This is a genomic window from Actinomadura sp. 3N407 (genome assembly GCF_052245875.1).
Classification (GTDB): domain Bacteria; phylum Actinomycetota; class Actinomycetes; order Streptosporangiales; family Streptosporangiaceae; genus Spirillospora.
In genome coordinates this window covers 1-228001 of the sequence record NZ_JBQQBP010000008.1, presented here as the reverse complement: position 1 = coordinate 228001, position 228001 = coordinate 1, and the positions used below count along the sequence as shown (strand labels likewise).

The window sequence follows — 228001 nt, the reverse complement described above, 5'->3', positions numbered from 1 at the left end:
GTGCTGCTTGTCGCGACCCCGTCCGCCGCCGCGGCCGCCGGCGAGGTCGCCGAGGCGCTGGGTCCGCGGCTGGCCGCGTCGTTCGGCGGGCCCGCGCCGCACACGCCGGTCGCGGTGACCGCGGAGGCCATGGCGGTGGCCGGGGAGGCCGGCGCGGACTGCGTCGTCGCGATCGGCGGCGGGTCCGCGATCGGGCTGGCCAAGGCGGTGTCGGCACGGACCGGGATGCCGCAGGTCGCGGTGCCGACCACCTACGCCGGTTCGGAGGCGACCCCGGTCCTGGGCGAGACCGAGAACGGCGTGAAGACCACGCGCCGCGACCCCGCACTCGCCCCCGGCACGATCGTCTACGACCCCGGCCTCACCCTCACGATGCCGCCCGGCCTGACCCGGACCAGCGCCATGAACGCGCTCGCCCACGCCGTCGAGGCCCTGTGGGCACCGGACGCGACCATGGTCACCGACGCGCTGGCCACCGAGGCCGCCGGCGGCATCCTGGGCGCGCTGCCCGAGGTGCTGGACGACCCGTCCGGCCCGGAGGCCCGCGCGCGTCTGCAATCGGCCGCGTGGCTGGCGGGGATCTGCCTGGCGCAGACCCGGATGGGCCTGCATCACCAGCTCGCGCACGTCCTCGGCGGCGCGTTCGACCTGCCGCACGCCGAACTGCACACGATGCTGCTGCCGCACGTGATGGCGTTCAACCTGCCCGCGGCGCCCGCCGCGTCGTCCCGGCTCACGCGGGTCACCGGACGGGACGACCCGGTCGCGGTGGTCGCCGATCTGGCGCGCGGCCACGATGGCCCGACTTGCCTCTCCGAGCTGGGGGTTCCTCGCGCGGAGCTGCGGGGCATCGCCGAGCGGGTGGCGGCCGACCCGTACCCGACCCCCCGGACCCCGTCCGCGGAGTCGCTCACAGCCCTCCTGATCAACGCGTGGTAACCGAGATCCGGGCCGTTGTCAGTCGCTGGCCATTTTGTCTTCGGGGGAGAGGTGGTCGACCGTTATGCCGGTGTCGGTGAACGTCCGGGTGACCTTGGCGGACGTGTAGACCCACAGAATGCGCAGCGGGCTCCGGCCGACATTGCGGAACAGATGGGGGATCGGAGAGGGAATGTAGGTGGTGTCGAACCGGCTGAGCCGGGTGACTTCGCCGTCCACCAGAACTTCGGCCTCGCCATCGAGAATGGTGACGTGCTCATCGCAGTTGTGCGAGTGCATGGGGGCGCCGGTGCCGACCGGGTAGACGCTCATACCGCTGGTGATCAAGTTCTCGCCGGCGGACGAGGCGGAGGTCACCAGCGGCGTCGTCGCGATGGCGCCGCCGCGGTCGAGGATCGCGACCTGGGAGGACTTGATGATCGTTGGCATGGAGCACGGCCTCTCGGAAGGAACGACGTGCCTTCGAGCGTAGATCCGGAGGGTGGCCGATCGGCGCCACGAGAGGTGCACCCTTATACCTCGGCCCGTCCGGACCGGTTGGAAAAGTGGAGGGTGTCATAGAATGTCCCAAATCTAGTATCCGGACAGTAAGAAACCCACGGGTGAAGCACGGCGCGCCTCCTTCACCCTCACGCCGGAGGAGCCATGGACCGTCTTCTCGTCATGCGCAGCTTCGTCACCGTCGCGAAGGTCGGCAGCTTCAGCGGCGCCGCCAAGGTCCTCGGCTCCTCCGGGTCGCTCGTCTCCCGGCACGTCGCCGACCTGGAGAAACAGCTCGGCGTGCGGCTGGTCAACCGGACCGCGCGGTCGATCAGCCTCACCGAGCCGGGGCTGCGCTACAGCACGTTCGCACAGCGCGTCCTCGACGAGATCGACGACGAGGACGCGAACATCGCCGAAATGCACGACCGGCCCGAGGGGCCGCTTTCGGTGATCTGCCCGAAATGGATCGGCAGCTTCGACCTCGGCGACGCCATCGCGGCCTTCGCCGTCGCCCATCCGAAGATCACGCTGCGTTTCGAACTCGGCGGAATGTCGGACCGGACCTATGACTTCCTGGACAGCGGATTCGATGTCGCGTTCCACACCAGGGATCTGCGGGACTCCAGCGTCCGGCTGAAAAAGATCGCCGCATTGCCGTTCGTGCTGTGCGCCGCGGAATCGTATGTCAAGAAACGCGGTCTGCTCGCCGACCCGAACGAACTGAACGACCACGATTGCCTTGTGCACGTCAATGACCCGGTGTGGCGGATCGGGCACGGGCACGCCAGCACCCTGCACAAAATCCGCAATGTCGCCTTCATGTCGAACTCCTACATCGCGCTCCAGAAGGCGGCGGTGCACGGCCGCGGCATCGCCCTGATCCCGCACCGCCCGGCCTACGAGGACCTGGTCAGCGGCAACCTGCGCGTCCTCCTGCCCGACCTGCCGGTCCCCGACCGCTCCCTCTACGCGATCTACGGGCCGTCCGCGCAGATCCCGCGCAAGGTCGAGGTCTTCCTGAAGTTCCTGACCAGCTGGTTCTCCGACAACCCCATCCCCGCGTTCGAGAGATAGTCCCGCGCGCCACCGCCGGTCATTTTGTGCAACTAACGTTTGCAGGCTTCATGGTCATGGAGCATTGGAGCCGGGCCGCCGAGTTCCTAGGATCAATATGCGACCGTGCCGGACATCGCGCTCCGGCACCTTTCAGGAAGGCAATGGCGGTGGGAATCCAGCGCATCGAGTCGGTTCTCTACAACGTCGAGGACCTGGGCGAGTGCGTCCGCTTCTTCGAGGACCTCGGGCTGACGCTCGCCGAGCGCGACGACGAACGGGCCGTGTTCGAGACCCTCGCCGGGCAGACCCTCCGCCTCGCCGTCCCGGTCGACCCGGACCTCCCGCCGGCCCTGGAACCGGGGCCGGGCATCCGCGAGGTGGTCTGGGGCGTCGACACGCCCGCCGAACTGGACGCGATCGTCGCGCGGGTCGCCGCCGACCGCGAGGTGCGGCTCTCCGGCGACGGCGTCCACCACACGGCCGACGAGACGGGATTCGGTCTCGGCCTGACGCTGGCGCGGCCGGACAAGACCGGGCGGCGGACGCCCAGCGCGGCCAACACCTGGGGGAACGTCTCCCGCTGGAACAGCCCGCTGACCTCGGTGGGGCGCGTCCGGCCGCTGCGGATGTGCCATGTCGCGCTCAACATCCCCAAGACCGGACGGGACGAGGCGGTCGCCTTCTACGTGGACCGCCTCGGCTTCGTCCCGACCGACATCGTCAAGCCCATGGGCGTCTTCATGCGGTGCGAAGGGGACGCCGACCAGCACAACTTCCTGCTGTGCCACCGTCCCGACCGGGCCTCGACCAACCACGTGTCCTTCGAGGTGCCCGGCTTCGACGACGTCGTCGAAGGCGGCAACCACATGATCGCCGAGGGCTGGCGGGAGGCGCGGCGGCTCGGCCGGCACACGGTCGGCTCCAGCCGCTGGACGGGTCGCCGCTGGACGGCGGCCACACCGACGCCGGGACGCCCGTTCCACTGGCATCCGCCGTGCTGCTGCCGCCCGTCGTGCCACCGGTGTTCTACGCCGTCGGCCTGAACTACAAGAGCCACATCGAGCACGCGCTGGAGAAGGGCTACGCCGCCGCGAACGTTCCCGAGCGGCCGGAGGTCGCATACCGGGCGAACAACGCCCTCACCGGCCACGGCTCGCCCATCGTCAAGCCCACCGGCGTCGAGGGGCGCTTCGAGGCCGAGGGCGAGGTCGTCGCCGTCATCGGGCGGAGGCTGCGGCGCGCGAGCTACGCGGAGGCGCAGGAGTCGATCTTCGGGTGGACGATCGGCAACGACGTCAGCGCGCGCACCTGGCAGCACGAGGACCGGTCCTTCTGGCGCAGCAAGAACAGCGACACGTTCAAGCCGATGGGGCCGTGGATCGAGACCGACGTCGACCCGCTGGCCCAGACGACGACCATGCGGGCGGACGGAGAGCCGCGCGCGTCCTTCCCGACCGGCGCGATGATCTTCGACCCGTACGAGTACATCGTCGAGACGACCAGGTACATCACGATGCACCCCGGCGACGTCCTGTGGATGGGCGCCGACGGCACCTGCCAGATCGAGCCGGGCAACGTCGTCGACATCGAGATCAGCGGGATCGGAGTGCTGTCCAACCCCGTCCACGCAGAAGAAGACGAAGAGCACGACTAGCGACGAGAGCACGAAGCGAAGAGCACGACAAGCGACGAACAGCACGGCTAGCGACGAAGAGCACGGCTAGCGACGAAGAGCACGGCTAGCGACGAAGAGCACGGCTAGCGACGAAGAGACACGGCGCACGAAAGGCACCCGCGATGAGCAACCGGCCCCGCTATATCCACCACGTGAACTTCCCGACGACCGACCCCGACCGGACCGCGGAGTGGTACACCAAGGTCTTCGGCCTCAAACGGATCCAGGCGAAGAGCAACACGCGCGTGCTGCTGATGACGCGCGGCAACTTCGACCTCCACTTCACGCCGGTGGAGGAGATGGACCGCATGGCCCCCTACCACTTCGCGATCGAGGTGGACGACTGGGACGGGTTCCTCGCCCACCTCAAGGAGCTGGGGATCCGGCACACCCGGCCCATCGAGCGCCCGGAGAACCAGTCGAAGTTCTGCTACATCCACGACCCGGACCACACGATGATCGAGCTGGTCTACCACGGCAAGCGCCCGTCCTGACACGCGATACGACTCAAGGAGAACCGAGATGAGCGTCGTGTCGTCCGGCGGCACCACCATCTACTACGAGCGCCACGGGTCCGGCCCGGCGGTGCTGCTCGTGCACGGCTCGGGCGGCCACCACGCGGCATGGTGGCAGCAGGTCGCGCCCCTGCGCGAGAGGTTCACGGTCGTGACCGTCGACCTGCGCGGCTTCGGCAAGTCGGACTCCACGATGCCGGAGTTCGACAGCCGGGACTTCCCCGGCGACATCGTCGCCGTCCTCGACCGGGAACACCTGACGGACGTGCTGCTGGTCGGCCAGTCCATCGGCGCCGTCGCCGCGCTGCGGGCCGGACTGGCCCGCCCCGACCGCGTCGGCGGCGTCGTCCTGGCGCACTCGCTCGGCGGCATCTCGCACCCCGAGCTGTCCAGGCTCGTCGCCGGGGACCGCGCCGAGGCGGTGAAGCTTCCCGTCATCGACCGGCTGCTGAGCAAGGGGTTCCAGGAGAACGAGAAGGCCCGCACGTTCCTGTTCCAGCAGATGGGCACCTTCAACGTCGCCAAGATGGCCGACCTGCGCAACCTGTCGGTGAACGGCCCCTCGATCGACGAGGTGATCGCCTCGGGCCTCGACGTGACGTTCCTGGCCGGGGAGGACGACGCCGTGCTGCGTCCCGCCACCGTCAGGCGGGCCCACGAGCTGGTCAAGGGGTCCCGGCTGGAGCTCGTCCCCGGCGCTCCCCACTCCATGTACTGGGAGCGGCCCGACCTGTTCAACGCGGCCATCGTCCGCGTCCGTGAAGCACTTTCGGAGGGAAAGACGTCGGCATGAAACTCACCCTGGCGGAGGCGGAGGAGATCATCGCGGCCTCCCTCGAGAAGAGCGAGGCCCTCGGCAAGGCGCTGAGCATCGCGATCGTGGACGCCGGCGGCTTCCCCGTGCTGATCAAGCGTTCGGACGGCGCCCGCCCGCTCACCCCCAGCATCGCCATGAGCAAGGCCTACACCGCTGCGGTGATGGAACGGCCCAGCAACATGCTGAAGAACTGGGCCGAGAGCAACCCGGGTTTCTTCGCCCAGCTCTCCACGATGGGGACCCACCCCATCGTCGCGACGGACGGCGGCGTCACCATCAAGCGCGGCGGGGAGATCCTCGGCGGCCTCGGCGTCTCCGGCGGCACCCCCGCCGAGGACCAGAAGGTCTGCGACGACGTGCTCGCCGCGCTGGGCTACGAGCTGGAGTTCCCCGCATGGGGCTCCGGCGCCCCCAGGAAGCAGGAGAGCGGCAATGGCTGACACTTACAAATTCCGCATCGACCATCACGGCAGCCTGATCCGTCCGGCGGAGGTGCTGAACGCGCGCGCCCGGCACGCCGCCGGGGAACTCGACGACGCCGGGCTGCGCGCCGTCGAGGACGAGGCGATCAGCGAGTCCGCCCGGCAGCAGCGCAAGCTGCGCATGTCCGTCGTCACCGACGGCGAGTTCCGGCGCGAGGACTTCCGCGGTGCCGTTCTCGACACCGTCGGCGGGTTCCGCCGGACCGGCGGCACCGACAAGTACGGCCGGGCCCAGTGGGTGGCCGACGGTGAGGTCAAGGCCGGAGGCCCGCTCATCGCGGACGGCTACGACGGAGTCAAGGCGATGGCCGGGACCGCGGCCCCCAAGGCCGGCCTGCCCTCCCCGGCGTTCCTGGCAGCCACCTGCTTCGACCGCGAGATCTCCGGCGCGGCCTACAAGAGCCCGGTGGAACTCGGCGAGGCCCTCGCCCGGATCATCCGCGACGAGATCGAACTGCTCATCTCCCGCGGCATCCGCCTCGTCCAGCTGAACAACTTCCGCTACGCGTCGTACCTGTTCTCCCGGGGCGGGCAGCCGCTGACCCTCGACGAGGCGATCGCCGTCGACTCCATCGCGGTCGACCTGACCGCCAAGCCCGAGGACGTCCGCATCGGCCTATGCCCGACCCACCAGGTCACCGGGACCGTGGACCGGGACGCGGCCACGCGACTGTTCGCCGGTCTGCCCGTCGACCGCTGGGTCCTGCCCTACGACAAGGGCGCCGAGGGCGAGGCGGACCTGCTGCGCGCCGTCCCCGCCGACCGCGACGCCGCCCTCGGCATCGTCGACCCGGCGACCGCCGAACTGGAGGACGTCGAGACGATCATGCAGCGGATGGACGCCGCGGCGGAGCTGAAGGACATCGAGAACATCGCCGTCAGCCCGAGCGCCGGATTCGCCGACACCGCGGGCCGCGCCGCCATCAGCGCCGACGACCAGCGCCGCAAGCTCATCCATGTGGAGACCATCGCCCGCATGTGCTGGGGCAACGAACTCTAGGTCAGGCATCCCGGCCCCTCCGCCGAGTACGCGAGGGGCCGGTTTCTGCCGAGCGCGCAATAACGGTGGTTTTGGATGCGGCCGTGCTCGCCCGTGAAAGGCTGTGCCTGGCCTGATTCCTGCGGGACCTCTTTCTGGTGAGCGCGATTTCCGGTATGCGCGTTCGGTATGCGCGTTTCGGTGTGGGCCTTTCGATGTGCGCGTTTCGGGGTGCACATTTAGGTATGGCCGTTTGGATGCGGGCGTTTCGGTGTGTCCGTTTCTGGTGTGAGCACGCGTCCGGTGTGTGTGCCCTCCCGGTGTGCGCGCTTCCGGGGTACGCGGATGGCTCCCCCGGTTTGGGTCTGCTGCGCTGCTTCATGATGTGCGCGTGCCTGGGGTCCCTTTTTTCTCGGTTTAGTGTGGTTGCTGCAGGTGGGTGGCTGAGGTGGCCTTCCGAAGGCGAGTGCGCTCGTTTCTCTTTGTTGCCGGTTACTGTCACGTTGGTTGTTGTAGTCGGTTCGGGAGGGGTGTTCTTCTGCGGGTTGGTGCGGGGTTCCGTCGAGGCGCCGCGCTCCGCGCGGCAGAAGCAGTCGGCGACGGCGAGTGGGTGGCCGGGGTCGCTGGTGATCGCGCGCGAAGCGCGCGTCTTATGGCCGCAACCCCGCGCGCGTCCGTAACCTGAGCACACATCCCCAACCCGACCGCCGCAACCAACGTGACTTCAGCCTGGTGACTGCCCGCAGTATGTGCACTTTCCCGCAGGGGCCACCTCAGCCGCCCACTTACGGCAACCACCCCAGCCCCGATAAAGCCGCGCTCAGCCACCGCAAACCGTTGGACGACCACCAGCCGGAAGGAGCGTCCTTTCTCGCGGCGTGGACCGAAGAAATGCGGTGACATTAATGTGGCGTGTCCGGATTGTCCGCCGCCATTGTCGTGATCTTCCTTTAGAATGAGGTAGCGAGTTTGGTGTTGGGAGGTGAACCCCCGTGTCCATGCCCCTCGAAGTCGTCGAAGGTCCCGAAATCGTCGGTGGCGCGCGTGAATGGGAAGACCGGGAGTGGTTCCCGCCCGGCCCGCAACTGGCCATCTGCCTATCCGGCGGGAAACAGCGCCTCGCTGATTTGACCGATGACGAACTGCTGCAGGTCGCGGCCGCCGCCCGGCGGCAGACCTCCTGGGCCCAAGCCCGCGAACTGGCCGCGATCGCCGAACTCACCCAGCGCCGCACCGCCGCCGAAGCCGACGGCGACCCCGACTACCGGATACTTTCCGCGCACGAGTCGGTCACCGAAGAAGTCGCCGCCGCGTTGACGGTCACCGGCAACGCCGCCGCGACCCTGGTCCACCTCGCCGAACAGATGACCGGCCCGCTTGCCGAGACCGGCGCGGCGCTGGAGGCCGGTCGAATCGACATGGCGAAAGCCCGCGTCATCTGCGATACCACCGACTCTCTGCCCGACCAGGTCACCGAACGCGTCCAGGCCGCCGCGCTCGAGAAGGCGTCCACCCAGACCACTGGGCAACTGCGCCGCCGCATCAAGCGGATCGTGCAGCGCCTCGCCCCCGAAGCGGTCGAGGAGCGCAGGCGGGAGGCCGTACGGCAGCGGCGGCTGGAGTTGTGGGAGACCGCGTCGGGCACCGCCGATCTGGCGCTGTGCGACCTGGCCCCCGAGGACGCCCACGGCATCTTCAACAAGATCACCGCCGCCGCGCACGGCCTGAGAAATGGCGGCGACACCCGGCCTCTCCACCTCATCCGCGCCGACCTGGCCAAACACCTCCTGAACGGCGCCCCGCTCCCCGCCGCCACCCATGCCCTCCTCACCCATGCCGCCCAACCCGAAGACAGCACCGCGGCCCTCGAAAGCACGGCGGGCGGACCGGTGGCCGGCAATGAGGTCGCGCACCGTCCGGCCGCGATGATCGACGAGCGGGCAACCCACCAGCGCGGCCATGCACCCGCCACTGAGTTCCCGGTCGCCGTCCGCAACCTGCCGGACCAGGCTGCAGGCCGCACAACGAGTGACGGACACAAGGCGACCGATGGCGGCAGGGCGGCCGAGACCACCACAAGCAGCGGAACGGCCGGGCACGACAGGTTGGACGAGACGTCCCTCGCCCACACGTCCGATCCGCTGACCAGCACTGTCGGCAACGACGCCCAGGACGCGGGCACGGCGGACTCGGTCATGCCGGGACTGGCGGCAATGGTCAACCGGCGGCTCACCCACCTACGCGATCGCACTCCCACCGCTGAACTGCCCACCGCGATCGACCGGGCGATGCGGCAGATCACCGACCGGCTCGTCCCACAACGCGACGCGCTCTGCCAGGGAGACGGCGCGCGGCACGGGCGGCCCGGCTACCGGCCACCCGCCGGCCTTCGGCGGGAGATCGAAGAGCGGCACGCCACCTGCGTGTTCCCCACCTGCAACCAAGCCTCACACCGCTGCGATTTGGACCACACGGTGCCCTGGCGGCCGGGAATCACCTGCCGCTGCAATCTGGCCCCACTCTGTAGGCGCCACCATCGACTCAAACAGACCCCGGGCTGGAAACTCCACCACATCTGGCCTGGACTTCTGGTGTGGACCACCCCGGCCGGGGCCTGGTACATCATCCGCCCCGACCGCCAGTAAGGGCCATCCCGCCGCGCCCACCGGGCCCGACGTATCTCGCAGGTGTGCCGCGCTGGGGTGGCTGCTCTAGCGGTACGCCCCGGTGACCGCCGGCGCATCCGTCCACGTCCGCCACCCCTCAGTCCACACACTGCCGCGCCTCCGAACCGATCAGCGCGTGACCCGCCTCAGTCCCCTTTGCAGGACCCAAGACCACCACTTGCGCCGAGTCCCCACCCAGAGCTCATCATCCAGCGGCTCCGTCAGCAGGTCATGAACCGAGTCGGCCGCAGCCGTCAACGCCTCAGCGCGGCCCGCAAGCATCGCCGCTTCCCGCAACTTGCCTTGCGCAGCGGCCTCTAGCGCACGTTGTTCCTGCTCGGCGGCCTGCACAAGCCACCCATCCGCCTCCGACACGGTCAGCGCCAAAGCCGCCCACAGCCGGAACGCACCTCGCTGACTCACCTGACAGCCTTCCGCGCTCGGTCTCTCTCCCGACTCACCGTGACGCCCCTGGTCACAGAGATATGCGCGCCCAAATCCACTTCCCGCGCGGTTCGGTCTTGCGCACCCGGCACTCGGACGACAGCGCCTCGACGATCGGAAGCCCCCGGCCGCCCGTACCCCACCTGGAGCACGAGGCCAAGGCGTCTCACCCGAAGATCTGGGAACTCGGCTGGATTCCCGGCCTGTTCCAGACGGACGGCTACGCCCGAGCGATGTTCGAGGCGTCCGGCGTTGAGGACGTTGAGGAAGGCGTGGCGGCACGCATCAGCCGCCAGACGTGTCTGGACCGCAAGCCAAGGCCCCGGATTTGGGTGATCCTGGATCAAGGCGTGCTCGATCAACCCGTCGGTGGACCGGCGATCATGAGGGAACAACTCGCCCACCTGATTGAGCTAGCCAGCCAGTCCAACATCACCGTGCGAATCGTTCCAAGGGAGGTGGGTGCCCATGTCGGTCGAGACGGCTCGTTCAAGATCATGACCGTGGACGGCGCCGACGTGGTCTACACAGTCGCGCAGGGCTGCGGGCGGCTGGTCCAGGATGCGGCTGAGATATCCTCATATCGGGTCTGGTACGACCTCATTGGGGACGTAGCTCTACCCAAAGACGCATCATTGCGCCTGCTCATAGACACCATGGAGCGGTATTCATGACTATCTGGAGGAAGTCCAGCCGTAGCGGTAGTGCCACGACTCAGTCCGACTGCGTCGAGGTTGCGCAGTTCAACGGAGCCGTTGGTCTGCGGGACAGCAAGGCTCCGGAGTCTGGTCACCTCACTCTGTCGCCCGCCGACTTCGCCGAGTTGATCGCTCGTGTGAAGCTTCGCGACTTGGACCTCTAACCGTACGAGGCCAGGACGTTGGTTACGCCTGCGAGTGGTCGCCATGCGTGAGTCGCTGGCGTTTTTAGCGCCAGGGGTCGAGGGCGTGCTTGCCGCGGGTCTGGCCCGCTTCGAGTTGCTGCAGCACCGCCGGGCCCTCGGCTAGGGGGTGAACCTGGGGGGTGCCAGGCGGGTACACGCCTTGGGCGAGGAGTGCCTCGATCTCGACGAGCAACGATCGATAGAGGGACGGGACCGCGGCCGCCAGCGCGCCGATGTGCAGGCCCTTGACCTGGACCTGGTGGGTGAAGATCAGGTCGTGCGTGCTGAGGCCGGCGTCGCCGGAGGCGGCACCGAACACGACGACGCGTCCGGTGAAGGGTTTGGTGACCGCCAGGCTGGTCCCGAACGTGGCCTGTCCCACCGATTCCAGGACCAGGTCGACACCGCCGGTCAGGCGGGTGATCTCCTTGGCCAGATCGGGGCGTCGGCCGTCCAGGAGCTCGTCGGCGCCAAGCGCTTTGACGGTGTCGTGCTTGGCCGGTGACGCCGTCGCGATCACGCGCGCACCGTAGTGCTGAGCAAGGCGGACGGCGGCCTGCCCCACCCCTCCCGCCGCAGCATGGACGAGCACCACGTCACCCGTCTTGATCTCGCCCAGCGGCTTCAATGCCGCCAAGGCGGTGACCCAGTTCAGCACCAGGCCGAGAGCTTCGACGTCGCTCCAGCCGGAGGGCACGGGGAGAACACCCGCGGCAGGCATCGTCATGTACTGCGCGAAGGCGCCCGGGCCGGTGCCGAGGACGTGGGTGCCGAAGTGAAATGGGCTCTCGACATCCGGACCGACACCCGCTATCTCGCCGACAGCTTCGAAGCCCGCCACGTAGGGCGCCTGCGGGCCACCCCCGTAGGTCCCATGCGTCTGCATGACGTCCGCGAAGTTGACCCCTGCGGCGCCCACGCGGATCAGGTACTCGCCAGGCCCCGGGGTGGGGCGGAGCTGATCGGTCGTGAGGACCAGGTCCTTCGGGCCCCGATGTGACCGCTGGACCAGTGCTCGTACCGTCTGTTCAGCAGCGTGCTGCTCGTTGATCTCCATGCGCCGAACGTAGGAGTCTCACACTTACGTCAAGGTCAAGCGGCGGGTCACAGATCCGGGCAACGAGCTTCCCGCAGGTAAGCGTCGAGTGCCGCCTGTTGATCGCTGAGAACGGTGATACGCGCAGCGAGTCGATCGCGATAGCTCTGCACCTCATGCAGGAACTGGGAGCCCACCACATCCGCGCCGCCGTCAGGGTCGTCAGTGAGGCCGGGCAGAACTTTTCGGACCAACCTCACGGGCAGCCCGGACTCCAGCAGCGAGCGGATGACGACCACCCGGTCGATGGTGGACTGGCAGTAGTCGCGGAACCCATTGCTGCAACGACCGGGGACGATCAAGCCCTCATCCTCATAGTGCCGCAACGACCGCGCACTCACGCCGCTGACTTCGGAAGCCTCACTGATCTTCATGCCTGGAGGCAACGTCCAGGCCCGCCGCGAACTTCCAGCTCAGGCGTCAACAACCCCATGTCCCGCAACATCTGACCCTCGCTGGTCCCCTCACTGTGTCGCTCGCCGACTTCGCCTAGCTGATCGCCCGTGTGAAGCGGGACGAATCGGAACTCTGACCTTGGCGAAGTGGCTGGAACTCCCTCGGGGCTGCAGCTGCCATCGGATGTGCCCCGGGCAGCCTGTCCTACGATGCGGGCACGTCCTGCTTCGGAGAGGGAGGCCATGGGCTATCGGGAACGACGGGTCGAACTGATCGCCAAGCGGGCCGCACCGCACCTGGAGCCAGGCGAGCAGATCCAGACGGGATTCATCGCGCAGACCGGTTGGTGGATCTTCACCGCGCCGGTGGCGACGTTCGTTGCCACCGACCGCGCGATCCTGATCGTGGGACGCGACGGCGTACAGCGCATGCCCCGTGACTTCCGCTTCGGTGAGCCGAGCGGGCTGTACCACCAGATCGAACTCGACCGCACGTACAAGGTTCACCGGCAGTACTACCCGGAGCTCACAGCCGCCGACGAGGCACTGCGCGGAATGCGGGACCGCGGCAACTCGCCAGAGAGCGAGCAACGCTGAACCCGGCTCTCAACTCGGCGCAGCCGGCCGCCAAGGCCGCGATCACAGAGATCTACGATCGTGTGGAACGTCCGCTGTTGTTCCTCGACGTCGACGGGCCGCTCCTTCCCTTCGGTGAGGACCCGCAGCGCGAATCGAGGTACGTTGCACCAGACTCCCGTTTGGCGCAACTCAATCCCCAGATGGGGTTCCGGCTGGCGGCGCTGCCATGCACACCGGTCTGGGCTACCAGCTGGGAAGACGAGGCGAACACCGAGATAGCCCCCCGGATCGGGCTGCCGACGCTGCCGGTCGTGAAGTGGCCGGAGTCATCCGACGAGCATGACCGCGAGGACCGGTGGTTCGGGCTCTGCTGGAAGACCCGGACCCTGGTGAACTGGGCCGATGGACGCCCGTTCGCCTGGGTCGACGACGAGATCACCGACGCCGATCGGGACTGGGTGTCCGCCCACCACCGCGGCCGATTTCTCCTCCACCATGTCCGGCCGTTCCGCGGACTCACCGACGAGGACTTCGCAGCCCTCGACAAATGGCTACGGGCAGCGTGATGATCTTGTGTCAGTGTTTGGGGTCGGGTGGTGGGGCCTCGTCCTTTTCGTAGAGGTGGCAGGCGGTTCGGGTGCCGTCGGTGAGTTTCTGCAGGACGGGGGTTCTCGTGTGGCAGATGTCCATGACTCTCGCGCAGCGGTTGCGGAACGAGCAGCCCGTCTCGCCGCGCTCGATCGGCAGGGTTCCGTGGCGGTTCGGCTCGTAGTTCGTCCGGCGTGAGCGGCGCTGCTCGCGGCCGTCGGGGCGGGTGGACGGGCTGGCGGCCAGCAGGGCGCGGGTGTACGGGTGCTTCGGCGAGTCGAAGAGGGCGTGCACGGAGGCGAGTTCCACGAGCCGGCCGGCGTGCATGACGGCGATGCGCTGGGAGAGGTGACGGACGATGCGGAGGTCGTGGGCGATGAACAGGTAGCTCATCCCCGTCGATTCCTGGAGGTCGGCGAGGAGGTTGATGATCTGGCTCTGCGTCGACACGTCGAGGGCGCTCACCGCCTCGTCGCAGATGACCAGGCGTGGATCGAGGGCGAGGGCGCGGGCGATGGACACTCGTTGGCGTTGGCCTCCCGACAGTTCGGCGGGGTAGCGGCTCAGGTGGGCTCGGGACAGGCCGACCCGCTCGAACGCCTCGGCCGCGGCGGCGGTGCGTTCCGCGCGGTCGCCGAGGCCGTGGCGGCGCAGGGGGACCGTCACCGCCTGGGAGACGGCGTGGCGCGGGTTGAGTGAGGACATCGGGTCCTGGAACACCGCCTGGACGGCGCGCCGGTAGGTCAGCGGCGTCTGGCGGCCCAGCGCGGTCACGTCGAGCCCGTCGAAACGGATCGTGCCGCTCGTGACGTCGACAAGGCGCAGTAGGGCCCGCCCGACCGTGCTCTTGCCCGATCCGGATTCGCCGACGAGACCGAGCGTTTCGCCTGGGCGCAGGTCGAAGCTCACCGAGTCGACGGCCTTGACCAGCTGTCGGCGCAACTGCATCGCCCGGCCCGACTCGTAGCCCACCGTCAGTTCGCGGACGTCGAGGAGTCGCCCTTCAGTGCCTTTCACCGATCATCACCTCCAGGGTGAGGTCTTTCGCACGCAGGCAGCGCACGTCCCCGGTGATCGGGACGGGGTGCTTCATGCACTCCTCGCGGGAGAAGGCGCAGCGGTTCGCGAAATGGCAGCCGGACGGCCACTCACCCGCGAGCGGGACGCCGCCGGGGATCGTCGGCAGGCGATGCATCTCGGTCTCGGCGGAGGGGTCCGAGGCCAGGAGCGCGGCGGTGTAGGGGTGGCGTGGTCCGTCGAACAGCTCCCGCACGTCGCCCACCTCCACGATCTGGCCCGCGTACATGACGGCGGCCCGGTCACAGCTCTCGGCCACGACACCGAGATCGTGGGTGATCATGAGGATGGCCATGTCGAGTTCGTCCCGCAGGCCGAGCAGCAGGTCGAGCACCTGGCCTTGGGTCGTCACGTCGAGGGCCGACGTGGCCTCGTCGGCTATCAGGAGGCGGGGTTCGGCTGCAAGGGCCATGGCTATCGCGACTCGCTGGGCCATTCCGCCGGAGAACTGGTGCGGGTAGTCGTCGAGGCGGCGTTTCGGGTTCTCGACGCCGACGCGGTCGAGGAGTTCGGCGGCCCTTTCCCGGGCGGCCGACCGCGACATGTCGAAATGGACGCGCAGCGGCTCGCTGAGCTGCCGGCCGACCGTGTGGACGGGTGACAGGGCGGTCATCGGGTCCTGGAAGACGACGGAGATGCCGCGCCCGCGGACGGTGCGCAGTTCCCGTTCGGGAAGCCCGGCGATGTTCCGGCCGTCGAGCAGGACCGAACCGGACGAGAGTCGTGTGGCGGGCGGCAGGAGGTTGAGCACCGAGCGGGCGAGCATCGACTTTCCCGAACCGGACTCGCCGACCAGGCCGACCACTTCTGCGCGGCGGATCGAGAGCCAGACGTCCTGTACCAGGGGGATGGGTTCGCCCGAGGTCCCGTCCAGGTCGACGGTCACGCCCTGGACGTCCAGGACCGCACCGGTTCCGGCCGGTGCCTTCACCGCGACGTCCTTGGCCACGGCCGGGCGCCGCTCGGTCCGGCGGCGGGCGGCGGGCTTGCGGCGGGTGCCCGCCAGCACGTCGTTGACGCCGTCGCTGAGGACGTTGAACGCGAACACGGTCACGATGATCGCCAGTCCCGGCGGGAAGGCCAGGAAGGGCTGCCGGGCCTGCTCGTCCGCGGCGACGCTGAGCATCCCGCCCCAGCTCGGCACGCCCGTCTCGAGTCCGAGGCCGAGGAAGCTCAGCGCCGACTCCACCACGGCAGCCGCGCCCATGAACATGGCGGCCTGCACGATCAGCGGCCCGGCGAGGTTCGGCAGCACCTGCCGGAACATGATCTCGGGGGTGCGCAGGCCCGCGACACGGGCGGCGTCGAGGTACACCTTCTCCCGTTCGGCGAGCGTCACGGCGCGCGTCGTCCGCGCGAAGGTCATGCAGAACATCAGCCCGATCGCCAGCATGAGCGTGCCGAGGCCGCGGCCGAGGATCGCGATGACGGCGAAGCCGAGCAGGATGCCCGGCAGCGCTTCGGAGACGTCGATCGCCCGGGAACCGAGCCGGTCCCACCAGCCGCCGAAGTAGCCGAGCAGCAGTCCCAGGGGCACGCCGATCGCCATCGCGATGCCGACCGAGCCGAACGCCACCAGCAGCGAGACCCTGGCGCCGTACAGCAGCCGGCTGAGCGTGTCGCGTCCGAGTTCGTCGGTGCCGAGCAGGTGGTCCGCCGAGGGGCCCCGGAGAATCTCGGCGTAGTTCTGCTCCAGGGGGCTGTGCGGGGCGATGAGCGGGGCGGCGGCCGCCAGCGCGATCAGCACCAGCAGGAACGCCGCGGTCCCCAGCGTCACGGGACGGCGCGCGATGCGCCGCAGCATCCCGGGGGAGGACGGGGCGGGCGCGGTCTTGGCTCCCGCCTTCAGGGGATCGCTCATTGCGGACGCACCTTTGGATCGAGGAGGCCGTAGCCCACGTCGATGAGCAGGTTCAGCATGATGACGAGGCAGGCGATCAGCAGGACACCGCCCTGGATGACGGGGAAGTCCTTGCCGACCACGCTCGTCAGGAGGAGGTTGCCGACCCCGGGGAACGCGAAGACCGCCTCCACGACGAAGCTGCTGCCGAGCAGGATGCGGAAACTGAACCCTGCCGTCGCCAGCACCGGGACCATCGTGTTCTTGAGCGCGTAGCGCAGGATGATGCGCCTGCGCGGTACGCCCGCGGCGGTCAGGGTGTCGATGTAGGGGGAGGCGAGCGCCTGAACCATCGCGGTGCGCGTCTGGCGGGCGATCATCGCGGCGGTGCCGATGCCGAGCGCGACCGAGGGCAGGATCAGCCCCCGCAGCCATGCCGACGGGTCCTCGGTGAAGGGCGTGTAGGCGACCACGGGCACCCACCCCAGTTCGATGGCGAACAGGAGCGAGAGGACCATGCCGAACCAGAACTCCGGGATGGCCAGCCCGACGGACGTCGCCGCCCCGATGATCCGGTCGGGAAGACCGGACCGCACACCGGCGAGCACACCGAGGCCGATTCCGATCACCAGGGAGACGACCATCCCCCCGAAGGTCAGCGAGAGTGTGGCGGGCATGCGCTCCAGGATCAGGTCCGTGACCGGCAGCGACAGCGCGTAGGAGATGCCGAGGTCGCCACCGAGGAGGTTCCAGAACCATTCGGTCAGACGTTCGAGGGCCGGCCGGTCGAGGCCGAGTTGCGCCTCCACCTCCCGGATCCGCTCCGGTGTCGCGCCGGCGCCGAGGATGGCCGCCGCCGGGCTGCCCGGAATGAGGTAGGTCAGCGAGAAGACCAGGAGCGACACGGCCACCAGTTGCGGCACGGCGAGGACGAGGCGGTACGCGATGAGCTTCCTCATCGGCGATCCCGCCCCGCCGCCCGTCGCGTGATCATCGCTCGTCGCGTGATCACCACTGGCTACTCACCCTTCGGCCGGAGGTTCTTGTAGTCGACCATGTGCGCCTCCCAGGGCTGCGAGGGCGCCTTGACTCCGTCCACGCGCTTGGACTGCCATGCGATCAGCTCGTCGCCCGCGACGTGGCCGCAGGTCAGCGCCTCGTCGTAGACGATGCGCGTGACCTCTCCCCAGAGCTTGCCGGCCTCGGAGGAGGTGCCCGCCTTGATGGCGGCGTCGGCCGCGCTCTTGAGCTCCTCGCTCTCGGCGCCCGACGGGTTGCCGGGCGCGTCGGCGGCGAACCACGCCTTGTACCAGTCGTAGGCGGTGAGCTCGTCGTTGCTGCCGAGCCCGAGCGCGTACTTGCCGCTGTTCCACGTCGAGAAGAACTGCGGAGGCGGCGCGACCTGCACCTTGATCTCCATGCCGATCTGGGGCGTGTACGACGCTGCGGAGTCGGGTTTCGGCGTCTGGCGCAGGACCTCGCCCTTCGACCGCGCCCGCGTGCTGACCGACTCGGCCGTCCTGCTGCGGGAGCGGGCCGCGGAGATCGCCGCCGCGGTCGTCACCGAGAACGGCAAGACGCTCGCCGAGGCCGGCGGCGAGGTGCGGAAGGCCGCCGACTTCCTGGAGTACTACGCCTCCAGCGCCCGCGGCGGCTACGGGGACCTGCTGCACGACGCCCGCCCCCAGACCCGCGCCGCGTTCCAGCGGGAGCCGGTCGGGATCGTCCTCGCGATCACGCCGTGGAACGATCCGTTGCTGACCCCGGCGCGCAAGCTCGCCCCCGCCCTCGCGGCCGGAAACGCGGCGGTGCTGAAGCCCGCGACGGAGACGCCGGGATCGGCGCTGCACTTCGCGCGGGCCCTGCACGACGCAGGCCTCCCCGCCGGGGTGCTGAACGTCGTCACCGGGCGGACGTCGGAGATCTCCGGCGCGCTGCTGGACGACCCGCGGATCGCCGCGGTCACCTTCACCGGCGGCAACGAGGTCGGTGAGCGGCTGCGGGTGCGGTTCGCCGCGCGCAACGTCCGGTTCCAGGCGGAGATGGGCGGCAAGAACGCCTCGGTCGTCCTCGCGGACGCCGACCTGGAGGCCGCGGCCGCGGGCGTCGTCGCCGCCTCGTTCGGGCAGGCCGGGCAGCGCTGCACCGCCACCAGCCGGGTGCTGGTCGAACGCGCGGCCTACGCGCGGTTCGTCGAGATCCTGCGGGTGCGGGTCGCCGAACTGCGGCTCGGCCCCGGCACGTCCCCCGGGACGGTGGTCGGCCCGCTCGTCAGCCCGTCCCACCGCGACGGCGTCCTCGACGACATCGCCCGCGCCGTCAAGCAGGGGGCGCGCGTCGAGGCGGGCGGGGACGCGCCGGACTCCGGCGAACTCGCCCACGGCTGCTACGTCAGCCCGACGGTCCTGGCGGACGTCACGCCGGACATGGACATCTGGCGGCACGAGGTGTTCGGCCCCGTGCTCGCGCTGCGCCCGGTCGACGGCCTGGACGAGGCGATCGAGGCGGTCAACGACTCCGACTTCGGTCTCGCCGCCGCCGTGTTCACCCGGAACCTGAACGCCGCCTACCGGTTCATCGACGAGGTCGACTGCGGCCAGGTCGCGGTCAACACCACGACCTCCGGCTGGGACGTCCACCACCCCTTCGGCGGGTTCCGCGACTCCGGCTCGCCGTTCAAGGAGCAGGGGTCCGAGGCGCTGCGCTTCTACACCCGCGTCAAGACGTACGCGATCAACTTCGGGGTATGAACGCCCGGTCCGGCGCGGGGCATTTCGCAGGGGCACGACGAATGAACGGAAACGTGTATGGCTGACGAGGTCACCGGCATTGTCGGGGCGGGCATCATCGGGCTCGCGATCGGCCGGGAGATCACCCGGCGGCGTCCGGGGACACGGGTCGTCGTGCTGGAGAAGGAAGACCGCGTCGCCGTTCACCAGACGGGGCACAATTCCGGTGTCGTGCACGCGGGCATCTATTACAAGCCCGGCAGCCTCAAGGCGGAACTGTGCACGCGCGGCAAGTCGATGCTGCAGGAATACTGCGCCGAACGGGGGATTCCCTACGACGAGTGCGGCAAGCTCGTCGTCGCCGTCGACGAGGACGACGTGGCCCGCCTCGACGACCTGGAGGCCCGCGCCGACGTGAACGCCGTCCCCGGCATGCGGCGGCTGGACGCGGCGGGCATCCGCGAGATCGAGCCGTACGCCACCGGCCTGGCGGCGCTGCACTCCCCGCACACCGCCATCACCGACTACACGCGGATCGCCCGGTCGTTCGCCGACGACATCATCGGCGCGGGCGGCGAGGTGCGGCTCTCCTTCCCCGTCACCGGCATCGACACCGCCGGGGACGGGCTGGAGGTCGCCTCCGGCGAGGACACCGTGCGGGTCGACAACCTGATCATCTGCGCGGGCATCCACACCGACGTCGTCGCCGGCCTCGCGGGCGACGGCCCCGGGCCGCGGATCATCCCGTTCCGGGGCGAGTACATGACCATCACCCCGGCGAAGACGCACATGGTCCGCGGCCTCATCTACCCGGTCCCCGATCCGCGCTACCCCTTCCTCGGCGTGCACTTCACCCGGCGCGTGTCCGGCGACGTCGAGGTCGGGCCCAACGCCGTCCTCGCCCTGGCCCGCGAGGGGTACCGCCGCTCGGACGTGTCGCTGCGGGACCTGCGCGGCATCGCCGGCTGGCGCGGCTCCTGGCGCATGGCGCGGCGGCACTGGCGCACCGGCGTCCGGGAGATGCACGGGTCCCTGTCCAAGCGCGCCTACATGAAGGCGGCACGGCGGTACGTGCCGGACATCGCCGCCGGCGACGTCGTCCGGGCCGGGGCGGGGGTGCGCGCCCAGGCCCTCGACCGCGACGGCGGACTCGTGGACGACTTCCGCGTCCACCGGCTCGGCCGGGTCACCGCCGTCCGCAACGCACCGTCACCGGCGGCGACCTCGTCCATGGCCATCGCCGAGTACATCATCGACGTCATCGAAGGAAAGAAAAAAGCCTGACGACCGCCGCGATTCATGCAACAAGCGATTGCGCGGCACGGACTCCACAAAACCGGACCACCGCCTTACCGTAAGAATTGCATTCCAGGCAAAATGCCTCAATAAATGCCCCAATGGAAACGGAGCATGCCATGTTCGTCGTCGATTCACAGGTCCACATCTGGAAGGAAGAGACGCCCGACCGGCCGTGGGTTCCCGGAGCCCGCGAGCGGATCCGGCTCAACGGCCACCGCGAGGACCCCTTCAGCCACGAGGAGTGCCTCGCCCTCATGGACGAGGCCGGCGTCAACCGCGCGCTCATCCTCCCCCCGTCCTGGGAGGGCAACCGGATCGACTACTCCCTGGAGGCCTGCGAGGCCCACCCCGAGCGCTTCGGGATCATGGCCCGCATCCCCCAGGACGACCCGGTCGAGGGCACGGCGATGCTGAAGGACTTCGCCCAGAACCCCTACATCAAGGGCACCCGCCTGACCTTCCACCGGCCCCAGGACCGCAACTGGATGATCGACGGCACCAACGACTGGTACTGGCCGGTCGCCGAGGAGCTGGGCATCCCCACCATGGTGCACGCGCCGATCTGGAAGGCCGAGCTCGGCACCATCGCCGCGAAGCACCCCGGCCTGAAGATCATCATCGACCACATGGGCATCATGGCCCGCTGCGTGGACGACGCGATCGGCTACTGGGTGCAGGAGACGGCGGACCTGCACGAGCACCCCAACATCTACGTCAAGGTGTCCGCCCTGCCGGGCTACTCGACCCAGCCGTTCCCGAACCTCAACATCGAGAAGTACGTGCGGGAGATGGTCGACAAGATGGGCTCCCGGCGCTGCTTCTGGGGCACCGACATCACCCGCCTCCTCGGCCACGGCCTCACCTACACCGACACGATCGAGCAGTTCACCAAGCACTTCGACTTCACCGCCGAGGAGCTGGAGTGGATCATGGGCAGGGGCATCTGCGAGGTCCTCGACTGGCCGATCGAAGGCTGAGAGACCTCCATGCCGAACACTGGCCGATCCGACACGGGCCGATCCGACACGGGCCGATCCAACACGGGCCGATCCAACACGGGCCGACCGAGTACAGGCCGATCCAACACGGGCGAGTCGCGCCGCGCTGATGGCGGGGACGCCGTCATCAGCGCGTTCAACGCCATCGGATCCGACTTCATCTTCTCCTCGCCGGGCTCGGAGTGGGCACCGGTCTGGGAGTCGCTGGCGCGGCGCCATCGTGACGGACTGCCCTGCCCGAAGTACCTCGACCTGACGCACGAGACGGTCGCGGTCGGCATGGCCACCGGCTACGGCCTGGTGACCCGCCGGCCCCAGGGCGTCCTGCTGCACGCCGGCCCCGGCCTGCTGCAGGGTTCGATGGCCGTCCACGGTGCCCTGCTGGCGGGGGTTCCGATGGTCGTCGCGTCGTCGGAGTCCAGCACCTACGGCGACGGGGGCGGGCCCGACCCGGGCGGCCAGTGGTACCGCAATCTGTCGGTCGTGGGCGGCCCACACCAGATGGCGCAGCCGTGGGTGAAGTGGGCCAACCAGGTGGGCGACGTGTCGGTTCTGCCGGGCATGGTGACGCGCGCCGCCGAGTTCGCCGTGCGGGCTCCGGCGGGACCGGTCTACCTCAACGTCCCCCTGGAAGTCCTGCTGGACCCGTGGGACGAGCGCGAGCCGAAGCAGCTCGCGCCCAGAGGTACGACGGTCAGCGCGCCCGAGGACATCGAGGCGGTCCTCGGGCTGCTGGCGGACGCGGAGAACCCGGTGATCGTCACCGAGACCGCGGGCCGCGAGGCCGGCGGGACGGCGGCGCTCACCGACTTCGCCGAGACGCTCCAGATCCCCGTGATCGAGCCAGGCGGCTCGACTGTGTGCACCAACTTCCCCCGGACGCACACCCTGCACGCCGGCGGCGACATCGGCCCTACATGGACACCGCGGACCTGATCCTGCTGGTGAACTGCCGGGCCCCTTTCTACCCGCCGAGCAGGCGTCCGGCCAGGGCGAAGATCGTCGTGATCGACGACGTCCCGCAGCGCCCGCACATGGCCTACCAGGTCCACCACGCCGACCGTCACCTCGAAGGGGGCGTCGCCGCGACGCTCCGCGAACTGGCCCGGCGGGCCCGGGACGAGGGCGTGGCGAGCGACGACCGGGTGGCGCCCCGGCGCGAGGCGCAGCGGGCGCGGCACGCGTCCGACGCGGCGGCGCTGGAGGACGCCGAGGCCCGCGCGGCCGAGGCCGACGGGATCGACCCGATCCGCGTCGCCGTCGCGCTCCGCGAGCTGCTCGCCGCCGCCGACCCCATCGTCGTGGACGAGACCATCACCCACAGCCGGTTCGTCAAGCGCCACCTGCCGCGCAGCACCCCCGACTCCTACTTCTACGTGCAAGGAGGCCTCGGCCAAGGGATCGCCGTCGCGATGGGGGTCAAGCTCGCCGCACCCGACCGGCCGGTCGTCCTCACCGTGGGCGACGGGTCGTTCATGTACAACCCGATCGTCCAGTCGCTCGACGCCTCCAGGGCGTACGGGATTCCCCTGCTGATCGTCATCTTCAACAACCGCGAGTACCTGTCGATGAAGATGAACCACCTGCGGTTCTACCCGGAGGGCGCGGCGGTGGAGACCGGCGAGTTCCTCGGCGTGGACCTGGCCGGGCAGCCCGAGTTGGCCCGGTTCGCCGAGCCGTTCGGCATGCACGCCGAGACGGTCGGGCACGCCGGGGAACTCGTGCCCGCGCTGGACCGGGCGATGAAGTCCGTCCGCGGCGGGACGACCGCCATCGTCAACATCTCCGTTTCCCGCTGACCACAGAGTTCCCTGCTGATCACAAAGGTCCCGCTGACCACAAGATTCCCGCTGACCACACCGTCTCCGGCTGACCCGGAAAATCGGAGCATCACTCATGCCACCAGCACCGAAAGTCGTGGTACCCGCCAAGGAGCTGTCGGGGTTCGTCACGGACCTGTTCGTCCGCGCGGGCGTCGGGCCCGAGCACGCCGCCACGCTCACCGACGTCCTGATCTGGGCGAGCCTGCGGGGCGTCGATTCCCACGGTGCCTCGCGGGTGCCCCGCTACCTGGAAATGTTCGAGTCCGGGGTCGCGAACGCCGCCCCCGACATCCGGGTCGTGTCCGAGGCCGCCGCGTCCGCCGTCGTGGAAGCCGACCGCGCGCCCGGACCCGTCGCGCTGACCGTCGCCGCCGACGAGGCGGTGAACCGGTCCCGCGCCAACGGGATCGGCGCCGTGGGCGTGCGCGGCACCGTCCACACCGGGGCGATCGGCTACTACACGTCCCGGATCGCCGAGGCGGGCCTCGTCGGCATCGGGTTCGTGGCCGGAATGCCGAACATGAGCTACACCGGCGTCAAGGGCGCCGCCGTGGCGACCAGCCCGCTTTCGGTGGCGGTGCCCGCCGAGGGGCACGTCCCGGCGCTGCTCGACATGGCGACCGCCCAGATCGCCCTCGGCAAGATCGCCCAGTTCCGCAACGCGGGCAAGATCCTCCCCGAGGGCGCGGCGGCCACCGCCGACGGCGTTCCCACGACCGATCCGAACGTCGCCAAGATGCCGCTGCCGCTCGGCGGCGCCAAGGGCGCGGGCATGTCGCTGATGTTCGAGCTGATCACCAGCGTGCTGCTCGGCGCGCCGATCCTGTCGTCGTTCCACGGCGACGACCCGGCGGGCCGCAAGCACCGGCAGAACGCCCTGCTCATCGCCCTCGACCCGGCCGCGTTCGGCGGGGACGGGTTCGCGGCGGCGGCCGGGACGACGCTGGAGACGCTCAAGGGCCTGCCCCGCGCGGACGAGGACACCGAGATCGTGTACCCGGGCGAGCGCAGCGCGGCGACCGCGCGGGCCCGCGCCGCCAAGGGCGTCCCGGTCGCGGCGAAGGTGTGGAACGAGCTCCGGGCGGCCGCGGACAAGCTCGGGGTGACGCCTCCCCAGCCCGCCGGCTGACACGGGCGACTACTGAGAGAGGTTTCATTGGCAGAACGTCCAGCGAAGCGAGAACGTCAGGGACGTCCGGGACGCAGGAATCCGCGGATCAGGAACGCGCAGGTGCGCAGCGTCGAGCGCGTCACCCCGCACATGATCCGGCTCGTGGTGGGCGGGGCTGGCATGGGGGATTTCGGTGCGGACCAGTACACCGACCACTACATCAAGCTCCTGTTCCCGGTCGAAGGGGTCGCCTACCCGGAGCCGTTCGACCTGCAGCGGATCCGGGAGCGGCTTCCGCGTGACCAATGGCCGAGCATGCGCACCTACACCGTGCGCCGCTGGGACGCCGCCGCCCGCGAGCTGACCGTCGACGTCGTGTACCACGGCGACGAGGGCCTCGCCGGCCCGTGGGCCGCGCGGGTGCGGCCGGGCGACGACGTCCGCTTCACCGGGCCGGGCGGCGGTTACGCTCCCGACCCGGACGCGGACTGGCACCTGCTGGCGGGCGACGAGTCCGCGCTCCCCGCCATCGCCGCCTCCCTGGAGCGGCTGCCGGTAGGGGCGCGTGCCCATGTCTTCGTCGAGGTCAGCGGCCCCGAGGAGGAGCAGCAGCTGGGGACGTCCGGCGACGCGTCCATCACCTGGCTGCACCGGAACGGCTCCCCGCCCGGAGACGCTCTCGTGCGCGCGGTCACCGACCTCGAATTCCCGTCCGGTACCCCGCAGGCGTTCGTGCACGGCGAGGCCGGTTCCGTGAAGGAACTCCGGCGGCTCCTGCTCCGCGAGCGCGGCGTTCCCCGCGATCGCGTGTCCATCTCCGGCTACTGGCGGCTCGGCCATGACGAGGACGGCTGGCAGGCCGCCAAACGGGACTGGAACCGCCAGGTCGAGGAGGAACAGGACGGCCGTTGACACCCTCCCCCGGCGAATAGGGTGCGGGGATGACCGATCATCCGAGGCCGTCGCACCGAGCGCGTGAACTCGTTCGGGGTGCCTACGACGTGCACATCCATGTGGCGCCCGACGTGATGGAACGCCGCATCGACGACCTCGCGCTCGCGCCGAGGTTCGCGGAGGCGGGCCTGGCCGGATTCGTGCTGAAGTCGCACTATTTCCCCACTGCGGAGCGCGCCGCCGTGGTCCGCGCCGCCGTCCCCGGGTTCGGCGCGGTCGGCGCGATCACCCTGAACGGCTCGGTCGGCGGCATGAACCCCGTCGCGGTGGAACTCGCCGGGCGCGCCGGGGCGCAGTTCGTCTGGCTGCCGACCGTCGACAGCGCCAACCAGCGCGCATGCACGTCGCATGATCCCGAGGGCGCGCGTCCGCCGATGTGGGCGCGGCTCCAGGACGAGCTGCGGGCCGAGGGCATGGCGGCCGACCCCGTGGACGTCGTCGACGGGGACGGGCGGGTCACCGGCGCCACCCGGCAGGTGCTCCACGTGATCGCCAAGCACGACATGACGCTGGCGACGGGCCACCTCGGCACGGCGGAGATCGCCGCCGTCGTGGACGCGGCCGTCGCGGCGGGGGTGCGCCGCATCGTCGTCACCCACCCCGAGTTCACCTCCCAGCGGGTCGGGGTGGACCGGCAGCGGGAACTCGCGGCGAAGGGCGCCCTGATGGAACGCTGCTTCACCACCCCGTACACCGGCAAAGTCTCCTGGGACGTCTGGCTGGACAACATCAGGGCCGTGGGCCCCGAGCACTCCGTCCTGTCCAGCGACCTCGGCCAGCCGTTCAACCCTCCCGTCGAGGACGGCCTGGCCCTGATGGCCGACCGCCTACTGGCCGAGGGCTTCACCGAAGACGACATCCGCCTAATGGCGGTCCGCAATAGCCGCTGGCTGGCAGCCGCCGGCGACGACCACCCCTAGACCCCCGAACAACGTTCACTCGCGGCGTGTCGCCCTTATGGCCTCCTCCATGAGGGCGACACGCCGCAAGTCAAGGGATGAGCACGCCGGGGTTGAGGATGCCGGCCGGGTCCAGGGCGGACTTCGCGGCGGTCAGCGCGGCGGCGAACGGCTCCGGGCGCTGGCGGTCGTACCAGGGACGGTGGTCGCGGCCGACCGCGTGATGGTGGGTGATCGTGCCGCCGTTCGCGGCGATCGCCTCGGACACGGCGGCCTTGATCTCGTCCCACTGGGCGACGGTGCCGCCCCAGCGGCCGGGCGCGTACACCCCGAAGTACGGCGCCGGACCATCCGGGTAGACGTGGGTGAACCGGCAGGTCACCACGCCGCCGCCCGCGATCTCGTGGACCGCCCGCCGTGCCGCCTCGGTGACCGCCCGGTGCAGTTCCTCGAACCGGTCCCAGGTGCACGCCGTCTCGAACGTCTCGACGATCAGCGAATGCCGGGCCAGCGCGTCCCGCTGGTAGGGCATCCGCAGGAACGACGACCGCCAGGTGTCGCCGGCGCTCTCCCCGGCGGTCTCCTCGGGCACCTCGCCGCCGTGCTCGCGGCACAGCTCCAGGGCCCGGTCCAGCGACGTGCGCACCGGGTGGTCGGCGGACTCGAACGCGACCAGCAGCACCCCGCCGTCCACGGCGACACCGGTGTTGACCAGTGCTTCGGAGGCGTCCAGCAGCCGGCAGTTCGCCGGGTACAGCCCGCTCTGCGTGATCGCCCGGGTGGCCGTGACCGCCGCGGTGTAGTCGGCGAAGCGCACCGACGCCCTGGCCCGCCAACGCGGACGCTCCTGTACCCGCATCCATGCCTCGGTGATGATCCCCAAGGCGCCCTCGCTGCCGAGGAACAGCCGGTCCGGGGACGGCCCGGCGCCCGAGCCCGGCAGCCGCCGCGATTCGCCGGCGCCGCTCGGCGTGACGACGCGCATCGACTCGACCATGTCGTCGATGTGCGTGTACAGGGTCGCGTAGTGGCCGCCGGCGCGTGTGGCCAGCCAGCCGCCCAGCGTGGAGAACTCGAACGACTGCGGGAAATGCCGCAGCGTCAGTCCCCGCGGCCGGAGCTGTTCTTCCAGGTGGGGGCCGAACACGCCGGCCTGGATCCGGGCGGCCCGGCTCACGGGGTCGATCTCCAGGACGCGGTCCAGCCGCTCCAGATCGACGGTGACCACCGGGGGCCCGTCGAACCGCGGCTCGATGCCGCCGACCACCGAGCTGCCGCCGCCGTAGGGGATGACGGCGATGCCGTCGCGGCCGCACCAGTCGAGCAGGTCGATCAGGTCGCGTTCGTCGCGCGGCCGGGCGACGAGGTCTGGGACGTGTCGCAGATCGCCGTGCAGGTTGCGCACCACGTCCCGGAACGCCTTGCCGTGCGCGTGCGCGGCACGGTCGGCCGGGTCGGCGGAGCACAGACCGGCGAGCGCGTCCGGTGCCCGGACCCGCGCGGCGGGCAGGCCGAGCGAGTCGATGCCGGGCGGTTCGTGACCGGTCAGCTCGCCGGACGTCAGCGCACGCACACGGGAGAGCAGGGCGTCCAGCTCCTTGCCGCGCACCGCGTCCTCGACGTTGCCCCATCCCCACCACGACCGCGTCATGACCGCTCCCTCCGGATCGAGCCCACCGTATCCGCGGTGTGCCCGGAGGCCCGGCCGGGACGTCAGTTCGCGGCGGGGAAGGAGCCGGCGCGGCCGAGGAATGCCTGCACCGGGTTGTCGAGGCGTCCGGCGAGCCAGGCCGCCGTCTCGGTGACCGTGCCCATCTCGACGCCGGTCGTGACGCCCGTGCGGTCCAGCGCGTACAGCAGGTCCTCGGTCGCGATGTTGCCGGTGGCGGCGGGCGCGAAGGGGCAGCCGCCGAATCCGCCGGTGCTGGCGTCCAGCGCGCTCACGCCGTGGTCGAGGGCGGTGAGGGCGTTGGCGTACCCGGTGTTGCGGGTGTTGTGGAAGTGGCAGCGCAGCGGGACGTCCGGCGCGATCCGCGCGGCGCCAGCCAGGAGCGTGCGCACCTGCGCGGGGACGCCGACACCGATCGTGTCGGCGATGGCGATCTCGTCGGGCTCGCTCTCGGCGACCCGCCGGACGAGGTCGAGGACCTTGTCGGCCGGCACCTCGCCCTCGAACGGGCAGCCGAACGCGGCGGCGATGGTGACCGCGCGGCGGACCCCGGCCGCGCGGGCCCGCTCGGCGATGCGGGCCCAGTTGCGGACGCCCTCCTCGACCGAGCAGCCCTGGTTGCGCCGGCTGAACTCGTCGGTGGACACCACCACGACGTTGATCTCGTCGACACCGGCCGCGAGCGCGCGGTCGAGCCCGCGCGGGTTGAGGACGAGCCCGGCGTAGCTGACCCCGTCGACGCGGGGGAGCCGCTCCATCACCGCCTCGGCGTCGGCCATCTGGGGGACCCGCTTGGGGTTGACGAAGCTGACGGCCTCGATGCGGCGCAGCCCGGCGGCGACGCTGCGTTCGATGAGCCGGACCTTGTCGGCGGCCGGGAGGATCGCGGCCTCGTTCTGCAGCCCGTCCCGGGGCCCGACCTCGATCAGTTCGACATCCGCCATGAGGCTCCTTTGTATGCAATCAATGGCTGATATGGAGAATTTACCCACGTCATGGCTTGTGTCAAGCGGAATCATTGCCTATGTTGCATGCAATCGACTTCGAGGAGGTTCGGATGGTCCGAGCCGTGGACCGTGTCTACACACGGCTGCGCGCCGACATCCTGGACGGCGTCCACCCGCCCGGCACGCGCCTCGGCGAGGCCGAGCTGGCCGAGGCCACCGGCTCCAGCCGGACGCCGGTCCGGGAGGCGCTGCGCAAGCTGGAGGTCGAGGGGCTCGTCGAGATCCTGCCGCACCGCGGCGCGCGGGTCCCCGGCTGGACACCGGACGACCTGGAGGAGATCTACGAACTGCGGATGCTGCTGGAGGGCGCCGCCGCCCGGCGGGCCGCCACCCGGGTCGAGCCCAAGGACACCGACCGGATGGCGGAGCTGTGCGACCTCATCGAGCAGGCCGCCGAGCCGGGTGACGGGCAGGACCTCGACCGGGTCGCCGAGCTGAACGCCGAGTTCCACGGCATCGTCCGCACCGCCGCCGCCAGCGGCCGGCTGGTGTCCATGCTCAGCGCCGTCACGCAGCTTCCGCTGGTGATGCGCACCTTCCACCGCTACTCGCCGGACGACCTCGCCCGCAGTTTCGCGCACCACCGCGAACTGGTCGCCGCGCTCCGCGCGGGCGACGGCACCTGGGCCGAGTCGGTGACGCGCGCCCATGTGCTCGCCGCGAAGGCGGTGCTCCTCCGCGCCGCCGAAGCCTGAACCGGCCTCCCCGGCCGACCCTCCGTCCGGGCTCCCCGAACCCCGACCGACCACATGCGAGCCGATCGACCACATGCGAGCACATGTGAACGCAGGAAACGCGCATGTGAACACACGAAAGAGGACCCGCCAGATGTCCATCGAAAACGGCGCCGCACCGGACGCCCGAGGCCCGCTCTCCGACCTGCGCGTCGTGGAGATGGGCCAGTTGCTCGCCGGCCCGTTCTGCGGGCAGCTCCTCGGCGACTTCGGCGCCGAGGTGATCAAGCTGGAGTCGCCGGGCGTCGGCGACCCGATGCGCCAGTGGGGACGGGAGAAGCCGCACGGCAAGTCCCTGTGGTGGCCGGTGGTCGCGCGCAACAAGAAGTCGGTGACCTGCAACCTGCGCACCCCCGAGGGGCAGGACCTCGCACGGCGGATCATCGAGCGGGCCGACATCGTCGTGGAGAACTTCCGCCCCGGGACGCTGGAGCGCTGGGGCCTGGACTTCGAACGGCTCCGCGAGACGAACCCGGGGCTCGTGCTGGTGCGCGTGTCGGGCTTCGGTCAGAGCGGCCCCTACGCTCCGCGCGCCGGATACGGGTCCATCGGCGAGGCGATGGGCGGCATCAGGTACGTGACCGGCGACCCGGACAAGGCCCCGTCCCGCGCCGGGATCTCGCTCGGCGACTCGCTCGCGGCCGTGTTCGCCACGATCGGCACGCTCGTCGCGGTGCACCACCGCACCCGCACCGGACGGGGCCAGATCGTCGACTCGGCCATCTACGAGGCGGTGCTGGCGATGATGGAGTCGCTGCTCCCCGAGTGGGCCGTCGCCGGCTACCAGCGTGAACGCACCGGTTCCGTCCTGCCGAACGTGTCGCCCAGCAACGTCTACCCGACCGCGTCCGGCGAGATGATCCTGATCGCCGCCAACCAGGACACGGTCTTCGCGCGGCTCGCGAAGACGATGGGCCGCCCGGAACTGAGCGACGACCCCCGCTACGCCGGGCACGCGGCCCGCGGCCGGAACATGGCCGAACTGGACGAGGTGATCTCCGCCTGGTCGGCGGGCATCGGGACCGGTGAGCTCCTGGAGACCCTCCACGCGAACGGCGTCCCCGCGGGCCGTATCTACACCGCCAGGGACATGTTCGAGGACCCGCACTTCGCCGCCCGCGACGCGATCGTGCGGCTGGCCCACCCCGACTTCGGCGAACTGCCGATGCACAACGCGTTTCCCAAGCTCAGCGAGTCCCCCGGATCGGTCCGGCACCCCGGCCCGGGGCTCGGCGAGCACAACCAGGAGGTGTACGGCGGCCTCCTGGACCTTCACCAGGACGAGATGGCCGCGCTGTCCGAGCGCGGGATCGTCTGACCACGGCACCGGGAGGCCAGTATGGGATATCGCCTAGGCGTTGATGTAGGAGGCACGTTCACCGACGTGCTGCTCGTAGACGAGGAGACCGGCGTCAGCCACCGGGCGAAGACGTCGTCCACCCCGGCGGACCAGTCCCAGGGCGTGCTGAACGGCATCCGCAAGGTGTGCCGGGACGCCGGGATCGACCTGACCGAGGTCGCGCACGTCCTGCACGGCACGACCGTCGCGACCAACGCGATCCTGCAGGGGAAGGGCGCGCGGGTCGGGCTGGTGACGACCGAGGGGTTCCGCCAGGTCCTGCAGATCGCCCGGTCGTACGTGCCGGGCGGCCTGGCCGGCTGGATCATCTGGCCGAAGCCCGAGCCGCTGGCCAGGCTGGAGCACACGGTGGAGATCCCCGGCCGGATCGCCGCCGACGGCTCCGTGGTCACCCCCCTGGACGAGGAACGCGCCCGCGCCGAGCTGCGCAGGCTGGCCGGGGCGGGGATCGAGGCGCTGACCATCGCGCTCATCAACTCGTATGCGAGCGACGAGCACGAGCGGCGGGTGGCGGAGCTGGCGGCCGAGGAGCTCCCCGGCGTCCCGGTGTCGCTGTCCAGCCACGTCCTGCCGGAGATGCGCGAGTACGAGCGCACCGTCACCACCGTGGCCAACAGCTACGTCCAGCCCGAGGTGTCGCGCTACGTCAGCAACCTGGACCGGTCCCTGTCCGGCAGCGGGATCACCGCGCCGCTGTCGGTGCTGCGCAGCGACGGCGGGCTGACCAAGGCCGCCAAGGCGGCGGAGGACCCGGTGGCGCTGCTGCTGTCGGGCCCCGCCGGCGGCGTGACGGGGGCGATCTGGTTCGCCGAGCAGGCGGGCCACCACGACTTCCTCACCTTCGACATGGGCGGCACCTCCACCGACGTGGCGCTGGTGCTCGGCGGGCGGCCGCGGATCGGCCGGGAGACCAGCGTCGGCGACCTCACCGTCCGGGCCACCAGCGTCGACGTCCGCTCGGTCGGCGCCGGCGGCGGCTCGATCGCGCACGTCCCCGAGCTGACCAAGGCGCTGCGCGTCGGCCCGCAGTCCGCGGGCGCCGACCCCGGCCCGGCCGCCTACGGGGCGGGCGGCACCGACCCCACCGTCACCGACGCCAACGTCGTCCTCGGCCACCTGCCGCAGGACCTCGCCGGCGGGGAGATCTCGCTGGACGCCGAGGCCGCCCGCAAGGCCGTGCGCGGCATCGCCGACGCGATGGGGCTGCCCGGCGTGGAGGCCGCGGCGGCGGGCATCATCGACATCGTCAACGAGAACATGCTCGGCGCGCTCCGCCTGATCAGCGTCCAGCAGGGCTTCGACCCGCGCGACTTCGCGCTCGTGTCGTTCGGCGGCGCCGGCCCCCTGCACGCCAACGCGCTCGGCCGGCTGACCGGCTCCTGGCCGGTGATCGTCCCGCCGTCCCCGGGCGTGCTGTGCGCCTACGGGGACGCGACGACGTGCGCCCGCGACGAGGCCGCCCGCACGATGGTGCGCCGGTTCTCGACACTCGGCGACGCCGAACTGCGCACCGCGCTCCTCGAACTCGCCGACACCGCCGCCGCTCGGCTGGAGGCGGAGGGCGTGCCGCGCGACGGCCAGACCGAGAGCTACCAGATCGACTTGCGCTACCACGGGCAGGGCTTCGAGATCCCCGTCGAGCTGGACCGCGACGTCGTCGACGGCGATCTGCTGGCCGAGCTGGGCGCCGCGTTCGACGCCGAGCACAAGCGGCTGTTCTCCTTCCTGCTCGACAACGAGCGCGAGGTGATCAACCTGCGGGTCACCGTGAGCGGCCCGCGCCCGGAGGTCGCCTGGCGCACCCTGCCGGAGGGGACCGGCGACCCGTCCGCGGCGCTGGTCCGCGAGACCGAGGTGTGGATGGACGGCGCGCCCGCGTCCGCCCGCGTCTTCGACCGTTCCAAGCTGCTCGCCGGGGACGTCGTGCCGGGCCCGGCCGTGGTGGTCGAGATGGACTCCACCACCCTCGTGCTGCCCGGGCACGCCGCGACCGTGCACCCCAGCGGCAGCCTCCTGATCCGTCCGCTGAACGAGGAGCGCTGATGGCCGAGATCCTGCAGACCGACACCGAGCCGGCCGGCCGCGTCGACGTCGACCCGGTCACCCTGGACATCATCGAGAACGCGCTCCGCAACGCGCGCTACGAGATGGACGAGGTGCTCTTCCGCACCGCGCTGTCCCCGGGCATCCGCGAGCAGCACGACGAGTTCCCGCTGATCGCGAACCCGGACGGCAAGATGGTCGTGGGCCAGTTCGGGCTGTCGGTCCCCGACTTCCTCGACAACTTCGATGGAACGATCGGCGAGGGCGACATCCTGATGACGTCCGACCCGTACGCGTGCGGCGCGGCGATCAGCCACGCCAACGACTGGCTGCTGGTGGTGCCCATCTTCCATGAGGGCCGGCTGGTGGGCTGGTCGTCGATGTTCGGGCACATGTCGGACGTGGGCGGCAAGACGCCCAGCTCGATGCCCGCCGACGCCCGCACCATCTACGAGGAGGGCGTGATCGTCCCGCCCTTCAAGCTGTACGAGGGCGGCGTGCTCAACGAGGCGGCGCTGAGAATCATCCTCAACCAGGTGCGCATGCCCGACTGGAACCGGGCGGACCTGAACGGGCTGACCGCCGCCTGCACCACGGCCGCCCGCCGGGTGACCGAACTGTGCGACCGGTTCGGCGTCGAGACGTACCTGTCCGCGCTGGACGACCTGCTGGACCGCAACTACCAGGCCATGAAGGTGCTGCTGGCGACGCTGTTCGAGGACGGCCAGACGCTGGAGTTCGCCGACTACATCTGCGACGACGGCTGCGGCTACGGCCCCTACGAGCTGAAGATCTCGCTGACCCGGACCGGCGAGAAGATCCATCTGGACTTCTCGCACGCCGCCCCGCAGGCCGTGGGGCCGATCAACTACTTCATCAACGAGAACCTCGTCCGGATGTTCTTCGGGATCTACGTGATCACGGTCGCGGACCCGCAGATCCTGTGGAACGACGGCTTCTACCCGCTGATCGACGTGACGATCCCCGAGGACTCGTTCTGGAAGCCCCGCCATCCCGCCGCGCTGAACGCCCGCAACCACGGCATCGGCCGGGTGTTCGACCTGTTCGGCGGGCTGCTCGGGCAGACCAACCCGGAGATCCTGAACGCCGCCGGGTTCTCGTCGTCGCCGCACTTCATGTACTCGGGGCACTACACCTCGGGCCCGCGTGAGGGCGAGTGGTTCCAGCTGTACTCGATCGGGTTCGGCGGGGTCCCGGGACGCCCGGTCGGGGACGGCCCCGACGGGCACTCGCTGTGGCCGTCGTTCGTCAACATCCCCTGCGAGTACCTGGAGTCGTACTACCCGCTGCGCATCGAGCGGTGGGAGACGATCGCCGACTCCGGCGGCGCCGGGCTGCACCGCGGCGGCAACGGCGTGGACGTGGCGTACTGCTTCGAGGAGCCGGGCACGATCGCGATCCACGACGACCGCTGGCTCACCTACCCGTGGGGCGTGAACGGCGGGCGTCCGGGGGAGCGGGGCCGCAAGTGGATCGACCGGGCCGACGGCACCCGGGAGGTGCTGCCCAGCAAGATCCATGACGTTCCGGTCGGCCCCGGCGACGTCCTGCACTTCGTCACGTGGGGCGGCGGCGGATGGGGCGATCCCCTGGCCCGTCCCGCCGACGGCGTCGCGCTGGAGGTGCGGCGCGGCCTGGTGACCGCCGACGGCGCCCGCGACTACGGCGTCGTCTGCACCGCCGAAGGCGTCCTCGACGAGGCGGCCACCGAACTCCTGCGGGCGGAGATGTCCGCCGCGCGGCCGGAGATCCCCGTGTTCGACATGGGCCCGCCGCTGGAGGAGATCCTCGCCCGCTGCGAGGAGGAGACCGGCCTGCCGGCGCCGAGCCCGCCGGTCGACGTCCGTTCGGCCGCCGCCCTGCGCGCCCGGCGATGAGCGGCGGCGGGCCGGCGAGGGACCTCGACCTCGCCGATGACTACCGCGGCTCCGGCTTCGGCGCGAGCCTCGGCTGCGGCACCTCTCCCGCGGTGCTCGTGGTCGATCTCGTCCGCGCCTACCTGGTGGACGGGTCGCCGCTGCGCGCCCCGGTCGAGGACGCGGTGGCCGCGTCGATCACGCTGATCGGGGCGGCGCGGACGGCCGGGCTGCCGGTGCTGTTCACCCGGGTGAGCTACCGGCCGGGGGCCGCCGACGGCGGGCTGTTCCGCCGCAAGGTCCCCGCGCTGCGCGTCTTCGAAGAGGGCGGTCCCCTCGGCGACTTCGCCGAGGGGACCGCCCCCGCGCCGGGCGAGACGGTGGTCACCAAGCAGTACGCGAGCTCGTTCCACGGCACGTCGCTCGCGGCCACCCTGACCGCGTCCGGCATCGACACCCTGCTGATCTGCGGCCTGACCACCAGCGGGTGCGTCCGGGCCACCGCGACCGACGCCCTCCAGCACGGGTTCCGGCCCCTGGTGGTGGACGAGGCGTGCGGGGACCGCGACCGCCGGCTGCACGAGGCCAACCTGCTCGACCTGGAGGCCAAGTACGCCGACGTCCTGTCCCTCGACCGGGCTTTGGCCACGATCAGGACGGCGGCCACGGGCGCCTGACGACGAGGAGGCGGCCGTCCCCCGGCAGCCGGGGAACGGCCGCTTCCCCGCGCTCGGGCCGGTGATGTTTGGTCGTTCGGCTGCGGGAAGATCCACGAGGGCATGCCCGCTGAACCCGATGTCGCTAGGAACGGTGGATGTCCGCACCCCGAGCCGTCCGCTGGATCATCCCGGCCGCACTGGTCCTCGTCTGGCTGGCCATCGGCGGCGTCCTCGGCCCGTACGCGGGCAAGCTGAGCGAGGTCGCCACCAACGAGCAGTCGTCGTTCCTGCCCAGCAGCGCCGAATCGACGCGGGTGCTTGAGCGGCAGGCGGCGTTCCAGCAGAGCAGCACGATCCCGGCGATCGTCGTGTGGGAAGCCCGCACCGGCGCCATCTCGGCCGACCAGCGTGCCGCGGCCCGCGGCGCACTCTCCTCGCTCCAAGGCACCCCGCACGTCACCGGCACCCCGTCCCAGATCGTCGCATCGCGGGACGGGGCGGCGATGAGCGGCGTCGTGCAGGTCCGCTCCGATGTCGGTGAGCAGAGCCCCGACGTGGTGGACCGCATCCGTGAAGCGGCCGAGCGGGTCCCCGGGGCCCGCGTCCATGTGGGCGGGCCCGTCGCGATCCAGGCGGACCTCTCCGAATCCTTCGCCGGCATCGACACCATGCTTCTGCTCGTCGCCGTCAGCGTGGTGTTGCTGATCCTGCTGCTCGTCTACCGCAGCGTTCTGCTCCCCCTGGTGATCATCATGGGTGCGGTGTTCGCGCTCGCGCTGGCCACCGCGATCGCCTACTTCCTGGCCGGTCAGGACATCGTGACGGTGAGCGGCCAGGTGCAGGGCATCCTGTTCATCCTGGTGATCGGTGCCAGCACCGACTACGGCCTCCTGCTGTCGGCCCGGTTCCGGGAGGAACTCGCCGGCGAAACCGACGCGCTGCCCGCCGTGCTGACCGCGTGGCGGCGGTCGGTCGGAGCCATCGTCGCCAGCGGCTCCACCGTGGCCCTCGGCCTGCTCGCCCTGCTGCTCAGCCGGCTGTCCAGCAACCAGGCACTGGGCCCGGTCGGTGCGATCGGCATCGGCTGCGCTCTGCTGAGCGCGCTCACCTTCCTGCCCGCGGCCCTGGCCCTCCTCGGACGCGCGGCGTACTGGCCCACCCGGCCGCACCCCGACCGCCCGGGCTCCTCCCGGCACGGTGTCTGGGAGCGCGTCGCGGGACTGCTGGACCGCCACCCGCGCCGTGTCTGGGCGAGTTGCCTGATCGTGCTGATCGCGGGCGCCGCGTTCATGCCCCAGTTGCGCACAGGCGGCGTGCCGCTGAGTGAGACGTTCGTCGGCGAGGCGCAATCGGTGCGGGCGCAGAACGTCCTCGACGAACATTTCCCGGGTGGGGCGGGCAACCCGGCCATCGTGTTGACCGACGCGTCCGAGCTGCAGCAGGTGATCTCCGCGGCGGAGAGCACCGAGGGCGTCTCCGGCGTCCGCCCGCGCACCACGGAGGGTGGACGGCCCCGGGTCGTGGACGGCCGCGCCCTGGTGGAGGTCACGTTGAGCGCCGGCGCCGACAGCGACGCGGCCCGGCAGACCGTCGAGCGGCTGCGCGACGAACTGCATGGCATCGCCGGCGCCGGCACGCTCGTCGGCGGCTACACCGCTCAGCAGATCGACATCCAGGACGCGGCGGAACGCGACCGCACCGTCATCATCCCGGTCGTCCTCGCGATCATCCTGGTGATCCTGATCGCCCTGCTCCGCTCGCTGCTGATGCCGGTGCTCCTGGTCGCCACCGTCGTGCTCAGCTACCTGGCGACCCTCGGCGTCGCCGCGCTCGTCTTCCAGTACGTCCTCGGCTTCAGCGCCACCGATCCCGCGGTGGTGCTGTACGGGTTCATCTTCCTCGTCGCGCTCGGTGTCGACTACAACATCTTCCTGATGACCCGTGCGCGCGAGGAGTCGCTGCGGCACGGTGCGCGCAGCGGCGTCCTGCGGGGCCTCACCGTGACCGGCGGCGTCATCACCTCGGCCGGCGTGGTGCTCGCGGCCACCTTCGCCGCCCTCGTCGTCATCCCGCTCGCGTTCCTCCTCCAGATCGCCTTCATCGTGGCGTTCGGGGTTCTGCTGGACACCCTTCTCGTCCGCTCCCTCCTGGTGCCGGCCCTCGTCCGCGACGCGGGCCCGATCGTGTGGTGGCCCGGCGTCCTGTACCGGCGCCGGCGCCGATGACGGCGGCGGTCTCCAGGCCGGTGGGAGAATGGCGGCGTGGCCAGGTCGTCCAGCGGAGAGTCGGTCCTCACCCGCGTGGTGCGGATCCTGGACGCGTTCGGGCCCGAGTCCCGGGTGCTGACGGTGGGGGAGATCGGCCGCCGGGCGACGCTGCCGCCGGCGACGGCGGCGCGGCTGGTGACCGAGATGATCCGGCACGGCCTGCTGGCCCGTGACGGACCGCGCGGGATACGGATCGGCACGCGCATGTGGGAACTGGCCGAGCGCGCCTCCCCGATGCAGGGCCTGCGCGAGGCGGCCATGCAGTACATGGGGGACCTGCAGTCGGTCGTCGGTCATTCCGTCCAGCTCGGTGTCCTCGACGGTGACGAGGTGCTGTTCGTCGAGCGGCTCACCGCGCCGGACGCCGTCGTCAACTTCACCCGCGTCGGCGGACGGCTCCCGCTGAACGCATCGTCGTCCGGCCTGGTCCTGCTGACCCACGCGCCGGCCGCGTTCCAGGAGAAGATCGTCCAGGGGCCGTTGCGGACCTACACGCCGCGCACCATCGGCGACGAGCGGACGCTGCGCACCGAGCTGGCGGAGGTGCGGCGGCGCGGGTTCGCCTTCTGCCCCGGCCACATCCACCCCGACGCGACGGGGATCGCCGTCCCGGTGCGGCAGGGCGGGCAGGTCGTCGCGGCGCTCGGGCTGGTCGTGCCCAACGATGGTGCCGCGTGGGCGCTGACGCGGCCCCTGCAGCTCACCGGCCTGGCCCTCAGCCGGGCGTTGAACGCCGTGCCGATGCCCGTCCCGCAGCGGGCCCGCCCGCCGGACTGAACGGCCGCCCCGGACCGCGGCCCTGTGACCCGCGCCACGGAAAGTCGCTCATTCAATGAGAAAGCGCTCGTGGGCCGGGACCCGCCCGGCCGATCCTCGGACTCACCCCACGAGATCGAGGAGTACGGCGATGGACCAGGCCGCGGCGGTGGAACTGCGCGTGACGGGCAAGACGCCGGTGGCCGACGGCGTCGTGACGCTGACCCTGGCGCGCCCCGACGGCCGCCGGCTGCCCGACTGGACGCCCGGCTCGCACGTCGACCTGGTGCTGCCCGGCGGCCTGACCCGCCAGTACTCGCTGTGCGGCGACCGCTGGGACGCCCGGTCCTACCGCGTCGGCGTCCTGCGGGAACGCGACGGCAGGGGCGGGTCCGCGTTCGTCCACGACGAGCTGCGCGAGGGCGACCCCGTCGGGATCGGCGGGCCGCGCAACAACTTCCGGCTGGTGCCGGCCGAGCGTTACCTGTTCATCGCCGGCGGCATCGGGATCACCCCGCTGCTGCCGATGATCGTCCAGACGGAGACGCTGGGGATCGAATGGCGGCTGCTGTACGGCGGCCGCACCCGCTCGTCGATGGCGTTCCTGGACGAACTCCGGCCGTACGGCGGCAAGGTCGCCATCGTCCCGGAGGACGAACACGGCCTGCTGGACCTGGACGCCTGGCTGCCGGAACCCTCGACCGGCACCAAGGTGTACTGCTGCGGCCCCGGCGGGCTGCTCGACGCGGTGGAGCGGCGCTGCGCCGCCTGGCCGGCCGGGCACCTGCGCACCGAACGCTTCGTCGCCGCCGCGCGGGAGCCGGGCACCGCCGACGGCGCCTTCCAGGTGGAGCTGCGCCGCTCAGGCCGGACGCTGTCCGTCGACCGGAACCAGTCGCTGCTGCAAGCCCTCGGCGACGCCGGTGTGCCCGTGCTGTCGTCCTGCCGTCAGGGGCTGTGCGGCACCTGCGAGACGACCGTCCTGGACGGCGTCCCCGATCACCGTGACTCCCTGCTGGACGACGCCGAACGCGCGGCCGGGGACTGCATGTTCGTGTGCGTGTCCCGCGCCGCGGGCGAGCGCCTCGTCCTGGACCTGTGACCTGTTGTGGAGGATCTCGCGATGACCACCATGCCGTCCGCCCTGGTGTCCCTCGACATCGACCCGTTCGCCGCCGGCGTCCTCCAGGACCCCCTGCCCATGCAGGCCGAACTCCGCGAGGCCGGGCCCGTCGTGCACCTGAGCCGCCACGACGTGTACGCGCTGGCCCGCTACGAGCACGTCCACGCCGCGCTGACCGACTGGCAGTCCTTCCAGTCCGGCGCCGGGGTGGGGCTGGCCAACTTCCGCTACGAGAAGCCGTGGCGCCCCCCGAGCCTGCTCCTGGAAGCCGACCCTCCCCGGCATGACGCGCCGCGCGCCGTCCTGTCCAAGGTCCTCGGACCCCGGGCTCTGCGCCGCCTCCGGGACGCCTGGTTCGCCGACGCCGGCGAACTCGTCGAACAGGTGGTGGCGGAACCGTCGTTCGACGCCGTCACCGCACTGGCCCAGGCGTTCCCGCTGCGGGTCTTCCCGGACGCGGTCGGGCTCCGGCAAGAAGGACGAGAGAACCTCCTGCCCTACGGCGACCACGCCTTCAACGCCTTCGGCCCGCCCAACGAGCTGGTCGCCAAGGGTGTGCCACGCGTCCCCGAACTGTCGGGATGGGTCGGCGCCCAATGCGCACGCGAGAACCTGTCCGCGGACGGCTTCGGAGCCCAGATCTGGGCGGCGGCCGACAGGGGCGACATCACCCACGACCAGGCGCCCCTCATCGTCCGCTCCCTGCTGACCGCCGGAGTCGACACGACCGTCCACGCGCTGGGCGCCGTCCTGTACGCCTTCGCCGCCAACCCGGGCCAGTGGGAGCGGCTCCGCGCCGACCCGGGCTTGGCCCGCGTCGCCTTCGACGAGGCCGTCCGCTGGGAATCGCCGGTGCAGACCTTCTTCCGCACCGCCACCGGCGACATCGACATCGCCGGGACCACGATCCCCGACGGCAAGAAGATCCTGATGTTCCTCGGCGCGGCCAACCGCGATCCCCGCCGCTGGAACGCCCCCGACGCCTTCGACCTCACCCGCGACCCGTCCGCCCACGTCGGCTTCGGCATGGGCCTCCACCAGTGCGTGGGCCAGCACGTCGCACGCCTGGAAGCCGAAGCCGTCCTCACCGCCCTGGCGGCCAGAGTCGAACGCATCGAACTCGCCGAACAGCCCGAACGTCACCTGAACAACACCCTGCGCGCTTGGGCGTCCATGCCCGTGCACGTCCACCGGGCCTGAAGGCCATCGGCGTGCGGCAGTGAACGGGCCGAGGGAGCTCAGACGTGGGCGAGGAGGGCCGCCGGAGTTTCCACGCAGTCGGCCACGTAGCGGAGGAAGCCGCCGGCGGTGCCGCCGTCGCAGACCCGGTGGTCGAAGGTGAGGGAGAGCTGGGTGATCTTGCGGGGTACGACCGTGCCGTCGACGACCCAGGGGCGGTCGATGATGCGGCCGACGCCGAGGAGCGCCGCCTCGGGATGGTTGATGATCGGGGTGGATCCGTCCACGCCGAAGACGCCGTAGTTGTTGAGCGTGAACGTGCCTCCGGTCAGGGCCTCGGGAGGCAGCGCTCCCGAGCGCGCGAGCCCGGTGAGCCCGGCCAGTTCCGCGGCGAGCTGCGCGGTCGTCATCAGGTGCGCGTCCCGGACGACCGGTACGACGAGGCCGCGGTCGGTCTGCGCGGCGAAGCCCAGGTTGATGTGCCCGTACCGGACGATCTCGGCGCGGCCCGTGTCGACCGAGGAGTTCAGTTCGGGGAACTGCCGCAGGCCGGACACGCAGATCCGGGCCAGGAGGGCCAGGAGGCCGACACCGAGATCCGGGCGGGCGTGCCGCAGTTCGTCCTTCATCGCGAGCAGGCCGGTGGCGTCGACGTCCACCCAGGTCGTCGCGTCGGGGATCTCGCTGCGGCTGCGGGTCAGCTTGTCGGCGACCGCGCGGCGCAGGCCGCGCAGCGGGATGCGCTCGGTGGTTCCGGGCGGCGCGGTGGTTCCGGTGGGCGCGGTGGTTCCGGTGGGCGCGGTGGTTCCGGTCGTTTCGGTCGGCGGAGGGTTTTCGGGTGCCTTGCCGGTGATGGCCTGCTCGACGTCGCGGCGGAGGATCACGCCGTGCGGCCCGGTGGGGGTGATCGCGGCGAGATCGAGGTCGTTCTCGCGGGCGAGCCTGCGGACGAGCGGGGAGATCACTCGGGGTGCGCGCGGCTTCCGGCCGTGCCGTCTGCGGGTGCGGGGCGCATGGCCGGTGCCGTAGCCGATCAGGACGTTGCCGGAGCCCGCCCGCTCCTCCTCGCGGTAGCGGGCGGCGGCGGGCTCGTCCGCGGGGCCGACGTCGATGAGCGGCTCGCCGACCGCGAGGACGGTACCGGGCTCCGCGTGCAGGGTCAGCACGGTCCCGGCGTACGGGACGGGCACCTCCACGGCCGCTTTGGCGGTCTCGACCTCGACCACGATCTGGTCGATCCCGACCGTGTCGCCGGCGGCGACCTTCCATTCGATGATCTCGGCCTCGGTCAGGCCCTCGCCGAGGTCGGGCAGCCGGAACACCTGCCGTGAGAGGGCCGTCGTCATGATCGCTCCTGCGCCAGGTGGAGGACGTCGGGCCGGTCGTCGAACTGGAGCCGGTCGACCGCGTCGAGGATCCGGTCGGCGTCCGGCAGGTGCGAGTGCTCCAGCTTCGGGGGCGGATAGGGGATGTCGAAGCCGGTGACGCGCAGCACGGGGGCGGCCAGCGAGTGGAAGCAGCGTTCCTGCACGCGCGCCGCGATCTCCGCGCCCACCCCGGCGAACCCCTGCGCCTCCTGGACGACCACGCAGCGGCCCGTCTTGCGCACCGAGGACACGACGGTCTCGTCGTCGAACGGGACGACCGTGCGCAGATCGACCACCTCCAGGGCGATGCCGTCCTGGGCGGCGGCCTCGGCCGCCTGGAGCGCCACGGGGACGGCCGGTCCGTACGCGACCAGCGTCGCGTCGAGTCCCTCGCGCCGTACCGCCGCCCGCCCGAACCCGCCCGCCCGCCGGTCGGAGGGCGTGACCTCGCCCTTGGACCAGTACAGCCGCTTGGGCTCCATGAAGATCACCGGGTCGGGGTCGGTGACGGCGTCGCGCAGCAGCCAGTACGCGTCGTCCGGGGTCGCGGGGGTGACGACCTTCAACCCGGGGGTGTGCGCGTAGTAGGCCTCGCTGGAGTCGCAGTGGTGCTCGACGCCGCCGATGCCGCCCGCGTAGGGGATGCGGATCACCATCGGCAGGGACACCCGGCCGCGGGTCCGGTTGCGGAACTTCGCCACATGGGAGGCGATCTGCTCGAACGCCGGGTAGGCGAACGCGTCGAACTGCATCTCGACCACCGGGCGGAAGCCGCCCATGGCCATGCCGACGGCGAGGCCCACGATGCCCGCCTCGGCCAGCGGGGTGTCGAAGCACCGGTCCTCGCCGAACTCGGCGGTCAGCCCGTCGGTGATGCGGAAGACGCCGCCGAGCGGGCCGACGTCCTCGCCGAAGACGAGGACGCGCTCGTCGTCGCTCAGCGCGTCCCGCAGCGCCGTGTTCAGCGCCTGCGCCATGGTCAGCGCGGTCATGTCAGTCCTCCGGGGCGGGCGGTGTTGCCTGCGCCTTGGTCAGCGCGGTCATTGTCCGTCCTCTGGGGCGGTCAGCTCGGACGCCAGCAGCGCCCGCTGCTCGCGCAGCTGGGGCGTGGGTTCGGCGAAGACGTGGTCGAACAGCTCGAACGGGTCGGTCTCGGGGTCGGTGTTCATCTCGTCGCGGACGCGTGCGGCGAACTCCTCGGCGGCCTTGTGCGCGGAGGCGATGTCCTCGGTGCCGAGCAGGCCCCGGTCGCGCAGATGGGTCTCCAGGCGGGCGAGGGGATCGGCCGCCTCCCACCGTTCGACCTCGTCCGCTTCCCGGTACCGGGTGGCGTCGTCGGCGTTGGTGTGCGCGTCCATCCGGTAGGTGTGCGCCTCCACCAGGAACGGGCCGTGTCCGGTCCGCGCGTGTTCCACGGCCGCCGTCAGGACGGACAGCACCGCGACGAGGTCGTTGCCGTCCACCTGCTCGGAACGGATGCCGTACCCGATCCCCTTGTAGGCGAGGGCGGGGGCGGCGGTCTGCTTGGCCAGCGGCACCGAGATCGCGTACTTGTTGTTCTGCACGAAGAACACGACGGGGGCGTGGAGGACGGCCGCGTAGTTGAGCGCCTCGTGGAAGTCGCCCTCGCTGGTGCCGCCGTCGCCGACGAAGGCCATCACGACGCCGTCCTCGCCCTTGCGGCGCAGGGCGTCGGCCATGCCCACGGCGTGGACGGTCTGGGTGGCGAGCGGTGTGCACTGGGGCGCGACGTGTGTCGCCGCGGGGTCGTATCCGCAGTGCCATCCGCCCCGCAGGAGGGTGAGCGCCTCGACCGGGTCGATGCCACGGGCGATCAGGGCGACCGTGTCCCGGTAGGTCGGGAACAGCCAGTCGTCCTCCCGCAGCGCGAGGACGCCGGCGATCTGGCAGGCCTCCTGCCCGCGGCTCGACGGGTAGACGGCGAGCCGGCCCTGCCTGGTCAGCGCGGTCGCCTGGCCGTCGAAGCGGCGCCCGAGGACCATCCGCCGGTACGCCTCCACCAGCTCCTCGCCCGCCGGCATCGGGTAACCGGCGGGCGGTTCGACGGCGGTGCCGTCCTCGGCGACGAAGCGCACCGGGACGGGCGAGGGAAGCAGATCGTCGGCCGTCGGCCGAGGTGCAGCCACGGACATGGCCTCGCTCGCTTTCTCTGGACGCTTGATAGGGAGAGCGTCCGCCGTGCCGACCATCTGTTCAAGACTTCGGGCACAATATGCGACAAGTAGTCACCTATGGGGTTCAGGGAGGGCCGATTGTCTGCCGACGAGGGCGGGGTGGGCGGTGAAGCCGGACGAATTGCCGGCCCGCTGGACGCGGTGGACCGCGCGATCATCGCCGAGCTGCTGCGCGACGGCCGCGTCTCGGTGCGGGCCCTCGCCGAGCGCGTCCACATCTCCCGCGCCAGCGCCTACGCCCGGCTCACCCGCCTGACGGACGACGGGATCATCACCGGGTACACGGTCGAGCTCGCCCCGCACAAGGCGGGGCTGGGCACCAGCGCGTACGTCTCGGTCACCATCGAGCAGAACTCCTGGCGGGAGCTGTCGGCCCGGCTGCGGGAGGTTCCCTACGTGGAGCACTTCGCGATGGTCGGCGGCGACTACGACGTGCTGGTCCTGGTCAGGGCACCCGACAACGCGGCGCTGCGGCACGTGGTGATGGAGTGCATCCAGGACATCCCCGGCGTCCGCGCCACCCGCACCTGGCTGGTGTTCGACGAGGCCCGCGGCCGCGGCGCGGGCTGGGGGGCGCGCGGAGGCTGAGCCACGCGTGCTTCACTCCGCCGGCCGGGTCTTGGCGACGAGGGTGAGCACGTCGTAGGTGGCGACCGGCTCGCCGTCCTGGTTGGCCACGACGGCGTCCCAGCGGACCTCGCCGTAGCCGGCGCCGCCGCGCGGGGTGATCTGCTTGACGGTCAGCGTCACCGCGATCGAGTCGCCGGCCTTGACCGGGGTGAGGAAGCGCAGGCCGTCCACGCCGAAGTTCGCCAGGACCGGGCCGGGCGCCGGGTCCACGAACAGCCCGGCGGCGAGGGACACCACGAGGTACCCGTGGGCGACGATGCCGCCGAACAGCGGGTTCCGCGCGGCGGCCTCGGGGTCGGTGTGCGCGTAGAAGGTGTCCCCGGTGAACTCGGCGAAGTGGGCGATGTCGTCGAGCGACACCGTGCGCGGCGCGGAGGCGATGGTGTCGCCGATCCGCAGTTCGGCCAGCGATTTGCGGAACGGGTGATCGCCGGACCCCGTGCCGCCGGACACCGTGCGGGCCGCGCCGGTCGTCCACCGGCCGGTGACCGCGGTGAGCTGGTCGGGCGAGCCCTGGACGGCCGTGCGCTGCATGTGGCCGAGGACGCCCCGGATCCCGCCGAGCTCCTCGCCGCCGCCCGCGCGCCCGGGACCGCCGTGGACGAGCGCGGGCAGCGGTGAACCGTGCCCGGTGGACTCCTTCGCGTCGTCCCGGTCCAGGATGAGGACACGGCCGTGCCATGGAGCCAGCCCCCGGACGACCGTCCGCGCGACGTCCGGGTCGTGCGTGACGACGGACGCGACGAGGCTGCCCCGGCCGCGAGCGGCCAGCTCGACCGCCGAGTGAAGACCGTCCATCGGGTGGCGGCCGGGTGGGGGCTGGGGGACGGTCGCGCCGGTGCCGCCGTAGGTGAGGACCGTGCTGACCGGCCCGAACGGCTCCACGTCGTGCGGCTCGGCGGCGCCCGGACGCGCGCGCAGCAGCATCGGCGTCATGAACGCGCCGCGTTCGGGGTCGCCGCCGAGCAGCGGGCCCGCGCCGGCCGGGTCCCCGGCGACCACCTCGGCGCCCGCCCGCAGCGCCTCGACCGCCTTGCGCACCTCGTCGCGCTGGGCGAGGCTCGCGAGCGCGCCCATCCGCACGTCGGGGTCGCGTGGGTCGCCGACGGTCACCTTGGCCAGCCGCGCGGCGAGCGCCTCGATCACGGGCTCGGCCATCGGCTCGGGGACGAGCACCCGGCGGATGGCGGTGCACTTCTGCCCCGCCTTGACCGTCATCTCGGTGACGACGCCCTTGACGAACAGGTCGAACTCGGGGTCGTCCGGGCGCACGTCCGGCCCGAGGATCGAGCAGTTGAGCGAGTCGGCCTCGACGCCGAGGCGGACGCCTCCGTCCAGTACGTTCGGGTGGCGGCGCAGGAGGCCCGCCGTGTGCGCGGAACCGGTGAAGGCGACCGAGTCCTGGACGGTCAGCCGGTCGAGCAGCCCGCCGGGGCTCCCCGCGAGGAGCTGCAGCGCGCCCTCCGGAAGGATGCCCGACCCGATGATCTGCCGGACGGCGAGCTCGGTGAGGTACGCGGTCTGGCTCGCGGGCTTGACGATCGACGGCAGCCCGGCGAGGAACGCCGGGGCGAGCTTCTCGAGCATCCCCCAGACCGGGAAGTTGAACGCGTTGATCTGCACCGCGACGCCGGGCCGGGACGCGTACACGTGCTGCCCGGCGAACGTCCCGCCCTTGCCGAGGCGCTCCAGGCCGCCGTCGAGGACGATCGTGTCGTTCGGCAGCTCGCGCACGCCCTTGCTCGCGTAGCCGAACAGGGTGCCGATGCCGCCGTCGACGTCGACGGCCGTGTCCCGCGCGGTGGCGCCGGTCCGCACCGACAGGGCGTACAGCTCCTCCTTGTGCTCGGTCAGGTGCTTGGCGAGCGCCTTCAGCATGGCGGCCCGCTCGTGGAACGTGAGGGCGCGCAGCGCCGGGCCGCCGGTCTCCCTGGCGTGCCGGACCATCTCCGCGACGTCCAGGCCGCGGCTCGACAGCCGCGCGACCTCCTCGCCGGTCGCGGCGTCGAGCAGGGGTGCCCCTTCGTCGTCCGCGCGGAACCATCGTCCGGCGGCGTAGCTCTCCAGCAGTGGGCTCACACTGTCTCCTCTCCGAGGGCGGGAGGCGGGGACCGGCAGGGGCCGGCACGGCCTCTTGCGCAGGGCGGCGGTCTCGTGGCACGCTATTACTGATCGAACGGTAAGTAAATACATCGACGCGGAGGGACCCAAGTGACGACCCCACCGGTGAAGGCCGAGCCGGGCCCGGACGCGGGTCTGCAGGCGGCGTTCGACGCGACGATCGCACGCCACGACCGCATCGAGCCCCGCGACTGGATGCCGGACGCCTACCGGAAGACGCTGGTGCGGCAGATCGCCCAGCACGCGCACTCGGAGATCATCGGCATGCAGCCCGAGGGCGCCTGGATCGGCCGCGCCCCGTCCCTGCGCCGCAAGGCGATCCTGCTGGCCAAGGTGCAGGACGAGGCCGGCCACGGCCTCTACCTGTACTCGGCGTGCGAGACCCTCGGCGTGTCCCGCGCCGAGCTGACCGACATGCTGCTGTCCGGCAGGCAGAAGTACTCCTCGATCTTCAACTACCCGACGCTGTCCTACGCCGACGTCGGCACGATCGGCTGGCTCGTCGACGGCGCCGCGATCTGCAACCAGGTGCCGCTGTGCCGCACGTCCTACGGACCCTACGGCCGCGCCATGATCCGCATCTGCAAGGAGGAGTCCTTCCACCAGCGGCAGGGCTACGAGCTGCTGATGACGATGATGCGCGGCACCGACGCCCAGCGCGAGATGGTGCAGGAGTCGGTCGACCGGTTCTGGTGGCCGTCCCTGATGATGTTCGGGCCGCCGGACTCCGAGTCCCCCAACAGCGAGCGGTCGATGGCGTGGGGCGTCAAGCGCAACTCCAACGACGAGCTGCGCCAGAAGTTCGTCGACATGACCGTTCCGCAGGCCGAGGCGCTCGGGGTGACGCTCCCCGACCCGGACCTGCGCTGGAACGCCGAGCGCGGCCACCACGACTTCGGCGAGCCGGACTGGGAGGAGTTCGCCGCGGTCGTCCGCGGGAACGGGCCCTGCAACGCCCAGCGGCTGGCCCACCGCCGCGCCGCCCACGACGACGGCGCCTGGGTGCGCGAGGCGGCGTCGGCGTTCGCGAGCCGGTCCGCCGAAGGAGGTGCCATATGAGCGAATTGAACCGGGGGGCCGCCCCCTCACAAGAGGACCGCATGAGTACGGACAGGCGGGAATGGCCGCTGTACGAGGTGTTCGTCCGCGGTAAGCGCGGCCTCAACCACGTCCACGTCGGGTCGCTGCACGCACCGGACGACACGATGGCCCTGCGGCACGCGCGCGACGTCTACACGCGGCGAAACGAGGGCGTGAGCATATGGGTCGTGCGGGCCGACGCCATCACCGCGTCCAGCCCGGACGAGAAGGACCCCCTGTTCGCGCCCAGCGGCGACAAGGTCTACCGGCACCCGACGTTCTACGACATCCCCGGGAACGTCCCGCACATGTGACCGGAGGGCGGACCACCATGAGCGACGAGCACGGCAGCATCTTCGACGGCCTGATCGACGGCGGAGACGCCTCGCAGTGGGCGTTCGGCACCGACTTCGAGGATCCCCTCGCCGGCGTCGACACCACCGTGCCCGGCGGCGTCGACCACACCGAACTCGCCGCGTACTGCCTCATGCTCGGCGACGACGCCCTGGTCATGTCGCAGCGCCTGTCGGAGTGGTGCAGCCGCGCGCCCGACCTCGAAGAGGACATCGCGCTGGCGAACATGGCCCTCGACCTCCTCGGGCAGGCGCGCCTGCTGCTGGCGCGGGCGGCCGCCGCCGACCCGGGCGCCGTGCCCGCCCTCCCCGACGGCTCGCCGGTGCCCGCCGAAGACGCGCTCGCGTTCTTCCGCGACGCCGGGCAGTTCCGCAACGTGCGGCTCGCCGAGGTGCCCAACGGCGACTTCGCGCACGTCGTCGTCCGGCTGCTGCTGTTCTCGGTGGCGCGGCTCGCCCTGCTGGAGCGGCTGCGCGCCAGCGCCGACTCGGTGCTGGCCGCCGTGGCGTCCAAGGGCGTCAAGGAGGTCACCTACCACCGGGACTGGGCGGGCCGCTGGTTCCTCACCCTGGCGCAGGGCACCGAAGAGTCGCGCCGCAGGCTCGTCACGGCCCTGGACGACCTGTGGCCGCTCCAGCCCGAACTGGTCCGCGCACATCCGGTCGAACTCTCCCTCGCGCAAGCGGGCGTCGGCGTCGACCCCGCCTCCGCCCGCGACGAGGTCGACGCCGTCCTCGACCAGGTCCTCGCCGTCAGCGGTGTCGACCGCCCGGACCGGCCCGCCCTGGCCGGCGTCGGCGGGCGGACGGGCCGGCACGGCATGCACACCGAGGCGCTCAGCCTCCTGCTCGCCGAGATGCAGGTGGTCGCCCGCGCGCACCCGGGAGGCCGCTGGTGACCGCCCGGGAACGCGCCGCCGAGGTCGCGGGCCAGGTCCTCGACCCGGAGATGCCGATGCTCACCCTCGCCGACCTCGGCGTGCTGCGCGACGTCGACGTGGAACACGAGGCCGGCGGCGACGAGGTGATCGTCGCTTCGATCACGCCGACCTACACCGGCTGCCCCGCCATGGCGACCATGCGCGACGACCTCGTCCACCGGCTGAACGACGCGGGGTTCCCCCGGGTCGAGGTGCGCGTCGTCCTCGACCCGCCCTGGTCGAGCGACTGGATCTCCGAACGCGGCCGGTCCGCCCTGCGGGAGGCGGGACTGTCGGCGCCCGGCCCCGCCCACCGCCCGGACGGGCCCGTCGCGCTCAACCTCGGGCCGACGCGGCACGCCCCGCCCTGCCCGCGCTGCGGCTCGACCGCGACCCGGGTGACCTCCGAGTTCAGCGGCACCGCGTGCAAGGCCCTCTACCGCTGCACCGACTGCCTCGAACCGTTCGAGCACGTCAAGGAGATCTGACATGTCCACTCCGGCCCCCGCGCGGACCCGGCCGGCCGCCGCCTTCCACACGCTGACCGTGGCGGCGGTCGACCACCTGTGCGAGGACGCCGCGGCGATCACGTTCGACGTCCCCGGCGAACTGCGCGAGGCGTACGCGTTCAAGGCCGGGCAGTCGCTCACCCTGCGCCGCTTCGTGGACGGGCGGGAGGAACGCCGCTCCTACTCGATCTGCGCCCCCGCCGGCGCCCCGCCGCGCATCGGCGTCCGCGAGATCCCGGACGGGCTCTTCTCCTCCTGGCTGGTGCGCGACGTCGTGCCCGGAACCACGATCGACGTGCAGACGCCGACCGGCTCCTGGCAGGCCGACCCGGAGCCGGGCGAGCGGCACCTGTGCATCGCCGCCGGGTCGGGCATCACCCCGATGCTGTCGGTCGCGTCCACGGTCCTCGCCCACCCCGGGGCCCAGGTGTCGCTCCTGTACGGCAACCGGACGAGCGGCACCGTGATGTTCAGCGAGGAACTCGGCGACCTGAAGAACCGGTACGGCGCCCGCTTCCAGATGGTCCACGTGCTCTCCCGCGAACCCCGCGACGTCGAACTGTTCTCCGGGCGGCTCGACCGCGACCGGCTGCGCCGCCTGCTCACCGACCTGATCCCGGCCGAGGCGTTCGACCACGTCTGGCTCTGCGGGCCGCTGCGGATGCTCGAAGACGCGCGGGCGGTGCTCGCCGACCTCGCCGTCCCCGCGACCGTGCACGTCGAACTGTTCTACGTCGACGAGCCCCCGCCGCAGCCGCGACGCACCGTCGCCGGCCCCGGGCCCGGCCCGACGACCGAGCTGACGATGATGCTCGACGGCCTGCGGACGACGTCGACCGTCCCCCGGGACGCGACGCTCCTCGAAGGCGCCCAGGCCACGCGCGCCGACCTGCCGTTCGCCTGCAAGGGCGGCGTCTGCGGGACGTGCCGTGCCATCGTCCGCGAAGGCGAGGTCGACATGCGCCGCAACTACGCCCTCGAACCGTCTGAGGTGGACGCCGGGTTCGTCCTCACCTGCCAGACGTTCCCGGTCGGCGAGAACGTCACCATCGACTACGACGCCTAGGCCTCGTGCCGGGCCAGGCCGTCGAAGGCCATGCCGGTGATCGCGCCGGCGACCGTCGCCGTGTCGTACACCCCGTCCGCGCGGTACCACTCGACCAGCGAGTTCACCATGCCGAACAGCAGCCGGCTCACCAGCGCCGGCGGCACGTCGTCGCGCAGGGCGCCCTCCTTGACGGCGTCGGCGACGAGCGCGGCGAGCCGGTCGTCGAGCCAGCGGCGCCTCTCCAGCGCGGCCAGCTCGACGGGGCTGTTGCCCCGGACCCGCAGTAGCAGCGTGACGGACGGCTGGTGCGCGACGAGAACCTCGACGCTGCGCCGCACCACCCCGCGCAGCCGCTCGTAGGCGGTCGCCCCGCCCCGCTCATGGGACGCCTCGGCCACGACGGCGGTGAGTTCGTCGAGGGCGTCGTCCAAAGCCCGGCTGAGCAGCTGCTCCTTGCTCGTGACGTGGTGGTAGATCGCCGCCTTCGTCAGCCCGAGTTCCTTGGCCAGGTCTCCCATGCTCGTGGCGTCGTACCCCTTGCGGTTGAACAGCTCCACCGCGGTGCGCAGGATCGCCTCCTGGTCGTACCCGGGACGCCCACGCCGACGCCGCGGGGGCGGTTCGGCGGGCCCGGTCGTCGTCACCCTCGCAGCATCTCACGGGGACGTAACGCTCACCCCAGCCCGACGGGCGGGTCGTCGAAGCCGGCCGCCGCACGGTCTGACGTGGGCGGCCGTCCACCGATGAGTTTCGGGTACCCGTGCCGTCTGTACGTGCGGGATGGAAGATGCCCTGCCACATCGGAAGAGGAACGCACTCATGGTCATCGTCGCGGGACACATCACGGTCGATCCTGGTCAGCGCGAGTCCTACCTCGCGGGCTGCACGAGCGTCGTCGAACAGGCTCGCCGGGCCGCCGGGTGCCTCGACTTCGCCATCACGGCCGACTTGCTCGACCCCGCCCGCATCAACATCTACGGATGCTGGGAGTCGCAAGCGGCCGTGGAAATCTTCCGCAGCAGCGGCCCCAGCGACGACCAGAGCGTCGCGATGCTCTCGACCTCGGTAGCCGAATACGAAATCGCCAACGTGCGCTCCTTGACCGCGGCCGACCCGTCATAAGGCGGACCGCGACGGAATGACGCGGTAACCGGCGCGCCGGACGAGGACCGCAGCGGCGGAGGCCGGCTCCCGAATCAGGCGGCGCGGGCGGGTGCTTGCGTCGAGAACTTGGAAGACGCGGCCGAGACGGCAATAGAGATCGCGCTCAAGGAGTTCGAGGGCTTGGAGTGGCCCGAACGGGAGCGGCTCCTCGAAACGATCCGGGACGCCGGGGTGCTGTGGCTGCAGCTCACGGGCGGTGAGCCGATGATCGATCGGTCGTTCGCTCCCGTGTACGCCAGGGCGTACGAACTCGGGATGATGCTTGAGATCCTCACCAACGGCTCCAGGCTGGCCGCTCCAAGGGTCCTGGAACTCCTCACGGCGCACCGGCCGAGCAAGCTCAGCATCAGCGTCTACGGCGCCACCGAGGCCAGCTATGACGGCCTGGTCCGCCGCAAGGGCGCATTCCGCAAGTTCGTGCGTGGCCTGGAGGCCGCCAGCGAGGCGGGGCTTTTGTTCGACCTGAGCCTGATCATCACCGACCGCAACGCGCACGAGGTGGACGCCATGCGGGCGCTGGCCGAGCGGTTCGGTGCCAGGTACCGGGAGTACGCCAACATGTCCCCGACGATCTACGGCGGTGGCGAGAGTCTCCCATCGCAGTCGCCGGAGTTCCTCACCAGGCGCAAGCCGTTCACGGGCTGCGACGCCGGACACACCTCCTTCCACGTCAACCCGTTCGGGAAGGCGTCCATCTGCAAGATCGGTCGCGAACCCAACATCGATCTGCCCGGCGAAGGGGTTACCGGCTTGGCCCGACTCGGCGGTATCGCCGACCGATCTCTTCTGCGTCAGGGCGGTTGTACGGACTGTGCTTTGCAGGACACATGCGGTACGTGCATGCCGCTCGTGCAGCTCTACCGCAAGGCACAGGCACCGCTGGCGAGCTACTGCCAGCACGGACATCCACGAAGGGGGGTGAACCAATGACTCATACGACGGCAGTCACTGACGTGGCGGGCGATGACACGCCCGAGGTGTCGATCGTCGAGGACGTTAACGACGTGGCGGACGAGGCGACCGGCCTCGGGTGCGGCGACGACAATCCGTACCGGTGAGCCGGTCCGGCGAGTGAGCGGCGGCCTCCCCGTGCTTCCACCTGGCGGGGAGGCCGCTCCAGTAGCTTGCAGGCGTGACAATGCGGGGCGGTTGGGAAGACGTGCAGCACCTCATCGAGAAGCACACCGGGCCAGTGACCTCGGCCTGCCACGCGAACGAGGGGTTCAACTCCGAGCTCGCAGTCGTCATCAACGAGACGACGTTCGTCAAGGGCCTTCGCAGCGACCACCCCCGCGCGTGGACACAGGAACGGGAACGGGGCATCAACCTCCACGTGCGACACGTCTCCGCCCGCTTGCTCTGGTCCGACCAGGTGGAGGGGTGGGATCTCAACGGCTTCGAGTACCTGGATGGCCGGTCTGCGGATTACGCTCCCGGTTCCGGTGATCTCGCGTTGATCGCGGCGATGATGACCCTCTTCCCCTCGGCGCCCGGTGACGTCGAGTTGAAGCGCGCCGAACATCGCTGGTCGGGCTACAGCACCCAGCCGGACCTGTTCGCCGGTGACGGCTTGGCGCACACGGACTGGTCGCCGAGCAACATCCTCATCAGTGGAGGTCGGGCCGTGATGGTCGACTGGGCGTGGCCGACGCGTGGCGCGTCCTGGCTGGACCCGGCGTGCTGGGTGGTGTGGCTCATCGCCACCGGGCACGGCCCGGAGCAGGCCGAGGAATGGGCCTTGCGGGTCCCCGCGTTCCTGCAGGCCCCTTGTACCGCCGTGACCGCGTTCGCAGGGGCGCAGGCGGCCATGTGGGAGGACATCGGAGATGATGCCCCTCATCCCGGTCTGGCCGCCGCAGCCGCAGACTGGGTGGAGCATAGGAGTTCCTGGTGACCGCCCAGATCCGCAGCGCCACTTCGCACGCCACCGCACCCACGAGAGCCCGGTCGCAATCGGATGACGAGCTGATCGCCGCGGTGAGCGGCATTTGGGTGCGGGACTGGCAGACGGCGGGGCCGGACGCCGTCGTGTTCGTCGCCGGTCGACCAAGATCGTTGCGCCACATGTGAGCTCGGGCGAGGTCGATCCAGTGATTTGAGCGGCTCTCGGTGGGTGCGTCGTCCGGGAGGCGCATGTCCTTGGACCTGCCGATCGCGGCGGGCTGGCGTCGTTCAGGCCGTTGAATGCGGCATCAGCGTCGCCACGATCTACGGCTCCGCCGGACGCTCCGGCCAGTCGGCACAGGCCCTGGTTGCATAAGCACGTGATCGGCCGGCCTGACCCGGCCGATCACGTCGCTGACTTTGCCAGGCGCCGGTAAGCGCACGCGAGGCGCGCGCCAAGACCCAGTAGGGAAATCCTCACAGTCGTGCTAAGTGCGAGCACGTCATGAGTTGTCGTTCGCCCTGCGCTTCACGGCATCTGTGAACGTGCGCCAGTCGGCACGCGTGAACATCAACTTGGGGCCCGTGGGATGCTTGCTGTCGCGCACGGCGACGCCACGGTGCAGATCGGCGATCTCCACACAGTTGCCGCCGTTGCCGCTCCGGCTACTCTTCCGCCAGACGGCGCGGGAGAGATCCACGTTGGTCATGGCCCGCTCCTCCCAAATCGTGATTCACGCTAGCTCTTCGGCTACGCGAGTGATCATGGACAGCGACTCGTCGGGATCGAGCGCCTTGGCTATGAGGTAGTTGAACATCACTGTATAACGCTCGACTTGGGGCGTCTCCTCCAGATAGAGGCTGCCTGTCTGGTTCTCCAGGTAGACCACATCGGGGTCGCTGGCCTCCGGAAAGTCCAGAATCGTGAACGATCCCTCCATGGCGGGGTGCGCTCCCGCCTTGAACGGAAGGACTTGGACGCTCACGTGAGGCTGGCGGGCGAGATCCACCACGTGGTGTAGCTGGTCGCGCATCACTTCCTCGGGCCCGACGACTCGCCGAATGACAGCTTCGTTCACCACTGCCCAGAACTTGAGCGGGCTCTCTCCGGTCAGACGTTCCTGACGGGCTGAGCGCACCTCGATCTTGTGTTCGATCTCGTCCTCGTTGCCCGCCGCGGGCGCGGCGTGCAGGAACGCTCGATAGTAGTCCGGGGTCTGGAGCAGACCGGGCATTAGCTCTGACTCATACGCCTGGATCGAAGCCGCCTCGGCCTCTAGGCCCACGAAGAACTGAAACCAGGTGGGGATCGCCGCGCCATATGAATGCCACCACCCGCGCTGCCGGGCTTCGCGGGCGAAGGTGAGCAACACCTCGCGCCTGCTGGCGTCCACGTCATAGACGTCCAGCAGCACGCGCAGGTCAGTAGGGCGGATGCGTCGCTCACCCGTCTCCCATCGACTGATCGTCGAGCTGCTGAAGTCGCCTTCGGACCGGCTCGCGACCTGTTCGATCGTCAGACCGCGCTCTTCCCGCAGACGGCGCAGCTCGTAGCGCAGTCGGCGACCGCGCACGGTCGGACTCGGGCGTATCGGCACGAAGCCACCTCCACCTTTTGGGGAATTGCCAATTGGGACTTGCCAACAGGGTAGTCCCCGTGCACGCTATAGCTTGCCAGCGTCACAGACCGCGTGTGGGTGGTTCTGGCGAGTTACGAACGTCATCGGATCTAGCGGTGACGTGGCCGAAAGAAGACGGCCCTGGGCCGGTGCTTGCCCCACCAAGCCCAGGGCCTAGCCCGACTGGAAGGAGTCGGACCCGTGGGTAATGGTACGGGTGGGCCGCTGGAGGAGCTGGCTGCGCAGCTCACGCAACGAGGGTGCCGGGCGACGGTGGACGGGGGCATGCTCTCGGCGTCGCTGGGGGCGCGTCGTGAACACGTGATCGTCTGCGACGGTCGGCGGTTCCGGTGGGGCGGTGAGCGCGGGTATGTGCTCGGCGAGGTCGGGGCCGAGTCGGCGTCGGCGGACCGAGCGTTGATCGTGCTCAAGCAGCTGGCCCGGTGGTCGCGATGAACGGCTACGGGGTGAGTGCGGACGCGACCGCCGCCGCGACGTTGGAGCGGTTGAACGTGCTCGTCCGGCTGATGACGGACCTGCGCGGGCTCGGGCGGGGATCGTGGCTGGCTCTTCCGGTCGCGGGGCAGCCGGTCCTGTACGTCCAGGCTCATTCGGTACGGCTGGCGGTTCTGGGCGTGCAGGACGGCGCCGGCTGGTCGTACCTGTGGGACGGGGGCCGTAAGGCCGCGGCGGACGGCACGCTCGTGGCGGCTCGGCAGATCGCCGGGGTGGCGCGGTGATCGTCTGGGACGAGGTGCACACCGAGCGAATGTGCTCGGGCGGAAGCCTTGACGTGCGGGAGGTCCGGGCGCGGGCTGGGACGAGTCCGGGCGCGGCCTGATGGTGGTGAACGGGCTGGCGGAGCGCTGGGGGACGCTGCCGGGTGGCGACGACCGGTACACAGTGTGGTTCGAGGTGGCGCGGTGAGCGGGAAGGGAACGGTGGTCCAAGTGCTGCGTGGCGCGTGGGCAAGGCTGGCGCTACGGGGTGCGGGGCCTGGTGAGCTGCTTCCGGAGCCTTACCCGGAGACGGTGTTCTTGTTCGCGGGGCTGGCGCCGGGCGCGCGGAAGGCGCTGGAGGTGTTCCCGCAGGAGGCACGGTCGTGGCGGACGCTGGCGGAGATGGAGGCGGCGCGGGCGCGGGTGTGGTTGGGACAGGGGAGGGTGTGGGACGCGGGGGTGTGCGCCGGGCGGGCGCAGGCGTACCGGGCGGCGGCCGAACAGGTGGAAGAGGTGCTGATCGGGTCGCTTGAGCTGTGGGAGGAGTATGAGCGGCAGGCCGGAGAGTGCGGGCAGTGACCGGCTTATGGGGGCTCGTTGCCGGGTTCGTGTTCGATTTCTTGGCCGACGATGGTGAGGGTTTCGCGTAGCCAGCGGTGGGCCGGGTCGGCCTGGTGGACGGCGTGGAACCAGAGCGCCTCCAGGATCGGGACCGCCTCGAACGGGCAGGGATGGAGCTGGAACCCGCCGAGGGCGTTGAGGCGATGCGCCAGCCGTTCCTGGATGAGCGCGATTCTGGAAGTGCCGGGAATCAGGAACGGCAGGGACTGGAAGTTCTCCACGACGACCTCCACGTTCGGCTCGATGCCCAGCATGGTGAGCTGGCGTATCGCGAACGACGCGGTGGTCGGGCCGTGGAAGGCGGTCACCCAGGGCAGCGTTCCGAGGTGGTCCATGGTGAGCCCGTCCGACAGGGCCGGGTTCGCGGGGTCGGCGATGATGACCCATCGGTCGGAGTAGACGTCGGTGTACGGGTGGGTCGAGATGAAGCCGTGCGGCATGATCAGGCCGTCGGTGGAGCGCAGCGTGGCGTCGATGTCGTCGACTCTTGGCACGTTGATCTGCAGGAACCGGATCCGTACCCCTGGGGCTTCGGTCGCGAGCCTGCGCATCAGGGGGTTGCCCAGGACGGTGAGGACGTAGTCGGAGGCGACGAGGGTGAACTCTCGGTCGCTTTCGGACGGGTCGAACCGCGGACGGGCGGAGAAGACGCGGTCGACGACGTTGACGGCGAGGGCCGTGGGGTCCACCAGTGCGGTCGCCAGCGGGGTCAGCTCGTAGGAGTTGCCGACGCGGGTCAGCAGTTCGTCGCCGTAGTGGCGGCGCAGCCTGCCCAGGTTGGAGCTCATCGCCGGCTGTGAGAGGCCCACGCGCTGACCGGCCCGTGTCACGTTGCGTTCCTCCAGCAGCGCGTGCAGGGCCATCAGGAGGTTCAGGTCGAGGCTCTCCATGGCGCCTCCATCCATCCCATGAATAGTTCCTAGACAAAGTATCGATTTCTCACATCGTTGCCTGTCAGGCACAGTGAGGGCAATCACATCGGAGGCAACGCCGTGGAAACCTGTTCGACCTCGTCCGCGCGCTTCGCGCTTGGGACGTTCTCCGCCGACGGGATGCGTGTTCCCGGCCTGGTCGTCGGCGACCGCATGGCGGATCTGCGGAGCCACTGGCCGTCGCTGGAGGCGCTGCTCGGGGACTGGGACGCGGCGCTGCCCGTCCTGGACGGCCTGGCGGGCTCAGCTGAGACGGTGTGGCTGCCGCTGTCCGACCTGGAGGTGCTGGTCCCGTTCACGCCGGGCCAGGTGATCCAGTCCGGGGCGAACTACCGGACGCACGTGGTCGATCTCGCGGTCGCCCACCGCGACTTCACCGGCGCGGAGGAGGAGGCGGCGGCCCGCGCCGAGGTCGGCGCGATGATGGACCGGCGGGCGGCGGAGGGGATCCCGTACCTGTTCGTGGGCCTGCCGAGCGCGGTCGCCGGGCCCTACGACGACCTCGTCCTGCCCGGCTACAGCGACCGGCACGACTGGGAACTGGAACTGGCCGCCGTCATCGGCCGGCCGGCGTTCCGGGTGACGCGCGAGCGGGCCCTCGACCACGTCGCCGGATACACGATCTGCAACGACGTCACGACCCGAGACCTGGTGTTCCGGCAGGACATGAAGGAGATCGGCACCGACTGGTTCCGGTCCAAGAACGCGCCGGGCTTCTTGCCGCTCGGGCCGTTCCTGGTCCCCGCCAACGCGGCCGGTGACCCGATGGACCTGCAGGTCACGCTGACCGTCAACGGCGAAGTGATGCAGGCCGAATCGACCAAGGACATGCTGTTCGACGCCGCCGCCCTGGTCTCCGCCGCGTCCCAGATCACCCGGCTCCAGCCCGGGGACCTGGTGCTGACCGGCAGTCCCGCGGGCAACGGCATGGCGTCCGGCCGGTTCCTACGCGACGGCGACGTCATGGAGGGCACCATCACCGGCCTGGGCACCCAGCGCGTCGTCTGCCGGGCGGAGCGGTGAGCGCCGTGGAGGAGGCCATCGCCAGGGCCGCGCGTGAGTACTCCAACTGGGGGCGCTGGGGTGAGGACGATGTCCGCGGCACCCTCAATTTCCTCGGCGAGGCCAAGCGGGTGCGGGCGGCTGGGCTGGTCAGGCGGGGTGTGAGCTTCTCGCTGTCCCAGCGGTTCGACATGAACGGGCCCCAGCGCGGGTGGCGGCGGCGTACGAACCCGGTGCACACGATGCTCGACACCGGCGTCGACGCGGCCCTCGGCAAGCAGGGCTTCCCGCACGGGATCGGCGGCGCCGACGATGTGATCGCGATGCCGCTGCAGTGCTCCACCCAGTGGGACGGCCTCGGCCACATCTTCGACCACGGCAACGCGTGGAACGGCCGTCCTGCCCAGGACGTGGTGACCAGCGACGGCGACCTGGTGACGGGCATCGAGACCGTCGCCGACGTGGTCGCCGGACGCGGTGTGCTCCTGGACGTCGGCCGGGTCGTCGGCGGAGGGGAACTGCCGGACGCGTTCGCCATCACCGAGGAGCACCTCGCCGCGACCGCCGACGCGCACGGCGTCGAGGTCGGCTGCGGCGACATCGTGTGCGTCCGGACCGGGCAGCTCGCCCGCGTCCGCCGCGACGGGTGGGGCGAGTACGCCGGCGGGCCCGCCCCCGGCCTGTCGTTCTGGACGGCGGGCTGGCTGCACCGCACGGAGATCGCCGCCATCGCCACCGACACCTGGGGATTCGAGGTGCGTCCCAACGAGTTCGAGGACGCCTTCCAGCCCCTGCACCAGGTCGTCATCCCCAACATGGGCCTGTTCGTCGGCGAGATGTGGGACCTGGACGCCCTCGCCGCAGACTGCGCCGCCGACGGCGTGTACGAGTTCCAGCTCGTCGCGGCGCCGCTGCCCATCACCGGGGCGGTCGGCTCGCCCGTCAACCCGATCGCGCTCAAATGAGCCGCCCGGCAATCGAACGGAGACCGCGCATGACGAACGTCGGCAGCGTGCTGATCGTCGGCGGTGGCATCACCGGCACCGCACTGGCCACCCTGCTCGCCCGCGGAGGCGTCCGCGTCGACGTGGTGGAGGTGAAGCCCACCTTGTCGTCGCCGGGTTCGGGCATCACCCTGCAGGGCAACGCCCTGCGCGTACTGCGCGAACTCGGCGTGTGGGATCAGGTCCGGGCCGAGGGGTACGCCTTCGGGTCGGTCGGCATCACCAAGCCGGACGGTTCCCTGCTGTTCGAGCAGGAGGACCTGCGGACCGGCGGCCCCGACCTGCCCGCCACCCTCGGCATGGACCGTCCCGACCTTCAGGCGATCCTCGTGGAGGCGGCCCGGCGGGCCGGTGCGCGCCTCAGCGCCGGCCGCACCGTCACCGCCCTGGATCCGCTGACCTTCGACGACGGCACCACCGGCGAGTACGACGTGATCGTGGGCGCCGACGGCATCCACTCCGCCGTCCGCTCCATGATCGGCATCGACATCGGGCCCGAGCCGGTCGGCATGGGCATCTGGCGCGTGCACGCTCGCCGGCCCGCGTCGGTCGTGCGCACCGACCTGGCCTACGGCGGCCCCTGCTACATCGCCGGATACTGCCCGACCAGCGAGAACACGCTGTACGCGTACCTGGTGGAGGACGCCCGCGACCGCGCGTCCATCCCCGCGGACCGGAAGGCGGCGATCATGCGGGAGCTGGCCGAGCCGTACGGCGGCGCGTGGGACGAGATCAAAGGCGACATCACCGACCCCGAGCGCGTCAACTACACCTGGTTCGAGTCGCTGCTGGTACCGCGTCCCTGGCACCGGGGAAACGTCGTCCTCATCGGCGACGCCGTGCACGCCTGCCCGCCCACCCTGGCCCAGGGCGCGGCCATGTGCCTGGAGGACGCCTCCGTCCTGGCCGAGATGCTGCTGGAGAACCGCGAGGTCGGCGACACGCTGCTCACCGCCTTCGCCGACCGCCGGTACCCGCGCGTCCAGGCCGTCGTGGAGGGTTCGCTCCAGCTGGCCCGCTGGCAGATGGAACCCGCCGACGACGCCGACGTGCCCGGCCTGATGGCCCGCACCGCCGCGATGGTGAGCGAGCGGCCATGACGACCGTGGACGTCCACGCGCACGTCATCCTGCCGGACATCGAGCAGGCCGTCGCAGGCCGCCCCGGACTGGACGCCCATCGCGCGCTCGACCTCCGCCGCAACGGCGCCGAGGCGATGGCCGTGTCCGGGAAGATGGTCGGCGATCGACTCGCCCGGCTCACCGACGTCACCGTGCGGCTGGCCGACATGGACGCGACCGGCGTCGACGTCCAGATCGTCAGCCCCTCCCCGTCCCACTACCACTACTGGGCCGAGCCGGAACTCGCCGAACGCGTCTACCGCCTGGCCAACGAGGGCACCGCCGAGCACTGCGCCAAGGCGCCCGGCCGACTGCACGGTCTGGGCCTCGTCCCGCTCCAGCACGCCGACATGGCCGTCCGTGCGCTCGACCATGCGCTCGACCTCGGCCTCAAGGGTGTGGAGATCTCCTCCCACGCCCCCGGCCGGGACCTGTCCGATCCCGCCCTGGAACCGTTCTGGTCCCGGGCGGCCGAACGCGGAGCCGTGCTGTTCCTGCACCCGTTCGGCTGCACCCTGGACGAACGGCTCGACCGCTGGTACCTGTCCAACATCGTCGGCCAGCCCACCGAGAACGCCGTCGCCCTCTCCCACCTGATCTTCTCCGGAGTCCTGGACCGGCACCCCGGCCTGGAGATCGTCGCCGCCCACGGCGGCGGCTACCTGCCCACCCACATCGGACGCGCCGACCACGGCTGGCGGGCCCGCCCGGACGCGAAGGGCTGCGCCGAGCAGCCCAGCGCCTACCTGCGGCGGCTCTGGTTCGACTCCCTCGTGCACGACCCCGGCGTGCTGCGCACCCTCGTGTCCGCCGCGGGGGCGGGCCGGGTCCTGCTCGGCTCGGACCACCCCTTCGACATGGGCTCCGACGACCCGCTCGGCGACCTGCGCGCCGCCGGGCTGCCACCGGACGACGTGGACGCCATCGGCGGAGCCAACGCCGTCGCGCTCTTCTCACTCAAGGACTGACATGCGACTCATCACCCATCTGCGGCACGTGGACCTCGCGGTCCCCGACTACGCGCGCCAGCGCGACTTCTACTCCGGTGTCTGGGGCCTGACGGAAGTCGCCTCGGACACCGGCATCAGCTTCCTCGCCGCCGAAGGATCGCCGGAGCAGTACATCGTCCGGCTCCGCCACGACACCGGCAAGCGGCTCGACCTGATCGCCTTCGGCGCGGCGGCCCCCGGGGACGTGGACGCCCTCGCCGCGCGGCTCCGCGACGCCTCCGTCCAGCTGATCACCGAGCCCGGTGGACTCGGCACCCCCGGCGGCGGCTACGGATTCCGCTTCTTCGACCTGGACGGCCGGACGGTCGAGGTCTCCGCCGACGTCGCCGTCCGGGAGCACCGCAAGCTGGAACCCAAGGAGGCCGTGCCCGTCCGGCTCTCCCACGTCGTGCTCAACGCGCCCGACATCGCCGCCACCCGCGCCTGGTACGAGACCCACCTGAACTTCGCGCTCTCGGACACGCTCGCGTCCCCGCACATGGGCGAGGTCATGCACTTCATGCGCTGCAACCCGCAGCACCACAGCCTCGCCATCGCCCGCGGCCCCCACACGTCCCTGCACCACATCTCCTTCGAGATGCGCGGCCTGGACGAGTACATGTACGGCACCGGGCGGCTCATCCGCTCGGGCGCCCGCATGATCTGGGGGCCCGGCCGCCACCTGGCGGGCGACAACACCTTCTCCTACTTCCTGGACCCGCACGGCAACACCGTCGAGTACACCACCGAGCTGGAACTGCTGGACGAGGACGCCTGGCACCCGTCCGTCCACGACCTCTCCCAGCCCGAGGTCACCGACCAGTGGGGGACCGCCAACCCGATGAACGAGCTGATCGCCAAGGAATCGTTCAACGACCCCGACCGCGGCGTCTTCGTCGCCCCACCCGTCTGAATGCGATACGCCGCCTACACCCACCGGGGCCGACAGCGCTGCGGCGTCGTCCAGGGCGACGCCGTCCACCACCTCGACGCGCCCGACCTGCTCACGGTCATCACGTCGGGGAACCGCCCCGAAGCCGCGGGCCCCGCCGTCCCGCTGGACGAGGTGACGCTTCTCGCGCCGATCCAGCCCCCGACCGTCCGCGACTTCGTCTCGTTCGAGGAGCACGTCGAAGGCGTACGGCGCAGCGTGAGCGGCGAGGCGGGCGTCCCCGACCAGTGGTACGCCGCCCCGACGTTCTACTTCACCAACCCCTACGCGATCATCGGCACCGGCGAGCCCGTGCCGGTACCGCCCGGCTGCGAAGTCCTGGATTTCGAACTCGAAGTGGCCGTCATCATCGGCGAGGAAGGCCGCGACCTGACGCCCGAGCAGGCGCGCGACCGCATCTTCGGTTACGCGGTCTTCAACGACTGGTCGGCCCGCGACCTGCAATCCGCCGAGATGCAGGTCGGCCTCGGCCCCTGCAAGGGCAAGGACACCGCCACCACCCTCGGCCCCTGGATCGTCACCGCCGACGAATTGGAGCCGTACCGTGACGCCGAGGGCTTCCTCAACCTGGCACTGTCCGTCTCGGTCAACGGCACCGAGATCGGCCGCGACCTGCTCTCCAACATGGGCTGGCCCTTCGAGGACCTCATCGCCTACGCCTCGCGCGGCACCCGCGTCCGCCCCGGCGACGTCCTCGGCTCCGGCACCTGCGGCAACGGCGGCTGCCTGGCCGAACTGTGGGGCGTCAGGGGAAACCGGACCCCGGCCCCGCTCCAGGTCGGCGACGAGGTCACCATGACCGCCGAAGGCATCGGCACCATCACCAACACCGTCACCGAGGGCGCCGCCCTCCATCCGATCCCGGCCGCCCGCCCCCGCCCCCGCACGCGCCCGAGCTGACCGCTTCGTCAGGCCAGCTCCGTGAGGTCGCCGGCCGCGATGCGGTCCCGCAGGACGAACTTCTGGATCTTGCCCATGGCGTTGGCAGGGACATCGTCCGCCAGATACCAGTGGCGCGGCGTCTTGTGGGGCGCGAGGACGGCCCGCACGTGGTCGTGCAGTTCGGCCGCGCTCGGCGGGCGGCTCGCGTCCGCGGGCCTGACGACGGCGGCGACCTGCTCGCCCCAGTCCGGATCGGGGACGCCGAGGACGACGGCCTGGGCGACCCCGGGGTGCGCGGCGATCGCGGCCTCGATCTCGCTCGGGTAGATGTTCTCCCCGCCGCGGATGACGAGGTCCTTGAGGCGGCCGGTGATGGTGACGTAGCCGCGCTCGTCCATGACGCCCAGGTCGCCGGTGTGCAGCCAGCCGTCGGCGTCGATGGTCCGCGCGGTCGCGCCGGGCAGGTCGTGGTAGCCGAGCATGACCTGGTGGCCGCGGGCGCAGATCTCGCCCGCCTCGCCGACGGGCAGCGTCGACCCGTCGGAGCCGGCGACCTTCACCTCGACGTGCCACAGCGGCGTGCCCGCCGTGTGCAGCTTGTCGCCGGGGGCGTCGTCCGGGCTGGTCTGGGTGACGATGGGGCTCAGCTCGGTCTGCCCGTAGACGGTGGAGAAGCGCGCCCCGAACCTGCGCTCGGCCTCCTCGATGAGCGCCGGAGGCACGGCGTCCCCGCCGGACAGGATGACCGAGCAGGCGTCGAGGTCGTATCCGTCGAAGCCGGGGTGGGCGAGGAGGGCGGAGTGCATCACCGGGACTCCGCCGAACACGTTGACCCGCCATTCCTGGAGGGCGTTGAGGACGAGTTCGGGGTGGAAGAACTGGGGCAGCACGAGGGTGCCCTTGCCGTGCGCGGTGCCCAGCACCGTGAGACCGCAGCCCGCCGTGTGGAAGAGCGGGAGCGCGCTGCCCCACACTCCGCCTTCGGGGAAGCCCGCGCGGGCGGCGACGTAGGCGGCGTTCGTGACGAGCCCGCGGTGATGCAGGACGGCGCCCTTGGGCAGCCCCGTCGTCCCCGACGTGTACTGGATCTGCGCGGGTCCGCCGGGCGCGACATCGGGCAGCGGGACGGATTCCGCCTCCCGCACCTGGGCGAGCCACCCGGTAAAGGAGATGGCGTCGCGCAGGCGGGGCAGCCGTGGCCGGATCCGCTCCACCGTCGCGGCCATGTCCGTCCCTCGGAACGCGTCGGTGAGGACGACGGCGACCGCACCCGACTGGGACAGGACGTGTTCGAGTTCGGCCTCGCGCAACGCCGGGTTGGCCGTCACCAGGACCAGTCCCGCCAGGGCGGCGCCGTACTGGAGCACCACCCACTCGGGGACGTTGGGCGCCCAGACGGCGATGTGCTCGCCCGCCTCGAAACGCGCGGCCAGCCAGTGCGCGGCGTGTTCGGCGTCGTCCAGAAGCTGGGCGTAGGTCCAGGTGCGGTCGGTGCGGTCCGCACCGGACAGGGACGCGCCGGACGGGGCCGTCTCGACCAGCGCCACGCGTCCGGGCGCGGCGGAGGCGGCCTCGCGCAGCAGGCCGCCCGGGGTGAGGTCCAGCACGGGCCGGGAGGTGTCGGCCGGCCAGTACGACTGCTTCAGCATGGTCAGTCCTCCAGGTCTTCGCGGGACGGGACGGGGCCGCCGCCTTCGGGGATCCAGCGGCCCGAGTCGCGCCACTTGACGGCCTCGTGGAACCCGTGCGCGGCGGCGAACTCCTGGAACCAGCGGCCCTCGGGCGAGTGGCGGGTGATGCCGTCGAACAGGGTCGCGAGGATCTGGGTGCCGTGCAGGCCCATGTTGTCGTAGGCCTGGTTGATCATCAGTTTCTGCATGGCGAGCTGGTTGACGGGCACGCCCGCGACGCGGTCGGCGAGTTCCTCCACCCGCGCGTCCAGCTCGGCGGGCGGCGCCGACTCCAGCACCAGGCCCCATTCGGCGGCGGTGCGGCCGTCGATGGTGTCGCCGGTCAGCAGCATCCGCTTGGCGCGCTCGGCGCCGAGCCGGTACACCCACATCGCCGTGGTGGGGCAGCCCCAGACCCGGGCGGGCATGTAGCCGATCCGCGCGTCCTCGGCCATCACGACCATGTCGCAGGACAGCGCGATGTCGCTGCCGCCTGCGACCGCGAAGCCGTGCACCTTGGCGATGGTCGGCTTGAGCGAGCGCCACAGCGAGAAGTAGTCGTCGGTGAACTGCTTCATGACGGAGTAGTCCCTGATCGGGTCCCAGACCGGGTCGCCGCCGCCCGACCCCTGGGTGCCCTCGCCGTCCTCGGCGGAGATCTTCAGGTCGTAGCCGGAACAGAACGCCCGTCCCGCCCCCTGGAGCACGATCACGTGGACGCGGGGGTCGGTGTTGGCGCGCTTGACGGCGGCGGCCAGTTCGCCGGGCATCTGGAAGTCGATCGCGTTGAGCCGGTCGGGACGGTTCAGCGTCAGATACGCCTTGCGCCCTTCGACCTCGTACAGCACCGTGGGATCGCCGGTCATGGTCACTCCTCCGCGGACGGGTTGGTCAGGAGCGGCCGGACGACCTCGGTCCACCGCTCCAGCAGCGCGTCGCCGCCGGTGCCGTCGCGGTAGAGCGCGTCGGAGATCGCCATGCCGCGCAGCAGCTGGACGGTCAGTTCGGCGACGAGCGGATAGGACGGCGAGGCCGTCACGTCCGGGCCGAGGACGTCGCCGATCACCCGGTACAGGTCGCGGCGGGCCGCCCCCTCGGCGCGTCGGAGGACCTGCCGCAGCCGCGGATTGGTGCGCGCGACCGCCCACAGCTCCAGTTCGGCGCCGAACGCCGGCCGCCGCAGGACCGCCCGCAGGACGCGGAACGATCGCGACAGGCCGTCCCCCGACGGCGGGACGGCGGCCAGTTCCTCCTGGACCGCGTCCTCGTTGCGCTGGACGAGCCGTCCGACGGCGGCGCCGAGGAGTTCCTCGTGCGTGGGGAAGTGGTGAAGCAGCGCGCCTCGGCTGACCCCGGCCCGCCGCTGGACCTCCAGCGTCGTCGTCGCCGCGACGCCCTTCTCGATCAGCGACTCCACCGCCGCGTCCACGAGCAGCCGCCGCGTCGCGGCACGCTGTTCCTCCCGCTTGGACACCACGCCCCCAATTGACCGTCAGATGTGACTGTGAGCCACAGTCTCACAGTCATTGGTGACGGTCAATCGGTCGGCGTGGCCGAGGAAGCTAGCCGAGGGCCAGGACCCGCATGACCAGGCGGGCGGTGCGGCCGCCCTCCTCCTCCGCGATGGCCAGCGCGGTCCGCACGTCGAGATCGTCGAGCAGTGCGCGGGTCACGGCCGCTTCCGCCGCGGCCGACGACGCGCGGCGGCCCGCGCTGAGATGGAGCGCGTCCAGGCGGGCCGTCGCGGAGTCGAGGGTGCCGGCCGTGTAGTCCCATTCGTCCCGCCAGGGGGCGGTGATGAGCATGAGCCGGACGGCGGCTGCCGGATGGTCCCGGATCAGGTCGGAGACCAGGACCAGGTTCCCGGTGGACTTGGCCATCTTGACGCCGTCCCGGCGGACCATGCCCACATGCAGCCAGGCGCGGGAGAACGGCCGGACGCCCGTCAGCGCCTCGGCCAGGGCGGCTTCGTAGGCGTGGTGGGGGAAGCGCAGGTCGGCGCCGCCGGAGTGCAGGTCCAGGGCCGGACCGAACGTCGTCATGGCCATCGCGGTGCATTCGGCGTGCCAGCCGGGCCGCCCCGCACCCCAGGGGCTGGGCCAGGCGGGTTCCCCGGAGTGCGAGGGCCGCCAGACGGCGACGTCGAACGGATGCTCCTTGCCGGGATCCTCGGGTTCGTCGCCGTACTCGGCCAGGAGGTCACGCGCCTGCTGGTCGCCGAGCCCCGCGCGCACCGGGACGCCGGCGCCGTGGAAGTAGACCCCTCCGTCCCGGACGTAGGCGTGGCCGGACGCGAGGAGCCCCTGGGCGAGCGCGACGACCTCCCTGACGTGGTTGTGCGCGCGTGGCTGGTCGTCGACGGTGTGCACGCCGAGGGCCTCCAGGTCGCGTTCGAAGTAGAACTGCTGCACGGCGGCGAAGCTGTCGTACGGGCTGCCGGCGCGGTCCGCGGCCTGGTTCAGCACGTCGTCGACGTCGGTGACGTTGCGGCATACGCGGACGTCGCCGCCGGCGTGGCGCAGGACGCGGGCGGCGACATCGGCCCAGACGAACGTCCGCGCGTGACCGAGATGGGTCGCGTCGTACGGGGTGATGCCGCAGACGTACATCCGGGCGGGGCCGACGACCGGCAGCGGCCGTCCGCCGATCCGGAGGGTGCGATCCGGTGCGTTGAGATCCACGAGAGTCACCGTTCCCCAGGACGTTCAGTCTCGCCGCCGTCGGTGCTCTCCTACCCCGAGCGTGCCGGGGAAAAGATGAAGCCGGCCGGCTCCGGGCCCGGCTCGCCGGGGCGGGGCGCCGTCAGTAGTAGCGTTCGGTGACCCAGGCGTCGTGGAAGATGCTTCTCAGGTACTTCTCGCCGGAGTCGGGGGAGATGACGGCGATGCGGGCGCCCTCGTCCAGGGCGCCGCAGACGCGGCGGGCGGCGGCGAGCACGGAGCCGGTGGAGCCGCCGACCAGGAGGCCGTGCCTGCGGGCCATGTAGCGGCACTCCCTGACCGCGTCCCGCTCGTCCACCAGGACGCGGTGGAAGTCGCCGCTGTGCTGGATCTCCTGGAAGATCTCGGGTCGGCGGCTCGTGCCGATCCCGGGGATGTAGCGGGGACGCGGCACCCCGCCAAAGGTCACCGATCCCGCGGTGTCGACCGCGAAGACCTCGGTCGGGGCGTTGATCGAGCGGATGTGGTCGAGGCAGCCGCGCAGGGTGCCGGACGTGCCGACCCCGACGAACAGGGCGTCGACGTGGCCGAGTTCCTTGAAGACGGCGGGCGCCGTCGTGCGCTGGTGGCCGAGCGCGTTGGCGGGGTTGGCGTACTGGTTCGGCCAGACGAGGTGGGGCGCCGCGGCGACCGCCGCCTTGATGTACTCGATTCGGGAGCCCAGATAGCCGCCGCTGTCGTCGGTGGTGGTGACGATCTCGACGGTGGCGCCGAAGGCCCGCATCAGCTCGACGGCGTCGGCGGTCGTGTTCGGGTCCGCGACGATCGTGAGGTCGTAGCCGCGCGCGGCGCAGACCGCGGCGAGGGCGACGCCGAGGTTCCCCGACGACGACTCGATCACCCGCCCGCCCGGACGCAGCGCGCCCGACGCCTCCAGGTCGTCGATGAGGGCGAGCGCCGTCTTCATCTTGATCGAACCGGCCGGGTTCATGCATTCGAGCTTGAGGAAGACCTCGCGGCCCGGGGCCAGGTCGGGCAGCGCGAGGAAGACGTCGTCCAGGATCAGCTCGGTACTGTCTTGGAAGATCACACGGTCACCTCGGGAGGACGGTCACCAGGCGCCGTCCAGGCCGCCGGGCGAGTGGAGCACCGACCAGGCGACGTAGACGGCGAAGGCCAGCAGGCACGCCCCCGCGAGGACCTCCACCGCCAGGCTCGCCCGGCGGCTGGAGAGGTACCGCCGCGCCTTGCCCGCCAGCAGGGCGACGCAGCTCAGGAAGACGATGCCCATCGAGGCCTGGATCAGGCCGAGCGCCCCGCCGTCCCAGGGGCCGGCCTCCCCCTGGAAGAGCCCCGGCATGACCGACAGGTAGAAGACGCCGATCTTCGGGTTGAGCAGGTTGGTCAGCAGGCCGGTGACGTACGCGCCGCGCATCGTCCCGGAGCCGCGCGCCGTCCCGGAGACCGCCGGGGGTTCGTCGGACGCGTCCAGCGGGACCGCCGAGCCGTCCGCCGCCGACTTGAAGCACCCGTAGGCGAGATACAGCAGGTACAGCGCGCCGAGCAGAGCCAGGCCGGTGTACAGGGTCCTGTCGCGCGCGATGACCAGGGCCACGCCGATTCCGGAGAACACGCCCCACAGGACCGGCCCGGTGACCACCCCGACCGCCGTCATCAGGCCCGTGCGGGTGCCCAGCGCCCGGCTCGTGCGGAAGACCAGGATGGTGTCGGCGCCGGGCATCAGAACGACCGCGAAGGCCAGTCCGGAGAAGACGAGATAGGGATTCCCGCTGGAAATCGCCTGCACCTCCTGGGCTCGGGGACGGGCGCGGCCGGTGCATGGATCAGTACCGTCCGGGCCGCCGCGGCCACGGGGACACCAGCTCGCAATAGTGGCGCACCCGGTCGCACACCTTCTGCATGTCGGCCATCATCGCGTGTGCGCCGCCCTCGAAGAGCTCGAACGCGGAGCCGGACAGATCGGCGGCGCGCCTGGATATGGCCGGCGCCTGCACGGCGTCCTGGGATCCGGCCAGATACAGGCCGGTGGACTCGGACTCGACGAAACCCTTGAGCGTGCGCCCCCGTTTCATGGCCAGGCACTGCGACGCGTACCCGACGAGCCGTTCCGGTGTGGAGTAGGGGAACTCCAGCGCCGGGTCGCCACCTTCGGTGGCGGCGATGGCCGCCGACTTCAGCATCGCGGACACGCCCTGCACGGTCTCGGGACGGGTGGACAGCACCTCGAACAGAGGCTCCACGGTGTTCTCCCAGTCGGAGGACGGCCCGTCCTCGCCTAGGTTGAAGGCCCCGTTCAGGCAGCAGTGCCCGTGCAGGTGGAACGCGCCGTCCAGGGAGAGGCGGTGCAGGATCTCCGTCCCCGAGCACCACGAGACCCCGGTGAGGCTCGTGACGCCGAGGCGGTGCAGGACCCGCGTCACCTCGGCGGTCTGCTCCTCCACCGTGAGCAGGCGCGGGTTCCCGTGCGGCTTGTCGCCCTCGGTGAGCGGAGTCTGCCAGCACATCACCGAGAACGCGCTCGCGAGCGTGTCCACCAGCCGGTCGAAGATGGCGTGCGGGACGCCCACCGTGTTGCAGAGGACGACCCACGGGCGGTCCTCGGCGGACGATTCGACGCGCACGGACAGCGTCGTGCTATCCAACCGTCATCCCTCCTTGGGCCCGCCGCCCGGCCCGGACCGGCCGCGCGGGACGGCCCGGGTGGCGGAACAGGCTCGTTGTGCGCCCGCGCGACGGCGCCTTGGCCCGGTAGGGGTCGTCGTAGTCGGCGACGTGCACGTAGCCGGCCGACCCCATCATGGCGACCGAGGCCTCGTTCGCCGCGTCGCAGTCGACATAGATGTCGGGTCCGGTTCCCGCGACCTCCCTGAGCTTGTTCAGCAGGGTCCGGGACCACCCGTTTCCCCTCCAGCCCCGTGTCACCATGACCTCCTCGACGTAGAGCCCTTCGAGGCGGAGGTAGGAGCCGGCGACCGGGTAGAGCGGCCCGAAGCGCGAGTAGAGCAGGGCGGCGCCGAGCACGCCGTCCTGGACGGCCCGGATGCAGCGCACGCCGCCCTCCTCCAGGCGGGCCAGGTAGCCCGTGACCCGCTCGGGGGGAAGGAAGTCGTGCTCGGCGCCGCCGGCCTCCCGGAGGAGGTCGGCGAGCTGCCCGGTGTCGAGGCCGCCTTCGGTGCCCGTGTAGATGGTGGCCATGGCCGCTAGCGGGTGGACTCTTGGATTTTCCGCGTCAGGTCCCGGACCGTCGACAGCCGGGTGATGCCCAGGGAGAAGACGTCCGGGTACACCGACTCCGAGATCTTGACCAGGACGTCGATCATTTTGAGCGAGTCGCCGCCGACGAGGGCGAACTCGTCCACGGCGCCGATCGGCGCGACCCCGAGGACGGACTCCCAGATCTTGGCGATCTCCCCTTCGGCGGGCCCGTCCGGCGGCTCGAACTCGGCGGCGGTGACGGTGGGCAGTCCCCGGGGGAAGACCAGCGCGGTCGGGTCCTTCTTGCCGCTGGGCAGGGTCTTGAACTCGGTCACGAAGACGTACATGGGGGGCACCATCACCGGCGGCAGGAGCCCGCGCAGGTAGTTGATGTACTCGCTCACGGGCGGCGCGTCCCCGTTCGCCTTGACGAACGCGACGAGGACGGGGACGTCGCCGGACTCGGCGACCTGCACCGTGCAGTCGGCTACCGTCTCGTGCCGGTTGAGCACGGCCTCGATCTCCCCGGTCTCTATGCGCACACCGTTGATCTTGACTTGGGTGTCCATTCTTCCTCCGATGTAGAAGTTCCCGTCCGGTCCCCGGTACGCCAGGTCGCCCGTCGCGTAGGTGCGGGCGCCGTCGCCGTCGGTGCCGAACTTCGCGGCGGTCGCGGCGGCGTCGCCGCCGTAGCCGAGCCCGACATGGACCCCGGCGACGACGAGTTCGCCCTTGCCGCCGGTGCCGGTGACGTCGGCGCCGGCGGTGTCCCGGACCGTCAGCCGGTTGCCGGGGATCGCGCGCCCGATCGGGATCGGGTCGGTGACCGGGGGGCCGGTGACGGGGTGGTGCGCGACGTCGATCGCCGCCTCGGCGGGGCCGTAGAAGTTGAACAGCCGCGCGTTCGTGGACGTGAGGATCCGCTCGGCCAGGTCGGCCTTCAGCGGCTCGCCCGCGGAGATCACCACCTTGAGGGCGGTCGCGTCGGCCGTCCGCGTGAGCACCGACAGCACCCGCTGGAGCAGGGACGGGACGCACACGAACCCGTGGATCGACTTCGTGGTCAGCGTGGCGGCGAGGTACTGGGCGTCGGTCGCGCGGTCCTCGTCGGCCAGCACGAGCGTGACGCCCTGGGTGAAGGCCCAGAAGAACTCCAGCAGCCACGCGTCGAACGTCCGCGCCGACTTCAGCAGGACGCGGGACCCCGCCGGCAGGGGGCAGACGTCCTGCATGAACACCAGGTGGTTGAGCAGTCCCGCATGGGTGTTGACGGTCGCCTTGGGCGCGCCTGTGGTGCCGGAGGTGAAGACGACGTAGGCGGGCGCGTCGGGGTCGTCGGGCCCCGGTCCCCAGCCGTCCGCCGCCTCCGCCCGCCGCGCCGCGCCGGGGTGGGCGAGGTCGACGGTCGCGGGGGAGCCGTCCGCCGTCGCCGCCCACGTCGCGGCCGCGCCGTCCGGACGGTCGGTGACCACCACCTCGGGCGCCGTCGTGGACAGCATCGCGGCGACGCGGGCCGGCGGCTGCGTCCGGTCGAGGGCGAGCAGCGTGGCGCCGCTGCCGAGCACCGCGAGGACGGCGGCGCAGAAGTCCAGCCCGTTGGGCAGGTCGACCGCGACCGCCGGCCGTGGCTCGGCGTACAGCGGCCGCAGTGCGGCGGCGATCTGGCCGACGCGGCGGTCCAGGTCGGCGTACGTCCAGGTCGCGCCGTCCGGCTGCTCGACCGCCACGGTGGACGGCCTGGCCGCGCACTGGGCCGCGACCAGCGCGGCGACCGTGCCGGCCTCAGTTCGCATCGGGCGTCGGCTGCGGGTCGAGCGTGGCGTCGCCGTACTTCGCGAAGTACGGCTCGTAGTCGGTGAACAGCTCCGAGAACGACACCGAGATGAGGCGCTGGCTGCCCTCGAACGTCTTCCTGGCGTGGGACGTCAGGAGGTTGTCGAGCATCAGGTAGTCGCCCGGCTGCCAGTCGAAGCTCAGCTCGGCCTCGTCGAAGGCGGCGAAGATCTCGTGGATGGTCTCGTCCGGGATGACCGTCCCGTCGCCGTAGAACGCGTTGCGGGGCAGCTGCCAGTCGTTGAACTGGCGCATGAGCGGCTTGATGCGTTCGTCGAGTGAAGCCTTGTGGAAGAGGTGGGCCTGGTTGAACCAGACGTCCTCGCCGGTCTTCGGGTGCTGGAGGATGGCGTGCCGCACCTGCCGGGTCTGGAGAATGAGGTTGCCCTCGGTGTGCCAGCGGTAGGCGATATGGCCATCCTGCATGAACTTCTCGGCCTCTTCTTGTGAATCGGTGTCGAAGGTCTCCTGCCAGGGCACCCCCATTCCGTCGTAGTAGTTGCGGGTGTAAAGGATGCCCTTGGTCGCGAAGTTCTCCCGCGTCCGTTCACTCAGATTCGCCAGGACCCTCCGGGTGTCGCAGATGGGGGTGCGGCCGCCCTTGGTGGCGGTTCTGATGCACGCGAACCAGATGTTCAGCGGGAACTCGTGACCGAACGAGTTCGCGTTATGAAACGGGATCACCTGGTCGGCGGGGTAGGTGGTGGAGGAGTAGACCTTGTCGCCCAGCTTGTCGCGGGGGGACGACTGCTCGGTGTAGTCGAGCAGGGGGCTGGGGAAGCTGCTGCAGAAGTCGTGGAAGACGTCGACGTCGGCGGTGCCGGGGAAGCCGCGGAACAGCACTCCGCCGGTGTCCAGGATCAGCTCGCGCACGGCGTCGACGTTGCCGCGCACCCAGGTGACGATGTCGGTGCCTGGGTCGTCCGGGGTGATGAGCGCGGGCAGCCGCGAGTCCTCGAAGACCTGCGAGACGGTGACGTCCGGGAGGGCGGTCATCATGGGTTCTCCTCCTTGCCGGGGGCTGTCGGGCACGGTCGGGTTCTTGTGCGGGCGGGGTCCGGGCATGCCGGATCGGGAGCCGGCACGCTCTGGGAAGCGCGCTGAAATGCTGGGCCTGGAACTTGTGGCGGGCAGGAGTAATTGGTCGCACAGCAAAGCGTCCCGGCCAGGTGGAGAGTCCCGCACTGGGCGGGGATTGGCGGGGCATACGGAGAGGGCGCGGGTCCGCCTGAAACGATGATTACGGTGAGGTCGGCCGATGGGAGCACTGCATTGACCGTATGCTTGACCTGATCAGTTCACCTGTCAATAGGCACGGTAATGTGGACCGCCCAAAACCTGGGTTGAGTTCACGAATAAACGCGCATATTCATGTCGAGTGATGGTCTGCAATTCCGCGCGGAATTATCGCCGTCCGGCGGGCGGTGCGGTGCGGGCGGCCGCGCGCGGCGGTAGGGTGATCCGCGTTCGTCTCCGGAGAGCCGCGCCTGACGCCGACCGCACGCCGACGTTTCCCCACGTCTCCGGTGGGAGATCGTCCGGTACGGGCTGTGTTCGGACTGGGGGTGGAGGCACGGGGATGTGGACGGGTAAGCGCGGTGATTCCCAGACGCGGGCCAGGAGGCGTGCGCTCCTGGCCCAGTTGTCCGGGCCGGTGCGGCGCTTCATGGCGACGGAGGTAGGCGGCGCGGGTCTGCTGCTGGTGGCCGTCGTGGTGGCTCTGCTCTGGGCCAACTCCCCATGGTCGGGCGAGTACGAGTCCCTCTGGGCGACGGAGGCGTCGTTCTCGGTCGGGGACGCCGACCTGTCGATGGACCTGGGGCACTGGGTGAGCGACGGCCTGATGGCCCTGTTCTTCTTCGTGATCGGCCTGGAGGTCCGGTACGAACTCTCCGTCGGAGAACTGACCCAACGGCGGCGAATCGCCATCCCGGTCGTGGCCGCGGTCGGCGGGATGGCCGTTCCCGCACTCCTGTACCTGATGATCGCGCCCGGGGGAGCCGCCGCGAACGGATGGGGCGTCGTCATCGGGACCGACACGGCGTTCATGCTGGGCGCCCTCGCCGTGGTCGGTCCCAGGTTCGCGACGCAACTGCGCATCTTCCTGCTGGCCCTCACGGTCATCGACGACATCGTGGCCGTGAGCGTGATCGGCCTGGTCTACTCGGACGCCGTCCGCGTCCTGCCGCTCATCGCCATCTTCGTCCTCTGCGCGGTGGCTGTCCTGCTGAGCCGACGGGGGGTCTGGCGCGCGACCCCGTATGTGGCCGTCGTCCTGGCGCTGTGGCTCGCCACCGTCCAGGCGGGTCTCCACGCGTCGATCGCGGGCATGGTCGGCGGTCTCCTCGTCCCCGCGTACGCACCCGTGCGGGAGGCGGTCGAGAAGGCGGCCCGGAGCTTCCGCGCCTTCCGGCAGTCCCCCATGGCCGATGTGGGGCTGTCGGCCCGGATAGGGCTGCAACGCGCCGTGTCGGTCAACGAGCGGCTGCAGACGGTGCTGCACCCATGGACCAGCTACGTCGTCGTCCCGCTGTTCGCGCTGGCGAACGCCGGCGTCGACCTCCGCGGCGGCGTCCTCGGCGAGGCGCTCTCCTCGCCGGTCACATGGGCGGTGATCGTCGGCCTCGTCCTGGGGAAACCGCTGGGCGTCGGGGTGAGCGCCGTCGCCGGCGCGCGGCTCGGCCTCGGGAGACTGCCCCAGGGGGTCAGCCCAGAGCACGTGTTCGGCGGCGCCGCCCTGTCCGGCATCGGATTCACCGTCTCCCTCCTGATCGCCCGCCTGGCCTTCGACGACGAGACCCTCCGCGACCAAGCGATCGTCGGCGTGCTGCTCGCGGCCCTGATCGCGACCGTCCTCGGGTGGCTGCTGTTCCGCGCCGCCGCGGTCCTGCGCGGCCAGGAGGACGCGGACCTGCCGCGCGTCCTCGACCGGCCGGTGGACCCCGACGTGGACCACATCAGAGGTCCGCGCGACGCGCCGCTGACCCTGGTGGAGTACGGCGACTTCGAGTGCCCGTTCTGCGCCCGCTCCACGGGGGTCGCACGGGAGCTGCGGGAGCGCTTCGGCGACGACCTGCGGTACGTCTTCCGGCACCTGCCGCTCCCGGACGTGCACCCCCACGCCGAACTGGCGGCCCACGCGGCGGTCGCCGCCGACGCGCAGGAACGCTTCTGGGAGATGCACGACCTCCTGTTCGCGCACCAGGACGAACTTCAGTACGAGGACGTCGCCGGCTACGCCGCCGACATCGGCCTGGACGTCGAGAGGTTCCTCCGTGACCTCGACGACGAGCGGACGGCCGCCAGAGTCCGCGCCGACGTCACCAGCGCCGAGGCCAGCGGAGCACGCGGCACCCCGACCTTCTTCGTCGGGGGACGCCGCCACATCGGACCGTACGACGCAGAAACCCTCGCCCGCGAACTCCAGGCTTCCGCCCCCGCCCCGCCCTAGCCCGACTTGCCGGCGTTCACGAGCCGTCCGCCCACTTGTCCGCGCAGCGACGACAACAACTCCGGCTTCGACACGACGATCCAGCGGTGCCCGACCAGGTAGGTGCCGCCGTACATCTTGGAGTGCTCCAGCCAATCGTTCTGTGCCCGGCCGCTCTCAAAGGTGTTGAGGAGATACTTGCCCGACGGCGCCGCGCAGATCGCCTGCCGGTAGTCGGCTGCCTTGCCGCGCCGCTGGGGCTCGCAGTCGAGCTCCGCCCCCAGCTGCTCGATGCTCATCGAACGCGGTGCCGCCGAGGTGGCCGCGGAGTCGCCGCCGCTCGCCCGCTCTCCGCCGCATCCCGCGCACAGCGCCAGCAGCAGACCACCGCATGCCGTTCCCACCCGCCAGGCCGGGCGCGTCATGTGGGGTTTCATCCGACCTCCCTTTACGTGCATCGGCCCACGGATGTACCTCGGGAGGCCAGTACGAGCCTGGACGGGGGGCGGTTCACCGCCCCCGCGCCGGCAGAGGGATCAGGGCCAGCCCTGGAGGCCGGCGCCGTACGGGTAGAGGGGGTCGCCGTAGTCGGTGCGCGGTGGCAGGCCGGCGTCGATGCGGGCGTGGATCTCGGCGCGTTCGGCTGCCGTGGCTCCGAGGTCGTACGGGATGTTCCAGTTCTCCACGGCGTCCTCGGGTCTGTCGATGCCGCCGGGCTTGAGGATCTGGTCGACGCCGCGCGGCAGCTGCCAGGGGAGCCGTCCGCTCGGCTCGAAGTCGCCGAACAGCAGGCTCGCGGTCGCCGGGCCGACCTCCTCACCGCCGCGGTAGGTCATCACGATGGCGTCGGCCAGGCCGTTCCATTCGGTGATGACGGTCGGACGCGGCAGGTCCATCACGACGACCACCGGGACGCCCCGGTCGTGGAAGTTCCGGATGACGGCGAGCTGGTCGGGCGGCAGGTAGGGCCGCTCGTTCACCCAGGCGGTGGCATGGGTGTAGGTGGGTTCGCCGACGGCCACGATGGCGAGGTCGGGTGACGGGGCGTCGTCCTGGTGGACGTTGACGCCCTCCTTCGCGGCCCGTGCCTTGATCGCCTCCAGCAGGGTGAGCGAGCCGTACTCGGCATGGAAGTAGCTCGTCCAGATGCAGCAGGCGCTGCCGTCGGTGGCGCGCGGCCCGGCCACCACGATGTCGTCGCCCTCGCCGAGTTCGATGGGCAGGACGCCGTCGTTCTTCAGGACGGTGAGGGCCTCCCGCGCCGCCTGGTTCGCGAGCGCGGCGTACGACGGCTGGTGGAACCGGAAGGGGCCGTTCACCGGGTCGCCGTAGGGACGGTCGAAGACGCCCAGCCTGAACTTCAGCCGCAGGACGCGGGTGACCGCGTCGTCGATGCGGGAGATCGGCACCTGCGCGGTGAAGTCGGCCATGGAGAACCCGGACGAGCCCGGGTCCGCGCCGCCCATCACGTCCGACCCGGCGTTGGCGGCGCTGATCCAGGCGCCGGACGGCAGCCAGTCGGTCGTGATCAGGCCCGTGTAGCCGAGCCGGTCCCGCAGGTAGCGCAGGATCGGCGCGCTGTTCCCGGCGCCGGGACCGCCCGGATCGAGGAACTCGCTGCCCGCGTAGCCGGGCATGACGTTGACGGCGCCGGCGTCGATCGCGGCCCGCCACGGGATCATGTGGTACTTGATCGACACCTCGTCGTAGGTGATGCCGGCCTCGCCGCCCGCGCCCTCGCCGGGCCAGTGCTTGACGGTCGCGAGGACCGAGCCGGGGTTCAGCTCGGGCCCGCCCTGCAGCCCGGCGACCAGCGCCCGGACCTGCGCGGCGGCCACCTGCGCGTTTTCGCCGTTGCCCTCCTGGACGCGGGGGTAGAGAACTTTGGTGCCGACCTCGGCGAGCGGCCCGAGGACGCCGCGGGCCCCGACCTCCAGTTGCTCGCGGCGCTGCATGTCGCCGAGCCTGTGGTCGAGCGGGTAGTTCTTCGCCGCGGCCAGGGCGCTCTGCAGCGGATAGGTGGTCTGGTAGCCGGCGATCGTGTCGCCGGCCGACACCGGCGGGATGCCGAGGCGGGTACCGGCGGCGCCGCGCAGCACGTTGTGGAGGTCCCCCGGCTGCGCGGGGCCGAAGTGCCAGCCGGACCGCGCGAACGCCTGCGCGTTGTAGAACATCTGGTACGCCTTCTCTTCGGTGGTCATCCTGCCGAGAAGGTCGTTCACGCGGTCCTCCACGGGACGCCGCCAGTCCTCGTAGGGCTCGATCATGCCGTTCTTGTTGAGGTCGCGGGCACCGTTGACCACGTTGACGCCGTCGTCGACGGCCTCGATGTCCGGGACGTAGACGCTGAAGGTCCGGATATCGGACGTGGTCCTCCCGCCCGAACCGTTCACCGCGACGACGAACCATTTGTAGGTCCATCGGTCGCTCATGTCCCAGGAGGGCGTGTAGCGGTTGCCGGACGTTTCGGCGACCTTGGTGTAGAGGTCCAGCAGCGAGCCCGAGGCGGTGAAGTCGTAGTCGGAGCGGCTGACGTTGATCCACACCTCGTAGCGCGCGGTGCCGGGGACGTCCGCCCACGAGAAGGCGGGACGCCGCGTGTCCGTGACCATCGCGTGGTCGGCGGGCGCCGACAGCGCGAATCCGCCGGTCGCCCCCGGCGCCTTCGTCGGCGGGGAGAGCAGGGGCGGTGTGGTGGCGGAGGAGTCGACGGTGCCGAAGACCTGGAACTCCCAGAGCGAGTATCCGTAGCCCGTGGCGCGGGACGTCCCGGAGAACCGGATGTAGCGGCCTTCGCCGGTGACGTCGAGTTCCTCGGTCCCGCCCTTGCCGGTGGTCGTGGAGTAGATGGTCGTCCAGGACGTGCCGTCGCCGGACACGTCGAGGCGGTAGCCGGTCGCGTACGCCGACTCCCACCGGAGCGTCACCCCGGTGATCGTCGCGGTGCCGCCGAGGTCGACGCGGAGCCACTGGTCGTCGCTGAACTCGCTGGACCAGCGGGTGGTTGTGCGGCCGTCCAGCGCCGCCGCCGGGGCGTTGCCGCCCTCCCAGGAGGAGGCCGACACCTGCTTGAACGCCGAGATCGGCGTCGTCCCGGACGGCGGCGGCCCGTCTCCGGCGTCGCCGTAGACGGAGAGCTCCCACAGGGAGTATCCGTACCCGGTGGCGCGGGCGGTGCCGTACATCCGGATGTAGCGGCCGTTACCGGTGACGTCGAGGGTCTGGTCACCGCCGGTTCCGCTGGTGGTCGAGTAGACGGTCGTCCAGTCGGTGCCGTTGCCGGACACCTGGATCTGGAAGGCGGTCGCGTACGCCGCCTCCCAGTCCAGGACGACCTGGCTGATGTTCCTGGCGTCACCCAGGTCGATCTGCACCCACTGCGGGTCGCTGAACGCGCTGGACCAGCGGGTTCCGGCGTCGCCGTCCACCACCGCGGAGGCGGGGAAGGCGGCGCCCTCGGCGGACGACGCCGTCGCCGGCTTGTTCAGCGACAGCAGTGCCGCCGCGTGCGCCGCCCGCGCGGGGACGGTGAGGAGCGCGGCGAGCACCGCGAGCACCGCGAGGGCGGTCGTCCATCTGTGCCGCTGGTCTGCGGTCATGACGTTCTCCCGGGGTTACCAGCCGACGGCGACCAGGAGGTACTGCGGGTCGCCGTGCGAGATGAAGGAGGAGCGGCCGGCGTAGTCGTCGTACGGGAACCCGTAGGCCAGGCCGCCGATCGCGTGGTCGTGCCAGAACTTCGCGTAGTAGTTCGCGGGCGCGGCCCGGTAGAAGCCGGACGGGTCGGACCACTGCGACTCCGGCAGGTGCGCGACGTGCCGGTTGAGCGCGGAGCACATTCCGGGGGCGCCCGCCAGCGGCCCGGCGCAGCCGGTGACCTGGGACGTGGTGGCGGACACCCCGACGGACGCGGCGTAGCCGGTGAAGTAGTCGGCGTGGGCGCCGCCGGGCTGGAACACGGGCGAGTTGCCGGGCGACGGGATCCGGTACGGCGCCTCGACCGTCGCCAGGGAGTCGAACTCGTCCGGCACCTCGTTCACGAACCGCTGGAAGGTGGCGGAGCGGTCCTCCTGGAAGGTGGCGAGGTCCTCGCCGACGGACACGTTGTACCCGTCGTGGGCGTGCAGCCGCATGGCGAGCTTGAGACCGAACCCGTCGACCCGGGTGGTGTTGCCGTTGAACACGTCCGCGCCGACCGTGAACTCGATGAAGTCCTGGTATCGGCTGTCGGGTGAACCGAGGTGGAAGTACATCCGGCCGGCGGAGTTGACCGGCATGTCCAGGTACGGCTGCTCGGCGATCGAGTGGACCTGCCCGTTGAAGCTCCAGTAGACCTGGCTGTCGGGGTAGCGGCCGTTCGTCCGGTTGAGGATCTTGACCATGAGGACGTTCTGAGCGGGCGGGATCGTCGAGGTGTCGCCCCAGAAGTCGTCGTCCGGAGGCGTGACCGACCCGGTCGTGCGGACCCCGAACGACCACAGCGAGTAGCCCCACTGGGTGGCGCGGGCCGTCCCGTACATGCGGACGTAGCGGCCGGTACCGGTGACGTTGAGTGTCTGGTCACCGCCGGTTCCGGACGAGGTGGAGTGGACGGTCGTCCAGTTGGAGGCATTGTCGGAGACCTGGATCTGGAACGCGGTGCCGTAGGCCGCCTCCCAGTTCAGGACGATCTGGCAGATGTCCTGGCTGGAGCCGAGGTCGACTTGCAGCCATTGCGGGTCGCTGAACGCGCTGGACCAGCGGGTTCCGGGATCGCCGTCGACGGCGGCGGAGGCGGGGTAGGACGCGCTCTCGCTGGACGAGGCGGTGGCGGGGCGGTTCAGCGCGGCGTCGGCCGTACCGCACGCGGCGGCGTTCGCCGATGCCGGCAGCACCAGGGAGCCGGGGAGAAGGAGCAGCAGGGCGGTCATCGCCGAGGCGACGGGGAGCTTCATGGGGCATCTCCGCTTCGAGGGGGTGGCGTAGGAGATGGGGAGGTCGGCGGTGGGCCCCTGCGGGCCCGCCCGACCGCGGGCCCGCAGGGAGTCCGGCCGTGGATCAGGGGAAACTGATCACGTTGGCCGGGATGGTGTCGGTACCGGACGCCTCCGGCCCGGTGTCGTTGATGACGTGCCGGATGACTCCGTTGCCGCCCAGCGAGACGGTGAGCACGTCATGGAAGCGCACACCGGAACGGACGGGGACCTCGAAGCCGCGCGCGGCCACGATCGACGGGTTGACGTTGAAGTAGCAGTAACTGCCGAGACCCCAGCCCTCGTGGGTGGTGACCGAGTCGGCGACCTTGTAGGCGGCGTAGCCGCCGGGGGAGTCGCTCCGCCAGGCGGACTCGCTCGGCGGGTCGTACGGCATCTCGTTCTGGAAGAAGATCACCTTTCCGCCGTTGCCGTTCCAGATCAGCTGGTACTTCTGGTAGTGCTCGACGAACAGTCCGTAGGCGGTGACGTCGTCCCCGTTGACGATCACGCCGTTGTCGGCGGTGTTGACCGTCCAGCCGATGCCCGCGCCGTGGTCGCCGCGCCACGCCCAGACGTGGTCGAGGAGCACGTCGTCGCTGTTCACGACCATGCTCTTGGACGCCTTGCCGGGCCCGGCGCCGCCGATCCGGAAGAAGACGTCCTGGACGGACGTGGGGTCGCCGGCGTGGTCGGCGTTCCCGTTCTCCGGCCCGAGCCGGAGCAGCACCGGCGAGTTGACCGGCCCGGCGTCGAACAGCAGCCCGGCCAGCTTGACGCCGTCGACGTCGGCGACGGTCATCGGCGTGACGCCGTTGTCGGGGATGAGCGTCGGGTAGCCGATGCCCAGCACGACGGTGTCGGGACGGGTGATGTCGACCGTCTGGTCGAGGTGGTAGATGCCGGGCGTGAACAGCAGGTTCAGGCCCTGGTCCAGCGCCGCGTTGATGGTGGCGGCCGAGTCGCCCGGCTTGGCCACGTAGAACCGCGACAGCGGGATCGCCGAGCCGGGCGTCGAGCCGCCGGACCAGGTCGTCCCGCGCGAGTTGCGCCGCAGCGCCGGGACGAACACGTTGTACGAGCCTGAGGAGTCGACGTACAGGTACGGCTTCTCCCTGGTCACCGGGCTGGTGTCGAGCGTGGTGTAGGGCGGGTCCGGGAAGCTCTGCGCGGGTGCGCCCTCGACGCCGGAGAACACCATGTTCCACACGCCGTTGAGGTTGCCGCCGATCTGGCTGTCACGCGTCAGCCACTGCTGCTGTGAGTACGGCTGGACCTGGCCGTCGACCTTGGAGTCGGCGATGTAACCGCCGCTGGCCCAGCCGTAGCCGGTGGGTGCGAGGTTCAGGTTTCCCCTGACGTGGATGCGCCGGAACGGCGCGGCCTGCGAGACCGCCCACCGGTTCGTCCCGCCGGGCGGGCTGATCGACAGGTTCTCGGCGGACCGCCAGAAGTTCTGGGTGGCGTTGCCGCCGAACCAGCCGGCGTCCACGGTGACGCCGTCGAGGGTGACGTCGCCGGGGTTTCGGCCGAGGCCCATGATCGAGGTGTAGAAGCCGATGGGCGCGTTGACGTCGTAGTCGCCCGGCTTGAACAGCAGCGCGTACCGCGCCGCCCCGAACTGGCTGCTCTCCTGCTCGCGGAAGACCGCGTCGAGCCTGCCCTGGATCTCGGACGCGCTCATCGACGGGTCGAACACCAGCACGTTCGGGCCGAGGTCGCCGCCGCCGGGCAGGGTGCCGCCGCCGGAGCCGGTGTGCACGGCCATTCCGAACAGCGAGTAGCCCCACTGGGTGGCGCGGGCCGTCCCGTACATGCGGACGTACCGGCCCTCGCCGGTCACGCTGAGAGCTTGTGTCCCGCCGGTTCCGGACGAGGTGGAGTGGACGGTCGTCCAGTTGGAGGCATTGTCGGAGACCTGGATCTGGAACGCGGTGCCGTAGGCCGCCTCCCAGTTCAGGACGATCTGGCAGATGTCCTGGCTGGAGCCGAGGTCGACTTGCAGCCATTGCGGGTCGCTGAACGCGCTGGACCAGCGGGTTCCGGGATCGCCGTCGACGGCGGCGGAGGCGGGGTAGGACGCGCTCTCGCTGGACGAGGCGGTGGCGGGGCGGTTCAGCGCGGCGTCCGCCGAGCCGCACGCGGCCGCCGTGGCCCGGCCGACCGGACCGGGGACGGCGAGGGCGACCGCGAGCAGCAGGGCGAAGGCGCCGGCCGTCCAGGATCTTCTCCTGGTGGGAGCACGGGGTGGGGCGGGATGCATGCGCATCTCCTTCGGGGTGGGGAGAGGTGCGGGAGGCCCTTACATCACGCGTTATTTCACAGCATGATTTAAAGCTTGGAATATGTAGCCGTCAAGGCCCAAGCCCGTACACGACCGCGAGCGGTGCCGCGCGTGGCGGCACCGCTCGAATCGGGCTCCTCTGCGTCCGGTTCAGTCCGGAGGGGCGATCCCCAGGTAGCGGAAGGCGTTGTGCCAGGTGATGTCGTCCAGTTCCGCGGCGGGCAGCTCCAGTGACCGCAGCGTGCGGCCGGCGGGGTCCTCGCGCGGCATCGCCGGGAAGTCCGAGCCGACAAGCAGCCGGTCATGGCCGAGCAGGTCGATCAGGAACCGCAGGGCACGCCGGTCGAACACCATCGAGTCGTAGTAGAACCGGCGCGCGTACTCCAGCGGGGACGGCCCGTCGTCCGGCATGATCGCTCGCTCCGGCACGGGCGGCTCCTCGTTCCACGTGCCGCCCCAGAAGTACTGTGCCCGCGGCACCATCAGCGGGAAGCCGCCGGCCGCGTGGCTGAACGAGATCCGCAGGTTCGGGCATTTCGCCGCCGTGCCTCCGGCGATCAGCGACGCGGCGGCGAGGGCCCCTTCCAGGCCCACCACGTACGTGCCCATCGCCGACATGGGCAGCCGGTCGGTCGGGGCCGGCAGCGCGTGCACGAAGATCGGCAGGTCGAGCCGTTCGGCCTCCGCGAAGAACGGCAGGAACCGCTCGTCGCCGATGGACGCGCCCAGCACGTTCGAGGCGATCTCCACGCCGCGCAGGCCCGCCTCGCGGATCGCGGCCAGTTCCGCGGCCGCCGCGTCCGGGTCCTGCATCGGCACCATGCCGAACCCGATGAGCCTGGAAGGATCGGCCGCGCACAGCGTCGCGGTGAACTCGTTGACGTGCCGCGCCAGCGACAGCCCGTCCCGGGCGGGCAGGTCGTAGCGCAGCAGCGGCGGCATGGGGGTCAGGACCTCGGCGTCCACGCCCGACCCGGCCATCTCCTCGATCCGGCGTTCCGCCGCGAAGAACACGTCACGGGCGCGGAACCGCATCTCGCCGAACAGCAGCAGGCGCGCGGTGTCGCCCTCGATCGCCTCCATCCGCGGGAAGCACTCCGGGGCGCCGGCCGGATAGTCGCGTGGCAGCAGGTGGGCGTGGGCGTCGACGAGCACGGGAACCTCCGGTCGCGGTCAAAGGCGGGGGTGGACGGAGACGTGCACCGGTGACTCGCCGGGCACCTCGCCGGCGAGCGTCTCGATGGCCCGTGCGACGTCGTCCAGCCCGAACGAGTGGGTGTGCATCTTCTCCAGCGGGAAACGGCCGGACTCGATGATCGCGATCGCCTCCGCGTTGGCGCGGGCGTCCACCCCGAACGCGCCGACCACCGTGAGCGCACGGTTGATCACCAGGTCGGTGCGGAGCGGGATCTCACGGTCGCCCTTGAGCCCGGCCAGCACCACCCGTCCGCCGTGCCGGGCGGCCAGCAGCGCGTCGGTGACCGGCCCGGCCGCCATCGGCGTCAGCTCCACGACGACGTCGGCCATCGCGCCGCCGGTGATCTCGCGGACCCGGTCGGGGGTGTCCACGGCCTCGTCGCCGTCCACGACGATCGTGTGGTCGGCGCCGAACTCGCGGGCCAGCTCCAGCTTGTGCCGGTCCGACTCCAGCCCGGTGACGATGATCGTACCGGCGCCCGCCGCGCGCGCCGCGATGACGCAGGCGAGGCCGCGCTGCCCGGCGCCGAGCACCAGCACCGTGTCGCCGAGCCCGATGCCGCCGAGGTGCGCGGCCCAGCGCACCCCCGCGCCGAGCGGGTTGTACATGGCCGCGATCTCGGCCGGCAGGCTCGCGTCGATCTTGTGGACGATCGTGCCGGGCGAGAGGTAGAGGTGTTCGGCGAACCCTCCCCACAGCGACGGCGCCACATCGACCGGCGTCACGCCGTGACCGAAGGTCCGGTTGGGGCAGGACTGGTAGCGGCCCATGAGGCAGTGCCCGCAGTAGTGGCACGGCACGATGACCTCCAGCGCCACCCGGTCACCCGGCTTCACCCCCCAACGCGCCGCGGCCACGTCGCCGATCTCCTCGATGACGCCGAGCGGCTCGTGCCCGGGGATCGTCGGCCTCCCGCCGCCCTTGCCCAGGTGCCCCCGGTAGATCTCGACGTCGCTGCCGCAGACGCCGTTCGCCTCGACGCGCAGCAGGCCGTCGTCGGGCCCGATCTCCGGGCGGGGGAACTCGCGCATCTCGATCTTCCGCGGCCCGGTCTGAACGGCGGCGCGTACTGGCTCTCCCATGGCGGGCGGCCCTCCCTTGAGTTGCTCCGTCGGCTGAATCCGGCGGAAACGCGCGACCGCCTGCACCGCCGTCGCGTCCATCCGTCTCCTCGCTCCCTGACCACGATGTCGGGCCGGTCCGGCGAAAGCGACGGGGGTTTCGCCTCACGGAAACCGGGCCGTCCCGCCGGCGCGGCGACGGGCCCGGGTGACGTCGGCGAGGCCGCGGCGACCGCCCGCACGCTTGTCTTCCACCCCACGAAAGCCCGCTATGCCGGGCGAGGACCGTGTGGTGACCTCGCCGTAAGCAGATCAGTGAGCCAGGCCACAGACCCGGGGTGCTCTGCATGCCGCGTTCGGTGCCGGCCTTCGCGGGGCTCTCCGCGGAACCGCATCCATCGTGCGTCTCGGTACTGAAGCGGGAGGACGCAATGAGAAAGAGAATCCAGGGGACGGCGGTCCTCCTGACGGCGCTACTGGGAATCGCCGCATGCAACCAAGGGGGAGCGACGGGTGGGGCCGCGTCCCCCACCCAGCCGCCGCAGCGCGGCGGGCATATCACCGTGCTGGAGGACACGGCGTTCGCCGGAAGCTGGCCGTCGGGTCTCGACCCGGCCACCAACACCACCGGCGGGGCCAACCTCTCCCAGATGAGCGCCATCTACGGCGGGCTGTTCCTTCTCACGGCGAACGAGGACGGCAGTGGCGCCAAGGTCACGCCCAACCAGGCCGAGAGCTACGAGGTCCTCGACGACGGCCGGACCCTGAAGATCAAGATTCGGGAGGGGATCACCTTCTCGGACGGCACCCCGTTCGACGCCGAAGCGGTGAGGTTCAACTTCGAACGCGACATGAAGTCGACCTGCTCCTGCAAACCGACCTGGCAGCTGGCGGAGAAGGGCATCACGACGGAGGGCACCCACACGGTGGTGCTGCGCTTCAGACGGCCGAACGCGGCGGCCATCAACAACTTCCCCATCGCCAACGTCAACTGGATCGCCTCGCCGGCCGCGCTGGAGAAGATGGGCGAGGACGAGTTCCGGCTGACCCCGGTCGGCGCCGGGCCGTTCAAGGTCGTGTCCAACAAGCTCAGCTCGGAACTCGTCCTTGAGCGCAACCCCACGTACTTCAAGAAGGACCGGCCCTACCTCGACCGCCTGACGTTCAAGGCGATCGGCGGCGACCAGGCCGCCTACCAGGCGCTGCTGGCCGGGCAGGCGCAGGCGTACGAGGGGATGAACACCGTCCCGCTGATCGAGCAGGCCGGGAACGGCGGCAGGATCTCGGTGACGCTGCAGCCGCCCACATCGCCGTACGTCGTCCAGCTCAACACCCGGAACGCGCCGTTCGACGACGAGCGGGCCCGGCAGGCGATCTACCACGCGACCGACTTCGACGCGATCGCGAAGGGCCTGTTCAAGGACAAGTACCCGGTCAGCCAGACGTTCACCGCGCCGGGCGGGCTGTTCCACCACCCGACGGTGCCCGGCTACCGGGGACCCGACCTGGCCAAGGCGAAGCAGCTCGTCCAGCAGGCCGGCGGGATCACCGTCGAGCTGGGCACGCTCGGCAACTACGTCGCCAAGCAGGTGATGACCGCGCTGCAGACGCAGTGGAAGAAGGCTGGCATCAACGTGACGATCAAGGACTACCAGCTGAACACGCTCGTCCAGCAGTTCAACTCGGGCGAGTGGCAGGCGATGCTGCAGACGGCGGGAGCGTGGGACCCGGCCACCGGCGTCGGCGTCGCGTTCCGGTTCTCCTCCACCTCGCCGTTCACCGGGGTCAAGGACCCGCACCTGGACGAGCTGCTGGCCGATGCCGCGGCCACGGTCGACTCCGGGGAGCGCGACAGGCTCTACACCGAGGCCGGCACGTACATCAGCGACAAGGCGTACGCGCCGTTCGGGCTGGCGTTCGCGCCGGCCAACCTCGCGGCCGAGGGCGTCTACGGGCCGGGGCTGACCACCAAGATCCCGCCGCTGGCCGTCAACGCCGGGGTCCTGTGGGACCAGGTCTGGAGGGCGCGGTGACGGCCGTCGCCGGCCGGCCCGGGCACCGGATCGCCTGGTCGCGGATGGCGGGGGCGCCCGCCGCCCGCCTGGTGGTCAAGCGGCTGCTGCTGGCCGTCCCCATCACGCTCGGCGTGAGCGTGCTGAGCTTCACGGTGATCAACCTGATCCCCGGCAGCCCGGCGCGGCAGGTGCTCGGCATCGACGCCACCGCGGAGCAGGTCCGCGCGATGGAGGTCCAGCTCGGGCTGGACAGGCCGGCGCCGGAGCGTTACCTGGACTGGCTCGGCAACGCGGTCCGCGGCGACCTCGGCACCTCGCTGATCAGCGGGCAGCCGGTGGCCGCGCAGCTGGGCGGCCGCCTGGCGGTGACCGGCGAGCTGGTCGGGCTGGCCTTCCTCGGCGCCCTGCTGCTCGCGATCCCGCTGGCGCTGCTGGCGGCGCGGCGGCCGAACGGGATCGTCGACCGGCTGAGCATGGTCATCAGCGTGGTCGGGCTGTCGGTCGCCAACTACGTGCTCGCGCTGGTGCTGGCGCTGGTGTTCGCGGTGCAGCTCGGCGTCCTGCCGGCCATCGGGTTCGTGCCGCCGTCGCAGGGCGTCGGCGGCAACCTGACCTCCCTCGTCCTGCCCGCCGCGTCCCTCGGGATCCCGCTGTTCTGCCTCTACACCCGCTTCCTGCGGGGCGACCTGGTCGACCAGATGCAGGGCGAGGACTACGTGGTCACGGCACGCGCCAAGGGGGTGGGGCCCTGGCAGGTGCTGGTGCGGCACGCGTTCCGCAACTCCTCGTTCGGGCTGATCACCGTGGTGGGGCTGAACCTGGGGACGCTGATCGGCACCACGGTGATCATCGAGCAGATCTTCGCGCTGCCGGGGCTCGGGCAGCTGCTGCTCCAGGCGATCAACTCGCGCGACATCGCCGTCGTCCAGGCGTGCGTCGTGGTGTTCGCCGTGGTGACGGTCCTCGCGAACCTGACCGCCGACCTGCTGCACGCCGTGCTCGACCCGAGGATCCGCTATGGCGATCGCTGAGGCCCCCCAGTCCCTCGCAGCCGGCGAGCCGATGGCGCGTCCGTCCCGGACGTGGGCGGCGCGGCTGGGGATCATCGGCCCGGCCGTGGTCATCGCGGTGGTGACCGCGGCGTGCTTCCTCGGCCCGCTGGTGCTGCCGATCCCGGAACCCGTGGGCGGCGACATCCTGGAGGCGAGCCTGCCGGCGTTCTCGTCCGGCCACGTCCTCGGCACCGACGGCAACGGCAACGACATCCTGTCGCGGATCCTGCACGGCGGCCGCAGCTCGCTGATCGTCGCGGTCGCGGTCAACCTGCTGGGGCTCGGCCTCGGCGGGACGCTGGGCGCGCTGTCCGGCTACATGGGACGGGCCACCGACACCGTGATCATGCGGCTGTTCGACGTCTTCATCGCCTTCCCGTACCTGGTGCTGACCCTGGCGGTGGCGCAGAGCCTGGGGCCGAGCCAGACCACCTCGATCCTGGCGCTGGCGTTCTTCAGCGTGCCGGCGTTCGCCCGGATCTCCCGGGCCGCCACGCTGAGCCTGTGCGAGCGGCCGTTCATGGCGGCGGCGCGGCTGTGCGGCACCCCCTGGTGGCGGGTGCTGCTGCGGCACATCGCGCCCAACATCGCGCCGCAGCTGATCACGTTCGGGATGCTCGGGATGGGCCTGGTCATCGTCCTGGAGGGGGCGCTGAGCTTCCTCGGGATGGGCATCCCGCCGCCCGCGCCGAGCTGGGGAAACATGATCGCCCAGGGGCAGGCGAGCCTCTCGGCGACGCCGATGCTCGTGCTGTGGCCCAGCCTGATCCTCTTCGTCACGGTGCTGGCCTTCAACCTGCTGGGCGAGTCCCTGCGTTCGCGATGGAGTGAGCGATGAGTTCTGAGGAATCGCTGCTGGAGGTGCGGGACCTGCGGGTCGTGTTCACCCGGGGCGGGCGCCGGATCAACGCCGTCAACGGACTGTCGTACCGGCTCCGGGCCGGTGAGATGCTCGCGATCATCGGCGAGTCGGGGTCGGGCAAGACCGTCGGCGCCCGCACGCTGATGGGACTGCTGCCGCCCAGCGCCGAAGTGTCCGGTTCCGCCCGGTTCGACGGCACCGAGCTGCTCGGCCTCTCCGAGCGGGACATCCGCCGGTGGCGCGGGTCCGAGATCGCCATGGTGTTCCAGGATCCCGCGCGTTCCCTCAACCCGACCATGCGGATCGGCGTCCAGATCACCGAGGCCCTCCGCGAGCACTCCGATCTCGACCGGAAGGCGGCCAGGGCGCGCGCCGTCGAGCTGCTCAGGCTGGTGCACCTGCCCGCGCCCGAGCGGCGGTTCCACGAGTACCCGCACCAGCTGTCCGGCGGCATGCGGCAGCGCGTGGTGATCGCCATCGCGCTGGCGGGGGACCCGCGGCTGCTGGTCGCGGACGAGGCCACCACCGCGCTCGACGTGACCACCCAGGCGCAGATCATGGAGCTGCTCGTCGAGCTGCAGGAGCGGCTCGGCATGGCGATCATCCTGATCAGCCACGACCTGGGTCTCGCGGCGAGCTACGCCCAGCGCGTCGTGGTCATGTACGCGGGCCGCGCGGTGGAGTACGCGCCCGCCGACCGGCTGTTCGCGGGCGTGCGGATGCCGTACACGCGGGCGCTGCTCGGCGCCATCCCGCTGCTCGACCGGCCCCCGCACGGGCGGCTCCCGGTGATCTCCGGCCAGCCGCCGGACCCGGCCGCGCTGCCGGACGGCTGCCCGTTCCGGCCGCGCTGCGACCTGGCGACCGACGAGTGCGGTGAGGCGCCGCCGCTGCTCGAGCACGAGCCGGAGCACTGGTGGGCGTGCTGGCATGACGCCGCCGTCCCGGCCGTCCCGGACGTCGCGTCCGCCGTGAACGGCGAAGAGGGAGTGAGGCGATGACCAAGGCGACGGGCAAGACGGCGGCCGAGACGACCGCCAAGGCGGCGACCGGGGCGGCGGGATCACGGCGGGCGGCGGGCGAGCGGCTGCTGGAGGTGCGCGGCGTCGTCCAGGAGTTCGCCGTACGCGGGCCCGGCGGCGTCAAGGGCGCCGTGGTGCACGCGGTGTCGGACGTCTCGTTCGACCTGCGCACCGGCGAGACGCTCGGCATCGTGGGCGAAACCGGATCGGGGAAGTCGACGCTGGCCAGATCGGTCATCCAGGCGCCGCGCCCGAAGTCCGGCGAGGTGCGCTTCCTCGGCGACGATCTCATGCGGCAGGGCCGCAGAGGGCTCATCGCGGCCCGCCGCCACATGCAGATGGTCTACCAGGACCCGTTCGGCTCCCTGAACCCGCGCTGGCGCGTCACGCAGCTCGTCGAGGAGCCGCTGATCGGGTACGGAGTCAAACCGCCCGCGGGCCGCCGCGAGCGGGTCGGCGAACTGCTCGACCTCGTCGGCCTGGACCCGTCGGTGTACGGCGGGCGGCGCCCGCACGAGCTGTCCGGCGGCCAGTGCCAGCGCGTCGCCATCGCCCGCGCGATCGCGCTCAACCCGGCCCTGGTGATCTGCGACGAGCCCGTCGCCTCACTGGACGTGCTGATCCAGGCGCAGGTGCTGAACCTGTTCGAGCGGCTGCGCGCCGAGCTCGGGCTGTCCTACCTGTTCATCTCGCACGACATGGCGCTGGTCAAGCAGGTCAGCGACCGGGTCGCGGTGATGCACCTCGGGCAGATCGCCGAGATCGGCCCGTCCGAGGAGCTGTACCGCCGGCCGCTGCATCCCTACACCTCGGCGCTGCTGAACTCCATCCCCGGCCTCGACCCGTCCACCGGGCGGGTGCGCCGCCCCGCCCCGATGTCCGGTGAGCCGCCGTCGCCGATCGAACCGCCGAGCGGCTGCCGGTTCCGCACCCGCTGCCCGTTCGCGCGGGAACGCTGCGCCGCCGAGGCGCCGCGGCTGCGCGAACTCGAACCGGACCGGCAGGTCGCCTGCCATTTCCCGCTGGACGCCGCGGACGCGTCCGGGGAACGGTCCCGCGCGGCTTCCGTGACATGAAAGTCGCCTCGATCGCGCCGCCGCACGCTCGGCATAGTGAAATCACCGGAGACTCGAAACACGAAACGAGGCTCACATGAGCATGATCACGCGGGCCGCAATCTGCCGGGAACCCGGCAGGCCGTGGGAGATCGCCGACATTCGGGTCGACGACCCGAAGACCAACGAGGTCCGGATCAAATTCATGGCCGCCGGGATGTGCCATTCCGACGACCATGTCCAGAAGGGCGACGCCCCGATGCGATTCCCGGTCGTGGGCGGTCACGAGGGGGCCGGGATCGTCGAGGCGGTCGGTCCGGCGGTGACCCGGGTCAAGGTGGGCGACCATGTGGTCTGCTCGTTCATTCCCGCCTGCGGATCCTGCCGGTACTGTTCCACCGGGCGGCAGAACCTCTGCGACGCGGGCCTGAACGCGGCGACCGGAATGTTCGCCGACGGCACATTCCGCTTCCATTTGGACGGCGAAGACCTCGGCGGCCTGTGCGTGCTGGGAACGTTCGCCCGGTATGCCGTCGTCTCCGAATTCTCCGTCATTCCCATTGCCGAGGACATTCCCTTCGACATCGCCTCGCTGGTGGCCTGCGGCGTGCCCACCGGATGGGGATCGGCCGTGTACGCGGCGGGTGTCCGCGCCGGCGAGACCGTGGTGGTCTACGGCGCCGGGGGAGTCGGCAGCAACGCCGTGCAGGGCGCCCGGTACGCGGGCGCGAAGAACGTGGTCGTCGTCGACCCGGTGCCCTTCAAACGGGAGATGGCCGAGGTGTTCGGCGCCACGCACACCTTCGCCGACGCGGCCAAGGCGCACGACTTCGTCGTCGAGACCACCTGGGGCGAGCTCGCCGACCACGCGATCATCACGGTCGGCGTCCTGCACGACGAGGTGATCGAGCACGCGCTCAACGTGGTCGGCAAGAGCGGCCAGGTCACCGTCACCGCGGTCGGCAACGGCTCGCTGGACGCCCACCCCGGCATGCTCATCGGCTTCCAGCGGCGGGTGCAGGGCGCGATCTTCGGCGGCTGCAACCCGCTTCACGACGTCCCGCGGCTGCTCGGGCTCTACCGCTCCGGCGACCTCAAGCTCGACGAGCTGATCACCCGCCGGTACCGGCTGGAGGACGTCAACCAGGGCTACCACGACATGTTGGACGGCAAGAACGTCCGCGGCGTGATCATTCACGAGGAGCAGTCATGACCACCGCAGTCTCCGGTCCCGCGAGCGGTGCGCTGCGCGTGGACGACGCCCAGCTGATCGGCGGGGAGTGGGTCCCGGCCGCCGGCGGCGAGACCATCGAGGTGATCAACCCGGCGACCGGCGAGCCGCTCGGCCGGGTACCGCGCGGCTCCGCCGCCGACGTGGACGCCGCCGTCCGGGCCGCCACCGCCGCATTCCCCGCCTGGCGGGACACCAGCGCCACCGCGCGCGCCGAGCTGATCACGCGCTGGGCGCGGCTCGTCCGGGAGCACGAGACCGAACTCGACCGGCTGGAGTCGCAGGAGGTCGGCCGCCCGCACTGGGGCCCGCCGCCGATGGCGCGGATGCTGGACTTCATCGCCGGGCAGGCCGACAAGGTCCTCGGCCACTCGATGCCGACGCACACGCCCGACGTGCTCGGGCTGACCCTGCGTGAGCCGTACGGCGTGGTCGGGAGCGTCATCCCATGGAACGCCCCGGGGCCCATGTTCGCCAACGACGTGGGCGCCGCCATCGCCGCCGGCAACACCATCGTCATCAAGCCGGCCGAGGACGCCCCGCTCACCCCTCTGGCGCTGGCGAAACTCGCGATGGACGCCGGAATCCCGGCCGGTGTGGTCAACGTGGTCACCGGCTACGGCACCGAGGCCGGTGCCGCGGTCCCCGCCCACCCCGGCATCGACCGGATGAGCTTCACCGGCTCGCCGCAGACCGGCTCGTCGGTGATGGCGGCCTGCGCCGCGAACCTCGTCCCGCTGCATCTGGAACTGGGCGGCAAGTCGCCGCAGGTCATCCTCGACGACGCCGACCTGGACGCCGCCATCCCCGCGATCGTCACCGGGATCACGCTGAACACCGGGCAGATCTGCGCCGCCGGCTCCCGGGTCGTCGTGGACCGCAGCCTCCACGGGGAGGTCGTGCGACGCCTGGCCGAGCACATGAAGCGGGTCACGGTCGGCCCCTGGCACCAGGACGTGCGGATGGGGCCGCTGATCAACGCCAAGCAGCACGACCGGGTGCTGAACTACGTGCGGCTGGGGCAGGAGGAGGGCGCCGAGCTCGTCATCGGCGGCGGTGTCCCGTCCGGCGAGGAGTTCGAGCGCGGCTTCTTCGTCGAGCCGACGCTGTTCGACCGGGTCGAGCCCGGGATGCGCATCGCCCAGGAGGAGATCTTCGGGCCGGTGCTGTCGGTGCTCCCGGTCGGCGGCGAGGCCGAGGCCCTGACCGTGGCCAACGGCACCGACTACGGGCTCGTCGCCTCGGTGTGGACCCGCGACGTCGGGCGCGCGGTGCGGATGTCGCGCGGGCTGCGGGCCGGCCAGGTCGCGGTGAACGCCGCGCTGGGGGCCGGCGTGATCGGCGCGCCGTTCGGCGGGTACAAGCGCAGCGGCTTCGGCCGGACCATGAGCGCCGAGGCGGTGCTCGACTACACCCAGGTGAAGGCGGTGTCGCTGCGTGGCACGGCCTGACCGTGAGGGCGTCCGCGTCCGGGTGCTGATGGAGCCCCGGCACGGGGCCCGGTACGAGGAGATCCTGGCGCTCGCTCTCGCCACCGAGCGGGCGGGGTTCGACGCCTTCTTCCGCTCCGACCACCTGTTCGGCGTGGACCCCGAGGACCGGACCTACCGGCCCACCGACTGCTGGACGACGCTCGGCGGCCTCGCCCGGGACACCGAGCGGGTACGGCTCGGTGCGCTCATGGGCGCCGCGACGTTCCGCCGGCCCGGCATCCTCGCCACCATCGTCGCGTCCGTCGACGAGATGAGCGGCGGGCGGGTCGAGCTGGGCCTCGGCACCGGCTGGTACGAGCGGGAGCACACGGCGTTCGGAATCCCGTTCCCGGACGTCGGTGAGCGCTTCGACCGCTTCGAGGAGCAGCTCGCGATCATCACCGGGTTGTGGACCACCAGCGAGGGCGATGGGGACGGGTTCTCCTTCGACGGCGTCCACTACCGGGTGGTGGCGAACCGCGCGCCGCCGCGTCCCGTCCAGTCGCCGCACCCGCCGATCCTGGTCGGCGGCACCGGCCCGAAGCGCACGCCGGCGATCGCCGCCCGCTACGCGACCGAGTTCAACACGGCGCTGGGCGGTGACCTGCGCGAGCGTTTCGCCACGTTCTCCCGGGCCTGCGAGGCGGCCGGCCGCGACCCCGCCGAGCCCGGACGGTCGTCGGTGCTGCCCGTCGCCTGCGGGGCCACGCCCGCCGAGGTGAAGCGCCGCGGTGCCGTCATCGGCTCGGAGTTCATGCGGGTCAACGCCGCGATCGGCTCCCCCGGACTGGTCACCGACCGGATCGCCGCGCTCGCCGAGATCGGCGCCGACACGGTCTACCTGCACATCTACGACATCCACGACCTGGACCACATCGCGCTGATCGGTGCGGAGGTCCTGCCGCACACCGCCTCGATGAAGGTCGCCGAGCCGTGAGCGCACCCACAGACAAGGGGAGTCCGATGAGCCTGACCACTCACGCCGCCATCGCCCGCGGGCCGCACACCGGCTGGGAGATGGCCGACCTCCGGCTCGACCCGCCGAAGGCGCACGAGGTACGGGTCAGGTTCCACGCCTCCGGCCTGTGCCACTCCGACGAGCACATCACCCAAGGGGACGCCCCCGTGCGGTTCCCGATCGTCGGCGGCCACGAGGGCGCCGGCGTGGTCGAGTCGGTCGGACCCGACGTCCGGCGGGTGAAGCAGGGCGACCGGATCGTCTGCTCCTACATTCCCGCCTGCGGCGCCTGCCGGCCCTGCTCGACCGGCCACCAGAACATGTGCGTCAAGGGGCTGAACGCCGGCACCGGCATGTTCCTCGACGACACGTTCCGGTTCCACCTGGACGGCGAGGACCTCGGCGGGTTCTGCACGCTGGGCACCTTCTCCCAGTACGCGGTGGTGTCGGAATGGGCCTGCATCCCGCTCCCCGAAGACATCCCGTTCGAGATCGGCGCGCTGGTCGGATGCGGCGTCCCGACCGGGTGGGGATCGGCGGTGTACGCGGCCGGCGTCCGCGCCGGCGACACCGTGGTGATCTTCGGTGCGGGCGGCGTGGGCAGCAACGCCGTGCAGGGCGCCCGGTACGCCGGCGCGACCAACGTGATCGTCGTGGACCCGGTGGAGTTCAAACGCGAGATGGCGCGGGACGTGTTCGGCGCGACCCACGCGTTCGCCGACGCCAAGGCCGCCCACGACCTCGTCGTGGAGACGACGTGGGGGCAGCTCGCCGACCACGTCATCTGCACCCCCGGCGTGCTCACCGCGGAGATCGTGGACGCGGCCGTGCAGATGACCGGCAAGGGCGGGAAGGTCACCATCACCGCGGTCGGCAGGCTCGCCGAGAAGGCCGCCCACGTGCACGCGGGCCACCTGATCAGCTACCAGCGCCAGGTGCGCGGCGCGCTGTTCGGCGACTGCAACCCGCTCTACGACGTGCCGAAGCTGCTCGGGCTCTACCGCTCGGGGGATCTCAAGCTCGACGAGCTGATCACGCGCAGGTACCGGCTCGACGAGGTCAACGACGCCTACCGCGATCTGGCCGACGGCAAGAACATCCGCGGCGTCGTCGTCCACGAGCCGTGAGCGCCTCCTTTCCCGGAAGGAACATCTGTGATCAAACCTGGTTTCGTCGCGGTCGAGGACCGGGAGGCCGTGACCGCGGCGCTCCGCGCCCACCTGGAGCTGCTGCCCGGACGGTCCCCGTTCTACGCCGACCTCTTCGCCGCGCACGGGGTCGGCCCCGCGGCGCTGGAGTCCCTCGACGACCTGCGCAAGCTGCCGTTCACGGGCAAGGACGCGCTGCGCGAGTCGCAGGCGGCGGCGCCTCCGCTCGGCCGGCACGCCGGCGTCGGGATGGCCGAGGTGATCCGGGTCCACGCCTCCACCGGCACGACCGGCACTCCGAGCTGGGTCGGCGTCACCCGCAAGGACGCCGAGGCATGGACCGAGATGGTGGCCCGCGCCTTCACCACCATGGGCGCCGCCCGCGAGGACGTCGTCCTGCACGGCGCCGGGCTGACGCTGTTCGTCGGCGGGCTGCCGATCCGCGACGCGATCGAGCGGATCGGCAGCACGATGGTCCCGATCGGCACCGGCGCGTCGGAGAAGGCGCTGGTGGCGCTGGACGCCCTCGGTGTCACCGCCCTGCACGCCACCCCGTCCTACATCCGCTACCTCGCCGAGTACGTCCGGGACCGGGGCCGCGACCCCAGGGAGTTCGGGATCCGGAAGATCTTCGTGGGCGGCGAGCCGGGCGGCGGGGAGCCCGCGTTCCGCCGGCACGTCGAACGGGAGTGGGGCGGCCGGGTCACCGAGGGCCTCGGCAACGCGGACATGGCGCCGGTGCTGTTCGGCGAGGCGCCGGGCAGCGGCGGGATGCGCTTCACCGGCGGCCGGCACGTCGTGGTGGAGCTGATCGACCCGGAGAGCGGGGAGCCGGTCGACGCCGAGCCGGGCGCGTCCGGCGAGCTCGTCTACACGTCGGTGGACCGCGAATGCTGCCCGCTGGTCCGGTTCCGCACCCGGGACCGGATCGTGGTCACCGGGCTCGCCGCCGACGGCGCCCCCCTCATCCGCTGCGTGGGCCGCACCGACGACATGCTCATCGTCCTGGGTGTCAACGTGTTCCCCACGGCCGTCCGGGACCTCGTGCAGACCCTGTACCCGCGCACCAGCGGCGTCGTCCAGATCGTCCGGCCGGACGGCGGGCCCCGGGTCGAGCCGCCGCTGCGCGTGGAGGCCGAGTGGGGCGACGAGCCCGGCGACCACGAGCGGCTGCGCCGCGACCTGGAGGACCTGATCCGGTCCCGGCTGACGGTGCCCGCGGCGGTGACGCTCGTCCCGCCGGGTTCGATCGAGCGTTCCGAGATGAAGTCCCGGCTGATCCGGACGGCCGACTGACCGGCGTCCCCTGCTGAGAACAGGACCGCCGGAACCGACCCGCCACGATGGGAGAGACATGCCCGATGCAAGGACGACGGCCGGGGACCCGCTGACCGACCCCTTCGCCGACACCGGACCGCAGTGGATGGCGGGCCGGACCGCGCTCGTCGCCGGAGGCGGCCAGAACGGCGACCTCCCGGGGGTGGGGTACGCCACCTGCATGGTCCTCGCCGGGCATGGCGCGCGGGTCGCCGTGCTCGACCGGGACGGGGACGCCGCCGCCCGCACCGTCGAGCGGATCACCAAGGCCGGCGGCGAGGCGATCCCGGTGGTCGCCGACATCACCTCCGACCCCGCCTGCGCCGACGCCGTCGCCGAGGTGACGGGTCGGCTGGGCGGGCTGGACGCGCTCGTCAACAGCGTCGCGGCCGGGGACCGCGCCGGGACGTTCGAGGTGACCCCGGAGCGGTTCGACGAGCTGATGAACATCAACCTCAAATCGGCGTGGCAGCTCACCCGGCACGCCGTCCCGGCGCTGCCGCGCGGCAGCTCCATCGTCACCGTCTCCTCGGTCGGGGCGAAGTACCGCGGGCCCGGGATGGTCTACTGCATCGCCAAGGCCGGGCTGGAGAACTTCACCGAGGGCGCGGCCACGACGCTCGGCCCCCAGGGCATCCGGGTCAACTGCGTCCAGGTCGGCGCGATCTGGGGCGCGTTCGCGGCGAAGGGCATGCCCGAGGAGATGCGCGCGCCCCGCCGCGAGGCCACCGCCCTGAAGACCGAGGGGACCGCCTGGGACATCGCCCACGCCGCGCTGTTCCTGCTCAGCGACCGCGCCCGGTGGATCTCCGGGCACATCCTCGCCGTCGAGGGCGGGCCGCCCCACCGCTTCCCGGCCGCCCCGCCCATCACCTCGGTCCCCCTCTGACCGTGATGGGGGGACGTCAGCCGTAGGGGCGCATTCCCGCCGTCCGGGCGGGGTGGACGCCGCGGATCCTCTGCGCCGTCCGTCCTCGGACGCTGCCGGCGGACGGCGCGCCGAGCGTCCGCGAGATTCCCCGCGCCGTCGCGGCGAGCGCGGGGACCAGCGCGTGCGCCGAGGGCGACTCCGTCGGCACGGTCATGCCGACCGCCGCGACCACCTGGTCCCGGGGGCCCCGGATCGGGACCGCGATGGCCCGCGCGTCATAGGTGAGCTGGTTGGCGATGATGGCGACGTTCGACCGGCGGATCTCGGCCAGCTTGTGGCGCAGCGCGCCGGGCTCGGTCGGCGTGTACTCGGTGAACCTGCGCAGCTCGGAGGACAGCACCTCCTCCTGGAAGTCCTGCGAGGAGAACGCGAGGAGCACCAGCCCGGTGCCGGTGGCGTGCATCGGCCAGCGGCCGCCGAGCCTGCTCGGCACCGGAACCCCGTCCCGGGCGAGCAGCGACTCGATGTAGATGACATCGTGCCCGTCCGCGACGGCGAGATGGATGTTGGCCCGTACCGCGTGCTGAAGATCGTCCAGGAACGGGAGCGCGATCTCGCGGAGCTGCATCCCTTCCGAGGCGAGCGTGCCCAGTTCGAGGATCCGCAGCCCGATGCTGTACCGGCCGTCGTCGTCCCGGCACAGCGCGCCCCACGTCCGGAGCTCGTTGACGAGACGGTGCGTGGTGCTCAGGGTGAGGCCGGTGCGCCGGCTGATGTCACTGAGGGACAGCGCCGCGTTCTCGATGTCGAAGACCCCGAGAATCCGCAGTACGCGCTGTGCGGCTGTCAGGCGATCCGGTTTCGCAGAATTGGCTGCCAGGACGGTCATCACAATCACCCGCTCGGGCCCGAATAAAGCGGCCTAAGGTCGCGTATGCGGATGAGGCTACATAAAGAGAGCGGCTTGGGAAACACCGTGGGACGACCGAGAAAATTCTTCCGCCGGACGGAAGTTCTGTTCCCTTCGGCGCCGTCACCTGGGTCGGCAGGTCGATCGCGCATCCGTCTTCCGTGACGCGAAAGGCCCGGTTCGCGCGCAGGCACGCCAATCTACAGTGCGGAGATGGACCGAAGCCGTCCGCTCCCTTGTGCCGGCTTCGCCCGGCCATCAGTTCCGTGAATGACGAGTGAGGCGATGATGCGCGACGATGCGCGGCTGGAGCAGATGCGCGCGACGCTGGCCGTCGACGGCTACCACCTGAGCGTCGACGAGGCCGGCTCCGGATTCGACGTGCGGATCACGGCCGATCCCGGGACCTGCGCCGACTGCCTGATCCCCAAGCAGGCGATGGCGAGCATGCTGCAGGCCGTCCTCGGCGTCGACCGGGACGCGATCCGGCTGTCGTACCCGGGCGACGCCGACGACGGGTCCGGGCCCGACCTCACCGAGAAGGGTGCGTGAGGGATGTTCGACCACATACTCGACCCGACCGGGCTGTCACGGCGGCCCGCCCCCGCGGCCCCGGCCGCACGCCGGCTGCCCGATCTGGCGGGCGCCCGGGTGGGGCTGCTGGACAACACCAAGCAGAACGCGGCGCCGCTGCTCGCCGAGCTCGGCCGGCTGCTGGCCCGCGACCACGGCGCCGTGGTGTCGCTGCAGCGCACCAAGCACCAGTTCGCGTTCCCCGTGGACGAGCCGCTGCTGAAGGAGATGTCGGCCGCGAGCGACCTGGTGGTCGTCGGTGTCGGCGACTGCGGCTCGTGCAGCGCGTCCGCGGTCGCCGACGGCATCGCGTTCGAGCGGGCGGGCGTTCCCGCGGCGGTCATCTGCACCGAGGCGTTCGAGGTGACGGCGCGGGCGATGGCCGAGGTGCACGGCGACGCCGGCTTCGAGTTCCTGATGACCCCGCACCCCGTGGCGGTGCTGGACGAGGACCAGGTCGGCGCGCGCGCCGCGGAGCTGCTCGCCGCCGTCGTGGCCCGGGTGAGCGAGGTGCGGCGGTGATCGGGAAAGCCCTGGACGGGACGGAGCACGAGACGGATCGGCTGCACAGGTCGATCGAGTACGTCTACGAGCGGGGATGGACCGACGGCCTGCCCGTGGTGCTGGCGACCCGGGGGCGCACCGACGAGCTGCTCGCCACCACGTCCCGTTCGCCGGAGGAGGTCATCGGCCGGCTGGAGCACCTGAAGCGGGAGGTGACCGTCGAGCTCGCGGCCGTCAACGCGGTCATGGCCGGCTGCCTGCCGGAGTACTTCCCCGTGGTGCTGGCCGCCTGGGACGCGCTGATGCTGGAACGGTCGACCGTCGGAGGCGGATGGCAGAGCACCAGCGGCCCCGCGCCGCTGCTCGTCGTCAACGGCCCCATCCGGGAACGGCTGGGGTTCAACGGCACCGGCGGCGTGTTCGGTCCCGGATTCCGTGCCAACGCCACCGTCGCCAGAGCCATCGGCCTGATAGTCCGCAACGCGCTCGGCGTCGTCCCGCACGTCTTCGAGCAGGCCACTCAGGGCGTTCCCGGCCGATGGACGATGTGCGTCGCCGAGAACGAGGAGCAGAGCCCCTGGGAGCCGCTCTCGGTGGACGGCGGTGTGACCGCGGGCGTCGACGCGGTGTCCACGACACTGCTCAGGACCAGCGAGTTCGTCGACAACCGGCACACCGGCGACCCGGAGAAACTGCTCGCCGACTTCGCCGACACCATCTCGCGCACGGGAAGCTGGATCTTCCGCAACGCGGCCGCCGGCGTCGTGTTCTGCCCCGAGCACGCGCAGATGCTGGCCAAGGCGGGGATGAGCAAGGACGACGTGCGTACCTGGCTGGTCGAGCGCTGCGGGCGGCCGGACACCGATCTGAGCCGGGTCGGCAAGAACCTGTCCGAGAAGGGCGCCAGGGGCGACGCCGGCGACGCCGACCCCGGCGCCTTCTCCGCGCTGTTCGCCGAGGACTCGCCCAAGCACCTTCCCATCGTGGTCGCCGGCGCCCGCAACGCCGGGATCTCCATGGTGGTCCGGCTGTTCTCCACCTGGTCGGGGGTCTCCGCCCGGGTGGAGCCGCCGCGCCCCTGAGCGGAAGGCCGACCGGTGCGGACGGGTCGGCCGTGAAAGCTTTCACGGCCGACATGACGCATGGTGCGGTTCCGAGTTAGCCTCCTTCATGGGAGCGCTCCCGATCCGGCCATAGCCCCCGCAACCGGAACGGAGACCGCGCGATGCGTCACAACCGAATACGCCGCGCCCTGACAGTCCTGCTCGTGGCGATGCTCATGCCGATCCTCTGGGTCGACACGGCCTCGGCCCACGGGTCGGTGATCGACCCCGCGTCCCGCAACTACGGCTGCTGGGACCGCTGGGGCGACGACCACCTGAACCCCGACATGCAGCAACAAGACCCGATGTGCTGGCAGGCGTGGCAGGACAACCCCAATGCCATGTGGAACTGGAACGGCCTCTACCAGAACAACGTCGGCGGTAACCACCAGGCCGCGGTGCCCGACGGGCGGCTGTGCAGCGGCGGCCACGCCGAGGGCGGACGTTACCGGTCCATGGACGCCGTGGGCCCGTGGAAGACCACGAACGTCGGCACCAACTTCACGATCAACCTGTACGACCAGGCCAGCCACGGCGCGGACTACTTCCGCGTCTACGTGACCCGCCAGGGCTACGACGCCCTGAACCAGCCCCTGCGCTGGAGCGACCTGGAGCTGGTCCGCGAGACCGGCCGGTACGGGTCCAGCAACAACTACGTGATCAGCAACGTGAGCGCGCCCGGACGCAGCGGCCGCCACGTCGTCTTCACGATCTGGCAGGCGTCGCACATGGACCAGGTGTACTACATCTGCAGCGACGTCAACTTCAGCTGAGCCCCCCGCCTCCCCGACACGGTCCCGCCGGACGCCGCGACGCGTCCGGCGGGCCGACTCGTTTCGGAGTACCCGGGCCGACGAGCCCGACGCCCCCCGCCCGCGGCGCCCGTGATCGCGTTGCCGATCCTGTCCTGAAGAGCGGACTCGCCGACGTTCAGGAGCGGCTTGACGTCCAGATCGACGGCCGCCTGCGTGGCGACGGTTGGTGCCTCACAAATCTTGACTGATTCCAAGAAGTGAGCCAATCTATCCGGCGTGGGCATGCCCGTGGACTACCAGCAGATGCTGCGCGGGGCGGCGCTGCGCGTGACCCGTCCCCGGGTGGCCGTCCTGAGCGCGGTGAACGAGCATCCGCACGCCGACACGGAATCGATCATCGGCGCGGTGCGCCGGGATCTTCCGAACGTGTCCCATCAGGCCGTGTACGACTCGCTGCGTGCGCTGACGGCCGCGGGCCTGGTGCGGCGCATCCAGCCGACCGGCTCCGTGGCGCGCTACGAGTCGAGGGTCGGGGACAACCACCACCACGTCGTGTGCCGCTCGTGCGGCGACATCGCCGACGTCGACTGCGCCGTCGGCGATGTGCCCTGCCTGACCGCCTCCGACGACCGCGGCTTCTCCATCGACGAGGCCGAGGTCGTCTACTGGGGCCTGTGCCCCGGCTGCTCCACCGGCAAGAGTTCGTGAGTTCATCCCCGCAGAAAGCCCTTGGAAGGATGCCAATGTCGGACAACCAAGAGCCGATCGCCTACGACACCAACACCGAGAGCGCAGGCGGCTGTCCGGTCGCGCACGGCCGCGCTCCGCACCCCACCCAGGGGGGCGGCAACCGCGGCTGGTGGCCGAACAAGCTCAACATGAAGGTCCTCGCCAAGAACCCCGCCGTGGCGAACCCCCTCGACGAGGGATTCACCTACGCCGAGGCGTTCCAGAGCCTGGACCTCGCCGCCGTGAAGCGGGACATCGCCGAGGTCCTCACGACCTCGCAGGACTGGTGGCCCGCCGACTTCGCCCACTACGGCCCGTTCATGATCCGGATGGCGTGGCACAGCGCCGGCACCTACCGGGTCAGCGACGGCCGCGGCGGCGCCGGGTCCGGGCAGCAGCGCTTCGCGCCCCTCAACAGCTGGCCGGACAACGGGAACCTCGACAAGGCCCGCCGGCTGCTGTGGCCGGTCAAGAAGAAGTACGGCCAGAAGATCTCCTGGGCCGACCTGCTGATCCTGACCGGCAACGTCGCCCTGGAGTCGATGGGCTTCAAGACCTTCGGGTTCGCCGGAGGCCGCGAGGACGCCTGGGAGCCCGAGGAGGACGTCTACTGGGGCCCCGAGACCACCTGGCTCGACGACCAGCGCTACAGCGGCGACCGGGACCTCGAGAACCCCCTGGGCGCGGTCCAGATGGGGCTCATCTACGTCAACCCGGAGGGGCCGAACGGCAACCCGGACCCGATCGCCGCGGCGCGGGACATCCGCGAGACGTTCCGCCGCATGGCGATGAACGACGAGGAGACGGTCGCCCTGATCGCCGGCGGTCACACCTTCGGCAAGACGCACGGCGCGGGCCCGGCGGACCATGTCGGCCCCGAGCCCGAGGGCGCCCCGCTGGAGGAGATGGGCCTCGGCTGGAAGAGCACCTTCGGTTCCGGCAAGGGCGGGGACGCCATCACCAGCGGCCTTGAGGGCATCTGGACGAACACCCCGACGGCCTGGGACAACAGCTTCTTCGAGATCCTGTTCGGATACGAGTGGGAGCTGTTCAAGAGCCCCGCCGGCGCGTGGCAGTACCGGCCGAAGGACGGCGCCGGGGCCGGTACCGTCCCCGACCCCCACGACCCGTCGAAGAGCCACGCACCGACGATGCTGACGACCGACCTGTCGCTCCGGATGGACCCGGTCTACGAGCCGATCTCGCGGCGCTTCCTGGAGAACCCCGACGAGTTCGCCGACGCCTTCGCCCGCGCGTGGTTCAAGCTGACCCACCGCGACATGGGGCCGGTCACGCGCTACCTCGGCCCGGAGGTCCCGGCCGAGACGATGGTGTGGCAGGACCCCATCCCGGCGCGGACGCACGAGCTCATCGACGCCGGTGACATCGCCGACCTCAAGGCTCGGATCCTCGCCTCGGGGCCGTCGGTGTCCCAGCTGGTGTCCACCGCGTGGGCGTCGGCCGCGTCGTTCCGCGGCACCGACAAGCGCGGCGGCGCCAACGGTGCTCGGATCCGTCTCGAGCCGCAGAACGGCTGGGAGGTCAACCAGCCCGACGAGCTGGAGAGGGTGCTGAACGCCCTGGAGGCGGTCCAGGAGTCGTTCAACTCCGCCCAGACCGGCGGCACGCGGGTCTCGCTCGCCGACCTGATCGTGCTCGGCGGGTGCGCCGCGGTCGAGCGGGCCGCCAAGACCGCCGGTCACGACATCGAGGTCCCCTTCACCCCGGGACGGACGGACGCGTCGCAGGAGGAGACCGACGTCGAGTCCTTCGCCGAGATGGAGCCGACCTCGGACGGGTTCCGCAACTACCTCGGTAAGGGCAGCCCGCTGCCGGCCGAGTACGCGCTGATCGACAGGGCGAACCTGCTCACGCTGAGCGCGCCCGAGATGACGGTCCTCGTCGGCGGTCTCCGGGTCCTGGACGCGAACCACCGGCAGTCGTCGCTCGGCGTCCTCACCGAGACCCCCGGGTCGCTGACCAACGACTTCTTCGTGAACCTGCTCGACATGGGCACGACGTGGCGGCCGACGTCCGAGGAGGCGGAGAGCTTCGAGGGCCGCGACGCCTCGGGTGCGGTCAAGTGGACCGGCAGCCGCGTCGACCTCCTCTTCGGGTCGAACGCGGAGCTGCGCGCGGTCGCGGAGGTCTACGCGTCCGACGACGCTCGCGAGAAGTTCGTGCGCGACTTCGTCGCGGCGTGGGACAAAGTGATGAACCTCGACCGGTTCTAACTCGCCTGATCCCGGCGTCCGGGCCGGCCCGCGCGGGCCGGCCCGGACGTGCTCAGCCCGCGGTTCTCAGCCGGACGTTCTCAGCTCGCCGCTTTCGGACGGCTCGCTTTCGGACGGCCCGTTTCAGGCTGGCTCGCTTCCGGCTGGCCCGTTGCCGGTCGGCACTGGGGGCACAGGCCCCAGAAGGTGACGTCGGCCTCGTCGACGAGGTAGCCCGCGTCGTCCACCGGGTCGAGGCAGGGCGGGTGCCCCACGGCGCAGTCGACGTCCTTGACCGCGCCGCAGTTCCGGCACACCAGGTGGTGATGGTTGTCGCCGACGCGTCCCTCGAAACGGGCGGGGCTGTCGCCGGGTTCGAGGCGGCGCACGAGCCTGGCCGCGGTGAGCGCGTGGAGGGCCTCGTACACGGCCTGAAGGGAGATGTGGCCCACGCGGTCGCGCACCCCGGAGGCGATCGCCTCGACGTCGAGGTGGTCACCGTTCCGGACGGTCTCCAGCAGCGCGACGCGGGCGGCCGTCACCCGCAGGCCGGCCCCGCGCAGATCCTCGGCGGTCGTCGGTGGCTGGGATGCGGTCATGGCGGCGACCTACCTTCACAACGCGACCTACTGCAGACAACGAATGACACAAGTCTAATGGCAGGTCTATACAGGATTTTCTGGGCGGCCGCGACCCCCCGGACTCGCCGCCCCTGCCGCGGCCGGTATCGGCTATGAGCGGTGTTTGCGTAGTTCTGTGGAGAGTTCGGCGGAGAACTGTTCGGCGTCGGCCAGGCGGGTGCGGATCTTCTCGCAGCGTTCCTCGACCAGGGAGCGGTAGACGGCGAGGCGTTTGGTGAGGTCGTTGCGGGTGGGCTCGCTTGTGTCGGCGGCCTGGAGCCGGTCCAGGATGTCCAGCAGGTCGCGCATCTCTTCGAGGGTGAAGCCGAGCGGTTTCATCCTCTTGACGACCAGGAGGCGGGTGACGTCGTCGTCGGTGTAGAGCCGGAAGCCGCCTTGGGAGCGCGCGGTGGGCAGGGCGAGGCCGACCTCTTCGTAGTGGCGGATGGTGCGCAGGCTCAGGCCGGTCCGATCGGCGACCTCGCCGATCTGCATGTGCCTGCCGTCCATCGGGTTCCTCCTCACGCCACCGGCCCGTCCCGCCGGGGCGGATGATCCATATCGTCGCTCAAGCTTGCCATCTTCGGCCTCGCGGTGAGGCCGCGGTCGCACGGCGCCCGCCGCGCATTCGCGGCGGTCCCGTTCTCAGTCGAGGTGCGTGTGCGCGACGTACACGGTGTTGGCCGCGGTGCCGCCCTGGATGTGGTTGGGGAACTCGACGATGTGCGCCGTCACGTCGGCGAAGACCTCGCCGAGAACGGCGGTGAACGCGTCGTCGGGGGGCTCGTTCGACCACAGCGCGAAGACGCCGCCGGGATGGATCTGCGCGGCGAGGCGGTTCAGCGGCCCGGGCCGGTAGAAGGAGGCGTGGCCGGTGTCGAGGACGTGGCTCGGTGAATGGTCGATGTCGAGCAGGACGGCATGGAAGCGGCCGCCGGGCGTCTTCGGGTCCAGGCCCGTCCCCGATGAGGCCATGGCGAAGAAGTCGCCCTGCACCAGCCGGCAGCGGTCGTCGGCCGTCAGCCGTTCCCCCAGCGGCACCAGCTTCGCCCGGTGCCAGTCGATCACTTCGGCGAGCGTCTCCACGACGAGCAGCGAGCGCACCCGGGGCTCGTTCAGGGCGGCGTCGGCGGTGTGGCCGAGCCCGAGGCCCCCGACGACGACATCGAGGCCGGTTCCCTCCGCCGCGGCCAGCCCGAGCCGGGCGAGTTCGATCTCACCGGCCGTCCACAGGCTCGACATGAGGAAGTCGTCATCGAGTTTGATCTCGTAGACGTCGACGCGGAGGGAAGGGTCCCGGCGACGCCGTAGGCTGATGGCGCCCATGGGCGTCGGACGCCAGTCGAGCTCCTCGAACAATGCGCCCATTACATTCCGTTCCTCGTGTTCCGGTGGGATCCAGCGGTTGAAATATACCTCTCGTAAGGAGAGAGTGATGCAGGCCACGCTCTCCCATTCCGATTCAGGCGATATCCCAGATGAGGATCGGCGAGCGCCTCTCGGACCGACCGTCCACAAGGTACTTTAACGTAAGGTTAGATTGGCGAAACGGTCGGCGTCCGCCCAGCCCGGCGGACCGGTGCGGCCGAGCACGAGAGGGGGCCGCGGTGAGCGGCGGGACGGGCACACCGCAGGATGTGGCGGCGGAGGCGGCGCGGCGGCGGACGTTCGCGGTGATCAGTCACCCGGACGCGGGCAAGTCGACGCTGACCGAGGCGCTGGCGTTGCACGCGGCGGCGATCGAGGAGGCCGGGGCGGTGCACGGCAAGGCCGGGCGACGAGGCGTGCGGTCGGACTGGATGGACATCGAGCGCTCCCGCGGCATCTCCATCACCTCCTCGGTACTGCGGTTCGAGTACGGCGGCGCGCTGCTGAACCTGCTGGACACCCCCGGTCACGCGGACTTCTCCGAGGACACCTACCGGGTACTGGCGGCCGTGGACGGGGCCATCATGCTGCTGGACTCGGCCAAGGGCCTGGAGGCGCAGACCCTGAAGCTGTTCGATGTGTGCCGGCACCGCCGCATCCCCGTGATCACGTTCGTGAACAAGTGGGACCGGCCGGGCCGCGAAGCCTTGGAGTTGCTGGACGAGGTGGAGCAGCGGATCGGCCTGCATCCGGCCCCATTGAACTGGCCGGTCGGGATCGCGGGGGACTTCCGCGGGCTGATCGACCGGGCTGGCGGCGCGTTCACCCGGTTCCTGCGCACGCCCGGCGGCGCCACCCGCGCGATCGCCGAACACGTCACCGCCGAGGAAGCCGCCGAACAGGAAGGCGAGACGTGGGAGACCGCGGTCGAGGAACTGGCGCTGCTGGAGGAGATCGGCGCCACCCTCGACATGGACGCCTTCGCCGCCGGAACCTGCACCCCGGTCCTGTTCGGCGCCGCGCTGCCCAACTTCGGGGTGGAGGCACTGCTGGAGGCGGTGTGCAGGCTGGCGCCCGCCCCGGCCGCGCGTGCGGACTCCGGCGGAAGGGAGCGCCCGGTCTCGGCGCCCTTCTCCGGGCAGGTGTTCAAGGTGCAGGCGGGCATGGACAGGGCGCACCGGGACCGGCTGGCGTTCATCCGGGTGTGCTCGGGCCGGTTCGAGCGCGGGATGTCGCTGACCCATGCCCCGACCGGGCGTCCGCTGGCGACCAAGTACGCCCAGACGATCTTCGGGCGCGACCGCTCGACCCTGGACGCGGCCTACCCGGGTGATGTGATCGGGCTGCCGAACGCGTCCGGCCTGACGGTGGGCGACACCCTGTACGCCAGGACCCCGGTGTCGTTCCCGCCGATCCCGGCGTTCGCCCCCGAGCACTTCATGGTGGTGCGGGCCTCCGACAACAGCCGCGCCAAGCAGTTCCGCCGCGGCATGGACCAGCTCGACAGCGAGGGCGTGGTCCAGGTGCTGCGCAGTGATCTGCGCGGTGACCAGGCACCGGTGCTGGCCGCGGTCGGGCCGCTGCAGTTCGACGTGGTCACCGCCCGGATGGCCGAGGAGTTCAACGCACCGGTCGAGCTGACCCGGCTGGACTACTCCACCGCCCGCATCACCGACAAGGAGTCCGCCCAGACCCTCACCGGACGGCGCGGCGTCGAAGTCCTCACCCGCACCCTGGACGGCTCACTCCTCGCGGTGTTCATCGACAAATGGCGGCTCCGCGCCATCGAACGCGAACACCCCGGCCTCACCCTCACCCCGATGCTGGCCGCGGGCGTGCCCGACTGACCATGGCGGACGAACGCCGACGGCCGTGCGAGCCGGCGGGGTCACTGCGGCATGCGCCGCACGTGCTCGGTCACCCAGATCCAGGCGCCGTTGGTCTCGTTGAGGCGGCGCTGTACCTGTTCCACGTCATCGAGGCGCAGTTCGAGGACGGGCTGCCAGTCGCCCTTCACACGGTCTTCGAAGTAGATCTGCTCGTCGTCGGTCCGGAGACGGAGCGCCCGTACCGTCTGGGGGGCGCCTTCCTGTGGCTGGATTCGGTAGGTCGGCATGATCCCTCTTGTCGGGCCGGACCCGCCTGCTGCCGCATGGCGGGGCGGGGCGGCACCGGCCACTCCGAGGGCACAGTACTCTCACGTTGAAAGAGGGTGCGGAGGCGGGGTTACCGAACGCCCGCCCGTCAGGACGGCCCCCCGCGCGGGGGCGTCAGGGGTAGAGGGCGGCGATCGCCGTCCGGACGCGGTCGCGGGCCGTTTCCGGGTCGGTGATGCCGATCAGGACGTAGTAGGCCAGCCCCTCGGCGAGGGCGACCAGGTCGACGGCCGCGTGGGCCGGGTCGGTGGCGCGGGGGATCAGCCCGGCGTCCCGGTCACCGCGCACGAGGTCGGTGATCTGCCGATGGAAGCGGGTGTAGTCCGCGCGCATCCGGTCGGCGATCGCTTCGTCGGCGAGGGCGAGGGCCGTGAACGACTGCCGGACGCGCATGTGCGCCCGCGTCTCGGGGTCGTGGGCGATGAGTTCGGTCAGCACGACGGTGAGCACGGAGCGCGGTTCGGCGCTGTCGAGGTCGCGGCCGACGAGTGACCTGATGCGGGCGCTGCTGAGCTCGTTGCCGCGGTCGAAGGCGGCCTCGATGAGCTTCTGCTTCGTGGGGAAGTAGTGCTGGACGCGCCCGGCCGACACTCCGGCCCGTGCCGCGACCTCGGTCATTGACACGGCCGGCAGCCCGTGTTCGGCGACGATCGCCAGCACGGCGTCGGCGATCTCCCGCCGCCGGGTCTCGTGCTGGGCCCCGGGCCCGCGGGTGCGTCGTCCCATCGGCCATCCCAGTCTTCTCGATGCGGTCACACTGAATTGACCCTGAGCCTATCGGGTCCTAGCCTGGGCGGTGCAAGCAAACCAATGTGATCCCATTGATTTGTGTAATCGGGAGGCGAGGGAATGACACGCACCGGACCCGGGGCCCCGGCGCCCGGGTTGATCCTCGCGCTCGCCTGCGCCGCCCAGTTCATGGTGGTGCTCGACGTCTCCGTGGTGAACGTCGCACTGCCCGCGATCCAGTCGTCCCTGGGCTTCGAGGCGTCGGACCTGCCCTGGGTCGCGGGCGCGTACACCCTCACCTTCGCGGGGTTCCTGCTGCTCGGCGGCCGTCTCGCCGACCTCTGCGGAGCCGGGCGCGTCTTTCTCGCCGGTCTCGTGCTGTTCGCGACGCCGAGCCTGGTCGGCGGGCTGGCGACCACCCCCGGCCTGCTGATCGCCGCGCGTGCGGCGCAGGGACTCGGCGCCGCCGTCCTCGCCCCGGCGACCCTGACGCTGCTCACCACCACGTTCCCCGAGGGTCCGCGCCGCACCCGGGCCCTCGCCACCTGGACGGCGGTGAGCCTCGCCGGCGGCGCGGCCGGCAACCTCATCGGCGGCGTCCTCACCCAGTCGCTGTCCTGGCGCTGGATCCTGCTGATCAACGTGCCGATCGGCGCGGCCGCCGTCGCCCTGGCCGCCCGCGTCCCCGCCGCCCGCCGCCGGACCGGGCGGACCACCCGTCTCGACCTTCCCGGCGCCGCCTCGGCCACCGCAGGCCTGGCCCTCCTCGCCTACGCCATCATGCAGGCCGCCCCACGCGGCTGGGACGACCCGGTGATCCTCGCCGCCCTCGCGGCCGCCGCCGTCCTACTCGCCGGATTCCTCCTCATCGAGACGCGCCTGGCCCGCGATCCGCTCATCCCGCCACGGCTGTTCCGCGTCCGCGCCATCTCCGCCGGCAACGCGGTGATGCTGCTCGCCGGTGCCTGCTTCCAGGTACCGATGTGGTACTTCCTGACCCTCTACATGCAGGACGTCCTGCACTACACGGCGCTGCAGACCGGCCTCGGCTTCCTCCCGCACACGCTGCTCACCATGGCCGTCGGCCTGCGCGTCACGCCGTGGCTCATGATGCGCGCCGACGACCGGACCCTCGTGGTCATCGGCGCCCTCACCGCTGCCGGGGGCTTCCTCTGGCAGAGCCACATCACCGCCGGCACCGGTTACCTGGAGGGCGTGCTCGGTCCGGCGATCCTCATCTCCATCGGCGGCGGCCTGCTGAACACGCCCCTCACCACCACCGTCACCTCCGGCGTCGCCGAGCGCGACGCCGGAGCCGCCTCCGGCCTGATGAACACCGCCAAACAGGCCGGCGGCGCCGTCGGCCTGGCCGTCCTCACCGCGGCCGTCGCGGGCCGCGCGGCCACCCCGGACGCTCTCGCCGCGGCCTACGGCGACGCCTTCCTGATCATGGCGTTCGTGATGGTCGTCATCGCGGCGGTGTCGCTCGTCCTCCCGCCGAGGCGGGACGCGGCCGCACCGCCGCGCACGCGTGGCGGTCAGCGGCGGATGAGCAGGAAGTGGTTGAGGAACCAGACCCCGCCTCCGCCCGGCGGGGCGGAGATCCGGATGGTGCTGACGCCCGAGGGCAGGGACACGGGCGTGGGAGAGGTGATGTTCACCCATGCTCCGCCGGTGTTGATCGGGACGGTCTGGGCCGTCCCGGCGACCTCGAACCTGAGGCTTCCGTTCGTGTGGCCGGCGAAGCTCGCCGCGCGGAGCCTCAGATCGTAGGAGCCGGCGACCGGGGCGTTCACCGTATACGTGGCGACCGGGCCGGACGGAACGCCGAAGATGGTGTCGTCGGCGAGTGTGAAGCCCGCTCCGGGAACGCCGTCGGCCTCGCAGCCGCTGCCGCAGACCTTCATGTACGCGGTGGAGTCGATCGCGACGGTGCCGTCGGCGTCCGGTGGGCGGGCCGTGGTGCTCGTCGTGGTCGTGTACTCGGCCTGGATCTCGGCCCACCACCCGGCCACGCTGGGTGCCAGTTGCGGCGGCGGGTCGAACAGCCGGGGCTCGTCGACCGACACCAGCCAGTGGTCGGCCTCGACCTCACGGTTGTCGGTCATGCAGGGCTCGACCGGGAGCTCGATCTTGCAGGAGGGCGGGATCGCCTGGCCGATCCAGAACCAGAGCCGCCCGGCGGAGTCGAACGCGCCTCCGGGGGTGCTGGGGATGCCCGCGGTCGGGCTGGTCCGGAACGGCAGCGCGGTGTAGCCCGAGTCCACCATGGTCCCGATTTCGAACGTCATGGAGCGTCCGCTGCCGGACGTCCTGATGGGCGTCACCGTGCCGCCGTTGCCCACCACGGCGATGTTGTGATTGACCGGGTTCTGGAGCAGGTCCATCGTGGCGATCGGTTCTCTCGGCTGGAAGATGTCGTAGTCCGGTGGGCATTCGACGCCCCACACGGTCTCGCCGCCGTCGGTGGTGGTGTAGGTGTCCAGGCCCTTGCCCGGTACCAGCGGACACTCGGTCCCGCCCACCCGGCGCCGGCCGTCGACGTTGGCGTAGACGGCGAGGCTCCCGTTGGGGAAGCCCGCGGACCGCCTGACCCACAGGTTGCCCTGGTGGTCGTACAGCGTCGTCCCGCCCGCCCAGAAGTTCCCCCCGTTGTCGCGGCCCGAGGGGAAGAACGGCGGGGACACCGGTGTGATCGCGCCGGTGGCGGCGTCGTAGCTGAACTCCATGAGCGAGCTGTGGACGTTCCAGGCGTCGAAGCCGACGGTGAAGCGCTCGTCGCCGGGGGTGCCGGTCGGGTCGGTCTGCACCTCGCGGGGCGAGAGGTCGAGGTCGTCGTCGGGGTCGGGCGTCTCCGGGTTCTTCCAGGCGGGGAACGCGTAGTGTCCCCGGATCGTCGTGGTGTAGTGGCCCTGCGCGTCCGGGCCGGTGACGCGGAGCGCGAGGAGCCCGCCGTTGGGGGCGGTCGCGCCGCCCGCGTACTGCGTGACGATGATGTCCCGCGAGCTGGGGAACATGGCCATCTCGTTGACGCCGCCGCAGACGGACTGGCCCGGCACCGTCGGGTCGTCCGGGCACGCGTCCGGGCCCACCGCCGGATTCGAGTCGCGCAGTTGCCTGGCCGTCCGCTGGTTGGCGGGCACGGGCTGCCAGGTCCCGCCGGCCTTGGTCAGGATGCCGAACGTGGGCCACACGCCGTCGCCGCCCGGGTCCTGGTAGGGGGCGGTCGCGACGAAGGCCAGCGCGTCGCCGCCGTCGATGGCCTGGACGTCGCTGATCGCGGCGCCGACCGGTGTTCCGTCCGCCATCTGGGCGCTGTACTGGCCGTTGTCGGACGGGACGCGGATGTTGCGATAGCTCTGTGCGGCCGGATCGAAGGCCAGCACGACGGGATACAGGATCGGTGTCCAGAGACGTTTCCGTCGTCACGCGTGCGCTGAGGGTGATGCCCGGGCCGTGACGTGCGTGATGGTCCACGCGGCATCGAGGGTGGCCACCCGTGGCCAACGGTCAGGGGCGCCGGTCGGGCAGGAGCCTGCGCACCGCCACGGTCCCGGCCACGAGGGCGGCGAAGGCGGCGGCGATCCACCAGATGCCGATCTGGTCGACCCAGCCGGACACCGCGCCCTGGACCTCGGTGGCCGCGCCGACGACCGGGGAGTCGGCCGAGGCGCCCGCGTTGACGCGCACCTCGTACCAGCCGTAGTAGACGACGTAGAACCCGGCCAGGAGGAGAAGGCCGCCGCTGACACGGGAGACGTACGGCAGGATCCGGCGGGTGCGCGCCACCGCGGCGTCACGCGCCAGCGCCACCAGCATCGACAGGAGCCCCACGATCAGGCCCATCCCCACGCCGTACGCGGCGAACGCCGCCAGCCCGGCGATGATGCTCGTTCCTCCCGACACCAGCCCGGTGACGGCCAGGAACGGTGCGATGGTGCACGACAGGGATGCGACGGCGTACGAGACGCCGTATCCGTACAGTCCCGCCAGTGAACCCGACAGGCCGCCCGCCTGAAGGCGCGGCAGCCTGAGCAGCAGTTCCCGCCCGGTCACCAGCCACCCGCCGAGCGCCACCAACGCCATGCCCACGACGATGGTGACCCAGGGAAGGTACTGCTGGATCGAGGTCGTCAGCACCGAGACCAGCAGGCCGAACACGCCGAAGACGGTGACGAACCCCGCGGTCATCGCGGCGGACAGCCGCAGCGCCCGCCAGACGCCGCCCGCCCCCGGCGTCGCGACCAGCAGCGTCAGATAGGACGGCAGGAGCGCGAAGCCGCACGGGTTGAACGCCGCCACCAGCCCGGCGGCCAGGGCGAGCGAGATCGTCTCCATCGGACGGTCAGCCGAGGAGTTCGTCGACGTGCCGGTTCAGCTCGGACGGCCCCAGCGGCCCGGAGTCCTTGCTCGTCGTCCCGTCGGGTGCCATGAAGACGAACGACGACTGCGACGTCACCTTGAAATGGGAGTACAGCTTGCCGGTCCGGTCGTCCAGGTGGGTGAGGCTCTTGGTGCCCGTCCGGGAGACGAACGTCCGCAGCCGGTCCTTGCCGTCGTCCAGGCCGCCGATGCCGACGAAGGAGACCCTGTCCCCGTACTTGTCGGCGGCCTTGGCCACGTTGGGGCCCTCGGAGAGGCACTTGGAGCACCAGGGCGCCCAGAACCAGAACACCACCGGCTTGCCCGCCAGGCTCGCGCCGTCGAACGCCTCGCCGTCCAGCGTCTCGCCTTGGAACCTCAACGTCTCCGGCACGTCCTCGGCGGCTGCGCCGGAGCTGCGCGCGGCGGGGGTCCCGGGGGCGTCGGCCGTCGGTTCGGGGGCGGTCGTCGCCTCGCCGCCGGTCCCGCAGCCGGTCGCGAGCAACGCGGCACCGGTCACGATCAGGATCGCCTTCTTCATGCCGCCACGTTAATGGCCGGACCGGCCGCCGGGTCTTACGAAGAGGTGACGTCCCACCGGGCCCGGAGCCCCGAGCGCGAAATGCGACTCAGTCAGCCGCGAACAGGTCGGGGCGGGCCACCCGCAGCGCTCCGAGGATTTCTGCGTGCTTCACCTTTTTCGACTGGATTCGAATCTTGTCGCCGTCGCGAGAGGACCAGGTCGGAAGCTCCGCACCATCGGGGGCATCACGCAGTTCGATGTCGATGAAGTACCGGACGATGCGGCCCTCGGCGCCCTGGGAGGCGACTACCTCCTTGCTGATGCGCCGCACCCGCGACCAGGGGATATGGACGGCACGGCCGGAGAACCACCGCTTCGGTTCCTGTGTCAGCGTGACCCCGGTGCCGTCCGTCGATACGCCTTGCCGCGTGGAGTAGCGCGGTGTCATCCGCACCAAGGCCCAGCTCAGCAGCCCGAGCACCAGCGCGAGCACCAGCATCAGCGCGGCCGCCCCGATCTCGCCCAGGACGAACGCCAGCACGATGGTCAACACGGTCAGCCCGACCGCGAGGTAGACGCAGAACCCGGTGGCGACGGCCCACCCGAGAGCACCGTGCCACCGCATGTCCACCCGGTGGGACGGGACTGATCGAGGGCCGGCCGACGCGGGGGGCTCGTGAGGCAGGGGATCGCTCATCCCGCCGAGTCTGTAACCGAATCGGCTCCTCCGCAAGATCAGGCGGTGGCGGGCGGCGGACCCGGCACTGGCCGCGCGTTGGCGCGCGACGCGGCCAGTGCCGGAGTCCCGGGTGCCCCGCCGGCGGCTCAGGTGCCGTCGTCGAGGATGTGGGGCTCGCCGTTGCGGTAGCGGTCGAGGTCGAGCTTCTTGGCGTCGTTGAACGCGGGTGCGACCCAGAGTCGTCCGAGGGCGGCCTTGTCGCCGGTGTGGCCGGCGGCGTCCAGCAGGGCGTTGGCGGCCAGGCGTCCGCCTTCGTTGGCGGTCTCCATGGTGGACACGTACAGGCCGGTCTTGACCCAGTCGCCGGCCAGGAAGAAGTTCTCGATGCCGGTGCCGGCGGTGGGCCGGGTCCCGTACGCGCCGAGGGTCTGGATGAACAGCGGGTCCTCGTTGGCGACCTGCGGGGTGCCGGGGTTGAGGATGCCGGGGTCCAGGTACCAGGTGTGCAGCATGTCGTCGGTCAGCACCGGCGGCTTGCCGGGCTTGTTGACGTGCGCCTTGATCTGCTTCCAGGCCTCCTCGGCGATCTCCTCCCGGCCGCACTCCTTGGCCGTCTTGCCGTTGAACATGCCGGGGGTGTTCCAGTCGGAGATGATCGCCGACAGGTTGTCGGTGACGGTCCCGTCGCCGTAGGCGGTGAAGTCCCGCTTCCAGAACTGCGCCTGGCTGATCGAGGTGATCGCCCAGGTCGAATCCCAGTAGTTCACATGCCCGGGGGTGATCGGCACCTCCTTCTTGAGGAAGAACATCAGCCCGTTCATCCAGTCGCTGCGCAGCTTGGAGATGTTGTTGAGCATCGGGTCGGCGGCGCGCATCCGGTGGTTGACCAGCCGGTCGGCCCGCTCCACCGGCACCGCCGACACGAACCAGTCCGCCTCCACGGTGTGCCGGGCCCCGGCCGGGTCGACCGCGACCGCCGAGGCGATCTTGCCGCCGGCCAGCCGGAACGACTCGGCCTCCCACCCCACCCGGAACGTCACCCCGAGGGTCTTGAGATGGGCGACCCAGGGGTCGATGAGCATCTCGTCGGTCGCGCCGGCCAGGACCCGGTCCACCGACCCGCCCGGCTCGTTGCCCTCACCCAGCACGCTCCACAGCGTCGCCTCGCCCACCAGCCCGATCGCGTGGGTGCTGGCGTCGGCGGACTTCATCGCCGCCAGGTTGCGCACCAGCCCGTCGGCCAGCAGCGTGTTGTACTCCGCCGACCGCGACGCGGTCCCCAGGAAGTCGGCCCACGACACGTGGTCCCACTGCCCGACCCGCCGCTGGTCGCAGCTGGTGACGTACATGACGCCCTTACGCGCGAAATGCAGGATCTCCGGCAGCGGGATCATGCCCAGCGACTGCAGCCCGCTGATCACCGTGGCGATCAGCGACTCCGGCGTCAGGAACGGGGGAGTGCCCTCGGGGATCGGCCACGGGAACGGGAACGGGATGGTCAGGTCCGGACGCCCCTTGCGCGCCCCCAGATAGCTGGACGCCCGGGTCAGGTTGTCCCAGGTCCCCTTCTCATTGCCGGGGAAGGGGATCCGCCGCATCGAGTCGGGCAGGTTCTGGTAGAAGCCGGGGAAGAACCGGAACCCGTGCTCGGCCGGCAGCTCCCGCCGCCCGCCGCGTGCCGACCCCGGGACTCCGAACACCCGCGCCTTGCCGCCCGGCTGGCGCCGCTCGTACACCGTCACCGCGAAGCCGCGCTCGGCCAGCTCCAACGCCGCGGTCAGCCCCGCGATCCCGCCACCGAACACCGCCACCCGCTTGCCGGCCGCACGCCGCCGCCGCGCCCCCGCCTGCCGCGCGGCCTGCGCCGACGCCTCACCGCCCGCAACGCCCGCCACCGCCGCACCCGCCCCCACCGCGGCGGCGCCACCGAGGAACCTCCTCCGGGTCGGCCTGTCCGCGGGGTCTGAGTCGTGCCTGCCGGTCATGATCTTCCTCTCACGTCGCTGCCCCCCGACGTCCGCTCTCCCGCTCCTGGAGTCACACGTGACCCTAGACCATTATTGGCGCTTCGCCAATAGCGACGGTTTGGCGGGAGTGCCTTACCGGCATGCCGTCAACAGCGCTTCCCCGGGTGCTGGGTGCACGATCGGAACGAGGGTCAGATGCCGGCGGTGCCGGTGCAGGCCTTCGTGGAGGGCGCCACGGTCGCCGATCGCGTCGACCAGAGCATCGAGGCGTGGCTGGAACCGGGAGGGTTCGGTCTCCACGGGGGTGGGGGTGAAATCCGGAGATAAGCGGAAAGTGAGCCTCCGGCCACGCCCCAGGACTACGATTCCCCCCATCCCCCGAACTGTGCGTAAGGTGCGCACTACAAGGAGACGTCTCCCTGTGAAGTTCAGCTACGCCATGCTTCCCGACTACCCGCTCTCGGAGTCGCTGGTCTCCATCAAGCTCGCCGACGAGCTCGGTTTCCACGCCGTGTACGCGGCCGACGAGCCGTGGCACAAGGACCTGTGGCTGCTGTTCGCCGCCGCCGCGGCCGGCACCTCGCAGATCCGCCTCGGCCCCTCGGTGTCGGCGGTGACCCTCCGCGAGCCGTCCCTGATCGCCCAGGCCGCCGCGACGCTGGACGAGCTCACCGACGGCCGCGCCGAGGTCGTCCTGGGCAGCGGCAACTTCGGGGTGCTCGCCCAGTACAAGATCGACTGGGCGAAGACCAAGCCGCTCACCCGGGTGAAGGAGGCCGTCGCGGTCGTCCGGACCCTGCTGGACGAGGGCGCCATCACCCGCGACGGCGAGTTCTACTCCTACGAGGGGCTGTTCACCTTCGCCCGCCCCGTCCAGGAGCACCTGCCGGTCAAGATCGGCGCGATGCGCGGGCCGAAGTCGTTCGAGGCGGCCGGTGAGCTGTCCGACGGCGTGCACCACGCGCTCAGCTACTCGCGCGGCGCCTACGAGTACGCGGTCGAGCACTTCAAGGCGGGCGCCGAGCGCGCGGGCAAGGACTGGCGGACGCTCGACATCGGCGCCTGGGTGGTGTTCGCGGTCGGCCCCGACTCGGCCGCGGCCAAGGAGGCGGCCCGCAGCATGGTCGGCCTGTACGCGTCCGCGATGCCGGCCGAGCAGCTGGAGCGCAACGGCGTCGACCCGGCGGACATGGCCCCGATCATCGAGGCCATCGGCGGGGGCGACCTGGCCAAGGCCATCGAGCTGACCACCCCCGAGATCACCGAGAAGCTGTCCCTGGCGGGCACCCCCGACGAGGTCCGCGCCAAGATCGAGAGTGAGATCGCCCCGACCGGCGTCAACCACATGATCTGCGCGATCACGGACCCCGGCCTGGTGAAGTCCTTCACCGGCCGCGAGCTCACCGGCGTTCCCGACGTGGACGGCCAGCTCCGCCTGATCCACGAACACCTGATGCCGGCGTTCAAGTAGCGACCGGTCAAGGCCGTCCCCGCGGACGTGTGAGGGCCGGGCGCCGTACCAGCGCCCGGCCCTTCGTGTGTCCCGGACCGGTCACCTCATCGCCGGCGCAGGCGGGACTCGATGGCCTCGATGATCCGCGGGCGCATTTCCGCGGCGCGGATGACGGCGTCGACGGAGCCGACCTCGACCGCGCGCCGGATGTCGTGCACCCGGTCGAACTCCGTGGCCACCTCGCCGAGCTTCTCCGCGCGGACCGACGATCGGAGCTCGTCGAGCTCGGCGGTCAACGCGGCCCGGTCGGCGCCGGAGGTGGGCGCGACACGGGCCTCCAGGTCCCGTACGCGCGGGTCGGCCGCGGTGCGGGCGTTCACGTCGCCGGAGAACACCACCGCGGCGGCGGGGGCGCCGCCGAGCACCGACGCGAACGAGCCCTCCAGCGCGAGCACGGTCATGTTCGGGTTCAGCGCCTTCGAGAACACCACGAAGGCGCCGCCGTGGTACCGCGAGATCACGCAGAACACGATGGGGCCGCGGAAGTTCACGATCGCGCGGCCGATCTCGGCGCCGTACTCCAGCTGCAGCTTCCGCATCGACTCCGGCGAGCCGTCGAAGCCCGACAGGTTCGCCAGCACCACCAGCGGCCGGTTGCCGCTGGCCGCGTTGATCGCCCGCGCGGCCTTCTTCGACGACTGCGGGAACAGCGTGCCCGCCGTGTAGGTGTCCGGGCCGTCGGTGGGCGGGAAGCCGCGCCGCGGCACCGCCCTCGACTCGATGCCGAGCAGGCACACCGGCATGCCGCCGAGATGCACGTCCTGCACCGCCGCGGTCTCCGCGTCGGCCATGCCCGCCCAGCGTTCCAGCACCGGATGGTCCTGGTCGGACAGCGCCCGCATCACGGTCCGGATGTCGAACGGTTTCTTGCGGTCCGGGTTGGCCTCGGCGGAGAAGATGTCGCCGACGGTGGTGAAGTCGCTGCCCTCCACGGCATGCGGGAAGTCGGAGATGTCCCGGTCGACGGGGTCGGACGTCGGCGCGCGGCGCGGTGCCTCTTCGCCGGGCGCGACGTACGTGTGGTCGTAGTGCGACATCAGCACGTCCCGCGCCGCGACCAGGTTCGGCGCCCAGTACTGCGCCTGCCCGTTCGGGCCCATCACCCGGTCGTAGCCGCCGATGCCGAAGTTGTCCTCCGCCGACACGCCACCGGAGAAGTCGAGCGACTGCTTGCCGGTGAGCACCATCGCCGAGTCCGGCGTCATCACCAGGACCCCCTTGGTGTGCATGAGCATCGTCGCCTCGGCGTTCCAGTACGGCTGCGCGCCGACGTTGATGCCCGCGACCACGATGTTGATCTCGCCGCCGCCCTGGGTGAACTCGACGATCCGCTTGAGCGCCGCCGCCACCCAGTCCATGTTCTCCGTGCCCGACTCCATCGAGATCCGGGCGCCGGCGGACAGCGCGTACCACTCGACCGGCACCCGCATCCGCTCCGCCAGGTCCAGCGCGGCGATCACGCGGCGGCACTCCGGCTCCGACAGCGCGCCGAGCGATTTCGTCGGGTCGCCGAGCAGCACCACCCTGGTGACGCCCCGCGGGTGCCGCCGCGTCGTCGTGGTGACGACGCCCGCGACGATCGCCGCGGTGTTGCGCCCCCGCGGCCGGTCGACCGGCACCAGCGCGTTGCCGCCGTCGAGGTCGTACTCGGCGAAGTCGCCGAGGATGCCGGTCAGCTCGTACGGGTACACCGTGTTGCGGCTGCTCGCGCGCAGCACCTTCTGCCGGTAGTCGTCGAGCGGCTCCACCGGCTCGTCCGACGGCTCCCCGACGGTCAGTTCGGTGCCGCCGGCGGCGTCGTAGGTGACGCGCACGGCGATCTTGAACAGCTCGCCGGTGCTCCGGTCGCGCTGCCGCCCGATGAGCAGGATCTCCTCCAGCCCGGCGCCCACGGTCGTCGGCAGCACGCGCCCCGCGATCCGCTCCAGTTCCGTGCGGGTGAGGTCGCTCGGCGGCCAGACGTAGATCACGATCCGGTTGGTGTTGAAGCGGTTCTTCGACGGCCGCCGCGCCTGCGCGCGGCGGATCGAGTCGAGGCAGGAGGCGATGGTGTACTCGGCCGTCGGCAGCGTGAGCAGCCTGCCGTCGTGTTCCCGCAGCTCCGTCAGGTCGCGCACCTGCGCGAACGCGACGAGGCGGTCGTCCGACGGGTTGTCCCGCGCCACGCACTGGAAGAGGTAGACCTCCTCGTCCGAGGACGGCAGCCGGGTGAGGTCGAACTTGCTCAGCCGTTCCATCTGCATCCGCTGCGCGATGTGCGGGTGCAGGCCGCGGATCAGCCGCTCTTCCACCATCCCGCCGCCCGACGGACGGAACGTGAAGTGGTGGTGCATCACCGCGCCGCTGCTGCCCGCGACGGTGGCGGTGAGCCTGCGGACCCGGTCCGGCAGCGGGTGCGCATTGATGACTTCGTGCAGCGCGGCCGCCATCGCGTCGAAGTCCTCCGGCTGGTTCTCCCAGGCGAGGTAGATGTCGGCGTCGATGGCCTCGTCGCCGCCCGCCAGCTCCCCCAGCCCGCGCAGCGCGTCGCCCAGCGCGTCGAAGCCCACCGCGGTGGAGACCAGGCACGACCCCGCGCGTTCGGCGACCACGAACGTGCAGCCCGCGACCTGGCTGGTGCGGACGCCGGTCAGGCCCTTGTTGCCGTAGTACCGCCGGGTCAGAACCTCCAGCATGACGGCGTTGTCCCGGTCGCCGCGGATGAGCCGCTGGCCGAGCAGCCGCACCAGCGGCTCGGTGCTGCGCACCATCTCGGCGATGCGCTCCGCGCGGTCGGGCGCGTCAGGGTGCGCGTCCAGGTGGCGCAGGTGCCTGCGGACGTCGGCGTAGACGCGGGCGCGGTTGCGCCGCAGCAGCGGCTGGGCGAACCAGGCGAACACCACGCCGCACGCGAGGTCGTAGACCACGGGGAAGCGGACCTGCGTCGCGGCCACCAGCCGCTCCAGCGCGAGACCGGCGGGCTCGCGCAGGGACTCGTCCGGCGGCGGCTCCCGCAGCCACGCGCGCAGCAACGTCGTGATGACCGCGGCGTCGGCGGACGCGCGCTGCTGGGCGAGGAAGATCCGGAACACCGCGGCTTCGAGCCCGGGGGAGCGGTCCAGGTCGGTGACGCCGTAGTGGCCGAGGGCCTTGGCGAGCTTGGCCTGGAACGCCTCCGGCAGCCCGGCCCGCTCGACGTCGAGGCTCTGCAGGTAGGTGTGGAAGTGCTCGCGGGCGCTGTGCACGTGGCCGTCCCCGCCGCCGTCTCCGCCCGCCGGCCGGTTGCGGCTCAGCTCGGCGAGGTCGGCGAACACGTCGACGAGTTCGAGTTCCCGCGCCAGCGGCCGGTGGCCGCCGTCGGCGGCCGCGCGGCGCGCGGCGAGGTAGTCGTCGAGCACCCGGCGCCCGTCGTGGGGGTCGACGTCGAAGCCCAGCAGCAGGCTGCGCAGGTCCGCCTGGCCGCGCGCGGCGCGTTCCCGCGCCGGGACCTCCGCCGGCGCGGCGGGCAGGTCCAGTTCGACGGACTCGGCGGCCGCGGTGTCGGCGGCCTCGGAGTCGTCGGCGAGCGGCTCCAGCCGCAGCAGCGGGGCACCGGTCTCCACCTGGCTGCCCACGGCGACGACGCATTCCTTCAGCCGTGCCTTGAACGGCGCCCGCAGCACCGTCTCCATCTTCATGCTCTCCAGCACCAGTACCGGCGCTCCCGCCTCCACCTCCGCGCCGACCTTCAGCGGCGTGGCGACGACCAGCGCGGGCGCGGGCGAGCGGACGACGCCGCCCTCGTCGCGGCTGACCCGGTGCGCCACACCGTCCACCTCGACGATGTGGATCGGCCCGTGCGTGCCGGTGAGCAGGTGGTACCGGGCGCCGTTGACGACGATCTGACCGGTGTGACGATCGAAGCGTTCGAGTTCGACGTCGGCGGTGCGGACCGTGCCGCCCGCGCCGTCACCCGCTTCGACGCCGACGCGGAACCGGTGCGCACCGACCCGCGCGACGCGCACGCGGTAGCCGGCGCCGCGCAGCTTGAGGTCCAGCGGCCGGCCGCTCTCGTGCTGCACCTGCGGTCGTCCGCCGAACGCCGTCGACAGCAGCCGCTGCCGCTCGGCGCGCTCCTCGTCCTCGTACGCCTCGATGGCGGCGGCGGCCAGCGCGACGGCGGAGTGCCGGTGCGAGACGAGCCGGCCCTCGCCGCGGACGCGGTCGATCCAGCCGGTGTCCGCGCCGGCGTCGATCACCTCGGGCTGGTCGAGCAGGTCGAGCACGAAGCTCTTGTTCGTCGCGCCGCCCTCGATGATCACCTCGGTCTGCGCCATCGCCCGGCGCAGCCGGCCGAGCGCCTCGTCGCGGTCCCGGCCATAGGCGATGATCTTCGCGATCATCGAGTCGAAGTCGGCGGGGATGGTGTCGCCCTCCCTGACGCCGGTGTCGACCCGGATGCCGGGCCCGGCGGGCAGGTTCAGCAGCGCGATGCGGCCCGGGGACGGCGCGAAGTCGCGGTCGGGGTCCTCGGCGTTCAGCCGGGCCTCGACGGCGTGCCCGCGTTCCGCCGGCGGCCCGCCTCCGGTTTCGCGCTCCCCGAGCCGGCCGCCCGACGCCACCCGCAGTTGCGCCTTGACCAGGTCGAACCCGGTGGTGGACTCGGTGATCGGGTGCTCGACCTGCAGGCGGGTGTTGACCTCCAGGAACGCGAACAGCCGGTCGCCGGGGTGGTAGAGGAACTCGACGGTCGCCGCGCCGCGGTAACCGACCGCGATGGCCAGCCGTTCCGCGGACGCCTTCAGCTCGGCCGCCTGCTCCGCGCTGAGCACCGGCGACGCCGACTCCTCGATGACCTTCTGGTTGCGACGCTGCACCGAGCAGTCGCGGACGCCGAGCGCCCACGCCGTCCCCTCGCCGTCGGCGATCACCTGGACCTCGACGTGCCGGGCGCCGGTGACCAGGCGCTCCAGGAACACGACGCCGCTGCCGAACGCCCGCGCCGCCTCCTGGCTGGTGCGCTCGTAGGCGTCGGCGAGTTCGGCCTCGCTGGTGATCACACGGATGCCGCGCCCGCCGCCGCCCGCGGTGGCCTTCAGCATCAGCGGGTAGCCGATCTCGGCCGCCGCCGCCAGCGCGGCGTCCAGGGTCTCGACCGCGCCGCGGCTCCACGGCGCGACCGGCACGCCGACCTCCTCGGCGAGCAGCTTCGCGCCGATCTTGTCGCCGAGCTTGCGCATGGCCTCCGCGCTCGGCCCGACGAAGGTGACGCCGACCTTCTCGCACAGCTCCGCGAACGCCGGGTCCTCGGCGACGAAGCCCCAGCCGACCCACGCGGCGTCCGCCCCGGTCTCCACGAGCGCGCGCTCCAGCACCTCCAGGTCGAGGTATGGGCGCGCGGCCGCCGGACCGAGGTCGTAGGCGATGTCGGCCTCGCGCACGAACGTGGCGGTGCGGTCGACGTCGGTGTGCAGGGCGACGGTCTCGATCCGCGTCCCGGTCTCCGCTGCGATGTCCCGTACGGCGTGGATGAGCCGCATGGCGGCCTCACCACGGTTGACGATGGCGACACGACTGAACACCCGGCCGAACCCTTCTGTAACCGACACTGTGCAAGCCGCGACATGGCGGCCCCTCCCGCAGAAGTTCACTTTTCCTTCTCCCGGCCCGCGGCGCCATGTCGCTGACAGCGCACGCTGGGCGGCCCAAGTTGTGGGAAACCTGCAAACCGCCGGGCGCCGGTCAGTGACCTGCCGGCGGCGACCCTCGCCGGAACCGGCGAAAAAGTTTGGGCAAGATCGATGAGTTCTCGCGGCGGCGCCGGTCTACTCCGGCATGACAACGACACCTGAAGCCGCAGACCTGAAGACGCACCACGGACCGGCGCCCGAGCCCGGCGGGGTGACGACCGGCGAGCGCCGCCGAACACCCGCCGTGGTCCGGTTGCTGGTGCTCGCGACGTTCGTGGTCATCCTCAACGAGACGATCATGATCAACGCGATTCCGCGGCTGATGACGGATCTGAACATCACCGAGCAGGCCGCGCAGTGGCTGTCGACGGCGTTCATGCTGACCATGGCCGCGGTGATCCCGGTGACCGGCTGGTTCCTGCAGCGCGTCACCACCCGCCGCGCCTACGCCACCGCGATGGGCGTCTTCCTCGCCGGCACGGCGCTCGCCACGGTCGCGCCGGTGTTCGAGGTGCTGCTGGTCGCGCGGGTCGTCCAGGCGGCCGGCACGGCGGTGATGATGCCGCTGCTGATGACGACCCTGATGACCGTCGTGCCAGAGCGGGACCGCGGCCGGGTGATGGGCAACGTGACCATGGCGATCTCGGTCGCGCCCGCGATGGGGCCGACGGTCTCGGGCCTGATCCTGCAGCTCGGCTCGTGGCGGCTGCTGTTCGCGGCGGTGCTGCCGATCGCGGCCCTGATCACCTGGCGCGGGCTGGCGGAGCTGGAGAACGTCGGGGAACCGCAGCTCAGCACCATCGACTGGTTCAGCGTCGGCGCCGCGGCCGCCGGGTTCGGCTCCCTGGTGTACGGGCTGAGCCGGTTCGGCGAGGGCGGCGCGGTGGTTCCCGCGCTGATCGTCGTGGCCGGGCTGGTCATGATCGCCGCCTTCGCCGTCCGCCAGCTCCGGCTGCAGCGCCGCGACGTCCCCCTGCTGGACCTGCGTGTCCTCCGGAACCCCACCTACGCGCTGTCCCTGCTCCTGATGTCGCTCGGATTCATGGCGATGCTGGGCTCGATGATCCTGCTGCCGATCTACCTGCAGAGCCTGCGCGGCCTCACCCCGCTGGAGACCGGGCTGCTGGTGATGCCCGGCGGGCTGGCGATGGGGCTGCTCGGCCCGGTCGTGGGCAGGGTCTTCGACCGCTTCGGCGCCCGGATGCTGATCATTCCCGGTTCGGCCGGCATCGTGGCCGCTCTGGCCGGCCTCACCCAGATCTCGATGACGATGCCGTACTGGCAGGTGCTCGGCCTGCACGCGCTGCTCATGGTCTCGCTGGCCGCGACGTTCACCCCGGTGTTCACCCTCGGTCTCGGCGCTCTCCCGGCGCGGCTGTACTCCCACGGCAGCTCGATGCTGGGCACCCTTCAGCAGGTCGCCTCCGCCCTGGGCACGGCTCTGGTGGTGACCGTGATGGCGGGCCGGGCCGAGACCCGGATCGCGGGCGGCGTCCCCGAGGCACTCGCCCGGCTGGACGGGATGCGGCTGGCGTTCGTCATCAGCGCCGTGCTGGCCCTCGTGATGGTCGGGATCGCGTTCATGCTGCCCAAGCACCCGGCCCCCGAAGAGCCCGAGGTGCCGGAAGTCCCCTCGACCGTCGGCCAGGTGGAAGACGAGCTGGAAGACGAGCTGGAGAAGGCCGGCCTGGCCCTCGAACCGGCCTGCTGAACAGCCCGGAAAGGCCCCGGCAGACGGGTCGGAGGCGAGCGGCGCTCGCCCCGGCCCGTCTCCGCGCGTAAAGGCCGAGACCGCCTCCCCGTCAGGCGAGGGTGACGGTGACCGGCATCTCCTTGACGCCGTTGACGAAGTTGGAACGGACGTGCCGGACCGCCCCGGCCAGGCGGATGTCGGCCAGCCTCGGCAGCAGCTCCTCGAACATGATGCGCATCTCCAGGCGCGCCAAGGCGTTGCCCAGGCAGAAATGCGGGCTGCCCTTGCCGAAGGTGATGTGGTCGTTGGGGGTGCGGGTGACGTCGAAGCGGTAGGGGTCGGCGAAGACCGCCTCGTCGCGGTTGCCGGAGGCGAACCACAGCACGACCTTGTCGCCGTCCTTGATCTGCTTGCCGCCGATCTCCACGTCGCGGGTGGCGGTACGGCGGAAGTGGTAGACGGGCGAGGCCCAGCGCAGGAACTCCTCCACCGCGGTCGGCATCAGGTCGAGGTCCTCGCGCAGCCGGTCCGCTTCGGCCGGGTGGTCGATGAGCGCCCGCATGGAGTGGGTGATGGCGTGCCGGGTCGTCTCGTTCCCGGCCACCACGAGCAGGAGGAAGTAGTTGTCGAAGTCGCGGTCGGACAGCGGCTCGCCGTCGCCGGGGACCTGGTTCACCAGTTTGCTGACCAGGTCGGTGCCGTTCCCGCCGCGCCGCCGGGCGCCCAGTTCCCGGCCGTACTCGAACACCTCCAGCGAGGCGGGGCTGCGGAACGGCAGATCGCGGTACTGCTCGCTCTCCGCGCTGTGCAGCAGGACGTCGGCGTAGTCGGGGTCGGTGTTGGCGATGATCCGGTTGCCCCAGTCGATGAGCCGCCGGGTGTCGTCGTCGGGGACGTCCAGCATCCGGGCCAGCACGTTGATCGGGAAGTCCGCCGCGATCTCCTTGACGAAGTCGAAGGTGCCCTTGGCCAGCGCGGCGTCCAGGGTGCGGGCGGTCAGGCCGCGCAGGAACGTGGCGTAGCCCGCGACCGCCCTCGGGGTGAACTCGCGTTGCAGGAGGCGCCGCAGCGCCATGTGCCGGGGGCCGTCGGTCTCCAGCATGGAGCGGCGGATGGCGGCCTGGCGCTCGTCCACCTCCTCCAGGTTGACGAAGCGGGTGGAGGTGAAGGTGGCCGCGTCCCGGTCCACCGCCACGATGTCGGCGTGGCGGGTGAGGGCCCAGAAACCGCCGCCGCCGTCGGCCTCGGGATTCCAGTGCACCGGATCGTCGCGGCGCAGCTCGTCGAACATCCGCCACGGCGTCCGGCCGTCCATGAAGTTGTCGAGGTCGGCGAGGTCCACCGGGAGGGTGTCGGTTGCCAAGGCTGTCTCCTTACAGTTTGTGGGCGTACTCGCGGAACTCCCAGTCGGTGACGTGCCGCTGGAACCGGGCGACCTCGTCCCGCTTGTACGCCAGGTAGGAGCCGACGAACCGCTCGCCGAGCACGCCGGCGAGGTCCTCGTCGCCGGCCAGGGCGTCGAGCGCGGCCGTCAGGGTGCCGGGCAGCCGGGCGGCCTTGGCGGTGTCGTAGCCGTAGCCCTCCAGTGGCGGCGGCGCGGTGAGCTTGTCACGGACGCCCAGGTAGGCGGCGGCGACGAGGGCCGCGATGCCGAGGTAGGGGTTGGCGCCGGCGTCGCCGAGCCGGACCTCCAGGCGGGTGGCGCCACCGCGCTCGGGGGGAACGCGCACCATGGCGCTGCGGTTGTCCAGGCCCCAGTCGATCAGCCAGGGGGCCAGCGTGTCGGGTCCGAAGCGCTTGTAGGAGTTGATCGACGGGTTGAAGATCGCGGTGAGGGCGGGGGCGTGCGCGATGACGCCGGCGATCGCCTGGTGCGCGGTCTGCGACAGCCCGTCGGGGCCCGTGTCCGGCCCGTCGAAGGCGTTGTGGCCGGTCTCGTCCATGCACGAGAGGTGCACGTGGAACCCCGAGCCGCCGTCGTCGTTGAAGGGCTTGGCCATGAACGTGGCCATCCGCCCCTCGATGCGGGCGAGGTCCTTGACGGCCGACTTCAGGCGGAAGGCGCGGTCGGCGGCGTCGAGCGCCTCGGAGTGGTGGAGGTTGATCTCGAACTGGCCGCAGGAGAACTCGTGGTTGCCCATGGTCACGCCGAGTCCGAAGTCGCGAAGGTGCCGCAGGGTGCGCAGCAGGTGCCCGTCGGGATCGCTCCTGCGGCCGACGGTGTAGACGTTGCCAGGGCCTTCGCCGTAGCGGCGCCACCCGTTGGGTGAACCGGGGTCCGGTTCGCACAGGAAGTACTCCAGCTCCGGCCCGGCGACGGGGACGAGCCCGAGTTCGGCGAGCCGGCCGATGGCGCGCCGGAGGACTTCGCGCGGGCCTTCCGCGCACGGCTCGTCGCCGTCCGGCTCGTACGCCTCGCCGAGGCACTGCGCCACGCCCGGCTCCCAGGGAATCGCGGCCAGCGTGGACAGGTCGGGCCGCACGCAGATGTCGGGGAGCCCCGCGTCGATGCCGCCGGCGACGTCGACGACGTCGCCCTGGGGCGTGGTGTGGTACACCGCGCGGCAGAAGGCGAGTCCGTGTTCCATCACGGCCGGCAGCCGGTCGACGAGGACGTCGCGGCCGCGGTCGACGCCGATCAGGTCGGGGTAGGAGACCCGGACCACGTCGATGCCGTCGGCCGTGAGCCGTTCCACCACGTCATGGACGTCCACGGAGTGCTGTCCGGGCATTGAACTCCCCTCGGGACGGCGGTAGTTCGTTTGGGAGCAAACAATATGAGCGACACTTTGGCCTGGCAAGAGTCAACCGCGACTTGGGCGAACATTCGCCCCCGAGATGACAAAACCATCGGCTCGGACATATCGTACGGGCCCAAACGATAACCGAAGGAGGGGGCCATGGCACCGGTGCGGGGATTCCTGCATCCGAGGACTGCGACCGGCCGCTCGTCGCTGATCCCCAGTCCGCCCTGGTACTACTCCGGTGACCTGCTCACCGTGGAGTACCGGACCGACCCGGCGCGCGTCGCGGAACTGCTGCCCGGCCCCCTCGACCTCGCGGCCGAGGACCCCGGGGCGGTCGCGATCATCTGGGCCGACTGGCAGTCCTGCTCGGAGTCGGCGGAGGAGCTGCTCGACCCGGTCCGCGCCCAGTACAAGGAGTGCTTCGCCGTGGTGCGGTGCTCGTTCGAGGGCCGCACCTACAGCCGCTGCGTCTACATCTGGGTCGACAAGGACTTCGCCGTCGCCCGCGGCCTGCACCAGGGCTACCCGAAGAAGCTCGGCTCGATCCACCAGACCCGTCCCCACCCGTACGGGCGGGCGGCGCCGCGCATCGGCGCGGGCGGCCGTTTCGGCGCGACCCTGGCCGCCGCGGACCGGCGGCTGGCCGAGGCCGTGGTCACGCTGCGCGAGCCGTCCGATGGCAACGGGTTCGTCAACGGCCACCCGATGGCCCACCACCGCTTCCTGCCGTCGATCGAGCCGGGCGGCTCCCCGGCGCTCAACGAGCTGATCGAGTCGGGCGGCGCCGGCTTCGAGGCAGGGCCGGCCTGGGCGGGCGACGCCGAGCTGCGGCTGTTCGAGTCGCCCACCGAGGAGCTGGACCGCCTTACGGTGGACGAGGTGATCGGCGCCTACTACCGCCAGGTCGGTGTCGTCTGGAACGGCGGCCGGCGGCTGTGGGAGGACGGCTCCGGAGACTGAACCGGCGATCGTACGGTCTCAAATGAGGTGCGGGCAAGTGTAGATTCGAGTTCGCCCCACCCGTTCGGGGCCGGGGGATCCGCGCCCGGCGCCGGGGCCCGCGAGAGGACACCAGTGACCGGCCACCACACACTGCGCGAGACCGAGCAGGCCATCCAGCGGCGGCTCGGCGACGTTCCCCTGCGCCACGACGCGATGATGGCGGTCTCCAACATCTACCGGGCCGCCGCCGCGATCCGCCAGCACTTCGAGAGCTCCGTGCTGCGATCGGCGGACCTCACCTGGACGGCCTTCGTCGTGCTGTGGGTCGTGTGGATCTGGGACGAGATGGAGACCCGCCACGTCGCGGAGGAGGCCGGCATCTCCAAGGGCACCCTCACCGGGGTGGCCAAGACGCTCGAGAGCCGCGGGCTGATGGAGCGCGGCCCGCACGACACCGACGGCCGGCTGGTCGTCCTCCGGCTCACCGACAAGGGCCGGGAGCTGATGGACGAGCTGTTCCCGCAGTTCAACGCCGAGGAGGCGTTCGTCGTGGAGGGGCTCGACCAGGCGCAGAACAGGTCGCTGGCGCAGGTTCTCGGCACGATCGTCGAGCACCTGGAGAGCGAGGGCGACGAGCGCCGGATCACCCTGCGCGGCGGGGCTCCGCTCCCGCCCCGCCGCTCCGGCCGCCGCGCCCGCGGCTGACCCCTTCTCCGGACGCCGACTCCGGACGACCCCGCCTCTCCGTCGTGAGGCGGGGTCTTCGCGTTCCCGCGCGATGACTCTTCTCCGGCACCCTTGACAGATCGTTTGAACCCGAACATTCTGATGACCGTTTGGTCCCGAACGTTCATGGGTGCCGTGGAGAGGAGCGTTCATGGAGCGCAGTCCGCTGAGCCGCCGAGGACTTCTGCGGGGAGGAGCCGGCCTCGCCATCGGCGTCGCGGCCCAACCCCTGACCCACGCGAACGCCTGGGCCGATGACACGGATCCGTCGTCGACGGCGGCCGATCTGGTGCTGCACAACGGCCAGGTGCTGACCATGGAACGAGGGTTCCGCATCGTGTCCGCCCTGGCGGTCAGGGCGGGCCGGATCGTCCACGCCGGCCCCGATCCCTCGGTGCGCCGGCTCATCGGCCGCCGGACGCAGGTCGTGAACCTGCGCGGACGCACGGTGCTCCCCGGCGTCAACGACTCCCACCTGCACGGCCTGCGTACGGGACTGGCCCTGCCGCCGTACACCGTCGACGTCGGCGAGCCCGCCGTCCAGTCCATCGCCGACGCCGTCGCCGCGGTCGCCGCCGCCGTGCAACAGGCGGACCCGGGCGCGTGGATCCGCGGCAAGGGATGGAACGAGAACGCCTTCGCCGAGGGCCGGCCGCCCACCCGCCATGACCTGGACCCGGTCTCGCCCGGCCACCCGGTCGTCCTCCTCGACTGGTCGAACCACGTGCTGTGGGTGAACAGCAAGGCACTCGAACTGGCCGGAGTCGACCGCGACACCCCGGACCCGAGCGGCGGGGTCGTGGTGCGGGACTCCTCCGGCGAACCGACCGGCCTCCTCCGCGAGACGGCCATGGACCTGGTGAACCGGCACGTTCCGCCCTTCACCGACAAGGAACAGGCCGACGCAATCGACACCGCCGTCGCACTGCTGCTGAGCCACGGCATCACCAGCTTCACCGAGCCGGGCATCGGCGCCGCGGCCCAGCGGATCTACGCCGACAAGGCCCGCCGCGGCGCGCTCGGCGTCAGGGTCACGGCCCTGCTCAGCAGGCCCGACGACACGTACCCGACGTCCGCCGGGCACGTGCGCGAGATCCTCGGCACCCACCGTCCTCCGGAAGACGTGGACCCCCGGTGGTTCAACATCACGGGCGTGAAACTGCGGGCCGACGGAGTTCCCATCTCCAGCCGCACCGCATGGATGCGCGAGCCCTACACGGGCGGCGGGCGGGGCGGCCTCGTCACCGACGGCGCGACCGACCAGGAGAAGGTCGACGAGCTCACGGCCATGGTCGGCCTGGTCCATCACGCCGGTATGCAGGTGGGGACGCACGCCACGGGCGACGCCGCCATCGACGCGGTCGCAGCGGCGTATGCGCGGGCCCTCCGGGGACGGTCGCGCGCCCGCCCGCGGCACTACGTCATCCACGGCGACTTCGCCTGGCCCGAGACGCTGCGCCTCCTGGCGAAGAACCGCTGCGGGGTGAGCTTCAACCCGAACATCAAGCACCTGATCGCCGATTCCCAGCCGGACATCGTGGGGGCCGAGCGGGCGGCCTACCAGACTCCCTACCGGTCTGCCCTGCGCGCGGGCGCGGTGGTGACGAGCGCGTCCGACTCGCCGAACGTCGCACCGGACTGGCGGCAAGGGCTGGAGACCATGCTCCTCCGCGAGGGCGGCTCCGGCGACGTCTCCGGCCCGGACCAGATCATCGGCGTGCGGGAGGCGCTGCACACCTACACCGGCGCGGGAGCGTGGCAGGACCACGCGGATCGCTGGAAGGGCACCCTCTCCCGCGGAATGGCCGCCGACCTGTGCGTCCTCGAAGGCGCTTTGTTCGACGCGCGCGGGCGGCTGACGCGGGACGCGCACGACATCACCGACGTCCCCATCGCGCTCACCGTGGTCGGCGGCCGCATCGCCTACGACGCCACCGACACGTCCCGCCGTTCCTCCGCCACACGAGCCCAGGCGGTCAGCTGGGCTCGCCGTCCCGATCCCCGCCAGATGTGTGCCCACTGCTCGTGAAAGGGAGCCAGGAAATGGGAAGAAGCCTCGACCGACGTAGGTTCCTGCAGGGATCGGCCTCCGCGGCGGCCGGCGTCGCGATCGCCGGAACCCTGCCCGCAGAGGCCGCGGCGGCCGGCCCCGGGGGGAGGGGGCGAGGCCCGGCCGACCTGATCATTCACAACGGCGAGGTCCTGGTCCTGGACGAGCGCTTCCGCACCGCCGACGCGGTCGCGATACGCGACGGCGTCGTGGTCGGCGTCGGACGCGGCAAGGACATGCGCCGATTCGCGGGCCGGGGCACGCAGACGCTCGACGCGGGCGGAGGCACGGTGCTGCCCGGCATCAACGACTCCCATCTGCATCTCGGCGGGTTCGGACTCGACTACCCGCCGTTCACCATCGAGGTCGACACCGCCACGATCGGGGAACTCGTGGAGGCCGTGCGCACCGCGGCGGCGGGTGCGGCGTCCGGCGCGTGGATCCGCGGGCAGGGGTGGAACGACAACCGGCTGCCCCGGCCGCCGCGCAGGACCGACCTCGATCCCGTCTCCGGCGACCACCCGGTGATCCTCACCGACTTCTCCGGCCACGCGGTCGCGGTGAACTCGGCCGTGCTGCGGCTGGCCGGGATCACCCGGGACACCGAGCCGCCGACCGGCGGTGTGATCGAGAAGGACGCCGACGGCGAGCCCACGGGCGTCCTGCGCGAGACCGCCGCGGGCCTCGTCAGGCGGCTCGTGCCGCCGTTCACCGAGGACGAGGTGTCCAGCGCCATCGACAACGCGGTCGGGGTGCTCCACACCTTGGGCATCACGAGCGTCACCGACCCGGGCATCGGCCTCGACAGGCTCGCCCTGTACGCGCGGAAGGCGCGGTCCGGGGGACTCGGCGTCCGGCTCAACGTGCTGCTGTCCGCGGGCGGCTCACCGGACGCGCTCCGCGGCGTGCTCGCCGGCTACGAGCCCCTGCGCGGTGTGGACCCCCGGATGCTGCGCGTCGCGGGCGTCAAGATCTTCGGTGACGGCATCCCGACCGCGGCCCGGACCGCATGGCTGCACGAGCCCTACCTCGACGGCAGCAACGGCAGCCTCACGATCGACGGGGACACGGTCGAGGAGCAGGTCGCGAACCTGCACGAGCAGATCCGGATCGCCCACGACGCGGGGCTCCAGGTCGGGACGCACGCCACCGGGGACGCCACCATCGACGCGGTGGTCGCGGGCTACCTCGCGGCGATGCGGCGCAACCGGCGCCGCCGCGATCCGCGGCACTACGTCATCCACGGCGACCTGACACCCCGCGAGACGCTGCGGAAGATGGCGCGCAACGGCATCGGCGTGAACATGAACGCGACGATCAAGTACCTGCTCGGCCGGACGCTCGATCCGGTGCTCGGGCCCGAGCGCACGAACTACCAGTGGCCGTACCGGAGCGCGCTCGACCTCGGCGTCCAGGTGAGCAGCGCGTCGGACGCGCCGGTGACGTTCCCGAGCTGGCTCCAGGGCGTGCAGTCCGCGGTGCTGCGCGAAGGGAAGTTCGGCGGGGTCGCAGGCGAAGCCGAGCGGATCACGCTGGAGGAGGCTCTGGCCACCTACACCCGCACCCCCGGCTGGCAGGATCACGCCGACCGCTGGAAGGGCACGCTGCGCCCCGGGAACGTGGCCGATGTCTGCATCGTCGACGGCGACGTCCTGGGCGTCGACCCGCACGAGCTGATCGATCTGCCCATCGCCGCGACCGTCCTCGGCGGCCGGGTCGTCCACGACGCCAAGGCCGGCGGTTCGAAGAACACGATCGTGAACGCCGCCGCGTCCGGAAGGCGGCACGACCGCAGCGTCGCCTGCCTGCAGGGCGGCAGGTGCTGCTGCGACCTCGCCGTCTGAGGCCGCGACACGAGATGCCCCCGATGCCGGACGCGGCGTCGGGGGCACGGTCGTTCGATCAGGACGCGGGAATCCGGACGTCGTCCAGCAGCAGCTTCCGGTAGCGGGCCAGGGAGCGGACGCAGCCGAGCATCACCACGCCGACCAGCCCGCCGTCGCGGTGGTATCCCAGCACCGCCTCCTCGCCGAGTTCGCCCTCCAGCACCCGGATGTCACCGTCGCCAAGGTTCGGTGCGCCGAACGACTGCAGCCGCATGCCGTACTGGTCGCTCCAGAACGACGGGAGCGGCATGAAGGGCCCCTCCTCCTTTCCGAGCAGGGCACGCGCCGCGCGCTTGGCGGTGTCGGTGGGGATGCTCCAGTGCTCCACCCGGCGGGGGACGTCGTCGTACCGGCGGTTGGGGAACCGGGCGACATCGCCGACGGCCACCACCTCGGGACGTCCCTCGGCCCGCAGCGCGCCGTCGCAGAGCACACCGTCCGACAGGTCGAGCCCGTTGCCCTCCAGCCATTCCACGCACGGCATCGCCCCGACCGCCTCGACGACGACCTCGGCGGGCACCGCCGTTCCGTCGGACAGTTTCAGCCCGTCGCCGGTGAAGCGGGCGACGGTGCGGCCGAGCAGGAACCGCACGCCCCGCTCCTCGTGACGGCGGCGAAGCTCGGCCCCGAGATCGGGACCGAGCGGCCGGAGCATCGGCGCGCTCTCCGGTGCGGCCACGGTGACGTCCGCGCCGAGCGTTCGGGCGGTCGCGGCGACCTCGCACCCGATGAAGCCCGCCCCGACCACGGCCACCCGTGTCCCCGGGCGCAGGCAAGCGCGCAGCGCGGCGGCGTCGTCCAGCGTCCGCACGACATGCCGTGAGGGTCCCGTTCCCGGGACGTCCAGCCGCCGCGGCCGCAGTCCGGTGGCGATCACCAGGCCGTCGTAGGGGATCTCCGTCCCGTCGGCGAGGCGCACGATGCGCGCGGCGAGGTCGGCTCCGGTGACGGCCGTCCCGAGGCGCCAGCCGACGTCGGCGACGGCGGCCCGCATCCGGAACGCCACCCGGTCGAAGGACACCTCGGCGGCGAGGACCTCCTTCGACAGGGGCGGCCGGTTGTACGGCGGGTGCGGTTCGTCGCCGATCACGGTCAGGTCGCCGGTGTGGCCGGCGGCGCGCAGCTGCTCGGCGGCCCGCAGCCCGCCGAGGGACGCGCCGACCACGACGATGCGCCGCGCCCTTTCGCCGGGCACCGTCTAACCCTCGACCGTGATGGCCTGGAGGGGGCAGACGTCGGCCGCCTCCTCCACCGCGTCGCGCAGGGCGTCGTCGGGCGCGCTCTCGTACTCCAGCTTCCCGGCCTCGTTGAGCCGGAAGACCTCGGGCGCGGCGAATACGCACTGCCCGTGGTCCTGGCACTTGTCCATGTCGACGATGACCTTCAACTGACTACCTCCTCGGGGCGCGAACGCCGCGGAACTCCCAGTCACCGCCGAAGGCGGTGGAGACGACCTCTTCGGACTCGGTGGGCTGCGCGCCGCAGTCGTCCCGGACGGGGACGGGACCGGCCACGATGTGGTTGCGGAGCCGTCCCAGGCCCTCGGCCTCGACCTCGACCACGTCCCCGGGCCGGACGGGACGCGAGTTGGCGGGCGTCCCCGACAGCAGCACGTCCCCCGGATGGAGGGTGATCGTGCGGGCGATGTCGGCGACGAGGTAGTGCATGTCCCACTCCATCTCGTCGGTGCCGCCGTCCTGCACCAGTTCGCCGTTCACATAGGTGCGCAGGTACTTGCCGCGGAAGTCCCAGTCGGTCACGAGGCCGGGGCCCAGCGGGCAGAGCGTGTCGGAGCCCTTGACCCGCAGCATCGAGCCGGCGTCGGTGTCGCGGAAGTCGTGCAGGCCGTAGTCGTTGGCCACCGTGTAGCCGGCGATGTGCGCGCCCGCGTCCGCGGGGGCGATGTTGCGGCAGGTCCGGCCGATGACGATCGCGATCTCGCCCTCGTAGTTGAGGTACCTGCACCGCTCGGGACGGACGACCGCGCCGCCGTGCGCGTTCAGGGCGGAGACCGGCTTGTGGAAGTAGGTCGGCGCGGCGGGCAGCCTGGCCTGGAACTCCTCCACGCGGCTGCGGTGGTTGAGGTGCACCGCGACCACCTTGGTCGGCCTGCACGGCGGCAGGTGCACGGCGTCCCCGGTACGCACCCGGCGGCCGTCGGCGGCGAGCAGGTCGTCGCCCTCGCGGACGACCTGGACGTCCGCGCCGTCCAGCAGGATCCTGCGGTACTCCGGCATCAGGCGGTCCATCCGTTCTCGGGCCGGTCGAACCAGATGTGCACCTGGCCGGTTCCGACGGAGTTCTCGTACTCGCTGTACAGGCGTCCCGGAGCGGTGCAGGACCGCTCGCCGAGGGCGCCGATCATCATCAGGTAGTGGCCGAACCGGGCTTCCGGCTTATAGCGCAGGAACTCCGGCATCGTGTCGAGGACGCGGGCGTGGTCCCCGTCCGCCAGCCACGCGATCCGTTCCTCGTCGGCGGCGCGCGCCCCCGGGCTGAAGATGTGCGCCGGGTCGGCCCCCTCGTGGTCGCGGATCTGCCTCAGCGGCCAGAAGGTGTGCGACAGCGCGCCGGAGGCGATGAGCAGGACCCGCCGGTCGGTCGCCGCGATCGCGTCGCCCAGCGCCCGGCCGAGCCGCAGGAAGTCCTCGGTGTCGGCGGTCTGGCACACGCCGATCGACATCCACCTCTTGCCGTCCAGTTCCAGGTACGGGTCGTCGCGTACCCCCAGGTACGTCCAGAGGTTGACGGTGGCGTAGAAGATCGGCAGGTACGGGTCGTCGATCGGCGTGATCCAGGTGCCGTGCTCGTCGGCATAACGCGCGACGGCGCCGGCCAGCTCGGGATCGCCGGGGAAGTCGTAGGGGATGCGGCACATGCCGCGCGGCAGTTCCTCGGAGGTGAACAGCCCGGCGCGCCGGTGGTGGGCCGTGGTCACGAACTCGACCGTGGTGGCCCAGTGGGAGTCGAGGACGACGACCGTGTCGTAGTCGTCCACCCGGTCGAAGACGTCGGCCCGGAGCCGCTTCAGGCCGTCGACCAGGGTGAAGTCCTCGCCGTGGTTCAGTTCGCGGCGGGTGACCTCGGGCAGCGCGATCGTGGGGACGTGGGCCAGGAGGCCGGCGCCGACTACTTCTCCCATGGGGCCATCACCGTGTTCTTCACATCGCAGTAGAAGTCGAAGCTCCAGTCGCCGCCCTCGCGCCCGACGCCGGACTGGCGTGAGCCGCCGAACGGTGCCCGCAGGTCGCGGACGAAGAAGCAGTTGACCCACACCGTTCCGGCGGCCAGCCGCCCGGTGACGCGGGCGGCGCGCTCGGGGTCGCCGGTCGCGAGGGTGGCGGCGAGACCGAACCGGGTGCCGTTGGCCATCGCGACGGCCTGTTCCTCGGTCTCGAACGTCTGGAGGGTCAGGACGGGGCCGAAGACCTCTTCGGTGAGGATCTCGCTGCCCTCGGGGGCCTCGGCGACCAGCGTGGGCCGGTAGTACAGGCCGCCGAGGTCGGTGTTGGGGCCGCCGCCGAGCAGCGCCCGCGCGCCGTCGCCGAGGGCCCGCCGCACGAATCCGTCCACCCGTTCGAAGTGCCGGCGGTGGATCTGCGGCCCGATGTCGGTGCCCTCCTCGCGGGGGTCGCCCTGGACGAGGCGTCCCGCCCGATCGAGGAAACGCTCGGTGAACTCCTCGGCGATGGACGCGTCCACCAGCAGCCTCGTCGCGGCCAGGCAGACCTGCCCGGCGTTGTCGTACTGCTCGACGGCCAGGTCGACGGCGAGGTCCAGGTCGGCGTCGGCGAACACGAGCAGCGGGGACTTGCCGCCGAGTTCCAGCGATAGCGGGGTGAGGTTGGGCGCCGCGGCGGCGGAGATGCTCCGCGCCGTCGGCACGGAGCCCGTGAAGCTGATCCTGCGCACGTCCGGGTGCGCGACGAGGGCCGCGCCCGCCTCCGCGCCCGTCCCCTGGACGACGTTGAGGACGCCGTCGGGCAGCCCGGCCTCGGCGGCGATGCCGGCCAGCAGGGACGCGGTGAGCGGGGACCATTCGGCCGGCTTGAGCACGACGGTGTTCCCGGCGGCCAGCGCGGGGGCGACCTTCCAGGTGGCCAGCATGAGCGGCGCGTTCCACGGGGTGATCAGCGCGCAGACCCCGGCCGGGTCCCAGTCGACGTGGTTGCGGTGGCCGCGTGTCTCGAAGTCGTCGTGTCCGAGGCGCAGCAGCCAGTCGGCGAAGAAGCGGAAGTTGTGCGCCACGCGCGGCATGACCCCGCGCCGGTGGGAGCGGATGAGCGCCCCGTTGTCGGCCGTCTCGACCCGGGCGAGTTCCTCGACGTGCTCGTCGACGCCGTCGGCGATCGCGTGCAGTGCCCGCGCCCGGTCCTCCCGGCTCGTGCGCGCCCAGGCGGGGAAGGCCCTGGAGGCGGCGGCCACGGCGGCGTCCACCTCGACGGGCCCGCCCCGCGCGACCTCGGCGAGCGGCTGCTCGTCGATGGGGGACAGGTCGGTGAACGCGGCGGCCGAGCCGACCCGTTCACCGCCGATCCAGTGGCCGGTGTCGACGGTGACGCCCGCGACTTCTGCCATAGGGGCACCTCCAGTTCGTTTGGTCCCAAATAAACTAAGAGAACCGGATCGTCAGGTCAACATTCCGGTCGGCGCGTCCGCGCGCTACTGTTTGGGGTCAAACGAATCCTATCGGAGGGAGAGCCCGTGACCGACGACGGTCCGAAGACTCCGCGCTTCGTGCTCGTGCTGAGCGAGAACTGGACGATGACCACCGGCCGCGACCTGCCCGCCCTGATCCGCTGGGCCCGCGAGGCCGAGGACGCCGGCTTCGACGCCGTCATGATCAGCGAGCACGTCGTCCTCGGCCCGGACGCCGGCGCCGGCGGCGTCATGGGCAACCCGCGCGAGTACGCGCTGCCGGGCAACCAGGACCCCCGCACGCCGTGGCCGTCCTCGCTCACGCTCCTCGCGGCGATCGCCTCGGTCACCTCCCGGCTGCGGCTGGCCGCGGCCGCGGTGCTCGCCCCGCTCCGGCACCCCCTCGCGCTCGCACGCGACCTCGGCACGCTCGACCTGATCTCCGAAGGACGCCTGGTGGTACAGCCCACCGTGAGCTGGAGCCGCGACGAGTACGCAGCGCTGGGCGTGCCCTTCGAGAACCGGGGCGCCCTGCTGGACGAGCAACTGGAGATCTGGAACCTGCTCTGGCAGGGCTCCCCGGTCTCCTACCGGGGGCGCCACTACGGCTTCGAGGACGTGTACTTCGAGCCGCGCGCCCACCGGCCCGACGGCCCCCGCATGTGGTTCGGAGGGCAGCGGCTGCACGACAGGCTGCTGGACCGCCTGGTGCGGTACGGGCACGGCTTCCACCCGCTCGGCAGGCCCGCCCCCGGGGAACTCACCCGCCTGCGGGCGGCCATGGCCGACGCGGGCCGCGACGTGACCGCACTGGAAATGATCGGCGGAACCCGGCCCGCCTTCCCCGACGACCACTCCTGCGCTCCGCTCGCGCCCGCGCTGGAAAGCATCCCGGAGCAGATCGCCGAGGGATTCACCACGTTCTGCATCAAGCCCTCGCAGTTCATCGACGATCCGGACGGCGTCGGCGCCTTCTGCCGCGAGGTCGTCAGGCGCACCGACGCCCTGCTCGGCTCATGACACCGCTCGGCTCCTGAAGGGAGAGGCCATGACCGACGTCCCCTACGAGGAATGGCGCATGCGGGCCGCGCGGCTCGCTCCGCACACCGGCCACCACATCGGCGGCGCCTCCGTGCCGAGCCGCGACGGCGCGACGTTCCCGGTCGTCTCTCCACGCGACGGCCGCACGATCGCCGATGCGGCCGCCGCCGGACCCGCCGACGTGGACCGTGCGGTGGCGGCGGCGCGGCGCGCCTTCGACGACGGCCCGTGGCCGCGGCTCGCCCCCGCGGGCCGCAAGGCCGCCCTCCTCAGGCTGGCCGACCTCGTCGAGCGCGACCGCGAAACGCTCGCCCTGCTCGTCTCCCTGGAGATGGGCAAACCCGTCACGGAGGCGGACGGCATCGAGGTCCGCGCCCTCATCGGCTGCCTGCGCTGGTACGCCGAGACCGCCGACAAACTCCTCGACGAATCGCCCCGCACCGACGCGGGCTCCCTGGCCCTGGTCACCCGCGAGCCGGTGGGCGTGGTCGGCGCCGTCGTCCCGTGGAACTTCCCGCTGACCATGGCCGCCTGGAAGGTCGCGCCCGCGCTCGCGGCGGGCTGCACGGTGGTGCTGAAACCCGCGCCGGAGTCACCGCTGTCCGCCGTGCACCTGGCCGCGCTCGCCGCCGAGGCGGGGCTGCCGGACGGGGTGCTCAACGTCGTCAACGGCCACGGCGAGATCGCCGGGCGGGCGCTCGGCGAGCATCCCGGCGTCGACGTCATCGCCTTCACCGGCTCCACCGCGGTCGGCCGCCACTTCCTGCGGTACGCGGCGGACTCCAACCTCAAGCGGGTCTGGCTCGAACTGGGCGGCAAGTCGCCCAACATCATCCTGCCCGACGCCCCCGACCTCGACGCCGCCGCCGACACCGCCGCCTGGGGCATCTTCTTCAACGCCGGCGAGATGTGCACCGCCCCGTCCCGCCTGCTCGTCCACCGCTCCGTGGCGGGCCGGGTGCTCGACCGGATCGTCGCCCGCGCGGAGTCCCTGGTCGTCGGGGACCCGCTCGACCCCGCCACCGAGATGGGCCCGCAGGTCTCGGCCCGCCAGCACGACCGCGTCCTGTCGTACCTGAAGGCCGGCGGCGCCGAAGGCGCCCGGCTGCGCGCCGGCGGCTCCGCGATCGACGGGGACGGGTACTACGTGCGCCCGACCGTCTTCGACCGGGTGGAGCCCGGTATGCGGATCGCCCGCGAGGAGATCTTCGGCCCGGTGCTGGCCGTGCTGGAGTTCGACGACGTCGACGAGGCCGTGCGGCTGGCCAACGACACCGACTACGGCCTCGCCGCCGCGGTGTGGACGTCGGACCTGACGACCGCGCATCGCGTGTCGCGTGCGCTCCGTGCCGGCACCGTGTGGGTCAACTGCTACGAGGAAGGCGACATGAGCGTCCCGTTCGGCGGCGTCAAGCAGTCCGGCAACGGCCGCGACAAGTCACTGCACGCCCTGGACAAGTACCTCGACCTCAAGACCACCTGGATCGCGCTTTGAGCGCCCGTCCGCTGATCGCCGTCCCGGCCCGCTTCTCCGCCGGCGCCTCGGCGCTGCGCCACGCCGCCGAGGTCGCCGCCCGCGCGCTGGTCGAGGCGGTCTGGCGCGGCGGCGGCGAGCCGTTCATCATGCACCCGGCCGCCCCGGCGCACGTCGCCGAACGGCTGGAGCGCTGCGACGGCGTCCTGCTGCCCGGCGGCGGCGACCTGCACCCGCGCCACTACGGTGCGGCCGACGAGCACGAGGCGCTGTACGACGTCGACGGCGAACAGGACGCCTTCGACCTGGCCGTCGCCGGGCACGCCCTCGCGGCCGGGCTGCCGACGCTGGCGATCTGCCGGGGCCTCCAGGTCGTCAACGTGGTGACCGGCGGGACGCTGCTCCAGCACATGGAACCCGACCACCGCCACGTCACGCACCGGGTCGCCGTCACGTCCGGCTCACTGCTGGCCAGGACGATCAACGCCCGGGAACCGGACGTCTCCTGCTACCACCATCAGGGGATCGACACCGCCGGGACCGGGCTCGTCGTCACCGCCCGGGCGGCCGACGGCACGATCGAGGCCATGGAAAGCCCAGACGCGGCCGGGTGGTTCCTCGGCGTCCAGTGGCACCCGGAGGACACGGCCGCGGACGACCCGTCCCAGCAGGCGCTCTTCACCGCCCTCGTACGGGCGTCGAGCGGGGCGGAGGCCCGCTCAGCGGAGGCGGGCGTGGCGTAGGAACGCGTCCACGAAGCCATGCGCACGGCGTTCGGCGGTCTCGGCCGTGGACGGGACCCCGCTGGCCGACCCCGCGGCGGTCCTGTTCGGCGTCGCCGGGGAGTACGTCGGAGGCTGGCTGGCGACGGTGATGAGCTGGCTGGTGCTGTCCAGCCTCTTCGCGGGACTCCTCGCGTTCCAGAACAGCGCGGCGCGCTACTTCTTCTCGATGGCGCGCGCGGGGGTGCTGCCCGCCGTCCTCGGCCGGGTCAACGGGCGCGGCGCACCGGTGTTCGGCACCGCCGCGGTCGCGGCGGTGTCGCTGATCGTCATCGTCCTGTTCCGGGCCACCGACCGTGATCCGGTGCTGCACATGTTCTCCTGGTTCAGCGCCCTGGCCGTGCTGGCGATCGTGGTGGTGGAAGTCCTCGTGTCCATCGCCGTGATCGCGTACTTCCGCCGGGAGGGCGGCCGCGTGTGGAGCACACTCGTCGCGCCCATCGTCGCCATCGTCGGCCTGGTGCTCGGGATGTACCTGCTCGTGTCCCGCTTCGGCCTGCTGGCCGGAACCGCGGCCGAGGGCGTCGACCCCGCGGCCCAGTCGTGGGGCCTGTCGGCGCTCGGGTGGTTCCTGGTGGCGCTGCCCTTCATCGTCCTCGCGGCCGGGATGGCGGTCGGGAAGCTGCGTCGCGGCAAGAACGCCGAGGCGATGGCCGACCTCGTGACCTGACAGACGTCGTCGCGGCTCGCTCGGGGGGCTACCCGTCCCTGGCGGGCCGCGCCCGTCACCTGCTCTTCAGAGTCGCAGCGGGAACAGGCTGTCCGACGCGAGGAAGACCGTCGCCAGGGCGACCACGGCCACCAGCGTCACGGCGGCGGTGATCAGCAGGAGCGCGTGGCGGCGCTCGGGCCCGGCGGCGCGCCCGGCCGGACGCGACATGCGGCCCAGCAGGTGGACCAGCGCGCTCATGCCCAGGATGAGCCCCCCGACCACCGGGGTCGTCTGGAGCATGGCGCCGCCGAGGGCCGCGAAGGAGACGGCGGTCCGGAACCAGGCCAGCTCCGTGCGTTCCCGGGCCAGGCCGGGATCGAGGTCCTCGGGGTCGTCGAGGCCCTCGGGCGTCAATCGACCGCCTCCGACAGCAGGACGAGGACGGCGGCCGCCATCGCGACGGCGGCGATGGCGAAGGCGAGGAGGCGGGGGAGCGGCGACCGCGGCAGGGGCTCCCCCCGGCGCAGCGCACGCTGGTTGCGGCCCCACTCGACGAAACCGCCGACCGACAGGACGGCACCGAAGATGATCAGCGGGACGGCCAGCAGGTGCCGGCCCCACGGCACCCCGGGGAACGGCGGCAGCAGCTGCACGATGGCCAGCCCGGCGACGATCAGGGCGAGCGCCGTGCGGTTCCAGGCCAGGAACGTCCGCTCGTTGGCGAACGTGAACCGCGCGTCCGGCTCCCTCTCGCGCGGGCCCTTCGACGCGCTCTCCCCGCCTTCGGCCCCGGAAGGTTCGGATTCGCTCACGCGCCCTTGCGCCGATCTGCTGCGATGCCCATCTGTCCTCCTAGACGAACATGGTCACACGGGCGCGACGGGCCGCTGCCGGGGAGGTGCCGGCCGGCCGAACCGGGCCGGCCTCAGCAGTTCTCCTGGCCGATGCGCTCCAGCAGGTGGTCGACGGTGGCCACGAACCCGGCCAGGTCCCTCTCGGCCAGGCCCGCGAACAGCCGGGAGGCGCCCTCGTCGTATTCACCGCTGAGGCTTCCGACGGTGTCGCGGCCCCGGTCGGTGAGGTCCACCAGCGTGGCGCGCCGGTCGCTGGGATGCGGTGCGCGGGCCACGAAGCCGTCGGCCTCCAGCGCGTCCACCAGCCCGGTGATGTTGCGCGGGCTGACCCTGATCGCGGCGGCCAGCGCACGCTGTGTCATCGGCCCGCCGTGCTGCAGGTTCCACAGCACCGTCGCCCGTGCCCGCGACAGCCCGCGCGCGGCCAGCCCCGCCTCCATGAACTGGTGCGTGACCACCGCCAGCGAGAACAGCTTCTCCAGCGCATGCCCCGCGCCGGCGGCCTCGCCGTCCACATTTTCTGAATCTGCATCATCGTGAAGTTGCTTCACTATGTCGTAGCCTCCAGAAAATAAGAATAGTGGCTGTTCCCGGCACTCAGAAGGAGCGCCACCGAGATGCCCCGTGTCCGGCCCCGGAGGCCGGCTGCCGGCTCGAACGGCAGGCGTTCGGGACGGCGGCCAGGTGACCGGAGAGGTGGGCGTGCGACATGGCGGTCCTTCAGAGGTCGCGGCGCTGGAAGGCGATCGCGGCCAGGCCGAGAACGAGGGCGGCCCACAGGAACGTCCAGGCGATGTAGGTGGCGGTGAGCGGGGCCTGGCTCAGGAACGGGAAGTCGTCGGCGGCGGGGAACAGCGCCAGGACGGACGGGTCCTGGAACGCGCGCATGGCCCCGCGCCATAGGCCGTCGGTAGGCAGCAGCATCCGCGATACGGTGCCGACCCGGGCCATGCCCTCGTTGCCGAGGGCCTGGCCGACCCCGCCGACCACGCCCGCGATCCATGTGGCGCCGAAGAGGCCGACCGCCACGATGCCCGATGCCATCGGTGAGATGACGGTGGACAGCAGCAGGGCGAGGGTGAGCAGCACGGTGGTCTGGGCGGCGAGCAGCGCCAGGCCGGTCACCGGCTGCGGTGGCCGGTAGCCCATGGTGGCCCAGACGATGAGGAGCTGGGCGAGTCCGGCCACGGCTATGAAGCCGCTGCCGAAGGTCACCAGCCCCAGCCATTTGCCCAGCAGCACCGCCGAGCGGCGGACCGGCCGCGCCAGCGTCGCCAGCGCCGTCCCCGACTCGATCTCTCCGGCCATGGTGGGGCCGGCGAGGAACGCGGTGCCGAGCGCGGCGATCAGGCTCAGGCCGAACATCACCAGGTTGAGGACCTGGGACGCCGCCAGCCGCGCCTCCCCGCTGGTGAGCGAGTCGAAATTCGCGGCGAGCCGGGAGAACCCCCAGGCGCTGAGCGCGAGCAGGACGACCGTCATCACGGCCAGCGAGCGCAGCACGCGGCGGCGTGCGGCCTCCCGGAGGGTGAGGGCCGCGACGGTGAGCACGGTCCGGGCGGTCATCGGCGGTCCCCTCCGGGTCCGGCGCGCAGGATGTCCAGCAGCCGCTGTTCGAGGCTGATCCGTCCGGGCTCGACGGCGTGCACCCGCACCCCGAGGGCGACGAGATCGGCCACCAGGTCGGGCACGGTGGCGGCGTCCTGGTCCGTGGGCAGCGCGACGGTGAACGAGTCACCGCTGCGGGTGAGCCGGCCGGCGGCGGCCAGCCGTGCCTCCGCCTCCGCGCCCACCTCGTCCAGCCGCAGCCGCAGCCGGTGCCCGCCGAGCAGCTCGGCGAGGGTGCCGGACGCGGCGACCTTGCCCCCGTCCAGGATGACCACCCGGTCGCATACCCGCTCCACCTCGCCGATGAGATGGGAGTTGAGCAGGACGGCGACCTGGCGGGACTTGAGGGACAGCAGCAGGTCCCGCATGTCGGCCCGTCCGATCGGGTCCAGGGCGCTGGTGGGCTCGTCCAGGACGACGAGGTCAGGGCGGGCCACCAGCGCGACGGCCAGCCCGAGGCGCTGCTGCATGCCCTTGGAGAAGCCGCCCACCCGGTCCCCGGCGCGGTCGGCGAGTCCGACGGTCGCCAGGCATTCGCGCCGTTCCCCGTCCGGCACCGCGACGCCCGCGAGCCGGACGTGCAGGGCCAGCACCTCGGCGGCGGTCAGCCACGGCTGATACCGGAACAGCTCCGGCAGATAGCCGACGCGGGCCCGGACGCGCGGGTCCCGCGCCGGGCGTCCGAGCAGCAGCACGTCACCCGCGTCCGCGTGGACGAGACCGAGCAGGATCTTGATGACGGTGGTCTTGCCGGCTCCGTTCGGCCCGAGCAGGCCGACCACCTCGCCGCGCTCGACGGTGAAGGACACGTCGTCGACCGCGGTCTGCCGCCGGTACCGCTTGCGCAGGCCCGAGCACCACACCGCCGGCGCGGGGGGCAGGTCGGCGAGCAGCCGCTCCGCGGCCCCGGCCGGGCCGTCCCGCCGGGGGGTCACCGGCCCCACCGAAGCCCGCGGGCCACCGACAGCACCTCGCCGGCGCTCAGCGAACCCGCCACGGCGGTGACGACACCGTCGTCCACCCAGACCACGCCCGCCAGCACGCCGTCCCGCGAGGTGAGCACCGTCGCCGGCACCCCGCCCACGTCGGCGGCGGACGTCGTCAGTTTCTCTGCCGACACGAACAGGGGCAGAGTCGTCCCGGCACCGGAGAAGCCGCGCAACTGCGACGCGACCTTCTCCGGCAGGGTGGGCAGGGACAGCAGGTAATCGCGGGCCGTCTCGAACGGGACGCCCGAGGAGTACACGGTGGGCGCCACCGCGCGGGCCACGATCATGGCGGGCACGGGGCGGCCCTGCGACCAGGCCGCGGCGAACCCCGGGCCGGCGCCCAGCCGGAACCGGCTGCCGTCCAGGCCGGGGGGCGGTGGCGGCGGCGTCCCGCCGGCCGCCGCGACGGTCTGCGCGGTCTTCTCGACCGAGAAGGTGAACACCGCCCTCACCGGGCCGCCGACCCGGTACGCGGGTTCTCCCGTCACGCCGCGGGGAAGCGTGCTCACACGCGGGACGGAAAGGCCCGTGGCCTTCTGTGCGGCCTCGGCGTCGGCGACCTCGCGCATGTCGATCTTCGCGGTGACCTCCAGCTCGCCGAAGGCGGACAGCTCGGGCAGTTTCACCAGGTCGGACCGGGGGGCGGTGACCGGTGCGACCTGCTCGGCGCGGAAGATCCGCAGCCAGTCCGCGGCGGCCGCGACGCCGGCCCCGCTCAGGATGGCGACGGCTCCGAAGATGGCGACCACGGGGTTGCGCAGCTTCGTGCGCCACCGTCCGGCGGGGGCCGCCGTGGCCGCCGGACGCCGTCCCTCGACGGCGACCGCGTCCGCCAGGCGGCGCCACCCCGTGTCCACGTCCGCGGTGAACCCGACCTCCAGCGCCGCGCCGGCGGCCGCCGCGTCCTCCTGGACGGCCGCCAGCCCGGACAGGCACGTCCCGCACCCCGCGACGTGCTCGCGATCGGCGTCGGCGACGCCGGCCGGCTCGTCCAGGAGCCGGCGCAGCCGGCCACGATGCCCTGTCCTTCCCCGGACAGGGCGGCCGGCAGCGCGGCGGCCCGTGCGCCCGCACCATGTCTTCCAAGGTCCACATCTATCAAGCACCGCCGAAGCCCCGGATGTGACACCGGGCGTGCCGGACGGCGGGTGACCGCGTCCGGTTCGCCGGAGCCTCGGCCGGACCAACACCGGATAAAGATCTTGAGATCGGCCGGCCGTCCTGGTGCGGGACGGATCGTGCCGGGTATGCGCACCCGAGCGTCATGCCGGTCCGTTCTCACGGAAGGTGAGCCAGGTGGCATTCAACCCGCTCGAACACCGCGGCATCCCGCTGGACGAACAGCTCCGCAACTGGAGCCAGTTGGACGTCGCGCCCGTCGATCCCGACCGTTCCGATCCCTACACCCGGTGCCGCATCATCACGATGAACGGCATCGAGGTGGAGGCGATCATGTTCAGCCATCACTTCAACCGGGTCTGCCCGGATCTGGAGGTCAAGCAGCAGCTCGCGCAGATCCGCTATATCGAGCAGCAGCAGCAGAAGGTCGTGAACTGGCTGCTGCCGGGTCAGGCGTCGGTGCTGGAGACCACGATCGCCTACGAGCAGGTCGCGGTCGACCTGACCGGCTGGGTGGCGCGGCAGGAGCCCGACCCGTACCTCAAGCAGGCCTACCAGTTCGGTCTGCTGGAGGACTTCGACCACCTGTACCGGTACGCCAACCTGTACGAGATGATCGAGCACCGCAAGGCGGAGAAGATCATCGATCAGCTCACCGAGGCGATTCCGGGACGGCCCACGCGGCTGCACCACCGGCACCCGGCCGACAACGTCCGCGAGCCGTACGACCGGGAGGCCGCCGCGCCGATCTCCAAGCTGCACGCGCTGACGATCATGTCGGCCGAGCAGCAGACGATGAACTTCTACATGAACGTCGGCCCGATGTACATGGAGCCGATCGCGCGGCAGCTCTACCAGGAGATCGGGCTTGTCGAGGAGGAGCACGTCACGCACTACGAGTCGCTGGTCGACCCGGGCGAGACGTGGTGGGAGCGGCTGGTCAACCACGAGTACAACGAGTGCTATCTGTACTACTCGTTCATGCAGACCGAGACCGACCCGCGTGTCAAGTCGATCTGGGAGCTGCACCTGAACATGGAGCTGGAGCATCTGCGGCTGGCGTGCGATCTGATGCGCCGCCACGACGGCCGCGACCCGGAGAGCGTCCTGGCGCCGTCGCTGCCCGAGCCGGTCACCTTCGAGCCGAACAAGCAGCTCGTCCGGGAACTGCTGGCCACCCAGATCGACTGGACCACGCTCGGTACCGGCTACGTCCAGGAGGCCCACCAGCGGTTCGAGGAGTACCAGGACAAGATCAACGCCGAGCGGCCGCCCAGCGACCAGGTCATCGAAGACCACCAGCACAAGTTCGGCGACGAGTACCGCCTGGAGACCGAAGGCCCCCACCCCGTCCCGAGCATGCGGGACCAGTCCCGCCGGTAGCGGCCGGATCATCGAGAAAGCGAGAACGTTGTGAGCACCCCAACGACGCAAGTCTCGTCCACCACCGATGTCGTGGACCTGCTGCGGGCCCAGCACGGCCGGATCCGGGACCTGTTCGATCAGGTGATGCGTTCCGAAGGCCGGGAGCGCGAGGAGGCGTTCCGGGCGCTGGTGCGGCTGCTGGCCGTGCACGAGACGGCGGAGGAGGAGATCGTCCACCCGGTGGCCAGGCGCCTGCCCGGCGGTGAGGGGATCGTGGACGACCGGCTGGCCGAAGAACGCGAGGCCAAGGAACTGCTGGCGGAACTGGACGGCATGGACCCGGGCGACCCGCGGTTCCTGAAGTCGATCGACAAGCTGCGCATGGACGTGCTGACCCATGCCCGCGCCGAGGAGCGCTACGAGTTCGACCGGCTGCGCGACGAGTTCAGCCCGGCGCAGCTCAGGGGGTTCGCCGCCGCGGTCCGCGCCGCGGAGGCGACCGCGCCCACCCATCCCCATCCCGGCACCGAGAGCGCGACCAAGAACCTGCTCGCCGGGCCCGCCGTCGCGATGATGGACCGCGTCCGCGACATGATCCGCGACGCCCGCGACAAGAGCTGACCGCGGCCGGGACGCGGGCCGGGCGTCGGCCCGGCCCGCGTTCCGGGTCGATCCCGCATCGAGACGGATGTCTCCCCGCCGTGCAGCGGGATGTGCCTTCCCCGGAATCGGGGAGGGGCCTGGGATGACGCAGATCGACCTGATCGCCGAGCCGTGGGGGACGCGGACGCCCTACGCGGCGCACCCGGAGCCGGTCAAACCATGGCGTTTCTTGGATCGGCGACGAGATACCCGGCCGGTGCCCGGGGTACCCCCTCGCTTCAAACCGGTCGAAACGAGGCGACATGACTGAGCAGACCCCAGACGGCGGCTTCAAAGGCACCGAGCGCGGCGGGGACGAAGAGGAGACCCCGGCCCGTCCGGCCCCGGACCAGTCCCACGATGACGACGGCGGCGAACTGCTCTCCCCTCCCGGTGCGGGCGGTCAGCGGCCGGAGGAGTTCAACCCCGACGACTTCGAATGACCCTGCCGGCCGGCACCCGCCCGGCCGGCGTCGGCACCCGCCCGGCCGGGCACCCGCCCGGCCGGCCGTTCTACGCCGCGACGCGGTCATCGATCCGCTCGGCCTGGGACGGCGGGCTGGGACGGCGCAGCACGGTGAGGGCGATGAGGGCGGCGGCGGCCAGGAGCGCGGCGCTGAGGGTGAGGCCGAGCGCGTAGCCGTCGTTGAGGGTCTCGGGCGTGGCGATCCGGCCGGTGCGGTGGTGGGCCGCGGTCGTTCACGAACATCACCCAGCCCCAGCCGGCGTACTCGGTGAGCAGGCCGCCCACCAGCACGCCGAGGGCGCCCTCCGGCGGCGTTCATCGCGCTCCATACCCCGAAGGCCCGGACGCGGGCCGAGGCCGGCGGCGATCCGCGGGAGCCCGACGTTCACGACCGTCAGGTCCAGCGACACCATGAACTGCACGACGGCCACCGCGGCGAGCGTGAGCCCTGGCCGGGAACGTGAACGATCCGTCATCGCGGACTCCTTCCTCAGCGAACGGTGGTGGCGGGCTCGGTCAGGCGCCAGCCGCGGGCGCGCTGGCGTTCTCGCCAGTAGTGGGCGTACCGGCCGTCGTGAGCGAGCAGTTCCTCGTGGACGCCCTCTTCCACGGCGCGTCCGTGATCAAGGACGACGATGTGGTCGGCCTCGCGCAACGTGTGCAGCCGGTGCGCGATCACCAGGACGGTACGGTCGCGTGACAGGGCCGCCATCGCCTGCTGCAGGGCGTGCTCGTTCTCGGCGTCCAGCGCGGCGGTCGGTTCGTCGAACAGCACGATCGGGGTGTTCTTCAGCAGGGCGCGCGCGATCGAGATGCGTTGCCGCTCGCCGCCGGACAGCCGGCCGCCGCCCTCCCCGACCGGCGCGTCCCAGCCGCCGGGGAGGCGTTCGGCGATGTCGTCGACCCGCGCGGTGCGGGCGGCGGCGTAGACCTCCTCGTCGGTGGCGTCGGGCCTGCCGATGCGCACGTTGTCGAGGATGGTTCCGTCGAAGAGGTAGACGTCCTGGAAGACCACCGAGATGAGCGACGTCAGGTCCTCGGTCCGCATCTCGCGAACGTCCACCCCGCCCACCCGCACCGTTCCGGCGCCGGGGTCGAAGAACCGCGCGATCAGCTTGATCACGGTCGTCTTGCCCGCGCCGGACGGACCGGCCAGTGCGGTCATCCGGCCCTGCGGCACCCGCATCGACAGTCCTGCCAGCACCGCTGTGCCGTCGTAGCCGAAGCGGACGTCGTCGAGTTCGATGTCGGCGCCGTCCGCCGGCCGGGTCACCTCGGGTTCGGGGAGCGTCTCGGTGGCGAGCAGCGCGTCGATCTCGGTCACCGCGTTCTGGGCGACCCGGATCGCGCCGCCGATCTCGGCGATGAACATGACCGGCTCGACGAACCGGGCCGCCAGCACCAGCAGCGCGATCAGTTCGGGCGTCCCCAGCGAGCCGTCGAGCGCCAGGTAGGTGCCCAGGGCCAGCAGCGTGATGAACGACGCCTGCGCGATGAAGCCGAGCCCGACGATGCCGGGGGTGCCGGCGCGCAGCATCCGGCGGCCGGCGGTGTGCTGCGCGGTGAGCGCGTCGTCGAGTGCGGTGTGCCCCTCCACCGTGCGGCCGAAGGCCCGCAGCACCGGCTGGGCGCGGGCGAACTCCACGATCCGCCCGGCGGCGTCGGCGTGGACGGTCTCCGCGTGACGATCGGCGGCCTGCATGCCGCGGCTCGCGATGCGGTACGTCATCGCCACCGCCACCGCGGCGACGGCCATCGAGATGGCCAGCCGCCAGTCGAACACGAACATGGCCAGCACCACGACCAGCGGCGTGACACAGGTCTCGACCAGCGGCCGCAGCAGATGCGCGGGCACCGACATGATGTCGACCACGCGCTGGGCGGCCAGGCGCCCGAGCCCGCCGACGCGGTCGGCGGTGAACCAGGCCAGCGGCAGCTGCGCGACCTTGTCGCCGATCCGGTGGTGCAGGTCGCGGCTCACGTCCGTACCCGTCTGGTGACCGGCCAGCGTCGCCGGATAGTTCACCGCCGCATAGCCGATCCACAGCACCGCGAGCGCGATCAGCCACGGCCAGGCCCGGTCCGGTTCGCCGCCGAGCACTTCGCGCAGGACCGGGACCAGCAGGACGAACGCCGCACCCTGCAGCAGCGCCGCGGCGGTCAGCAAGCCCAGCAACCGGCGCAGTGCGCCGTCGTGCTCCGGGCCGAGGGCGTTGAACAGCCGGCGGATCATCGTCACGCCCCCTTCTTCGCCGCGCCGGTCCCGGCGTAGGCGTCACGATCGTCGGTGTCCCCGAGCCCGGCCCGCTCCTGCAGCCGCCACATCCGCGCATACCTTCCATCGGCGGCGAGCAGTTCGCCGTGTGCGCCCTGCTCGACCATCCGGCCCTGTTCCAGCACCACGATCCGATCGGCGCCGGCCACCGAGGCCAGCCGGTGCGCGACGACGAGGACGGTCCGCCCCGCCGCCAACTCCGACAGTGCGTCCCGGATCAGCGCCTCCGATTCCGGGTCGGCATGTGCGGTCGCCTCGTCGAGCACCACGATCGGAGTGTCGGCGAGGAGCGCGCGGGCGATGGACAGCCGCTGCGCCTCACCACCGGAGAAGTCGACGTCCCGGCCGACCACCGAGTCGTATCCCCGCGGCAGCGCGCAGATGCGTTCATCGATGGCCGCCGCCCGAGCCGCGCGACGCACCGTTTCCTCGTCCGCTCCCGGACGGGCGAGGCGGATGTTGTCGCGCACGCTGGCCTCCAGGAGCCGAACGTCCTGCAGGACGAACGACACCAGCCGGTACAGCTGGTCCGGCTCGATGTCGCGCAGGTCGACACCGCCGATCGCGACGACTCCCGCGGTCGGGTCGAAGAACCGCGGCAGCAGCTTCGCCAGGGTCGTCTTGCCCGAACCCGACGTCCCGACCAACGCGGTCACGGTGCCCGGGTCGAGTGCCAGGTCGATACCGCTCAGCACGGGCCGGTCCGCGTCGTAGGCGAACTCCACCCCGGACAACTCCACCCGCAGACCCCCGCCACCGTCCGGCAGGCGCGGTGCGGTGGGCACCGCCAGCTCCGGCGCCGCGAGCAGGACGCCCACCCGCTTGGCCGCCGCACCGGCCATCTCCATGTCCTCGCCATGGAAGTCCAGCGCCTGCAGCGGCGCGGCCAGCCCCAGCCCGACGATCACGAACGGCAGCAGATCGACCGGGTCCAGCAGCCCGGCGGAGACGAGCGCCGTACCGCCGGTCAGCACGGTCAGCAGGATCGTGATCGGGCTCAACGCCAACGCCGAGGCCGCCGCCGCCCGGTTGTTCCGCGAAAGCCAGGCGCCGAGGAACTCCGCGAAGTCGTCGGCGGCCTGTGCGTACTGCCGATGCGCACGCTTGGCCTGCCCGAACATCTTCACCACCGCGATGCCCTCGACGAACTCGATGACGCTGCCGACGATGCGCTGCAGGGCCTGGTCGTAGGCCGCCATCCCCGCGGTCATGCTGATGATCCGCCGGGCGAACAGCACGACCCCGATCACGAGCGGAACCAGCACGATCAGCGCCATCCGCCAGTTCACCGAGAACAGGTAGACCAGCGTCACCAGCGACGTCACCAGGACGGCGGTGAAGCTCAGCAGCGAATGCGCCACCAGGTGGTGCATCGCGTCCACATCGTGCTGGACCGCCTTCCCGATACCGCCCGCGCCCCGGTCGGTGAACCACCCCAGCGGAACGCGGCCCAGCCGGTCGACCAGGCGCCGCCGCACCGACAGCTGCAAGGCCAGATCCGCCCGATGCGCGAGCGCCCCCGCCACGCTGGTCAGCAGCAGCCACACCACCAGCGCGCCCGCCGCGACCACGACGACCGTCCAGGCCCGGTCCCGGTCGACCGGGCCGGCCGCCAGCAGCACCCTGGCCAGCTCGGCCACCGCGACGAACGGCACCACGGCCGCCGCCGCCGCGACGGCCTGCAGCCCCATGGCCGCGCCCAGCGGCACCCGGACGGGCCGCAGCAACTCCCCGAGTCCTATGGCATCCGAAGATTCCGCCTGCCCCGATTTCACCGTGCCCCCTGCCCTTCCATCGCCCTGCGGCCCCGGCTCCGGCCCTGCCGGAGCCGGATCACGGCACCGGACGGGGCGATGTCCCTGATGGACTTTTCGAACATGTTCCGAAAGTAGCAGCGAGACCGGGCCGCTGTCGAGCGCGGAGGCGGGGAACCGCGCCGGTTTCGCGGCCGGGGACGACGGGACGGCATGATGGGACGATGTCCCGACCGCCCGCCCCGCACGGCCGCACCGGCCGCCCGCCCCTGACCTCACGTGCGCAGATCGTGGCGGCGGCCCGCAGGCTCATCGACCGGGACGGCTGGGAGCAGCTGACCGTCCGCCGGCTGGCCGCGGAGATCGGCGTCGGGGCCACGACCCTGTACCACCACGTGCGGAACAAGGAGGACCTGCTGGTCCTGGTGCTCAGCGACTACCTCGGCCAGATCGAACGCCCCCGGCTGCCCAGTGACCCGCGGGACCGCATCGTCGCCGCCGCCATCGCGATGCACGACGCCGCCGCGGCCTGGCCATGGGCCGCGGAGGTCGTCACGACCGACGGTTTCGTCGGTCTCCTCGACGAATCGGCCCTGTGGATGGTCGAGGACATCGTGGCCGCGGCCCACGACTACGGGTGCACACGCGCACAAGCCGTCTATGTCTTCCGCAGCATCTGGTACTACACCGTCGGCGAGGTCCTCGTCCGCGCCCACAGCGCCCGCCGCCGTGCCGGCGACCTGCGTTCCGCGTCCTTGAGCCACCTCGACGCGTCCCGGCTGCCGAACCTGGCCGCGATCGGCGACCAATGGGCCACCGTGGTCCAACAAGACACCTACGCCCAAGGACTCCGCGCGTTGGTCGACGGCCTGCTCGCACAAGCCACGTCGGCAACTCCCTGACCCCGGCGCGGGAAGGCGGCGCCGGGGCGCCGCAGGGGCATGGCGAAGCCCAGCGGCCGACGCCGTGGTCGGACCGGCGTTACGATCGCGCGCATGCCTGATGTCGATGCGGTCATTCCCGATCTGTCCGGACTCGACGTGCGCTTCGCGCGCCTTGCGGAGGAGTACGAGCGGCGCCGGACGGCCGCGCACGATGCGACCGTCCGGTGGGAGTGGTACTCCGGCGACGCGTTCGACCTACGCCCGCTCCATTACGAGCGGAACCTGGACAAGCCCGGCCGCCGCCTGGATGAACGCCCCGAGCCTGAGGCCGACCACCACAGGATCGGTTTCGACGCGAGCGGTCGACCCGCGGTCTTCGAGGAGTACAGCGGCTTCCTCCACGGCAAGCTCTACTACGAGACTTTCCGCGATTACGGGGAGGGGCGTGTCGAGCAGGCGCATTACTACGCCGCCAGCGATCCGATCTACCTGCATGAGTACCGCTACGAAGAGGGCCGGATCCGCTCAGCGTGGACGGCCGCGACCGGTGGCGCGGGCCACGAGGAGTACCACTACACCGGCGACTCCGTGACGCGGATCGTCGTCCACCATGGTGAGGCGCCGGGACGGCCAGGCGAGCGGGCGCTGCCGATCAGGCCATGGGAGACGATCAACGCCGCCCACGACAACGCCGGTCTGACCCGACTGGAGGTCGTCTGGCACGGCGGCCCCGTTGGCGGCGACGGAACCGAGCTCACGTACGAACGCCCTCCGGCCGGCTTCACCATCGACGCCGCCTGCGAGGCGGTACGGACGGAACTGGTCGCCCGGATTCCCGAGACGGTCGCCGGGCTGGACATGGCAGAGCCCGCCTATTGCGTCGCACTCGCGTACTTCCTCGGGGAGCCTGCGAAGTTCCTGGTGTATGTGGGCCTCGACGAATTGCGTGACGAGTTCCCGAGCCGTAAGTCCGAGGAGGACGAGCCCTGGGTCGGCTGGAACCCGGCCGACATCGGTGAGGACGTCATGCCCGACATGAGCGCGGTGCAGGAAACGGTCCGGCTTCTCGCACAGGAACTCAAGCTCGCGGACGCCGACGACTCGGAGGTTCTACGCGGAAGCGAACGCTCACGGGAGCTGGTCTGCGGCGTCGCACAGGACCTCAACGCCTTCGACTGGTCGGCCGTCCTACCCACCACCGACGACTTCGTCGTGTACGCGACCGACATGGAACAGGTCGACCTCGAACGCAACATGGCCGCCTGCCTCCCCCCGGCCCGCCTGGACGACCTCCGCGAACGCAACCTCCTCTGACCGGCCGTCCCGCGCTCGGTACCCGGTGCCGGGGCCTCCGCGGGGGGGGGTATCCGTTCGGCGGGTGTATTTGTGGCATAGGGGACGGGTTCCGGTGTTCGTCGCTAGAGTGGGCGGCGGCTTGGCCGGTGGGCGCCCGACTCGGGTGCGAGGATCCTGGCGGAGGCGTGGTCATGGTTGACGATCGGTCGTTCGCGGCGGTTCTGGACGACCTGTGCCTGCGTCCGCCGAGGCGCCGCCGCCCGTTCTCCAACGTCGAGGTCGCGCGGGCGGTCAACGAGATCGGTGGCGACATCACCGATGGCTATGTCTCACATCTGCGCAAGGGGCATCGCGACAACCCGACCCTGCAGACGATCCAGGATCTGGCCGCCGCCCTCGGCGTGTGCCCGGCCGCGTTCGTCGGCGGACGCAGGGAACGGGAGGGCGAGGAATGCCCGCGCCGCTCGTTCTCGGCCAAGTTGCGGCACCTGTTCGAGGCGATCTACCCGCCGGAGCAGGGGCCGTACACGCCCGAGGACGTCGCGGCCGCGATCAGCGCGGACGGGCGGTACGGATCGATCTCGGCGAGCCACATCAGGGAGCTGCTGCATCCGGTGGCGCCGCCCAACCCGCGGCTCAAGCACATGCTGGCGCTGGCCGACCACTTCGGGCTGGCCGATGACGGCGGCGGCCCGCAGGCCGCCTACTTCCTGGACGACCGGCTCGCCGCCGCCATCGACGCGGAGCTGGCCGATCTGGTGGCGCTGCGCGACGCCGGGGTGGTGGAGTTCGCGGCGCGGCTGGTCGAGCACGCCTCCACGTGGAGTCCCGAATTGCGCAGGCAGGCCGTCGACGCGATCACGCAGGCGGTGGAGTCGGGGGAGACCCGGTGGGTCTTCCCGCTGAGACGGGAGTGACCGATGACCAGGCGGCGCGTGTCACGAGCGGAGGCGGATCGCGATGGGCCGCATGAGCAGGCGTGAGCGCGGTGAACTGTGCGACGCGGTGATAGGGCGGTTCCGGACGCCGCGGGGCGTCACCCACCGGGAGCTGTGCCGCCGCACCGGTGAGGTGATGAGCGAGCTGCTCGGCGCGCAGGTCGAGTTGCGTTTCGTCGCGCTGAGCAACGCCCCGTTCAGCGGGGCCACCGTACGGCTGGCCGACGGCGGTTACGTGGTGTTCTGTGCCAGGTCGCGGTCCTGGTACCACCGGCTCGGCATCCTGCTGCACGAGCTGGCGCACGTGGTGCTGCGCCACCGGCTCGACACGGTCTCCGGCCATGGCGGGCTGCGCCGGCTCGCGCCGCATCTGCCGGGCCAGGCGGCGCGCATCGTCGCGGGACGCAGTGATCACGAGGCGGACGAGGAGCGGGAGGCCGAGGAACTGGCCGACATGATGCTGGAGCGGCTGACCGGATGGGGTCACCGGGAGGCCGAGCTGCCGTCGGCGGAGGCCACGCCGCATGTCCGGCGCATCGCCGAGGGGCTGGTCCACTACCCGGCGAAGGGCGACCGCCGCTGAACCGGATTCATACTGGCCTGGAGTGAGTCCTCGAATTATCGGTTTTGAGTTGAATTAGTCCTCCTTTGCTGGATACGCTGCCGCCAGGCAGCGCTACTGCCATCACGAGAGGGCGACTCCCATGCTCGTTGGGTACGACCGGGCTCGGTGGCATCATCGGGGACCGGCGCCGTGAACCTGTCCGCGATCGGAAGCCTCCGGCAGTGCGCCGACGGGTACGGCCCCAACGTCGCGCGAATGCACAACTACCTTCTCGACGGCAAGGATCACTTCGCGGCCGACCGGTCGGCCGTCGGCGATCTCCTGGAGCACGCGCCGGAGCTGTACGGTCTCGCGCGCGCCGAGCGGCTCTTCCTGATGCGCGGCGTGCGATGGCTGGCCGAACAGGCGAACATCGACCAGTTCATCGACCTGGGCTGCGGAATGCCGATCGGGCAGGCCGTCCATGAGCGCGCCACAGGGTTACAGGGGCGGCCCCGCGTGGTCTACGTCGACAACGATCCCGTCGTGGTGGCGCACGGGCGGGCGCTGCTGGACGACGGCGAGAACGTGGTCACCGTCCCGGGGGACGTCCGCGACCCGAAGCGCCTCCTCGGGGACCCGCGGGTGAGCTGCGTCATCGACTTCCGCCGGCCGGTCGCCGTGCTGTGCAGCGGAGTGCTGCATCACCTCGATGACGGCGAGCGCCCTCGGGACGTCGTGGACGCCTTCCGCGACGCGATGGCCCCGGGCAGCGCGCTGGTCGTCACCCACCTTTGCGGCGACCGCGCCGCCCCGCACGTCATCGACGCGGTCGAAGAGGTGTACGCCGCCGCCAACGCGCCGCTGACCTTGAGGAGCCGCGAGCGGATCGCCCGCCTGTTCGACGGGTTCAGCCTGACGACCCCCGACGTGACGGACGTCGCGCACTGGCCGAGCCCCCGCCCGCCGGCCCGGCGCAACAAGATCATGGCCTATGGCGGGATCGCGCGCCGCCCGCCCCGCATGTGACGCCGCCACCGCCGTCCCGCGCGTGACACCGCGCCGGCCGGCGGGCCGATCGGGCACCGGTCACGGGCGTGACAGGCGTGACAGATGCGCCTGGCGCAGTGCCGCCCTGTCGACCTTGCCCGTGAGCAGCAGCGGCAGTCCTTCGACGATCTCGAAGTGTTTGGGGACCTTGTGGCCGGCCAGCCGGGTGCGGCAGTGACCGGCCAGGTCGTCCGGACCGGCCTCCGCCCCCGGACGGGTCACCGCGAACGCGGCGCCCACCTCGTGGAACACCGGGTCGGGCACGGCCACCACGGCCGCCGCGACGACGTCCGGATGCGCCTCAAGGGCCATTTCGATCTCGCGGGGATAGATGTTGTAGCCGCCCGACTTGAACATCTCCTTCAGGCGGCCGACCAGCGTGAGGGTGCCGTCCGGGCGTTCCACCGCCAGGTCACCGGTGCGCAGGAACCCGTCCGGCGTGAACGCCGCGGCGGTCGCGTCCGGCGACCCGAGGTAGCCGGACATCAGGCACGGGTTGCGCACCTGGATCTCGCCGGGCGTGCCGGGCGGCACCGGCGACCCGCTCTCGCCGGCCAGCCGCAGTTCCAGCCGGGGGTCGGGGCGGCCGATCGTGGTGGCGAGCGTCTCGTCATCGGCGTCCGGATCGTTGTAGGCGACGGCGACGCAGCTCTCGGTCAGCCCGTACACGGAGGTGAGGCGCGCACCGGTCGCCCGCAGCGGCGCCACCAGCTCGCGCGGCAGCGGCGCACCGCCCCACGCGACGTACACCAGCGACGACAGGTCCGCCTCGGCGACCTCGGGACGCGCCATGACCAGCTGGAACATGGTGGGGATCTGGCCCCACAGGGTGATCCGCGCGCGTTCGACGGCCGCCGGGATCGCGGCCGGGTCGAAGTCCTCCATGAAGCACACGGCACCGCCCATGGCGAGCGGGACCGACACCACGTCCATGACTCCGCCCACATGGCTGACCGGCAGATTGGCCAGGGCCACGGCGGGCGAGTGGTACAGGCGCGTCGCCTGCAGGCGGCACCCCTCGGCGAACGCGCGGTGGCTGATGACGGCGCCCTTGGGACGGCCGGTCGTCCCGGACGTGTAGATGATCAGGCCGGGGCCGTCGTTCCCGCCATCACCGGACGTCGCGCCCTCACCGGGCCGCTCGTCCTCGCCGGACGGTTCGTCGGCGCGAGCGAGGAAGTCCTCGAACGGCACGGCGCCGGGGAACGAGCCGGTGAGCGCCACCGTCTCCCGCACCGAGCCGGCCGTGTCCCGCAGCGCGGCCATGTCCTCCCCGTACGAGCGGCCGCCGTGCTCGGCGAGCGAGACGAGCAGCACCGGCGCACTGTCGGTCACCACATGCAGCAGCTCGTCACGCGTGTACCGGGGATCCAGCCCCACCCACACCGCACCGACCCGGGAAAGGGCGAGGAACAGGGTCAGGAACTCCGGGCGCGGCGTGGTCAGCACGGCCACCCTGTCACCGTGCCGCACTCCTGAGGCGCGCAGCGCGGCGGCACAGCGGGCCACGTCGCCGGCGGCCCGCCGGTAGCTCCGCGGGGCGCGTCCGGTGCCGTCGAGCTCGTCCAGCGGCGCGCCGGGATTCCGGGACGCCCAGTGACCGAGGAAATCGGCCACCCTGCCCACCCGCGGCACGAGTCCCTCGCCGGGCGGCTCGGACATTGTCGGCCCTCTCTACTCCGGGATGACGAACAGTGAGATCCAGTCGGCGACCATCGCGGGGGTCTCGGCGTCCTCGACCTCCATGACGTTGCGGGTGAGCACGCGCAGCCGTCCGGGCTCCTTCTCGCGGGCCTCGACGAGGCGGGCGCGGAGCCGTACGCGCTCCCCGGCCAGCACCGGGCGGAGGAACCGCACCCGGTCGACGCCGTAGTTGAGCCCGTAGGCGCCCCGCAGGTCGAGTTCCAGTTCGCGTTTGTGGAACGCCACGAGCATCGACAGCAGCAGGAAGCCCGAGATGAGGCGGTCGCCGTACGGGTCGCCGTTGGACGGCGGAGCGCCGAGGAAGTCCTCGCGCAGGAAGGCGGCCTCGGCGAAGGCCCGCTCGTCGCCGGCGCCGAGCGGCACCCACTCCGAGCAGAACAGTTCCCTGCCGGTGAGTTCCTGGAGTTCACCGAGCGTGTGAACCATCGGCGTCCCCCATCTGGGGCGGTGTTGCGGCATCGGCGGGCGCCGCGCGGAGCGACCCTCCGATCCTGGCATAGCGGTCGGGGGCGGTGGTGCGCAGCCGCACCGCGTACAGCGCGGCGGCCACCGCGAGCAGCAGCGACAGGTACGGCAGTGTGTTGATCGCCACAGCGTCGCTGTGCGCCAGCGTGTCGAAGTTGGCCAGCAGCAGGACCGTCGCGGTGATGAGCCCGGCGCACCCGGCCAGAGGGAGGACCAGGGTCCGCACGGTCCGCGGGTCGCGGCGGCGGCGGAAGTAGACCACGCAGGCCAGCGCCGTCAGCATCTGCAGCAGCACGATGCCCAGCGTCGAGAGCCCGCTCATGACGGTGACGAGGTTGCGGTACGGGTCAAGCCCGGCGGTCGCGAACGCGGCCACGACCACCAGGGTGAACCCGGTCTGCGCCAGGCTCGCCGCGTACGGGGAGCGGTGCCGCGGGTGGACGCGGTCCAGCCGTGTGAAGACCAGCCCGTCGCGTCCCAGCGTGAACAGGTAGCGGCCCGCCGCGTTGTGCGAGGCCAGAAGCGAGGCGAACAGGCTGGTGATGACCAGGAGACCGAACAGGGCCTCGGCGCTCGCGCCCAGGAGGTCCGCGGTCAGGTTGAGCATGAGCTCGCCTTCCTGGGCGTCGGCCACCGCGCGCGCCCGGTCCGCGCCCAGCGCGCCGACCGTCAGCCAGCTCGTCACCGTGTAGAACAGCCCGATCACCAGCACCGCCGCGTAGGTGGCCCGCGGCACCGAGCGCTCGGGGGTGCGGCTCTCCTCGGCGTAGATCGCGGCGGCCTCGTACCCGACGAAGGAGCCGAAGGCGAACATGAACGCCACGCCCGGCGCCCCGGACAGCACCGTGGACGGCTCGAACGACACGGCGGTGAAGGCGCCCGCCCCCCGGTCGGCCAGTATCGCCAGGTCGACGGCGAACAGCATCCCGACCTCGCAGGTCAGCAGCACGGCGAGCACCTTGGCGGACAGGTCGACGGCGCGGAAGCCCAGCACGGCCATGACCGCGATCCCCGCCGCGCTGTAGGCCCACCACGGTCCCGGCGCGCCGCCCTCGATGGTCAGGAAGTAGCCGATGCCCCCGGCGAGCGCCGCGACCAGGCCGTTGTAGCCGATCAGCGCGAGCACCGCGCCCGCGGCGGCGGCGGGACGGCCCAGCCCGCGGGCGACGTAGGCGTAGAAGCCACCGCCTCCCGTGACCGTCCGCGCCATGGCCGCATACCCGACCGAGAAGCACAGCAGGGTGAGCGTGGCGACCAGGTAGGTGCCGGGCACCCCGGCCCCGTTCCCCACGCCCATCGACAGGGGGACCGTTCCCGCCATCGCCACCAGCGGCGCCGCGGCCGCGACGACCAGAAAAACGATCTTGGGTGTGCCCAGGGTCCGTTCGAGCTCTACCGGCACGTCCGCCCCGCCGGTCTCGGCTGCCATGCGCCCCCCACTCCCGAACCCCGGCCTCCACATCGCCTTAGATTTCCCACATTTCCGACAAACCGGCAAGGCGGTCCGTCCCCGCCATTCGGCCGGACGGTTGGACGGCCGGCGAAAGAATTCAGCCGCACTTGTGGGGCATCTCGGTGGCGCGCCGGCCGCGAACCGTGGATGTTGGGAGACCCGGAGCCGGAGGAGGGATCACGATGATCATGAACATCGCCTTCCCGCTGTGCGGCGTCATGCTCACGATCATCTTCCTCTACAAGCTGCGCTACCTGCGCTCGCGGTGGAGCAGTGCCCGGGTGTGGGCGTTGTGCGCCACGGTCTTCTGTTTCGGTGTCACGATGTGGTCGGCGTTTCCGGCCAGCGTCAAGGTCATCAACCGGGCCACCGGCATTCCCAACGTCGCGGAGTTGCTCGCCGCCGTGGGCCTGGCCGCGCTCGGCGGTTCGTTCCTCGTGCTGGCGTTGCTGTGGCGGTACTCGACGGTGCAGGCGTGGCCGCGGATCCGCTGGGTCCTGCTGGCCTATTCCCTCGTCATCGTCAGCATGGTCGTGCTGTTCGCGCTGTCGGAGGTGCCGGAGGAACGTCCCGTCGACTTCACGTTCCACTACGCCACGCACCCGACCGTCGCGGCCATGTACACGATCTACTACGTGGCCACGTTCATCGGATCGACGATCCTGACCCGCTGGTGCTTCACCTGGTCACGACAGCCCGACTACGCGAACCTGCCTTATCTGCGCCGAGGCCTGCAGCTCTATGGCGCGGCCGGCTTCGTCCTGGTCGTGTACCCGCTGCTGCGCCTTCTGACGATGGCCGCGAACTGGCTGGGATCCTCGGCCCTGGACCCGATGGGCAACCTCGTGCCGGTCATCGCGTCGCTGGCCGGATGCTTCTTCCTGACCGCCGCCCTGGTGGTCCCGGTATGGGGACCGCGCTGGTCAGCCGCCCGGCGCGCGATCGGCCTGTGGGCGAGGTTCCGGACGCTGCGGTCGCTGCACCGCGATCTGCGGGAGGTCAACCCGCACGCCGTCTTCGTCGCGCCGGGCAGGCGGCTGGACGTCCAGCACCGGATCCGCCGGACGCTGATCGAGTTGAGCGATTGGAGATGGACGCTGAGCCCGCTGTTCGACCCCGCCGTCGAGGAGACCGCCTGCCGGCTGGGCGAGCGGCAGGGCCTCAGCGGCGAGCAGCTCACCACCACGGTCGAGGCCGCCCAGCTCAAGGCCGCCCTGGACGCCCGGCGGCACGGCGTCCGGATCAAGGACGCGGCCGCGGAGGACCGGTTCGGCGACGAACGCGACGGCATCGACCTTCACAGCGAACTCGCCTGGTGGTGCCAGGTCGCGCACGCCTACCGCAGGTCGGCCACGGTCGAAGGCGTCCTCACCGAGGTCCGCCGCCCGACCGTCACCACGCCTCCCTCCTAGGCGGGCCGGGCGGCCACGCTCCGGCGGGACGGTGCCCGCCCGTGGCCCCCTCGGCGGGACGGGCCTACCGCGCCCGAGTGAGCAGCCCGTCGTCGCGGATCGTGCGGAGGACGTCGCGGGCCGCTTCCAGTGTGCGGTCGATGTCCTCTGCCGTGTGGGCGGCGGAGATGTGGTTGCGCTTGAGCGTGAGAGGGAGCATCAGGAAGCCGCGGTCGGTCATGCGGCGGTGGAAGGCCACGTAGGCGTCGTTGTTGTTGCGCATGAGGTCGCGGTAGCCGCGGATCGGGGACTCGGCGAAATAGAGGGCGAACACCCCGCCGAAGCCCGCGGCGGTGCCCGCGATGCCGAGTTCCGCGCAGATCTCGGTGAGACCCGCGCGCATGCGGTCGCCGAGGGCATGGGTGCGCTCGTAGAAGTCCGGGTGGTCGCGCAGGTACGTGATGGTGGCGATGGCCGCGGTGGACGAGACGGGGTTGCCGTTGAAGGTTCCGGCCAGCAGGACGTCCCCGCCCGCGGAGCTGAAGTGCTCCATCAGGTGCCGGGGACCGGCGAGGCCGGCGATCGGATGGCCGTTGCCCATCGCCTTGCCGAAGGTGGTCAGGTCGGGCATGACGCCGCAGATCTGCTGGTAGCCGCCGAGCGCGTGGCGGAACCCGGTGATCACCTCGTCGAAGATCAGCAGTGAGCCCCGCTCGGCGGTCAGGGCGCGCAGCCCCTCCATGAACGCCTGGGCCGGGAGCAGGGCGCCGACGTTGTGCGGGATCGGCTCCATGATCACAGCCGCGATCCGGTCCGGGTGCGCCTCGTACAGGGCGCGGACGGAGTCCAGGTCGTTGAACTCGGCGATCAGCGTGGAGTCCAGCGCCTCGGGCAGGATGCCGCGCGAGAGCGGGTCGCTGCCGTAGGCACGGTCCGGCGCGGAGATCACGTTGCGGGCGACGGCGTCATGCCAGCCGTGGAAGCCGCCCTGGAACTTGACGATCAGGGGGCGGCCGGTGACCGCCCGGGACAGCCGGATCGCCTGCGCGGTGGCCTCACTGCCCGACATCGCCGAGATCATCTGCTCCGCGGACGGGATCGTCTCGGCGACCAGCCGGGCCAGTGCGATCTCGGGTTCGCTGACCCCCCAGCCGACGAGGTCGAGGCCCCCGATGGCGGTGCGCACCGCGTCGTCCACCTCGGGCGCGGCGTGGCCGAGCAGGATCGCGCCGAACGCCGCGTGGTAGTCGAGGTAGCGGCGGCCGTCGGCGTCGGTGACGTACGCGCCGGACGCCGCGGTCAGTGCGTGCGGCGCGCCGACCAGGCGGGTCGCGGAGTTGACGCCGCCGGGGATCACGGTCCGCGCGGCGGCGAGCAGTTCCGCGCCGCGGGACCTCTGCCCGGCCAGCTCGGCGGTGGTCATTCTGGAGGCCCCCCAGGTGATTGGCAAGTGGCTGGAGCTGTCCGGTCGAATAGTTCATGGAAAGGCGTTCCATGTCAACAGCCGAGTTGGCAGATCGTGGCCTGAACAGGAAACTTCAAGGTTTTATTCGTTCACCACTTGACATGCAAATGGTTGGGGGCTCAGGATCCGTCGACATGGAATACCATTCCGTGCCGGTCCGGGTACTGGTCGTCGGCACCGGTTTCATCGCCGCGCAGCACGCCGCCGCGATCCACGCCGAGCCGCGGCTGGAGCTCGCCGGCGTGGTCGACATCGACCCCGGCCGGGCCGCCGCGGCGTCCCGCGCCAACGGCGGCGTGCCGGCCTTCACCGACCTCGCCGGCGCGCTGGCCGAGACCGGCGCCGGCGGCTGCGTCGTGTGCACCCCGAACGACACGCACGCCGGCATCGCCGTCCAGGTCGCCGAGGCGGGCGCCCATCTGCTGATCGAGAAGCCGCTCGCCACCGACGTGGCCGGTGCCCGCCGCGCCGTCGAGGCGTTCGCCGCGGCCGGGCGGGTGCTGATGCCCGCGCACAGCCACCGCCACTACGACTACGCGCGAACGGTCCGGGACGTGCTGCGCTCCGGCGAGCTGGGCACGGTCGACCTCGTCCGGCTGTCCATCCTCGGCGGCTGGATCTGGCCGGACTGGCGCGGCTGGATGCTCGACCCCGCCCGGTCCGGCGGGCACGCCCTGCACAACGGCGTCCACCTGCTGGACCTCGTCACCTGGTGGACGGGCGACACCCCGGAGACCGTGTACGCGCGCGGCCGCCGCCAGACCGCCGCCGAACTCGGCATCCACGACTACCTGGAGATGACGGTCGGGTTCGCGGGCGGCGCGACCGCCGTGTGCGAGATGAGCCGCGGGCACCGTCCCGCCTCACTCGCCCGCCGCGACGTCATGGTCGCCGGCACCGGCGGGATCCTGACGCTTCCCTGGGACGCCGAGGCGGGAACCGTCACCGACGAGACGGGCACGGCGCTGCTCCCGCCCGGCGGCACCGACGGGTTCGCCGCGCAGATCGCCGCCTGGGCCGACGCCGTCACCGGAGGCCCGCCCGCCGTGACGGGCGCGGACGGGCTGCTGGCCGTGGCCATGGGCGTCGCCGCCGAACGATCGATCGCGACCGGCCTGCCCGCCCGGGTCGCCGACGTGCTGAAGGAGGCCTTTTGATGAGCGGAGCGAACCGGGGGGTGTGGGGGGCCGTGCCCCCACGAGGAGGCGCGTCATGCGCGCGCTGAGGGTGCTGCCCTGGGGGTCCGGCGGGTTCGGGACCCAGGATCACCAGCACGACATGTACCTTCCCGCGTTCCAGGAGCATGCCGGGTTCACGGTCGTGGAGAGCGGGCTTCCCGACCTCACGGACGCCGTCCGCGAGACGGGCGCCGAGGTCGTGTGCGTGTGCGCGCCGCCGGCCGAGCGTGCCGCCAGTGTCATCGAGGCCCTGCGCGCCGGCTGCCACGTCCTCGCCGACAAACCCCTCGCCCTGGACGCGGCGGGCGTCGAGGCGATCGCCGCGGCCGCGGACGAGACGGGCCTGGTCTGCATGCCCGCGCACCACCACCGGTTCGGCGCCGCCGTCCAGGCCGCCAAGGGCGCGCTCGCCTCGGGACGGATCGGGCTGCCCTGGAACGTCCAGGCCGACTTCCTCGTCGACGGCGGCGACCCGTGCCCGGACGGCGAACTCGTCAACTTCGGCCTCTACCCCGTGGACGTGGTACGGGCCCTCACCGGGCAGGCGGTCCGCCGCGTGCACGCCCTGCCGGGCCGAGACCACGGGCGGCTCACCGTCCTGCTGCTCGACCACGAGCACGGCCTGACCAGCACGATCACCGTCGGCCGCCTGCGCGGCACCGCGGACGCTCCGGGCATGGCGCTGCACCGTTACCGCATCAGCGGGTCCGGCGGAGTCATGGACGTCGACGCCGCCAGGCCCGGCGCGTCCGTCCGGACGGTGACGGGTAACCGCGCCGCCTGGCACGGCCCCGGCACCGTCGGCCGGATGCTCGGCGCCCTCCACACCGCCGTCGTCACCGGGCGTCGGCCGGAGGCCGGCCCAGCCGACGCCCTCGCCGCGCTGCGCGTCACCGGCGCCGCGGCCCGTTCCCTCGCCCTCGGCACGCCCGTGCCGATCGACTCCCCGGAGGTCTGACCCATGAAGCTCGCGACGTACCGCCTGCCGGACGGCGGCGGAGTCCGCCACGGCGAGATCGTCGACGGCGGCCGCGTCACCGACTTCGGCCCCGGCGACCTCCTGCCCGTGGTCGCCTCGCTCGCGGCCGGCGCGCCCGGCCCCTCCGGCCCGGTGCCGTCCGGCGGAGCGGCCCACGCCCTGGACGAGGTGACCCTGCTCGCGCCGCTGCTCCGTCCGGGCAAGGTCCTCGCGGTCGCCGCGAACTACCAGGAGCACGTGACCGAGACCGGCGGGGAGCGGATCGACAAGACGCGGATCTCGCCGCGGCTGTTCATCAAGCCCGCCACCTCCGTCAGCGGCCCCGGCGAGGAGATCGCGCTGCCGTCCGTGAGCCCCGCCATCGACTGGGAGGCCGAACTGGTCGCGGTGATCGGACGCGGCGGCAAGGACATCCCGGTCGAGGACGCCCTGGACCACGTCGGCGGCTACACGATCGGCAACGACGTGTCCGCCCGGAAGATGGACTACGGCCACGAACGCGACACCGAGGACCCCGCGGTCGCGTTCTTCGACTGGCTGAACGGCAAGTGGCTCGACGGGTTCGCCGCGCTCGGCCCCTGCCTCGTCACCGCCGACGAGGTGCCCGACCCGCAGAGGCTCGAGGTGATCCTCGAGGTCAACGGGCGGGTCCGGCAGCACGGCGACACCGGTCAGATGATCTTCAACGTCGCGGAGCTGGTGGCGTTCGCGTCCCGGCTGATGACGCTGGAGCCCGGCGACGTGCTGTACACCGGCACGCCGTCCGGGGTGGGGATGGCATCGGGGGAGTTCCTGTCCGCAGGCGACGAGATGACGGTCCGCGTGACCGGGCTCGGAAGCCTGGTGAACCGCGTCCGCTGAGCGGACCCAATGAATACTTTTCATCCTCGGTAGCCGCCACAGGCCATGTCCTCGTGGAAAGGCCGGATGAAAAACATTCAGTGGCCGGGCGGATTCCCGGCCACCGCCGAGAAGAGGGCAAGTCAAATGATCATTCGTTCCGGCGGAACGAGGGCCGGCAGATCGAGGACGGGCAGAGCCGGACGGTGCGCCGCGGCGGTACTGGGCGGCGTGCTCGCGGCCGGTGTGATCGCCGCCTGCAGTTCCGACCCGACGCAGAAGTCCTCCGGCGGGGACGCGGGCGTGCTGAACATGTACCTGTACCAGAAGCCGAAGACGTTCAGCCCGCTCGCACCGAACAACGGGCCCGACCAGCTCGTCATGTCGTTCATCTTCGACTCGCTGTACGGCTCGGACGCGTCCTACGCGCTGAAGCCGCACCTGGCCGCCGCCGCGCCCGAGATATCGGACGACGCCAAGACGATCACCATCGAGCTGAAGCCGGGCCTGAAGTGGAGCGACGGGAAGCCGCTCACCTCCAAGGACGTGGTGTTCACCTACAACGCCCTCGCCGACCCGGAGACGGGCAGCGCGCAGGCGGGCAAGTTCGCCGCGGTGACCGGCGCGAAGGATCTCGCGGACGGCGAGGCCGACTCCCTCAAGGGCGTGACCGCGCCCGACGCCACCACCGTCGAGATCACCACGACGCGGCCGGCGGCGGGACTGCCCGGGCTGATCGGCAACACGCCGATCCTGCCCGAGCACGTCCTCGGTGAGGTCCCGGCGGAGGGGCTCGGCGACAACGGCTTCTTCACCAAGCCGACCGTGGGCTCCGGAGCGTTCACGTTCGTCGACTACAAGACCGACCAGTACGTGGAGCTGAAGGCCAACCCCGACTTCCGGGAGCCGGTCTCGATCAAGAAGGTGTACCTGAAGCCGGTCACCTCCGACGTGGCGACCGCCCAGCTCCGCACCGGCGAGATGGACCTCACCCAGGTCTCGCCGACCGACCTGCCGACCGTGAAGAAGATGGACGGCGTCAAGGTCGTGTCCGCCAACAGCCCCGGCTTCACCCGGATCGCCGTCAACCAGTCCCAGGACCGGTTCAAGGACGCGCGGGTCCGGCAGGCGTTCCTCACCGCGATCGACCGCAAGGGACTGGTCGGCAAGGTGCTCGGCGGTGCCGGGACGGTCGTCAACTCCAGCTTCCACGGCGACATCGCCTCGTCCGCCGCCAACGACTACGCCTACGACCCGGCGAAGGCCAAGAGCCTTCTCGCGGAGGCGGGCTGGGACGGCTCCAAGCCCGTCACGCTGTCGTGGATCCCCGGGCAGCGCGACCGCGACACCGCGGTGACGGTGATCCAGAGCCAGCTCAAGGCCGTCGGCGTGGACGTGAAGCTGAAGCAGGTGCAGGCGGACGAGCTGCTGTCGTCCTACGAGGAGAAGTCGTACGACATGGCGCTGTTCGGCGGCGGCAACTACGCGACCGAGCCGTCGACCGTCGCGACCATCGACGCCTGCGACCAGGGCTACCCGGCGGGCGGCAACGTCGCCCACTTCTGCGACCCGGAACTGGACGAGCTGCTGTCCAAGGCCGGCTCGGTCGCCGACCCGGTGGAACGCAGGGGCCTGTTCCAGCAGGCCGCCGAGGTCGAGAACGTGCAGGTGCCCTACCTGTGGCTCTACAACCCGGACACGGTCTGGGCCTACCGGACGCGCCTGTCCGGCTTCGAGCCGTCCGGCCTCCCGACGAACGAGGTCGGGACCTGGGACTTCGCGAACTGGAAGCTGAGCTGACCGGTGCCGGGCCGGGGCCGCACGCCCCGGCCCGGCCGGTACCGACGAGAGGAGGTGAGGCGTGGCGGCCTACGTCATCCGGCGCCTGCTGGTGAACGCGTTCGTGTTCGTGCTGATCAGCATCGGGATCTTCGTGCTGGTGCGGGTCGCGCCCGGCGACCCGGTCCGCATGATGGTCGACCCGGAGCAGATGCGCGGCGGCGGCGCCGCGTTCATCGAGGCCAAGCGGCACGAGCTGGGCCTGGACCGGTCCGTCGTCGTCCAGTACGGCCATTGGCTGTCGGGCGCGCTGCACGGCGACTTCGGATACTCCTACGTCGGGCACCGTCCCGTCTCGGCGGTCCTCGGTGAGCGGGTCGGGCCGACGCTGCAGCTCATGGGCGCCGCACTGGTGGTGGCCCTGGTGGTGTCGATCGCGCTCGGCGTGGCCGCCGCGGTGCGCCGCAACACCGCGGTCGACTACGGCGCGACCGTCCTCGGCCTGGCCGCGGTGTCGGTGCCGCCGTTCTTCCTCGGCATCGTCGGGATCTACCTGTTCTCGCTGAAGTGGGGCGTGCTGCCGTCCGCCGGCATGACGACGCCGGGCGACGGCGGGCCCGTCGACCAGCTCCGGCATCTGATCCTGCCGGGGCTGATCCTGGCGTTCGTGACCGCGGGGCCGTTCACTCGTTACGTGCGCGGCGGCCTGGTGGACGAGCTGGGCGCCGACTATGTCCGGACGGCCGAGGCGAAGGGCGCGTCCCGGGCCCGCGTCGTCATGCGGCACGCGCTGCACAACTCGCTGATCCCGCTGATCACGGTGGTGATGTACCAGATCCCGCAGATGCTGGCGGGCGCGGTGGTGATCGAGCAGGTCTTCGCCTGGCCCGGCATGGGGCAGCTCGCGGTCAGCTCGATCGGCCAGCACGACTACCCGGTCATCGTCGGGTTCGCGCTGTACGTGGCGGTCCTCGTGCTGCTCTGCAACCTGATCGCGGACGTCCTGTACGCCGTCGTCGACCCGAGAGTGAGCCTGCGATGACCGCGACGCCCGCCGGCGCGCCGGCAGGGAAGGTGGGAAAGAAGCCGTCCATGGAGAAGGGGCCGGGGCCGGGCGGTGCCGGCCGAGGCGCGTCCGCGTCGCCCCGGGCGCGGGCGGTGCGGCGGTTCCGGCGCAACCGGCTCGCCGTCGCCGGGAGCGCCGTGCTCGGCGCCGTGGTGCTGGTGCCGCTGCTGGCACCGCTGATCGCCGGGCATCCGAACGCGGTGGACCTGGACGCGGTACGGCAGGGCCCGTCAGGCGCGCACTGGTTCGGCACCGACACTTCGGGCCGCGACGTGTTCGCCCGCACCCTGCACGCGGGACGGGTGTCGCTGCTGGTGGGGCTGGCCGCCGCGCTCGGCGCCGTCGTGGTCGGCACGCTGTTCGGCTCGGTCTCCGGCCTGTTCGGCGGCGTGATCGACAACGTGATCATGCGGATCGCCGACATCGTGATGTCGTTCCCCACCGTCGTGGTGATCCTGGTGCTCGCCGGGATCGTCGGGCCGAGCGTGACGGTGCTGATCGTCGCCATCGGGTTGACGCAGTGGCCGGTCGCCGGCCGGGTGGTGCGCGGCGTGACCATGTCGCTGCGCGACCGCGAGTACATCCAGGCCGCCGAGGCGTCCGGCGCGAACGCGTGGTGGCTGATCCGCAAGCACATCGTCCCCGCGGCGCTGGCGCCGGTCACGGTGACCGGCACCCTCGCCGTCGCACAGGCGATCATGCTGGAGACGACCGCGTCCTTCCTGGGGCTCGGCGTCCGGCCTCCGCAGGCGAGCTGGGGGAACATGCTGAACGACGCGCAGAACCTGACGCTGATCCAGACGATGCCGTGGCTGTGGATACCGCCGGGCGTCGCGATCGCGGTGACGGTCCTCGCCGTCAACTTCGTGGGGGACGGCCTCCGCGACGCGGTCACGCCGGGAGGACGCACATGACCGCCCCCGCGAAGAGAGAACCCGTGACCGGCCCGCTGCTGGAGATCGAGGACCTGGTCGTCGAGTTCGCGGGCGACGAGGAGACCGTCCGGGCCGTGGACGGCGCCGGGTACACCGTCGCGCCCGGCGAGACGCTCGGTGTGGTCGGCGAGTCGGGTTCGGGCAAGAGCGTCACCGCGATGTCCGCGCTCGGGCTGATCAGGCCGCCGGGACGGGTCGTCTCGGGACGGGTCGTGTTCGACGGATCCGACCTGCGCGCGATGGCGCCGCGCGAGCTGCGGAGGCTGCGCGGCGGCCGGATCGCGATGATCTTCCAGGATCCGACGACCGCGCTGAACCCGGTCATGTCGATCGGTGCGCAGATCGGCGAGGCGCTGCGGCTGCACCGGCGCGGCATGTCGCGGGCGAAGGCCCGGGCGCGGGCCGCCGAGCTGCTGACCCTCGTCGGGGTGCCGGGGGCGGAGCGGCGGCTGAAGCAGTACCCGCACGAGTTCTCCGGCGGGATGCGGCAGCGCGCGATGATCGCGATGGCCATCGCCAACGACCCCGACCTGCTGATCGCGGACGAGCCGACGACCGCGCTGGACGTGACCGTCCAGGCCCAGGTGCTGGACCTGATCCGGCTGACCCGGCGGGAGACCGGCGCCGCGACCGTGCTGATCACCCATGATCTCGGCGTGGTCGCCGAGCTGGCCGACCGGGTCGTGGTGATGTACGCCGGGCGGGTCGTCGAGCACGGCGCCGTCGCGGCGATCTTCGACTCGCCCCGGCACCCCTATACGCGGGGGCTGCTGGAGAGCCTGCCCGCGCTGGACGGCGAGGCCGGCGACCTCACCCCGATCCCGGGGTCCCCGCCGGCGCCGGGGGAGATCGCGGAGGGCTGCGCGTTCGCGCCGCGCTGCCCGATGGCGCGGGACCGGTGCCGGGTGGAGCGTCCGGAGCTGGTGCAGCTCGGCGCAGTTGCCGGGGGGCGTGGGGGGTCGTCCCCCCACCTGGAAACAGGCGCGGGACGCGGGAGCGCCTGCCATTTCCATCACGAGCTGGCGGGGGAGGAGACCGATGCCCGAGCTTGAGAAGGCGGTGCCCGCGGCGCCGGACGAGGTCCTCGGCGTCACCGGCCTCACCAAGCACTTCCCGGTGCGGTCGGGACCGCTGCGCCTGCGGACCGGCAGCGTCCACGCCGTCGACGGCGTCGACTTCTCGCTGCGGGCCGGGCGAACGCTCGGCCTGGTCGGCGAGTCCGGCTGCGGCAAGACGACCACGGGACGGATGGTGGTGCGGCTGCTGGAGCCCACCGCCGGGCGGATCGCCGTGGCCGGCCGGGACGTCACCCGCGCACGCGGCGCCGAACTCCGCGCCCTCCGGCAGGACCTGCAGCTGGTTTTCCAGGATCCGTACGCGTCGCTGTCGCCGCGGATGACCGTCCACGACATCATCGCCGAGCCGCTGCGCGTCCAGGGCCGCTACGACGACGGGGGCCCGGAACGGGTCGCCGAGCTGCTCGACATGGTCAGGCTCGCGCCCTCGCACGCCCGCCGGTACGCGCACGAGTTCTCCGGCGGGCAGCGGCAGCGCATCGGGATCGCCCGCGCGCTCGCCCTCGGCCCGAAGGTCCTGGTGCTGGACGAGCCGGTCAGCGCGCTGGACGTGTCGATCCAGGCGCAGGTCGTCAACACGCTGCGGGAGCTGCAGCGCGAGCTGGGCGTGGCGTACCTGTTCATCTCGCACGACCTGTCGGTGGTGCGGCACGTCTCGCACGAAGTCGCCGTGATGTACCTCGGGACGATCGTGGAGCGCGGCACCCGGGACGAGATCTTCCGGAGCCCGGCCCACCCGTACACGCAGGCGCTCCTGTCGGCCGTGCCGCGCCCGCGGCCGGGCACCCGCGACGGCCCGGAGCGGATCATGCTGACCGGCGACGTGCCGAGCCCGATCGACCCGCCGTCCGGCTGCCGGTTCCGCACCCGCTGCTGGAAGGCGCGCGACATCTGCGCGACGCAGACGCCGCCGCTCGTCGAGCGCGACGGTGTCGGCCATCCGGCCGCCTGCCATTTCGCCGAACCCGCCGATGTGCTCGCCGCCACCTGACCCGAGGGAGACACCTTGCACGACGCCGACCAGCGACTCGCCGCCGCCCCCGCGGAACCCGGGCCCGCGGGGGAGCGCCCGTCCGTCGCCGCCGCGCGCCGTTCCGGCGGCGCCCTGATCGCCTCCGGCCAGGTCGCCGCCCGCGGCGGCGAGCTCCTCGCCGAGGGCCGCGTCGGGGTGGACGTCTCGCTCGACGTGGCCCGCTCCTGCGCGCGGCAGTGCGCCCGCAACGTCCTCACCGCCGTCCGGGACGAGCTGTCCGGCGACGGCGGGCTCGGCGCCGTCGAGCACGTCGAGGCGGTGTCGGTGTGGGTGGCGTCCGCGCCGGGGTTCACCGACCAGCATCTGGTCGCCGACGCCGCGACGGCCCTGTTCACCGAGGTGTTCGGCGACGACGCCGGGCGCCACGCGCGGGTCGCGCTGGGCGTCGCCGCCCTGCCGACCGGCAGCCCGGTCGAGGTGCAGGCCACCTTCCGGCTGCGCCCCGAGGCGGCGCCGTGACCGATCTGCTCATCACCGGCGGGACGCTCGCCGACGGCACCGGGGCGGCGCCGCGCCGCGCCGACGTCGCCGTCGAGGGCGGGCGGGTCACGGAGGTCGGCGACCTGGCCGGGCGGCCCGCGGCGCGGACGATGGACGCGTCCGGCCATGTCGTGGCGCCGGGGTTCGTGGACGTCCACACCCATTCCGACCTGACGCTCCTTTCGGGCCCCGAAGCGCACAGCGCCGTCCGGCAGGGGATCACGACCGTCGTGGTCGGCAACTGCGGCCTCGGCGTGACGCCCGTCCCGGCCGATCCCCGGAACCACCTTGAAGCCCTCCGCGCCGCCGCCGGGTACCTGGACCTGGACCCGGCCGTCCGCTGGGACTGGACGGACCTGCCCGGCTACCTCGCCGCGCTCGACGCCGCGCGTCCCGCGGTGAACGTGGCCGCGCTCGTCGCGCACACGCCGCTGCGCGCGGCGGCCGTCGGGTTCGGCGACCGGCCGGCCGACGCCGCGGCGCTCGACCGGATGCGGGGGCTGCTCGGCGACGCGCTCGCGGCGGGCGCCGCCGGCGTCTCCACGGGCCTGGTCTACGCGCCGGTCTGCTACGCCCGCGAGGACGAACTGGAGGCGCTCGGCAGCACCGCCGCCGCGTACGGGCGGCTGTTCGCCTGGCACGTCCGCGACTACGCCGACGGGCTGCTCGACTCCGTCCGGCAGGCGCTGCGGGTCGCGGCGGCGACCGGCTGCCGCACCCAGATCTCGCACCTGGTCGCGGTCGGGCGGCGCAACCACGGCTCGGTCGCGCGGGCGCTGGAGCTGATCGACGCCGCGCGGGCCGCCGGGCTCGACGTCGCCTTCGACGTCTACCCGTACCTGGCCGGGAACGCGCCGCTGTCGCAGCTCCTGCCCGCGTGGGCGCAGGAGGGCGGTGAGGGGCCGATGCGGGCCCGGCTCACCGAGGGCGCCGTCCGCGCCCGCGTCCGGGACGAGTGGCGCGACCTGCCGAACTCGTGGGACGAGATCGCCGTCGCCGGACGGGCCGTCACCGACCTCGCCGCCGATTCCGGAACCGACCCGCCGGACATCGCGCTCGACCTCGTCGCCGAGCACGGCAACGGCGTCCAGATGGTGGCGGGCGGGCGCAGCGAACGCGACCTGGCCGACGCGCTCACGCATCCCGCCGCAGTGATCGGCTCGGACGGCCAGGCCCTCGACCCCGGCGGGCCCACCGGGCAGGGCATGCCGCATCCCCGCTCCTACGGCTGCTACCCGCGGCTGTTCGCCGAGTACGTCCGGTCCGTTCCGGGGGGTGCGCGAGGCAAAGGGACCGTGCCGGGCCGGCTGGGGCTCGCCGAGGCCGTCCGCAAGTGCACGTCCGCCGCCGCCGAGCGGGCCGGGCTCGCGGGACGCGGAGTGCTCCGCGCGGGGGCGGCCGCGGACATCGTGGTTTTCGACCCCGCGCGCATCATCGATCGGGCTACGTTCGCAGCACCCCAGCGGTATCCGGACGGGATCCGCGCGGTCATCGTCGGCGGCCGGGCCGTGGTCGAGGAGGGCGTGCACCTCGGCGCGCACGGCGGCGCCCGGCACGGCGAGATCCTGCGCATCCCCTGAATCGCGCATCCCCCGAACAGAGACGAGGCACCCATGGAGAGAGCCAGAGGGACAGGAGCCGCCGCCGCGCGGCCCGCGGCCCGTCGCGGCAACGTGGACGACGACCGCCCGGCGGCGGCCAACTACCACGCCAACGCGCTGGCCCGGGGCCTGGCGCTGCTGGAACGTCTCGCCGCGCAGGGCGGCACGCTCACCCTGAACGACTTCTCGACCGGTACCGGCCTGCCGAAGAGCACGCTCGTGCGGCTCCTCGGCGTGCTGGAGGAGATGGGCTATGTGGTCCGCGCCGACGAGCGGCCCGCCTACCGGCTCGGCCACAAGACCCTGACGCTGTCCACCGCCTATCTGACCGGGCTGGACCTGTCGCAGGTGGCGGGCGGGCACCTCGCGAAGGTCGCGGGCGCCACCGGCCAGACCGCCAACCTCGGTGTGCTGGACGGGCGGGAGGTGCTGCACGTGTGCGTCCGCGAACCCGACCGGCCGATCCGCTTCCACACCACGCCCGGCACCCGCGACGCCGCGTACTGCACCGGGCTCGGCAAGATGCTGCTCGCCCGGCTCGACCCGCCGGAGCTCGCCGTGCATGTGCCGCCCGAACCGTTCCCCGCCCGCACCGAGCACACCTTCACGACGGCCCGTGCCCTGACCGCAGAGCTGCGGGCCACGGCCGAACGCGGCCACGCCCTGGACGACAACGAGGGCAGCGTCGGCCTGCGCTGCGTCGCCGTGCCCGTGGAGGTGGACGGCGGCTGCGTCGCCGCCGTCAGCGTGTCCGGGCCGTCCGCCGAGTTCGACGACGACCGCCGAGACCGCTATCTGGACCGGCTGCGCGCCGCCGCCGCGGACCTCGCGGCCGACGCCGACGTCGTCGCCGCCCTGGAGTTCCTGCACTCGTCCCTGCGCTCCGGCGCGCCCCGCACCCGGGAGGATGGTTGATCGACTTCCACACCCACTGCCAGCGGCCCGAACACTGGGGCCACGAGTGGGACGACCACTGGAAGCCCGTCTACGGGCGGGGAGCCCACGAGTTCACCCCGGCCGACTACGACCGCGCCATGGCGGACGTGACCGCCGCGTGCGTGTTCGGCATCCGCGCCACCGCGGCCGGGATCCTCACCCCGAACGAGTACACCGAGGAGTTCTGCGCGGAGACCGCCACCGAGACGATCGGGTTCATGGCGCTCGATCCCACCGATCCCGACGTGCTCGACCAGCTCGCGGACGGCGTCGTGCGCGGCCTGCGCGGCATCAAGTTGTACCCGGTGCTGGCGCTGTTCGACCCGCGCGACACCGCCTACGACCCGTTCTACCGGGCCGCGGCGGACGCGGGGCTGGCCGTCCTGTGGCACATGGGCGCCACCCCCAGCCCGGCCGGTGACCTGTCGGTCAGCAACCCCCTGGTCGTGGACGACGTCGCGCGCCGCCATCCCGGCCTCGTCCAGATCATCGCGCACCTCGGGCATCCGTGGCAGCGCGAGACGATCGTGACCCTGCGCAAGAACCGCCGTGTGCACTCCGACGTTTCGGCGTGCTGGGCCCGTCCGATGGACGGCTACCTCGCGCTGGCCCGCGCCCAGGAGTGGGACGTGGTCGACAAGCTCGTCTTCGGCTCCGACTTCCCGCTCTGGACGCCCGCCGAGGCCGTCGCCGGGCTGCGCGAGATGGCCGGGCGGCGCCCGGCCGGCTTCCCCGAGATCAGGAAGGAGACCGTCGAGTGGCTGCTGGACGGAGACCCGCGGCCATCGATGGGGCTCTCATGACCGCGGACCTCCCGCTGTCCCTGGACGCGCTGCCGACGCCCGCGCTGCTCGTCGACCGGGCCCGCATGGAGGCGAACCTGGCCGCCATGGCCGGCTCGATCGGCGCCGCCGGGGTCGCGCTGCGCCCCCACTTCAAGACCTCCAAGTGCCTCGCGGTCGCGCGCCGGCAGCTCGCCCACGGCGCGACCGGGTTCACCTGCGCCACGCCCGCGGAGGTCGCGCTGTTCCAGGACGCGGGCATCGGGGACGTGCTGTGGGCGCACCAGCCGGTCGGCCCCGCCAAGGTCGCGTTCGCCGTCCAGGCCGCGGCCCGCGGCGGACTGACCGTCGCGCTCGACTCGCCGGAGGCGGCGGAACCGCTGGCGGAGGCGGCCGCCGGCGCCGGCGTCACCGTCCCCTTCGTTCTGGAGGTCGACACGGGCCTGCACCGTGCGGGCGTCGATCCCGACCGGGCCGTCGGCGCCGCCGCCGCGCTCACCGCGCTGCCCGCTCTGGAGATGCGAGGCGTCCTCACTCACGAGGGGCACCTCGCCGCGCACGGCCCCGACCGCGCCGGGCTGGAGGCGGCGGGAGAGCTCGCCGGACGGACGCTGGTGCAGATCGCCAAGGCCCTGCGCGCCGAGGGGCACGAGTGCCCGCTGGTGTCGGTCGGCTCGACGCCCGGCGCCACCTCCGCGCCGTTCGCCGAAGGGGTCACCGAAGCCCGTCCAGGCACCTACGTCTACTTCGACGCCAACCAGGTCGGCCTGGGCAGCGCCCGGATCGAGCAATGCGCGCAGACCGTCCTGACCCGCGTCACCAGTGCTCAGCGTCCCGGCACCGTCATCGTCGACGCGGGCATCAAGGCGATGAGCTCCGACTCCGTCGCGGCCGCCGGAACCCTGGGGATCGTCTGCGACGCGGCGGGCGCCCCACTGGACGGACTGGCCTTCACAGGCGGCAACGAGGAGCACGGTTACCTCACAGGCCCCGGCACTTCGGGCCTGCGTGTGGGCGACCTGCTGCGGATCGTCCCCAACCACGCCTGCGGCACGACCAACATGTGGAGCGCCCTGCATCTCGTGGACGGCGGCCAGGCCGTGGAACGCCATTCGATCGAGGCGCGCCATTAGGCGCCATTCGCGCATCATCGGCGAGGTCCGCCCAATTCGGCATGCCGTGATGCGGCCCTTCTCGCCCGAAATTCGAGCATTGACATGGAATGGTATTCCGTGTTGGATCCGGAAACTATGCGACTCCACCGAACGATCTCCATCGCCCTGAGCGCGCTGCTCACGCTGGGGTTCTTGAGCGCCGTGGCGCACGCGAGCCCGTCCACCCCATCGGCTCCGGACCGGCCCGACGTGATCGTCGCCCAGGCGGCCCAGGGCAAGAAGCTGCATTTCCCGAACATGGAACGGCTGAACGACGGGTCCCTCGCCGCGGTGGCGCGCGAGGGCGCCGGCCACACGGGCCAGGACGGCCGGCTGCTCATGCTGACCGGCGATGACGGGGGCCGGACGTGGTCGTCGCCCGAGGTCGTCCACGACTCCCCCTACGACGACCGCGACCCGATGATCACCCAGCTCGGATCCGGCCGGCTCCTGCTGAGCTGGTTCCAGATCGACTACTCGGTCTCGCCTCCGGAGCCGATGGGCGTGTTCGTCCGGCACAGCGACGACGGCGGCGCCACCTGGTCCGAGCCGGTCACGGTGCGGACCTCGATGAGCGGCGAGTCCGACATCGTCGACACCTACGAGCTGGGCTGGGCGGCCGCCCACGGTCAGATCAAGGAACTGCCCTCCGGTGAGCTGATCATTCCGCTCTACGGCACCGTCCCCGACGACCGCCGGCAGCGCGCCACCGTCGTGCGCAGCCTGGACGGCGGCGAGTCCTGGAACGCGGACGCCGAGTCGCTGATCGCGTCCGCGCAGAACACCCACTACCAGGAGCCCGTGCTCACCGTCCTGCCCGACGGGACGATCCACGCCCTGCTGCGCATCGGCACGGCGGCCTCCACGATGGGCGCGGCCCGCTCCCAGGAATCCTGGTCACGCGACGGCGGCCGCACCTGGACGCCCCCGGCCGAGATCGACCTGGTGACCTCCTCGGCCCACACCGAGGTCCTGGAGAACGGTGACGTCTTCCTCGCCTACGGCGACCTCTCCGGCCGCTTCACCAGCCGCCGCGCCACCGTCGGGGCCGTCCTGCGGAACCCCGGCCGGCCGTGGAACGCGGCGCCGCGCGAGCTGGTGTACGACTCGGGAACCGGTGACCAGGCCAACCCCGCCGTCGCCGAGGTCCGTCCCGGCCGGGTCCTCGTGCTCGGCTTCGACTCGACCCGGGGACGGCTGGTCGGCGACTTCGTCGACGTGGCCGGCATCCGGGCCGAGCCCGCCGACCCGAGCCGCATGGACCTGGCCGCGCTGCACGCCGCGGGCCGCCTCGCCATCGACACCGACCTCGTGTACACGGCTCCCGGCCGTCCGAACGTGGGACGCACGGGCCCGATCGACGGCGTGGTCGGCTACTACGACGCCGCCTGGAAGCCCGGGGAGGCGCCCGCCCGCTACACCGTCACCTTCGATCGGCCGACCCGCGCGATGGAGGTCGGCGTCGCCCTCAAGCCCGGCCACGCCGAAGCGGCGACGGTCAAGGTGCGCACCGCGGCCGGCGCGTGGCGGGACGTCGGCGACCTCGACCACCGCGTCCGCTGGGGCGACGACCTCACGTGGTTCCGGGTGGGCCCCGGCACCCCGATCGACGGGATCCAGGTCGAGATCACCCGGTCCGGCGGCTGGGCCGTGCTGGCCGAACTGGGCGTCCGCGCCCCCGCCGGAGGCTGACCCCGAACCCTCGATCCCGCGCTGACACCTGGGGTGGGTGGGGCCGTTCCGGCCTCACGCACCCCTTGAGCGGGAGGCCGGGTTCACTGCCCGCCGGGCACCGTGTCCTCGAAGCCGGTGCCGGCCGCGCGGTAGGCGTTGACCTTGGCCGTCACCTGCGCGGGCGTGAGTACCTGATCCTTCACGTGGAGGACGTAGTCGATCTTCTCGTCGTAGGAACGGGGGGTCGTCGACGGCTGACCGTTGAGGTCGATGAGCCACTGGTTGAAGTTGATCGACATCGGACGCTCGGGGAGGTAGCGGGCGTCGTGCGTGCCGAACAGCTGCCCGTCGACGTGGTACGTGATGCTGCCGCCGTCGATGGTGAGGACGAGATCGTGCCAGCCGGCGTAGCTCGTGCGCGTCTGCGAGTGCTGGTTGACGGCCTCCCAGGGGTCCGGACGGTAGGTCTCCCACGAGGTGGCATAGAGGATGTTGGAGGGCTCGCCCCAGCCACCGTTCGGGAGGTACTCGAAGTCGTATTCGGAGTAGTCGTCGGCCATGGGTGCCGTGAGGTCGTTGATGGTGAAGAAGGTCTGGACGATGTGGTCGCCGTCAGGACCCGAGGTCGGCGCGTCGGAGAACTTCACCCGGGAGGCGTAGGTGCCGTTCTTGAACTTCATCGCCTTGGTGAGGATCTCGGTGTGCACGGTGGTTCCGCCGGTGCCCGCCGTGGAGGTCTCCAGATTCATGATCGAGTTGGTCCCCTCCATGGCGAAGGTGACGTTCTCCGGAGCCCAGGTGGCGCCCGGCACACCCGGTCCGCCGGAGTTGCCGCGGACGCTCCAGCCGTGGGCGCCGATCGCCGGGTCGGTGTGCGAGGTGTAGTCGAAGTCGTCGAAGAGCGCGGGGCCGCCGGTGGGCGGGTCGGTGGGCGGGTCGGTCGGGGGGTCCGTCGGCGGGTTGCCGGCCGGGGCGGTGCCCCAGACCGTGGCGGTGCCGACGTGCGCGGTGACCTTGTCCCAGGCGCCGTAGGCGGTTCTGGATCCGTCGAAGGAGTAGTCGTCGGACTGGGTGAGGCTCTGCCAGTCGGCGCGGTAGAACCGCAACTGCATGTCACCGGTGTCCGTGCCCGGGGCGAGGGAGCCGGCCCCGGAGGTGAAGGCGACCTCCAGGTAGCGGTCGGCGGTTTCGGTGGGGTTGGCCAGGCTGCCGAAGGTGCCGGTGATGTTGCTGCACCCCTTCCTGGCCCATGAGCAGGCGAACCGGTACTGGATGCCGGCGGCGTCGGCCTTGAAGTAGTAGCGGATCTTGACCTGGCTGAGGGAGAGCGGGGTGGACGCGGTGTTGACCACCTTGAACCACGGCTCCGACTGGTGGGCGGTGGCTCCGCCGGCGCTGGTGCGGTACTGGACCTGCACCGCCTCGGCGGCCGCGCTGGCGGGAAGCGCGGTGAGCGCGGCGGTGCCGAGGCCGCCGGCGGTCAGGGTCAGTGCGATGGCCGTGCATATTCGGGTGGCCGTGCCAGGACGCGGGATGGACATTGTCCGATTCCTCTCGGTGGGGGTGGGTTTCGAATGGGGGTGATGAGAGGTGCTGGCGGTGGCTGGTCAGGATCCGATCTTCTGAGCGGGAACCTCCTTCCGCGGGGGGCGGCGGGTGACGCCCAGCGCGTCCAGCCGGGCCTGGTGGACGCGCATGCGAGCCTGGAAGCCCGGCCAGGTACGCCTGCTGGTCCAGGTCGCCTCGGCCATGGCGGCGAGCCGGGGATAGGCCATGTACTCGATGTGACCGGCGGTCGGGGCGTACTCGGTCCAGAGCTGCGCCTGTGCGCCCAGTACGCGGGCGGCGGCTTCCGGTTCCCAGTGATCGGGGGCCGGCTCGGTGTGGTAGACGGTCTTGAGATCGACGACGAGTCCCGGCTGGCCGGCGGGCTCGTGCGGGCTGCTGGACTGGGGATAGTCGAGGTAGGTCGAGATGTGGGGCGCCATGACGATCCGCTGGCCCCGGCGGGCGGCGGCCAGGCCGTGCTCGTCGTCGCGCCAGGTGGCGGCCGTGAACGCCGGCGGCAGATCCAGCCCGTTCTCGGTCCAGCCGAGGGGAGTCCGGCCGCGGGCGACGATGTGGTCGGCCATCGTTCCCATGAACCATCCGTGCAGCGCCCCCGGCCCGGGCAGACCGAGCGAGGCCGCGCGCCGCAATGCCCGTGAACTCGTCTCCCATTCGGTGGTGGGGCACTCCTCGCCGCCGATGTGCAGATGGCGGGACGGGAAGACGTCCATGACCTCGTCCAGGACCGTGCGGCAGAAATCCAGAACCTCGTCGTGGACGCCGAGGATCGTGTCGCACACGCCCCACCGGGTCCAGGTCTCCAGCCGCCGGCCCGGATCGTTGCCCAGCTCCGGGTAGGCGGCGAGCGCCGCTCGGACATGGCCGGGCATCTCGATCTCCGGAACCACGTCCACACCGCGGGCCTGTGCGTAGGCGACGAGGTCGGCCAGTTCCGCGCGGGTGTAGCAGCCGCCGTGCGGGATCCCGTCCCCGGTGGTCTCCTTGCGCCGGCCGCCGACCTCGGTCAGCTTCGGATAGGCGGCCACCGGCATGCGCCAGCCCTGGTCGTCGGTCAGGTGAAGGTGAAAGACATTGAGCTTGTGGAAGGCCAGCAGGTCGACGAAACGCTTGAGGAAGGAGACGGGCTGGTAATGGCGGGCGACGTCGAGCATCGCGCCTCGCCAGGCGAAACGGGGACTGTCGGTGATCTGCGCACAGGGCAGTTCCCACGCGCCGGATCCGGCCGGCGCGCGAGAGAGTGCATGGGGCGGCAGCAGCTGGCGAAGGGTCTGGACGCCGCGTTGCAGGCCGGCCGGCCGGTGGGCGCGCAGCACGATGGTGTCGGCCCCGATGCTCAGGTCGTAGCCCTCGCCACCGAGCGCGGGCAGCTCATCGTCCAGGCTCAGCACGATGTTCCCGTCGGCCGCCGCCGCCAACGGCCGGCCGAGGGCGGGGGTGAGCATTTCACGGAGGAGGTCGGCGGCAGGCCGTGTGCCAGGGAGCACCCGGACGGCGGTTTCTGGGCCGAGTGAGAAGGAGCCGGGTCTGGCGTCCACCTGGCCGGGGAGAGGTACGAGGTTGAAATGGGTGCTCGATGTGGGCATGCGGCAGCCTTCGGTCGTACGGTCGTGTGATGTGAGCTGAGAAAGCGGGGGGCTATCCCTTGACTGCGCCGCTGGTCATTCCGGCGGCCACCCGGCCCTGCAGGATCAGGAAGAGGATGAGGACCGGCAGGGCGAAGAGCGTGGAGGCGGCCATGGTGGCGCCCCAGTCCGTGCCGAAGATGTTGGAGAACGAGGACAGCCAGACCGGAAGTGTGCGGTCGTCCTGGTTCTTGATGATGAGCATGTTGGCGAAGGCGAACTCGTTCCACGCGGTGATGAAGCCGAACAACGATGTCGCCAGGAGGCCGGGCGCGAGCAGCGGGAGCGTCACCTTGCGGAAGGCCATGGTCCGTGTGCAGCCGTCGACCTGTGCCGCCTCTTCCAGGTCTACCGGGATCGCGGTGAGGAAAGAGCGCAGCGTCACGATGGTGAACGGCAGCGTGAGCATGAAGTAGATCAGGGTGAGCGTCGCCAGGCGGTCCAGCATGTTCGTGTCGCGGGCGATGATGTACATGGGGATCAGCAGCGCCTCCCACGGTGCGACCTGGGCGATGAAGATCATCAGGATGAAGCCCCGCCGTCCCTTCCATCTCAGCCGCGCCACGGAGAACGCCGAGCCGAGCGCCACCACCAGCGTCAGCAGGACGCAGCCGATGGTCACGATCAGGCTGTTGCGCCAGAAGAACCAGAAGCCGTCCGCGTTCACCGCGGTGCTGAAGTGGTCGAAGGTCACCGATGTCGGCAGGAAGCGCGGGGTGGCGGCCTGGATGTCCTCGGTCGGTTTGAACGCGGTGAGGACCATCCAGTACACGGGGAAGATCGACAGGACGAACACGATCAGTGCGGCGACGTTCAGCGGGATTCGCCTGAGCCGGGCGGCCTTCATTGCGCGGCCTCCTGCTTGAACATCTGGCGGAAGTAGAGGATCAGGACGGCGATGAGGATGATCACTGTGATGGTCGCGACGGCCGCGCCCAGGTCGTAGCGGTGCAGGGACTGCGCCACCTGGTAGGCGTAGACGGGCAGTGTGGTGGTCGCGCCGTTCGGCCCGCCCTTGCTGACGGCCCAGATCTGCGCGAAGCAGCGGAAGACCCAGATGATCTCCAGGCACAGGACCAGCCCGAAGATCGGCTTGAGGATCGGCAGGGTGACGAACCGGAAGAGCCGCCAGCCGCCGGCCCCGTCCATACGGGCCGACTCGTACAGTTCGCCCGGCACCGTCAGCATCGCCGAGCTCAGGGTGATCGCCGCGAAGGGCACCGACTGCCAGACGATGAGGACGACGAGGATGGCGAAGGTGGCCGGGCCGTTGGCGAACCACGAGTACCCCTGGAAGGACTCGAACCCGATCCGGACCAAGATCCAGTTGACCACCCCGAGCCGGGAGGAGAACAGCCACTGGAAGACGGTGGTCGTGGCGATGACCGGGCTGGCCCAGGCCAGCACGAGCCCGCTCATGACCAGGATCCGCAGCTTCCTGCCGAGCCGCTGCATCATCAGCGCCACCAGCGTGGCCAGCCCCATGATCAGCACCACGTTGATCAGCGTCCACCAGAACGTCCGCCGGACGACCTGCCAGAATTCGGGCTTGGCCAGGACCTCCCGGTAGTTGCCGAGGCCGGTGAACCCCGCGCCGCCGCGGATCAGTTCGCGCATTCCGAAATCCTGGAAGGAGATCACCAGGTTGCGGATCAGCGGATAGACGAGCAGGAGCACGAAGCCCACGACGGCGGGGCAGATCAGCAGGTAGGGCCAGAGAGAGGCCGGCCGGAAGCGCCGCCGGCGGAGCGTCCGGCCCGAGCGGGGCGCGCCTGAGCGGTGCGGGGACGGTTCCCGTCCGGGGACCGGGGCTCGCGCCGGCCGGGTATCGGTGGGTGGGGACACGGCCCGCTCCTTTCCGGTGGCGCCCGTCAGGAGTTCAGCGTCCCGGTGATGCTCGACGAAGCCCTCCGCGCGGCCTCGGCGGGATCGGCCCCGGTCAGGACGGAGGTCATGTACTGCTTGATCGGGTCGCCGGCCTCGACGGCGGCCCAGTTGGGGGTGTTGGGGGTGGCCCGGCCCTGTGCCGCGCCGGCGGCCATGGCGGCCGTTCCCTCGTCGTCCTCGACCACCGAGGCCAGCGAGGTCCGGTTCGGCACGTAGCTCATGGTCCTGGCCAGCTCGGTCTGCCACTTCGTGCCGGTCAGCGCCTTGACCACTTGATAGGCGCCGTCGGGGTCGGCGGACGCCGCGGGGACGATCAGATCCGAGCCGCCGATGAAGACCGACCCGGGCTTGCCGGCGGTCTTCCCGGGAACGGGGAAGAACCCGATCTTCCCCTTGAGGCCGGGGTCGGCCTCTTCGATCAGCTTCGCGCCACCGGGCACGGAGATCATCTGGGCGACGTCGCCCTCGGCGAAGACGTTCGCCTGGGGCGGCTCGGCCTCGTCGGAGTCCTTCGGCCCCTTGCCGAGGGACTGCAGCCGCTTGTAGAAGTCCATGCCCTTCAGCGCCGCGGGGGTGTCGAGCGTCCCCTTCCAGTTCCCGCCCTCCTTGACGGCCAGGTCGCCGCCCTCGTCCCAGATGAACCCGGCCAGGGTGTACCAGCTCTGCCCGGGCAGGTAGATGCCCTGCGTTTTGCCCGAGTCGAGCCGTTCGGTCATCTCCAGCCACTCGCCGCGCGTCTTCGGCGGCGCCTTGATCCCCGCCTCCGCGAAGAGCGCCTTGTTGTAGATCACGACGCGATTGGCGGCGTACCAGGGGATGCCGTACTGCCTGCCGTCGATCTTCCCCGGCTCGGCGAGCCCGGGCAGCCAGTCCGTCCCGTCCAGATCCTTGATCTTGTCCGTGAGGTCGACGACGCCGCCGCTGGCCGAGTACTGCGCGACCTGGGTGTTGCCGACCTCGATGACATCGGGGGCGTCCTTGCTGGCCAGCGCGGCCGTGACCCTCTCGCCGATGCCCTCCCACTCCTGGATCTGGATGTCCAGGGTCAGGTTCTCGTGCGTGAGCTCGAAGTCCTTCTCGAAGCGATCCAGCAGCTGTTGGGAGACACTGTCCTTCATGAGCCAGACGGTGAGTTCCTGAGGACCGTCCGTGGTCGTGTCGTCGGAGGCGGAACAGGCGGCCAGGGTGATGGAGACCATCAGACAGGCGGCACCAGCGATGAGACGTGTCTTCATGGGGGTTCTCCACAGGGGAGGTAACTGACCAGTGGTCAGGTGCCAGTGGTATGGAGTACGGTGACATGGGTGGAGCGAGGTGTCAACGCCTGTGCAGGTAGCTCTTTGGAAGCCAGGACATGAGCTGGTAAAGCGACACCTCATTGCTTTACCAGTTGTAAGGATGAAGGGACGAGGATGCCCAGCGTGAACCGCACTGCCGGCGGAATGCCCAAACGTGATCGAGTCCGAGAACACCTCCTCGGGCTCATCGAAGCCGGCAAGCCCGGGGACCCGATCCCCTCCGAACGCCTCCTCAGTGATCAGCTGGCCGTCTCACGCCCCACGCTCAGGGCCGTCGTCGACGAGCTCATCGCCCTCGGTCACCTCGTCCGGCGGCACGGCCGCGGCACCTTCATCGCCGCCGACAAGATCACCCAGCAGCTGGTCTCCTCCGGCGCCACCATGGGCGTTCCCAGGGCATCGGGCTTCTGGACCAGCCGCATACTGACCTTGAACACCGTCCAGGCCGGCGCCCGCATCGGCCGGAAGCTCAACATCTCCCCCGCCACGGACCTGCGCTACATTTCACGCCTTCGCCTGGTCGACGGCGTCCCCATGGCCATCGAGCACCTGCACATTCCGGCCCGGCTCGTTCCCCGGCTCACCACGGAGGAACTCGAAGCGGGAGAACTCTACGACCATTTGCGCGACCATCACGACGTCCACGTACGCGAGGCCGTCCAGTCCATCGAACCGACCGTCGTCAGCGAGTCGGAGGCCGGTGAACTCCTGGTCCCCGTCCTGTCCCCGGCATTGCTCATCGAACGCCTCACCTACGACAGGGACGGCCAGGCCGTCGAGTACGTGCGCAGCATCTACCGCGGCGACCGCTACCGCATCGTCTCCCGTCTCGCCCTGGCGGACACCGCCTCGGAAACCACAGCGAATCTCGGGCACCAGCCCGGCATCCCTCCGGGCGATTTCAGCGATCGCGGGATCGTCGCCACGACCACCACAGGCGACGTCCAGTAACCGACACCGGCCGGTCGTTCGCGGCGTCCGCCGTGCGTGTTCCTGGACGCCCCTTCGTTCTAACAGAGCTCACGCGGGGTCCGCGGCCACGGTGACGGGGCGCGGACGCAACGCGAACCAGCTGGACAGCACGGTCACGGCGAGGGTCAGAGCACCCGCGGACCCGATCACGGTGAGGTAGATCCACAGCGGTCCGGTAGGGGTCGGCGAGCCGTCCAGGGCGATGCCGAACGGCACCAGCGTCAGGCCCGCGACGAGGGTGCCCAGCAGGACGCCGACGACCGCGATGACGAGCCCTTCGACGCCCATCATCCGCAGCAGCCGGCCGCGGTCGGCTCCGATGAGGCGTTGCAGCGCGAACTCGCGCCGCCGCTCCGCCGCCGCGATGACCAACGTGTTGACCAGCGTGATCACCGTGTAGCCGACGATCACCGCGACGAACATGTAGTTCACCCAGGCCCCGGTCCGCTCCTGCTCGGCCTGTGCCGCGGCGGCCTCGTCCCGGTCGGCGACCCGCACGCCGGGCCTGTCCGCGAGCCGGTCGGTGAGCGTCGCGGCCAGCCGGTCGGGACCCACGCCGGGCGCGGCCCGCACGAGGACCCGCGCGGGCCCCGCGGCGGTGGTGTGCTGAGCCAGCAGCGCGGCCGGCAGGAGGACGGTCTTGGGCCCGGCCCGCATGGTGACCAGCGCGACGACCTTGAGGTCGACCTTCGCGCCGTCGCCCAGCCGTAGCGTCACGGTGTCGCCCACCCCGAGGCCCCCGCCGATCCGGCGGGCGTGCTCGACGTCCAGGGCGACCGTGTCGCCGCGCAGGGCGGTGAGCGTGCCGGCGGTGACGGAGACCGCGGTGGTGGCCGCGGCACCCGCCGGGCTGACCCCGCGCAGCGGCAGCCCGTCCTCGCTCTGCGCCCCGAAACGCGGCGCCTCGACGTACCCGATGCTGGTGACCAGGGCCGATGCCGCCGCGACCGCCGGGTCCTCGCGGATGTCCTCGACCAGGCCGGAGGCGGGCCCGCCGGTGGACGAGGTGACGACGGCGTCCGCCCGGAGGGTCTCGCCGAAGACGCGCTCCGCGTCGGCGGACTGCGCGGTCTGCAGGTAGATCATGCCGGTGGCGAGTCCGGTGGCGAGCATGACGGGTGTGATGGCGGCCGCCGTCCGGATCCGCCGTGCCCGGACGTTGAGCAGCGCGAGGTGGCCGGCGTTCCCCGTGACGGCGCGCAGCACCGGACGCAGCGGCGCGATCAGGATCGGGGCGATCCGCGGTGAGAGCAGGGCGAGCCCGGCCGCCCACAGCATCGCGGCCGGCCCGGCGGTGCCGGCCGCGGCCGGCCCGGGGATCACGATCGCGGTGACCAGCGCCAGCGCCGTGGCGCCGGCCAGGCAGACCAGTGCGCAACCTGTACGGACCCAGCCGAGCCGCCGGTCCGGCAGGGACGCCTCGGTGAGGGTCTCGGCCGGACGTGCCGTCGCCGCCCCGCGGGCCGCGATGAACGCCGCGACCACGGCGGTGAGCAGCCCGACGCCCGCGCCGGCGGCCGCCGGGATCCAGCCCTGCCGGAAGACGATCTCGTCGGGCACCACCTCCTGCGCGGTGAGGCGGCCGAAGAGGAGCCGTCCGGAAGACGCACCGGTCAGCCGGGCGAGCGCGGCGGCGAGGACGGCCAGCACGACCGCCTCGCCGAGGACCAGCCGGCGAAGCTGCGCCGGGGTCGCGCCGACGATCCGCAGCAGCGCCATCTCCCGCCGGCGTTGCTGGAGGGACAGTCCCAGCGTGCTCGCCACGACGAAGACCACCACCATGATCGCGAGCCCGCCGAACACCGCGGCCAGCACGATGAGGGTCTCTCCGGCGGGACGGACGTCGGGGAACTCGGCCTGCCCCCGGTCGAGACCCGTGGAAACGGTGACGCCGTGTCCTGCGAGCGCTTCGGCGATCCGTCCGCGGAGCTCGTCGGCGCCGGTTCCCTGGGCGGGGAACACCCCGAGGGCGTCGATCCGCTGTGGCGCGATGCGCTGCACGTCCGGATCGGAGAAGAACACGCCCGGCGGCAGGGCGGAGCGGCCCCGGGCGAGGCCGACGACACGGAAACGCCCGACCGCGCCGCTCACCATCAGGTCGATCGTGTCGCCCGGCTTGGCATCCGCGGACGCGGCCAGTCGCGTGTCGAGGACGGCCTCGCCCTCAGCTCCGGGTGCACGCCCCGCGCTGAGGGTGTAGGGCGCGAGCGGTGCCGATGACCAGGCGTGCCCTGCCGGTCGTTCGTCCAGGGGCAGCGGCGCGCCACCGCCCGGTGGCAACACGGCGACGGGGAAGGACACGTCCGGCACCACCTCGGCGACACCGGGGACGGCCTGTGCCGCAGTGACCAGACCGGGGTCGAGGTGGACCCGCTCCGGGAGCGTCACCCGCTCGGCGTCCCCGGACTTCGGCACCCGGTACGACTGCTCGCCGGCCACCACGACGGGTGCCGCGGCCAGCCGTTCCGGCCGCACCTCGGTCCGGATGCCGCTCTCCATCAGCCCGCCGCACGCGGTGACGATCACGACTCCGAGGAACAGGGCGGCGAACGAGGCGGCGAAGCCGCCCTTCCGGAAACGCAGCGTGCGCAGGGCCAGCCGGAACATCAGGACACCTCCGCCTGACGGTGCTCGCCCGGATCGGTGTCCCAGGCGCCCAGATGCGTCATCCGCCCGGCGATCGCGTCGGCGGACGGCCGGTGCAGCTCGTCCACGATCCGGCCGTCGGCCAGGAAGACCACCCGGTCGGCGTGCGCGGCGGCCACCGGATCATGGGTGACGATCACGATGGTCTGACCCGCGTCGCGGACCGCCTCGCGGAGAAGGACGAGGACCTCCCGGGCGGTGCGGGTGTCGAGCGCGCCGGTCGGCTCGTCGCCGAAGACCACCGCGGGACGGGTGATCAGGGCGCGCGCGATCGCGACGCGCTGCTGCTGCCCCCCGGACAGCTCGGCGGGACGGCGGCGTCCCAGCGAGCCGATCCCGACCCGCTCCAGCGCCTCGTGGACGGCGGCGCGGCGCGGCCTGCCGCCGGCGAGCCGGATGGGCAGCGCCACGTTCTCGGCGACACTCAGCGCGGGCAGCAGGTTGAACGCCTGGAACACGAACCCGATGCGCTCGCGCCGCAGCCTGGTGAGGGCCCGCTCGCCCATGCCGGTCAGCTCGTGGCCGTCCAGGACGACCGAGCCCGACGTCGGCCGTTCCAGTCCCGCCGCGCAGTGCAGGAACGTGGTCTTGCCCGAGCCCGACGGACCCATGATCGCGGTGAAGTCGCCCGGCCGGAACGTGATGCCGACCCCGTTGAGCGCCGCGACGCCGGTCCGCTTCGAGCCGAACACCTTGCGCACCGCCCGCAACTGGACGACACCGTCCGTGCCGGTACCTGTCGTTTCCCTCATGCCGGTTCCCCGTGGATCGCTCTGGTGTCCGTGCGCACCGGTCTCCGGCGGCGCCCGTCCTGACGGATCGAGCCTCGCCGAGCGGACGGCCCGCACGGCAGATGCCGATGTCGTCAGTCGGCAGTGATGAACGTCATGGGTGAAATGCGGACATCCGCATCTGCCGACGCGCGCCGCGCCGGGACGACACTGGTCAACGGTGGTCGCGATGGCGGAGGCCGGGTGGCCGTGGGACGCCGAAGGAGGTCACGTGCCCGATGCCGGTGCCTCGCTGGCCATGCCCCGCGGCCGGCGCATATCCTGGCCCAGCCTTGATCCACGGGTGGAGGGCCACCTGACACCGCAACCGCCGCAGCAGCCGCGACCGCTGCAACCGAGGGCCGAACGGTACCTCCCGCTCACGACGAACTTCGTTCCGCTCGCGGCGATGGGCGCGGTCGCCTACAGCGTCCTGATCCCCCTGGTGGAGCTGTGGCGCTTCGCCCTCACGTCCGTGGACGCCCCCGCGCTGGGCGCGGTGCTGGCCACGGCCGCCTACCTGCCGCTGCACGTCCGGCACGTCTACCACGCGGCGCAGGGGACCCGTCCCCGCGGAGCCGGCTGGACGGTCGCGGCGATGGCCGCGGTGATCGTCGGGGTCACCCCCCACCTCGGGGCCCTCTGGCTCGGGCAGTTCCACGCGCTCGCCGTCTCGGTGCTCATCGTGGTGCGCCGCCCCTGGTCATTCGCCATCTTCGGGACGATCGTGGCCGCGCAGGCACCGCTCGCGATCGTGCTCGGCCGTCCCGACATGGCGCCCTTCTTCACGATCGCCGGGGCCCTCAAGGGGCTGCCGGTGTTCCTGCTGATCTGGCTCGTCGGCGCGGTGCGGCGGCTGCACACGGCGCGCGGCGCGCTGGCCGACAAGGCGGTCGCGCGCGAACGGCTGCGGATCGACGAGGAACTGCGGCACACGGTCGGCACGGCACTGGAGTCGATCGCCGCGCGGGGACGGCGGGCGGGTGCGCTGGCCCCGCGGGACAGGCGGGCGGCCGAGGCCGAACTGCGGGCACTGGCCCGCGATTCGCGGCGGACCCTGGCCGACACCCGGCGGCTGATCCGCGGTTACCAGCACACCTCGCTGGACGCCGCGCTGGACACCGCGGCGACGCTGCTGTCCGCGGCGGGGATCGAGAGCCGCGTCGTGCTGCCGGACGGCGACGTTCCGGACCTCCTCGACGAGGACCTCCACTCGGCGCTGCGCACCGACGTCGCGCGCCTCCTGCACGACGACACCGTCCGGCGCTGCGTCATCGTGGTCACCCGCCACGACGGCCGCCTGCGGCTGGAGGTCACCGCCGAGCCGGGGGGCGCGCCGTGAGGGCCTCGCCGCCCGGCTGGCTGGAAGGCCCCGCCTGGTCACCGCGCCGCGCCCGCTGGTTCCTCGTCGCCGCCCACCTGCCGTTCATCCTGGCGTCCCCGATCTACACGATCACCGGCGTGGAGGATCCCGCGGCAGGCCACCCCGCCGTCCCCCTTCTCGCGGGCCTCGCCGTCGGAGCGCTCCAGCTGCGGCACAGCTTCGCCGCGGTCCGGGGCGAACGCCCGCGCGGCTGGCGGTGGACCTTCGCGGCGCTGATCGCCCTGGTCTACCTGCCGATGCCGTGGTACGCCGGGAACTGGATCGACATGCAGTTGTTCGTCGTCGTCTCGGCCATGATGCTCCTGCGCGGCGCTCTCGCGGTCGTCGTCGCCGCCCTTCCCGCGGTGGGGACCTTGGCGATACTGGCCACGGCCCCGTCCGGGCCGTACGCCGGCGTGGGCGTCGCCGAGAAGGCGGCCTGGGGCACCTTCTGGCTGTCCGCCGGTTTCACGATCGGGGTGGCGGCCACCTACGGATCGGTCTGGCTGGTGCGGATCATCGACGAACTCCAGGCCACCCGCACCGAACTGGCCGAGGTCGCCATCGGACGGGAGCGGCTCCGGCTCTCCCGCGATCTGCACGACCTGCTGGGCCAGAGCCTCTCAGCGGTGTCCCTCCAAGGCGACCTGGCGCTGCGGCTGCTGGCCAGGGACCCGGCCGCGGCCCAGGCGCAGATCGAGAACCTGACCCTCGTGGCCCGCGACGCACTGGCCGGTATGCGCGCCGTGACCAGGGACGAGCACGCGGTGTCGCTGGACGAGGAGACCAAGGGGGTGACCGCGCTGCTCACCGCCGCCTCCATCGAGGCCCGGGTCGACGTGCGGCTGCCCGGCCTCGACCCGGCCGTGCAGGACGTCCTCGCCTGGGCGGTGCGCGAGGGCGTGACCAACGTGCTGCGCCACAGCGACGCCCGCGTGTGCTCGATCACCGCGCGGCGCCACGGCGGCACCGTACGGTTGGAGATCGTCAACGACGGGACGCGGGGCCCGGCGGGCGAGGGCAGCGGACTGGCCGGACTGGCCGAACGCGCCCGCGCGCTGTCCGGTTCGGTGTCGGCCGACGGCTCCAGGGGCCGGTTCCGGTTGCTCGTCGAGGTCCCCGAGGAGACGATCTGATGATCAGGGTGCTGATCGCCGAGGACGTGCACATGATCCGCGGTGCGCTGGTCGCGCTCATCTCGCTGGAGGACGACATGGAGGTCGTCGCCGAACTGGAGCGCGGCGACCGGATCGTCGCCACCGCCCTGGAGGTCCGGCCCGACGTGGCCGTCCTGGACATCGACCTGCCCGGCCTGGACGGGCTCGCCGCCGCCGGCGAGCTGTACGAGCAACTCCCCGAGTGCCGCGCGCTCGTCCTCACCGGGCTCAGCCAGCCGGGCAACCTGCTGCGCGCGCTCAAGGTCCACGTCCGCGGCTTCATCATCAAGGACGCCCCCGCCGACACCCTCGCCGACGGCATCCGCCGCGTGGCCGCCGGTGAACGCGTCATCGACCCCGACCTCGTCGCGGCCGCCTTGGAGACCGGCAGCAGCCCGCTCACCCCGCGCGAGACCGACGTCCTCCGCGCCGCCGAGAGCGGACTGTCCACGGAGGAGATCGCCACCACTCTCTCCCTGTCCCGCGCGACGGTCCGCAACTACCTCTCCAACGCCATCGCGAAGGTCAACGCCCGAAACCGCATCGACGCCATCCGCATCTCCCGCAACGCCGGCTGGCTCTGACGCGCCCCGTCACGTCACCCACGCCATCACCGCGACCTTCGCGGCACGGCTCACGGACGATGCGGATTCACGCGGTCCGGGCGGTAGAGATCGAGCGCCGGCGACGGGCGGCCGTGAATCTCCTCGGCGACCAGCACGGCGAGATGCGGACCGAGCGTGATGCCGCTGTGGGTGACGACCGTGTACAGACCGGGCCGCTGGGAGCCGGTGAGCGGGTACCCGTCGACGGGCAGAGGACGGACGCACCGCCGCACTTCGGCGACGTCCGCCGTCAGACCGGGGACGAGCGCACGCGCACGGGCGAGGAGCTCGGCGCCGACCGCCCGTATCAGCGCCGGGGCGGCCGACTCGTCGACACCGGCGTCCAGGTCCTCGGCCTCCAGGACGAGACCCCCGTCCTCCGCCGGCCGGGCGGACAGGCCGGGGGCATGGACGAGACCGTTGAGGACGCCCCGCGCCGCGGATGTGGTGGCGATGAGGCACGGGGCGGCCGAGCCGGGCTCGGACGGGTCGACCAGCGGAAGGGCGACCCCGGCGGTGGCCAGGAGCGCGGGACTGCGCCGGCCCGCCGCGCAGATCGTGAGGTCGGCGTCCAGGTCCCGGCCGTCGTCGAGCCGCACGCCGGTCACGCGGTCGCCCTCGGTGTTGAGGCGGACCGCGCGGTGACCGGTCACGATGCCGGCGCCCGATTCACGTGCGCGCCGGGCCAGAGCCCGCGCGGCGGAGCCTCCGTGCACGTAGCCCTCGTCAGGATAGTGCGCGATGAGCGCGCCCCGCGGAGCCCGGATGTGCGGCTCGACTTCGCGTAACCGGTCGGAATCGATCAGCTCGGCGGCGTAGCCGAGGCCGGTGAGGCGAGCGACCCGGTCGGCCAGCCGGGTCTTCGCGTCGTCGGTGGCCGCCCACGCCGTGTTGCCCGCCGGCCGGTACCAGGCCGGGTCGCCGAACTCGGCGGTCAGGTCCCGCCAGGTGGACATCGCCGCCGTCCGCAACCGGTGATAGACCGGGTCCGCGGGGTCGTTGGCGTTGAGCCAGGCGTAGCTGGCGCCGGACGTCCCGGCGCCGGGCCCCTGCTCCTCGACCACCGTGACCTCGTCCTGCGAACGCGAACGGCCACCGGGTGCCGGACGGGTGAGCCGGTCCGCCAGCGCGCTCCCGATGATCCCGGCGCCCACGACCAGTATCCGCATGCCCTCAGAATGACACCCGCTCCCGGACGTAGCCAGGCGGCCGAACGGCGCCGTGCGCGGCGCGGGACCCGCTCCCTTCCGGCCGCCTCCATTCTGCGGTGGGCGGAACGCGTAGGACCGGACGGCGCTGCCGACTTACGATGTGCGCATGGCCGAGATCACCCGACCGCTCATTCCCGCCGACGAGACGCCGCACGAGCCGACCGGGACGCGCCGGCCGACGGAGCCGCTGTGGCGCGACGCGCTCGGCCACTGCCTGAGGCGCCTGCGCCTCGAGCGCGGCGAGATACTGGTCGAGACCGCTCGCCGCGCCGGGGTCTCGCCGCAGTACCTCTCCGAGATGGAACGCGGTGTCAAGGAGCCTTCCAGCGAGATGATCGCCGCAGTCGCCGGCGCCCTGGACGTGACGCTCGGCGACCTGACGCTCGCGGTGGCGACGACCCTCCTGTCCGCGCCGGCCGGAACCCGTCCGGCGGGCCCGACTTGCCAGACCGCTTACGCGCTGGCCGCATAGTCGGTCCCCCTACACGGGGATCAGTTCCCGTTCCTCGATCACGTGATCGATGAGGCCGTAGTCCAGCGCCGTCTTCGCGGTGAACACGCGGTCGCGGTCCGTGTCGGCACGCAGCGTCGCGGTGTCCTGCCCGGTGTGCCGGGAGAGGATGCGCTCGATGTCCGCGCGCACGCGGACGACCTCGTCCGCTTGGAGAATGAGGTCCGGAATCGCTCCGCGGCTCTGCCCCATCGGCTGGTGCAGGACGACGCGGGTGTGGGGCAGCGCTGCGCGTTTGCCGGGGGTGCCCGCGGCGAGGAGCACGGCGCCGACGGCGACCGCTTGGCCCACGCACGTCGTCGCCACCTGCGGACGGATGTAACGCAGCGTGTCGTACACGGCGAGCATCGCGCTCGGGTCTCCGCCTTCGCAGTTGATGTACAGCTGGATATCGCGTTCGGGGCTGTCGGCTTCCAGATAGAGCAACTGCGCGACGAGAGCGTTCGCGACCCCCGCGTCGATGGCGGTGCCCAGATAGATGATCCGCTCCGTCAGCAGGTGCGAATAGACGTCCATGATCCGTTCACCGCGAGGGTGTTGCGCGATGACGTTCGGGATCGTGTAGCTGCTCATCGGACGGTCCCTTCGGAGGGGACACCGAGCCCGATGGGCCGGTGCCTGGTGGTCGCCACTTCGTCGAAAGTGCTGACGATCGCGTCGATGAACCCGTATTCGAGCGCCTCCTGCGCCGTGTACCAGCGGTCGTGCAGCGAGTCCTCGAAGACCCGGTCGAGGGGTTGGCCGGTGTCTTCGGCGATGAGCCCGAGCACGGTGTCCCGGGTGTGGCGCAGATCGTTGGCCTGCAGCTCGATGTCGACGGCGGCGCCGGCGATCCCGGCGGAGCCCTGGTGCATCAGCACGCGGGCGTGCGGCATGGCGCGGCGCTTGCCGCGGGTTCCGGACGACAGCAGGAACTGGCCGGCGCTGTAGGCGATGCCGAGCACCACCGTGGACACGTCGCACGGGACGAGCCGCATGACATCGCGGATCGCGAGCATCGACGGCACCGACCCGCCGGGGGAATGGATCCACAGCGCGATGTCGGCCGACGAGTCCTCTCTCGCGAGGGTGATCAGCTGTGTCGCCAGCAGCGTGCCATTGTCGTCGTCGAGCACGCCGTCGAGCACGAGAACGCGTTGCTGGTAGAGCTCGCGCCGCACTCGTTCGTTGAACAACGGGTTCTTCTGTTCCTCGCTCATGCCTTCACTCTGCGCCCGCGCGTGCACTGCCCACGGCCCGATCCGCCCACGGCGGATCCGCCCTGAGCAGCGGAACGGCGCCCCGGCGATCACCGCCGGAGGGTCCTCAGCCGGGGCGGTGGGCGATGATCCGCCGGATCGGCATCGGCGCTTCGGCATGCGGCAGGCTCAGCGCCCGCAGGTAGCCGCGGGCCCGTCGGCGCCGCGATGGCGGCAGGCCCGGCAGGTACAGCGACGAGGCAAGACGATCGGCGTCGTCGCGGCTCCCCAGCCGGTACCCGTACCGGCGGTGCTCGTCGCCGTCCAGCCGCAGCCCCGCCCCGGCGAGCATCGCGGGGAGCCGCCGCAGGGCACGGTCGCCGGGATAGCCCAGTCCCGTGCCCAGTGCCGCCAGCAGACCGCCGGCCACGGCCAAGTCCGCCCAGCGCAGCGGCCGCCGGTCCGGGACGGTCGCCACCAGCACCCCGCCAGGAACCAGCACCCGCCCGATCTCGGCGAGCACCTCGGCGAGCGGGGTGAGGACCATCAGGCTCATCGAGCACACGACGACGTCCACGCTGCCCGGCGCCAGCGGAAGCGCGGACGCGGTGGCCCGCACCAGCGGGTGCGCCCCGGCGCGGCGCGCCTCGGCCAACTCGGCGGTGGAGACGTCCATCCCGATGTAGGGGCGGTCACCGAGGGCCGGCCACAGCGGGGCATTGCCGCAGGCCAGATCCAGGACTCGCCCGGTGGGCGGGACGGCGGCCAGGAGCCAGTCGTCGGCGGCTGCCGTGCGTACAGCGCGTCGTGGAAGTCCCAGAATCCGCCCTGGCGGGCGGCGACGGCGGCGCGCACCGATTCCTTGCCGAACGCGGGGAAGTCGCGCCAGTAGAGGCGCACCACACCGGTGTCGACGTACTTGCGGACCAGCGCGGGCTTGATGTCCCGGGCGAAGTGCCCGCACCGTCGCTCGCGGCGACGCCGGATACATGCTGATGACCGCTCAGAAGGCAGAACGGCCGTGACGCCGGTCACCGCCGAGCCGGCGTCGGACGACTCCTGCGGTTGTTCCTGAGCGGTCGCGCGCCTACCGCCGGGTTGACCGATCACGCTCATGTAATACCATCGCGATATGGCGATTGATTCCGATTGTGGAATGACTTCTCTGGACGGGTTGGCGCCGGCGGCGGCGCTGTTCCATTCGCTGGCCGATCCGGTCCGGTTGTCGATCGTGCAGCGGCTGGCCCGGGGCGAGGTCCGGGTCGTGGACCTGACCCGTGAGCTGGGGCTGGCACAGTCCACGGTGTCCAAGCACCTGGCCTGCCTGCGCGGCTGCAAGCTGGTGGACTACCGCGCCGAGGGCCGCCAGTCGTTCTACTTCATCGCCGCACCCGAGCTGCTGGACCTGCTGCGGTCGGCGGAGCACCTGCTGACCGCCACCGACCGCGCCGTCGCGCTCTGCCCGGTCTACGGCGTCGATGCGGCCGTCCGGTCCGAGCAGCCCGGACCCGGGACGGTGGCGCGGGCATGACGGTGCCGACGCCGGGTCCCTCACCCGGTCCACCGGCCCGCCGCCGGGCGGTGCTGGCCCGGCGGGTGCGGTGGCTGGTGGCCGCGACCATCACCTACAACGCGGTCGAGGCCGTCGTGGCGATCGGCGCCGGGACGCTGGCGTCATCGGGGGCCCTGGTGGCGTTCGGGCTGGACTCGGTCGTCGAGGTCGCCTCGGCGGCCGCGGTCGCCTGGCAGTTCTCCGCCCGCGACCCCGAGGTGATCGAACGGCGGGAGCGGCGGGCGCTGCGGATCATCGCGGTGTCGTTCTTCGCGCTCGCCGCCTACGTCACCGCCGACTCGCTTCAGTCCCTGCTGGACGGCGGCCGGGCCGAGCACTCCACCCCGGGGCTGGTGCTGGCCGCGCTGAGCTTGGCGATCATGCCGGGCCTGTCGTACGCCCAGCGCCGCACCGGCCGCGAACTCGGCTCCGCCAGCGCGGTCGCCGACTCCAAGCAGACTCTGCTGTGCACCTACCTGTCGGCCGTGCTGCTGGTGGGGCTGGCGGTCAACAGCCTGTTCGGATGGACCTGGGCCGACCCGATCGCCGCCCTGGTCATCGCCGCCGCCGCGGTCAAGGAAGGCCGCGACGCCTGGCGCGGAGACACCTGCTGCCCGGTGCCCCCACTCGCGGCGAGCGATCCGCAGGCGGCGACACCGATCGCCTCTTGCGGAACCTGCGCGCCCGGGTGCTCGTGCTGCGCGGCGGTCCCGGAAGGCTCCGGCCTGCGCATTACAGGTTCCGAACGGTCCGAAGGGCCAGCTACCGGACCGCCCTCACCGCCGTCGAAACCCGCGATCACGTGACCGCCACCGGCACTGACGACAGGCCCGTGCAGCTGACCACCACCGCGGGACCCGTGCGGGCCAAGGCCGCCGTGCTGGCCATCCCGCTGCCCGCCCTGCGCCGGATCGCCATCACCCCGCCGCTGCCCGAACCGCTCACGGCGGCGATGAACGACCTCCGATTCGGGACCGCGACCAAGATCAGCGCCCGAGTCGCTTCCGGACGTCCGATCCGTCCGCGCGCCGTCGTCGGCGGCTCCCCGCTGGGCATCGCCTGGCGCACCGGCCAGGTGATCTCCGGCATCACCGCCGAGACCGGCCACGACTGGACCACCGACCCCTGGTCAGGCGGGAGCTACATCGCCTTCGGCCCCGGCCGGCTCACCCGCCATGGCGCCGCTCTGCGCACCCCGCACGGGCGCCTGGCCTTCGCCGCGGCCGAGCGCTCCAGCTGGCCCAACTCCATCGAAGGCGCCCTGGAATCCGGTCACACAGCGGCCACCCGCGTCCGCGCCCTGCTGGCCACCACATGACAAGGCCGACCGTCGGCCAGACCCGACAGGACAGAACATGATGGGCCGTCCGATGCCCGCCCGAGTGCGGGCCGCCTACCTCGGCGAGATGAACGCCGCCCGCCGCACCGCCGACCCCGCCGCCCGGTGGCGGCACCTGGAACGGGCCCACATCCTGTCCCAGCCCTGGCCCTGGCCCCACACCCGCAACCACTTCGCCATGCTCGCCCTGGCCGTCGTCCAGCGGGACCGCCGCGAAGCAGTCGGCCAGGTCATCCGGATCATCGTGGCCGCCCCGGGTTCCGCCCTGGGCCGCTACCCCGAAGGCAATACCGGCCGCGCCACTGTCGGACTCACCCAGCCCATGCCAGTCCCAGAGGACCTGGCCGCCCTGCTGAGAGTCTGACCGAGAAGGCCACCGCCGCACCGCCGTGTCGTCCGACCGAACCCGAATGCTCGTCACCTGTAGGGCACCGCTTCCTAGTCGCACAGCCGCAGTGCCGAGGTCGCTCGCCATATCCGAGCGTCGCAGCGAGCCGGGACGCGGCATCGTCGGGTACCCGCCCGCCATGCCATACCGGCCCTCCCGATCGAGGGTTACGTGGAGGAGGTGGCCGCGAGGATGCTGCAGACCTGGTCGGCGGTGCAGTCGGCGGGGTCGGTGGCGGCGGCGCGGCGCTGCAAATCGCGTAGCGCGTTGCGCGTTGCGGCGAGTTCGGCGAGGCGGCGTTCGACATCGGCCAGGTGCTGGTCGATCAGGTCGGTGACGTGCTCGCACGGGACGTTTCCGCTGTCGCGCAGTGACAGGACGCCGCGGATTTCGGCCAGCGTCAGCCCGGCGGACTGGGCGGCGCGGATGAAGGCCACCCGGGCCTCCGTGTCCCGGGGGTAGTCGCGGTATCCGGAGGCGGTGCGAGGCGGTGCGGGAAGGAGCCCGGCGTCTTCGTAGAACCGCAGGGTCTTCGTGGTCAGGCCCGTTCGCTCGGCCAGCAGTCCGATGCGCATGTGCCCAGTTTAGGCTTGACCTTCCAGCGCACTGGAAGGTCTACCGTCCAAGACGAGATTGCAAGCCGCGTTGGAGGGAGACACGGTCGTGCTGGAGTTGACCGTTCTTGCGGTGCCGGACTGCCCGAACGAGCCGATGCTGAGTGACCGGCTGGCTCAGGCGTTGACCGGCAAGCTGAACGCGACCATCACTCGCCACATCATCGACACCGAGGCCGAGGCCGCCCGGCTGGGGATGCACGGCTCCCCGACCCTGTTGATCAACGGGGTGGACCCGTTCGCCGCGCCCGGCACGGCCACCGGCGTCTCCTGCCGCCTGTACCGCGATGAGACCGGGCAGGCCGGTGGCGCTCCGTCGGTGGCGGCCCTGCACGACGTGCTCCAGCGGGCGGCCGACGATCCGGTGCCGGATGTGCTCGCGCAGGCGGTGGGCCGTGCCGGGCTGGGACGGGTCGCCCCGGTCGAGGGCGGGTTGCGCGCGGTGCACCAGCGGGTGCTGCGCGCCTTCGCCGAGACCGGCCGGGCACCGTCGGCGGCCGAGCTGGACCGGGCCGCCGCCCCGCACGGCACCACCGGCGATCAGGTGCTGGCTCACCTGCACGCCGAGGACTTCCTGCGCCTGGACCCCGACGGTGCGATCAGCGCGGCCTACCCCTTCTCGGCGGCGCCGACCGTGCACCGCGTGCACATCGCCGGCGGTCCCCAGGTGTATGCGATGTGCGCGATCGACGCGCTGGGCATCGCGGCGATGCTCGGCACGGACGTGACGATCTCCTCGGCCGAGCCCGGCACCGCCCATCCGATCACCGTCACCGTCCCCGTCGGCACGGCCGCGGACGCGGCGGTCTGGGAACCGGCCACCGCCGTGGTGTTCTACGGCCGGCAGGGCAACGGCTGCGAAACCTCGCCACAGACCACGGCCGACGCGGGCGTGCCCGAGGCCGCCGCCGACGTGTGCTGCGGCTTGATCAACTTCTTCACCGGCCACGACGCCGCCGTCCGCTGGGCCCGGCGGCACCCCGGTATCGGCGGGCGGGTGCTGGGCCGGCATGAGGCCTGGGAGACCGGCGTGCGCATCTTCGGTCCCCTGCTGACCGCAGCGGATTGAGGACGTCCCCAGGAAGGAAGCTGGTGACAACGCAGGGTTGTCTTTCGGCCTGTCGACAATTTAGCGTTGTCACATGGACGCTGAGCCGCTGGATGTGCGCGGACTGATCGAGACGACCCGCGCCCGGGCCACCACCGATGATCCGCTCGTGCTGCTGGAGTCCGCGGTCGGCGTCGCCGCCGCAGCGGGCGAGGCGGCCGATGCGTTGCTGGAGCATTTCGTGGCCGCCGCGCGGTCGGCCGGGTCGTCGTGGACGGCGATCGGGGAACGGCTCGGGGTGTCCAAGCAGGCCGCCCGGCAGCGTTTCGCCGACCGGATCGGACCCGTCCCCGGCCCGCTGGAGACGGGTACGGCCAGCATCGCGCCCCGCCTGGCGGCGTGCCTGGAGGCCGCCCGGACGGCCGCCGACACCGACGACAGCGTCCCGGGCACCCAGCATCTGCTGCTGGGCCTGCTCCATGCCGGGATCGCCGCGAGCGTGCTGGACAAGGCCGGAGTCACCCGGGAGAAGATCCGCCGGTCCAGCGCCCGGCTGTTCGAGCCCACCGTCCTTCCCGGCGACGACGGTGAGGAACGCCGTGTCGTCGGGGACGGCGGTGCCGAGGCCGCGCTGGCGGTCGCGCACCGGATGGCGGCTCATCGCGGCCAGAGCGAGGTCCGCACCGAGCACCTGCTGTTCGCGCTGGCCACCGATGAGGGGGCCGCCTCCCGCCGGGTCCTGGACGACCTTGCCGTCGACATCGCGACGATCAAGAAGGAGATCAATCAGGCGATCCCGCCGTTCCCCGGCCGTCAGCGCAGGCGGCGGCGCAAGGGCAAGTGCGATCCACGAGACCGGGCCTGCTCGTTCTGCGGCGGCGCCGAATCCGGCCGCGCGATGGTCGCCGGTCCGGGCGTGTGGATCTGCGCCGACTGCGTCGCCCTGGCCACCGACATCCTGGCCAGAGGCGACCGGGCGCTGCGACCGGGCTGATCGTCCGGCGTCTGGTGCGGTGCGGTCCGGGGGCGTTTGAGGGCGAGCTGCCGGTCGAGGTAGACGCTCAACCGTGTCGCCGAAGGCGCGAAGGGTTCGTTCAGCGGGGTGGCGGCGCGTTGTTTGCCGTGACCTCCGTATGCGGTTGGATTCCGGCGACGAGGCTGAACGCTCCTGTGAGCATGTTGAGAGTGACGAGGCCGACCATGTCTCCGGCGGAACCATGGCGGCCGATGATGTCGTCGAGGAGCTCCTTGGACTTGGAGGGCGCATCGGCGGGGGCGAGTGTGTGCAGATTTCGCATCGTGTTGCCTTGGATTCTGTTCGGGTGCGGTCCGGAGGGCGGAACGGCGGCGCCGCCGGGCGTGGCACCCGGCGGCGCCGCACCCTCCGGAATTCGGTTCTTCGCTTGCTCACCGGATCGGTGAGCGCGCCCCGTTGGGCAGCGCCGCCTGCCGGAAGGCCGGAGAACACAGGACCATGGCGGCCCGAGCTCTGGAGCCTGACATTGGACCCTCCGAGGCGATGTTGTGCAGTGCCGTTCGTTCACGGTCGCGATGGCTCGCTTCAGCGATCGCGGGCCGTCTCCTGGTCAACACTCCGCTGGGCCGCCGACGCGGCCCCCGGCTCCGGGCGGGGAGTGCGCAGGGTGGCGGCGGCCAGGACGGCCCCGGTGAGGGCGATGAGGCCGGCGCCGGTGAAGGCGGCGGAGAAGCCGTCGGTGAGTGCCACGAGGTCGCCGAGCCGGTCGGCGCCGTTGGCGGTGGCGACGGCGGTCATGGCGGCCAGGCCGAGCGCGGAGCCGACCTGGTAGGCGGTGTTGACGATGCCGGAGGCCAGGCCCCCCTCCTCGGGACGGGCGGCGGAGATCGCCGTGCCCAGCGAGGGGATGAAGGCCAGCGACATGCCCAGCGCGGCGACCATCGAGGCCGGCAGCACGTCGATCCAGAACGAGCCGTCCGAGCGGATCAGCGACAGCCATCCCATCCCGATCGCCAGGACGGCCAGCCCGGTGACGGTGACGGTCTTGGTGCCGAAGCGGTTGATGGCGCGCGGGGCCAGGACGATCATCCCGAGCATGATCAGCACGGTCATCGGCAGCAGGGCCGCTCCGGACGGGAACGCGCTGTAGCCCAGCACCTGCTGAAGGTAGAGGTTGAGGAAGAACCACATCGGGATCCATGCCGCGCCGAGCAGCAGCTGGGCCAGGTTGGCCGCGCCCAGGTTCGGCGCGCGGAAGATCGACAGCGGCATCAGCGGCGCCCGGCGAGCGGACTGGATCCAGAGGAACGCTGCGAGGAGCACGATCCCGGCCGCGATGACTCCCCAGGTCTCGGCCGAACCCCAGCCGGCCTCGGGAGCGCGCACGACCGCGTACACGGTGGTTCCGAGTCCGAGGGTGACCGTGACGGCGCCGACCAGGTCGACCGAGCCCCGTGCCCCGCCGCCGCCGGGCATCAGGAACGGCGCGGCGGCGAGCGCGAGGACGGCGATGGGGATGTTGATGTAGAAGACCCAGGGCCAGGAGGCGTACTCGGTGATGACGCCGCCGAGGAAGACGCCGGCGGTTCCTCCGGCGGGTGCGGCGGCGCCGTACAGGGCCAGGGCCTTGGTGAGTTCGCGGGGCTCGGACCCGAACATCGTCATCAGCAGCGTCAGTGCCGCCGGGGCGATGAGCGCCGCGCCGGCGCCCTGGACGGCGCGTCCGGCGAGTTCGACGCCCACGCCGCCCGCGGCCCCGGCCATGGCGGAGCCGGCGAGCAGGATGAGCCAGCCGGTGCCGAACATGTTCCGGGCCCCGAACAGGTCCGACAGCCGGCCGCCGAGCAGCAGCAGGCCGCCCAGCGCGATGACGTAGGCGTTGAACACCCACGACAGGTTCTCCTGGGAGAACCCGAGGTCCTCCTGGATCCGGGGGAGGGCCACCCCGATGATCGAGGTGTCCATGATCACCATGAACTGGGCGAGTGCGATGAGGGCCAGCGCCCACCGGCGACGCGAGGCCGGGGGAACCGTTGCGCGAGACATGGACATCACTTCCAGATATACGTCTAGGGGGTATGCACGAGCGGACGATACCCTAGGGGGGTAGTACTCCAAACGGCAACCCCCTCGCCGCTTTCGAACGGCGGCTCTACGGACCCCGGTGGGCGCCTCTGCCCTGCCGGAGGGCTGGCCATGTCCATCCACGGCATCGTTGGCCACCCGCTCACATGTGCGGACGGCGGCGACGCCTTCTCCCCGCGGGCCTGCGGTGAAGAGATCGGGACTCGCCTGATTCGGGGGCGAACCCTCCGGCGAGAAATCCCGACCGGCGCGGAATATACCCCAACCCGGTATAGTTCCCGTGATCGTCAAGACGATCCAGGTGACAGGAGGCGAAGGACATGAACGCGGTCACGGACCACGGCGGGCACACGTCGCACACGGCGCGGGGCACGGAGCCCACGAGGCCGGAGGCGTCCCCGGCGGACTGCGGATCTCCCAGGACGGCTACACGCTCGAACTGGCAGATGCGATCATCGAACGCGGGCGGACCGACCTCGGATTCCGGATCCTCGGCCCGGACGGGCGGCCGGTCACGTCCTACGCCCCGATCCACGATCGCGAACTTCACCTGATCGTCGTGCGGCGGGAGCTGACGGGCTTCTGGCACGTGCACCCGGAACGAGACGCCGAAGGCACCTGGTCGGTACGGCTGAACCTTCCCGAGGCGGGGTCGTACCGGATCTTCACCGACATCGAGCCCCGAGCTCTGGGCCGTACGATCACTCTCGGCGCCGACCTGGCCGTGCGCGGCCCGTACGAGCCGAGCCCGACACCGGAACCCGAGCGTTCGTTCGCCATCGACGGTTACGACGTCGAGTTGGCCGGCGACCTCGTTCCGGGTGAGGGACGGAACATCACGCTGACCGTGCGCAAGGACGGGTCCCCGGTCACCGATCTACAGCCCTACCTCGCCGCCTATGGCCACCTGGTGGTTCTGCGTGCCGGTGACCTGGCGTACGTCCACGTCCACCCCGACGGGGAGCCGGGCGACGGGGTGACCGAGCCGGGTCCGGACACCACCTTCCACGCCGCCGTCCCCGGCCCGGGCACCTACCGGCTGTTCCTCGACTTCAAGCATGGCGGCACCGTCCGTACGGCCGCGTTCACGGTCGAAGCGCACCCGCGGGCGCAGACCCGCTGAGAACCCTCGCCATCGGAGCAGTGATCTCGGCGGTGGCCTCCCCGCCGGCCGAGCCGGAGGAGGCGGCAGGGCAGGTCAGACGCCTGCGTTGGAGTGCAGGCCCGAGCCCCAGATGTTGATGCCGATGAGGTTGAACAGCAGGCAGCCGTAGCCGGCGATGGCGAGCCAGTAGGAGTCCTGGGACGGCTGGAGCAGGCTGACCGGCGTGTAGAGGGTCGTCGTGGCCAGGCCAAGTGCGAGCACCACCGGGAACATCACGAAGGTGCCGAGGTAGAAGGTCCGCTTGCGGGTGAACAGCACCAGGAGCGCGGTGACGGCGGCGAACGTCACGGCGCACACGAACTCGTACATGTTGGCCCACGGGACGTGGCCGGCGGCCGAACCGCGGGCGATGAGGGCCGTCAAGTGGACGGTCCAGCCGACGACGGTGAGGCCGAGCGCGTACCGGCCGAGTGATTCGGCGGTGAAGGTGCCCCGGGGTTCCGCGGCCGGCTGCTCCGGCGCGGGACGGGCCGGCGGTTCGGTGTCCGCCCCGCCCCGACCGGGACGCGTTCACGGACGAAAGCGGTTCGCGGGGTGCCGGTGCGGCGGGCGGCCTGCCCTGTCACGTCCGTGCCGCCTATGCGCACCGACCCGGTGGCGGGACGCAGCAACCCGACCAGCATCCGTACGAGCGTGCCGCCCCGACCCCCTGACCACCGCCCGAACCGGCCACGGTTACCCACCGGGACACCCCCGTACGAGCCCGCGACCAGCCTGTCCGGAAGACCTTGGAATTCCAGGTGCTCGCGGGCGGCCAAAGTACGAGCTTTGCGGCTGGGTTCCGGAAAGCGGCGGGGTGCGGGGCTGGGTCGGTGGCCGGGTGTGGCAGGTGCCGGACGACGAGGTACTTGATCCCTGGCTGCTCCCCGGCCCGAGTCCTGGACTGCGTTCACCAAGATGCAGGCAGCGACTGGCGCAAGCCGAGCCTGTTGCCGTTGGCGAGTTGGACGGCGGCGAGGCGTGCGCCGGGGACGTCGACGATTCCCGTCTCCGGGTCGCCGTTGGTCACCGGTGCGGTGCCGAGCGGCGCGAGTGACCCGTCGGCGATCTCACCCAGCCCTGTCGCGCCGGCCTCGATGAGCTCCTGACGAGTCTTGACGATGTCGTCCGTGTTGAGCATGACGAGCGGCTCTTCGACCCACGGCAGCGACGTCAGGCCGATCTCGGTGTCGGCGGTCTTGAAGACGGCGAAGTCCGCCTCGCCGGGGGCTTGCTCGACGCCGTCGCTGGAGAATGTCGGGCCCGTGCCGAACACCGTCGACCACGCTTCAACGCTGGCCTGGAAGTTGCGTGCCGGGAAGACGACCGTGGCGATGACTGGGTTGCGCATGACGAGAACTCCTCATCTAGCAGGCAGAGCCTGGTTCTTTGTGCGATCACTGGAATTCTATCAGAACGGAATAATTCGTTCCACTTGGACGCGTCTTGAGATCTGAGGGCGGGTGCTCGGCTCTGTCTTTGCGGAACTTCAGAGCGGGTGGGTTACGCCGATCTGGTCGGAGCGGTGGTAGGTCTCGACGCCGATGGCTGGGCGGCAGGTTGGAGCATAGGGCCGCGACCGGGTGCGATGACGAGTCCGACGTTGAAGAAGACGAGGTCCCGGGCTGCTCCCGGCCCTTGGAATGCGGACGCCGAAGGCCCCGCCGGAAGGTCGTTCGCGGGATCGTGAAGCCTGCGGCCCGGACAAGCTGGAGCAGTCCTAGGCGTCCGGGCCCGTGGTGGAAACGCACGGTGCGGGCATTCGACCTCGTGCTCGGCACCGGGTGGTGCTTCCCGGCGCGCCTTCGGGTGTGGCGGGGCCTGCGGTGCCTACCGCGCCATCGGACTCCGGATCGCCTGTGCGTGATGGCGGCGTGGCACCCGCCTGCCCCAAGGCCGCCCGGTGACCTGGTGTTCTTCAAACTCCGTCCCGGCCCCAGCTTCCGGCATCGCTGTCGGCTCGTGTGCCGAATGCGGTGGTGGGGCGTCGCGCCGACCCGGGGTTCTTCCGCGCCGACGGCGAGTTCGTGCGGTCGTGCGGTCGGCGGCCGACCGCCGACCCTTCGGCCGGGTCGGCGGCGGTCGCCGGGTAAGCCCGTCAGCTGGCGAAGGTGAACCAGTTGAGGTTGACGAAGTCGGCCGGTTGGCCGCTGCTGAAGGTGATGTAGACGGAGTGGGTGCCGGTCACCCCTGAGAGGTTGGCGGGTACCGTTCGCCAGCTCTGCCAGCCGCCGGTGTTGGCGAGGGCGAACTCGCCGATCACCGGGCCGGTCGCGCTGTCCAGCCGCACCTGCACCAGGCCGCTGACGCCGCCTGCCGCGCCCGAGGCGACCCTGGCCCGGAACTGCGTCGCCGGGGTGCCGCCGAAGTCGACGTTGTCGTAGCGCAGCCAGTTGCCGTTGTTGATGTGGCTGACGTTCTGGCCGCCTCCGGTGTCGGTCGTGGTCTCAAGCTGCGTGCCCGACTGGGCTTGCCGGCTTTCCGCCTGGATGGTCGAGCGGGCGTCGACCTCGCCACCCGTCGGGGGCGGGGTGTTGGAGTCGCCGCTCTGCCAGACCGCGACGTAGTCGACGATCATGGGGCGTCCCGAGACGGTGGCCGCGATGGGGGTGGCGTGCCCGGCGACGCCGTCGGGGAACGCGCCGCCCATGGCCACGTTGAGCAGCAGGAAGTAGCCGCCGTGCCCGGTCATGTTCGCCCACGTGCCGGCGTCGAACTGGTTCTGGCTGACGCTGTGGAACTGCTGGCCGTCCACGTACCAGCGCAGCTGGTTGGGGCTGACGCTGCGATCCCACTCGAAGCGGTACGTGTGCATGCCCGCCTGGCAGGACGTGCCCGGGCAGGTGCGGCTCGCGCCGATCCCGCTCGTCTCGTTGCAGGGTCCGCCGGGGCTGGTGCCGCAGTGCAGGACGGCCCAGACCGAGTTGATCCCGTTGACGTTCTCCATGATGTCGAACTCGCCGATCGACGGCCAGTTCCAGTAGTTGCCCCGGTAGGGGGAGCCCAGGGCCCAGAACGCGGGCCAGTAGCCGAGGGCTTGGGCGCCCGTGACATTGGGCATCTGGATCCGTCCCTCGATGCGAAGGACGCGGCCGTCGGCGGGCTTGAAGTTGGCGCGCTGGGTCTCGATGCGGGCCGACGTCCACTCGCCCGACGCGGTCTTGATCGGAGTGATCCGCAGGTTGCCGTTGCCGTCCAGGCGGACGTTGGCGGGGTCGGCGGTGTAGTTCTGGATCTCGCCGGTGCCCCAGTTGCCCGGGCCTCCCGGGTAACCGTGGCCGGTATCGATGATCCAGTTCGCCGACGAGGGGAGCGAGCCGGCCGGACCGTCGAAGTCGTCGCTCCAGACCTGGCTCCAGCCGGCGGGGGGCGGCGGAACGGACGCGTCCGCCGTCGGTGACGTCAACGCGCTGGCGATCACCACCGGAAGCGCGGCGGCGAGGACTGCGAGTACGGACCTGCGCCAGAGCCGGGGATGTCTCAGTGAGGTCATGGCGGGGCCTCCAGAGTGGGGGCGGGAGCAAGCGCGGGGTGCCTGCCCTCTGGTGGGGTCAATGTCGCCCGCCCGGGACGGTCCGTCAAGAGGCTAGAGAGCGCTCTCTCAAAGCCTTGCGCGCATAATGGTGCATCTAGCTGCAGGCAGTTCTGTTCGCAATCGGTACTAGTCTTGTTGAGAAACCGCTCTCTCGCCATGGCTTCATGTTGAAGCCGCGCTCCATCAAAAGGTCTTTCGCCGACCTCGGTTGATCCCGACACCGCTTCGAGGAAAGCCATGCGCAGATCCATAGCCGTCTGGTGCCCTGCCCTGTCTCAGCCATCGTTCAACCCGCGCGGGACCGCCGCCGACGCCTTCCACGCCGCGCTCCTCACCGTGCACGTCGCGCTCAGCGGCGGTGCGGACCTGCAGGGACATCTCGTAAGGTCGTCCCCGGAGAACTTCGAACGGGCCGAGGGTGACGGTAAGAGATTCGGCGTCGTCCACGCGACCGCGTCGGCCAACGGCGCCCGCCCAAGGACGGCGCACAGTGTTCCGTGACGTCATCGCCCGCAACCGACTCGGTGGAGAGGCGGCATGAAACGTCCCACGCTGGAGGCCGTGGCGGCCAGGGCCGGGGTCTCCCGGGCCACGGTGTCACGCGTGGTCAACGGCTCGGCCACCGTGAACCCGCAGATTCGCACGGTCGTCCTGCGCGCCGTCGAGGAGCTCGGCTACATCCCCAACTCGGCGGCGCGCAGCCTGGTGACCCAGCGCACCGGATCGATCGGGCTGGTCGTCTCCGAGCCGCTCGCCCGAGTGTTCTCCGACGACCCCTTCTTCTCTCTGGTCGTACGTACGGTGAGCCAGGAGCTGGAGGCCGCCGACAAACAGGTCGTGCTCATGATCCCGTCCTCACCGGCGGGCCAGACGAGGGTCGAGCGGTACGTCGCGGGCCGCCATGTGGACGGTGTCATCCTGCTCTCCCAGCACGGCTCGGATCCCCTGCCCGCGGCTCTCCTGCGGACGGGCGTACCCGTGGTGTCGCACGGCCGGCCGGTGTCCACGGCCAAACCGCCGTACTGCGACGTCGACAACGTCGGGGGCGCGCGGACCGCCGTGGAACACCTTCTGGCCAGGGGACGGCGGCGCATCGCCACCATCACCGGCCCGCTCGACATGTCCGCGGGGCTGGACCGGCTGGGCGGCTACCGCGAGCTCCTCTCCGGAACCGGCCGCCGGTCCCTGGCCGCCATAGGGGACTTCACCCGCGAGTCGGGGGCGGCCGCGATGGGCCAGCTCCTCGAGGACGACCCCGGTCTCGACGCGGTGTTCGCCGCGAGTGACCTGATGGCGACCGGCGCGCTGTACGCCCTGCGAAAGGCGGGCCGCCGCGTCCCTGACGACGTCGCCATCGTCGGCTTCGACGACATTGACGCCGCTCGATTCACCGATCCGCCGCTGACCACCGTCCGTCAGCCGATCGCCGAGGTCGCCCAGGCCACCGTCCGGATACTGCTCAACGGAGTCGACCACCAGGCCGAGCCAGTGATCTTCCCCACCGAGCTCATCGTCCGTGACTCCACCTGAACCGGCCGCCGCGACCGCGTCGTGCGCCATCTCGGGACGGCCGGCACGCAGGTAGGCGGGACGGAGATGATTCCCCTCGCGGCATGTACGCTCACCCGGGCCGTGGAGAACGTGGGAGAGCCGCTCATCGCCCGGGGTACGCGGAGCTCGATTCCACAACCGGTCGCCGTCGGCCCGGTCCGCCCCGGCGCCTCAGCGTGTGGCGCGACCGCGGAGTCTGAGAAATTCGCGTTCGGCTTCAGTGGGCGCCATGGTGGCGGCGCGCTCGTAGGCGGCCACGGCTTCGGCGGTCCGGCCCAGTCGCCGGAGCAGATCGGCTCGTGCGGCGTGGAAGGAGTAGTAGCCGTCCAGCTCCAGTTCGTCCACCAAGTCCAGGGCGGCGGCAGGGCCCTGGACCTCGCCGAGGGCGATAGCGCGGTTGAGGGCCACGACCGGTGTGGGGGCGAGTTCGAGGAGATGGTCGTACAGGACGAGGATCTGCTCCCAGTCGGTGTGCCCGGCCGTGGCGGCATCCGCGTGCACGGCGTTGATGGCGGCCTGGAGCTGATACTGGCCGGGCCGGTTGCGGCGAAGGCAGCGGCGGACGATCGCCTGCCCCTCCTCGATCAAGGCGCGATCCCATAGGTTCCGGTCCTGCTCGGCGAGCAGCACCAGGGAGCCGTCGGGTCGTCTTCGCGAGAGGCGCCGGGACTCGGTCAGCAGCAGCAGCGCCAGCAATCCGGCCACTTCCGGTTCGTCGGGCATGAGCGTGACCAGGACCCGGGCTAGCCGGATCGCTTCTGCGCACAGCCCCCGCTCGGCGGGTCCGCTCATCCCGGCGTTGTAGATGAGATAGGCGACGGCCAGGACGGGGGGCAGCCGGCCGGCCAGTTCGTGTTCCTCCGGCACGCGGTAGGGGATTCGAGCGGCCTTGATCTTCCGCTTGGCCCGCACGAGACGTTGCGCCATGGTCGGTTCGGCGACCAGGAAGGATCTGGCGACCTCCCCGGTCGACAGGCCGCCGAGCAGGCGAAGGGTGAGCGCGACCTGCGCCTCGGTGGACAGTGCCGGGTGGCAGCAGGTGAAGATGAGGCGGAGCCGGTCGTCGGGCACTTGTCCCGCCTTATCGGTCATGCCGGGATCATCGCCCGGGTCGTCGGGAGCGGGCGGCAGCTTCGCCACCTTGCCGAGCACGTCCCGTTCACGCGCTTGGCGGCGCAGGCGGTCGATGGCGTGGTTGCGGGCGGTCGTGGTGATCCAGCCGCCCGGGTTGGGCGGCAGGCCGCGGCCCGGCCAACTGCGCAGGGCGATGGCGAACGCCTCCTGGACCGCGTCCTCGGCGATGTCGATGTCGCCGAAGACGCGGATCAGGGCGGCCACCGAGCGGCCGGACTCCTGGCGGAAGATCCGGCCGACGGTGGCCCCGTCGGCGACCGGCACGGTCAGGCTCCGGCGATGCCCGCGAACGGACGGACCTCGATCGGCGTGTGGATGGCCGCGGTGACCTTCGACGCCCAGGCGAGCGCGGCGTCCAGATCGGCGGCCTCGATGATGTAGAAGCCGCCGAGGTGATCCTTCGACTCGGCGAAGGGGCCGTCGGTGGTCAGCAGCTCGCCCTCGGACACGCGCACGACGGTGGCGGTGTCAGGCTCATCTCCTCCTCGGTCATCGGGGCGCGGGCCTCGCCCTGGACGCTGTGGACGGACAGCATGTAGTGCGTCATGGTGTGCTCCTCGCGGTCGGCAGGCTCACCGCCTCTCACCTACTACGAATGGGCCATCCCCAGATCGACACATGTACCCGGAAAACGTCCGGCAGAGACCGACGGCCCGCATCGTCCATCGGTTCGCCGGTGCCCCGCTCACCAGACCCCGGTGACCAGGGCCCCTATGTGTTGCCGATGGCGACGAGGCTCGCCGATCGTCAGGCTGCGACCAGGTCCATGCGGAGGAACTCGGTGATGCGGAGCAGCCTCGGTGGGCGTGCCACCTCATCGGAGAGGACCTGGAACGCCTCGTCCTTCCCGACGAGGCGTGGGGCGGCGAGTTCCACCTCCGTCCCGTCGACCCGGAGCCGCGCACCGTCGGCCGCCAGGACGTTCTGCACCCAGTCCGAGCCCGATCCGTACACCAGTACGAACAGGTAGCCGCCGTCGACGGGATGCGCGTCGAGCGGTGTGCGGTACGTCGTGCCGGAGGTGCGACCGACGTGGGTCAGCACCGGCCACTTCCCGCCCGCGATCGCGCGAGGGTTGAACACCCGCTTGTTGATGTGCCCCCACCACCTCGGCATCGGCATCGGGATCTCCTTCTCTCGCCCCGGGCGGGGCACGTCGTGGATCAGACGTCGGTCGAGCTCCCGGAGGTCGGGCCACGGCATTGCCACGTGAGGCTCACCTCGCCCTCCCGAGCGGGCTCGGGCGGGGACTCCGGCGCATGTGGCCGGCCCGTGCCTCGCGCCCGACGATCGAGGTCATCACCCTGCTGAGCGGTGTTTGCGTAGTTCTGTGGAGAGTTCGGCGGAGAACTGTTCGGCGTCGGCCAGGCGGGTGCGGATCTTCTCGCAGCGTTCCTCGACCAGGGAGCGGTAGACGGCGAGGCGTTTGGTGAGGTCGTTGCGGGTGGGCTCGCTTGTGTCGGCGGCCTGGAGCCGGTCCAGGATGTCCAGCAGGTCGCGCATCTCTTCGAGGGTGAAGCCGAGCGGTTTCATCCTCTTGACGACCAGGAGGCGGGTGACGTCGTCGTCGGTGTAGAGCCGGAAGCCGCCTTGGGAGCGCGCGGTGGGCAGGGCGAGGCCGACCTCTTCGTAGTGGCGGATGGTGCGCAGGCTCAGGCCGGTCCGATCGGCGACCTCGCCGATCTGCATGTGCCTGCCGTCCATCGGGTTCCTCCTCACGCCACCGGCCCGTCCCGCCGGGGCGGATGATCCATATCGTCGCTCAAGCTTGCCATCTTCGGCCTCGCGGTGAGGCCGCGGTCGCACAGCGTCGTCAGTACCGGTATGCGCCGGTTCGGGTGAGCCGGAGCGTGCGGAGAATCCGATTTAACCATCCCTAATCTTACGAAAGAGTAGGGTGGGAGCGTGCTTTCGCTCGTCGCCGCTGCGGCGTGGAGCTCTCACTTCCCCGCTCCTCGCCCCGGCGGCGATCTTCCTTTGCGGCAGATTCTGCCGGTTGATCCCGTATCGGTTTCCTGGACGGCCCATGTTCGGACTTCCTAATACGGCCAGGGTCTACATCTGTGCCGTGATCGCGTCCGCCGGGGCGCTGGTGGCGTCCCTGTTCTCCGGTGGGTCCTTCGCCGCCATGGACTGGCGGACGCTGGTCGCGCTGGCGGTGCTGTTCGTGGTCTGTGACTCGCTGCCGGCCCGGCTGAACGTCGAGGGGGCGCGGATCTCGCTGGGCTTTGCGGTGAGCCTGGCGTCGGTGGTGCTGCTCGGCCCCGCCGGGGCGGCGCTGGTGGGGGGCGGCGCCATGGCCACCGGGCAGCGCAGCGTCGGCCCGGTCAAGCGGATGTTCAACGGAGCGCAGTTCGCGCTGAGCGGCTTCGCCGCGGGGACGGTGTTCGGCCTGCTGGGCGGTGGCGGGTTCGAGCCCGGTCAGGTCGGCTGGGTCGGGCAGGTCATCGTGCCGTTCCTCGCCGCCCTGGTCACGTTCGTGGTGGCGAATCTCGGGCTGACGGCGGGTGTCCTGCTGCTGGGCGGGCAGGCGGCTGCCCATGAGCTGGCGAGGGCGAGCGGCCCGGTCGCCGCGGGATGTGTCGGGTACGGCATGTTCGGGTTGCTGATCGCGGGTCTGTGGGGGCGGCTCGGCCTGCTGGTGGCGGTGCTGGTGCTGCTGCCGCTGCTGGTGGCGCGGTGGGCGCTGGAACAGGCGTACGCCCAGCAGCGGGCCCATGACGCGACCCTGGCGGCGTTGTGCCAGGCGGTGGAGACCAAGGACCCGTTCACGCGTGGGCACTGCGGGCGGGTCTCCCGTGCCGCGGTGATGGTCGCCCGGCAACTCGGGATGCGGCCGGAGCGCGTCGAGACGCTCCGGTACACGGGGATGCTGCACGATGTCGGCAAGCTCGGCGTCCCCACCAGGATCCTCACCAAGGACGGGCCGCTGAGCGACGAGGAGTACGCCGCCGTCCAGTTGCATCCGATGCGGGGTCTGGAGATCGTCCGGGAGATCGGGTTCCTGGACGAGGCGCTGGCCGGGATCATGCACCATCACGAGAGGATGGACGGCCGCGGCTACCCGCTGGGGCTGGCCGGTGATGAGATTCCCGAGTTCGCCCGGGTGATCGGTGTGGCGGACGCCTTCGACGTCATGACCTCCACGCGTCCCTACCGCAAGGCCCGGCCGGTCGGGGAGGCGGTGCGGGAGTTGCGGCGCTGTTCGGGGACCCAGTTCGATCCGGTCATGGTCGAGGCGTTCCTGCGGGCTCTCGATCTGCATGGCTGGGAGGCCGAAGCAGGGCGGCGGGAAGTGGCCGGGAGTGCAGAACGTGCAGGGATGTGACCGCCCGGGTGAGGGCGACGTAGAGCCGGTGCAGTCCGCGGGGTTCGGCCGCGACGATGTTCGCGGGTTCCACGACCGTGACCGCGTCGAACTCCAGGCCCTTGGCCAGGGCGGCGGGGACGCAGACCAGCCGCGCCGTCCCCAGGGTGTTCTCTTCACCGCCCAGCAGTGCCGGTTCCAGGCCTTCGGTCCGGAGACGCCGGTGGACCGCGGTGATGTCGCCGTCCGCGGCGATGACCCCGACCGAACCGTCGTCCTTGAGCTGTTCCCGGCAGATCAGTGCGAGTGAGTCATGCAGGTCGGCGGGGGCGCGCTCGGTGACGCGGAGCGCTCCCGGGTTCCGGCGGGCCGAGGTCGGCGCGGCGAGACCGGGCGCGATGTCGGGCAGCAGGCGGGCGGCGTAGTCGATGACCTGTGCGGGCACCCGGTACCCGCGGTCGAGGACGGTCACCGTGGCGTCCGGCTTGCCGAGGTGCTCCAGGAGCGTGCGCCAGTCGGCGGTGGCCGCGGGGCTGGTGCCTTGTGCGATGTCGCCGAGGACGGTCAGCGATCCCTGGGAGCAGCGCCGTGCGACGGCGCGGCATTGCATGGGGCTGAGGTCCTGGGCTTCGTCGACCACGATGTGCGCGAGCGTGGTGGGGCGTTCGATGAGGTCGGCGAGTTCGTCCAGGAGTGCGGTGTCGGCGGCCGACCAGCGCGCCGAACGCCAGGACCGGGCGGGCTCGGCCCACAGGAGCAGGCCCTGTTCCTCCGGGGTGAGGTCGCGTCTGGCGGCCTTGGCGAGGAAGGCGGCGTCCGACAGCACCCGGTAGAGGACCTGTTCGGGGGTGACCTTGGGCCACACCTGCGCGAGGAGCTGCTTGACCGGTCTGGAGCCGGCCACGGTGGCGTGTGATCCGCTTTCGCCGCGGCGTTCCATCTGGATCAGCACGGCGTGGGCGAGGCGTTTGGCGGCGCTGGCGCGGCCGGCGTTGTAGCGGGCGGTTCCGCGCAGGGCGGCGATGATCTCGCTGACCTGGTGGTCGGGGAGGCGGTGGCGGTAGGCGCCGCGGGCGTACATCAGCCCTTCGGTGGGCCGGGTGACGTGCAGCCACAGTGCGCGATGCAGGACGGCTGCCATCCGGCCGTCGCCCTTGAGGCGCGCCGCCTCCGGGTCCTCGTCGTCGTGCTGGGCCGGGGTCCGGCCGACCAGTCCCTCGATGGTGGTCTGGACGACGTTGACCTCGCCGAGCGCGGGCAGCACGTTGCGGATGTAGGACAGGAAGGCGGGATTGGGGCCGACGACGGCGACGCCGCCCCGGCCGAGCCGGTCGCGTTCGGTGTAGAGCAGGTAGGCGATGCGGTGCAGGCCGACGGCGGTCTTGCCGGTGCCGGGCGCGCCCTGCACGCACAGGGTGGTGTCCAGCGGGGCCCGGACGAGATCGTCCTGCTCGGGCTGGATGGTGGCGACGATGTCGCGCATCGGCCCGGACCGGGGCCGTTCGATCTCGGCCGCCAGGAAGTCGCCGGCCTGTCCATCGCCGGGTTCGCCGCCGGGGCCGGTGAGCGGCTCGTCCTCGTAGCCGGTGAGTTCCGCGGCGCCGGAGAAGCCGTAGCGGCGCCGCGACAGCACCCCGTGGCGGTCGCCGCGGGTGGCGCGGTAGAACGCCGAGGAGATGGGGGCCCGCCAGTCGATGACCATGGGCCTTCCGGCACCGTCGTGGACGTGCCGCCGACCAAGGTAGAGCCGGTCACCGGACGCCGCGCCGCCCCGATGGTGCGGATCCGCCGCCTGGATCGCTCCCGGTTCGAAGGTGAGGCGCCCGAAGAACAGCGGCACGTCGGGCAGGTCGACCAGGGCGAGGGCGCGCCGCTCGCGGGCCTGGCGCAGGAAGAGCCGCTCGGCGAAGTTGTCGTTGTCCTCGGTCGCGGCCGTCACCTGTGTCTCGGTGGTGACGACGTCCCGGTGCATGCGTCGCAGCGCGGCCAGTGCCTCGGCCAGGTGGGCGCGTTCACGCTTGATCTCCGGGTCGTCGGGGATGCCGCCGGCGGGATCGGTCATGGCTGGGAGGGCCTCATCCTTCAACGGGAGCGGGCGCGGGCGACGGACACGGCCTCGTGATCTGGATGATCCGACGGCGGTCGCCGACCTGATGGCTTCGACCGCACCGATTCGCGTCGCTCGAAATATACCCTCTCGTAAGGGAAGAGTGGTCCATGGCGATGCCCTGCCCTGCGGTGCGGGCCGAAGCGAGAGGTCGGGATCGCTTCCTACGCCGGGCCAGGCTCGTGCGGCACGAGCCGCTGACCGCGCACGACTGGGACGTCAAAGGTGACGTGCGGGATTTGTGACGGCTCCCACGCGGGTCTCCGGCTGCGGCACGTCCTCGGGCGAGCCCGGGACGTCGTGCACGTCGGCGACGACGCAGGTGACGTTGTCGGGTGCGCCTCGCAGGTAGGCCGCGTTGATCAGCTCCTGCACGGCCGCCGCGGGGTCGGCGTGGTCGACGAGGATCCGCAGGAGATCATCCGACGGCACGACCCCTGAGAGGCCGTCCGAACTGAGCAGAAATCTGTCTGCGGGCTCCACTTCATGCATCGACAGGTCCGGCTTCGCGGCGTTGACCGCGTCGAGCGCCTTGGTCAGGACGGAACGGTGCGAGTGCTGGGCCGCTTGCTCGGCCGTGATGTGCCCGTCCTCCACCAGCGTGTGCACCATCGTGTGGTCGACGGTGAGCTGGTGCATCCTTCCCGAGCGCAGCAGGTAGGCGCGCGAGTCCCCGATGTGGGCGAGTGCGATCCGCCTTCGGTCGAGCAGCATCGCGGTGAAGGTCGTCCCCATGTCGGCCAGGGCGGGGGTGCGGCTCACGTTCTCGCGCAGTTGGCGCCGGGCGGCTTCGACGGCCTGTTCCAGGGCGGCCATGGGCGTGGCGTCGAGGGACCGGTCCATGCGGGCCAGGCAGTTGATCGCGATGGAGCCGGCGACGTCGCCTCCGGCGTGACCGCCCATGCCGTCGGCGACCGCCAGCAGGCGGTCGCTCGCGAGCGCGGAGTCCTGGTTCGTCCGCCGCCGCAACCCGACGTCGGATACGGCTGCGTGCCTGAAGGTGAACATCTCGCGCCTTTCCGGCCTGTAAGGGCGTGTGCCCTGTTCGAGAGGCGACAGGATCCGGACTGGACCAGGCCGGCCATTCCCCCATGCGGTCTCGCCAGAGCGCGGACCCTACTCTAACGTCATGGAAGAGTTGTTGCCACTGCCGCCCGCGTCGAACGGGGCGCCGCCCGCACACGGTGGATCCCCGCGTCGGGGGTCCTTGAAGATCAATCGGTGTTCAGGGAGCCGCAGGCTGAACGATGCACGGCCTTGGCGATGACTCGCGGCGGGGTGGATGTCCTCGCGCCACCGCGAGCACGCCCTGCAGGCGGCGGCGCGAGAACCGCGCAAGATCGGCGAGTGTGCCTCCGGCCGACCCCGCACCCAAGGTACTCTAACGTAAGGTTAGATTGGCTGCGAACGGGTCGTCAGGCGGTGGGCGGATGCAGATCGGCGAAGTGGCCGAGCGGACGGGGTTGTCGCTGCGCACGATCCGTTATTACGAGGAAGTCGGGCTGGTGACGCCGTCCGCGCGCACGCGCGGCGGTTTCCGCGTGTACACCGAAGCCGACGCGGGACGCCTCGAACTGGTCAAACGGATGAAGTCGCTGGAGTTCACGCTGGAGGAGACACGGCTGCTCTTCGCGGTGCTGGGCGGCCTCGCCGGAGAACCGGCACCGCGGGAGCGGCGCCGGCTGGTCGACGAGCTGACCACCTGGTGCCGGGAGATCGACTGGCGCTGTGCGCTGCTCCGCGAGCGGTTGCAGATCGCCGAGGGCCTGGCCACCGGTCTTGATCGTGAACTGGCGACCCGGACGGGATCGCCGGACGCGTCCGCGTCTCCGCATGCGTCCGCCATGTCCACCCGGTGGGTCGGTGAGGCCGAGTACGAGACGGGGCCGCGGTGAGCGGCGGGACGGTCTCGCCTCACCCCGTTTCCGGCCGCGGTCGTCCCGGACTCACCGCGGCGGACGGCCCCGCGACCTGGGCGTGGTGCAGGAGGGCGTAGGCGCCGCCTGCGGCAATGAGGTCGTCGTGGGCGCCCTGCTCGACGATGCGGCCGGCGTCCATGACCAGGATGTGGTCGGCGTCCCGGATCGTCGACAGGCGGTGCGCGATGACGAAGGCGGTGCGGCCCCGGCGGAGTGAGGCCATCGCCTGCTGGACGAGCATCTCGGTGCGGGTGTCGACCGAACTCGTCGCCTCGTCCAGGACGAGGATCTCCGGTTCGATCAGGAACGCGCGGGCGATGGTGAGCAGCTGCTTCTCGCCCGCGCTGAGCCCGCCGCCTTCGTCGTCGATGACGGTGTCGTAGCCGCCGGGCAGGGTGCGGATGAAGTGGTCGGCGTGGGCTGCGCGCGCGGCCTCCATGATCTTGTCATGGGACGCGTCGTCACGGCCGTAGGCGATGTTCTCGGCGATGGTGCCCTGCCGGAGCCAGGTGTCCTGGAGGACCATGCCGATGTGGCCGCGCAGCTCGGCGCGGGACATGGCGGAGATGTCGTCGCCGTCCACCGTGATGCGTCCGCCGGTGACGTCGTAGAACCGCATCAGCAGGTTGACGAGGGTGGACTTGCCGGCGCCGGTGGGACCGACGATGGCGACGGTGCGTCCCGGCTCGACGGTGAGGGACAGGTTCTCGATCAGTGGTTCGCCGGGCTTGTAGCGGAAGGACACCCGCTCGAACGACACACGTCCCTCGACGCGGCGTTCGGGACGCGGTGAGCCGGACGGGTCCGGTGTCTCTTCGGGGGCGTCCAGCAGCTCGAAGACCCGCTCGGCGGACGCCACACCGGACTGCACCATGTTCGCCAGCGCCGCCATCTGCGCGATCGGCTGGTTGAACTGCGTCGTGTACTGGATGAACGCCTGGACGTCGCCGATGGACATCGACCCGGAGGCGACCCGCAGGCCGCCGATCACCGCGATCAGCACGTAGTTGAGGTGGCCGACGAAGGTCAGCGCGGGTTCGATGACGCCGGAGACGAACTGGGCCCGCCAGGCGGCGCCGTACAGCTCGTCGTTGTGCTCGGTGAAGGTGCGGACGGCCTCGTCCTGGCGGCCGAAGGTCTTCACCAGCGCGTGGCCGGTGTACATCTCTTCGATGTGGCCGCTCAGCCGTCCGGTGGCGTCCCACTTGCGGACGAACTGCGGCTGCGCGCGTCTGCCGATGCGGGCGGTGGCCAGCGCCGCGACCGGGACGGTGAGCAGGGCGACCAGCGTCAGCAGCGGGGACAGCCACAGCATCATCGCCAGCACGAAGATCGGGGTGAGCAGCGAGTAGATGATCTTGCCGAGTCCGTTCTGCAGGGTCTCGGCGATGTTGTCGATGTCGTTGGTGATGCGCGACAGGATCTCGCCGCGGCTGTGCCCGTCGTAGTGGCTCAGCGGGAGCCGCCCGAGCTTGCCGGCGGCCTGCTCACGCAGCCGGTAGGCCGTGCGGTGGGCGATGACGGCCGCCATCCAGCCGCGGACGCGGTGGATCGCGGCCGTGCCGCCGGCCACGGCGAGGGCCGTCAGCAGGATCCGGCCGACCGCACCGAAGTCGACGGCGCCGCCACCGGTGACGCCGTCGTACACCAGGTCCGTGGCCTGCCCGAGCATCCGCGGGATGGTGACCGACAGGGAGATGCTCGTGACGACCAGGACCAGCGTGAGGGCCAGCAGCCTTCCGTCGGCCCCCATCATCCGCAGCAGCCGCAGCCCGGAACGGCGGAACTCGATCGCCTTCACGCGGGAAGGGTCCTGGTTCGCCGCCTTCACGCGGCCTCCTCGCCTGGTGGCTCGGCCATGCGTGAGCTTCGCTGCCGTGCTCCCTGGTTCGCTTCTCTCACACCGCCTCCCGTTCGGAGGTCTGGGAGAGTGCGATCTCCCGGTAGGTGGCGTTGTCCCGCAACAGTTCGTCGTGGGTCCCGGTGCCGGCGACGCGGCCGTGGTCGAGGATGACGATGCGGTCGGCGCTCGCGATGGTCGAGACCCGCTGGGCGACGGTGACGACGGCCGCGTCGCGGGTCTCGTCCGCGAGCGCGTCCCGCAGGGCGGCGTCGGTGACCTGGTCGAGCGCGGAGAAGGAGTCGTCGAACAGGTAGATCTTCGGCCGGACCAGCAGGGCGCGGGCGATCGCGAGGCGCTGGCGCTGGCCGCCGGAGACGTTGCCGCCGCCCTGCCCGATGGGCGCGTCCAGCTTCCCGGGCATGTCCTCGACGAAGCCGCGCGCCTGCGCGACCTCGAGCGCGTGCCACAGGTCGGCGTCGGTGGCGCCGGGATCGCCGTAGCGCAGGTTGGACGCGACGGTGCCGGAGAACAGGTACGGCTTCTGTGGGACGAGCCCGATCGTGCCGGTCAGCGCGGCCGGGGCGAGGTCGCGTACGTCGGTCCCGTCGATGAGGACGGCGCCGCCGGTGACGTCGAACAGCCGCGGCACCAGGTTGATCAGTGTGGTCTTCCCGCTGCCGGTGGAGCCGATGATCGCGGTGGTCTCGCCGGGACGCGCGCTCAGGCTCACTCCGCGCAGCACGGGTTCCTCCGCACCCGGGTACCGGAACTCCGCGTCGCGGACCTCCAGATGCCCGGCCGGTCGTCTCGCGGGGCGGGCCGTGCGGACGGCCGGTGCGGCTTTCGGAGGTGCGACGCCCGGGACGGTGTCCAGCACCTCGCGGACGCGTTCGGCGCACACCCTGGCCCGTGGCGCCATGATGAACGCGATCGCGGCCATCATCACCGCGCCGAGGATCAGCATCAGGTACTGCAGGAACGCCAGCAGGGAGCCGATCTCCATGTCTCCTCCGGCGACCCGGTGCCCGCCGAACCAGACGACGGCGACGGCGGAGGCTTCGGCGACGATGGTGACCGCCGGCATCATCAGCGACTGGATCCGTCCCAGGCGCAGCGCCACGTCCCGCAGTTCGGTGTTGGCCTCGGCGAACCGCCGCCGCTCGCGGTCGTCCCGGACGAAGGCCCGCACGACGCGGACGCCGCTGATCTGCTCGCGCACCACCCGGTTGACCCGGTCGATGCGCCGCTGCTGGGACGCCGACAGTGGCCCCATCGCCCGCATCAGCAGCACGACGGTCGCCGTGAGCGCGGGCAGCACGACGCACAGCAGCAGCGACAGCGGGGCGTCCTGGCGCAGTGCCAGCACCAGCGCGCCGACGCCCATGAACGGCGCGACCACCACCGTCGTCAACGCCATCAGCACCAGCATCAGGATCTGGTCGACGTCGTTGGTCGTGCGGGTGATCAGCGAGGGCGCGCCGAACCGGCCGACCTCGCGGACCGAGAACGACTGGATCTTCTCGAACACGGCGGCCCGCAGGTCCCGGCCCAGCCCCTCGGCGGTCCGCGCGGCGACGTAGACGGCGGCGCATCCGCCGAGGATCTGCACCAGCGTCAATGCCGTCATGACGGCGCCGACGCGCAGCACATGGCCGGTGTCGCCCTCGACGACCCCGTTGTTGATCAGATCCGCGTTCAGCGTCGGCAGGAAGAGCGAGGCGGTCGTCTGCGCCAGCTGCAGCACCACGGCGAGCGCGATGGAGCCGCGGTACGGACGCAGATGAACGCGCAGAAGCCGGAACAGCACGGAACAACTCCCCGATGGCGAGCGGCCCCGGCGATCGCGCCCGGAGCCATCGTGTCCGATGACATCAAAAGTTGGCACAGAGTGTCAAACGCCTGCGCAAGCAACTTACACGAGGAGGCAGTTGCCCGTGCGGGCTCTAGACTGGGGCGATGGTCACGAACGCCCCGGCAGGACGGGCGCCGCAAGACGACCGCCGGCTGCCCCTGCGCGAACGCAAGAAGCTGCGCACGCGCCGCGCCCTGGTCGACGCGGCCCTCGAACTGTTCACCGACCGGGGGTTCGACGAGACCACGATCGAGGACCTGGTGGACGAGGTGGAGATCTCCCGGCGGACGTTCTTCCGCTACTTCCCGTCCAAGGAGGCGGTGGCCACCGCCGCCGAGGCCGACCTGTGGGACGCCTACATCGCCGAGTTCGCGCGCACCGACCTGCACGGCACCGTGCTGGGGGCGCTGCGCTCCGCGCTCATCGCGGCGATCCTGGGCATGGACGACGGCTGGGACGACCGCATCGTCCGGACCCGGATGCTCATCTCGCACGTCCCCGTCCCGCTGCGGGACGCCAGCACCCTGCTTTCCATCAACGCCCAGGAGCGGCTGGTCGCCGAACTGGAGACCAAACTCGGCGTCGACGGACGCCAGGACATCCGCCTCCGGCTGCTGGGAGAGTTCGCCTTCGGTGCCTACCGGTGCGGCGCCAAGAACTGGGCCGCGGGCCGCGGCGAAGGCGGCGGGCGGGGCAGATGGGGGCGCAACGTCCTCGCCCGCCGGGTGGACGAGGCGTTCGACGCGATCCCCGCGAGCTTGGCGATGACGGTGTGACAGTTGTCTCTACCGGCGCCTGTGACCCTCCACTGGCGCCGATGACTCTTCTGTGACGTTAGAGTAGGAACGCGACGGCAAGCATTGGTGGTTGCGGTCTGCCGTCCGTCGAAGCCCATCGGGCTTCGGTCGTGGTCATGAATTCTCGGGGGAGTCCGTTGCCGTCTCATGGCGACCTTGAAGGCGGCCGGGCCTGGCCGTTCACCGCGGTCCGGCCTATGTGATTCCCCATCGGTGAGCCGGTCGTTGTGACGGTTCACCGGGCCGCGGCCTGACCGCCCGGCGCCCATGCGCCCCATCCCGGGATCGTCGCCGGTTCCCGCCCCGCAAACCCTTGTTCGTGTGCCCGTGCCCGGAACTGGCACGGTCGTTCCGCCATGTCTGGAGTGTTTTGAGTCTGCCTGCCGTACTGGCACACCGGCTGAAGCCGGCGTTGACGCCCGCGCATCCGATCACCGCCAAGCTGCTGCGCACCGAGGTGCTGGCCGGCCTGGTGGTCGCGCTCGCGCTGATCCCCGAGGCGATCTCCTTCTCGATCATCGCCGGGGTGGAGCCGCAGGTCGGGCTGTTCGCCGCGTTCACCATGGCGGTCACGATCGCGGTCGTCGGCGGGCGGCCCGCGATGATCTCGGCGGCGACCGGCGCGGTCGCCCTGGTCGTCGCCCCTCTCGCCCGCGAGTACGGGCTCGGGCACCTGCTGGCCGCGGTGATCCTCGCCGGGATCTTCCAGGTGGTGCTGGGGGCGCTGGGCGTCGCCCGGCTGATGCGGTTCGTGCCGCGCAGCGTGATGGTCGGGTTCGTCAACGCGCTGGCCATCCTGATCTTCATGGCGCAGGTCCCCGAACTGCGGGACGTTCCCTGGCCCGTGTACCCCCTGGCGGCGGCCGGGCTGGCGCTGATGGTGCTGTTCCCGCGCGTCACCAGGGCCGTCCCGGCGCCGCTGGTGTCGATCGTGATCCTCACCGTCATCACGGTCGCCGCGGGCATCGCGGTGCCGACCGTGGGCGACAAGGGCGCGCTGCCGTCCGCCCTGCCCACCCCCGGCCTGCCCGACGTCCCGCCCACCCTGGACACCCTGCGGCTGCTGGCCCCGTACTCGCTGGCGTTCGCGCTGGTCGGGCTGATGGAGTCGCTGATGACCGCCAAGCTCGTCGACGACATCACCGACACCCACTCCGGCAAGACCCGCGAGTCCATCGGGCAGGGCGTCGCCAACGTCGTCACCGGGTTCTTCGGCGGCATGGGCGGCTGCGCGATGATCGGCCAGACCATGATCAACATCAAGAGCGGCGCCCGGACCCGGCTGTCGACGCTGCTGGCCGGGGCGTTCCTGATGGTGCTGTGCATCGGGGTCGGCCCCATCGTCTCCGACATCCCGATGGCCGCCCTGGTCGCGGTCATGGTCCTGGTCGCGGCCGGCACCTTCGACTGGCACTCGATGGCCCCGGCCACGCTCAAGCGCATGCCGCTGGGCGAGACGACCGTCATGCTGGTCACCGTCGCCGTGGTGGTGTTCACCCACAACCTGGCCATCGGCGTGGTCGCCGGCTCGATCACCGCGATGGTGGTGTTCGCCCGCCGCGTCGCGCACCTGGTGAACGTCTGCGCGGTCACCGACCCCGACGGCGGCCAGGTCGTGTACGCGGTCACCGGCGAGCTGTTCTTCGCCTCCAGCAACGACCTGGTCTACCAGTTCGACTACGCCGGCGACCCCGAACGCGTGACCATCGACCTGACCGACGCCCACGTCTGGGACGCCTCCACCGTCGCCGCCCTCGACGCCGTCACCACCAAGTACGAACGGCGCGGCAAGACCGTCGAGATCGTCGGGCTCAACGAGCACAGCGCCCGCATGCACGACACC

General features: G+C 71.4%; 210 protein-coding genes and 1 pseudogene (1 of these 211 cut by a window edge). 121 read left to right on the top strand and 90 right to left on the bottom strand.

Translation table 11 applies throughout. The annotated features are described in order from the left end of the window. On the top strand, positions 1–939 hold the 3' portion of the coding sequence (locus ACTWPP_RS21910; RefSeq protein ID WP_443106189.1) for a maleylacetate reductase. 135 nt of this gene lie to the left of the window's left edge; the window shows 939 of its 1074 coding nt (coding positions 136–1074); the start codon falls outside the window, past its left edge; the stop codon is at positions 937–939. A gap of 18 nt (positions 940–957) precedes the next feature. Here ACTWPP_RS21910 and ACTWPP_RS21905 read toward each other — a convergent pair whose 3' ends face one another. After that, a complete protein-coding gene (locus ACTWPP_RS21905; protein WP_443106188.1) occupies positions 958–1368 on the bottom strand; it encodes a cupin domain-containing protein in 411 nt (136 codons plus the stop codon). A gap of 216 nt (positions 1369–1584) precedes the next feature. Between ACTWPP_RS21905 and ACTWPP_RS21900 the strand changes: the two genes are divergently transcribed. The 10 genes from ACTWPP_RS21900 (at position 1585) to ACTWPP_RS21855 (ending at position 10918) form a co-directional block, all read left to right on the top strand. After that, entirely contained in the window at positions 1585–2496 is a 912-nt protein-coding gene (locus ACTWPP_RS21900; protein ID WP_443106187.1) for a LysR family transcriptional regulator, read from the top strand. Between the two features lie 143 nt (positions 2497–2639). Next, positions 2640–3521, top strand: a complete 882-nt coding sequence (locus ACTWPP_RS21895; protein WP_443106186.1) for a VOC family protein — start codon at positions 2640–2642, stop codon at positions 3519–3521. After that, a complete protein-coding gene (locus ACTWPP_RS21890; protein ID WP_443106185.1) occupies positions 3473–4132 on the top strand; it encodes a fumarylacetoacetate hydrolase family protein in 660 nt (219 codons plus the stop codon). Before ACTWPP_RS21895 ends, ACTWPP_RS21890 begins: the two co-directional genes overlap by 49 nt. Positions 4133–4275: 143 nt before the next feature. After that, positions 4276–4647: a VOC family protein gene (locus ACTWPP_RS21885; RefSeq protein WP_358459561.1), complete on the top strand. Its 372-nt coding sequence runs from the start codon at positions 4276–4278 to the stop codon at positions 4645–4647. Positions 4648–4675: 28 nt separating this feature from the next. Then, a complete protein-coding gene (locus ACTWPP_RS21880) occupies positions 4676–5461 on the top strand; it encodes an alpha/beta fold hydrolase (RefSeq protein WP_443106184.1) in 786 nt (261 codons plus the stop codon). After that, positions 5458–5925, top strand: coding sequence for a GlcG/HbpS family heme-binding protein (locus ACTWPP_RS21875; RefSeq protein WP_443106183.1), 468 nt, complete (start codon positions 5458–5460; stop codon positions 5923–5925). The genes ACTWPP_RS21880 and ACTWPP_RS21875 overlap by 4 nt, the downstream gene beginning before the upstream one ends. After that, positions 5918–6967, top strand: coding sequence for a hypothetical protein (locus ACTWPP_RS21870; protein ID WP_443106182.1), 1050 nt, complete (start codon positions 5918–5920; stop codon positions 6965–6967). Before ACTWPP_RS21875 ends, ACTWPP_RS21870 begins: the two co-directional genes overlap by 8 nt. A gap of 977 nt (positions 6968–7944) precedes the next feature. Further along, a complete protein-coding gene (locus ACTWPP_RS21865; protein WP_443106338.1) occupies positions 7945–9591 on the top strand; it encodes a DUF222 domain-containing protein in 1647 nt (548 codons plus the stop codon). A 506-nt stretch (positions 9592–10097) separates the two neighbouring features. Continuing rightward, a complete protein-coding gene (locus ACTWPP_RS21860) occupies positions 10098–10730 on the top strand; it encodes a DUF5753 domain-containing protein (RefSeq protein ID WP_443106181.1) in 633 nt (210 codons plus the stop codon). Continuing rightward, positions 10727–10918 carry a DUF397 domain-containing protein gene (locus ACTWPP_RS21855; protein WP_443106180.1) on the top strand — a complete coding sequence of 64 codons (192 nt, stop codon included), beginning with the start codon at positions 10727–10729 and terminating at the stop codon, positions 10916–10918. Before ACTWPP_RS21860 ends, ACTWPP_RS21855 begins: the two co-directional genes overlap by 4 nt. A gap of 64 nt (positions 10919–10982) precedes the next feature. Here the strand turns inward: ACTWPP_RS21855 and ACTWPP_RS21850 are convergent, their stop codons facing one another. Next, positions 10983–11996, bottom strand: coding sequence for a zinc-binding dehydrogenase (locus ACTWPP_RS21850; protein WP_443106179.1), 1014 nt, complete (start codon positions 11994–11996; stop codon positions 10983–10985). 47 nt (positions 11997–12043) lie between these two features. Further along, on the bottom strand, positions 12044–12409 hold the full coding sequence (locus ACTWPP_RS21845; RefSeq protein ID WP_443106178.1) for a MerR family transcriptional regulator: 366 nt from the start codon (positions 12407–12409) through the stop codon (positions 12044–12046). Between the two features lie 264 nt (positions 12410–12673). Between ACTWPP_RS21845 and ACTWPP_RS21840 the strand changes: the two genes are divergently transcribed. Together ACTWPP_RS21840 and ACTWPP_RS21835 are read left to right on the top strand one after the other, a co-directional pair. Continuing rightward, on the top strand, positions 12674–13027 hold the full coding sequence (locus ACTWPP_RS21840; protein WP_443106177.1) for a hypothetical protein: 354 nt from the start codon (positions 12674–12676) through the stop codon (positions 13025–13027). A 62-nt stretch (positions 13028–13089) separates the two neighbouring features. After that, positions 13090–13575: an HAD domain-containing protein gene (locus ACTWPP_RS21835; RefSeq protein WP_443106176.1), complete on the top strand. Its 486-nt coding sequence runs from the start codon at positions 13090–13092 to the stop codon at positions 13573–13575. A 10-nt stretch (positions 13576–13585) separates the two neighbouring features. On the opposite strand, the gene ACTWPP_RS21830 is transcribed toward ACTWPP_RS21835, so the two are convergent. Genes ACTWPP_RS21830 through ACTWPP_RS21815 form a run of 4 tightly spaced genes read right to left on the bottom strand, consistent with a single transcriptional unit; the run spans position 13586 to position 17934 of the window. Continuing rightward, positions 13586–14614 carry an oligopeptide/dipeptide ABC transporter ATP-binding protein gene (locus ACTWPP_RS21830; protein ID WP_443106175.1) on the bottom strand — a complete coding sequence of 343 codons (1029 nt, stop codon included), beginning with the start codon at positions 14612–14614 and terminating at the stop codon, positions 13586–13588. Beyond that, a complete protein-coding gene (locus ACTWPP_RS21825; RefSeq protein ID WP_443106174.1) occupies positions 14601–16535 on the bottom strand; it encodes a dipeptide/oligopeptide/nickel ABC transporter permease/ATP-binding protein in 1935 nt (644 codons plus the stop codon). Before ACTWPP_RS21825 ends, ACTWPP_RS21830 begins: the two co-directional genes overlap by 14 nt. Beyond that, positions 16532–17473: an ABC transporter permease gene (locus ACTWPP_RS21820; protein WP_443106173.1), complete on the bottom strand. Its 942-nt coding sequence runs from the start codon at positions 17471–17473 to the stop codon at positions 16532–16534. The genes ACTWPP_RS21825 and ACTWPP_RS21820 overlap by 4 nt, the downstream gene beginning before the upstream one ends. Before the next feature lie 59 nt (positions 17474–17532). Further along, the gene (locus ACTWPP_RS21815; RefSeq protein WP_443106172.1) at positions 17533–17934 is read right to left on the bottom strand and encodes a hypothetical protein; all 402 of its coding nucleotides are present in this window, start codon (positions 17932–17934) and stop codon (positions 17533–17535) included. Between ACTWPP_RS21815 and ACTWPP_RS21810 the strand changes: the two genes are divergently transcribed. From ACTWPP_RS21810 to ACTWPP_RS21775, 8 genes are all read left to right on the top strand, one after another. After that, positions 17933–19264: an aldehyde dehydrogenase family protein gene (locus ACTWPP_RS21810; protein ID WP_443106171.1), complete on the top strand. Its 1332-nt coding sequence runs from the start codon at positions 17933–17935 to the stop codon at positions 19262–19264. The two genes, ACTWPP_RS21815 and ACTWPP_RS21810, sit on opposite strands and share 2 nt — an antisense overlap. A gap of 57 nt (positions 19265–19321) precedes the next feature. Continuing rightward, a complete protein-coding gene (gene lhgO, locus ACTWPP_RS21805; RefSeq protein ID WP_443106170.1) occupies positions 19322–20527 on the top strand; it encodes an L-2-hydroxyglutarate oxidase in 1206 nt (401 codons plus the stop codon). Positions 20528–20658: 131 nt separating this feature from the next. After that, positions 20659–21519, top strand: coding sequence for an amidohydrolase family protein (locus ACTWPP_RS21800; RefSeq protein WP_443106169.1), 861 nt, complete (start codon positions 20659–20661; stop codon positions 21517–21519). Between the two features lie 9 nt (positions 21520–21528). Then, positions 21529–22476 (top strand): thiamine pyrophosphate-binding protein, encoded by a 948-nt coding sequence (locus tag ACTWPP_RS21795; protein WP_443106168.1) that lies wholly within the window; start codon positions 21529–21531, stop codon positions 22474–22476. Beyond that, positions 22458–23339: a thiamine pyrophosphate-dependent enzyme gene (locus tag ACTWPP_RS21790; RefSeq protein WP_443106167.1), complete on the top strand. Its 882-nt coding sequence runs from the start codon at positions 22458–22460 to the stop codon at positions 23337–23339. The genes ACTWPP_RS21795 and ACTWPP_RS21790 overlap by 19 nt, the downstream gene beginning before the upstream one ends. 97 nt (positions 23340–23436) lie before the next feature. After that, positions 23437–24492, top strand: coding sequence for an Ldh family oxidoreductase (locus tag ACTWPP_RS21785; protein ID WP_443106166.1), 1056 nt, complete (start codon positions 23437–23439; stop codon positions 24490–24492). Between the two features lie 102 nt (positions 24493–24594). Next, positions 24595–25386: a siderophore-interacting protein gene (locus ACTWPP_RS21780; RefSeq protein WP_443106165.1), complete on the top strand. Its 792-nt coding sequence runs from the start codon at positions 24595–24597 to the stop codon at positions 25384–25386. A 29-nt stretch (positions 25387–25415) separates the two neighbouring features. Continuing rightward, positions 25416–26348, top strand: coding sequence for a DUF6282 family protein (locus tag ACTWPP_RS21775; protein ID WP_443106164.1), 933 nt, complete (start codon positions 25416–25418; stop codon positions 26346–26348). A gap of 70 nt (positions 26349–26418) precedes the next feature. Here the strand turns inward: ACTWPP_RS21775 and ACTWPP_RS21770 are convergent, their stop codons facing one another. Together ACTWPP_RS21770 and ACTWPP_RS21765 are read right to left on the bottom strand one after the other, a co-directional pair. After that, entirely contained in the window at positions 26419–27978 is a 1560-nt protein-coding gene (locus tag ACTWPP_RS21770) for an FAD-binding oxidoreductase (protein WP_443106163.1), read from the bottom strand. A 62-nt stretch (positions 27979–28040) separates the two neighbouring features. Then, entirely contained in the window at positions 28041–28940 is a 900-nt protein-coding gene (locus ACTWPP_RS21765; RefSeq protein ID WP_443106162.1) for a hydroxymethylglutaryl-CoA lyase, read from the bottom strand. A 113-nt stretch (positions 28941–29053) separates the two neighbouring features. On the opposite strand from ACTWPP_RS21765, the gene ACTWPP_RS21760 reads away from it, so the two are divergent. From ACTWPP_RS21760 to ACTWPP_RS21720, 9 genes are all read left to right on the top strand, one after another. Further along, the gene (locus ACTWPP_RS21760; RefSeq protein WP_443106161.1) at positions 29054–29698 is read left to right on the top strand and encodes a GntR family transcriptional regulator; all 645 of its coding nucleotides are present in this window, start codon (positions 29054–29056) and stop codon (positions 29696–29698) included. Positions 29699–29831: 133 nt separating this feature from the next. After that, positions 29832–31055 (top strand): CaiB/BaiF CoA transferase family protein, encoded by a 1224-nt coding sequence (locus tag ACTWPP_RS21755; RefSeq protein ID WP_443106160.1) that lies wholly within the window; start codon positions 29832–29834, stop codon positions 31053–31055. Positions 31056–31076: 21 nt separating this feature from the next. After that, positions 31077–33140: a hydantoinase/oxoprolinase family protein gene (locus ACTWPP_RS21750; RefSeq protein WP_443106159.1), complete on the top strand. Its 2064-nt coding sequence runs from the start codon at positions 31077–31079 to the stop codon at positions 33138–33140. Then, positions 33140–35038: a hydantoinase B/oxoprolinase family protein gene (locus tag ACTWPP_RS21745; protein ID WP_443106158.1), complete on the top strand. Its 1899-nt coding sequence runs from the start codon at positions 33140–33142 to the stop codon at positions 35036–35038. Before ACTWPP_RS21750 ends, ACTWPP_RS21745 begins: the two co-directional genes overlap by 1 nt. Beyond that, complete coding sequence (locus ACTWPP_RS21740) at positions 35035–35694, top strand: isochorismatase family protein (protein WP_443106157.1); 660 nt, start codon at positions 35035–35037, stop codon at positions 35692–35694. The genes ACTWPP_RS21745 and ACTWPP_RS21740 overlap by 4 nt, the downstream gene beginning before the upstream one ends. A 137-nt stretch (positions 35695–35831) precedes the next feature. Then, positions 35832–37901, top strand: a complete 2070-nt coding sequence (locus tag ACTWPP_RS21735) for an MMPL family transporter (protein WP_443106156.1) — start codon at positions 35832–35834, stop codon at positions 37899–37901. A 36-nt stretch (positions 37902–37937) separates the two neighbouring features. After that, positions 37938–38720, top strand: coding sequence for an IclR family transcriptional regulator (locus tag ACTWPP_RS21730; protein WP_443106155.1), 783 nt, complete (start codon positions 37938–37940; stop codon positions 38718–38720). A gap of 130 nt (positions 38721–38850) precedes the next feature. Beyond that, positions 38851–39801, top strand: a complete 951-nt coding sequence (locus ACTWPP_RS21725; RefSeq protein WP_443106154.1) for a PDR/VanB family oxidoreductase — start codon at positions 38851–38853, stop codon at positions 39799–39801. Between the two features lie 21 nt (positions 39802–39822). Then, on the top strand, positions 39823–41022 hold the full coding sequence (locus ACTWPP_RS21720) for a cytochrome P450 (RefSeq protein ID WP_443106153.1): 1200 nt from the start codon (positions 39823–39825) through the stop codon (positions 41020–41022). A gap of 38 nt (positions 41023–41060) precedes the next feature. Here ACTWPP_RS21720 and ACTWPP_RS21715 read toward each other — a convergent pair whose 3' ends face one another. The 3 genes from ACTWPP_RS21715 to pdhA are packed head-to-tail and all read right to left on the bottom strand — an operon-like array spanning position 41061 to position 44521. Further along, positions 41061–42347, bottom strand: a complete 1287-nt coding sequence (locus ACTWPP_RS21715) for a dihydrolipoamide acetyltransferase family protein (RefSeq protein ID WP_443106152.1) — start codon at positions 42345–42347, stop codon at positions 41061–41063. Next, a complete protein-coding gene (locus ACTWPP_RS21710) occupies positions 42344–43360 on the bottom strand; it encodes an alpha-ketoacid dehydrogenase subunit beta (RefSeq protein WP_443106151.1) in 1017 nt (338 codons plus the stop codon). Before ACTWPP_RS21710 ends, ACTWPP_RS21715 begins: the two co-directional genes overlap by 4 nt. 48 nt (positions 43361–43408) lie before the next feature. Further along, the gene (gene pdhA, locus ACTWPP_RS21705) at positions 43409–44521 is read right to left on the bottom strand and encodes a pyruvate dehydrogenase (acetyl-transferring) E1 component subunit alpha (protein ID WP_443106150.1); all 1113 of its coding nucleotides are present in this window, start codon (positions 44519–44521) and stop codon (positions 43409–43411) included. A 120-nt stretch (positions 44522–44641) separates the two neighbouring features. On the opposite strand from pdhA, the gene ACTWPP_RS21700 reads away from it, so the two are divergent. After that, entirely contained in the window at positions 44642–45151 is a 510-nt protein-coding gene (locus tag ACTWPP_RS21700; RefSeq protein ID WP_443106149.1) for an Lrp/AsnC family transcriptional regulator, read from the top strand. A gap of 12 nt (positions 45152–45163) precedes the next feature. Here the strand turns inward: ACTWPP_RS21700 and paaZ are convergent, their stop codons facing one another. Beyond that, positions 45164–47272: a phenylacetic acid degradation bifunctional protein PaaZ gene (gene paaZ / locus ACTWPP_RS21695; RefSeq protein WP_443106148.1), complete on the bottom strand. Its 2109-nt coding sequence runs from the start codon at positions 47270–47272 to the stop codon at positions 45164–45166. Between the two features lie 132 nt (positions 47273–47404). Here paaZ and paaA point away from each other — a divergent pair, with 132 nt between their 5' ends. From paaA to paaE, 5 genes are read left to right on the top strand one after another with little or no spacing between them, the layout of a single operon-like run. Next, positions 47405–48373, top strand: coding sequence for a 1,2-phenylacetyl-CoA epoxidase subunit PaaA (paaA, locus tag ACTWPP_RS21690; protein WP_443106147.1), 969 nt, complete (start codon positions 47405–47407; stop codon positions 48371–48373). Positions 48374–48414: 41 nt separating this feature from the next. After that, positions 48415–48708 (top strand): 1,2-phenylacetyl-CoA epoxidase subunit PaaB, encoded by a 294-nt coding sequence (gene paaB, locus ACTWPP_RS21685; RefSeq protein WP_443106146.1) that lies wholly within the window; start codon positions 48415–48417, stop codon positions 48706–48708. A gap of 17 nt (positions 48709–48725) precedes the next feature. Continuing rightward, positions 48726–49646, top strand: a complete 921-nt coding sequence (paaC, locus tag ACTWPP_RS21680) for a 1,2-phenylacetyl-CoA epoxidase subunit PaaC (protein WP_443106145.1) — start codon at positions 48726–48728, stop codon at positions 49644–49646. Next, entirely contained in the window at positions 49643–50155 is a 513-nt protein-coding gene (gene paaD, locus ACTWPP_RS21675; RefSeq protein ID WP_443106144.1) for a 1,2-phenylacetyl-CoA epoxidase subunit PaaD, read from the top strand. Before paaC ends, paaD begins: the two co-directional genes overlap by 4 nt. A gap of 1 nt (position 50156) precedes the next feature. Continuing rightward, positions 50157–51242 (top strand): 1,2-phenylacetyl-CoA epoxidase subunit PaaE, encoded by a 1086-nt coding sequence (paaE, locus tag ACTWPP_RS21670; RefSeq protein WP_443106143.1) that lies wholly within the window; start codon positions 50157–50159, stop codon positions 51240–51242. On the opposite strand, the gene ACTWPP_RS21665 is transcribed toward paaE, so the two are convergent. Continuing rightward, on the bottom strand, positions 51239–51868 hold the full coding sequence (locus ACTWPP_RS21665) for a TetR/AcrR family transcriptional regulator (RefSeq protein WP_443106142.1): 630 nt from the start codon (positions 51866–51868) through the stop codon (positions 51239–51241). The genes paaE and ACTWPP_RS21665 overlap by 4 nt on opposite strands. Positions 51869–52043: 175 nt before the next feature. Between ACTWPP_RS21665 and ACTWPP_RS21660 the strand changes: the two genes are divergently transcribed. The 4 genes from ACTWPP_RS21660 to ACTWPP_RS21645 all read left to right on the top strand — a co-directional run bounded on the left by ACTWPP_RS21660 (position 52044) and on the right by ACTWPP_RS21645 (position 54458). Further along, positions 52044–52346: a putative quinol monooxygenase gene (locus ACTWPP_RS21660; protein ID WP_443106141.1), complete on the top strand. Its 303-nt coding sequence runs from the start codon at positions 52044–52046 to the stop codon at positions 52344–52346. A 108-nt stretch (positions 52347–52454) separates the two neighbouring features. Next, on the top strand, positions 52455–53318 hold the full coding sequence (locus ACTWPP_RS21655; RefSeq protein ID WP_443106140.1) for a radical SAM protein: 864 nt from the start codon (positions 52455–52457) through the stop codon (positions 53316–53318). Between the two features lie 202 nt (positions 53319–53520). Then, positions 53521–54282 carry a hypothetical protein gene (locus ACTWPP_RS21650; protein WP_443106139.1) on the top strand — a complete coding sequence of 254 codons (762 nt, stop codon included), beginning with the start codon at positions 53521–53523 and terminating at the stop codon, positions 54280–54282. Further along, positions 54279–54458 carry a hypothetical protein gene (locus ACTWPP_RS21645; RefSeq protein WP_443106138.1) on the top strand — a complete coding sequence of 60 codons (180 nt, stop codon included), beginning with the start codon at positions 54279–54281 and terminating at the stop codon, positions 54456–54458. The genes ACTWPP_RS21650 and ACTWPP_RS21645 overlap by 4 nt, the downstream gene beginning before the upstream one ends. A gap of 317 nt (positions 54459–54775) precedes the next feature. Here ACTWPP_RS21645 and ACTWPP_RS21640 read toward each other — a convergent pair whose 3' ends face one another. Together ACTWPP_RS21640 and ACTWPP_RS21635 are read right to left on the bottom strand one after the other, a co-directional pair. Further along, positions 54776–54982 carry a DUF397 domain-containing protein gene (locus ACTWPP_RS21640; RefSeq protein ID WP_443106137.1) on the bottom strand — a complete coding sequence of 69 codons (207 nt, stop codon included), beginning with the start codon at positions 54980–54982 and terminating at the stop codon, positions 54776–54778. Between the two features lie 24 nt (positions 54983–55006). Next, positions 55007–55870: a helix-turn-helix domain-containing protein gene (locus ACTWPP_RS21635; RefSeq protein ID WP_443106136.1), complete on the bottom strand. Its 864-nt coding sequence runs from the start codon at positions 55868–55870 to the stop codon at positions 55007–55009. A 222-nt stretch (positions 55871–56092) separates the two neighbouring features. Here ACTWPP_RS21635 and ACTWPP_RS21630 point away from each other — a divergent pair, with 222 nt between their 5' ends. The 3 genes from ACTWPP_RS21630 to ACTWPP_RS21620 all read left to right on the top strand — a co-directional run bounded on the left by ACTWPP_RS21630 (position 56093) and on the right by ACTWPP_RS21620 (position 57189). Beyond that, positions 56093–56347, top strand: coding sequence for a hypothetical protein (locus ACTWPP_RS21630; protein ID WP_443106135.1), 255 nt, complete (start codon positions 56093–56095; stop codon positions 56345–56347). Then, positions 56335–56631: a hypothetical protein gene (locus ACTWPP_RS21625; protein WP_443106134.1), complete on the top strand. Its 297-nt coding sequence runs from the start codon at positions 56335–56337 to the stop codon at positions 56629–56631. Before ACTWPP_RS21630 ends, ACTWPP_RS21625 begins: the two co-directional genes overlap by 13 nt. A 183-nt stretch (positions 56632–56814) precedes the next feature. Next, positions 56815–57189 carry a hypothetical protein gene (locus tag ACTWPP_RS21620; protein WP_443106133.1) on the top strand — a complete coding sequence of 125 codons (375 nt, stop codon included), beginning with the start codon at positions 56815–56817 and terminating at the stop codon, positions 57187–57189. 5 nt (positions 57190–57194) lie between these two features. On the opposite strand, the gene ACTWPP_RS21615 is transcribed toward ACTWPP_RS21620, so the two are convergent. Next, complete coding sequence (locus ACTWPP_RS21615) at positions 57195–58121, bottom strand: LysR family transcriptional regulator (RefSeq protein ID WP_443106132.1); 927 nt, start codon at positions 58119–58121, stop codon at positions 57195–57197. Between the two features lie 102 nt (positions 58122–58223). On the opposite strand from ACTWPP_RS21615, the gene ACTWPP_RS21610 reads away from it, so the two are divergent. The 6 genes from ACTWPP_RS21610 to ACTWPP_RS21585 are packed head-to-tail and all read left to right on the top strand — an operon-like array spanning position 58224 to position 64131. Further along, positions 58224–59186: a fumarylacetoacetate hydrolase family protein gene (locus ACTWPP_RS21610; RefSeq protein WP_443106131.1), complete on the top strand. Its 963-nt coding sequence runs from the start codon at positions 58224–58226 to the stop codon at positions 59184–59186. After that, positions 59183–60130: a cyclase family protein gene (locus ACTWPP_RS21605; protein ID WP_443106130.1), complete on the top strand. Its 948-nt coding sequence runs from the start codon at positions 59183–59185 to the stop codon at positions 60128–60130. The genes ACTWPP_RS21610 and ACTWPP_RS21605 overlap by 4 nt, the downstream gene beginning before the upstream one ends. A gap of 29 nt (positions 60131–60159) precedes the next feature. Continuing rightward, positions 60160–61269: an FAD-dependent oxidoreductase gene (locus tag ACTWPP_RS21600; protein ID WP_443106129.1), complete on the top strand. Its 1110-nt coding sequence runs from the start codon at positions 60160–60162 to the stop codon at positions 61267–61269. Then, positions 61266–62258, top strand: coding sequence for an amidohydrolase family protein (locus ACTWPP_RS21595; protein WP_443106128.1), 993 nt, complete (start codon positions 61266–61268; stop codon positions 62256–62258). The genes ACTWPP_RS21600 and ACTWPP_RS21595 overlap by 4 nt, the downstream gene beginning before the upstream one ends. A gap of 1 nt (position 62259) precedes the next feature. Further along, positions 62260–63192 (top strand): VOC family protein, encoded by a 933-nt coding sequence (locus ACTWPP_RS21590; RefSeq protein WP_443106127.1) that lies wholly within the window; start codon positions 62260–62262, stop codon positions 63190–63192. Next, positions 63193–64131 (top strand): fumarylacetoacetate hydrolase family protein, encoded by a 939-nt coding sequence (locus tag ACTWPP_RS21585; protein ID WP_443106126.1) that lies wholly within the window; start codon positions 63193–63195, stop codon positions 64129–64131. It abuts the gene before it with no gap. A gap of 8 nt (positions 64132–64139) precedes the next feature. Here the strand turns inward: ACTWPP_RS21585 and ACTWPP_RS21580 are convergent, their stop codons facing one another. From ACTWPP_RS21580 to ACTWPP_RS21535, 10 genes are all read right to left on the bottom strand, one after another. Continuing rightward, positions 64140–65762, bottom strand: a complete 1623-nt coding sequence (locus tag ACTWPP_RS21580) for a class I adenylate-forming enzyme family protein (protein ID WP_443106125.1) — start codon at positions 65760–65762, stop codon at positions 64140–64142. Positions 65763–65764: 2 nt separating this feature from the next. Then, the gene (locus ACTWPP_RS21575; RefSeq protein WP_443106124.1) at positions 65765–66649 is read right to left on the bottom strand and encodes a crotonase/enoyl-CoA hydratase family protein; all 885 of its coding nucleotides are present in this window, start codon (positions 66647–66649) and stop codon (positions 65765–65767) included. A 2-nt stretch (positions 66650–66651) separates the two neighbouring features. After that, the gene (locus ACTWPP_RS21570; RefSeq protein WP_443106123.1) at positions 66652–67260 is read right to left on the bottom strand and encodes a TetR/AcrR family transcriptional regulator; all 609 of its coding nucleotides are present in this window, start codon (positions 67258–67260) and stop codon (positions 66652–66654) included. Between the two features lie 85 nt (positions 67261–67345). Continuing rightward, entirely contained in the window at positions 67346–68464 is a 1119-nt protein-coding gene (locus ACTWPP_RS21565; RefSeq protein ID WP_443106122.1) for a class I tRNA ligase family protein, read from the bottom strand. Between the two features lie 121 nt (positions 68465–68585). After that, positions 68586–69533 carry a 2,3-diaminopropionate biosynthesis protein SbnA gene (gene sbnA / locus ACTWPP_RS21560; RefSeq protein ID WP_443106121.1) on the bottom strand — a complete coding sequence of 316 codons (948 nt, stop codon included), beginning with the start codon at positions 69531–69533 and terminating at the stop codon, positions 68586–68588. Positions 69534–69554: 21 nt separating this feature from the next. Further along, the gene (locus ACTWPP_RS21555) at positions 69555–70250 is read right to left on the bottom strand and encodes a LysE family translocator (protein WP_443106120.1); all 696 of its coding nucleotides are present in this window, start codon (positions 70248–70250) and stop codon (positions 69555–69557) included. A 37-nt stretch (positions 70251–70287) separates the two neighbouring features. Beyond that, positions 70288–71106 carry a hypothetical protein gene (locus ACTWPP_RS21550; RefSeq protein ID WP_443106119.1) on the bottom strand — a complete coding sequence of 273 codons (819 nt, stop codon included), beginning with the start codon at positions 71104–71106 and terminating at the stop codon, positions 70288–70290. Further along, positions 71099–71659 (bottom strand): GNAT family N-acetyltransferase, encoded by a 561-nt coding sequence (locus tag ACTWPP_RS21545; RefSeq protein WP_443106118.1) that lies wholly within the window; start codon positions 71657–71659, stop codon positions 71099–71101. The genes ACTWPP_RS21550 and ACTWPP_RS21545 overlap by 8 nt, the downstream gene beginning before the upstream one ends. Positions 71660–71664: 5 nt before the next feature. After that, positions 71665–73452 (bottom strand): non-ribosomal peptide synthetase, encoded by a 1788-nt coding sequence (locus ACTWPP_RS21540; RefSeq protein ID WP_443106117.1) that lies wholly within the window; start codon positions 73450–73452, stop codon positions 71665–71667. After that, positions 73442–74491: a TauD/TfdA family dioxygenase gene (locus tag ACTWPP_RS21535; RefSeq protein WP_443106116.1), complete on the bottom strand. Its 1050-nt coding sequence runs from the start codon at positions 74489–74491 to the stop codon at positions 73442–73444. The genes ACTWPP_RS21540 and ACTWPP_RS21535 overlap by 11 nt, the downstream gene beginning before the upstream one ends. A gap of 667 nt (positions 74492–75158) precedes the next feature. Here ACTWPP_RS21535 and nhaA point away from each other — a divergent pair. After that, entirely contained in the window at positions 75159–76943 is a 1785-nt protein-coding gene (nhaA, locus tag ACTWPP_RS21530; protein ID WP_443106115.1) for a Na+/H+ antiporter NhaA, read from the top strand. On the opposite strand, the gene ACTWPP_RS21525 is transcribed toward nhaA, so the two are convergent. The 6 genes from ACTWPP_RS21525 to ACTWPP_RS21500 form a co-directional block, all read right to left on the bottom strand. Continuing rightward, positions 76940–77359 carry a hypothetical protein gene (locus ACTWPP_RS21525; RefSeq protein WP_443106114.1) on the bottom strand — a complete coding sequence of 140 codons (420 nt, stop codon included), beginning with the start codon at positions 77357–77359 and terminating at the stop codon, positions 76940–76942. The two genes, nhaA and ACTWPP_RS21525, sit on opposite strands and share 4 nt — an antisense overlap. 99 nt (positions 77360–77458) lie before the next feature. Then, complete coding sequence (locus ACTWPP_RS21520; protein WP_443106113.1) at positions 77459–80521, bottom strand: discoidin domain-containing protein; 3063 nt, start codon at positions 80519–80521, stop codon at positions 77459–77461. A gap of 15 nt (positions 80522–80536) precedes the next feature. Next, a complete protein-coding gene (locus ACTWPP_RS21515; RefSeq protein WP_443106112.1) occupies positions 80537–81856 on the bottom strand; it encodes a beta-1,3-glucanase family protein in 1320 nt (439 codons plus the stop codon). Between the two features lie 103 nt (positions 81857–81959). Further along, positions 81960–84137 (bottom strand): discoidin domain-containing protein, encoded by a 2178-nt coding sequence (locus tag ACTWPP_RS21510; RefSeq protein ID WP_443106111.1) that lies wholly within the window; start codon positions 84135–84137, stop codon positions 81960–81962. A gap of 171 nt (positions 84138–84308) precedes the next feature. Then, positions 84309–85313: an amidohydrolase family protein gene (locus tag ACTWPP_RS21505; protein ID WP_443106110.1), complete on the bottom strand. Its 1005-nt coding sequence runs from the start codon at positions 85311–85313 to the stop codon at positions 84309–84311. A gap of 18 nt (positions 85314–85331) precedes the next feature. Beyond that, positions 85332–86438: a zinc-dependent alcohol dehydrogenase gene (locus ACTWPP_RS21500; protein ID WP_443106109.1), complete on the bottom strand. Its 1107-nt coding sequence runs from the start codon at positions 86436–86438 to the stop codon at positions 85332–85334. 410 nt (positions 86439–86848) lie between these two features. Between ACTWPP_RS21500 and ACTWPP_RS21495 the strand changes: the two genes are divergently transcribed. From ACTWPP_RS21495 to ACTWPP_RS21445, 11 genes are all read left to right on the top strand, one after another. Then, entirely contained in the window at positions 86849–88450 is a 1602-nt protein-coding gene (locus tag ACTWPP_RS21495; protein WP_443106108.1) for an ABC transporter substrate-binding protein, read from the top strand. Beyond that, the gene (locus ACTWPP_RS21490) at positions 88447–89463 is read left to right on the top strand and encodes an ABC transporter permease (RefSeq protein WP_443106107.1); all 1017 of its coding nucleotides are present in this window, start codon (positions 88447–88449) and stop codon (positions 89461–89463) included. The genes ACTWPP_RS21495 and ACTWPP_RS21490 overlap by 4 nt, the downstream gene beginning before the upstream one ends. Beyond that, on the top strand, positions 89450–90322 hold the full coding sequence (locus tag ACTWPP_RS21485; protein ID WP_443106106.1) for an ABC transporter permease: 873 nt from the start codon (positions 89450–89452) through the stop codon (positions 90320–90322). The genes ACTWPP_RS21490 and ACTWPP_RS21485 overlap by 14 nt, the downstream gene beginning before the upstream one ends. Continuing rightward, on the top strand, positions 90319–91347 hold the full coding sequence (locus tag ACTWPP_RS21480; protein ID WP_443106105.1) for an ABC transporter ATP-binding protein: 1029 nt from the start codon (positions 90319–90321) through the stop codon (positions 91345–91347). Before ACTWPP_RS21485 ends, ACTWPP_RS21480 begins: the two co-directional genes overlap by 4 nt. After that, on the top strand, positions 91344–92444 hold the full coding sequence (locus tag ACTWPP_RS21475) for an ABC transporter ATP-binding protein (protein WP_443106104.1): 1101 nt from the start codon (positions 91344–91346) through the stop codon (positions 92442–92444). The genes ACTWPP_RS21480 and ACTWPP_RS21475 overlap by 4 nt, the downstream gene beginning before the upstream one ends. Positions 92445–92520: 76 nt before the next feature. Next, positions 92521–93636 carry an NDMA-dependent alcohol dehydrogenase gene (locus ACTWPP_RS21470; protein ID WP_443106103.1) on the top strand — a complete coding sequence of 372 codons (1116 nt, stop codon included), beginning with the start codon at positions 92521–92523 and terminating at the stop codon, positions 93634–93636. After that, the gene (locus ACTWPP_RS21465) at positions 93633–95105 is read left to right on the top strand and encodes an aldehyde dehydrogenase family protein (protein ID WP_443106102.1); all 1473 of its coding nucleotides are present in this window, start codon (positions 93633–93635) and stop codon (positions 95103–95105) included. The genes ACTWPP_RS21470 and ACTWPP_RS21465 overlap by 4 nt, the downstream gene beginning before the upstream one ends. After that, positions 95092–96063, top strand: a complete 972-nt coding sequence (locus ACTWPP_RS21460; protein WP_443106101.1) for a TIGR03560 family F420-dependent LLM class oxidoreductase — start codon at positions 95092–95094, stop codon at positions 96061–96063. Before ACTWPP_RS21465 ends, ACTWPP_RS21460 begins: the two co-directional genes overlap by 14 nt. A 26-nt stretch (positions 96064–96089) precedes the next feature. Then, entirely contained in the window at positions 96090–97211 is a 1122-nt protein-coding gene (locus ACTWPP_RS21455; protein ID WP_443106100.1) for an NDMA-dependent alcohol dehydrogenase, read from the top strand. A gap of 27 nt (positions 97212–97238) precedes the next feature. Then, positions 97239–98528: a phenylacetate--CoA ligase family protein gene (locus tag ACTWPP_RS21450; RefSeq protein ID WP_443106099.1), complete on the top strand. Its 1290-nt coding sequence runs from the start codon at positions 97239–97241 to the stop codon at positions 98526–98528. A gap of 58 nt (positions 98529–98586) precedes the next feature. Continuing rightward, a complete protein-coding gene (locus tag ACTWPP_RS21445; RefSeq protein WP_443106098.1) occupies positions 98587–99438 on the top strand; it encodes an SDR family NAD(P)-dependent oxidoreductase in 852 nt (283 codons plus the stop codon). Positions 99439–99454: 16 nt separating this feature from the next. Here the strand turns inward: ACTWPP_RS21445 and ACTWPP_RS21440 are convergent, their stop codons facing one another. Further along, complete coding sequence (locus ACTWPP_RS21440; protein WP_443106097.1) at positions 99455–100309, bottom strand: IclR family transcriptional regulator; 855 nt, start codon at positions 100307–100309, stop codon at positions 99455–99457. A gap of 291 nt (positions 100310–100600) precedes the next feature. On the opposite strand from ACTWPP_RS21440, the gene ACTWPP_RS21435 reads away from it, so the two are divergent. The 6 genes from ACTWPP_RS21435 to katG all read left to right on the top strand — a co-directional run bounded on the left by ACTWPP_RS21435 (position 100601) and on the right by katG (position 106228). Continuing rightward, the gene (locus ACTWPP_RS21435; RefSeq protein ID WP_443106096.1) at positions 100601–100882 is read left to right on the top strand and encodes a hypothetical protein; all 282 of its coding nucleotides are present in this window, start codon (positions 100601–100603) and stop codon (positions 100880–100882) included. A 3-nt stretch (positions 100883–100885) separates the two neighbouring features. Next, positions 100886–101425: a UGSC family (seleno)protein gene (locus ACTWPP_RS21430; protein WP_443106095.1), complete on the top strand. Its 540-nt coding sequence runs from the start codon at positions 100886–100888 to the stop codon at positions 101423–101425. Beyond that, a complete protein-coding gene (locus ACTWPP_RS21425) occupies positions 101422–102489 on the top strand; it encodes a hypothetical protein (protein ID WP_443106094.1) in 1068 nt (355 codons plus the stop codon). Before ACTWPP_RS21430 ends, ACTWPP_RS21425 begins: the two co-directional genes overlap by 4 nt. Before the next feature lie 143 nt (positions 102490–102632). Continuing rightward, positions 102633–103283, top strand: coding sequence for a lytic polysaccharide monooxygenase auxiliary activity family 9 protein (locus ACTWPP_RS21420; RefSeq protein WP_443106093.1), 651 nt, complete (start codon positions 102633–102635; stop codon positions 103281–103283). Between the two features lie 285 nt (positions 103284–103568). After that, entirely contained in the window at positions 103569–103973 is a 405-nt protein-coding gene (locus ACTWPP_RS21415; RefSeq protein WP_443106337.1) for a Fur family transcriptional regulator, read from the top strand. A 35-nt stretch (positions 103974–104008) separates the two neighbouring features. Further along, on the top strand, positions 104009–106228 hold the full coding sequence (gene katG / locus ACTWPP_RS21410) for a catalase/peroxidase HPI (protein WP_443106092.1): 2220 nt from the start codon (positions 104009–104011) through the stop codon (positions 106226–106228). A gap of 80 nt (positions 106229–106308) precedes the next feature. Here the strand turns inward: katG and ACTWPP_RS21405 are convergent, their stop codons facing one another. The 3 genes from ACTWPP_RS21405 to ACTWPP_RS21395 form a co-directional block, all read right to left on the bottom strand. Further along, on the bottom strand, positions 106309–106806 hold the full coding sequence (locus ACTWPP_RS21405; protein WP_443106091.1) for a Fur family transcriptional regulator: 498 nt from the start codon (positions 106804–106806) through the stop codon (positions 106309–106311). Between the two features lie 132 nt (positions 106807–106938). Further along, positions 106939–107337 (bottom strand): MerR family transcriptional regulator, encoded by a 399-nt coding sequence (locus ACTWPP_RS21400; RefSeq protein WP_443106090.1) that lies wholly within the window; start codon positions 107335–107337, stop codon positions 106939–106941. Between the two features lie 135 nt (positions 107338–107472). Continuing rightward, a complete protein-coding gene (locus ACTWPP_RS21395) occupies positions 107473–108195 on the bottom strand; it encodes a spermidine synthase (protein ID WP_443106089.1) in 723 nt (240 codons plus the stop codon). Between the two features lie 239 nt (positions 108196–108434). On the opposite strand from ACTWPP_RS21395, the gene ACTWPP_RS21390 reads away from it, so the two are divergent. Next, positions 108435–110042, top strand: a complete 1608-nt coding sequence (locus ACTWPP_RS21390; RefSeq protein WP_443106088.1) for a peptide chain release factor 3 — start codon at positions 108435–108437, stop codon at positions 110040–110042. Between the two features lie 41 nt (positions 110043–110083). On the opposite strand, the gene ACTWPP_RS21385 is transcribed toward ACTWPP_RS21390, so the two are convergent. Beyond that, positions 110084–110311, bottom strand: a complete 228-nt coding sequence (locus tag ACTWPP_RS21385; protein ID WP_443106087.1) for a hypothetical protein — start codon at positions 110309–110311, stop codon at positions 110084–110086. Positions 110312–110465: 154 nt separating this feature from the next. Beyond that, a complete protein-coding gene (locus ACTWPP_RS21380) occupies positions 110466–111077 on the bottom strand; it encodes a TetR/AcrR family transcriptional regulator (protein ID WP_443106086.1) in 612 nt (203 codons plus the stop codon). Between the two features lie 123 nt (positions 111078–111200). Here ACTWPP_RS21380 and ACTWPP_RS21375 point away from each other — a divergent pair, with 123 nt between their 5' ends. Beyond that, positions 111201–112853 carry an MFS transporter gene (locus ACTWPP_RS21375; RefSeq protein WP_443106085.1) on the top strand — a complete coding sequence of 551 codons (1653 nt, stop codon included), beginning with the start codon at positions 111201–111203 and terminating at the stop codon, positions 112851–112853. A gap of 1737 nt (positions 112854–114590) precedes the next feature. Here the strand turns inward: ACTWPP_RS21375 and ACTWPP_RS21370 are convergent. The 4 genes from ACTWPP_RS21370 to ACTWPP_RS21355 form a co-directional block, all read right to left on the bottom strand. Further along, entirely contained in the window at positions 114591–115418 is an 828-nt protein-coding gene (locus ACTWPP_RS21370) for a cytochrome c biogenesis CcdA family protein (RefSeq protein ID WP_443106084.1), read from the bottom strand. A 7-nt stretch (positions 115419–115425) separates the two neighbouring features. Then, the gene (locus tag ACTWPP_RS21365; RefSeq protein WP_443106083.1) at positions 115426–115983 is read right to left on the bottom strand and encodes a redoxin domain-containing protein; all 558 of its coding nucleotides are present in this window, start codon (positions 115981–115983) and stop codon (positions 115426–115428) included. 88 nt (positions 115984–116071) lie between these two features. After that, positions 116072–116662 carry a hypothetical protein gene (locus ACTWPP_RS21360; protein ID WP_443106082.1) on the bottom strand — a complete coding sequence of 197 codons (591 nt, stop codon included), beginning with the start codon at positions 116660–116662 and terminating at the stop codon, positions 116072–116074. Positions 116663–116790: 128 nt separating this feature from the next. Further along, entirely contained in the window at positions 116791–118629 is a 1839-nt protein-coding gene (locus ACTWPP_RS21355) for a hydroxysqualene dehydroxylase (RefSeq protein WP_443106081.1), read from the bottom strand. Positions 118630–119032: 403 nt separating this feature from the next. On the opposite strand from ACTWPP_RS21355, the gene ACTWPP_RS21350 reads away from it, so the two are divergent. After that, entirely contained in the window at positions 119033–120082 is a 1050-nt protein-coding gene (locus ACTWPP_RS21350) for an LLM class flavin-dependent oxidoreductase (RefSeq protein WP_443106080.1), read from the top strand. Positions 120083–120168: 86 nt separating this feature from the next. On the opposite strand, the gene ACTWPP_RS21345 is transcribed toward ACTWPP_RS21350, so the two are convergent. After that, on the bottom strand, positions 120169–125664 hold the full coding sequence (locus ACTWPP_RS21345) for an ATP-binding protein (protein WP_443106079.1): 5496 nt from the start codon (positions 125662–125664) through the stop codon (positions 120169–120171). Between the two features lie 253 nt (positions 125665–125917). Here ACTWPP_RS21345 and ACTWPP_RS21340 point away from each other — a divergent pair, with 253 nt between their 5' ends. Further along, on the top strand, positions 125918–127483 hold the full coding sequence (locus ACTWPP_RS21340) for an MDR family MFS transporter (protein ID WP_443106078.1): 1566 nt from the start codon (positions 125918–125920) through the stop codon (positions 127481–127483). Positions 127484–127574: 91 nt separating this feature from the next. Here the strand turns inward: ACTWPP_RS21340 and ACTWPP_RS21335 are convergent, their stop codons facing one another. Next, complete coding sequence (locus ACTWPP_RS21335; RefSeq protein ID WP_443106077.1) at positions 127575–128828, bottom strand: cytochrome P450; 1254 nt, start codon at positions 128826–128828, stop codon at positions 127575–127577. A gap of 10 nt (positions 128829–128838) precedes the next feature. Further along, positions 128839–130197: a glutamine synthetase family protein gene (locus ACTWPP_RS21330; protein ID WP_443106076.1), complete on the bottom strand. Its 1359-nt coding sequence runs from the start codon at positions 130195–130197 to the stop codon at positions 128839–128841. 168 nt (positions 130198–130365) lie between these two features. Between ACTWPP_RS21330 and ACTWPP_RS21325 the strand changes: the two genes are divergently transcribed. From ACTWPP_RS21325 to ACTWPP_RS21310, 4 genes are all read left to right on the top strand, one after another. Further along, positions 130366–131172: an acetoacetate decarboxylase family protein gene (locus ACTWPP_RS21325; RefSeq protein ID WP_443106075.1), complete on the top strand. Its 807-nt coding sequence runs from the start codon at positions 130366–130368 to the stop codon at positions 131170–131172. Between the two features lie 114 nt (positions 131173–131286). Next, positions 131287–131859 (top strand): MarR family winged helix-turn-helix transcriptional regulator, encoded by a 573-nt coding sequence (locus ACTWPP_RS21320; RefSeq protein WP_443106074.1) that lies wholly within the window; start codon positions 131287–131289, stop codon positions 131857–131859. Positions 131860–132031: 172 nt separating this feature from the next. Continuing rightward, positions 132032–133909, top strand: coding sequence for an amidohydrolase (locus ACTWPP_RS21315; protein ID WP_443106073.1), 1878 nt, complete (start codon positions 132032–132034; stop codon positions 133907–133909). Between the two features lie 14 nt (positions 133910–133923). Further along, on the top strand, positions 133924–135774 hold the full coding sequence (locus ACTWPP_RS21310) for an amidohydrolase (protein ID WP_443106072.1): 1851 nt from the start codon (positions 133924–133926) through the stop codon (positions 135772–135774). 58 nt (positions 135775–135832) lie between these two features. On the opposite strand, the gene ACTWPP_RS21305 is transcribed toward ACTWPP_RS21310, so the two are convergent. The 5 genes from ACTWPP_RS21305 to ACTWPP_RS21285 are packed head-to-tail and all read right to left on the bottom strand — an operon-like array spanning position 135833 to position 140394. Next, positions 135833–137011, bottom strand: coding sequence for an NAD(P)/FAD-dependent oxidoreductase (locus tag ACTWPP_RS21305; protein WP_443106071.1), 1179 nt, complete (start codon positions 137009–137011; stop codon positions 135833–135835). Positions 137012–137014: 3 nt separating this feature from the next. Beyond that, on the bottom strand, positions 137015–137203 hold the full coding sequence (locus ACTWPP_RS21300; protein ID WP_443106070.1) for a ferredoxin: 189 nt from the start codon (positions 137201–137203) through the stop codon (positions 137015–137017). Between the two features lie 4 nt (positions 137204–137207). Further along, positions 137208–138053, bottom strand: a complete 846-nt coding sequence (locus tag ACTWPP_RS21295) for a fumarylacetoacetate hydrolase family protein (protein WP_443106069.1) — start codon at positions 138051–138053, stop codon at positions 137208–137210. Further along, positions 138053–138958, bottom strand: a complete 906-nt coding sequence (locus ACTWPP_RS21290; protein ID WP_443106068.1) for a 3,4-dihydroxyphenylacetate 2,3-dioxygenase — start codon at positions 138956–138958, stop codon at positions 138053–138055. Before ACTWPP_RS21290 ends, ACTWPP_RS21295 begins: the two co-directional genes overlap by 1 nt. Further along, positions 138946–140394 (bottom strand): aldehyde dehydrogenase, encoded by a 1449-nt coding sequence (locus ACTWPP_RS21285; protein ID WP_443106067.1) that lies wholly within the window; start codon positions 140392–140394, stop codon positions 138946–138948. Before ACTWPP_RS21285 ends, ACTWPP_RS21290 begins: the two co-directional genes overlap by 13 nt. Positions 140395–140520: 126 nt before the next feature. Between ACTWPP_RS21285 and ACTWPP_RS21280 the strand changes: the two genes are divergently transcribed. The 4 genes from ACTWPP_RS21280 to ACTWPP_RS21265 are packed head-to-tail and all read left to right on the top strand — an operon-like array spanning position 140521 to position 144421. Further along, positions 140521–141474, top strand: a complete 954-nt coding sequence (locus ACTWPP_RS21280) for a TIGR03619 family F420-dependent LLM class oxidoreductase (RefSeq protein WP_443106066.1) — start codon at positions 140521–140523, stop codon at positions 141472–141474. Positions 141475–141502: 28 nt separating this feature from the next. Next, entirely contained in the window at positions 141503–142990 is a 1488-nt protein-coding gene (locus tag ACTWPP_RS21275) for an aldehyde dehydrogenase family protein (RefSeq protein WP_443106065.1), read from the top strand. After that, entirely contained in the window at positions 142987–143712 is a 726-nt protein-coding gene (locus ACTWPP_RS21270) for a gamma-glutamyl-gamma-aminobutyrate hydrolase family protein (RefSeq protein ID WP_443106064.1), read from the top strand. The genes ACTWPP_RS21275 and ACTWPP_RS21270 overlap by 4 nt, the downstream gene beginning before the upstream one ends. A 46-nt stretch (positions 143713–143758) precedes the next feature. Next, positions 143759–144421 carry a hypothetical protein gene (locus ACTWPP_RS21265; RefSeq protein WP_443106063.1) on the top strand — a complete coding sequence of 221 codons (663 nt, stop codon included), beginning with the start codon at positions 143759–143761 and terminating at the stop codon, positions 144419–144421. 66 nt (positions 144422–144487) lie between these two features. Here ACTWPP_RS21265 and ACTWPP_RS21260 read toward each other — a convergent pair whose 3' ends face one another. The 6 genes from ACTWPP_RS21260 to ACTWPP_RS21235 all read right to left on the bottom strand — a co-directional run bounded on the left by ACTWPP_RS21260 (position 144488) and on the right by ACTWPP_RS21235 (position 148960). Continuing rightward, the gene (locus ACTWPP_RS21260) at positions 144488–144817 is read right to left on the bottom strand and encodes a DUF202 domain-containing protein (RefSeq protein ID WP_443106062.1); all 330 of its coding nucleotides are present in this window, start codon (positions 144815–144817) and stop codon (positions 144488–144490) included. Next, a complete protein-coding gene (locus ACTWPP_RS21255) occupies positions 144814–145215 on the bottom strand; it encodes a YidH family protein (protein WP_443106061.1) in 402 nt (133 codons plus the stop codon). The genes ACTWPP_RS21260 and ACTWPP_RS21255 overlap by 4 nt, the downstream gene beginning before the upstream one ends. Before the next feature lie 113 nt (positions 145216–145328). Further along, positions 145329–145772: a MarR family winged helix-turn-helix transcriptional regulator gene (locus ACTWPP_RS21250; RefSeq protein WP_443106060.1), complete on the bottom strand. Its 444-nt coding sequence runs from the start codon at positions 145770–145772 to the stop codon at positions 145329–145331. A 205-nt stretch (positions 145773–145977) separates the two neighbouring features. Next, positions 145978–146823 (bottom strand): ABC transporter permease, encoded by an 846-nt coding sequence (locus ACTWPP_RS21245; protein ID WP_443106059.1) that lies wholly within the window; start codon positions 146821–146823, stop codon positions 145978–145980. Beyond that, a complete protein-coding gene (locus tag ACTWPP_RS21240) occupies positions 146820–147800 on the bottom strand; it encodes an ABC transporter ATP-binding protein (RefSeq protein ID WP_443106058.1) in 981 nt (326 codons plus the stop codon). Before ACTWPP_RS21240 ends, ACTWPP_RS21245 begins: the two co-directional genes overlap by 4 nt. Next, a complete protein-coding gene (locus ACTWPP_RS21235) occupies positions 147797–148960 on the bottom strand; it encodes a hypothetical protein (RefSeq protein ID WP_443106057.1) in 1164 nt (387 codons plus the stop codon). The genes ACTWPP_RS21240 and ACTWPP_RS21235 overlap by 4 nt, the downstream gene beginning before the upstream one ends. Positions 148961–149150: 190 nt before the next feature. Between ACTWPP_RS21235 and ACTWPP_RS21230 the strand changes: the two genes are divergently transcribed. The 4 genes from ACTWPP_RS21230 to ACTWPP_RS21215 all read left to right on the top strand — a co-directional run bounded on the left by ACTWPP_RS21230 (position 149151) and on the right by ACTWPP_RS21215 (position 151620). After that, positions 149151–150356, top strand: coding sequence for a hypothetical protein (locus tag ACTWPP_RS21230; RefSeq protein WP_443106056.1), 1206 nt, complete (start codon positions 149151–149153; stop codon positions 150354–150356). Between the two features lie 30 nt (positions 150357–150386). Continuing rightward, positions 150387–150959: a hemerythrin domain-containing protein gene (locus ACTWPP_RS21225; protein ID WP_443106055.1), complete on the top strand. Its 573-nt coding sequence runs from the start codon at positions 150387–150389 to the stop codon at positions 150957–150959. A 284-nt stretch (positions 150960–151243) separates the two neighbouring features. Further along, positions 151244–151423, top strand: a complete 180-nt coding sequence (locus tag ACTWPP_RS21220) for a hypothetical protein (RefSeq protein ID WP_443106054.1) — start codon at positions 151244–151246, stop codon at positions 151421–151423. Further along, positions 151420–151620, top strand: coding sequence for a hypothetical protein (locus ACTWPP_RS21215; RefSeq protein ID WP_443106053.1), 201 nt, complete (start codon positions 151420–151422; stop codon positions 151618–151620). The genes ACTWPP_RS21220 and ACTWPP_RS21215 overlap by 4 nt, the downstream gene beginning before the upstream one ends. Before the next feature lie 68 nt (positions 151621–151688). On the opposite strand, the gene ACTWPP_RS21210 is transcribed toward ACTWPP_RS21215, so the two are convergent. The 3 genes from ACTWPP_RS21210 to ACTWPP_RS21200 are packed head-to-tail and all read right to left on the bottom strand — an operon-like array spanning position 151689 to position 155448. Continuing rightward, entirely contained in the window at positions 151689–151922 is a 234-nt protein-coding gene (locus tag ACTWPP_RS21210) for a hypothetical protein (RefSeq protein ID WP_443106052.1), read from the bottom strand. A gap of 14 nt (positions 151923–151936) precedes the next feature. Further along, positions 151937–153679: an ABC transporter ATP-binding protein gene (locus ACTWPP_RS21205; RefSeq protein WP_443106336.1), complete on the bottom strand. Its 1743-nt coding sequence runs from the start codon at positions 153677–153679 to the stop codon at positions 151937–151939. Positions 153680–153681: 2 nt separating this feature from the next. Beyond that, a complete protein-coding gene (locus tag ACTWPP_RS21200) occupies positions 153682–155448 on the bottom strand; it encodes an ABC transporter ATP-binding protein (protein WP_443106051.1) in 1767 nt (588 codons plus the stop codon). A 251-nt stretch (positions 155449–155699) separates the two neighbouring features. On the opposite strand from ACTWPP_RS21200, the gene ACTWPP_RS21195 reads away from it, so the two are divergent. The 5 genes from ACTWPP_RS21195 to ACTWPP_RS21175 all read left to right on the top strand — a co-directional run bounded on the left by ACTWPP_RS21195 (position 155700) and on the right by ACTWPP_RS21175 (position 160166). Further along, entirely contained in the window at positions 155700–156377 is a 678-nt protein-coding gene (locus ACTWPP_RS21195; RefSeq protein ID WP_443106050.1) for a TetR/AcrR family transcriptional regulator, read from the top strand. Between the two features lie 93 nt (positions 156378–156470). Beyond that, positions 156471–157673 (top strand): hypothetical protein, encoded by a 1203-nt coding sequence (locus ACTWPP_RS21190; RefSeq protein WP_443106049.1) that lies wholly within the window; start codon positions 156471–156473, stop codon positions 157671–157673. A gap of 173 nt (positions 157674–157846) precedes the next feature. Continuing rightward, entirely contained in the window at positions 157847–158572 is a 726-nt protein-coding gene (locus tag ACTWPP_RS21185) for a hypothetical protein (RefSeq protein ID WP_443106048.1), read from the top strand. Between the two features lie 52 nt (positions 158573–158624). Next, on the top strand, positions 158625–159176 hold the full coding sequence (locus ACTWPP_RS21180; protein WP_443106047.1) for a hypothetical protein: 552 nt from the start codon (positions 158625–158627) through the stop codon (positions 159174–159176). Positions 159177–159323: 147 nt separating this feature from the next. Then, entirely contained in the window at positions 159324–160166 is an 843-nt protein-coding gene (locus ACTWPP_RS21175) for an SAM-dependent methyltransferase (RefSeq protein ID WP_443106046.1), read from the top strand. A gap of 60 nt (positions 160167–160226) precedes the next feature. Here ACTWPP_RS21175 and ACTWPP_RS21170 read toward each other — a convergent pair whose 3' ends face one another. Genes ACTWPP_RS21170 through ACTWPP_RS21160 form a run of 3 tightly spaced genes read right to left on the bottom strand, consistent with a single transcriptional unit; the run spans position 160227 to position 163785 of the window. Beyond that, positions 160227–161849, bottom strand: a complete 1623-nt coding sequence (locus tag ACTWPP_RS21170) for a class I adenylate-forming enzyme family protein (protein WP_443106045.1) — start codon at positions 161847–161849, stop codon at positions 160227–160229. A 12-nt stretch (positions 161850–161861) separates the two neighbouring features. Continuing rightward, positions 161862–162317: a hypothetical protein gene (locus ACTWPP_RS21165; protein ID WP_443106044.1), complete on the bottom strand. Its 456-nt coding sequence runs from the start codon at positions 162315–162317 to the stop codon at positions 161862–161864. Then, positions 162298–163785, bottom strand: coding sequence for an APC family permease (locus ACTWPP_RS21160; protein ID WP_443106043.1), 1488 nt, complete (start codon positions 163783–163785; stop codon positions 162298–162300). Before ACTWPP_RS21160 ends, ACTWPP_RS21165 begins: the two co-directional genes overlap by 20 nt. A 206-nt stretch (positions 163786–163991) precedes the next feature. On the opposite strand from ACTWPP_RS21160, the gene ACTWPP_RS21155 reads away from it, so the two are divergent. Beyond that, the gene (locus tag ACTWPP_RS21155; protein WP_443106042.1) at positions 163992–165221 is read left to right on the top strand and encodes an MAB_1171c family putative transporter; all 1230 of its coding nucleotides are present in this window, start codon (positions 163992–163994) and stop codon (positions 165219–165221) included. A 64-nt stretch (positions 165222–165285) separates the two neighbouring features. Here the strand turns inward: ACTWPP_RS21155 and ACTWPP_RS21150 are convergent, their stop codons facing one another. Continuing rightward, the gene (locus ACTWPP_RS21150; RefSeq protein ID WP_443106041.1) at positions 165286–166623 is read right to left on the bottom strand and encodes an aspartate aminotransferase family protein; all 1338 of its coding nucleotides are present in this window, start codon (positions 166621–166623) and stop codon (positions 165286–165288) included. Positions 166624–166799: 176 nt separating this feature from the next. On the opposite strand from ACTWPP_RS21150, the gene ACTWPP_RS21145 reads away from it, so the two are divergent. From ACTWPP_RS21145 to ACTWPP_RS21080, 14 genes are all read left to right on the top strand, one after another. After that, positions 166800–167822 carry a Gfo/Idh/MocA family protein gene (locus ACTWPP_RS21145; RefSeq protein WP_443106040.1) on the top strand — a complete coding sequence of 341 codons (1023 nt, stop codon included), beginning with the start codon at positions 166800–166802 and terminating at the stop codon, positions 167820–167822. Positions 167823–167877: 55 nt separating this feature from the next. Then, positions 167878–168801, top strand: coding sequence for a Gfo/Idh/MocA family protein (locus ACTWPP_RS21140; protein ID WP_443106039.1), 924 nt, complete (start codon positions 167878–167880; stop codon positions 168799–168801). Positions 168802–168804: 3 nt separating this feature from the next. After that, on the top strand, positions 168805–169683 hold the full coding sequence (locus ACTWPP_RS21135; protein ID WP_443106038.1) for a fumarylacetoacetate hydrolase family protein: 879 nt from the start codon (positions 168805–168807) through the stop codon (positions 169681–169683). Positions 169684–169809: 126 nt separating this feature from the next. Beyond that, complete coding sequence (locus ACTWPP_RS21130) at positions 169810–171462, top strand: ABC transporter substrate-binding protein (protein WP_443106037.1); 1653 nt, start codon at positions 169810–169812, stop codon at positions 171460–171462. 61 nt (positions 171463–171523) lie between these two features. Next, complete coding sequence (locus ACTWPP_RS21125) at positions 171524–172483, top strand: ABC transporter permease (protein ID WP_443106036.1); 960 nt, start codon at positions 171524–171526, stop codon at positions 172481–172483. Next, positions 172480–173421 carry an ABC transporter permease gene (locus ACTWPP_RS21120; RefSeq protein WP_443106035.1) on the top strand — a complete coding sequence of 314 codons (942 nt, stop codon included), beginning with the start codon at positions 172480–172482 and terminating at the stop codon, positions 173419–173421. Before ACTWPP_RS21125 ends, ACTWPP_RS21120 begins: the two co-directional genes overlap by 4 nt. Then, positions 173418–174494, top strand: a complete 1077-nt coding sequence (locus ACTWPP_RS21115) for an ABC transporter ATP-binding protein (RefSeq protein WP_443106034.1) — start codon at positions 173418–173420, stop codon at positions 174492–174494. Before ACTWPP_RS21120 ends, ACTWPP_RS21115 begins: the two co-directional genes overlap by 4 nt. Continuing rightward, positions 174481–175509: an ABC transporter ATP-binding protein gene (locus tag ACTWPP_RS21110; RefSeq protein ID WP_443106033.1), complete on the top strand. Its 1029-nt coding sequence runs from the start codon at positions 174481–174483 to the stop codon at positions 175507–175509. The genes ACTWPP_RS21115 and ACTWPP_RS21110 overlap by 14 nt, the downstream gene beginning before the upstream one ends. 15 nt (positions 175510–175524) lie before the next feature. Then, complete coding sequence (locus ACTWPP_RS21105; protein ID WP_443106032.1) at positions 175525–176010, top strand: RidA family protein; 486 nt, start codon at positions 175525–175527, stop codon at positions 176008–176010. Next, on the top strand, positions 176007–177611 hold the full coding sequence (locus ACTWPP_RS21100; protein ID WP_443106031.1) for an N-acyl-D-amino-acid deacylase family protein: 1605 nt from the start codon (positions 176007–176009) through the stop codon (positions 177609–177611). Before ACTWPP_RS21105 ends, ACTWPP_RS21100 begins: the two co-directional genes overlap by 4 nt. A gap of 33 nt (positions 177612–177644) precedes the next feature. Beyond that, complete coding sequence (locus ACTWPP_RS21095) at positions 177645–178547, top strand: IclR family transcriptional regulator (protein WP_443106030.1); 903 nt, start codon at positions 177645–177647, stop codon at positions 178545–178547. Continuing rightward, positions 178544–179371: an amidohydrolase family protein gene (locus ACTWPP_RS21090; RefSeq protein WP_443106029.1), complete on the top strand. Its 828-nt coding sequence runs from the start codon at positions 178544–178546 to the stop codon at positions 179369–179371. Before ACTWPP_RS21095 ends, ACTWPP_RS21090 begins: the two co-directional genes overlap by 4 nt. Continuing rightward, positions 179368–180483, top strand: coding sequence for an alanine racemase (locus ACTWPP_RS21085; protein WP_443106028.1), 1116 nt, complete (start codon positions 179368–179370; stop codon positions 180481–180483). The genes ACTWPP_RS21090 and ACTWPP_RS21085 overlap by 4 nt, the downstream gene beginning before the upstream one ends. 117 nt (positions 180484–180600) lie before the next feature. Continuing rightward, the gene (locus ACTWPP_RS21080) at positions 180601–182196 is read left to right on the top strand and encodes a sialidase family protein (protein WP_443106027.1); all 1596 of its coding nucleotides are present in this window, start codon (positions 180601–180603) and stop codon (positions 182194–182196) included. 83 nt (positions 182197–182279) lie between these two features. On the opposite strand, the gene ACTWPP_RS21075 is transcribed toward ACTWPP_RS21080, so the two are convergent. The 5 genes from ACTWPP_RS21075 to ACTWPP_RS21055 form a co-directional block, all read right to left on the bottom strand. Beyond that, entirely contained in the window at positions 182280–183719 is a 1440-nt protein-coding gene (locus ACTWPP_RS21075; RefSeq protein ID WP_443106026.1) for a cellulose binding domain-containing protein, read from the bottom strand. 66 nt (positions 183720–183785) lie between these two features. Continuing rightward, a complete protein-coding gene (locus tag ACTWPP_RS21070; RefSeq protein ID WP_443106025.1) occupies positions 183786–185330 on the bottom strand; it encodes a beta-N-acetylhexosaminidase in 1545 nt (514 codons plus the stop codon). Positions 185331–185382: 52 nt separating this feature from the next. Then, a complete protein-coding gene (locus tag ACTWPP_RS21065; protein WP_443106024.1) occupies positions 185383–186216 on the bottom strand; it encodes a carbohydrate ABC transporter permease in 834 nt (277 codons plus the stop codon). Further along, complete coding sequence (locus ACTWPP_RS21060; protein ID WP_443106023.1) at positions 186213–187214, bottom strand: carbohydrate ABC transporter permease; 1002 nt, start codon at positions 187212–187214, stop codon at positions 186213–186215. The genes ACTWPP_RS21065 and ACTWPP_RS21060 overlap by 4 nt, the downstream gene beginning before the upstream one ends. A gap of 26 nt (positions 187215–187240) precedes the next feature. After that, positions 187241–188491, bottom strand: coding sequence for an extracellular solute-binding protein (locus tag ACTWPP_RS21055; protein WP_443106022.1), 1251 nt, complete (start codon positions 188489–188491; stop codon positions 187241–187243). Between the two features lie 186 nt (positions 188492–188677). Between ACTWPP_RS21055 and ACTWPP_RS21050 the strand changes: the two genes are divergently transcribed. Next, positions 188678–189505 (top strand): GntR family transcriptional regulator, encoded by an 828-nt coding sequence (locus ACTWPP_RS21050; RefSeq protein ID WP_443106021.1) that lies wholly within the window; start codon positions 188678–188680, stop codon positions 189503–189505. A 69-nt stretch (positions 189506–189574) separates the two neighbouring features. Here the strand turns inward: ACTWPP_RS21050 and ACTWPP_RS21045 are convergent, their stop codons facing one another. Beyond that, positions 189575–192133 carry an FtsX-like permease family protein gene (locus tag ACTWPP_RS21045; RefSeq protein ID WP_443106020.1) on the bottom strand — a complete coding sequence of 853 codons (2559 nt, stop codon included), beginning with the start codon at positions 192131–192133 and terminating at the stop codon, positions 189575–189577. Further along, positions 192133–192924 carry an ABC transporter ATP-binding protein gene (locus ACTWPP_RS21040; RefSeq protein WP_443106019.1) on the bottom strand — a complete coding sequence of 264 codons (792 nt, stop codon included), beginning with the start codon at positions 192922–192924 and terminating at the stop codon, positions 192133–192135. Before ACTWPP_RS21040 ends, ACTWPP_RS21045 begins: the two co-directional genes overlap by 1 nt. A gap of 250 nt (positions 192925–193174) precedes the next feature. Here ACTWPP_RS21040 and ACTWPP_RS21035 point away from each other — a divergent pair, with 250 nt between their 5' ends. From ACTWPP_RS21035 to ACTWPP_RS21025, 3 genes are read left to right on the top strand one after another with little or no spacing between them, the layout of a single operon-like run. Further along, complete coding sequence (locus ACTWPP_RS21035) at positions 193175–194284, top strand: hypothetical protein (protein WP_443106018.1); 1110 nt, start codon at positions 193175–193177, stop codon at positions 194282–194284. Beyond that, positions 194281–195441, top strand: coding sequence for a sensor histidine kinase (locus tag ACTWPP_RS21030; protein ID WP_443106017.1), 1161 nt, complete (start codon positions 194281–194283; stop codon positions 195439–195441). The genes ACTWPP_RS21035 and ACTWPP_RS21030 overlap by 4 nt, the downstream gene beginning before the upstream one ends. Continuing rightward, positions 195441–196046: a response regulator transcription factor gene (locus ACTWPP_RS21025; protein WP_443106016.1), complete on the top strand. Its 606-nt coding sequence runs from the start codon at positions 195441–195443 to the stop codon at positions 196044–196046. The genes ACTWPP_RS21030 and ACTWPP_RS21025 overlap by 1 nt, the downstream gene beginning before the upstream one ends. Positions 196047–196096: 50 nt before the next feature. On the opposite strand, the gene ACTWPP_RS21020 is transcribed toward ACTWPP_RS21025, so the two are convergent. Beyond that, on the bottom strand, positions 196097–197236 hold the full coding sequence (locus ACTWPP_RS21020) for an NAD(P)/FAD-dependent oxidoreductase (RefSeq protein WP_443106015.1): 1140 nt from the start codon (positions 197234–197236) through the stop codon (positions 196097–196099). A gap of 148 nt (positions 197237–197384) precedes the next feature. On the opposite strand from ACTWPP_RS21020, the gene ACTWPP_RS21015 reads away from it, so the two are divergent. Beyond that, positions 197385–197750 (top strand): helix-turn-helix domain-containing protein, encoded by a 366-nt coding sequence (locus ACTWPP_RS21015; RefSeq protein WP_443106014.1) that lies wholly within the window; start codon positions 197385–197387, stop codon positions 197748–197750. 9 nt (positions 197751–197759) lie between these two features. On the opposite strand, the gene ACTWPP_RS21010 is transcribed toward ACTWPP_RS21015, so the two are convergent. The 4 genes and pseudogenes from ACTWPP_RS21010 to ACTWPP_RS20995 all read right to left on the bottom strand — a co-directional run. Then, positions 197760–198362, bottom strand: coding sequence for a ClpP family protease (locus ACTWPP_RS21010; protein ID WP_443106013.1), 603 nt, complete (start codon positions 198360–198362; stop codon positions 197760–197762). After that, on the bottom strand, positions 198359–198988 hold the full coding sequence (locus ACTWPP_RS21005) for a ClpP family protease (RefSeq protein WP_443106012.1): 630 nt from the start codon (positions 198986–198988) through the stop codon (positions 198359–198361). The genes ACTWPP_RS21010 and ACTWPP_RS21005 overlap by 4 nt, the downstream gene beginning before the upstream one ends. A 106-nt stretch (positions 198989–199094) precedes the next feature. Then, positions 199095–199736, bottom strand: coding sequence for a class I SAM-dependent methyltransferase (locus ACTWPP_RS21000; RefSeq protein WP_443106335.1), 642 nt, complete (start codon positions 199734–199736; stop codon positions 199095–199097). Between the two features lie 62 nt (positions 199737–199798). After that, a pseudogene (locus tag ACTWPP_RS20995) lies at positions 199799–200083 on the bottom strand (DsbA family protein); the annotation flags it as partial. 40 nt (positions 200084–200123) lie between these two features. On the opposite strand from ACTWPP_RS20995, the gene ACTWPP_RS20990 reads away from it, so the two are divergent. The 4 genes from ACTWPP_RS20990 to ACTWPP_RS20975 are packed head-to-tail and all read left to right on the top strand — an operon-like array spanning position 200124 to position 202222. After that, positions 200124–200498 (top strand): ArsR/SmtB family transcription factor, encoded by a 375-nt coding sequence (locus ACTWPP_RS20990; protein WP_443106011.1) that lies wholly within the window; start codon positions 200124–200126, stop codon positions 200496–200498. Beyond that, a complete protein-coding gene (locus ACTWPP_RS20985) occupies positions 200495–201325 on the top strand; it encodes a cation transporter (RefSeq protein WP_443106010.1) in 831 nt (276 codons plus the stop codon). The genes ACTWPP_RS20990 and ACTWPP_RS20985 overlap by 4 nt, the downstream gene beginning before the upstream one ends. Before the next feature lie 26 nt (positions 201326–201351). Continuing rightward, a complete protein-coding gene (locus ACTWPP_RS20980; RefSeq protein ID WP_443106009.1) occupies positions 201352–201837 on the top strand; it encodes an FAD-dependent oxidoreductase in 486 nt (161 codons plus the stop codon). Positions 201838–201889: 52 nt separating this feature from the next. After that, complete coding sequence (locus ACTWPP_RS20975) at positions 201890–202222, top strand: DUF3703 domain-containing protein (protein WP_443106008.1); 333 nt, start codon at positions 201890–201892, stop codon at positions 202220–202222. Positions 202223–202413: 191 nt separating this feature from the next. On the opposite strand, the gene ACTWPP_RS20970 is transcribed toward ACTWPP_RS20975, so the two are convergent. Further along, positions 202414–202821, bottom strand: a complete 408-nt coding sequence (locus tag ACTWPP_RS20970; protein WP_443106007.1) for a heavy metal-responsive transcriptional regulator — start codon at positions 202819–202821, stop codon at positions 202414–202416. A gap of 88 nt (positions 202822–202909) precedes the next feature. Here ACTWPP_RS20970 and ACTWPP_RS20965 point away from each other — a divergent pair, with 88 nt between their 5' ends. Together ACTWPP_RS20965 and ACTWPP_RS20960 are read left to right on the top strand one after the other, a co-directional pair. Next, positions 202910–203929, top strand: coding sequence for an alkylmercury lyase family protein (locus ACTWPP_RS20965; protein WP_443106006.1), 1020 nt, complete (start codon positions 202910–202912; stop codon positions 203927–203929). A 73-nt stretch (positions 203930–204002) separates the two neighbouring features. Beyond that, positions 204003–204902, top strand: coding sequence for a Clp protease N-terminal domain-containing protein (locus tag ACTWPP_RS20960; protein WP_443106005.1), 900 nt, complete (start codon positions 204003–204005; stop codon positions 204900–204902). 100 nt (positions 204903–205002) lie between these two features. Here ACTWPP_RS20960 and ACTWPP_RS20955 read toward each other — a convergent pair whose 3' ends face one another. Beyond that, complete coding sequence (locus tag ACTWPP_RS20955) at positions 205003–205206, bottom strand: hypothetical protein (protein WP_443106004.1); 204 nt, start codon at positions 205204–205206, stop codon at positions 205003–205005. Between the two features lie 263 nt (positions 205207–205469). Continuing rightward, entirely contained in the window at positions 205470–206930 is a 1461-nt protein-coding gene (locus ACTWPP_RS20950) for an MFS transporter (protein ID WP_443106003.1), read from the bottom strand. Positions 206931–207249: 319 nt separating this feature from the next. Here ACTWPP_RS20950 and ACTWPP_RS20945 point away from each other — a divergent pair, with 319 nt between their 5' ends. Next, entirely contained in the window at positions 207250–208092 is an 843-nt protein-coding gene (locus ACTWPP_RS20945) for a hypothetical protein (protein ID WP_443106002.1), read from the top strand. A 75-nt stretch (positions 208093–208167) separates the two neighbouring features. Here ACTWPP_RS20945 and ACTWPP_RS20940 read toward each other — a convergent pair whose 3' ends face one another. The 3 genes from ACTWPP_RS20940 to ACTWPP_RS20930 form a co-directional block, all read right to left on the bottom strand. Further along, positions 208168–208497 carry a hypothetical protein gene (locus ACTWPP_RS20940; protein WP_443106001.1) on the bottom strand — a complete coding sequence of 110 codons (330 nt, stop codon included), beginning with the start codon at positions 208495–208497 and terminating at the stop codon, positions 208168–208170. Positions 208498–209023: 526 nt separating this feature from the next. After that, positions 209024–209464 (bottom strand): VOC family protein, encoded by a 441-nt coding sequence (locus tag ACTWPP_RS20935; RefSeq protein ID WP_443106000.1) that lies wholly within the window; start codon positions 209462–209464, stop codon positions 209024–209026. A gap of 747 nt (positions 209465–210211) precedes the next feature. Continuing rightward, complete coding sequence (locus ACTWPP_RS20930) at positions 210212–211606, bottom strand: glycoside hydrolase family 16 protein (RefSeq protein ID WP_443105999.1); 1395 nt, start codon at positions 211604–211606, stop codon at positions 210212–210214. Between the two features lie 279 nt (positions 211607–211885). On the opposite strand from ACTWPP_RS20930, the gene ACTWPP_RS20925 reads away from it, so the two are divergent. Together ACTWPP_RS20925 and ACTWPP_RS20920 are read left to right on the top strand one after the other, a co-directional pair. After that, on the top strand, positions 211886–212149 hold the full coding sequence (locus ACTWPP_RS20925; RefSeq protein ID WP_443105998.1) for a hypothetical protein: 264 nt from the start codon (positions 211886–211888) through the stop codon (positions 212147–212149). A gap of 36 nt (positions 212150–212185) precedes the next feature. Next, entirely contained in the window at positions 212186–213178 is a 993-nt protein-coding gene (locus ACTWPP_RS20920) for a LacI family DNA-binding transcriptional regulator (protein ID WP_443105997.1), read from the top strand. A 192-nt stretch (positions 213179–213370) separates the two neighbouring features. On the opposite strand, the gene ACTWPP_RS20915 is transcribed toward ACTWPP_RS20920, so the two are convergent. From ACTWPP_RS20915 to ACTWPP_RS20900, 4 genes are all read right to left on the bottom strand, one after another. Further along, a complete protein-coding gene (locus tag ACTWPP_RS20915; protein ID WP_443105996.1) occupies positions 213371–214597 on the bottom strand; it encodes an RNA polymerase sigma factor in 1227 nt (408 codons plus the stop codon). Positions 214598–214599: 2 nt separating this feature from the next. Beyond that, positions 214600–214782, bottom strand: a complete 183-nt coding sequence (locus tag ACTWPP_RS20910; RefSeq protein WP_443105995.1) for a YciI family protein — start codon at positions 214780–214782, stop codon at positions 214600–214602. 298 nt (positions 214783–215080) lie between these two features. Continuing rightward, the gene (locus ACTWPP_RS20905) at positions 215081–215455 is read right to left on the bottom strand and encodes a nitroreductase family deazaflavin-dependent oxidoreductase (RefSeq protein ID WP_443105994.1); all 375 of its coding nucleotides are present in this window, start codon (positions 215453–215455) and stop codon (positions 215081–215083) included. A gap of 177 nt (positions 215456–215632) precedes the next feature. Beyond that, positions 215633–216037, bottom strand: a complete 405-nt coding sequence (locus ACTWPP_RS20900) for a MerR family transcriptional regulator (protein ID WP_443105993.1) — start codon at positions 216035–216037, stop codon at positions 215633–215635. Between the two features lie 322 nt (positions 216038–216359). Between ACTWPP_RS20900 and ACTWPP_RS20895 the strand changes: the two genes are divergently transcribed. After that, complete coding sequence (locus ACTWPP_RS20895) at positions 216360–217661, top strand: HD-GYP domain-containing protein (protein ID WP_443105992.1); 1302 nt, start codon at positions 216360–216362, stop codon at positions 217659–217661. Here the strand turns inward: ACTWPP_RS20895 and ACTWPP_RS20890 are convergent. Together ACTWPP_RS20890 and ACTWPP_RS20885 are read right to left on the bottom strand one after the other, a co-directional pair. After that, on the bottom strand, positions 217561–219702 hold the full coding sequence (locus tag ACTWPP_RS20890) for a HelD family protein (protein WP_443105991.1): 2142 nt from the start codon (positions 219700–219702) through the stop codon (positions 217561–217563). The genes ACTWPP_RS20895 and ACTWPP_RS20890 overlap by 101 nt on opposite strands. 264 nt (positions 219703–219966) lie before the next feature. Further along, a complete protein-coding gene (locus tag ACTWPP_RS20885; protein WP_443105990.1) occupies positions 219967–220755 on the bottom strand; it encodes a PP2C family protein-serine/threonine phosphatase in 789 nt (262 codons plus the stop codon). 422 nt (positions 220756–221177) lie between these two features. Here ACTWPP_RS20885 and ACTWPP_RS20880 point away from each other — a divergent pair, with 422 nt between their 5' ends. Continuing rightward, positions 221178–221642, top strand: coding sequence for a MerR family transcriptional regulator (locus ACTWPP_RS20880; RefSeq protein ID WP_443105989.1), 465 nt, complete (start codon positions 221178–221180; stop codon positions 221640–221642). A 19-nt stretch (positions 221643–221661) separates the two neighbouring features. Here the strand turns inward: ACTWPP_RS20880 and ACTWPP_RS20875 are convergent, their stop codons facing one another. Further along, positions 221662–223497: an ABC transporter ATP-binding protein gene (locus tag ACTWPP_RS20875; protein ID WP_443105988.1), complete on the bottom strand. Its 1836-nt coding sequence runs from the start codon at positions 223495–223497 to the stop codon at positions 221662–221664. Between the two features lie 67 nt (positions 223498–223564). Then, positions 223565–225316: an ABC transporter ATP-binding protein gene (locus tag ACTWPP_RS20870; RefSeq protein ID WP_443105987.1), complete on the bottom strand. Its 1752-nt coding sequence runs from the start codon at positions 225314–225316 to the stop codon at positions 223565–223567. 149 nt (positions 225317–225465) lie between these two features. Here ACTWPP_RS20870 and ACTWPP_RS20865 point away from each other — a divergent pair, with 149 nt between their 5' ends. Together ACTWPP_RS20865 and ACTWPP_RS20860 are read left to right on the top strand one after the other, a co-directional pair. Continuing rightward, complete coding sequence (locus ACTWPP_RS20865; protein WP_443105986.1) at positions 225466–226137, top strand: TetR family transcriptional regulator; 672 nt, start codon at positions 225466–225468, stop codon at positions 226135–226137. 391 nt (positions 226138–226528) lie between these two features. Next, a partial coding sequence (locus ACTWPP_RS20860; RefSeq protein ID WP_443105985.1) for a SulP family inorganic anion transporter occupies positions 226529–228001 on the top strand: 1473 nt, incomplete at its 3' end.

Coding starts and splice junctions, on each gene's coding strand:
- nhaA (WP_443106115.1), top strand. CDS start 75,159: ATGGCGACGGAGGTAGGCGGCGCGGGTCTGCTGCTGGTGGCCGTCGTG.
- ACTWPP_RS21095 (WP_443106030.1), top strand. CDS start 177,645: ATGGAGAGAGCCAGAGGGACAGGAGCCGCCGCCGCGCGGCCCGCGGCC.
- ACTWPP_RS21285 (WP_443106067.1), bottom strand. CDS start 140,394: ATGGCAGAAGTCGCGGGCGTCACCGTCGACACCGGCCACTGGATCGGC.
- ACTWPP_RS21150 (WP_443106041.1), bottom strand. CDS start 166,623: ATGACCACCGCCGAGCTGGCCGGGCAGAGGTCCCGCGGCGCGGAACTG.
- ACTWPP_RS21220 (WP_443106054.1), top strand. CDS start 151,244: ATGACTGAGCAGACCCCAGACGGCGGCTTCAAAGGCACCGAGCGCGGC.
- ACTWPP_RS21170 (WP_443106045.1), bottom strand. CDS start 161,849: ATGTCCGAGCCGCCCGGCGAGGGACTCGTGCCGCGGGTGGGCAGGGTG.
- ACTWPP_RS21315 (WP_443106073.1), top strand. CDS start 132,032: ATGGAGCGCAGTCCGCTGAGCCGCCGAGGACTTCTGCGGGGAGGAGCC.
- ACTWPP_RS21190 (WP_443106049.1), top strand. CDS start 156,471: ATGCCTGATGTCGATGCGGTCATTCCCGATCTGTCCGGACTCGACGTG.
- paaC (WP_443106145.1), top strand. CDS start 48,726: ATGAGCGACGAGCACGGCAGCATCTTCGACGGCCTGATCGACGGCGGA.
- ACTWPP_RS21710 (WP_443106151.1), bottom strand. CDS start 43,360: ATGACCGCGCTGACCATGGCGCAGGCGCTGAACACGGCGCTGCGGGAC.
- ACTWPP_RS21825 (WP_443106174.1), bottom strand. CDS start 16,535: ATGAGCGATCCCCTGAAGGCGGGAGCCAAGACCGCGCCCGCCCCGTCC.
- ACTWPP_RS21120 (WP_443106035.1), top strand. CDS start 172,480: ATGACCGCGACGCCCGCCGGCGCGCCGGCAGGGAAGGTGGGAAAGAAG.
- ACTWPP_RS21885 (WP_358459561.1), top strand. CDS start 4,276: ATGAGCAACCGGCCCCGCTATATCCACCACGTGAACTTCCCGACGACC.
- ACTWPP_RS21735 (WP_443106156.1), top strand. CDS start 35,832: ATGTCCGCACCCCGAGCCGTCCGCTGGATCATCCCGGCCGCACTGGTC.
- ACTWPP_RS21510 (WP_443106111.1), bottom strand. CDS start 84,137: ATGCATCCCGCCCCACCCCGTGCTCCCACCAGGAGAAGATCCTGGACG.
- ACTWPP_RS21140 (WP_443106039.1), top strand. CDS start 167,878: ATGCGCGCGCTGAGGGTGCTGCCCTGGGGGTCCGGCGGGTTCGGGACC.
- ACTWPP_RS21850 (WP_443106179.1), bottom strand. CDS start 11,996: ATGGAGATCAACGAGCAGCACGCTGCTGAACAGACGGTACGAGCACTG.
- ACTWPP_RS21595 (WP_443106128.1), top strand. CDS start 61,266: ATGACGACCGTGGACGTCCACGCGCACGTCATCCTGCCGGACATCGAG.
- pdhA (WP_443106150.1), bottom strand. CDS start 44,521: ATGTCCGTGGCTGCACCTCGGCCGACGGCCGACGATCTGCTTCCCTCG.
- ACTWPP_RS20890 (WP_443105991.1), bottom strand. CDS start 219,702: ATGACCGATCCCGCCGGCGGCATCCCCGACGACCCGGAGATCAAGCGT.
- ACTWPP_RS21590 (WP_443106127.1), top strand. CDS start 62,260: ATGCGACTCATCACCCATCTGCGGCACGTGGACCTCGCGGTCCCCGAC.
- ACTWPP_RS21455 (WP_443106100.1), top strand. CDS start 96,090: ATGAGCCTGACCACTCACGCCGCCATCGCCCGCGGGCCGCACACCGGC.
- ACTWPP_RS21815 (WP_443106172.1), bottom strand. CDS start 17,934: ATGGAGATCAAGGTGCAGGTCGCGCCGCCTCCGCAGTTCTTCTCGACG.
- ACTWPP_RS21325 (WP_443106075.1), top strand. CDS start 130,366: ATGGCACCGGTGCGGGGATTCCTGCATCCGAGGACTGCGACCGGCCGC.
- ACTWPP_RS21080 (WP_443106027.1), top strand. CDS start 180,601: ATGCGACTCCACCGAACGATCTCCATCGCCCTGAGCGCGCTGCTCACG.
- ACTWPP_RS21380 (WP_443106086.1), bottom strand. CDS start 111,077: ATGGGACGACGCACCCGCGGGCCCGGGGCCCAGCACGAGACCCGGCGG.
- ACTWPP_RS21465 (WP_443106102.1), top strand. CDS start 93,633: ATGACCACCGCAGTCTCCGGTCCCGCGAGCGGTGCGCTGCGCGTGGAC.
- ACTWPP_RS20960 (WP_443106005.1), top strand. CDS start 204,003: ATGGACGCTGAGCCGCTGGATGTGCGCGGACTGATCGAGACGACCCGC.
- ACTWPP_RS20905 (WP_443105994.1), bottom strand. CDS start 215,455: ATGCCGATGCCGAGGTGGTGGGGGCACATCAACAAGCGGGTGTTCAAC.
- ACTWPP_RS21535 (WP_443106116.1), bottom strand. CDS start 74,491: ATGATGACCGCCCTCCCGGACGTCACCGTCTCGCAGGTCTTCGAGGAC.
- ACTWPP_RS21070 (WP_443106025.1), bottom strand. CDS start 185,330: ATGCCCACATCGAGCACCCATTTCAACCTCGTACCTCTCCCCGGCCAG.
- ACTWPP_RS21750 (WP_443106159.1), top strand. CDS start 31,077: ATGGGATATCGCCTAGGCGTTGATGTAGGAGGCACGTTCACCGACGTG.
- ACTWPP_RS21600 (WP_443106129.1), top strand. CDS start 60,160: ATGACGAACGTCGGCAGCGTGCTGATCGTCGGCGGTGGCATCACCGGC.
- ACTWPP_RS21310 (WP_443106072.1), top strand. CDS start 133,924: ATGGGAAGAAGCCTCGACCGACGTAGGTTCCTGCAGGGATCGGCCTCC.
- ACTWPP_RS21640 (WP_443106137.1), bottom strand. CDS start 54,982: ATGACCAACGTGGATCTCTCCCGCGCCGTCTGGCGGAAGAGTAGCCGG.
- ACTWPP_RS21740 (WP_443106157.1), top strand. CDS start 35,035: ATGAGCGGCGGCGGGCCGGCGAGGGACCTCGACCTCGCCGATGACTAC.
- ACTWPP_RS21245 (WP_443106059.1), bottom strand. CDS start 146,823: ATGACCGCCCGGACCGTGCTCACCGTCGCGGCCCTCACCCTCCGGGAG.
- ACTWPP_RS21820 (WP_443106173.1), bottom strand. CDS start 17,473: ATGAGGAAGCTCATCGCGTACCGCCTCGTCCTCGCCGTGCCGCAACTG.
- ACTWPP_RS21895 (WP_443106186.1), top strand. CDS start 2,640: ATGGCGGTGGGAATCCAGCGCATCGAGTCGGTTCTCTACAACGTCGAG.
- ACTWPP_RS21865 (WP_443106338.1), top strand. CDS start 7,945: ATGCCCCTCGAAGTCGTCGAAGGTCCCGAAATCGTCGGTGGCGCGCGT.
- ACTWPP_RS20950 (WP_443106003.1), bottom strand. CDS start 206,930: ATGTCTCGCGCAACGGTTCCCCCGGCCTCGCGTCGCCGGTGGGCGCTG.
- ACTWPP_RS21055 (WP_443106022.1), bottom strand. CDS start 188,491: ATGAAGACACGTCTCATCGCTGGTGCCGCCTGTCTGATGGTCTCCATC.
- ACTWPP_RS21715 (WP_443106152.1), bottom strand. CDS start 42,347: ATGACGACGGCCCTCTCACGGCAGGTGTTCCGGCTGCCCGACCTCGGC.
- ACTWPP_RS21575 (WP_443106124.1), bottom strand. CDS start 66,649: ATGACCGGCGATCCCACGGTGCTGTACGAGGTCGAAGGGCGCAAGGCG.
- ACTWPP_RS21330 (WP_443106076.1), bottom strand. CDS start 130,197: ATGCCCGGACAGCACTCCGTGGACGTCCATGACGTGGTGGAACGGCTC.
- ACTWPP_RS20975 (WP_443106008.1), top strand. CDS start 201,890: ATGCCCGCCCGAGTGCGGGCCGCCTACCTCGGCGAGATGAACGCCGCC.
- ACTWPP_RS21840 (WP_443106177.1), top strand. CDS start 12,674: ATGGGCTATCGGGAACGACGGGTCGAACTGATCGCCAAGCGGGCCGCA.
- ACTWPP_RS21020 (WP_443106015.1), bottom strand. CDS start 197,236: ATGCGGATACTGGTCGTGGGCGCCGGGATCATCGGGAGCGCGCTGGCG.
- ACTWPP_RS21430 (WP_443106095.1), top strand. CDS start 100,886: ATGTTCGACCACATACTCGACCCGACCGGGCTGTCACGGCGGCCCGCC.
- ACTWPP_RS20885 (WP_443105990.1), bottom strand. CDS start 220,755: ATGTTCACCTTCAGGCACGCAGCCGTATCCGACGTCGGGTTGCGGCGG.
- paaE (WP_443106143.1), top strand. CDS start 50,157: ATGTCCACTCCGGCCCCCGCGCGGACCCGGCCGGCCGCCGCCTTCCAC.
- ACTWPP_RS21395 (WP_443106089.1), bottom strand. CDS start 108,195: ATGGGCGCATTGTTCGAGGAGCTCGACTGGCGTCCGACGCCCATGGGC.
- ACTWPP_RS21045 (WP_443106020.1), bottom strand. CDS start 192,133: ATGTTCCGGCTGGCCCTGCGCACGCTGCGTTTCCGGAAGGGCGGCTTC.
- ACTWPP_RS21615 (WP_443106132.1), bottom strand. CDS start 58,121: ATGGAGAGCCTCGACCTGAACCTCCTGATGGCCCTGCACGCGCTGCTG.
- ACTWPP_RS20925 (WP_443105998.1), top strand. CDS start 211,886: ATGCGCAGATCCATAGCCGTCTGGTGCCCTGCCCTGTCTCAGCCATCG.
- ACTWPP_RS20880 (WP_443105989.1), top strand. CDS start 221,178: ATGCAGATCGGCGAAGTGGCCGAGCGGACGGGGTTGTCGCTGCGCACG.
- ACTWPP_RS21420 (WP_443106093.1), top strand. CDS start 102,633: ATGCGTCACAACCGAATACGCCGCGCCCTGACAGTCCTGCTCGTGGCG.
- ACTWPP_RS21880 (WP_443106184.1), top strand. CDS start 4,676: ATGAGCGTCGTGTCGTCCGGCGGCACCACCATCTACTACGAGCGCCAC.
- ACTWPP_RS20920 (WP_443105997.1), top strand. CDS start 212,186: ATGAAACGTCCCACGCTGGAGGCCGTGGCGGCCAGGGCCGGGGTCTCC.
- ACTWPP_RS21015 (WP_443106014.1), top strand. CDS start 197,385: ATGGCCGAGATCACCCGACCGCTCATTCCCGCCGACGAGACGCCGCAC.
- ACTWPP_RS21075 (WP_443106026.1), bottom strand. CDS start 183,719: ATGTCCATCCCGCGTCCTGGCACGGCCACCCGAATATGCACGGCCATC.
- ACTWPP_RS21435 (WP_443106096.1), top strand. CDS start 100,601: ATGACGAGTGAGGCGATGATGCGCGACGATGCGCGGCTGGAGCAGATG.
- ACTWPP_RS21445 (WP_443106098.1), top strand. CDS start 98,587: ATGCCCGATGCAAGGACGACGGCCGGGGACCCGCTGACCGACCCCTTC.
- ACTWPP_RS21295 (WP_443106069.1), bottom strand. CDS start 138,053: ATGCCGGAGTACCGCAGGATCCTGCTGGACGGCGCGGACGTCCAGGTC.
- ACTWPP_RS21525 (WP_443106114.1), bottom strand. CDS start 77,359: ATGAAACCCCACATGACGCGCCCGGCCTGGCGGGTGGGAACGGCATGC.
- ACTWPP_RS21165 (WP_443106044.1), bottom strand. CDS start 162,317: ATGGTTCACACGCTCGGTGAACTCCAGGAACTCACCGGCAGGGAACTG.
- ACTWPP_RS21185 (WP_443106048.1), top strand. CDS start 157,847: ATGGTTGACGATCGGTCGTTCGCGGCGGTTCTGGACGACCTGTGCCTG.
- ACTWPP_RS21110 (WP_443106033.1), top strand. CDS start 174,481: ATGCCCGAGCTTGAGAAGGCGGTGCCCGCGGCGCCGGACGAGGTCCTC.
- ACTWPP_RS21145 (WP_443106040.1), top strand. CDS start 166,800: ATGGAATACCATTCCGTGCCGGTCCGGGTACTGGTCGTCGGCACCGGT.
- ACTWPP_RS21800 (WP_443106169.1), top strand. CDS start 20,659: ATGTTCGTCGTCGATTCACAGGTCCACATCTGGAAGGAAGAGACGCCC.
- ACTWPP_RS21205 (WP_443106336.1), bottom strand. CDS start 153,679: ATGATCCGCCGGCTGTTCAACGCCCTCGGCCCGGAGCACGACGGCGCA.
- ACTWPP_RS21860 (WP_443106181.1), top strand. CDS start 10,098: ATGCGCGCCCAAATCCACTTCCCGCGCGGTTCGGTCTTGCGCACCCGG.
- ACTWPP_RS20955 (WP_443106004.1), bottom strand. CDS start 205,206: ATGCGAAATCTGCACACACTCGCCCCCGCCGATGCGCCCTCCAAGTCC.
- ACTWPP_RS21440 (WP_443106097.1), bottom strand. CDS start 100,309: ATGACCGTCCTGGCAGCCAATTCTGCGAAACCGGATCGCCTGACAGCC.
- ACTWPP_RS21115 (WP_443106034.1), top strand. CDS start 173,418: ATGACCGCCCCCGCGAAGAGAGAACCCGTGACCGGCCCGCTGCTGGAG.
- ACTWPP_RS21005 (WP_443106012.1), bottom strand. CDS start 198,988: ATGAGCGAGGAACAGAAGAACCCGTTGTTCAACGAACGAGTGCGGCGC.
- ACTWPP_RS21370 (WP_443106084.1), bottom strand. CDS start 115,418: ATGGAGACGATCTCGCTCGCCCTGGCCGCCGGGCTGGTGGCGGCGTTC.
- ACTWPP_RS20895 (WP_443105992.1), top strand. CDS start 216,360: ATGTTCGGACTTCCTAATACGGCCAGGGTCTACATCTGTGCCGTGATC.
- ACTWPP_RS20990 (WP_443106011.1), top strand. CDS start 200,124: ATGACTTCTCTGGACGGGTTGGCGCCGGCGGCGGCGCTGTTCCATTCG.
- ACTWPP_RS21415 (WP_443106337.1), top strand. CDS start 103,569: ATGCTGCGCGGGGCGGCGCTGCGCGTGACCCGTCCCCGGGTGGCCGTC.
- ACTWPP_RS21355 (WP_443106081.1), bottom strand. CDS start 118,629: ATGACCGGCAGGCACGACTCAGACCCCGCGGACAGGCCGACCCGGAGG.
- ACTWPP_RS21215 (WP_443106053.1), top strand. CDS start 151,420: ATGACCCTGCCGGCCGGCACCCGCCCGGCCGGCGTCGGCACCCGCCCG.
- ACTWPP_RS21065 (WP_443106024.1), bottom strand. CDS start 186,216: ATGAAGGCCGCCCGGCTCAGGCGAATCCCGCTGAACGTCGCCGCACTG.
- ACTWPP_RS21540 (WP_443106117.1), bottom strand. CDS start 73,452: ATGCGAACTGAGGCCGGCACGGTCGCCGCGCTGGTCGCGGCCCAGTGC.
- ACTWPP_RS21545 (WP_443106118.1), bottom strand. CDS start 71,659: ATGGCCACCATCTACACGGGCACCGAAGGCGGCCTCGACACCGGGCAG.
- ACTWPP_RS21155 (WP_443106042.1), top strand. CDS start 163,992: ATGATCATGAACATCGCCTTCCCGCTGTGCGGCGTCATGCTCACGATC.
- ACTWPP_RS21375 (WP_443106085.1), top strand. CDS start 111,201: ATGACACGCACCGGACCCGGGGCCCCGGCGCCCGGGTTGATCCTCGCG.
- ACTWPP_RS21755 (WP_443106160.1), top strand. CDS start 29,832: ATGTCCATCGAAAACGGCGCCGCACCGGACGCCCGAGGCCCGCTCTCC.
- ACTWPP_RS20935 (WP_443106000.1), bottom strand. CDS start 209,464: ATGCGCAACCCAGTCATCGCCACGGTCGTCTTCCCGGCACGCAACTTC.
- katG (WP_443106092.1), top strand. CDS start 104,009: ATGTCGGACAACCAAGAGCCGATCGCCTACGACACCAACACCGAGAGC.
- ACTWPP_RS20865 (WP_443105986.1), top strand. CDS start 225,466: ATGGTCACGAACGCCCCGGCAGGACGGGCGCCGCAAGACGACCGCCGG.
- ACTWPP_RS21085 (WP_443106028.1), top strand. CDS start 179,368: ATGACCGCGGACCTCCCGCTGTCCCTGGACGCGCTGCCGACGCCCGCG.
- ACTWPP_RS21210 (WP_443106052.1), bottom strand. CDS start 151,922: ATGACGGATCGTTCACGTTCCCGGCCAGGGCTCACGCTCGCCGCGGTG.
- ACTWPP_RS21400 (WP_443106090.1), bottom strand. CDS start 107,337: ATGGACGGCAGGCACATGCAGATCGGCGAGGTCGCCGATCGGACCGGC.
- ACTWPP_RS20900 (WP_443105993.1), bottom strand. CDS start 216,037: ATGGACGGCAGGCACATGCAGATCGGCGAGGTCGCCGATCGGACCGGC.
- paaB (WP_443106146.1), top strand. CDS start 48,415: ATGAGTACGGACAGGCGGGAATGGCCGCTGTACGAGGTGTTCGTCCGC.
- ACTWPP_RS21515 (WP_443106112.1), bottom strand. CDS start 81,856: ATGAAGCTCCCCGTCGCCTCGGCGATGACCGCCCTGCTGCTCCTTCTC.
- ACTWPP_RS21485 (WP_443106106.1), top strand. CDS start 89,450: ATGGCGATCGCTGAGGCCCCCCAGTCCCTCGCAGCCGGCGAGCCGATG.
- ACTWPP_RS21040 (WP_443106019.1), bottom strand. CDS start 192,924: ATGAGGGAAACGACAGGTACCGGCACGGACGGTGTCGTCCAGTTGCGG.
- ACTWPP_RS21770 (WP_443106163.1), bottom strand. CDS start 27,978: ATGACGCGGTCGTGGTGGGGATGGGGCAACGTCGAGGACGCGGTGCGC.
- ACTWPP_RS21360 (WP_443106082.1), bottom strand. CDS start 116,662: ATGAGCGATCCCCTGCCTCACGAGCCCCCCGCGTCGGCCGGCCCTCGA.
- ACTWPP_RS21520 (WP_443106113.1), bottom strand. CDS start 80,521: ATGACCGCAGACCAGCGGCACAGATGGACGACCGCCCTCGCGGTGCTC.
- lhgO (WP_443106170.1), top strand. CDS start 19,322: ATGGCTGACGAGGTCACCGGCATTGTCGGGGCGGGCATCATCGGGCTC.
- ACTWPP_RS21025 (WP_443106016.1), top strand. CDS start 195,441: ATGATCAGGGTGCTGATCGCCGAGGACGTGCACATGATCCGCGGTGCG.
- ACTWPP_RS21875 (WP_443106183.1), top strand. CDS start 5,458: ATGAAACTCACCCTGGCGGAGGCGGAGGAGATCATCGCGGCCTCCCTC.
- ACTWPP_RS21195 (WP_443106050.1), top strand. CDS start 155,700: ATGTCCCGACCGCCCGCCCCGCACGGCCGCACCGGCCGCCCGCCCCTG.
- ACTWPP_RS21495 (WP_443106108.1), top strand. CDS start 86,849: ATGAGAAAGAGAATCCAGGGGACGGCGGTCCTCCTGACGGCGCTACTG.
- ACTWPP_RS21580 (WP_443106125.1), bottom strand. CDS start 65,762: ATGCTGAAGCAGTCGTACTGGCCGGCCGACACCTCCCGGCCCGTGCTG.
- ACTWPP_RS21405 (WP_443106091.1), bottom strand. CDS start 106,806: ATGACCGCATCCCAGCCACCGACGACCGCCGAGGATCTGCGCGGGGCC.
- ACTWPP_RS21385 (WP_443106087.1), bottom strand. CDS start 110,311: ATGCCGACCTACCGAATCCAGCCACAGGAAGGCGCCCCCCAGACGGTA.
- ACTWPP_RS21275 (WP_443106065.1), top strand. CDS start 141,503: ATGACCGACGTCCCCTACGAGGAATGGCGCATGCGGGCCGCGCGGCTC.
- ACTWPP_RS21785 (WP_443106166.1), top strand. CDS start 23,437: ATGCCACCAGCACCGAAAGTCGTGGTACCCGCCAAGGAGCTGTCGGGG.
- ACTWPP_RS21775 (WP_443106164.1), top strand. CDS start 25,416: ATGACCGATCATCCGAGGCCGTCGCACCGAGCGCGTGAACTCGTTCGG.
- ACTWPP_RS20985 (WP_443106010.1), top strand. CDS start 200,495: ATGACGGTGCCGACGCCGGGTCCCTCACCCGGTCCACCGGCCCGCCGC.
- ACTWPP_RS21290 (WP_443106068.1), bottom strand. CDS start 138,958: ATGGGAGAAGTAGTCGGCGCCGGCCTCCTGGCCCACGTCCCCACGATC.
- ACTWPP_RS21585 (WP_443106126.1), top strand. CDS start 63,193: ATGCGATACGCCGCCTACACCCACCGGGGCCGACAGCGCTGCGGCGTC.
- ACTWPP_RS21475 (WP_443106104.1), top strand. CDS start 91,344: ATGACCAAGGCGACGGGCAAGACGGCGGCCGAGACGACCGCCAAGGCG.
- ACTWPP_RS21760 (WP_443106161.1), top strand. CDS start 29,054: ATGGTCCGAGCCGTGGACCGTGTCTACACACGGCTGCGCGCCGACATC.
- ACTWPP_RS21365 (WP_443106083.1), bottom strand. CDS start 115,983: ATGAAGAAGGCGATCCTGATCGTGACCGGTGCCGCGTTGCTCGCGACC.
- ACTWPP_RS21870 (WP_443106182.1), top strand. CDS start 5,918: ATGGCTGACACTTACAAATTCCGCATCGACCATCACGGCAGCCTGATC.
- ACTWPP_RS21905 (WP_443106188.1), bottom strand. CDS start 1,368: ATGCCAACGATCATCAAGTCCTCCCAGGTCGCGATCCTCGACCGCGGC.
- ACTWPP_RS21745 (WP_443106158.1), top strand. CDS start 33,140: ATGGCCGAGATCCTGCAGACCGACACCGAGCCGGCCGGCCGCGTCGAC.
- ACTWPP_RS20930 (WP_443105999.1), bottom strand. CDS start 211,606: ATGACCTCACTGAGACATCCCCGGCTCTGGCGCAGGTCCGTACTCGCA.
- ACTWPP_RS20970 (WP_443106007.1), bottom strand. CDS start 202,821: ATGCGCATCGGACTGCTGGCCGAGCGAACGGGCCTGACCACGAAGACC.
- ACTWPP_RS21855 (WP_443106180.1), top strand. CDS start 10,727: ATGACTATCTGGAGGAAGTCCAGCCGTAGCGGTAGTGCCACGACTCAG.
- ACTWPP_RS21480 (WP_443106105.1), top strand. CDS start 90,319: ATGAGTTCTGAGGAATCGCTGCTGGAGGTGCGGGACCTGCGGGTCGTG.
- ACTWPP_RS21340 (WP_443106078.1), top strand. CDS start 125,918: ATGACAACGACACCTGAAGCCGCAGACCTGAAGACGCACCACGGACCG.
- ACTWPP_RS21725 (WP_443106154.1), top strand. CDS start 38,851: ATGGACCAGGCCGCGGCGGTGGAACTGCGCGTGACGGGCAAGACGCCG.
- ACTWPP_RS21470 (WP_443106103.1), top strand. CDS start 92,521: ATGAGCATGATCACGCGGGCCGCAATCTGCCGGGAACCCGGCAGGCCG.
- ACTWPP_RS21720 (WP_443106153.1), top strand. CDS start 39,823: ATGACCACCATGCCGTCCGCCCTGGTGTCCCTCGACATCGACCCGTTC.
- ACTWPP_RS21160 (WP_443106043.1), bottom strand. CDS start 163,785: ATGGCAGCCGAGACCGGCGGGGCGGACGTGCCGGTAGAGCTCGAACGG.
- ACTWPP_RS21810 (WP_443106171.1), top strand. CDS start 17,933: ATGCCGATCTGGGGCGTGTACGACGCTGCGGAGTCGGGTTTCGGCGTC.
- ACTWPP_RS21795 (WP_443106168.1), top strand. CDS start 21,529: ATGCCGAACACTGGCCGATCCGACACGGGCCGATCCGACACGGGCCGA.
- ACTWPP_RS21135 (WP_443106038.1), top strand. CDS start 168,805: ATGAAGCTCGCGACGTACCGCCTGCCGGACGGCGGCGGAGTCCGCCAC.
- ACTWPP_RS21180 (WP_443106047.1), top strand. CDS start 158,625: ATGAGCAGGCGTGAGCGCGGTGAACTGTGCGACGCGGTGATAGGGCGG.
- ACTWPP_RS21790 (WP_443106167.1), top strand. CDS start 22,458: ATGGACACCGCGGACCTGATCCTGCTGGTGAACTGCCGGGCCCCTTTC.
- ACTWPP_RS21130 (WP_443106037.1), top strand. CDS start 169,810: ATGATCATTCGTTCCGGCGGAACGAGGGCCGGCAGATCGAGGACGGGC.
- ACTWPP_RS21765 (WP_443106162.1), bottom strand. CDS start 28,940: ATGGCGGATGTCGAACTGATCGAGGTCGGGCCCCGGGACGGGCTGCAG.
- ACTWPP_RS21010 (WP_443106013.1), bottom strand. CDS start 198,362: ATGAGCAGCTACACGATCCCGAACGTCATCGCGCAACACCCTCGCGGT.
- ACTWPP_RS21500 (WP_443106109.1), bottom strand. CDS start 86,438: ATGGGAGAGCCAGTACGCGCCGCCGTTCAGACCGGGCCGCGGAAGATC.
- ACTWPP_RS21900 (WP_443106187.1), top strand. CDS start 1,585: ATGGACCGTCTTCTCGTCATGCGCAGCTTCGTCACCGTCGCGAAGGTC.
- ACTWPP_RS21845 (WP_443106178.1), bottom strand. CDS start 12,409: ATGAAGATCAGTGAGGCTTCCGAAGTCAGCGGCGTGAGTGCGCGGTCG.
- ACTWPP_RS21660 (WP_443106141.1), top strand. CDS start 52,044: ATGGTCATCGTCGCGGGACACATCACGGTCGATCCTGGTCAGCGCGAG.